The following is a 170,000-nucleotide window of genomic DNA, read 5'->3' on the forward strand; positions in this document are numbered from 1 at the left end:
TTAAACGTTTCACTAAATCTTCGACGTTGCCGCTCTGTCTGATTTAATCCAGAATGTTGTTTTCCACTCATAATTCTTTTAATTTGTGGTCAACTTATTTCAGGCAATGACAGTGGATAGTGGAAAAAACCTATTTGAAATTTGTAAAAGTATAGATAATGGTGTTTCTTTAAAAGAAAATAATTTCGAGACTATGAAAAACAGTATCGTAGGACAGAAGGCTTATTCATTTGCTCTAGAAATTATTTTAGTATATAAAAATCTCACGACTACACATAAGGAATTTGTATTGTCTAAGCAACTCCTTCGAAGTGGAACTGCGGTAGGAGCTCTTATCCAAGAAGCGGAACATGCTCAATCGAAGGCCGATTTTCTTAATAAAATGAATGTAGCCTTAAAAGAAGCAAATGAAACTTGTTACTGGATTTCACTCTTAAAGGATAGCAAATATATATCTGAAAGCACCTACAATACAGTCTATCCTAATAGCATTGAAATTCTAAAAATGTTAATATCCATCGTCAAAACAACAAAAAACAATTTAAACCGGAAGTGATCAAAAATAACGATCTACACCCACTATCATCTCTCAATTATCATCTATCCACTATAATCTAAACCCTATTCTTCCGTTTCGAAACCCTGATTCACTCCTTTATCCACCACAGAAACACCTTTCTTCATCCATGATGGCATAGGCTGATCCATCAAGTAATGTCCGAAAAATTGCTCCATCCTCTTATTAAAATCTAACCTATTCTCCCACTTCAACGGCCAATGAGGCTCACCATTATAATTAAGCATCCAAGCAGGCTTACCCAACCTTCTTAGCGCCATAAAATATTCAATCCCTTGATACCAAGGAACCGCACCATCATTGTCATTATGCAAAATTAGAACAGGAGTATTAATCTTATCCATATCGAAAATCGGAGAATTTCTCAAATAAACATCTGGATTCTCCCAGAGCGTTGCTCCTAATCGGCTCTGTGTCTTCTCATACTGGAACATTCTACTCATTCCAGATCCCCATCTAATTCCCCCATATGCGCTCACCATATTGACCACAGGCGCACCACTTTCAGCACATTTAAAAATATTAGTTTTATTCAACAGATAAGCAATCTGGTAACCTCCCCAACTATGACCCTGAACACCAATTCTTTCCTTATCAACAAATTGATTCTTGCTCAAAGCCTCTACCCCACTCACTACAGCATTATAGGCACTTTCTCCTGGCTCTCCTATTTCATAACGAATATCCGGATTGAATATCACATAACCCTTATTCGCATAATAAGCATAATTAATAGTAGATCTGTGTGGCTCTGGTGCACGATGTCTATGCAAGCCATCCGAACTCCTCTCATAAAAATTAACAATCACAGGATATTTCTTTGTTGGATCAAATCCTTCAGGCTTGACCAATAATCCCTTGACCATTTCACCTTTAAAATCTTTCCATTCAAAGATTTCCATACTTCCCCATCTATAATCCATTTGCTGAGGATTAGCATTGCTCATCGTTTTCGCATTTTTAAAACTTTCATCTGAAATCATTAAGTCGGGAAATAATTCAAAACTCTCCTTGCTGTATAAATATACATCCGCATCCTTTGCTTTGATCGGTCTGCTTCTGTAAGAAAAATCACCCATTACCATCTCAGAGTGAGTACTAGTTCCAAGATCTAAATAACCATATCCACTCTGCTTCGTTTGCTCATTGAATAAATAAAGCAAACTCTTCTCCTTGACGATGTCCGATTCATTATCTGTATCAATAATCCTACTTCTTAATTGCTGAGCTCTTCCATTAGTTAGTTTGACTGGATTCGTATCACCCTTAGGATCAAGTTTCCATATATCATATCGATCGTAAATCAATAAACTCTTATCATCCGCTGTCCATCCCGCTGTTCCATAAGAATTAGGCTTAGCAGGTACGTCATTTAATTCATTGACAATACTAGTTTCTATTCCCTCAGTTAAGTTGGTAAGCTTGCCACTACTGATCTCATAGGCGAAGTAGTCCAGTTCTTCTCTATCAAACCAATAAACAAATTGACCATCATCTGAAAAGTTAGGAAATGCAGTAACTGACTCAGCAATCAACTTCTTTTCACCCGACTCCCCATTGACAATAAAAATATCACTAGCAGACCTTCCAGTCCATGTGAGTGATTTCTGATGTGCAGTATTATCACTTACGATATAGTATTTCCCGTTGCCTTTTTTTGATTTCCTCAAGTTCTTCTTCGTCATCGTTTCAAGAGGCTGAAATTTCTTCTTTGCAATATCATAGCGAACTTGATAAATCTCCTTTTTTAATCGATTTTCTTGCAACTCTTGCATGGTATATAACATCGGATCTTCCGTGGTCCAAACTTCCACTTGAACTATTTCATCATCAAGAGCTAGTGAATCAGGTAGCACTGGGTGGGAACCAATACCAAAATAAAGGACACTTCCATCCTCCGAAAAATCAGGCTTTGTGTTTTCAGTGATAAATAGCGGATCCGAAGTAAGACGATCGCCACTTTCAACAATTTTTGAAAGCATTGCGTTTTCCCATAAGTAACAATCGAACGGCCGAATCCTCTGAGAGGTGGTATCTAGGTCTGCTATAAAACTAGCTTTCTCACCATTCTTATCAATTGCGAGATTTAAGTACTTGCCATCACCTTCGATAATCGTTTTCTGATTGCCGCTGGCTACATTATAATTAAAGACTCCATTTATTCTGGTCGAGTCCTTTCCACTACGAAGAAAGAAAACTTGCGCAGCTTTTTCAGCAAGCAAATAACTATCTACATTATCGATCGTATCTCGGTTCCCAGAATCCAAATCATGAATAAAAAAGAATTGCTCATTTTTAGCAGACTTCGCCGTGTCTTGTGAATCTTTCGGAATATCAGCCTGATAGGCAATACTACCTGACCACTTACTAGGCACCTTATACGTCCCTACATCAGGAATGGTTGTAGAGCTCATGTCATCTAATTTTAAAATAAGCAAACTGTCCTTAGGCATATTTTTTTTCTCCACCTTTCTTCGCTTCATAGCAGTGATGGTATCGCTGGCACACTGAATCGAATAAACCAAGTATTTCCCATCAGCAGAAAAGTCAGCTGATTTTACTCGATCGTATTTATATTTTTTATCACTACTAGTATTATAAAGGACCAATGTCTTATCTCCCTTTCCAGGTGTAATGTAATATTTAACCCATTCCCCATTGTCAGTGATGCTTTCGCCAGTAATACGATTCCACTCCGAATAGACTGACTGATCCATAATTTTCTTCTGGGCATGGAATGAATTAATCAGCAATAGCGTAAAAATAATCGAGTATAATATCTTCATAATAGATTGATAACAGTTAATAATTGATTCCTAAAAATAGAAAGATTACTTTTATATCTCATATTAACTTGATACATGATTAGATTAGCACTAATAGCGCACAATGGAAAGAAGCCAGAAATGGTGAATTTTGTAATGCATAATATTGAAGATTTAAAGGATTTTAGCTTATTCGCGACTGGAACTACGGGCAGCCATATAGAAAAAACAGGACTGAGTGTTATAAAATTACTTTCAGGACCAAAGGGCGGTGATGCACAGATTGCAGCAATGATTGCCACTGGAGAAATGGATATGGTCATCTTTTTCAGAGATCCTTTAGATAAACATCCGCATGAACCAGACGTTCAGATGTTAATGAGGCTTGCAGATGTACATAATATTCCTTTGGCGACGAACCCTGCAGCAGCAAAGTTGTTAATAAAAGGAGTAAACTGCGATAAGTGACAACAGAAGAGTTCAGAAAAATATCACCTTCGTTACCGAAAGATCCAGGCGTCTACAGATTCCTAGACGAAGACCGGACTATTTTATATGTAGGTAAAGCTAAAAATCTTAAGAATAGGTTGAATTCCTATTTTGGTGTAAAAAAGCATCAGGCATACAAGACCAAAACAATGGTTAAGCATGCTCATGATATTGAATACACGATAGTAGAGACTGAACACGATGCTTTATTGCTTGAAAATGCGCTGATTAAGAAAAACCAACCTAGGTACAATGTTTTACTTAAGGATGCGAAGTCGTACACTTACATTTGCATTAAAAAAGAAAGATTTCCACGGATATTTTTTACTAGAAATGTCAGAAAAGATGGATCTACCTACTTAGGACCTTACACTTCTAAGTATAGAACCAAGCAGATTTTCGACTTGATTAAGAACTTATTCCCGTTACGAACTTGCACCTTGAATTTATCTCAAGACAACATCGATGAAGGAAAATTTAAAGTCTGCTTAGAATACCATATCAAAAACTGCAAAGGTCCTTGTATCGGTGAAGAAACGGAGGAAGGATACAATGCGAAAGTGGAGCAAATCAAGAACATTCTAAAGGGAAATTTCAAACCCGTAAAAGATTATATTAAGTCTGAAATGCAATTTTTCGCTGATCGAATGGAATTTGAGAAAGCACAGGAGATGAAGGAGAAGCTTTCACTTTTCGAAGATTACCAAGCCAAGTCTACGGTAGTTTCTCAGACGATTAAAGACGTAGATGTATTTACCATTGGTTCGCATAAAGATTCTGCTTTTGTCAATTATATTAAAATTGTCAATGGGGCGATCATCCATACAGATACGATCGAATTAAAAAAGAATCTAGACGAGGATAATGAGGATTTGTTGAGATTTGCCATCGACCGTTTTCGAGAAAAATATAATAGTATTACGAAAGAGGTCATTTTATCTGAGGATATTGACTTGTTAGAAGAAGATGTTACGGTAACTGTTCCTCAGCGAGGTGAGAAAAAGCACTTGCTCGACCTTTCGGAAAAGAATGTGAAGTACTTCATCATGAATCTGAAGAAAGAAGAAACGACTAAGCAAAACAAACAAACTTCGGCAGAACGCATTCTGAAAACGCTGCAAGAAGATTTGCAAATGGATGAAGTTCCTTTCCACATCGAATGTTTCGACAACTCGAATATGCAAGGTTCTTTTCCAACAGCTAGTTGTGTCGTTTTTAAAAATGCTAAGCCTTCTAAGAAGGATTATCGGCATTTCAACGTCAAGACTGTTATCGGACCTGATGATTTTGCTTCCATGACAGAAATAGTAGGTCGTCGATATAAAAGAATGCTTGCAGAAGGTGAATCACTTCCCCAGTTAATCATAATCGATGGAGGAAAAGGTCAGCTAAGTGCTTCTGTTAAAAGTCTAAAGGAATTAGGAATTCTGGACAGAGTAACGGTTATCGGAATTGCTAAGCGACTAGAAGAAATTTTCTTTCCTGAAGATCCTGTGCCGATTTATATCAATAAAAAATCTGAATCACTTAAACTTATTCAGCAAGCGAGGAATGAAGCGCATAGGTTCGCCATCACTTTTCACCGAAATAAACGGTCTCAGAATTTTACAAAGTCAGAATTGCACACGATTCCTGGAGTTGGCGATAAAACAGCAACGAAATTGCTCACAGAGTTCAAGTCTATCGAAAAGATAAAGAATCTAACATTGGACGAACTCACCATGAGAACCAATCTAAAGATTGCACAAGCCATTTATAATCACTTCAAGAAGCAAGTGGACGAATCGGCGTAAGACATCAATTCATAAACTACTTCTTTATTATAATGAAGCACTTCTTGAATGAGCTATGAGCACGGCTTTTATATTTTTTAAGATCTATGATTTTTATTTTCCGAACATTCTTTTCTTCAAGTAGGTAAGAAAATAAAAACAATTATGTCAGAGCATAAATATAGCGAAGCTAAGCTTCAAGAATTCAAGCAGATCATTCAGCCTTTATTAAAAGAAACGGACGAACGATTAAGTGACCTTAAGGAAACTCGAAAAAGGAGAACAGAGCATTTTGCCGATATGAATGTTGACTTTAATGAAAGTAGTGCTCATTTCCAGCAGCAATCTAAGAATAAAGCTTCGATGAGGAGACTAAAAACCAAGTCTAAAGAATTAAATCAAGCGCTTCTTAGGATCGAAAACGGGACTTATGGTGTATGTGAGCGGACTGGTCGCTTAATTGACGAAAAACGCCTTAAAGCGTTGCCAACCGCTCGAGTAAGTATGAGAGCCAAGTAAGAGATAATAAAATTTTGTTTAAAGACTGACTTGAAAAATCAAGTCAGTCTTTTTTTGTCTTACGATTGGAACTGAAAACTGATCCGTTCTGAGATACCAAACAATCAATATGTATGCGGATAGTAAGTATTATCCATCGTTCCATCATCATACAAGTCTAGTATAGCATACCCCGGGGGTGTTTCCCTAACCCAAGATTTCCCGCCAGATCTTTCATTTCCTTCTTCCCACCAAAAACCACTCATCGCCCCATTGCTATAATAATCAACCCCATTATAATTGGACTTATCCAATAAGTGAACATGTCCACTGATGCAATTGATCTTTTTGTCTTTGTGCTTATAAAATAAATCTGTAATTTCTTCAAAGTCTTTATGATTCCCACCATCTATAATTGTTGAAACATTAAGTATAGGACAGTGTGTCATGATTAATACAGGTGAATCTGTAGGAAGACTTGCCAGCTCATCATCCAACCACGCCATTTGTTCGTCGCCTAATGCAATTCCCCTTTTATAAAGACTATCGAGCACTATAAAGGTCCATCCACTCTTTTTGAGTGAATAATAATTATTAGGAATATCTAAATTATCAACCACATAATCTTTTCCATACATAACATCCGATTCTTCTGTAGCCCACCACATGTCGTGATTTCCTAAACAGCTATACACCTCAAATTCGGAGAACTCCTTCCTCAATTTATGCCATATTTCCCATTGTGCATTTACGCGATCTCTTGTAATATTGGAATAATCCGCAGCATAAATGGTATCTCCTCCATTTAAGAAAAAATCAACTTTGTGCTTCTTAATTTCTTCTAGACATTTCAAAAACCTATTCGATGCATCGTGTTCTGGTCGAATATGCACATCTGTAATATGCGCAACACGCATTAACCGTTTCTTCTTTGTTGCAGACTCCTCTTTTGCTGCTGCTTTAACCGGATTAAGTAAGACTGCTCCGGTCCCTATTCCTAAGTACTTTAGGTAATTTCTTCTTTTCATTTAATGTATTTTAACCCAGATGGGCATTAGCGTTTCATAGTTAAAATCTAATATAAGAGACCGAATCAATTATAAAAGAATCTGACATAGTCTAATTAAGAAATTAATGCAGATGAGAGACATCCAAGCAATCACATATAGAAAGCTATTGTATTCACTAACCTAGCTTTACTCCGGTATGCACAAATAAAAAGAGGCTGTTCCAAAATTTGAAACAGCCTCTCGAATATCTATCTTTCTGTAATTTTATTTCTTTTCTACCGCACCAATTCCTTGGTTAGCCTTAACCATGTCTGTCATGATATTCATCGCTTCATCTAAGTAAATATCTTTCTTAAGATCAGTAAGCCACACATCGTTTCTAGCAATCCTAGAACTATCAGCTTGGATAAATTCCATATCCACATTTAAGTTTTCAACTTTCACACCTGCAATCTCGTCTTTCCACAAATCCTTAAACTTTTCAGCAGCTTTCTCTCTACCATCTATTTCTTCATTGAATTTATCATAGTTCAATGAATAAACCTTGTCATCTCTATTTTCCTTCAATCTTTCCGCATTCTCTAAAACCAAATTAAACTGCTCATTATCATTTACTCTAGATGCAGACATTTTAATTAACTGATCCATATTATCGACGGCAGATGATGGCTTCTTGAAATCTACAGGATCTATTTCCGTCCATTCCATTGCATAGTCATATTCTTTCTCTCCTGTTTCGATGTAATGAAAATTATCTGGAAGAATAATATCTGGAGTTACACCTTTGAGTTGTGTAGATCCACCATTGACTCTGAAAAACTTCTGCGTTGTTAGCTTCACTTCTCCTAAAGGCTTCAAATCACCATTACCTCTCACTGCTCTGTCTAAGTCATAAAAACGCTGAACAGTACCTTTTCCGAATGTCGATTTACTTCCTACGATTACCGCTCTATCATAATCTTGCATTGCAGCCGCTAATATCTCAGAAGCTGAAGCTGAATAACCATTGACCATAACGATTAAGTTTCCATCATACTTAGTTTCAGGATCTTCATCTTCTAGTACATAAGGCTCACGTCCTCTAGGCTTAACCTGAACAATCGGACCTTCATCAATAAATAACCCAGACATCTGAACCACATCTCTCAATGATCCACCGCCATTATTTCTTAGATCTAAGATAATTCCATCTACATTTTCAGCCTTCAGTTTCTCCACTTCTAGAGCAACATCCACTGCACAACTTCTACCATCTTTAGATTCGAAATCTGCATAGAACTTAGGAAGTCTGATATAACCATATTTGTTAGCCGTTCCTTCCTTACCAATGATTACAGATTTTGCTTTTCCTTCATCAGTAATAACAATATCTCTTTCTATTTCGATTTCTACTTCACGACCATCTTTCTTCTTAACAGTCAATAAAACAGTCGTTCCTTTTTTTCCTCTAATATGCTGAACAACATCATCCACTCTCATTCCAGTAATATCTAATACTTCCTCTTCTCCTTTCTGCTGAACTGCTGTTATTAAATCATCCACTTCTAGATCTCTCCCCTTCCATGCTGGACCACCTACAATAATATCTACAACTTTCGTGTAATCTCCATCCGTCTGCAATCTCGCTCCGATACCTTCTAACCTTCCTCCCATTCTGATGTTAAAATCTTCTTTCTCCTTCGGAGTATAGTAGTCAGAATGCGGATCGAATACATGCGTAATGGTATTAATATAAGATTCGAATCTATCAGATCTTCTGATTTTGCCTAATCTCTTAAACCAATCATCAAACATTTCTTTCGTATCATCATATGCTTTCTTTTTCAGCTCAGCATCCGTTTTCTTTTCGTCCGCCTTTTCATTCTTTTCTACATTATCTTCATACCGAACAAGAATCTCATACTTGATCATCTTTCTCCACTCTTCCTTTAATTCTTTTTCATCATTCGGAAAAGCTTTTTCTTCATCATCAAGGTTGATATTTTCATCTATATCAAAGTCAAAATCCATTTTTATGACTTCATTATATACATTCTCAGCTCTTGCTATTCCAGCTTTTATCTTCGCTTCAGACAAGTTGAAAAAATCAAAACTCTTATTTTTATACTCATCATCTATTAACTTTTCATAACGCTGTAATTCATCTACATCAGACTGGAGTAAAAACCTTTTGTTATTATCCAGCATTTCTAGATAAAATGAAAATGCATTTTCTGAAAACTCATCATTTAGGTCCACTGGCCTGTAATGCACCTGATCTAAGAAGTTAGTCACTGCATACATTATTAATTCTTCCTTTTCCTTTGGATCAGGATCAGGAAAGAACGAGCCAACGGCTAGCACTCCTGCTGCTATTAATGCTAATAATATGGTCTTCATATATTTATTTTTCTTTTTAATAGTGTTCTCAAGTTAATTAAATTCATTATTAAAAACACAACTTTAGTACTTTCTGTTTTAAATCAGTGCTTCTTTAACTATTTAATAACTGTTTAAATCAAAAAGTACTCCATAATATTATATATGACTTCATTTTTTGGTCTAGTCACTAATAAGTTTCGACAAAATGTCTTCTATTTTCCGATAAGGATTGTTTTTGGTCAATTTTTCTAAGTCGTCCTTGATAGCAGAAATGCCAAGATTACCCAATGAACCTTCGTGAGTATGTTCAAGTTTCGAAGGCTTTTGAAATTGACCTTTTTCGATAGATTTTCCCACTTGCAAGTAAGCATCTCGAAATGGAATTCCTTTTTTCACCAACTCATTCACCGCATCCACGGTTAACAAATAAGCATACTTTTCATCTTCTACAATGTGCTCAGTTATTTTCAATCGCGGTAGCGTGTACTCAATTAAATCTAAAAGCTCACTCACCTTATTGAATGCTGGAAATAAATATTCCTTCAATAACTGGAAATCTCGATGGTAACCAGTGGTTAGATTGGAAACAATCATGGTGATCTGACTCGGTAGATTCATTAAACTATTAGAATAAGCTCTGATCAATTCGAAAACATCTGGATTCTTCTTGTGGGGCATAATGCTAGAACCAGTCGTCAATGCCGAAGGTAACGATAGAAAACGGTAATTCTCATTAGAATAGAGAATCATATCCGTTGCCAGTTTATTAATATTTAGCGAAATATTTGCCAATGCTTGACTCATAATTAATTCTGACTTACCTCTTCCGTATTGTGCATTAATCGGATTAACATGCATGCTTTCGAACCCGAGTAATTCAGTGGTTCGTGTACGATTTAATGGAAACGAGCTTCCGTAACCAGCTGCTGAACCCAGTGGATTTTTATTGATGATCGGAAAAATAGCCATTAAGTATTCCGCATCCTCTTTGAAAGCTTCTGCAAATGCTGTGAACCACATCCCGAATGAAGAAGTCATGGCCACCTGTGTATGAGTATACCCCGGCATTAAAGTATCTTTATTTTTATCCGCAATTTCTAAGAAAAGACCAGAAAGACTGATTAATTTCTTAATCAATTCATCAAGTTTCACCCGATAGAAAAGTTTCAAATCAACTAATACTTGATCATTCCGAGAACGCCCGGTGTGAATTCTGCCACCTTCTTTTCCTAGCAAAAGTTCTACTTGAGAATGCACATCTTCCACACCTTCATTGATCGTAAAATCCCCAGCATTTACGGCATCAAGGATGGCAAGTAAGCCTTTTTTAATGGCTGGAAACTCTTCATCAGAAATAATACCCTCTTCATTTAACATTTGCACATGAGCAAGACTGCCTAATACATCTACTTTCGCAAGTTCTACATCTAATTCTCTATCTTTTCCTATGGTAAATTGCTCTATCTTTTCATCAATAGCCATTCCTTTACTCCATAATTTTGCCTTGCTCATCCTATCTAAATTTTATTACATCCTCTAATTAAAAATAATTATTTAACTGCTCGATAAATTTTATGTACCCTGCAACTCCACCTTTTATTTCTTCCAATTTTATAAATTCATCTGGAGTATGAGAACGCTCTGAAAACCCAGGGCCCATCTTAATCGTTGGAAACCTCATATGCGCTTGGTCCGATAATGTTGCAGAGCCAAATTGTCTAATTCCTAGATCCTTTCCTGCTTGAACTAATGGATGGTCTTTGTCTATTCCAGATGGGTTATTATTGAATGATCTCGCCTTCAATTTTGACTCACAAAATCCTTGAACAACATCGAAACCTTCTTCGAGGGTATATTCATCATTGACTCTGAAATCGATTACAAATGTACACCGATCTGGTACCACATTATGTTGGATTCCAGCATTCACCTGAGTAACACTGATCACATTCTCACCAAGTGTTTCTGAAACTTTATCAAACTTGAACTGCTCTATTTTCTGGATATCTATTAGTGCCTTATAAATTGCATTCTCGCCTTCCTTCCTAGCCGCGTGTCCCGCCTTTCCTGTCGCTTCCCCATCTATCACTAACAATCCCTTTTCTGCAATGGCCATTTCCATATTCGTAGGTTCTCCCACAATTCCAAAATCCACATCTCTTAGCTCTGTCTTCAAAATAGACTTCACACCTAAAGGTCCGAAATTTTCCTCCTCCGCTGTTGCTGCTATGATTATATTGATTTTCAGATCAGGTTCATAGAAGTATACAAAACTTCCCAATAAAGAAACCAAACTCGCTCCTGCATCATTAGATCCTAAACCAAATAATTTGCCATCTTCCACTTCAGCTCCGAAGGCATCTTTAGTCCATCCGTTCACTACTTTTACGGTATCGTGGTGGGAATTCAGTAATAAGGTTTTCTGCTTCGGATCCCAATTTTTACTCCGAGCAATGATGTTGTTGTTCACTCTAGTATATTTCACACCATATCGCTCTAAAAAAGCACCAATCAAATCTGCCGTCTTATTTTCTTCCCCTGAAAAAGAAGGCGTCTGAATAAGACTTTTCAGTAATGCGGTAACTGATACTTGGATCTCTTCTATTGATAACATAATTGGGTTCCTGTTTCTGCTTGATTCATGTTGCTATATTGACAAATAAAAACTTTTTGAACACCATTTTTACTTGCCTCAAGCGCGTTATGTATTTTTGGAATCATACCTTCATTAACCACTTTCTGGGCTTTCATATCTTGAAATTCATCTCCTTTTATAAGTGGAATAACTGAGTTTTTGTCTTCGAAATTTTGGAGAACACCTTTAAGCTCGAATGTATAGCACAGTTTTACTTGATATGATTTAGCTAAAGTTTTAGCAATTTCAGAGGCGATCGTATCCGCATTGGTATTGAGCATATTGCCTTTTCCATCATGAGTTAGTGCACAAAAAACGGGAACAAATCCACCTTTCAGAAGATTCGCGATGGCAACGCCATTGACATTTTTCACATCACCTACATTACCATAATCGATTTCTTTCACTGGCCTCCGCACACTTTCGATCGTATTTCCATCGGCACCTGAAAGCCCGAGAGCGTTGCAGTTTCTAGCTTGAAGTTGGGCAACAATGTTCTTATTTACTTTTCCAGCATAGATCATCGTTACAATTTCCAACATCGCATCATCCGTGATTCTTCTACCTTCGATCATTGTGACGGGAACATCCATTTTCTTAGCCATGGACGATGCTTCAGATCCGCCACCATGGATTAATATTTTTCCACCTGGAATTTTACAAAAGCTGTCTAACGCTTCGCTCAATTTGGCCGCGTCATTAATAACCTTGCCTCCTATTTTGATGATTGAAATGGACTTCATGAATGTTCGATTAAGCTATGCAGAACCGACTGGGCAGCAAATACTCGATTTCCTGCTTGTTCATAGATCAATGCATTCTCACTATCTAAAACTGAATCAGAAGCCACCACATTTCTCCTTATAGGAAGACAATGCATGAACTTTCCATTGTTCGTAAATGCCATTTTCTCTGCATCCACAATCCAAGATAAGTCTGGGTTAGGAATACCATAATATTGAGTGGAAGACCAACTTTTAGCATAGACAAAGTCTGCATTTTCGAATGCTTTTCTTTGATCGTATTCTATATTCAAATCTCCTACTAATTCTGGTGGCAATTCGTGTCCCTGTGGATGCGTAACCACAAAGTCATAATCCATTGCATTCATTGCTTGGGCAAATGAAATAGGCACTGCTAGTGGCAATGCTTTAGGATGTGGCGCCCAAGAAAGTACAACTTTAGGCTTTGCTGTTTTTTTATTTCCTTCGATGGTGATGGCATCAGCTAATCCCTGAAGTGGATGATGAAGGCAGGATTCGAGATTTATAATCGGAACCGTTGCATACTTGATGAATCCTTTTAACACTTGATCTTTTAGATCATCTTCTTTAGATTGCAATCCAGGAAAAGCTCTGATGGCAATCATGTCACCAAATTGACTTAACACCTTTGCCGCTTCTTTAATATGCTCTGCTGTATTACCATTCATAATACTTCCTAAGTCAAATTCCATCTGATAACCATCTCCAGCATTCATGCTGATCACATGCATTCCTAGTTTTAGACCTGCTTTATGCGTGCTTATTCTGGTTCGAAGACTTGGACTAAAGAAGATGATAACAAGGGTTTTGTCCTTTCCAATTCCAGAGAAATCAGAAGCTTCTTGTTTCATCATCAAGCCTTGTTCGACTAATGATTTAAAATTTGATGTCTTAGCAATACTATAATAATCTTTCATTACACATCTATTTGAACGCTCTCGAAAACTTTAGAGAGCTTACTTATAAAATAATCTACTTGCTCTTTTTTAATGTTTAATGGAGGCAGAATTCTCATAATGTTAGCATTACCAGAACTCCCTGTAAATATCTTTTCTTGATAAAGCATTTCCTTTCTTATTGCTGCCGAAGAAAAATTAAATTTCACTCCGATCATCAATCCATTTCCAAGCACTTCAACTTCATTTCCAAGTTTCGATTCCAACTCTGCCTTAAAATATTGACCTAAATCCTGAGCATGCTGAATCAAATTCTCTTGCTCTATAATTTCTAAGACTGCTATTCCAGCGGCACATGCTAGATGATTTCCTCCAAACGTCGTACCTAACATACCTTTTTTAGCGGTAAATGTTTGCTCATCAATTAAAACTCCAGCAATAGGAAATCCATTCCCCATACCTTTCGCCATGGTAATAATGTGAGGTCTGATATTAGCATTTTGGAAGCTGAAAAACTTCCCACTCCTTGCATATCCTGCTTGAACTTCATCCATTATTAAGACTGTACCGTTTGTTTGGCACAATTCAGATACCTTTTCTAAATACTCCGTATCACAGGTATAGCAACCTCCGATACCTTGAATTGCTTCAATAATCACAGCACAAACTTCGCCACCAGCTAATTCACTTTCCATTGCACCGACATCATTCATTTTCACATACGAAATATCGTATCCTTGATTAATTGGTGCTTGAATAGCATAATTATGTGTAGCCCTAACGGCTGCTGATGTACGCCCATGAAATCCATTTTCTAAGGCTACAATTTTAGTTCTTCCTGTGTGGAAGGATGCTAATTTCAATGCATTTTCATTCGCTTCTGCGCCTGTGCTACAATAGAACAAAGCATAATCTGAAACTCCAGAAACACTTTCTAATTTATCCGCTAGTTCCTGCTGTAAGCTATTCAGTACTGCATTCGAATAAAAACCGATTTTATCCAATTGGTCTTTCAATTTCGAAACATAAACTGGGTGAGTATGACCTACGCTGATGACAGCATGACCTCCATAGAAATCAAGGTATTCCGTGCCTTCCGCATCATAAACATAACTGCCCTTTCCAGAAATAGGCTCTATATCATACTGGCTATATACATCAAATAAATTCATATTAATATCCTATTGATTTAAGGTTAAGTCCTGTTTTTTCATCGAGTCCGAAAACTAAGTTCATGTTTTGAACGGCTTGGCCGCTTGCACCTTTAGTGAGGTTATCAATCACACTCACCAAGTGAATCTGACCGTCTATAACATTGACAGAAATTCTAACGAGGTTCGTGTTCACTACTTGCTTCATATCGATCGGCTGATTCGTCACTCTTACAAATGGGTGATCAGCATAATAGGCTTGGTAATTCGAAAGCGCTTCTTCAGCAGTCCATGTCGTATCGGTATATATACTTGCTAGAATCCCACGAGTAAAATTTCCACGCATGGGCACAAAATTAATCCGCTTTTCGAAGCTTGGCTGGAGTTGGTGAACACTTTGAAAAATCTCTTGAATATGCTGGTGCTTAAGTGCCTTGTACACCGAAGCATTGCTTGTTCGCCATGTAAAATGCGTCGTCGCTGAAAGTCCTTTTCCAGCTCCAGTAGATCCTGTAACACCGGTGACTTGGACATCATGGTTCAGCACTTTGTGAAAGGCTAGAGGCAGTAATGCTAATTGTATCGAGGTTGCAAAGCATCCCGGATTTGCAATTTTACTAGCTTTCTTTATTTTTTCTTTATTGAGTTCAGGAAGACCATATATAAACCCACCTTCTTCATTAAATCTATAATCTCTACTTAGGTCAATGATTTTTACTCCTTCTGGAATATGTTCACTTTCCACAAAATTCTTAGCCGTTTCGTGCGGTAAGCACAGAAACACAACATCCACGTTCCAGTCACATTTGTCTACGAATGCTAAGTCCCATATTCCTTCTAAATCATCATGCGCACTGTGTAACGGTTTCCCTGCGTATGTTCTCGAATACACCCAATTCAGCTTCGTTTCAGGGTGTCCGCTTAATATTCTAAGTAATTCACCTCCCGTAAAACCTGTGCCACCGACTACTCCAACATTAATCATAATTGATCTTCTTTATTCTTATGGTAGTAAATTTTAGAAGCATTTCCAAGAATTTTAATAAATCCTTTCGCGTCATCTGCTGTCCATGCGCCTTGCTCTTCACCGTATTTTCCGAAAGGAACATCCATTAAATCATTAGGAGAATCTATTCCTTCTAATTCAAATCGATGAGGAAACAGTTTAATAAATACTTCGCCATTGACCTTATCTTGGGTGTCTTCCAGGAAGGTTTCTATATTTCTCATGACAGGCTCTAAGTATTGGCCTTCGTGAACGAACATTCCGTACCATTCACTCAATTGCTTTTTCCAGTAAGACTGCCACTTAGATAGGGTGTGCTTTTCTAGTAGTTGGTGTGCTTTAATGATAATCATCGGTGCTGCTGCTTCGAAAGCGACTCTCCCCTTGATTCCTATTATGGTATCTCCGACGTGAATATCTCGTCCGATTGCATAATCTGCAGCTAAGTCATTCAGCTTTTTAATGACTTGGATCGGTGCCAATTTTTCACCATTCAACGAAACTAAAGTCCCTTCTTCGAATCCAATCGAAATAGACGTTTGATCGGTTTCTTTTAATTGCGAAGGATAAGCTTCAGAAGGAATCGCATGTCTAGAATTCAATGTTTCTTTTCCTCCGATGCTGGTTCCCCATAGTCCTTGGTTAATCGAATAAGTTCCTTTAGCTGCTGACCATTCCAGTCCCACTTTATTTAAATATTCGATTTCATATGCTCGAGCAAACCCATTATCTCTAATCGGTGTAATGATTTCACATTCTGGTGTTATGGAAGAGAATATTAAGTCAAATCTTACTTGATCATTTCCTGCACCTGTAGATCCATGCGCAATGGCATCGGCTTTCATTTCTTTCGCATACTTAGCAACTTCAACCGCTTGAAAAACTCTTTCAGCACTTACCGAAAGTGGGTAAGTATCATTCCTCAGTACATTTCCATAAATGAGGTACTTAATACATTTTTCATAAAATGCTTCTTCTATGTTAACAGCTTCGAAAGATGCAGCGCCTAATTGCATTGCACGAGATTCCATGGCTTCTAGTTCTTCATCAGAAAAACCACCAGTATTCACTGAGAAACAATGAACTTCGCAATCTTTTTCAAGTGTTAAATATGGGATACAGAAAGAGGTATCTAGTCCTCCAGAATATGCTAAAACGACTTTTTTCATGTATTTTTATTGATAATAAGTTCAGATAGATCGTGTTCCATTTCATTTTTAGATGCAGCGAGCATTCCTGTACAAAGGCACATTCTTCTATTATGACGGGTTAATATGTCAAAATTTGCGCATGACATGCATGAGTTCCAGAATTCATCATCCGTGGTTAGCTCAGAAAGTGGAACGGGTTTATATCCAAGGTCAGAATTAATCTTCATGACGATGGAGCTGGTTGTTATTCCAAAAATTTTAGCTGCGGGATATTTGTCTCGGGCATGGTTGAAAGCGGCCTTTTTAATTTGCTTAGAAAGTCCTAGTCCTCTAAATTTCGGAATGACAATTAGTCCTGAGTTACTTACATACTGTTCAGAACTAAAAATTTCAATGTAGCAAAAACCTGCTAATTCCTTCCCGTCTAAGGCGATGATCGCGTTACCATTCGTCATCTTCTTACCGATGTACTCAGGCTTTCGGGTAGCTATACCTGTTCCCCGCATCTGTGCAGAAATCTGGTATTCTTTAGCTAATTGTTCAGAATAGATTAAATCTTCTTCTGAAGCTTTCTTTATGATAATTCCCATTTGCTGTTATGGTGAATTGTTATTAAATAATATAATGTGGCTTATTTTGGATACATTCATCATGCCGAGAACATATCCTTTTGGTAAGAATAGTATTAGACCCGAAAGGGTCTCCTAAATCGCCTTGAAATAGCGTTAATGTTCGTGTATGTTTGACAATTCTTCATCGAAGCAACAAATATATTATAAACTTTTGAAGAAAATCAAGTTTTCATTAAAAAATAATCGATTTACGATTATAGATTTCGGAATTTCGATTTCTATAGACCTAAATTTAATGCTGATATAACAACAAATGAAACTTTATTCCAGCATACTGTGACGTGTCGCTTTTTAAGCTGGGGAAACGAGGGAGGCAGAAAAGTGATGCGTCTTTACCTTATCGACGTGTCGCTTTTTAAGTGTAGGACTTCGACCTGTCACTTTTAGGTGGAGCAATGTGTGAGGCAAGAAAGTGATAGGTCTTTTTAAAAGGGTGATTGGATTTATTGGGGTGATTGGGGTGATTGGGGTGATTGGGAATAAAATCAATCTTAATTACTTCTCCAAAAATATCCCGCAGATCTCGCTGATTTTCGCAGATTCTAAAACTGATAATATTATTTAGGCATGAAGTCTATCCTAACTACTATGTAAGCAATTGAGAAATACGTTCGATCTTCGATCTTACTATTCACCCCTCGGACTGAACTTGTCTGCCTTCGAAGAAACGTTAGAGTCCAAAGCCTGCCCAGCATTTTCCGCGGGGATTCTATTCTATTGTGTAACTAAAAAATTAAGTACTCAAGACTTCCGACTAAGGACTCTGGACTTTAGACTCAAGACTCACGACTCAATACTCTTTAAGCAGCTCCGCAATCCTTCCACCACTCATTTCCCCTCTCGGCTTACCGCCACATGAGTATTAACCCGAGATTAAGTTCGTAATTTCGAGGTCTATGAAAACATATATAAACAACAATGATAGTCTCACTACAAGCAAGACTATCATTCTTTTTTTGCTAACTCCTCGAATCTAACCCAATCAAGCTTAGTTCATCAAAGCTTTAATTTTCTTTCTAAGCGAAGCCTCTGATGCTCCACCTCTAACACTATCTTTTACTTTATTCCCTTGCATGAAGAACAAAGATGGAATACTTCTCACTTGAAATTTAGCAGCAATATCTTTCTGCTCGTCTACATTTATTTTCACGATCTCAACTTCTCCTTTGAATTCTTCCGCTAATTTCTCAACGGTAGGCAATAACGACTGACATGGACCACACCAATCTGCATAAAAATCTAACATCATCGGTTTTCCACTTTTTACCAGTTCGTTGAACTCTTTATTTGAATTTATATTTCTCATTCTTTTTTTTTTATTTAATACAAATATACGACGTAACAACACTGAATGAAATAGCAATAATTCCTGACTTCTTAGCCATACTTCCTATTTCATCACTTTTACGTTCTCCGTATTAATATCAGAAAGCTTTTTCAGCTCATTTTGTTCAAATAATTTCGGCAAATCCGCTAATGGCGTTCCTAATGCTGCCTTATAATTGACATAGTCTTGAAACACAACACCCGCTACATTTCTTGTATTATTGGCTTCCCGAAATCGAACTCCGCCGTCATTCACGATGTAATTATAGGCTAGATAATCTATCAAATTTGTTTCCTGATTAATCCAATAATAATAGGTATCATCATGGTCTGTACCACCACCCTCTTGATCGAACGTCACTTCCAGCACATCATACTTCTTATCTTTAATTTCCGTAGTTCCTTTGTACTCCTTATTTACCGCCTTATCCTGTAGCTTGTATGGCAGCGTTACGAAATATAGTACAGAATTCAAGCTCTCCGTATGGATTACGACGTCCTTTTCACTCAAGTCAACTACTTCTCCGTTGATCTGTCTAGAAAATTCTCCGTCTTTTAAAGTATCCAATAAAACCGTATCTGGCTTTACTTCTTTCCTCGTATAAATGTACTTCCCATTATCATTTCTGAAAGTGTAATGCTTATTTCGAAAATCGAATTCATAAGCAGCCTGATCGTATAAGTCTCCGCCATGTGCTTCTAGCGCTTTGCTGAAAACAACCTCAGCTGGAGAAAGCTCCTGCGTCTTTTCCTCGCAACCTGTTAATAAGATTAGACTAAGTATAAAAAATGTAAAATATCTCATGTTATAATTTAATAATTCCTTTTGGTGATTTAATAATCGCTTGAATTCTTGCTTCATTGAAAAAATTAACTCGCTGGTCAATGTTCAATTTTTCGAATACAACATCAATTTCTGAAGACTGAGGGTGATCAATTTCCAGCCCTAACAACTTGCATTGTGCTTCTAGCGAATCTGTAGGGTGTATATCGGATTTCGTCCAGTCCGTCATGAAAGGGATCACTTCAACTTCTGGTTCTTCGAGTGGCATTACCAAGTCCCATTTCAAGGTATCCCCATTTGGTGTTTTCCTTTCTCCACCTTTTACTACTCCCATTTTCGGATGGTAGCCAGAAAGTACTTTTGCATCTTTCTGAGCATCTTCCGTTTTTAGCGCCCATCGCGTGATTTTATTTCGCTTGATCAGATCAATGCCCATCCATCTAGGTGCCTCTACCTTTTTATTCGTTTCATCGACAGCTAATATTTCCAAGTAACAAGTATTTCCTAAATGAACAAGAGCATTTTTTGTCCCTTGGTGAAGATGTTTTCCACCTATCACTGGCTTCACTCCCAATCTTTCTTCTAATTCCGCTACAGCATCTTCTAAATTCAGAACACAATAAACGATGTGATCTACTTGTCTATTATTCTCCATCTTGCATTAATCTTTCATATGTGTTTTGGGCACTACAAATTGCACCATCCATATAACCCGGAAATTCCGCTGATGTTTCGCTTCCAGCCAAAAATAATTTTCCCCCAAGAAAAGATTGAGCATAAATATGATGACCGTTATTCTGGTGAGGTAGTACATTTTGTTCATAAGCCGTGAATGTATTCGCTTCTTTCCGCCATACTAATTCATGATACTCTTCGTAAGCATCCACTTTTTCTCCGTAATATTTTCTTAATTGCTTAAGAATTATGGTCAATCTTTCTTCCTTGGATACATTGAAATAATTTCCGGATAAGAAACCCTTTAACGCATATTTCGAATCTGCTGCATTACTGTGGTCATACATTTCTGGAATCGGTCCAACATTGCTGAAAATCGTTCCACTTAGTCCCTTCGCCCTCCAAAATGGCTCTTTAAAGGTCAATGCTATTTTAATAGATTCACCCATCCAAGTATGAGTTTGTTTGGCAATCTGCTCAGCCTCATTTGGTAATTTTGGCACTATGTCAATGTTAGATCCCAGTAAGTTCGGAGGTAAAGTAGACACAACTTTTCTTGCTTTAATCTCTAAGTTCTCGGATTTTACTACAATATAATCATCTCCAAGATTTATGCTTTTAACAAATTGACCTAAAAAAATATCTTCCTCATCTAAATGAGAAGCCAATCGATCTATCAAAACACAACTTCCTCCTGAAATTCTAAGACTTGGCTCAGGATTCGGTGGTAACTGAGCAAGATAATGTGGACTCATCGAACTTGCCTCATAAATTGCTGTTTCTCCTATTTCCTGCTCAAATGTATCGATCTGAAGTTCGTGCAATAGCTTAACTAGATGAGTATGCTTATTCCCTAGCCAAGTGGCTCCCATTTCTAGAGGTGTATTGTTTTCACTAACTTTCGTATAGATACGCCCTCCTAGCCTATTTCTACTTTCGATTAATTTTACCCTCAATCCAGAATTCCTCAGATAATATGCAAGTGTTAATCCAGTCAGACCAGCACCTATAATAGCAATATCACATTCTACTTTCTTCATTTCACAAAAATATACTTAATTCGCAGAAAGAATTGTTTAAACTAGGACATGCAGATCAATAAAAAGGAATAACGCTTCGCTGGAGATTAAGCAGTAATCTGAGCATCTCGCAATAAATTGCGAGGTCCTTTGCAAGTAAATTAGTTCAGAATTACTATTTTAATACTTGTTAAACACAATCCTGTTAAAGCGCAATAACCGATGAACATTTTGTCCCCAATTCACCTTTCAACTTCGTCAATAAAGCAAACAACCTAAAGATGAGCAATAAAAAAATATATGACTTCCTCCGTGATTTAACAGCTAACAATTCTAAAGAATGGATGGATGAAAACCGAAAACGATATCATGAAGCTAAGGATATATGGCTAGAACAGATTGCTCAGATTCTTAAGCGCTTAGAAAAATATGACGAAAGAATGGCGTCCATAAAACCTAAGGACACCATTATGCGAATTAACAACAATCGTCGGTTCCAGCCTAACCTTCCAGTATACAAAGATAATTTTGGATTCAGTCCAGTGGGAATGTCAGAACCTTCCTTTTACATTCACATTTCACCATCAGGATCTTTTATAGGAGGAGGCTTATATCGACCAGACAAAGAAACCTTGAAGAAAATCAGAGAAGCCATTGATTATGATGGCGAAAAACTGCTTGAAATCACGCAGCAATCTTCTTTCACATCGTATTATGGAGGTATCGGTGAAGATCAAGAAATGCTCAAAACAAGTCCACGTGGCTATAGCGAGGACAACAAGAACATAGAACTTCTACGAAGAAAGAGCTTTACAGCTATTCGGAACATTACTCCTAAGGAAGTAGCGAGCAAGGATTTTCTTGATCTTGTCGAAGAAGGCTATAAAGAACTCATTCCTTTCAACGCTTATCTGAAGCAAGCCGTAGAATTTACAACTTAATCAGTTTTTGGGAATAGGTTCCATGTATTGTTTCTATGTTCAGAAAGTATACACCCAAAGGAAAATTCACCATAGAAATGGACTTTGTTTCCCTAGAGTATACTTGCATAACTTGACCTGACACATCTATAATTCTGAATTGCTTCACATTCATCTCATTAGGGATTTCAATATTGATTTGATCTTGTACAGGATTGGGGAAAATTTCCATATCCTTACTGAAATCAGCTAGGTTATTGCTACCACTTGAAGCTACACCAAAAGTATAAAATGCCGTGGTTGATTCTTGATCAGCTTGCCCTGGTAAACTAGTTATGGTTTTAATGATTCTATAGATCGAAAATTTACGATCTTCTTGCATCCAATCATAGTAAACTAATTCATTATTGCTAATGGTTTCAAACACATTTCCCATTATTTCTATAGAAAACGTATCTGACTGATTTTCTACACGCTTCACCCGAACAACATTATTAAACGTGCCAATCGGTGTAGTTATCGTTCCGGTTGCATCCGCTTCCATTTTAATCGTTCCACCTCTATTACTTATAAATTCAACGGTATCATATTTATTCGTAATGATAGAATTAAAATCAGACTCAAATACATCTCCATATTCAATTGGAAACTGGAAATCTTCCCTAGGATTGCTTGTATTATCAATGATCGTTGTGTCCTTTCTACCCGAATTTGTATTGGTCAATATGGCATATGAACCTAGTGTTACAATCCGATCATTTTCAAAATTATCAAATTCATAAAACTCGAAATCGATCGTATCATTACCAGGTGTAGGGATTCTTATGGCGAGTTCTGCATTGGGGAAAAGCTTCATACCTAATTCATTCTCCGAAACTAATTCTCCTCTCCAATCTATGGTATCCTGCCCTTTTACTCCACTGAAATCCCAAGTTTGATTTTCTCCTGACGGACCTTCACTGACCGATTGATCATCTCCTATAAAAACGACTGTTACTTGATCGCCCGGATCAATAACAATCTCATCAATGGTAATTACTTGTGCGCTAATAATGGAAGCTAAAAGAATTGTTAAGCAAAAGGTAAGAATTGTTTTCATTGTTTTTCTTGCAAAACTATCTCGACAATGAATATAAATCAATTACCCGTTCAGGTAATTTTTTCAAATTTGATCCTAAAATATTACCCGAATTAATTAGCTGCCCTTATCTTATGTATTCATTTTAAGCATAAATGTTTCGAAAAACCATAACCCTTGTTTTATTCTTTTGTGCAATTGGAGTTTCAGCACAAAAAGTAAATTTGCATTTTAAAAGATTTAGCACAGAAGATGGTCTTTCACATTCTAAGGTCAATTGCTTTTTAGAAGACAGCAGAGGATATATGTGGATCGGAACGGACGATGGATTGAATAGATTCTCTGGATTTACATTCAAAGTTTTCAAAGATGAATTACCTCAGTCTAGAATCAAGGATATCATTAAAGACGATAATGGACATTTATGGATCGGGACAGCCAATGGATTGTGTTTATATGAACCAGAAAAAGAAAAATTTACTCATTTTACGAAAGTAGGAGATTGCGAAAATTGTTTGGCAGGGCAAGTCATTAGCACATTAGAATTAGATGGAAATGAAGTGTGGATCGGCACCAATGCTGGTCTTTCTAAAATCAATATTGAAACTCACGAAATAGAATCATGGTATTATGACGAAAACACAGACGTCGTAGAGGTTCTATTCGCAGTTAGAGATATTGAAATTGTGGATAGTCAACGGCTACTATTGGCCTCAGACGAAGGCTTAATTTTCTATAATAAAATGACCAAAACCTTCACCTATTTCAACGAAGAACATGGGCTGAAATCTCGTGGACTAGAGACTATCTACAAAGATAGAAATGGCGAATATTGGTTGGCATCAGATCGAGATGGCGTTTATAAAGTAACTGAAGGTCTTGAACATCCGAAATTTGAACTAAATCCATCCTATATAATGAATATGGAGGGTAATGTCACGGTATATGATTTTACGGAAGATGCTGATGGCAAATTATGGATTGGTTCTTATTTTGGACTAACCATTGTCGATACGAAAACAGGAACAATTAGTTACCATAATAATGATCCTTTAGATGAGTTTTCATTAAACCAAAACCAAGTTTCGCAAATTTATAAAGACAGGAATGATAGAATATGGATTGGGACACCATCTGGTATAAATGTATATGATCCTTATTATAATCAATTCGAATTGATGTCAAAAATTGATGAGAATCCACTCGGTGCTATTTTCTGTTTCTTAGAAGATCATGAGCATAACTTATGGATGGGAAGTCAAAATAATGGTATTTATATTATAAAAAAGAATGGTGAGACGGACCATTTGGTTCCTAGAAAACAAGTCTATGCATTAGAAGAGGATGACGATCAAAAAGTATGGGCGAGTGTACCACATAGAATGCATATTTTCGAAGAAGGTAGTTTAAGTTATTTTGACAAAGTACCAACCGCCTCCGTATACCAAATAAAAAAAGACGACCAAGGAAACCTTTGGATGGCAACGCATGGAGAAGGTGTCGTAAAAATAGATGAGGCTGGAGTTGTTAAACAATTCAAATATTTCAACAATGACCCTTTGCTTTCTAGTAAAAACTATGTGATCAATCTGGATTTCGATTCCAAGGGACGTATTTGGACTGGAAACTTTAACCTTGGAGGAGCAATTATAAAAAATCCTAGTTCCGATTCCGTTTTCTATAAGATTAATGGAGACAAACCATTCTATCTTAAAAATGTCAATGATTACCATTTCGAAAATGAATCTGTGATTCTGAGCACAATTGAAGGTATATTTTATTTTGAAAATGCAGAACAGCTACTTAGCGATACCAGTGCTACATTTACAAAGATAAATGACGCCTATTCATATGAAATCATTCCAGGTAAGCCAGATAATTTATGGGTAAGCAGTACTTCAGGACTTTATAAAATTGACCTAAAAAATAAAACTTCGAAATCTTACAAACATCAAATTCCAAAGAAATATCAAGATTTCAACCATAGCGCAGGGCTAAAAACCCAAGATGGTTATCTCTATTTTGGGAATTCAAATGGGCTGGTAAAATTTAAACCAGAAAATATTAAACCGAATCCTAACAAACCCATCGTACGACTAAAAAATTTAAAGATTCTTAATGAGTTACTTATCACATCTTCTGATAGTTTAGAGAATAGATCTTTACCCTTAGAGATTTCCTACCTGGAAGAGATTAAGCTCCTTCCCAAGGATAAAATATTTTCCATAGAAATGGAGGTGATTAATTTCACAGCTAATGGAGGAATTCAGAAAGAATACTTTCTAGAAGGTTTTGACGAAGGCTGGCAACAAGCAGAATCCAACATTATCACAAGATCTAACCTTTCACCAGGCAAGTATACGCTGCGAATTCGAGCCATTAATAATGATGGCCTGACTAGTGATGAAACGACTTTAGACATTCATGTGATCGCTCCATGGTGGAAAAGATGGTGGGCATATTTAATCTATTTAGCAATGGTCGTTCTGTTATTTATCGGTATGATGACCTTTCGCATAAATCAAGAAAGAAAATTAGAGCATGTTAGAACAACAGAGCGTGAAACATTCAGAAAAAGAAGTGCTCAAGATTTTCATGACGAAGCGGGAACAAAGATAACTCGGATATCGCTATTAACTGAAATGGCTAAAAGAGCTGCTGCTGAAAGTCCCATCATTACATCTCATTTAGAGCGAATAGAGCAAAATCTCGAAGAATTAAATTACGGAATGAGGGACTTTATCTGGAGCCTTGATATCGACAAAGACAATTTACTGGAAACCATCAATCGCTTCATAGATTTTGCTGGATCCATTTGTGAAGAAGCAGATATTTCTTTCACATCGTCAGCAATCGATCCAAGCTTGGAAGGATTAAAAGCGGACATGGAGGATCGCAGAAATATCATTCTGCTTTTAAAAGAGGTGTTAAATAATTCTATTAAACACAGTGGTGCGAGTGAAATTTCGTTTTCAGTTGAAAAATCTGATGTTCAAGTAGTAATTCAATTAAGCGACAATGGGAAAGGCTTCGAAACTTCGACTGCCAAAAAAGGTAATGGGCTCCGGAACATCGCAAATCGAGCGGAAAAATTAAGCGCTGTTTTAAACATTGAATCACAAGTTCATTCAGGAACAAAAATTACATTGACACTAAATGAGACGTTATTTAATTCAAGCTAAAAACCTCAAAATTTACTCAAATCTGGACCAAGTTCATCAGTACGAGATTAATAACCGTCTCGGTTTAAAACCCAAGATCCTAATCTAACTATGATCAACAAGTAAGAGTGACAACGGACCTTTACTATTGCTAGACTTCCGAATATTTATTTAATTAATCCTTTTCTCATAGCCTTTCTGATCGCTGCAGCCCTCGTATGAACATGGAGTTTTTTATATATACTTTTGATGTGTGCTTTTATGGTGTTCGCAGAAACAAACAACTCCTTAGCAATCTGACTATTGTTATTACCATCACTTAGCTTAATTAGAACTTCCATTTCCCGCTGAGAAAGAACAGGTATATTTTCAACTCTAAAAGTCTCCACAATAGAACGAGCGATGGATGGACTTATCGGCGCACCACCTTGCAGTACATCTCTAATTCCTTTAAATAAATTATTCGGCGGTGTTCCCTTTAACAAATATCCGATTGCGCCATTTCGCAGCGCCGAAAACACTGTATCCGAATCTTCATGAACAGTAAGCATTAGAATATTCAAGTCTGGCTGTAGTTCCTTAATTAACGGAATAGCTTCGATTCCATTCATTCCAGGTAAACTCACGTCTAAAAGTAGAACATCAGAATGCACATACTTCAATGCGAGAATAGCATCTTCAGCATTGACGCTTCCACCAGTTAGTCGAAACCCTAGTTCTTCCTTAATTAGAAACTGCAAGGATTCCATGATGACCTCATCATCTTCAATGATATATATTCTTATATCTTCTTCCATTTCATGTTCAAATTACGAAAATATAATCAAGGTTGTTATTACCTGAATGGGTAATTTTTCTTAATTTTGCAGTGTGAAAAAGGTAATTATATTATTGTTTACTTTAGCCGTTACACTATCATCTGTGCGCGAACTGGTTATCTATTCCACCTACTACCTCAATATAGAATACATTTCTAACCAACTGTGTATCAACATTAACGAACCAGAATTAATGTGTTTCGGAAAGTGTTACTTAGAAGATCAGTTGATCAACCAAACATCGAATAATCAAGAGCACTCTGCAAAATTCTTGCTTGATACTAAGGTTAATTTGATATGTGAAGCTCAGCCAAACTTATCTTCAGAACTTAAACCAGTTCAGCAAAGTAAGCATTGCATTTTCTTTTACGAAAATCACAAGCGCTCTAACTGGCTAAAACAGCAATTCCGTCCTCCTATCGCATAGTTTTTTCCGATTTTATTTAAAGAAAAACTAAAAACATGCAATCAATCAAAATCATTTTGGTCGTGTGTATTATTAGTTTGTCATTTACTAAAAGTTATGCGTGTGATAGTTGTGGTGGAAACATAGGATCTACTTTCAATGGCTTATTAAGCCTCAGAAATTCTAACTATATCACGATGAAGTGGGATTACACATCCTATATTTCAAGTAAATCATCAAGCCATAATATACAGGATTATTTTCATGCGATACAATTGTCAGGACGTTACCAAATAAAAAATAATTGGTCAGTCCAAGCCTTTGTACAGTATCTAAGCAAATCTAGAACAGAAGACTCGAACACCAGTATTTTCTCTGGGTTAGGAGACGCAATTGCCAGTCTGAATTACGCAATTCCTGGTGATGTTTTTTGTTCCATTAGAAAATCCGCTGAGTTTGCAGCTGGTCTTAAAATGCCTACCGGAAAGTATAAGTCATCTTTGCATGACGTAAATCTACCGCAGAATTTCAATTTAGGAACTGGAGGACTTGGCTACTTTGTTAGTGGAAACTTTTCACTAAGTGGAGCAAGAAATGGAATGGCTATTTATTCAGCATACATCCTCGAATCAAAGTCTCCAGATGGCTATAAATTCGGCAATACTTGGAGTAACAATCTTTCTATTTTCAGAAAGCAATCCATATCACCTTCCTATACAATATTAGGTTCCACTGGGCTGGTTTATGAAAAACAAGACATAGAAAGATTTGCCAATGGGAATAAAGTCGTTGCTAGCGGAAGTGAAGCGCTTCTAATCCCTATTTCACTAGGAATAACGCATCAGAAATGGATGGTACAAGCCAAATATTCTATGCCAATTTATCAAAATTTTACTAACCATGAACTGAATATGACCAATCGAGTGAGTGTTCAATTCAGTTATTTTTTAAATTAATAATGATCATGAAATTTAAACACATAATAATTCTAACATTAGCTTTCATTAGCTTCAGCGCATGCGAAAAGGATAATACTATTGAGGAAAAAGAAGAAAGCTTCGAGTATCATGCACATATCCATTCGCCTGACAATGAAACCAAAAAAATGGGACAAGAACTATCCATTGACATCACCTTTGAAAGTCATTCAGGCATGCCTGTTCATCACATCAACGTAACCATTTACGAAAAAAATGATGAATCGGTTATTATTTATAATCAGCCAGATGAAGCTCATGTCCATGAAGAGGATGGAAATTTGGACTTTACAGATACGATACTTCTTTCAGAAGAAAACGGTTTCTCAGCACACACTGATTACATTTTAAAAGCCAAAGTATGGGCTCACGAAGCTGGTCTCGAAGAAGTCGAAGAAACTGTAGCGTTTCACGTTCACCCAGAATAAGAACTTCATTATTTCGTTTAATTGATAAGAAAGCATGTTCTGAGAAGACATGCTTTCTTTTTTTTTACCTCAAATTCAAATCATTTTCAAGACTCAAGCGTTCTTAATCCATATGAAAACAACGATCACTATCCTGAGTCTCCTATTTATTTTTGGATCTGTAAAAGGGCAATCTACTGCTCCTGAAGAATATCAGACAGCACTCAATGAAAAGTTAGAAGATATCTTTTCAACTTCTATAATTCCAGGCATTTCAGCCTCTGTTTATTTTAAAGATATGGGTGAGTGGTCTGGAGTAGCTGGAATTTCGTACGATGAAGTTGCAATAGACACCAACATGTTATTCGGAATGGCAAGTAATACAAAGCTATTTACTGCTGTCATATGTCTTAAAATGGCCTCACACGGGTATTTCACTTTAGAAGATCCGATCAGTATGTGGATTCCTGATTTCCAGTATGTAGACCCTAACATCACCGTAAAACAATTGCTACAACATAACTCTGGTCTTAATGATTTCATCAACAATACCGATCTTTTTCCTGGGCAAATTCTCACTAACCCAACTAAAATTTGGACTCCAGAAGAAACATTAGCCTATATCTTAGAACCGATAACAACTCCTGAAGACGGCATCTATTATTCTAATGCAAACTATGTATTAGCTGCAATGGTATTAGAATCTGCAACAGGACTGAAATACAACGATCTTCTCCGCGATTCTATATTTGAACCACTGGGATTAAAAGATATTTTCATTGATGGTTTTGAAGAAATCAATCTAGAAATGGCGCACCCATTTCTTTTCGGAACTGATTATTCTGAAACATCTAGAACAGCCTTGGGTACGATCACTTGGGCAGCTGGCGCTATTGTCACAAAACCTTCTACCTTGACAAAATGGTACGATGAAGTTTTTAATCAATCTTTTCTAGATCAAGACATTCTAAACCAGATTATGGATTTTGTAGAATGGCCAGAAGATCCCGAAATGAAAATGATGGGTTTAGGACTTTATCAACTTAATATTAATGACCGATTATATTATGGCCATGGAGGAAGGACTATCGGATATTCTTCCTATACATTATTCGATGTGGAAAATGGGAATTCTATAAATGTAGCAACGAATGAATTTTTATCTGATGCTTTAACTATTGCTGTTGCCTTAGCAGAAAAATCAAATGAACTTTCTAATACAGAAACAAATGTCAAGGATCTGGAGGAAGAAATTAGCTTTTACCCTAATCCTGTAAGCCACTATTTAACCATTGGAAAGCATGACCATTTAGACATTTACAATGCTGAAGGGAAGAAGGTTTTAAGTTCAAACGGCCGATCTACGTTATCTACAAAAAGTTTATCTGCTGGAATTTACTACCTAAAAATTCAAAAAGACCAAAAAATTAACACACATAAATTAGTAGTAAATCATTAATCTAAAATTTAGAATCATGAAAAAAATATTCCCTTTGCTCTTACTTTCCGAGATTGTCCTCGCTATTTATAGCCAAGTTGTATTCGGTGGATTAAAGGAATTACTGAATTCAGATTTTGGATTTTATCTAGATGTAAATAGAGGCTATGAGTGGAATTATATTTTAAATAAAGAAGAAGAAATACTACCTTGGTTATGGAGTAAAACAAAAATCTAAGAAGCATAGTAAAAAAGACAAATAAACTGCTCTTTTAATATAAAGGCAATCATTATCGGTCGATTAGGATGCTTGAAAATTAATTACAATGAATAAAATAAACAGGAGGGAATTCAATAAAACTTTAGTGAAAGGCGTAGGTGGAATAAGCATCGCCAGCCAATTGCCATTTCATTCATTGCGAAATAGGTTCGATAAAAAAAGCTTGGGAGTTGCACTTGTTGGTCTTGGAAGTTACAGTAGAGGTCAGCTAGCACCTGGTTTGCTAGAAACAGAGCATTGTCACTTAGCTGGAATTGTAACGGGTACTCCTGCTAAGGCAGAATCTTGGTCTAAGAAATATAACATCGATAAAGAGAACATTTACAATTATGAAAACTTCGACCAGATCGCAAGTAACAAAAATATAGACATCGTCTATGTAGTGCTCCCTAATGCTATGCACGCAGATTTCTGTATCAGAGCGGCCAAGGCAGGTAAACATGTTATCTGCGAGAAGCCAATGGCGATAAGTGTTGCAGAATGTGATGCCATCATAGCCGCTTGTAATAAAGCTAATGTAAAATTAAGTGTAGGCTACCGATTACAGTCTGAGCCCTATACTCTTGAAGTTAAGCGAATCGTTCGTGAAAAAGTGTTCGGTGAACTTAGATATGTATCCGCAGATGCTGGTTATAATTCAAGAGGTAATCCTGATCAGTGGAGATTAAATTATGCTCTTTCGGGCGGTGGTGCGTTGATGAATATGGGCGTATATGCTATTCAAAGCGCTATTTACGGTTCCGGTCAAAATCCAACTTCTGTTTCTGCTCAAGAATTTAGCACGAGACCAGAATATTTTAAGGATACAGACGAAGCCATTGCTGCTCAATTTGAATTTCCTAGTGGAGCAGTGGGTAATATATTCACTTCGCATAATGCTAATGTCAATCGACTTTATAGTGCTTTCGACAAAGGTTGGGTAGAACTGAATCCAGCCAACAATTACGGTCCACTTAGCGGAAGGAGATCAGATGGTGAAATAATAAAATTTCCACACAAACGACAGCAATCCCTTCAGATGGATGATTTCGCAAAACACATTCTAACTGGTTCACTCAATAGAGCACCAGGGGAAATGGGCAAGCGAGATATGATCATTGTCGAAGCGATCTACGAATCGATTAAGAAAAACGGAGTAAAAATTGACTTAAATCTCGGACGACTTGGTATCGTAGAGTAAATTAATTTACTCTAGGATCATATTTCAGTTTCTGAACCATTTCCATATTCATCGGATCTGCGTAAGTTCCATAGGCGCTTACTAATAGTCCTTTCAAGTTATTTTTTTCTGATGAAATAGCGTATAAAACAGAACTGTCATCAGGATTAGTCATCCCTTCGAATCTGAACATCTGATCAACGTCAAAATCGCTAGGTTTCATCGTCGTGTCTAATTTCACACATTCTATACCTTCTTCCTTAATAGAAAAATCTTCTGTATAGCCTTTGTCTTGCATGGCTTTCACCGCTTCTGAAAGCGTATCATAATTATTTTGTTTCATGTTTTTATTTTTTCTTCTTAACTCATGAGAAGAAATATTTGTTCGATATTGTTTGACTTGCTCGCACTGAAGTACGAGGTCCTTTGACAGTATCAATATCAAGTTAAATTCGATTTTTAAATGATATGTTTTAGCATTTAATATAACATCATGATAGTAACCCAGTTTTGGAATTCAGAAATACAATAGGAGCTTGGAATTTATTCCGAGACAATCTGGCTCGCACTGAAGTACGAGGTCCTTTGACAGTATCCTTATCAAGTTGAATTCAAATATTAAATGATATGTCATAGCACGTAATATAACATCATGATAGTAACCCAGTTTTGGAATTCAGAAGTACAATAGGAGCTTGGAATTTATTCCGAGATAATCTGACTCGCTCTGAAGTACAAGGTCCTTTGACATTATCCTTATCAAGTTGAATTCAAATATTAAATGATATGTTTTAGCACGTAATATAACATCATAGTAACCCAGTTTTGGAACTCAGAATTACAATAGGAGCTTGGAATTTATTCCGAGACAATCTGGCTCGCACTGAAGTACAAGGTCCTTTGAAAGTGTAGCAAAGGAATTTTCATTCTAAGCACTCATTAAAACATTGACCTAAAACTAAAAGAAATTGCTATTCATGCAGAAAACTAAACTTTCTGATCCATATTAATTATCCCACCAGAAACAATAGTCTGCATTACATCTTTCGCCTTGCTATTGATCGGTTTGATCTTCTTCCGAGGAACTAAAAATAGGTCACCAGAAAGACTGAATGAAAGCGGAAAATACACCAGAAAGAAAATATCTTCGTCCCTTTGGTCAGTCATGTCACCAAGCAAAAGTGAGACTTCCTTATTCGTTACAAAGCCAATTTTATAAATATCATCACCATGCATCTGCACCATCACTGGCTCTGAAAACTTGTGATCCCTACCAATCAATGCCGTCGTCAAATCCTTAACCGCTTTATAGATCAATCCTAAGATCGGCAACTTGATGACGTTTTTTTCAAAGTTATCCCAGAAGGAATTTCCAACGATGGATTTCGCTAGCATTCCAATTAGTGTAATGGCTGCAATGATGATCAATAGTAAAACTACAGAAGACTTGATTTTAAGATAAGAATCGAGGGTCGAAATCAAATAGTAAATCACACCGATCGTCATTACTATCGGAAGCACAATCGCAACACCAGAAATAAAGTAACCAAGGATTTTCTTTAACATTGTAGATTCATGTTTTTATAGAATACAACAGATAACAAATTTGTATCAAAGATAAATCCATTTTACACCAAAAAATAGCGTTCGAGGCAAAGAAGGACCATAAATAAAATTACTGTCCCTGTATTTCCCTATATCGAAATCATCTTGATATGCATTTAGTATATTCTTTATTCCTGCATATAGTTCGATATTACTTTTTAATTTATTCAATGGTAGCTTGTATCCCAACTTTACATTGACCTCCGAAAACGATTCCGAATGAACATATTCATCGAGCGTCTGATTCGGTGCCCCACTGAAATGAGGAAGAATCATCGAACCAGTATAGACATAATTTATATTTGCGTTCCAATGCCTACCTGGCGTAATCGTCAAATTCGCAAACCCATATTGATTCGGTGTTCTTGTAAAGGCTTTTATAGCTTCCAGTCCTTCGATATAAGTCACTGGTTTTTCGTAAGTACTCGTCTGCAAGGTATATCCTCCTTCCACTTGAACTTGTCGATTATAATTAGCTCTTAACTCTAAAGTCACACCTTGTACCGTTGCGTTCTGAGCATTACGCTTTTCGAAAAGTTCACCGAATTGATCTGTTCCAATCGGTGTCAGGTTAAAAGCATCTTTAAGTTGGGTATGAAAGGCTTCTAGTGTAAAACCAGCCACATATTCTTCTGTCGGTTTATCATAATTAATCGAAGCAGAAAAACTCTGTGAATTTTCAGGCTTTAAATCGAGTGCTAGCATGACACGCGAAATTCCGCCACCAGCAAAGGCAATGTGAAGGTCTGTATCAAATGCCTGTGGAGCTCTAAATCCGGTGCCATAACTCAGTCTAAACTGAGTATTCTCCTTTAATTTATAGAGGATCGACGCTCGAGGACTAACCACTAAGTTTTCAACCAAATTATGCTGGTCAATCCTTACTCCAGAAAGTAAGTTCAGTGACGGAAGTATTTCCCAGTCACTTTGCAAGAAAAGGCCTAAATCTTGTGTTTTTTGGTCAATGAGATAGCGATATGCTTCGATTTCGTCATAGGTATCATCGACTACATATTCTCCTCCGAAAGTAAATACGTTTTTACCTTTTAGGAATTGATCAACGGAATGATTCAACTGAAATCCACCTTGATAAGTTGTTGATAAAGAAGTCCCATATGGCGGATTCGCAAGGTGATTCAGGATTTCTTCTTCCGTATCAGGAAAAATACCCGTGTAATGTTGTCGATCGGTGTATTGGCCAGCGAGGTAGGCAATAAATGAAGTTCTGTCCTGATTAAAATTGATCTGATAATCTAAGTTTCCCATATATACCTTATGCGTTCTTTCTTCTGACTGAGCGGTTTCATGTGGCGGGACATCTTTCATCTCACCTCCATATCGATACTCATACATCCTACTGAAACTGACTTCCAATTTTTGAGTTTCTGAAGGCAAGTAAAACAACGTACTGCCGAGAGAAAAATTCTTCAAGCTAGGAAGTTCTGAAAAATTGTCTTGATTGTGATCGTACAAGCCTCTTTTTCTATTATTCATAAAAACTGCTATTCCTATCTTTTTAGAGGGAGACATGATGGTTCCATTTAAACTTGTCAAAATATCATCCGTCGTTTGGTTAATTTTCTGAAAGGTCTGATTCACTTCGAAACCATTGTTCTTTGGGACTTTCGTAATCACATTCACAGTTCCTCCTACCGCACTCGAACCATATAATGAAGACCCACCACCTCTTATCACTTCTAACCTATCGATCATATTCGTAGGCAATTGCTCCATGCCATAGAGTCCCGTTAAAGGACTGAAAATAGGCCGTCCATTAATCAGAATCTGAGCATATCCACCTGCAAGACCATTCATTCTTAATTGAGTGTAATTGCAAGTCTGGCAATCAGTTTCTACTCTAAGTCCAGGTTGAAACCGCAACCCTTCTGAGAGATTACAGGCCTGCACATTATCAAGTGTTTTACCATCTACAACATTGACGATAACGGCAGACTTGGTTTGGCGTTTAAAAGTTTTCGTTCCAGTAACAACGACTTCATCGAAGACCATCAATTTAGACGCGAGGTTTATAGTCAAGGTGGCAGTAGGATTTGTTCCTGATACTGTAACTGTTGTGTCTACTTGTTCATAACCGATAAAGCTTATGCTTAACTGATAGGTGCCAAAAGGTACTTTTTCAAATTTAAAATTTCCGCCATGTTCGGTATTAGCACCTTTATCAAGTTCTTTAATATAAATAGTAGCAAAGTCAACGCCCACTTTTTGGTCTTTAACGACACCACTAATTGTTCCTAATTGGGCACTTAGACTCGTAATACCCATCAGTAAAAACCCAAAAAGTAATATTTTTCGAATAACCATAATTATATTATCTACACTGCAAATATATATTGTTAGATACTATCTAACAATTAAAATCAATATATTTGCAAAAATAATTTCAAACATGCCCACGCAAACGAAGGAGAACTATCTAAAAGCCATCTATTTTCTAGACCAAAATAATTCCGAAGTAACCTTAACAGCGCTTGGAAAATTAATGGAGGTTAGCACACCAACAGTCAACAACATGGTGAAAAAATTGGCGACCAAAGGCTGGGTGAATTATGAAAAATACAAACCTCTAACGTTAACGGATCTAGGCAAAAAGGATGCAGCATTAATTGTAAGAAAGCATCGACTAACGGAAATGTTCCTTGTCCAAATAATGGGCTTCGGCTGGGAAGAAGTCCACGAAATTGCTGAAGAAATGGAACACTTGAATTCAGAAGTATTGTTTGATCGTATGGACCTAATATTAGGTAATCCCACGCAAGACCCTCACGGTTCTCCGATACCAGATAAAGATGGAAATTTTACCCGAAAAAAATATTTAAAATTATCAGACTTACGTCAAGGTGACGTGGCATATCTTCGCGCAGTCGGTGATAGCTCAGCTGAACTACTACTCCTTCTGAATGCTAAGAATATTAAGCTAGGCACACAACTTCAAGTTGCTGAAATAGAAAGCTATGATAAATCTATGGTCGTTCGTATCGAAAATTCAAGCAATTCTACCTTTAGTTATGAGGTGTGTAAGAGGTTGTTAGTAGAAAAAATATAATAGATTTTATTTTAAAAAAACTGGATGGTGCAATAGACTAGCTTCGCTACTTTGAGCCCAAAATGCTAAGCGATTACACCATCCAGATTAAGTTCTAATGTGAATGTCCACCACCACCTTCTGATTTCTGCAAGTGACTTTGTAAGTAGTAAGCACCATTTGTAACCAATTTCATTCCTTCTTCGATTTCTTGTAAAGGGGTCACTTCTACATAACCAAGTTGATTCGCACCGACTTTCACTTCTACTCGCTTAAAATGAATCTCGTTATTTTCTTCCCCTTCATAGATAAATATGAAATTTCTGCCTTCTGCTAACACAATGGCGCCTTCAGGCAAGGTAGCGACTGTTTCATTTCCTATGTCTATTAATGCATTAATGTACATTCCAGGAATCAAATTCGCATCGTTCGACTCGATATCTGCATGGACGGCAACTGATTTTGTATCATTCGCAAATGATTTTCCAATGTTGTAAATCTCTCCTTTGATTTCCTGATTGGATTGATTCGTTAATATAAATCTAACCTTCTGACCTTCTTTTATTTTGGATAAATCCTTTTCATAGACTAGCATATCAACGTGCATTTTGCTATTATCCACAATAGAAAAAAGTGGACTCCCTGGCTGTGTAATACTCCCCATCTTGACATTCACATCTGTAATGTATCCTGATATCGGAGCCGATATATTAATTCTAGAACTGCTTCCACTTCCGATTAAATCGATGGATTCACTAAGAATATTGATTTGATTTTTAACCGACTTAATCTTTGACTTCGCCGTATTCAAGTCCGCACTCACCTTCTGAAACACCTTCTGCGCATTAATATTCTCAGTAGCTAGTGTTTGCTGACGTTCGAACTCTTGTTCTAGATAAACCAACTCGCCTTGATCGATTCCCAGTTCTTCTTCTAGTTTCGCTTTCTCTAACAACATTGCGTTATATTCTAAACTACTCATCGTTGCCAATGTCTGACCTCTTTTCACATAGTTTCCTTCGATGACACTTACAGATTTTATGGTTCCAGATATAGGCACATTGACATCGGCTTCATCTTCTGGATCTAGCTTCGTGTAACCATTTGCATTCACGACATCGTTAATGTTTTTCATACTGAACCAACCTGTATCAATCTCTGCATTTTTAAACTGGGCTGCATTTAAATGAACTTCCTTCATGTGATCACCCTCACCATGATCATCTTCACTGTTATTTTCTGATCCTGTAGTTATTTCCTCCTCTCCGTGCTCATGGTCATGTCCATCGTGATCGTGACTTCCACCACAAGATGCGAGGATCAACAATCCAAAAATTATATATATTATATTCTTCATTTTTATTGATTTAGTAAGTATTGAATTGAAATAACAGCTTGATTAAAATTCAGGATGGCATCCAAGTACGAATGCTCTATTTCATACTGCATATTTAAAGCCTGGACGTATTCTAAGTAACCGATCTCACCGCTTTCATAACCTTTCTTTGCATTATTTTCAATGCGTTCTGCATTCGGTAGAGCAATCGTTTTATAATATTCGATATTACTCAGTTCCATTTTATAACTATTAAACAAGGTTGCTAATTCTGATTTGATCTCCACCATCATTTGCCGTTGTCGCTCGTTCTGGACCACTACCTCTGTTTTCGATGCTGCAATTTTTGCATCATATCCTTTGCTAAAGAGCGGAACATCCACACCAATTTGAATTCCTTGGAACCTAGGAATGGCATTTGCTTCTACGCCATTATAGGTTTCCCCTCGAATAGACTGAATAAAATATCCCAATTTCAGATCAGGTGTTTTTTCAGCATTATAGACTTTCACTTCAGCTTGGGCAATTTCCACATCTCTAATGGTATTCTGAATAAGCGGATGTTGTTCTAGTAAAGAACTATCTGCAAAGAGTATCTGAGGAAGTGGTTCGTAAGCTAGATTTTCGATGAGCACGTTACCATGAACTAAAGATTCGATCAAGATCACTTCATTTTCTATGGCAGTCTGAAGTTTTAAAATATCTTGGTCCATAGATCTTAGTTTCGTTTCGGCAGTGGTCTGTTCTAGAATATTAGACTCGCCAACTTCGAACTTCCTGTTAGCATACTTCGAAAATTGGCCCCAAATATCTCGCTGCTCCTCTAATTTCTGCAGTTCCGCTTTTGTAAAAAGTACGCGGTCCCATCGACTTCGAATTTCATAACGCAAAGCTTGTTTCGCTAATTCTGATTCCAATTCCCGTTTTCCAATTTCTGCATCGACCAATGCTTTCTTAACCTTACCTAAATACGGGTTCCATCTTTGCGAGATTCCGATATTACTATCAAATGTACCAGTATTGAGTTGGCCAAACGAACCTGTAAAACTAGTTTTTGGAATAAGATAAGCACCGTTTTTACTTTGTCTAGCCTGGTCTATCCTCAGCTGATTAGCTTGTATATTTCCATTTTCCACTAGCGCATTATTGATTGCTTCTTCCACGTTAGTCACTGTAGAATGCTGCGCATTTATGGAAACAGTTGCGAAACAAAGTAATAAGACAATTGAAGCAATTTTTAATTTTCTAGCTTTAAACTTCTCTAGATAATAGTATAAAATCGGAAGAATAATTAAAGTTAGAATTGTAGCAGTAATAAGGCCTCCGATCACTACCGTTGCCAGAGGTTTCTGCACTTCAGCACCAGCACTTGTACTTAATGCCATTGGCAAAAAACCAAGGGATGCAACAGAGGCAGTCATAATCACTGGACGTAATCGAACCGCGGTTCCTACTTTAATTCTTTCTAAGACATCGCTCATTCCTTCCTCTTTTAATTCATTGAAATAAGAAATTAATACAATTCCATTTAAGACTGCAACACCAAACAAGGCAATGAAACCAATTCCTGCTGAAATACTAAAATCCATTCCTCGAATCCACAATGCAAATACGCCACCTATGGCTGATAGAGGAATCGCTGTGAAAATCAGAATCGACTGTGCAACACTTCCGAATGTGAAGTACAACAAAACAAAAATTAATGCAAGTGCAATCGGCACCGCAATGCCTAATCTAGCTTTCGCACGCTCTAAGTTTTCGAACTCGCCGGCATACTGGACATAATATCCAACTGGCAATTCGATCTCACTTTGAATTTTCGATTTAATTTCATTCACCACACTTTCTATATCTCTACCTCTTACATTGAAACCAACAATAATTCTACGCTTGCCGTCTTCTCTACTAATCTGCGCAGGCCCTTGTTTGATTTCAATATCTGCTACTTGCGATAATGGAATTTGGTTGCCAGAAGGAAGACTAACATACAGGTTTTCAACATTTGAAATATCCTTTCTGAATGGTTCTGCAAGCCTTACTACCAGATCAAACTTCTTCTCTCCTTCATAGATTACACCAGCAGGCGCACCAGCAAATCCCATGCTCACCATTAGGTTCAAGTCACTTACATTTAACCCATATAAAGCCAGCTTATCTTTATTGTATTTTATATTAATCTGGGGCAGACCAGAAACCGTCTCCGCCCTGGAATCCTGCACACCTTCTACACTTCCTAATAACTTTTCTACTTTTTCACCAAGTGCAACCAGTAAGTCTATATTCTCTCCATATATCTTCACACCCACATCACTTCTAACTCCAGTCATTAGTTCATTAAAACGCATCTGAATAGGTTGTGAAAATTCCGTTGTTACACCAGGAAGATCATCCAACACCTTCTCCATTTTCTCGAATAACTCCTCCTTTGTAGAAGCAGAGGTCCATTCCTTCTTGTCTTTCAAAATAATGATCACATCGGCAACTTCCATCGGCATTGGATCTGTAGGTACTTCTGCGCTTCCGATTTTTGAAACAACTTGCTCTATTTCAGGAAAGTTTTCCAGAAGCAATTGCTCCGCTCTCGTGGTAGAATAGATCTCTTGAGACAGAGAACTACCAGGAGGAATCATCACATGAGTTGCTATATCTCCTTCGAATAAAGTTGGGATAAACTCTCCACCAAGCTTATTAAATATGATTAAAGCCAAAATGAAAAATCCAACTGCAATCGCAAGCATGAATAAGCGAAATTGAATTGCGAAATCCAGAATTGGTGCATAAAAACGCTGAAAAGCTTCGATAATTTTATCCGATATGTTCTTCTTTTGATTAATCTTCTTGCTTAAGAATAATGCACTCATCATCGGAACATAAGTCAATGAAAGTATAAAAGCTCCCAATATGGCAAACGCTACGGTCTTAGCCATCGGTGCAAACATTTTCCCCTCTATTCCTACTAGCGCCAGAATAGGAAGATAAACGATTAGTATAATGATCTCCCCGAATGCAGCACTCTTTCTAATTTTACTAGCAGCATTATAGACTTCTTGATCCATTTCTTCTCTGGACAAGTCGTTATGATTAGGTCGAATGTGTAAGCGATGAATAATCGCCTCCACGATGATAACTGCACCATCCACTATTAATCCAAAGTCAATGGCACCCAGACTCATCAGATTTCCACTTACTCCGAAAAGCTTCATCATGGAAACGGCAAACAATAATGCCAGTGGAATAACGCTCGCTACAATTAACCCAGCTCGCCAGTTACCAATCAATAAGACTAAAATAAAAACCACAATTAAGGCGCCTTCTATTAGATTCTTCTTCACAGTAGCAATTGCTCTATCTACAAGCCTACTTCTATCTAAATAAGGGCTTATCACCACACCTTCTGGAAGCGTTTCCTTTATTTGTTCCATTCGCTCTTTCACCAGATTAACCACTTTCGCACTATTCTCTCCTTTCAGCATCATCACCATTCCATTCACCACTTCACCATGCCCATTTCTGGTGGTTGCTCCATATCGAACGGTGTTACCAAATTTCACTTCCGCTACATCACGTATTAAGATAGGAATATCGTTTTTCACTTTAATCACAATCTTAGAAACATCCTCTAGAGAACTTACCATCCCGATACTTCTTATAAAATAAGCATTGGGTTGTTTGTCAATGTATGCTCCACCCGTATTTTCATTGTTTCTCTGCAAAGCTGCGAAAATCTCAGGCATCGTAATTTCCATGCTTTTCAGCTTATCAGGATTAATCGACACTTCGTATTCTTTTCGAATTCCACCAAGTGTATTAACTTCTGCAACACCTGGTGTTCCTAAAATTTGAGGAACTATAATCCAATCTTGAATGGATCGTAATTCCATGATATCTAGTTCCTCTTCGAATCCTTCATCTGCGGAAATAGTATACTGAAATATTTCTCCGAGACCGGTACTAATCGGGGCTAACTCAGGACTTCCAAAACCTTCTGGGATTTCATTCTCCGCTTGCTTCAGTCTTTCTGTTATCTGCGTACGCGCCCAGTATATATCAGTACTTTCCTCGAAAACTACAGTCACTAAACTTAAGCCAAATCGGCTAATAGATCTTAGTTCCACTATATCAGGAATAGACTTGACGGCCAGCTCTATAGGATAAGTAATAAACAATTCTACTTCCTGGGTAGCCAGGCTCGGAGAAGTGGTAATAATCTGTACTTGGTTATTGGTGATATCTGGAAGTGCATCAATGGGTAAGTTCTTAAGCGAATAACTTCCTACTCCGATCAATCCTAAAACCAATATCCCAATAACAAACTTGTGCTTAATTGAATAAGCAATTATGTTATCAAACATCTATTTAATTGTATTAAAAATGTGTAATAATAAATTTATGGACGTGCTTGTCCATTAAAAACTATTACACAGTGGCTGGTGGGTGCCATGCTGACCGAAAATGGTCGTAAGAGTAGGTGAAATTATAAGGAAACGAATAAGAAAAAATATGTTCAGAAGCATTTACGCTAAGTCCTTTAGCCTCCGTTATATCGATTGTTATACCGCAACATTGACATACACAAAAGGGAGCACACGCATCTTCCTTATCTTCTGAATGATCATGTTCTGCAAATGCAGCAATTTCTTCACTATCACAACTCATAGCATCAGTACAAGGCAATACTGCCATGCTGAAAATTGTAAAAGCTAATATGATAGAATATAATTTCACAGTGCAAATATAGGTAAATTTTAAAGACGCCGCTCACTTCCATATCCGATTAACACTATATTAAACATTACCTTAAGAAACTGAAATCAAAATGAATTCTTAAGATTTCGCCCACTATTGTTAATATTTCATTAAGCCCAATTCTCTCATTAAACGCAAGTAGAAATCAAGAGTCTCACTGTTATTATTCATTAAATCTGAAAATTATGAAAAGTATAATTAGAGTCTCGTTATTTATAGCATTAGGAATATTTGCCGTGTCTACAAATGCTAATGCTCAAAATAGGAATGCTAAAAAAGCTCACGTTGTGACGACTAAAAAAGTAGTTAAGGTAAAAAGATCTAATGTTAAGTTTAAAACACCTAAGAAAAAGGTCGTTACGGTAAGAACACTTCCTAATAAAAAGGTTATCAAACACCAGAATCAAAATTATTATTTTGCTAACAACAGATACTATTCTTATTCTGGCGGTCGGTATATTCCATATACACCTAAAGTAGGATTCAGAACAAAATTACTACCTATCGGATATGTAACCGTTCACTTCAATAACCATCCGTACTATGTACATAATGGGATTTTCTTTGCGAAATATAATAATGAATATGAAGTCATAGATCCTGAGGTGGGGACCATTGTTTCTGAACTGCCTGAAGATGCTGAAAAAGTTATTATCGATGGAGGTACATTTTATGAATATGCCGACATCTTATATGAAAGAATTCAAGTAGATGGACGGAGAGCATATGAAGTAGTGGGGATATTAGAAATGTAAATTAATCATATCATTTAAATGGGCGCCTTTGGTCTAGAATCAATGGTGCCCATTCTATTTTAGAATCTTGCAAGTCATCACATTTAGGAAGCCATTTATACCGAGATATCATCTTGTATTTCATTATGATAAATTTAGATTCTATTCCGAACAAACTGTGCCCTTTATAACTATCATAAGTGTTTGTTTTACATCTAAAAATGATACCATTATGCCAGATCCTAGAATAAAAAATGATGAACAATATGAAGCGTTAGTAGATAAAGGGTACAGTAAAGAAAAAGCTGCTCGTATTGCCAATACACCGAATGCGGGCAGAAAAGGAGGAGAAGCCGCTACTTATGAGGATCGCACGAAAAAGGAAGTCTACGAGCAAGCGAAAAAAGTAGGAATAGAAGGCCGGTCTAAGATGAATAAAGCTGAATTAATTGAGGCACTTAGAAACAATTAATTTGAATTGATAAAATTTAGAATAGTCTCCGCTCTTTTATTCCAAGTATATTGTAGCACTAGTTCTTTATTATCATCAGTTGATTTCTTGTCAATATTAGAATTGCTAATTGCCTCAAGGTTTTTTGCTAGTGAAATAGGACTTCCTACGTCGAAAAAATGAATCTCAAATTTCAAATTTTCTAGTTCACGGATGGATGGAATATCAGATGCTAAGATTACTAAATCTGCGTAAGCATACTCGAAAAACTTTATGGGTGAAGTGTATAATGTGCCTTCTAGATGATTTAATGTTGGAACGATTCCAACGTCCATTTTCTGATAAAACTTATACAACGCAGGTTTTTCCATTGGTGGCAAAACCGTGATCACTTCCGAATTATAGTTTGGTAAATGCTCTTCTATCCCGACTAAATAAATATGTCCTTTAAAATTTTCAAGCAAGTTAGAAGCTTCCAAAATAACATCAACTCCTTTCCATTCACCATAACTGCCCGCATAAATAAAGTTTTTCTTATTGTTCTCTTGTGCAGATTGTATCTCTTCGAATTTATAGTTATCGATCCCATTAGGGGCAACGAGAATATTCTTTCCTGCAAACTCGAAAATTTTCATTAGATCATGTTTAATCCCATTCGAAACCACAATAAATTTGCTGACAATGGAATAAGCGCTCATTTCTTGCTTCAAGCTAACCTTATCAGAAACCTTATGATATACTTTATGCGCTTCAAAAATGATCGGAACATTTAGACGTAAAAAGGAAGGAAGCTTACTATAGGCATAAAGGAAGGCGAAGTCCCTAGTTAGGATCTTATCAGGCCTCTTGAAAAACAAATATAAAATGGTATGCAAGCAGAAAATAATTCGAGAAAGTTTTTCATTCTTATTCAGACCAAGATTAATCACCTTAACTTGATTTATTCCTTTTTCCGCATCGATACTAGGAATGGAATGCATTCCTCTATAATAATCAACTTTTACAAATTCAGAAAATCCTTTCACCATTGAACAAGCCTGATATATATTAGATTTCTTTATATTTGTTCCTTCTTGATAAATGTAAGCGATTCGCATATTGCAAATTTAAATAAATTGTGTTCCCCAGTTAGCTATCCCTATGAAAAGACTAAGTATTATATCGATCGATGGCGTAAACTGGGAAATCGTTAATCCGCTTCTTAAGAAAGGAAAGCTTCCGTTTCTTGCGAAAATGATGGAAACAGGGCAATTTTCAACATTGCAGACCCATAGTTATGTTTCGAGTGGATCTACTTGGCCATCTATTCATACAGGAACACATCCTGGTGAACACGGTATATTCTTTTCGCATCGTCAACTCAAGTCTGGAACTTACGAAGTGGTTAAAAAACAAGCCGAGGATATTCCATTTAAAGGTTTTTGGCAGGTCGTTTCAGAATCTGGAATTCCAACGATAACCATTGATCTACCGAAGGCGCCGTTAATTCAAAAATTCAATGGTCTTGCGCTAAATAGTTGGGGTGAAGAGGCTCCATGGTATTCGCCATCTTATCCAAAGGACTTAAAGAAGGAAATCCATGCGAAATTTGGGAAGAACCCACTTCAGGAATTCTATCATCGACCTATGAAAGATCTGAAGTTATGGATTAAGCTTAAGAACCAACACATTGAAGCGTTAAAGAACAGATTTAGAATAGCAGAATACTTAATGCAAAAGCAAGAGGATTGGCAACTTTTCGTAATGGCGGTCAATGAAATTCATCTTGCCGGTCACTTGTTTTGGCACACCATTGATGAAACGCATCCGAATTATGATCCCGCGTTAAAAAAAGAGCTTGGAAATATCGTAGAAGAATTGATGATCATTACGGATGCCGGTCTAGAAAATCTTGCTAGTAAGTTTCCCGATGCTCTTCAACTTGTCATTTCTAATAATGGTATGGAAAAGAGCCAAACACCGATCAAAATAATGGATCAGTTGCTGAAGCAGTTTGGTTACATGGCAGGTGAAATACCTGGCGATAAGAAGTTAAGTAAAAAAGAATTTAACTTCATTAGCAAATTAGAACAAACATTACCCATGGGATTCGTACAGTGGGTTAAGGCAAAAACTCCCAAGAAACTTTGGTATAAGGTAACTAGGAAACTTACCCATTCTGCTGCAGACTGGAAAAAGTCGAAGGCCTTTCCATTGTTCAATGATGTTTCGGGTGCGGTAAGAATAAATCTAGCAGGAAGAGAGCCTAATGGCATCGTTAAAGCATATGAATACGATCAACTTTGCGATAAAATAACTGCAGACTTTATGACATTGACTTCTAATCAATCTTCTAAACCGGCGGTTAAAAGAGTCATCAAAATAAGAGATGAATTCCCAGGAGAAAACATGGATGAACTAGCTGATTTGTTAGTTATATGGGACAATTCAGAAAGTATTCTCAGCTTAGAAAGTGAGAAATTTGGATCCATTCAAATTCCAAAAGATAAACGAAGTGGAGCACATACCGATAAAGGAATTATTATTTCTGATAATGAAATTGCACCTTCATTTATTAAAAATAGAGATCTGGTAATGGATCTAGAAATATACAGTAACGTTCTGCAATTCTTCGGAATGGATCAAGAGCGAAAAATCCCCAACAAATAAAAAATATGGAGTACATAGATTTAGGAAAAGGAATTAAAGTTTCGAAGCTACAGTTTGGCTGTTCTCGATTAGGCAAGGCTGTCTTAGAAGATACTACCAAAATAGGTCCTGAGATCCTTCAGCAAGCTTTGGACAGCAGCATTAACTTCTTCGATACGGCATCGAATTACACATATGGTCATTCGGAAGTTCTACTAGGTGATTTTATTAAAAAGAATAGAGATAAACTAGTCATCAGCACAAAGGGAGGAACATTATTATCCAAGAAAGCACAGCGTGCAACCATCCTGAAGCCTATATATGGTATTATTAGACCAGTTATACAGAAATACAAAGCATTAAAGAAACACAAAAAGAGATTTAACTTTGACTATCAATACTTAGCTGACACGCTAGACACAAGCCTCGAACGTCTGAATCTTGACTCAGTAGATTTATATTATATCCATAATCCAGTACCTGAAGTAATAACCAATCCTAAGACCGGACAGTTTCTAGAAGGATTAAAGAAATCTGGGAAGGCAAAATTGACAGGATTATCAGTTCAGCATATGAAAGAGATCCCATTAATTCAGAATTTCGATGGAATTGATGTCGTCCAATTTTCTCTAAACTATTACAATTTCAAACCAGAATACATTGAAATTTTAGAAAATCTAAAGAATAAAGGGGTTAAACTGATTGCCAGAACACCTTTTGAACGTGGATTACTCACGGAATACAATGAAGTAAAGACTGGCGGCAGGGCAGGTCAAAAAGATATCAATTTCAATGAGATCAAAGAAGCTTATAAAAAAGAATTAGGTATTTCTGAGATTCAATTAGCTATGTGGTTCATGCGAGATCTCGATATAGCCGACTCGATTCTTTTCAGTTCATTTAATAAAGAACACTTAGCAGATGACATTAAAGCTTTCGAAGAACCAATAAAGGAACGCTTTTCGTGGAAACAACTTAATCCTTCAAATACCAAGTAGGCGTAAAATATTTTTTTGCCAATTTGAAAACGGATCTTGAAGGTTTGCAGATTGGTCAATTTTATAGTTCCCTGTTGTCGTTCGGAATCTTGTTTTCTCATTGCCAGATATAAGATGCACGGTTTCATTTTCCGAAGCAGATACACCTTCGTCTTTTATATTGAATTTGTGGAGAATATTCTGAATAGTCTCTTCTGGCTGTGAAATGAAATCTTCGTACTTAATCTTAATATGATTAATTTTATTTCTACTAAGGTAGCGTTTTATCAGCGCTCCATTAATCTTAAGCCTGAGGTAACTATTGAGGACGCCATTACCACGTTTCACAAAAGATGCAATATTAGCCCTTAAGTCTCTTTCTAAGTAAATTGTATAAACTTCTAGGTCTTTCATTTCACGATACATCACTAATCGATTCAGACTTTTAGAGCTGTCTATCATGATAGAAACTGCCTGATTCTTTTCTTCTTTGTAAATCGCTAAATTTTCTAAAAAGGCCTTTTCCTCTTCGATTAATTTTCGAGAATTACCAAAAAATAATGATTTCATGTTCTTAACGAAAAGTAAAATACTAATGTCTTTATCTATCCCCCTATTAAAATATTTCATTTCTTGGGAGATCAGTGGGCCCCAGAAATCACAATCTTTAGCTGCTTCCCCACAAGTACACCTCCGTGCATGAAATGATCGATTGAATTTCTTAAGTTCACCAGCATAGAATAAATTACTCCGCCGCCCAAGGTGCATGCATAACACCGTGGAACCGGATCTACTGTGTCCTAAAAGATAAATGATGGATTGCTTCTTACTCATTAAGTAGTGCTAATCTATGAATTTTCTAAAAATATATGTGAAGTCAGGAGATAGTTAAAATTTATATTTAATTTCATATTTCATTTTTCGATATATATAAGTAATATTTATATGCCTAACTACCCCCAAAGGCTTAAACTCCTCATTTATCCAATTGCAATCTTAATAGGATTAGCAGTCCTTTTTCATAAATATTTAAGCCTTGCGCATTTATTCATATTTGAAGATATCGGAAATGATACGTTAATGCTTTTCTATCCTAATCTGATAGATGATATTAGAACTATCAGAGAAGAAGGAATTCCTTTTTGGTCATTTTCTAAAGGCATCGGACAAGGAAATTTCTCAGAAGATTTTCTGAGTCCGTTTACTTGGTTTTATGCGATGCTAGGACCTAAATACCTGGCTTATGGAATTGGCTTTGTCCAATTTTTCAAAATAATTGCCATTGCACTGTTAAGCTTTAACTTTTTCAAAATTCAAAATTTCGACAAACGAGCAGCAATTATTGGTTCGATTTTAATCACTTTTTCTGGGTATGTTATCGTAGGGTCAACTTGGTATGGCCATTCCACTAACATCATGTATATGTTACTCTTCATGGTTGGTCTAGAACTATGGATAAGTCGGCGCCAGTGGTGGTTACTTCCTATTGCCGTTCTATTTCTACTCGGCCCTCCTCTATTTTTCCTTGCAGAATTCACCTTAATCTACTTACTGATTAGAATCTCTTTTGCTAAAAATATAAATCTCGGAAAAATTTTAAATTTTGGGATACAATCATGGAAACCTATAGCTGTAAGCTTATTGATTTCTGCACCTTTTTTGGGCGCCATCATTTATAAATTTATCTACAGTCCGCGTGTTGGTGGAAGTGCATCTTATGCGGATGATCTTTCGGCTACGCCAATTTTCTCGTTTGCCAATGAAGATTTATATTCCTCTATATTGTATCGTTTTTTCTCTAATGATTTACTAGGATGCGGAGATACATATTCTGGGTGGAAAAATTACTTAGAATCTCCCCTATTATACTGCGGCTTGCTTTCCCTGTTATTGCTGCCACAAGTTTTCAGCTTTCTACATCGTCGACAGAAAATTGCACTTGCCTCAGTGTTAGCCATCTGGGCTATCATTCTGATTTTTCCTTATTTCAGGTATGCTTTTTACCTATTTATGGGAGATTATTTCAAAGGTGCCCTTTCTTTCTTCATCCCATTTACCATGGTCATGATCTCCGTGATGACACTGGATCGGATGTTCACAGGCAACAAATTGAATCTAGTTTTACTTTATTCAACAGCAGGAATACTTGGCTTCCTTCTGCTTGTACCAAGCTTGTTTTTTAAAAATTTAAACATTGACCTACCCATACAAATCACTGTTCTTTCATTTCTGATAATGCAGGTCCTTGGATTAACCTTCTTTCAAATTAGGAAACAGAAAAATCTCTGGATAATGGCCATCGTTTTCTTGAGCTTGATAGAAGGAGTAGTGCTTTCCTATCCTGCTTTGAATAATAGGAAGGCTATAAAAGCTGACCGATTTGCAAGTAGAGAATTATATAATGACTATTCCCTAGAAGCGCTGAAATATATCGAAAGTATAGAGGATGGTTTTTATAGAGTTGAAAAAACTTACGGTTCCGTTTTATCAGGTCTTAATGATAGTCAAGCCCAAGATTATTTCGATACTCGATCTTATAGGTCGCATAACCATAACAATTACATCAATTTTATCTACGCATTAGATATGATGGATCCTCAAGATGAACTTGCTACACGGTGGCTCCAAGGTCTCGGGACCGTAGCCGAACTCCATCCTTTTTTTCACATTAAATATATGCTGGCCAAATCTGGTGAAGAATCAAATGCGATCAAATTGAATTATGAAAATCTAGGTGAGCTAAATGGCATCAATATTTACAAATCGAAATTTCCTATTCCATTCGGATTTCCTGTTGAATCTTACATTACAGAGTCAGAATTCAAAAGTTTAAGTTCCTACTATAAGAGACTAAGTACACTCTATACCAGTGCCATCATTCCTGATGACGAAGCAGGAGAATATCCTAATTTAGCCAAGAAAGACGCCACTACTATATTCAGTAGCTTAGCACTAGAAAGCTATAGTCTGAATAATGTGGGCAAAGGATTAGATATAACTAGTTTTTCTCAAAGTAAAATTACAGGATCAATAGAACTTTCAGCTCCATCGATGATCATCTTCACCTTTCCTTTTGATGAAGGTTGGCGAGTAAATGTAGATGGAAAGAAGAGCTCATTATCGTATGTAGACAATGGATTAACAGGATTATACATCGAAGAAGGAAGTCATGAAATCGTTCTAAAGTATCGACCGCCTTTCTATGAGTATGGATTAGTCCTATTTCTACTAGGACTTGGCGCACTCATCTATTTTGGTCTGTTCAAAGAACCAAAGTCAAAAGCACCGTTTTTGATCCCCATGGAGTTGAAATCAAACATTGAAAAAGCAGATGAAAAATCACCTAGTAAAACAATAGGAAGTAAAAAGTCCCGAAAAATAAAGTGATAACAGATATTATATTTTTTGTTTAAATTACCAGAAATTTCTTTGTAGATAAGTATATACCAAATGAGCGTTAAACGATATCTTAAACTGACACTATGGATACTCTTCTGCGTTTCCTGTAATAGCAGTTCGAAACTTCCAGAAGTTAAAAGTATTAGCCATACATTCCTTTTTAATGAAAAGGTAACTGATAATTGTCATGCAGCAACGGTTGTAGAAACTCAACCAGATGAACTCATGGCAGCATGGTTTGGAGGTAGTTATGAAGGTGCGAAAGACGTCGGAATTTACTCTTCTACTTATAATGGTAGTCTGTGGACAGCGCCTATTAATTTAATAGAACCAACGATAAGCAACAATGACACTTTTCCATGTTGGAATCCCGTACTTTTTAAGAGCAGAAGCAATTGCTTGTATCTCTTTTATAAAATTGGCAAAAATCCAAGAGAGTGGTATGGAGCGATGATCACTTCGAAGGACAACGGAAAAACTTGGTCTGAACCACAAATCCTTCCAGAAGGTATCCTCGGTCCTATTAAGAACAAACCTATAGAAGTTAAACCAGGTGAAATACTATGTGGAAGCAGTACGGAAAGTGTAGCCAAGAATGAATGGCGAGTTCATGTGGAGATATACAATGAAGAAAGCAATACGTGGAAGAAAATTCCCATTCCAAACGAACAGGAATTCGAAATCATCCAACCTACATTCCTAGAGCATTCGGACAATTCTATTCAGATGCTTTGCAGAAGCAAACACGACAAAGTAATTTCATCCTGGTCAAGTGACTTTGGCTATACCTGGGAAAATACGGATAGCATTAATATAGTTAATTCTAATTCTGGGATAGATGCCTTAACGATGGGAAATAATACGTTTCTATTGGTTAACAATCCGCTACCTCGAGGTGCTGATTGGTTTATAGGTCGAAATGTACTGGATGTCGAATATTCTAAAGATGGACTGAAATGGGATAAAATTGTTGACCTAGAAAACAAGGAGAAAGGAGAATTTAGTTATCCTGCAATCATTCAATCCGCAGACAAAAAAATTCATATTCTATATACATTTGATCGTGAATATATAAAGCATGTTGTTCTTGAATTAGATACGCATTCCTTCTCTCTTTAAGTGTTACTTTTTAATGAAGTATCGAAAATCACTTGATGTCGGAATCCATAAACTAAAAAAATTGACTTTTTGGCGGATTAGAAAGACAGTCATTAAAATAAGCGCTGAAATACCATAAGCCATTAAGCTTGCCCACGCTGCTCCTTTAAGACCGTACTTGGGTATTAATAAAACATCCAAAATCACCGTCATAAGAACACCTGTCCACTGCGCCCATATATTAATATCTAGCTCATTATAAGCTCTGTTATAATTCAAGAAGACTCTTTTAATATTCACAAACACAACACCTAAGCATAAAATTCTTAATGGTGTCGTTGCTCCACTAAATTCCTCCCCGAAAAGAACATTGATCAAATATGGACTTATTAAGAATAACAAGGCTGCGAGTACAGAAATGAAGTAAAATATTAGCTTAAAATATCTTACAAATATGGTATTACCTTCTTCACGGTCTAGCGTTATTAGATAAGGTTTGAGAACTTCTTCTATCGGTGCGGCCACTAACAATAGGAAATTCGTGAGCTGGCTAGCGAGCGCGTAAATTCCTAAACTTTTCAATCCCACGTAAAGCTCAATAAACCATATATCTAGTCGTTTATTCAAAAAATGCCCTATTTGGTTAAGATAACCTAGTCCAGTATATGCTAAATATGGCTTCTTTACTTCCTTCGTGGAAAGGCTTATTCCTCCTTTATATTTACTTTTCAGATAAAAGAAAGCGGTCAAAAAGGTTAGCGCTTGCATGGATAAGACTAATGCAAAACCATTGACAAATGAAAGATTGATATTTTTCGTAGAGGTATAATAATACCCTATTCCGTAAAATACAACTTGGGCTAGATTCGTAAAAAACAAAAACTTATTGATCGTTCGAAAGTCTTTCTGAGCTTGCAATATGGTCTGAAAAAGAGCAGTTAAATGTTGGAAAATAAATGAGGCGATGAAAAACAAGACATAGAATATACTGAGATTTTCTTTCGGTATGAATATAAATGTGAGCCCATTCTTCATCAAATACAAGAGGAGAATCAAAACTGTTACTGCAAAAATACTCAAGAAATGAACCTTCAGAGAAAAACCGACGACTTTCGCGGAATCGAATTCAGACTTCGTCATATGATACAGTGTGCTCCGCTTAGCATCAAATCCTAAAACTACAATACTAAGTGACACACCAGCCAAAATGAATGTCAAAAGACCATTGCCCTCTGGCCCAAGAAGTCTAATGATAAAAATAGAGTGAAGAAAGGAAAAAATAAGAACAGGAATCCTAATTGCTAAAGACTCTAGTGCATCTCTATTTAGCATTTTCATATGCTGTTAGTATTAGAATTTACACTTCGCATTAATACTTGCTCATAAGCGTTTCCGATGCTTTGCCAAGTATATTTTTCTTTCACTCGCTCAATTGCTTTGGAACCTAATTCTTTAATTTGTTTATCATCATGGATTAACCGTAGTAATACCTCTTTTAATAACACAGGATCATCAGGCGAAATTAAGACTCCACTTTCAGCGACCATTTCAGCAGTTCCTCCTTTGTTAGAGGTAATCACAGCACATCCATGAGCCATTGCTTCAAGAATCGCTATCGATGCGTTTTCAAATTTAGAAACCAAACAATAAATTTTAGTCTGCTTCAACAAATTCTGGTAGGCATCTGAGGTATTATCTAGCCAGCCATGGAAGACAATTTTAGTCTTTGAATTAAGTGCCAATTTTTCTAATTCTTCTCTTTGGGGACCATCACCACAGATGTGGACTGTAAAATCAGATTCCAAATCCTGTACAGCCTTCACTAATGTTGCAAATCCTTTTCTGGCCAATAATCGTCCTGTAGAAAGGATTATATTTCGCTTTTTCTCCATGTGGATTGGCTGTAATTCTATACCATTTGGTATCATTTTCAGTTTCTCCGATTTCTCTAGAAAAGGAGTAATTAATTGTTCTAAATAGTGAGACGGAGAAACAATGAATATACAATTTTTAAGTACTCGTCTTATGAAAAATGGCGTAACAAAGTGCATTAACTTAAACCGATCTGGATTAAAACCTGGAAGATCGCTTCCGTGCGCTGTTATTATGAACGGAATCCTATACTTCCGAAATACCCAATCCGCAAGTATTCCCGTAGAAATAATGAAATGACAGTGGATAACCTCATAATTATGGGTTACCAGATGCTTCTTCAAGAATTGCTTCCCTTTTTGTAGAAACCTTAAGTGCTCGAGTGGATAACTCATATTCGGCTCCTTCCGACCAACCGATATCCTATGTATTTTTATTCCAGAATCTATTTCTTCTCCAGCAAGCCCTTCGAATCCCATCGTCACCACGGTTAATTCATGGCCACTACCTTGCAACTCTAAACAAATATTTCGGCACACAGGACTAGCACCACCGCCAAGTGGAGGATATTCGAAATTAAGTACTAATACTTTCAACTTCCTTGATGTTTTCTGTAATAATCACTTCCTTAATGGAGTATGGCATTTCATCTCTACTTTCATAGTATGATTTATTCAACATGTCAGCAAGTAGCCCTGAAATAAAAATTTGTAACCCTATAAGAAACGAAAAAAGTGTAATCATAGGCCAAATCGTTTCTGACATGTCCTGACCTTTAGCAAACTCATATACAGTTATTAGCCCGCTTAAGAAGCCAAAAAGAATGATAATCAAACCCATTCCTCCTAGTAAATGCAAAGGCCTAACCGCAAATTTCTTCCAATACCAGACAGAAATCATATCAATAAATGCTTTGAGTCCCCTTCTCCATGAATATTTGGAAACACCATGCAGTCTTGGTCTATGATTCACCACCATTTCTCCAATCGTGAAACCCTTTATTTTCAGCAATGCAGGAATAAATCTATGCATTTCTCCATATAAAGAAAGATCATCGAAACACTCTTTCTTGTATACCTTTAAAGCACAACCTGAATCTTGAATACCATCATTTATCAGCTTTTTTCTTAAGAAATTAGCAGTTCTGGAAACGATCTTCTTACCTACTGGATCTTTACGATTCTTTCTCCATCCTGAAACCATATCATAGTCATTTTCGAAGAGAATTGAGATCATTTTCGGGATATCACTTGGGTCATTTTGCCCATCACCGTCCATGGTAACGATTATAGGATATTTTGCTAGCTTAAGCCCAGCATCTAAGGCTTGTGTTTGTCCAAAATTCTTACGAAAAGCGATAATTTTCGCTGGACTTAGTTTTTTAAGCTCTTGTAAAGTGTTGTCTTTCGATTTATCATCTATGAAGATAATTTCGTAAGTATATCGTTGTGTGATGCAGACCTCGGTGATTTCATGAAATAAGGTCGCTACGTTACCTTCTTCATTATAGACAGGTATTACGATTGAAATTGATTTTTGCAAGTTATTGATTTTAAGAATTTAATTGATTTTCATTTCGAATTCAATTTCAGTTTGTATACTTTGAAAAGAATCTTTTCAAGTCAACAATAATGGTATTCAAAATTAAAAACAATCTTACTGCCAACCTTTTACAATTTGCAGTAATTCTTCCAAATATAAAGATTTTAATTAATATATCTTTAACTGAGAATCATAGATATATTTCAAAACCAGTAAAATTTTAACATTTATAGAAGTCATCAGAAAATATATTTAATTTATCAGACCAACTAAAATAATACTTGTCATTCTAAGGATAAAGTCCCACTACATTCTTTATGGTTAAATTCGACATCGCATTTAATGTAATGTGTTCTTTGTTAGAGGTCATATTGTTTTCTTTAAAAATAACATTATTCAAAGTACAATCTTGCGGTACCACGAAAGCTCCGCCAGTTGCTGCATCAAAACCTCTTATGAGTTCTATATTGATGAGTGTCACACTAACATCTTCAGCAAAATCAAAAATCCTATTCGCATGCTGCCCTGAAACGACCATTTTACCACCTAATATTCCACCATCGATTACTATATTTCTATTAACAGCTAACTCACTTTCTAACTTAATGGTATCCCCTTGTAATGCTTCATCAAATCTTATCGTATCTCCTGGACAACCATTCACAATCATATCTCGTAATGAATTTGTCCCCGCATCTAAACTATTTATAGCAAAGGAAGTTCCTCCACTTTCGAAAGCATAAAACCTACTAGCAAAAGTAGTACAAATGCTTCTACTAGAACTATTGCTTAATGCATCATAAAGTGAAACTACTGGAATTGTTACACCTGTATAGTTAGTACTAATATATCCCGCTGCAGGTCCTATGCCTACATATTCAACAGTAAGTGTAAAATTAGATAAACCAGAAACATCCACATAGATAAAATCACCTGACCTCTTAAAAATCACATCTGGCGAAGAAATATTAGCATTAGTCGGTACATTATAAAGTCCCGTTGATGTATGACTAGGATTACTTGCGAAAACTTGAGTAACCCCGCTAAGGGTTAAAGAATTTGTGTTCTCTCCAGAACTGTAGGAAAAGTAATCAGATGGATTATAAGAACAACTAGCTGTCGGTGGAGCAATTAAATTATTCATATTAACAGCAGCATCTTCACCAAGCATAAATCCTAGCAAAGTACAATTCGCAAATTGATCTTCTGTACTTGTAAAAGTATAAGTTACACCACCACTTCTACCTAGGGGTCCATCACCTGGACCGTTAGCAGTTGCAGTCATCGTATGTTCAGGAAAAATTTCTACTTGACTATACACTAGGGTGCATATCAGGGTTAATAGGATAGAAAAGAGGGATTTCATCACTTAAAGGTTTTTTAGTGTTTAATAATCATTCGGGTTAAATAATTATTCTCAGTGTCAATTAATTTTAAAAGATACAAACTTTTATCCAAATCCGAGATATCTAATTGAAGTTTTCTACCTCCTTGCCAATTGACCGACTTAAGCTTTTGTCCCTTAAGGTCATATATTTCTAACTTCTTAATCATGAGCTCTCCAGTGTAGTTTATGTGGAGTAATCCAGTAGTTGGATTAGGAGAAACATCAACTAAGTAACTTGGTAATCCAACTTCTTTACTAGAAAGGGTACCATAATCAACTGACCAAAAAATTGCACCTACATTCCCACCTATCAGTGCTGTATTCAAATTATGGATATATACTGTATTAAAAAACCATAATTCATTCACTTCCGGGAGTTGAAATGGTTCCCAAGTATCTCCTCCATCATCTGTTCTAAGGCTAGCACCATTATTCCCTACAGCTATTCCGAAATCAGAACCTAAAAAATCTAAATCCTTCAGGACTGGACCAATTTCATCAATTATTGCAAGCCAAGTTTCGCCACCATCATCTGTTCTTAAAATGGTCTGTACAGAATCCGAAACTATATTTCCTCCTAATATGAAACCTTTGTTTTCATCTATGAACATAATATCTTCAAAATACCTAGCCACTTGCGCATCCATAATATCTAAAGAAGTCCAAGTATTTCCGGCATCTTTAGTCTGAAGCACCGCTCCCTTTTCTCCCGCACTAAAGCCGTTTTGTCCATCTACAAAGTAGACCGATTTCAAGCAAGGGACCATAAAGTCACTTACACTCCATGTAAGACCATCATCAGAGGATTTGTAAATAATACCCGTAGAATCTTTACCAATTCTTCCACCAACAATAAATATGTCATTGTCCTGTGTAACAGCCACGCTATAGAAATTAACAATACTATCTGTCTGTGGCAATGATTTTTCCTCCCATTCTAAACCTCTATTATTACTTATTAAAAAAGAGTAGTTATCTCCAGCAGCATATATTTCATCTCCTTTGAAATAGGCGTCATTGATCATTGGCTTGCCCGGATTATCTAAGCGAACAACCCATTCTGTTGCTGCATCTCTTTTTTCAGCAGCAAACTGAATACTGTCATTCCTGGGATTTCCTCCAAGAATAAATATTTTCCCATCCTTATATATATGAATTTTATTGACATTCCTGCCATATGGGGCAACTTCTAATTCCCAATTATAATCCTGACTTAGCAGAAAAAAGGGCATCGTAAAAAAAAATAAAAATAGAAAAAACTTCATAGGCCATTTAGAATTAAGATTATTATAGAAAAATTGGATTGTAAATTTACAACTTTAAATGCTGATCTCTTTTTCATCCTTATGTTCCGTATAAAATACGTGATGTTAAGGAAAAAGCAGCTTTCTAGCAACCCCAACACAAAATCACTCTTAGTTATTCGCTCCAAAATCGAAGGATGCTTAGCATCTAAAATTCTCGTTTACCAAACTCACTATCGATAAATCTCGATTTATTCTTACCATTCTTGAAGGTATAAGATAGGTTCAGAACAATCATATCTACCTCGTAAATATAATTTGTAGTGGTATAAAAAGATCCAGCTCGACTTGTTGTGATGCGTTGCTCATTCGTACTCAACAAACCCATGTCGATATTCTGCCACTGCAATAATGCCGTAAGTCGATTGTTCAAGAAGGTTTTTCTCAATGAGAGATTAGGCGAATAAAATCTAGAATCTTCTCCTTGGGCTGTATTCCTTGCCGACAGGTAATTAAAAGTAAACTGAGCGGAAGCTGTTTTCCAGAAGTCATAACTAGCATTCGCATTAATAGAATAAATCGTAGAAACTTGATCTATCACTTCATTGTCATAAGCACCTTGTATACTATAATTATAGACATTGAACCCAATAAAATTACTCCATTGCTTTGTTGGTTTTATTTGTGCTCCAACTTCTAAACCAAACGACCGTGCATCACCGACATTCGAATAAATTCGATTCAAGATCGTATCGTTGTAGATCGTATTTACTCGATTCACCACATTTTTGACATCTCGGAAATATGCAGTTGCAAAGATGGAATTCCCACCATCAAAAGATCTTGAAACTCCTAACTCTACTAGATCTATAAACTCAGGCTGCAATGTAGGATCTCCTTGTTCTAACGTCTCTGAATGTTCGCGCTCTGGAAATGGGTTCATCTTGAAAGTAGTGGTTCGTTCTACCCTTTTGCTGTAACTCAACTTCAACTTCGTATTGTTTTCAAAGGTATATTGAATAGAGGCCGAAGGAAAAAACTTAAGATAATCATTTAAGTAAGTCGTATCTATGGTATTCGCTTTATCCCGTAAGTCGAATGTTCTAGCCACCGCTTCCGCGCGAATTCCAGCTGCATACTCTATATTGTCTTTCCCCCCTGTTAACTGCACATATCCCGAGTGGATGATGCGCTCTAAATCAACTTCACTTGAAAATGCTGGAATCAATTCAAAGTCATCATTGTAATCTGTTCTTCTTTGATACACAAAGTCCCCTTTATGCAACAAACTTCTATATTGATATCCTGTTTCTATCCTTCCAAAAGAAAAAGGTTGCAATCTATAATCTACTGAGAACCGCAGTCCATTCAGCGGATTATCATTGGTGTTGTATTCATCTTGGTATAAGATATCATGGTTCGGTTCTCCCAAATTCTGATTAACCGTCGGTCCTCCTAGCAAGGTATATTCATATAAAACAGAAGCAGATAAGTTCGATTGGTTATCGAAAGCATGATTGTAATCAAAACTCCCTAGAGCAAAGTCTCCTTTTCTTTTTCTGAGGTTATGATTATAATACTGAAAGGTAGAAATCCGCTCCCCATTGACAGCTGGCGTTACTTTATGATTATCGTAATAGGTGATATCTGCTAGTCGATCCTTGCTCCTTTTCCCTGCATAAAGCCCAAGCGAATATGAATTTTTAGGATCTGGAGTTAAGTCTAATGTAAACCTTCCACTATAATTAACCTCATCGAAACTTCTCTCTCCAGAAGAAGGAAATTGAGTCAGGGTATCATTAATTATGGTATATACATCACCTTCTCTTCTACCACCTTTGTCATTTCTTTGATAACTACCGCCCAATGAAATATTGTATTTTTCTTTTCTAAGATTATAGGTCCCATCGATTCCGTATCGCTGATGCACCTTCTCATTGCCATAAGTTTCTATAGACGGCAATCCACCTTTTACATTGACCTGAGCAAATGCTCCTTCTGCAATTCCTTTTTTAGTAATGATATTGATAATTCCTGCCTTCCCTTCTGGATCATATTTCGCTGAAGGAGCTGTTATTAATTCTATTCGCTCTATGGCATTAGCTGGGAACTGACTCATTAACGCTTCGGCGCTTCCTTGAATCGGCTTACCATTTAGGAGGACTACAAATCCTGAGCTTCCTCTTACATTGATTTCTCCTTGCCCATCGATCGTTACAGAAGGTAAGTTTTTCAGTACGTCTGTTGCACTTCCTCCTTGTGAATTTTGGAAGTTTTTAGTTTCATAGACCTGACGGTCAATTTTATTGACGACTGCAGCTCGATCCGCTTGAATAACGACTTCATCCAGCTTAGTCCCAAGTGATAAACCTATTTCTCCTAAATCCACTGATGAATTCTGCTTTGTAATTAAAATATCACTTATTCTAACAGAATTATATCCAATGAAAGAGACTTCTAGATAGTAATTTTCGTTTTTCAAATCACTAATTACAAATGTTCCACTAGCATCTGTAATCACACCAGTTACTAGTGAACTATCTGAAGTCATGTACAATGTCGCAGTCCCATATTCTAATGGAATTGCTTTTTCATCGATGATTACACCACTAATCTGAGCGCCGCAATAAATCGTCTGAAAAACAAGAATAAAAAGGAATAAAGTTTTAAGTAATGATCTTAAGCTCATTATTGGATCGTGTTTCTATTTATGAAAATTCTTAATGAAATTGACAAATATTGCTAATTTGATTTCTAATCAGCTGTAAAGATTAAGAATTTTAAATGAAAACACTATACGATAGAAGTATTAAAAAATCCTCCATGCTCAAATAATGATACCATATGTCTAAAATCGATAGCACACGTGCTAACTGACTAAGACGAAAGACAACATTGACCTAGAAAAAAAGACTAGATAGGCCTCAGAACGACTAACAGATGTTTCTTAAATGATAAGTTTTTCATCTGCTTTCCCGCAGCTATAACACCCAGATCTTTTCCATTCACGTAGTCATAGATTTGGTAGCTCTTAGAAGGGTCAAGTCCTTTAAAATTAATGTCTCCAGCCCAGCTATCCGCGTAGAATGCAAAGAACATATCTTGATCTTTCTGGATGACATGAGTTTCTGGCTTATCGTATCCGATATCATAAAGATCACCTAGGTATTTCTCCTTAGAAATCATATGCTCGTTGTACAAAGAAAACCACTTCTTCCACTCAACTTCCTTCTCAGGAGTAAGCAGGAAGTCACCAGAAGCATTCGGATTATTTGCTGGATAAGTAAACTTAGTACCTAATACAGCGCCGATTCCCATAGAACTTGCGAAGTCACTTGCATCATCACTTAATTCGACGTGATCACCATAATATGCCGTGTGCGGCACTAGTGCCTTGTATGTTTTTCCTTTATGTCTGATCTGCCAGCTAGAAAGTGGGTCAGACGAAACCGTTTGATTAGTAGATGCCATATTATAGTAAGACATACATGTACCACATGGGCAGTTTTCGATGACTGCGTTAGGCTTAATTGCTCTTGCTTCATCGTATATCATTCTAAAGAAATCAGGCAACTTCTCCACTGACTCTAGTGGTGAATCAAGATTTGCGGCAGGATTATGATCTTGCGGAACAGCATTCATATGCTGGCCATCCATCTTAAACCCATCGAATCCCCAAGTATCTAAAAACAACTTTATGGTTTCTTTCGTATGATCTATTGCGTCATCATTAACTGGTGAAAGGTAGTATGCATTCCACCATGAGATGATCTGAGGAATCCATTCCTCTGTATACAATATCGCTTCCGGATGTTCACGAAGGACTCTGCTTCCAGGATCTGCTGCAAGTGGTGTCCACCATATCTTAGCTTTTAATCCACGCTTGTGAATTTCGTCTACGATCTCCTTCATTTCTGCATCTCCTCCGGGAAATCGGTCAGGACTTAATTCCCATTCTCCCTCTGCTATCTGAAAACCATCATCCACAACAGCCCATTTGATACCAAGTTCTTTCACCTTATCTAGGGTTCCGATCAATTCATTCTTTGTAAACGTTCTTTCATAACCCCACGCACACCAGATCGGCTCAAATGCCTCTTCTTCAGCAGGCACCATTTCGATACCTTTCGCTTGCATGAATTCTGAGTATTTCGATAGCCCAGCATAGTAATCTCCCTGATGAGTCAGGTAGAATGAATTCAAGGTAGAGATCGTATCACCTGGATTCATCCATGAAGGATATCCGTATTCATGCATTATCTGAATGGTCGCATCCATCTTACTTCCTTCGAGACTAGTCGGCAGGTTAATTTCTTTCGGTACTAACTCCGTATGACCTATAGCAATTCCCATATCCGGTCTCCATAAATCTACGACTGGCACACCTCCACCGTAATCCGAATTATTCATCCCCATGAAATTCTTGTCATAGTAGAATTCATTCACTTCTCTGATCCAATCTTGTCTTGCTGAAGTAGAACTTCCTTGAAAAGCATAGTAAGATGGTTCTTTCTCTGTATTCTTAAATGCCACATTATTCGTCACCCATCGATCTATGATTTTAGAATCTTCGCCATAATTAACAAAAGTGGTGTGGCTTAATACTAATTCTGGAAAGGATTCATAAGTGGTGTATTTTGTTATTTTTTCAATTTTCTCTTTTTCGTTTTTTCCCTTTACCGTGTATTGAATTCCTTTTCCTACTTTATCATTAATTTTCACCTCAGTCGTGCTGTACACTTTGAATTGATCAACTTGCTGTCCTTTAAAAACTAAAAAATCAGAAGCCTGATAGCCATCCATAATCGGATCGCACTCTGTACTTTTATATTCTAGTCTGATATGCATATTTTCATCTAGTGCGAAACCAAGTTCACCAGATTCAAAAGCAAATTGAGCTCCGAGTTCAGGAGCCGAATCCATCACATTAATGTTAAAAAAATTGAAAGCAATTAGACAAAGTGAAACAAAACTCATAGGTGTTATAATTTTATTAATGATGCGTCATTGATAACGTTAATTTTTTCTTTTACTAAATTTTTAGCAGCCTCAGTTGCTACTGGGAAGACTTTTCTAAGATCAATTTCATCCGTAGCATTCATGTGCGCTTTCAACTTAAGCATGAAGGCATTCTTTATCTCAGTTGCCAAGTTGATCTTTGTAATTCCTTGTCTGACTGCAGCCTGTATCTGATCAGCAGGAATACCAGAACTTCCATGTAATACTAACGCAGCATTTGTTACAGCGTTAATTTCTCCGATAAGATCTATCTGCAAGTTAGGAGTTGTTTTATAAAATCCATGTGCTGAACCGACTGCAATGGCAAGTGCATTCACACCTGTCTGATCTACGAACGACTTTGCCTCATCTGGTTGAGTATAAACCATTTTTTGTTGCTGATCTAATTTTGCGATATATCCTAATTCAGCTTCGACATTAATATCTTTTGCTGCTGCATAATTCACGATGGACTTCGTGATTTCTACATTTTCAGTAATTGGTTTCTCACTAGCATCGATCATCACAGAATCAAATCCAATATCGATACATGCTTTTACAAGGTCAGTGTTCTGCCCGTGATCTAAATGAATCCAGCCTTCCACCTCATGTTTTGCTAATCCCGCTCGCGCCATTTTATATGCCATGTCCAAGCCTAAATAATGAATAGAACTTTCTGAGAGCTGAACGATAAGGGAAGAATCTGTTTCCTTAGCGGCAGTAAGCACTGCAGTTAACGTTTCATAATTATAAAAATTAGTGGCTAATAAAGCCTTTCCTTCTTTTTTATTTAAAAGTAACTTTTCTTGTAATTTCATAACTCTATTGAATAATCAAATTTTTCTAATGCAGTTTTCAAAATCCCTTCTTTAGTTTCGAAAGCTTTCGTTCCACCGGAATTAGTGGTATTAATCGCACCGACTATGTTTGCGAATTCTAAACATGCCAACGCATCATGATCGTTAATAAATCGATGAACATATCCAGCATCAAAACTATCTCCGGCACCAATACAATCAACTACATCATTATTTAAGAAAGAAGGTTTCGTTTCAAGCACACCATTGATGTATTTATGAGCTCCAAATTCACCGTCTTTTATAACTATTTTATCAAGGAAATTGTCTAATTGAGACAATCCTTCTTCTAAGGTATCTACTTTTGTTAATGCTAGGAATTCCTTTTTATTAGGTAAGAAGATGTCAACATATTCGAGTAAACTCTTCAAATCCAAGTCCCAATTTTCACTTGGATCCCACTGAGGATCTAATGAAGTCGTTAACCCTAAGTCTTTTATCATCTTAAAGATGGGAACTATGTCTTTTTTGATATTAGGTTGTAAGAAAACAGAGCTTATATGAACGTGATCAAATGCTGAGATGTTTTCTTTCGAAAGGTGACTCATAGAGAGTTCTTCCATTGCGCCTGGATAAGTAACCATCGCTCTATCCATTCCATAATTCATAACAACTGTAATCCCAGTTTTCAGACTAGGTGATCTTAAAATTTGATCAGTGACTACATTTTTCTCTGTCAATGTTCGCACGATAAAATCTCCAAAATCATCCTTCCCAACCATGCCCAAGTAAGAAACATCAGTCCCTAGTGCACTTAAGTTTGCCGCGAAAATAGCTGAACTACTGCCTAGCGTAACATCTAATTCATCTGCAATTTTCTCCTTACTCATTTCAGGAAAACCCTTGATATGATTCAAGATCATATCTATATTCAGCTCTCCAATAACTAAAACTTTCTTAGACATAAACAATTAGTTATAAATATTAACACCTTGAACAACACGAGATATTGCCCCATTTCTAGAGGGATTATCTGGCTTTAGACCTAAGTGAATTGACTTATACATGGCTAGTAATTGAGCAGGTAATATGCTCGCTACTGATAACAAATCCTTATCTATTGTATGAGACAATTCACAATCCAGTTCTATCTTCCAATCCATATTCTCAATTTCTCCGATATGCTCCCCTATCGCTAACTGGCCCATCGGACAACTATTATCTTTCATTGTCTGAAGCAAATCTAATTCATACCTACTTGCATAAGGATTATTAGACAAATGATACACAACTAAGGTGTTTTCATCAATAACGGCTTTCGGGCCGTGCCTTAATCCTAGAAACGAATCATGCTTACAAATAACCATTCCATCTGTTAGTTCTTGCATCTTCAGTTGCGCTTCTTTCGCAACACCATATAATGCTCCTGATCCTAAAAAGATAGCTCTGGTAAATGGTTGTGCCGAGATACTGTATATGTATTCCGCTTGCGATAAAGCATTGTTTCCATATGTTACAAGTTTATCTACTTCTGATTCTAATGCTTCTATTTCATCAATTCTCGAAATTAGAATTCCAGCAATCATCATTCCCGAATAACTACTAGTCATGGCAAGGCTCTTATCATTAGCCTCTGGCGGCAATGTAAAAACATATCCATTTTCTTTATGGTTCTTTGCAAGATCACCTTCTGGATTACAAGTAATGATTAAGTGCTTGCAATTCTTCGTGTGATTATCTGCTAGTTTCACTACGGCTGAACTTTCTGGGCTATTTCCTGATCTTGCAAAACTCACAAGAAATAGATTTTGATTTTTTAGAAAAAAATCTGTGGGATGCGAAACAATATGTGTGGTAGAAATCGGCTCAGCAATTTTATTAAACTTATTTCGAAAGCTTCTCTGAACTGCGATTCCGATATATGCACTCGTTCCAGCTCCTGTTAATACAATATTATCAGATTGCTCAATTCCTGAGTTAACAAACTCTTTAATTTCGTCCTTATTATCGTATATCTTTTTCCAGATTTTCTTCCATAATTTCGGCTGATGAAATATTTCAGCATTTGTATGGGCTGCATTTCCATCACTTTTAATAAGTTTTTCTGACCACATAATTATCCTTCCAACTTTAGTTTCCCAAATTTATTAAAATAAACAAGAATATAAAACTTTCATAAAGTTATTATTTCTTGTTTTATCTTATTTTACATTGTTATTTGCCTTTTATTTCTTATTTTTTGAGAATAAACTTAAATTTAAAGTAAATTAGGTCTTATATGAAATATAGAAAATCTACTGTTGCACGGAGAAATCAAATTTTAAACCAGTTGAATGCCAAGGGAGAAATCTTTGTTGACCAATTGAGTAAGGAATTTGAGGTGAGTGAAGTCACTATTAGAAACGACTTAGACCAATTAGAAAAAAAGAAACTTCTAATACGGGCAAGAGGCGGAGCAATGAAACACGTAGGTGGCGTTGGACTTGATTTTGGCATTTCAGAAAAAGATAAAATCAACTTTTCAGACAAGGTAAAAATTGGAGAATTTGCATCTTCCCTTATTCAGGATGGCGACATCATCATTATAGACTCAGGAACAACAACAGCAGAACTCGCTAAAAACCTGGATCGATTTAATGATTTAACAGTTATCACGAATGCTATTAACATCGCCATTATCATTAGTAAGTTTCCGAATATCAACCTAATCATGCCAGGAGGCCACATGAGAAAGAATTCCCAGTCCTTAGTCGGACCAATTGCCGGAAAGAGCTTATCCCGATTTCATGTCGATAAATTATTCCTTGGCGTAGATGGAGTTGACATCACGGACGGTCTCTTCACAGCCAATATGGAAGAAGCACACCTAAACGAGCAAATGATCAAGATATCAAATGAAATAATCGTACTAACCGATGCCTCTAAATTTAACCGCCAAGCCTTTGCTTACATCTGTGGAATTAACGAAGTAGACCGCATAGTAACCGACAAAAGAATCAATGAAGAAGATATCGCTCTCCTTACCGACAAAGGCATAAAGATGGACGTTGTATAATTAAATTTTTATCAATTTAGAAATTAGCAATTGATCATCTTTCCTGCTTTTCAGCAGATACATTCCTTTTTTCAACTGAGAAATATCAAGCTTCGTCACCTGGTTTTCATAAGCCTTTATTAGTCGACCTGAAAGATCAAAAATTTGCAAATTATCTATTTGCTGCTCAAAAATAATTTCAGACTGCGAAGGATTCGGTAAAAACTTCAAAGGCAAAGTATTCTTGAAAATATCTACTGTGGAAGAACCGCCTATTATTCCAGTTTTGGGTTCTGTATACACAGACCAACCCAACTCATTTCTCGTTTGAATTCGATAATAGTAAACACCATTTTCTAAAAAATCATCATAGAAAAAATCCTTTGATTGAGCCAGCTCTTTAATCACCTCATACCCTTGGCCATCCGAAGATCGCTCCAAAGAATACAAATCACATCGCTCACAAGCCTCCCAACGAATTTCAAGTCGAGAATCAGGAAAAGCGGAAGAATTACTTACTTCAAAATTACCTGGCAAATCTGGAGGTAACTTTCTAATAATATAAGATGGATCATCCTTTTCCCCACCAAGCGCAACTCCCCCTTCATTAATCAGAGCATAAACTGGAATTGCAGCATTCTCGCCAATGTTAGAAAAGTAAACATATGGAAAGCCAATTTCCAAAATACCATCATTCCCCACAATACTTAGCTCATCTGCTTCAAGCAACCAAGAATCACCATCAAAAAAGAACAAGGCACCATCTCTAATTAAAAAATCAGCACCATCAGCTGGGCTACCATCCATTGAACCCGTTGATAAGTCATTATCCGTATTCAGAAAAACCGAATAGTTCTCTACCGTCCCATAAAGCCCAACAAATAGTGAATCAACGCTAAAATTAGCTCTCAAAATATAAGCTTTCTGTTCTACGCTTAACGCTGATGCAACTGGAGCGATATCCGCCCAGTCTTCATCTTGACCATCTACTACAATTTCATTCAAACCCTCTTCATAAGACTGTGTCAACACTTCGACTACATCAGACTCATAAGTCCTTTCCGAAACATCTTCTAAAACATATTTATAAGAATAACTCACACCTTCCTGAACATCTACATCCTGAAAATAATCCAAGCTTGCTGGAATAACTCCAACATTGACATAAGGCATATCCTGTTCTGCTCTCAACACATTCCTATACTGGAAAGACGTATCTCTTCCCCAAAAAATCAGGTTGCTCAAATTACCACTCCCTTGAAATATCTCCGTAGGTCCCACAACTTCAACTTTCGCCTCATCTACATCAGAAAAATATAATTCCCCATTGTAGACATCACTTTCGTTTTCGGCTGAAACATTTAAGGTTAATCCTAAATTATGCATACCCGTATTTTCATCCCAGATATCATCATTCGCCAACCTAATATTATAAGCCAACTCATCTGCAAGACTTGGACTTCCATCAGGAAAACTCAAGTAGACCTCATAAGCTCCTAGCTCAACATCAACTGGCAATCCCGCTTCAACATTCACTGAAAACACCTCGCCAATCGGCCATTCTCTTATATCATCTTTTGAAAGATAACGATATGATTTTCCAGTAGCTTTATTTTCCAAAACAACCTCATAACTTCTATAATTATAAGGATTAGCATAACCATCGTTTTGTAGATTCAATTCTAAACTTACACTTCCTTTTGAATTAATTTCAGGACTCAACTTAGCACTAACTAATTTTATTCTATACCCCAACCTTCTTTCCACATCATCAAAACAGCCCTGGTCCTTCCAAGCACTCAACACACTTCCGTGGTAGTCTATATTCAAGTAAGACCAATGGAATCGTTCTAATTCAGAAGTTGCAAATTCACAATCAGAATATGGCGGCGCTAATCCACAAGTTTCTCCACCCATAGGCGTATACTTCGTTTCTTCTTCTAAGTAGGGCTTCTCAACAGATGGATTCCCATAAGTCCCGACGTCATTAGCAGAAGCTACAAAACAATCATTATGGTGCCCTACTCGGGACAAATCTGAACCATTAAAAGCATTCAGATCGCTTAATGGTTCCTGTGTATCAAAAATTCTCATTTTGAAATTAGGTGTCCTTAACTGAATCATCCTATTTTCAGGCAATGCATCTAACAATTCAAAAACTACGTTGCCTCTTGCTTCCCAATGCTCAGGCTTGATATCACTAGGCGAAAATCCAGCAAAATGATCCGTGTAATACCATTCACCCCACGCACCGACTAATCCAGTCTGCACCACCGATATCACATCTGAATGCGCATTAAATATTCCCTTCAACTGCCGTACATGCGTATAAACCATTTCAGGCTTTGCATCGCCGTAAGGAGCAGACGATCGCTTAGTATAAGCGAAACGCACGACAGCTTTCAAACCAGCTTTCCTAAGAACATTAAAGTCCTTAGCCATATTATCCAAGTACGATTGAGAAATAGGTTTACCTACAAAATCCTCTAGGTAAAAAACCCTAAGAATCAATGTTATTTGATCCTGCTCTCTATAAGATCGAAGGGTTTCTACATTCAAGTTTTGATAATTAGCCGAATGCACTTCTGTATGCTTATAAAAACCTCTTTCTGGATTGCTAATCACTTCATCCGAAGAAGCATACTCTTTTTCAACAACGTCTTGGGCAATTGCAAAATTAAAGGCAAAAATAAAGACAAGGAATAATCTGCTTTTCATAGGTCTGAATATAAAAAAGGGGGAGAAATAATTCACCCCCTCTACACTTAAAAATCTTATTTTTTTTCTTACAAAGGCAACTACTACTTGAATGTATATACAAATAATGTTCCTTCAGGGTTATCATTTTCGTTCCAGAATACTGGTGCAGCACCAACAGGCCCCCAAGTTTCAAGAGACATATCTGCAACAGCAATACCAATTGCTTCTGTAGAAATTGTCTTTCCTAATGCAGTAAGATCAATTACCATCTCATATGCAAGACCACCTTGTATACTGATCATTTCAGAAGCAACAACAAAATCTGCAATATTTTCATTAGACGGAGTTGCACTCCAGTTCCAATTTCCAGGGTTACTTCCGTCACATGGCTCACATGGATACAAAGCTCCATATTGTTCTTCACCAGCAGATAAATTACCTTCTACAAGAACATCTTCGCCACCCATTAAATATTGCCAATCGATCTGTGCACCAGTTGAACGATCGTTATCTACGTTCAAATATACTTGAGTTAGTGGAGTCAAATCTGCAGTTCCTTCTACATACAAGAACAACTTATTATTGTCCAAGTTTTCAACTTTTACATTCGTAATAGTTCCACCACCAGTAAATGCAACTTCAGTATCATCCCAATCACTAAGGTCACCATCGATTGTAATATTGATAATATCAAGAACTTCTTGCTTAGAATCAGTTCCTCCAGCACTTGTTGCTGTCAACTTAGCTACATAACTACCGTTCGCAGCATATGTATGCACTGGATTTGCTTCAGAAGAAGACTCACCATCTCCAAATTCCCATGCATAAGTATCAGCATCTGCAGATGCATTTGTAAATGTTGCAACCTTACCATCTATGGCTACAGAGAATCCTGCTGTTGGCTCCGGAATCACTACTGGATCTTCTTTACATGAAGAAACAACAAACATCAAAAGCAACATCGGAAGAATATAACTTAACTTTTTCATAATCTTATCTTTCAAATTAATTTTCTAAATAAATAGGTTTCGTAAGTATTTAACAATATAACGAAAGTAAAAGAAAATTGTGAAAATAAAAAATAAGTTGAAATTTATTTTTCAAAATTATCGACATACACTATAATGTGTCTCATGCTTATAAAATACAAATTAATAAATCACAAATAGTCACAAACATAAATTTAAATGCGTTTTAACACAAATAATAAATAAATAATAATGTAATGAAATTATTAAAACTTACATTTTATTGTTTTATTTGTAAAACGAAGTTATTTAGTAAAGAAAAACTATATTCTATATGTTGAAAGCAAATATAATAGCGAGAAACACTTTAATGCTCCTACTCTGTATGGTTACATGCATAGCACCAGCCTTAACTCAAACCGTAAGTGGTGTAATTATTTCTGAGGTTGACCAGCAACCGCTACCTGGTGCATCTATAAGCGTCAGAAACGCTACGACAGGTACAATTACTGACATAGATGGGAAGTTCTCTATTAATGCAAATGCAAATGACTCCTTAGAAGTTAGTTTCTTAGGTTTCGAAACTTTAATCGTTAAAGTCGATCTTTCTTCAGTAATGAATCTAACATTGACAGAAAAGAAAACGACACTTTCGGAAGTTGTGATCATGGGGTATTCTTCGAAAACACAGAAAGAACTTACTGCATCTGTTTCCACACTAAAGGCAGATAAACTAACACAAATATCCTCGCCTAATGTAGAAAACATGCTTCAAGGACAAGTTGCAGGTTTAACCGTTTCAAGTTCTTCTGGACAACCGGGAACTGCTGCCGACATAAGAATCAGAGGAATTACTTCTATTAATGCAGACAAACCACCATTATTTGTAGTGGACGGAATGATCGGAGGAAATTTTGTTCCGAACGACGTAGAAAGCCTAACGGTATTAAAAGATGCTGCAGCAATTGGGCTTTACGGCTCAGCTGGATCAGCAGGTGTAATCATCGTTACAACAAAACAAGGAACAACTGAAAAGCCTATCGTTTCTTTTACAGCAAGAGCTGGAGTTAAAGAAGCAGTAACAGGTAATTTTCAGATGATGAATGGAGCTCAACTATATGAAGCACAAGCTGCCATGTGGGGTGATAACCTAGTAAGTTTCCTTTCGAACAGACCAGAAGATCTCGAAGATCTTAATTATGATTGGTTAGATGCGGGCTTTGAAAGAGCACCTCTTCAGAACTACAACTTATCTGTAAGAGGAAAAACTCAAGGAGTGACCTATGGTTTTAGTGCTGATTACTATGACGAAAAAGGTACTTTTATTAATACCGATTACCAAAGACTTAATCTGAACGGAAATCTAAAATTCAACATCAATAAAAAACTTTCTTTTCACACAGATATTAATGCACAATTTACTGAGGATAATGTCAATTTCTACAGCTGGTTCGAAGACGTTTTCTGGAACATGCCATGGGACAACCCATATGATTCTAATGGCGAACTTTATGGCCCTAAATATGTAACCAACCCATCGAACGATTGGTATGGTCAGTTTAGAAGAAGTTATCTATATTCTGCAGACTACAATGAATTAGGATCGACAGGAACCTCTATCGTATGGAGTAACCGTGCAAAGTATGACATCACTTCATGGTTATCAGCTGAAGTTAGAACAAGACTAGATGCTTATAATTTTAGCTTTTCTGAATATTATGCACCGAATACAGATGAAGGGTTAGCTACGAACGGTTTTGTCGGTGTAAATAATGGAGGAGGCTATGGAATCTCCTCTACACACTTCTTAAGATTCAACAAAGCATATGGAAGTCATAATTTTTCAGCGTTTGTAGCTCATGAAGGAGGTTATAGCACTAGCAACACATTAAACTTTGCCGGCCAGAATCTATCATCTGCAACGATTAAGGTCCCAGCAGGAGCAAGTGAAATCATTACAAGTGATGCTGGGTTCGGTATCTCTTACTCTGGCATTTCATATATATCAGAAGCTTCTTACAGTTTTATGAACAAATATTTTGCAAATGCATATTACCGAAGAGATGGAAGTTCTTTATTTGCTGCTGAAAAGAGATTTGGAAATTTCTATGGTGGATCTTTAGGCTGGTTAGTTTCTGAAGAAGGATTCTTAGCCAGCAGCGATCTAATCGACATTTTTAAATTAAGAGTTAGTTACGGATTAACTGGAAACAGCAACATTCCTCCATATCTTGACCTAGCTACTTACAATATAACTCGTAATTACAATGGCCAACCAGCTGGAGAGCCTAACAATCCAGCGAATCCATTCTTAGGATGGGAAACCACAAAGATGGGTAATGTTGGTTTCGATTTAGAAATACTGAGAAGTAGCATTAATTTATCTGTTGACTTATACCAAAAGTCTGTAGAAGGAATGTTATTAAATAATCCATTACCATTTTCTTCAGGCTACCAAAGCAGAACGGAGAATATTGGTGATATGAGAAACAGAGGAATTGAAGCTGCACTTACTTATCAAAAAAGTTTTGGAGACTTTAAATATTCTGCAAATGTCAATTTTGCATTTAATCAGAATGAAATTACAAAAATTACAGATGTGCTTGACCAACAAACTGTTCAAGCCGGAGCCATTCAACAAATCAATATCGTAGGACAAGAAGCCTTCCAATGGTACATGCCTAAATGGATAGGAGTCAATCCTGATGATGGAACACCATTATGGGAAACTGTGGAATACGATGAAAATGGAAATGAAACTTCAAGAGGAACTACTGGAAATTACAATGAAGCAGACTTCCAAGCTGTTGGTTCTGCTTTACCAACATTAACTGGAGGAATCAGCAACAACTTTAGTTATAAAGGGATAGGCCTTTCTTTCTTATTTACTTTCCAAGGAGGAAATGACATTTACCATTACACAAGAGAGTTTGTAGATTCTGATGGAGCAAATACTGGAATCAACTTAATGCAACTACAGGACGGATGGAGCAGATGGGAGCAGGCGGGAGACGACGCAACTCATCCTCAGTTAAAACGAGGTGGAAATAATGGTGCACACCAGACATCTTCTCGATATATCGAAGATGGATCTTTTGTCAGATTAAGAAATGTGACTTTATCTTATAGCTTGCCAGGAAAACTATTGAAAAATATAGGAATGAGAAACGCAACGATCGGAATAAATGCAGATAATTTATGGACCTATACGCAATTCTCTGGAATGGATCCAGATGTAGGATTATCAGTTGGATCATACACCTTACCAGGTTTATCTTATTTAAAATATCCTATCAGCAAACAATATGCTATAAGTTTCACTGCTGAATTTTAATTGAAGTCCTTAAAAAAGAATGAAAATGAAAAATATCATAATAACATCGATCATATTAACGCTTAGCATCACCAGTTGCAACCTAGATATTGCACCGACTAATTTGTCTACTATAGACGCACTTCTAGAAGAAGAAGGTGGTATTGCTACAGCTACAAATGGAACCTACGCATTATTCAAAGATGTACTTGCCTTCCGAGGCCAAGAAGCGGGAAACTTGAATAACGACTACACAAGACACTTATATCAAATGTCAGAATTCGCTTCAGACAACGTGATGTATACTCAATTCTCAGGTGATCCACTTTATCTAGTTTTTACAAGAGAACATATTCCAGATCAGGAAAATTCTTCTTACTTCTGGTTCATTGCTTATCGAATGATCTTAGGAACAAACTTAATTATCGCAAATGCTGAAACTGGTGTCGACGCTGATACAGATCAAATAGTAGGTGAAAATTACTTCTTAAGAGCATTAGCTTCACATGATCTTTTGAGATTTTTCGCAAAACCTTATTCACATGGACGAGAAAATCCAGGAATTGTACTAAGAACAAGTATTACAGATGAGAACATCAAAGCAAGGTCAACTGTAGGAGAAGGTTATGACCAAGTTGTTGCGGATCTTCTTAAAGCTGAAGAATTAATGAGCGATGGCAATTCTAGAGGAGTAGAGTTTGGATCAAAACTAGCTGCTCAAGCACTTCTTGCTAGGGTTTATCTAGAAATGGAAGAACATGATCTAGCGATAGAATATGCAGACAAAGTGATTAACAATAATCAGGGTGTAAAACTTGCTAGCAATAGTGAATACTTAGACAACTTCGCAAATACACCTTCATCTTCTGAATCTATTTTTGTAATCAAATTTACCCTTCAAGATCACAGAGGTAAAAACGGTTCGATCGGATCTATGTATTATGACGATGGAAACGGAACTGGCTGGGGTGAAGTTTTCGCATCTGAATCTTACTTAGATGCGATCAGATCAAATCCTGAAGACATCAGAAACGAATTAGTGCTTTCTACAGGTGGTACTAAAAGTGGTTACCCTATTCATTACATCACTAAATTCTCAGGTCAAGATGGTATTGTCAACTTATCCTCACCACAATACTTGAGGTTATCAGAAACTTACCTTATCAGAGCTGAAGCTTATGCGAAAAAAGGTCAGACACAAGAAGCATTAAATGATGTGAATATCATCAGAGAAAGAGCAGGTCTATCTGGTGACAAACTTTATACGACGGATAATATCGGTAGTAAATCAGTATTAGAGATCGTACTAGATGAAAAAAGAATCGAAATGGCATTCGAAGGTCAGAGATATCATGACTTAGTAAGAAATAAAATTGACCTCAATAGAAACTACATCGGTATTCATAATGAAAATGGAGATACAAGAACCGTTATTCCTTGGGATGATGATCGTTCTATTTTCTTTATACCAAATATTGAATTAGTTACGAATCCTTCAGTAGTTCAAAATCAATAAAAACTAAAACCTCTTATGATTAGGAATGCCTTCTACCTTCTTTATATTTTATTGATCAATGGCTGTGAAATCAGTGATCCAATTACTGAAAACAAAGACGAGGTCACTATTACATATGAAGAGAGTTTTGAAGATTTTCATAATCCTGAAAGAGGTTTCTATAAGTATTCAGAAACTAGAACTAGTAATTATAATCCATTATCAGAAAATCAGTTAAAACAATACAAAGGGTTAACGAGTTCATCTGGATCTACATACAAGACATTTAACACCCTTGTTTTTAGATATTACGTCCTTGATAATTACAAAAGTTCTAGCATTTCAGAAACAACCCTGAACTTGATCGATGCAGATTTCGAAACTGCTAGAAAAGCAGGCGTTAAGGTAATTCCTAGATTTTGCTATACCACTTCTGCAAACTCTGGAGATTGCAACGAAGGATTCATCTGTCCACCTTACGGAGATGCGCCGAAAAGCATTGTACTTGAACACATTAATCAACTTGCTCCTGTAATCAATAAAAACGAAGATGTTATTTTATGCATTCAGATGGGTTTCATCGGAACATGGGGCGAGAATTATTATACTGACTTTTTCGGAGATGCTTCCTCTAATGGTACACAGCAAAAAGTGCTAGACGAAAACTGGAACGACAGAATAGAAGTGCTGAATGCAATGCTCAATAAATTTTCAAAAAACTTAATGATTCAAGTTCGGTATCCTCAATTAAAACAGCGTGCTATATATGGCATCAATGCTGATACCAAAGTTGCGCCATTACAAGAGAGTGAAGCATTTTCTGGATCGAATAAAGCAAGAATTGGATTTCACAACGATTGCCTATTCGCAAGTGCAGATGATTTCGGAACTTACGAAGATTACGGCAATAGTTCGACCGCAAGAAGAACAGATATCACCAATCTAAAACCGTATTTCAGTGAAGACAGCAAGTATGTGTTAGTAGGAGGTGAAACTTGTTCAGATGGTTACAGCCCACAGAATAATTGTGAACCTGAGGGCCATGCGGATTCAGATCTCAGAAAATTACATTACACCTATTTAAATGCGGATTATAACAATCAAGTCAACAATGACTGGGTAGATGGTGGCTGTATGGATTCGATCCTATTACACCTTGGATATAGAATCGTACTGAAAAATGCGAAATTCAACCCAAATCTGAGTGAAAATAGCCTTTTCAATTTCACGATCAATTTAAAAAATGTGGGCTATGCGTCTCCTAATAAAGCAAGACCTGTAAACCTGATCCTGAGGAATCAAGTTTCTGGAGATGCAACAGCATTCGAATTAGACACAGATATAAGAACATGGCACTCCGATATCACATTAGATGGAAGTATTGATGTTCAATCTAAATTAAGTTCTGGAGCCTATGATTGCTACCTACACTTCCCAGATTCAAGTGAAAAGATTGCGGACAACCCTGATTTTGCCATTCAATTAGCGAATAATAATATTTGGGAAAAAGAAACTGGATATAATAACTTAGCGTACACATTAGACATTCCATAAAAAGAAAAAGATGAAGAAAAAATCATGGCTGTTGTTTGCCTATGTTACAATGATAACATGGGGAGTTTGGGGAGCATTTACAAATCTACCAACCGAATATGGTTTTCCAGAAACTATGATTTATGTAGTGTGGGCACTTACGATGATCATTCCTGCCATTATTGTTCTAAAGATGAACAATTGGAAACTAGAAGTTGACAAGAAAGCCATTCTATATGGTAGCTTAATAGGTTTACTTGGAGCAGGAGGGCAGATGATATTGTTTCATGCCGTCAAAGTTGGGCCTCCTTATTTAATCTTCCCTATTATCTCATTATCACCCATTATAACCATCGGATTATCGTTTCTTCTATTGAAAGAGCGGACAGGATGGATAGGAACAGCAGGAATAGTGCTTGCATTAATAGCGCTCCCAATGTTTGAATTATCAGGTGACTTCTCCTTTAGTAATCCATTTAGTTCATGGTTTTTCTTAGCCGTGCTTGTACTAATGGCATGGGGACTTCAGGCGTTTTTCATGAAGAAAGCGAATGAAATAATGCAAGCGGAAAGCATCTTTTTCTACATGATGATCTGGGGTATATTATTAATTCCATTTGCGCTATACATGACTGATTTCGACACTGCGATTTTCAGCACGAAAGGGATTTCACTAGCAGCAGGGATTCAGGTTCTAAATGCTATAGGAGCATTATTTTTAGTGTACGCCTTTCGTTATGGAAAAGCTATCGTAGTTTCACCATTAACTAATGCAGGCGCTCCGTTAATTACGGCAATTATATCATTGATTGTACTTAGCGTTGTTCCTTCAGCGACTAAAATCATCGGTATTGTATTAGCAGTTCTAGCAGCTTTGTTAATTTCATTGCAACCAGAAGAGAAAAAGGAAGAGTAAACAATTACTACTCATAAACAATCAATTTCTGACTTACAACTGTTCCCTTACCTCTTAAAACTACAAAATATAAGCCTTGAGATAGGTTTGCAGTTGATACACTAAAATAAGGGAACTCGAAATCTCTGCTGTACACAACCTGGTTTGCTGTGTTCACTATTTCCAGGTGATCATAGACAAAACTTCCTTCTATGTGGACTGTTCCACCTTGCAAAATTGGATTAGGAAAAACAATTAAATCTTTAGCCGAAGCGCCTTGATCTACCGAACCTTCACTAGCTGTAAAAAGCTCATTCGATCTTCTGATTGCTTTTTGGCTCACTAGCACTCCCATATTTCTGCCTGGTATGTCATCAGCGGGTGGATGAATTCCACCCCATATTCTAGAAAGGCTGCATTGATCAGAAGCATCTCGATAAGACGCCCATTGCAAAATCACATCTACACTTGGACCTTCCTCAAATACCAAATATTCATTCTTCTTAGCATGAAACTCACCTAGCCCACCTGGAAAATATGGAGAACCAGTTATATAGGCAAGAACATCCGCAGCCGCTCTAGAGTAAGTAGAATGCCCAGAAACATATCCAGCAAAGGGTGGAGTCACAAACGAAGGTCGTTGGTACGGCCACCAATCTCCAGCAAGTATCCAGCCTACCCCCGCTTTTTCCGTTGCAGGATTATCTACATAATCAGGCCCCTTCCATGCTTTTAATTTTATCTGCCCAATGAGGGAAGGATCTGGAAAATCAGGATCTCCACTCTTAATTAATTCAACCAATCCTGGCTCTAGTGGTATGCCGTACTTATGATAATTTAAATCATTCGGATCGGTAGACTGCCCCAAACTCGCCATGTACCGAATAGCAGATATGGGCCTTATATAATCATAGTAGCCCTTTACACTCCAAGCGGCAATAGCAGCATCATGCATCGCGCCACCTAGCATAAGATATGCTTTCACATCATATTCCAGATCTTCTAATATTTCTCCTCCTGCATATTTCCTCGAAAATTCAGGTTGGTCCATCACGTAATTAATAATGGTAAACCAATGACCAGGAGGTGTTTCAGAGTGTGGTCCATCCGCCCAAAATTCAGCTAACACTCTTGTATAATCTCCTCTAGAAACCCATTGCTCTTCATAAGGCTCTCCCGTAACAGGGTTCGTCTGATAACCAGAACCGATGTCCCCTCCATCTTCTAAATAAAATGCAGGATAATCACTTACTTTTTCAGGATAATATTCAATATTGCCGATCTGATTAGGAGAAATATCCCACATGACCGTATCATCTGAATCTAAATGTGAAGACCATTTATTGACTAATGAAAATCCCCATTGATAGGCTTCTGTTTCTTCCTCTAGTAGCGGCGGCACACCAGGATCTAACGCAACTGCATATTGAAATCCATCTTTATTATACTTTACATAATCATCCTTCTCAAATGCAAATGACTTTACCACTCCCCATTCTGGACTTAGAAAAGTTGGAACAGCCTCTGGTAGTATATTACCACTCTGATCAATGAATCTATTGAAAAGCAAGGGTTGCCATCGGTTAGGATCTACTATTCCATTAATTCCAGAATGAGTTGGATCTAAAGGCTCGTTCGTAGGATTGTAGAACTGGTTATCGTATCCATTTTGCTCATTGGCACCATCCGACAAGCCATATTTTATAAAGAATAAGGCTATATAATTCCCAAGTGCTGCTGGATCATTAGTGGTATAATCGGTAGAAATATTGGAAGCGTCGAAACCATACGCTCCCATTAAATCGTCTGCCATTTTCTTTATTTCAAGAAATCCAGGAGCATCTTTATAACGGTGCATTATCAGATTATAAACTGCGTGACTTATCACTTCAGCTACTTGTGCTTTGTTGTCTAAATCTACTCCAACTTGACTATATAAATCACTTAAAAACCGGTCGCTTTCTATCCCTGGAAAGTATGGCTGAGATTCGCCATCAAATAATGCCCAACTCGTATACATCGCAGCAGAGGTATGATATAAATTTCTTGCGTGTATCGTAGGCCGAGCAAAGTCTTTTCTTATAGACTCTATCACCACTTCATTCCATGCTCGAGCTATAGTTTTATCCTGTGCTTTCAGATGACCACTTACACAAAGCAGTGAAAGAAAAACCAGCGAGAAAAATTTGAGCATTTTCATGATCCTATAATTTACAAAATCTATGCCTAGTCATTTGATTATCATTTTCTAATTCTAGAACGTATAATCCTGCCGAAAGGTCTTTCACTTGAATCTCAGATCGTCCAGATTCTAACTTACCAATATGAAGGTATCTGCCACTCCCATCAAGCACGCGGTAAGTATAAGTCGATTCTGGATGAAGTCCGTTAATGTAAAGGACATATTGAACAGGATTTGGCAACAGCGCTATAGACACTTCTTCGTCCTTTAGAAAAGATGAAATGTCCACATCCATACTCGCCACTGAACCTGTGCAACCACCCTCAGAGATTTCAACAACCTCGAGCACACCTTCATCCTGCTCATGCCATATCACCATAACATTAGCACCACCTTGACCTAAAACAATGCTGCCATTCGTACAGCGCCACTCGTAATCACTTCCTTCCTGTCCAGATACAGAATAAGCAAACTCCATTAAAGCACTTACTTTTCGAGATCCACTTATTTCTATTTCAGGTAAGTAAGTGCAGGAACCATCTTCATCCGTCGCCTGAGGATTATAACTACAAGATAATGGATCCATACAACCTCTAATTTCCAACTCATCACATATTCCATCACCGTCTTCATCTCTTACACACCCATCACAATCATAATAATCTGTAACGAAACGACAAGAACCATTATCGAAGATCGCATCTGACGTATAATTACAAGCATTTTTATCCATACAACCACCGAGTGGTTCATCGATATACAGTGTTTGATTTGTACTAATATTTTTTAGCACCGATATATTATCTGATGGCCATCGAACAATAACACTATCGATAACATCATACTCGCCTACCCCGAAATGCCGTGTATAACTATGCTGAGAACTAAAACTTTCACCACATCCTATCTTCCGATACTGCGTCTTTCCTTCACTATACAATTCCACTCGCGCCCCGATAGCATGAGCATTGCTAATCGTTCCGGCTAAATGAATCTTCAGAAAGTTATTTCCTGTAAAATCATTCCTCCATAAAGAATTATAACTATTAATAAAGCCAACCCTCGTCACACTGTTTTTCACAAAATCTACAGCGCCATCTCCATTATAATCACCCATGGCAACACCATTATTAAATGCATTATCTTGCTGAAGGCCCCAGTCAATATTTCTCTTTACAAAGTAATTTTCATCCGTATGCTCATATGTGAAATTGCTAAGCATCCCTCCGATGTGAACATCTAAATCCATATCATTATCGGCATCAAAAAAGATCGTCCCGAATGTTACATTTTTAATATCAAGATTATACAAAGCCGAAACTTCAGTAAAAGTATTATCTCGGTTATTTTCTAAGAATACATTCCCCGCAGTTGTATTGGTTACATAAATATCCTCCCAACCATCCGCATTGAAATCTGTAATCGTGGCAGTCATACTGTTTAACTTAAAATCCACTCCGCAAGAATCTGATACATCCCGAAACGTCCCATTCTTATTATTTACTAAAATAATATTCCCTTTTTCAAAATCTTGAGCGAGGTATAAATCTTCCCAGCCATCGCGATTGTAATCTATAGTAGACATAGCGAGCACACTTTCACCAAAACCATGGAGCCCAGACTTTGCAGTAATTTTCTCGAAAGTCCCATCCCCTTTATTGCTATATAGGTCAATGTTTCCAGTCTTCTCCTTCGTTCGATGTGAAACACATAGATCCAAATTTCCATCTTTATCATAATCTAACCATGTGGAACAATAAGAGGATTGTCTTTTAAAATCCAAACCAATCGCTTCTGTAACTTCTTCAAAAATAAAATCGCCTAAGTTTCGGTAAAGCTTGTTTTTATCTTCTGAAGAAAGATAGAGATCTAATAATCCGTCTTTGTTGTAGTCCACCCAAAGAACTTGCCTAACCTCACTTGTATCATCTACGAAAGCGGGCATCGGTTGCAAGTGATTTCCATCACTCATGAAAAACTTTAGCTTTTCACCTTGATGAGTAGCAAAACTTAGGTCATCGTAACCGTCATTATTAAAATCAACAAAACTAACTCCACCACCATATTCCACAGTTTCAAATGAAAACGTCAAGCCTTCTTCTTCAGCGATATTCGTAAATCGCTGCGCATCGACACAGCTTACCGAGATGGTTAAGACTAAGAGTATAAGGATATATGTCAATGCTTTATTCTTCATCTAATACTAGATTTATGCAATATAAGACTGTTTAATCAATAGATCTACATCTGTTTTGTTCAACATACCCAATTCTGGTCTGATACAATTTGCTGCGCCACATGCAACACCCCTTTTAGAAGAATCCTCCTCTCCTAAGCCAATATAGTGTGCACCTATTAGTCCAGCAAGCAGACAATCTCCAGAACCGATCGTACTTATTACTTTCTGATCTAGTGTTACATTAGCATGTATAGTGCCTTTCTTACTTCTCAAATACAATCCTTCTTTCCCATCTGTTACCGCAGCAAATTCGCACTGTTCGCCAAGTAAAGCAATTGCTTCTTGAAAATCTGCACTAAACATCTTACATACTTCACTTCTATTCAAGTGTACCATATATGGCTTAGCTTTTAAAGCATTAATCAATTGCGGGCCTGTAGTATCTATAAATACTGGAATTGCATGAATCTCACAAAACTCAACTATTTTTTGAGTAGACGTTAGACATGCTCCCGAAGGCCATGATCCACAAATTGCGACAGAAGAAATGGTATCCGAATTCTCCCCTATCTCCCGTATAAACTCTTCATAAACTTTCGATTCCACTTTAGGTCCTGCACCTAGCAATTCTGTATCATGCCATTCATTCTTAGAAATAAAACTGTAGCATGAGCGATTCCAGCCTTTCACAAATGGTCCTGAAATATTAATTTTTGGATAGTAATCCATGCACCTTTTTTGCAGTTGATCTCCATTCTCACTTCCCCATATTCCAGCGAGAGTTGTAGGAATCCCAAGTTCCTCCAGCGCCATAGCAACATGAATACCTTTCCCTCCTGGAAAATAAATTTCTGACTTCATTCGGGTCGGTTGCCCTGGATGAAAGCTATCAATTTCAGCTTGAATATCCATTGCAGGATTAGGACAGATGATAAATGTGCGCATACGATATAATGCCATTACAAATATGATTTATTTAAAACAGGATGTTTGCTTACAAATTTAAAATATTTTTTTATTTATTTAGTAATGATTCGAAATATTATGTACTTTCGTTTCATTTCTTTTAGTGCATAAACAGTAATAAATACTTATATAAATCAGCATTATGTTACGAAAACTGTATCTAACCTGTATTTTGGTCTTAGGTGTTATAATCTTCATCTTCACTCCTCAGAGATTATCTGCTCAAGATATTAATGACCTGAAATTGAAAGATTACAGGCCAGAATCTATATATAATGTCCCTAAAACTTCCATTAGTAAGGCAAAATTTCCAGTGATAGATATGCACTCTCACGCCTATGCTCAATCAAAAGAAGACATTGATCTGTGGATACAAAACATGGATGCTTTTGGAATAGAAAAAACTATACTACTTACCTATCAGACTGGAGAAGCATTCGACAGTATCTATGACTTGTATAACCAATACGATGGTCGATTCGAAATATGGTGTGGATTTGATTATACAGGATATAACGAAGAAGGATGGTCAGAAAAAGCTGTTGCAGAGCTCATCAGATGTCATAAAAAAGGGGCAAGAGGAATCGGCGAATTAGGAGACAAAGGATATGGACTACTTTATTCTAAACCTACTCCAGCGCATGGAATGCACTTAGATGATGAAAGAATGCGGCCATTACTTGAAAAATGCGGAGAACTGAATATGCCCGTTAATGTCCATATCGCAGAACCTTACTGGATGTACGAACCGATCGATGAAAAAAATGATGGGCTTATGAATGCCGGAAATTGGAGAATCGACACAAGCAAACCTGGCTATATCAATCACGAACAACTTATACAAACGCTGGAAAACGCAGTAAAAAATAATAGCAATACCACTTTTATAGCCTGTCACTACGCAAATTGTTCTTATGACTTAGACATTCTGGGTAATCTACTAGATTTGTACCCTAATCTCTATGCGGATATTTCCGCAAGATACGCAGAGGTCGCACCCGTTCCTAGAAGAACAAGAAAATTCATAGAACAATATAGTGGCAGGTTACTTTATGGTACTGACATGGGGTTTAATAAAAAAATGTACGAAATCACATTTAGAATCCTGGAAACCGCCGATGAACATTTTTACGAAATAGAACAGTTCAATTATCATTGGCCGCTATATGGACTTAATCTTTCTGACCGCACATTAAAAAAGATATACTATGAAAATGCAAAAAAAATATTGGATGGATCGAATTAACTTAAAATATGCCTCACTACTTATATTTTTGTTCACACTAGGAGGAAACCTAGCTGCGCAGAGCTTTGTAGATTTTGACATTGATAGCGAAATTACAGAAGTCCAACCAATGACCGGAATCGTTTTCTGGCCTGGCAATAGCTTCATTAATACTGATGCCGTTGCACTTGAATATTCTTACATGGATTTTTCTAAAGTAGTTACTGGCAAGGATGAATATGACTGGAGTGAAGTAGACGACCTACTCGATAAAATGGCGGCAAGGAATCACCAAGGTATTCTTAGGTTTCGTTTTTCTTATCCAGGCAGAACAACTACCGTTCCTCAGTACATAAAAGATTTACCTGATTATGAGGAAACAGAAGGATTATCGGAAGGAAAAACTACTTATTTCCCAGATTGGTCAAATGAAGAATTAAAATCTTTCACTTTGAATTTTTTCAAAGCTTATGCGGAGCGTTATGATAAAGATCCTCGCTTAGCCTACGTTCAGGTTGGTTTCGGTTTATGGGCGGAATATCATATATACAGTGGACCACTCGAGATAGGAAAGACCTTCCCTAGCAAAGAGTTTCAAAAAGAATTCTTCAACGTCTTAGACGAGTCCTTTGAAGATACTTATTGGAGTATTTCAATAGATGCAGCAAATGGAACATACAGTCCTTTCGAGGCAGAACCAGAACTGAAGGATATTACGTTTGGATTATTCGATGACTCTTTCATGCACCAAGGACATTCTGGATACAATACTCGGAGCTGGAATTTCTTCGATAGAGATCGATACCAAATCGCTCCAGCTGGCGGGGAATTCAATTATTACACGAACTATGATCAAGCTAACGTCCTTAATCCAGATGTGGGAGCTCACGGTCAGCCATTTGAAATCCACGCACAAAATTTCCACATCAGTTATATGATTGGTAACGATCAAGCTAAATACCAATCTATCGAAAGAATTAAAGAAGCGAGCATGGCTTGCGGTTATAAATTCAAAGTTCTTTCTTTTAAGTCAATGGCTGATAGCAGCACAGTAGAGATCACTAACTTGGGAATAGCGCCATTATACATAGACGCGTACCCGACTGTAGATAGTATTAGAAGTACTGAATCACTAAAATTGCTACAGCCTGGAGAAGTGAAAACATTTACAATTTCAAGTGGATCTGATAATCCTACGTTCAGCATTGAATCAGATGACATTCTCGAAACACAAGAAATTCAGTTTTTCGGTACATTGAATGATTATGAACCATACACTCAGCCATCTAGCATAGAAGAAGCACAAGTGACTTTTTCTAAAGTTTTTCCGACGGTAACAGACACAGGATTGATTAACATACAGTTCGAAAGCGGTAATTTATTTGATGTCAATGTTTTTAATGCAGAAGGAAAGGAAGTTCTACAAAAAACATTGCGAAATGATAGTAAGTTAAATCTTGCTGCATATGGATCTGGGATGTATTTTATAAGAATAAGAAATGAAGCTGGAAACATCGATACTTTTAAAATAATAGTAAGCGGAAATTAAAAATAGCACTAAGTGTTGTTAATAACTATTGCTGATAAATCTTTTAGTAATGACAGTGGAACCTCGAATTCACTGCCATTTTTTTTGCTTAATCTGATCAAAATAACAGCTCCTTTCTCGATTTATGATAATATAATCTTAATCCTGGTTAAATAAATTATAAAACAAGCTCATATTTTCTAATAAGCAGATTTGCATTATATCTTAATTAGAAAATCAGTAAACATGAAAACAATCCTCTACCTCTTCCTTGGCTTCATTCTGCTCTAAAGTTGCCGTTCTTACTCCTTCATTGACAATTACAACTTACCGCAAAACCAATCTAAACTACCTAAACTTAGACCTCTTACAGACCAAGAACTCTTCAATAATGACGAAGAAGACTATTCTAATTCTTACACCAGAGCATTAGGGACATCAAGTAATCTTTACGTAATAGAGCGGCAGTTTAATAAATACATTCTAGAAGGTTTATCAACCCAGCGAACGGCTAATTACGGTTATGCACTCATGCGAATTAATCATATGAAAGTTAGGAATGACTTATCCTTATTTTCTATTGCAGCAGGGATAAGCCTAGGATTGACAACCATTATTGGTCTTCCTGCAGGAAGATATACATTAGAATTAGACATTTCACTTGAGATCTTAGATGTCAATCAAAATATCGTCGAAATATACAATGGCAAAGGCAAGCAGCGCGCAATTATAGGTGCATATTACGGCTATGGAGAAAATAGTGCAAAAGAGAAGTGTCTCTATGAAAGTATGGAAATGTGCCTTACCCAGATCAATGAAAAAGTGATGCGCGATTTTGATAGAATCGAAGCAAAACTTATTAAAATAAAAAAACAATTTGATCTAGAAACATCTGCGCCAGAAGAGTAAATAAAAAACTTAAATCAGTGTTCTCGAGGATCGCTTACCTTTCATGCATCAGATCTGGATAAAAAAGAAGCGTATTTCATCTATCAGAAGACATTGTTTGCCGAAAAAAATCATAATTTCTTCTGTTCCCGAAATTATTTTAATCCTTGAATAGTTAGTTATGGTAACGGTATTACCGAAATGATCCAATTATGAACAAATACAGACTAAAATCCAAAATTAGAAATGTAGGAATAGCCTATTTGCTATTGTTTTTCGCTGGCGCACAATATGCTTATCTGAATAAGTGGGGCACTCAAATCTTTTTTTGGATCACGTTTGGAGGATTAGGTATCTGGTGGCTGATCGATATCTTTAGAATACCCGCAATGGTGCAAGATTTTAATGACCCTATCTTCGACGAAATAGAATATATAGAATCTATGGAACAGAATCGTTATCGGGAGAGAGAACAGGATAGGTACAGAGATAGAGACGATTTCAAAGAATTAAGAAGAATGCGAGCCGAAAGGTCAGGGAATCTTCTAGATGAAGAATGGCAAAAATGGTAAAGTAGGAAACACGCCTTATTTATCATTTCAAAGTTGCCTTACCATTTAGTTTCTTAGCTAAATCTTCAATGGAAGAATCCGTGTGCAATTTAATCAATCCTTCTCTTAAGGCAGTATATTCACTATGCATAGGACATGGATTGCTATTGTTACATTGCTCTAACCCCAGTCCACATTTCACATAGATATCACCACCATCTAGTACCTCAACGATACTTTTAATATTTATTTTTTTTCGGTTGTCTTCTTCCATCCAGAAACCTCCAGATGGGCCTTTAATCGACTGAACGATCTGATTCTTGGATAATTGCTGCATGATTTTACCTGTAAATGCTCTTGGAGAATCTATTGCTTCAGCAATTTCTTTCAACCCTACTCGATTGCCTAATTGTGATTGAAAACATATATACAATACTGCTTTAATTCCATACTCACATGCCTTCGAAAACATACACTCAAAATTTATTAAAAGGATAAAGTTACAATTAAAGAGAAAAAAGTCATTAATTGTTTAGACAATTTTAAACCTAGTGCTTCTGATAAAGATAGCTAATACACCGACTACTATCAATAGAGAGCCGATTGCAATCGCCGAATAATAACCGGGCATAAATCCAAGCTGAAACCAAAGCATCAATCCCTGACCAAACAAGAGCAATTCTGTAACCAGAATACCTCCTATGAAAAGTAATATACCCCAAGTACTTAATTTCATATTCATCATTTTACTGATGATTGCAAATAAAAACATGGACAGGCATCCCAACATTAAAAGATGGATAAATCCAATTACAAAATTCCTAATCGTGTATGACATTTGTGCTAAATAAGGAAGAACTACGGCGGACTGTATTAAAATTTTCAGGACCAATGCTGATAGCGCAATGTATATCAGCCTTTGATTAAAAAGAGAGAAAACTCTTGGCAATAACTTTCTAACAGTCCGAAACAGTTGCAATCCGAAATACAAAGCTAGTAACTGAATGATCACACCTGCACTATTCGTTAAGAAAATTGCAATGTGAGGTGTAGACCAAGTTACTGCAAGTGCATAGGTTAATACTGTAGAAATACACAAGAACCAAAAAAATATCTTCCCATTTTTATGTCCCTTAATGACCGGATCGATATGGATGACTTGAAATAGAAGAGCCAAAAGTGCAAAAACAAACCAACCGTTAAACTGAAAATGTAGATAAAATTGTATTGCTGCATAATAGAGCGCAGATCCTTTCATGCCTGCAGATACAATAGGCCCAAGTGCTAAAGATCCGATTGTCGAGATAACCAAAAATACAATACTGGCTTTGAGAAAAAGGATAGCCAAACCTTGCTTTCCTGAATTGCTGATATCTTTCCAAATTCTAAAGGCAAAAATATAAATGAAAAAGATATGTAAAATTGAAAATAGAATAGAAACCGAATGGTAACCGACGATAGGGAAGGTAAACATCATGACCAGAACAATCAATTGCAGTACCCAAAAAAGTCTTATATATCTCTTCATGTCTAGTTGAAAAACATAGATGATCACGATATAAAACATCCCGAACAACCAACCTAATAAGGCAACATGAGAATGACCATGCTGGACATTTCTATAATTGAACCAAGACGGCATCTCTAAGACATAAGCTGTTCTCATGGCCAGTCCCATCAGACTTGCAATGAAAAAGAAGAGCAAACAGCATAAAATAGGACGAGTTGCGTTTGTAATTTTATTCATCATTGATCAGAAAGATTAAAAAAAGGTGTTAATAGGATTATAACTACCAACACCTCATGCTAGTTATTTTGCGTTATCTATATCATTTTGATACATGAATTCCAGCAAGTCTCTTGCATCTCCTATAGAAACATTCTGATTAGGCATTCTAGTAAGACATTCTTCTAAAAGTCTTTGTGCTTCAGGATCTTTCTCCAGCATAACCTCCACATTTGTGACCATATTCATGATCCACTCAGGCTTTCTCCTAGTCGTTACTCCAGCCCAGCTAGGCCCAACAATTCTAGAACCTTTCAATTTGTGACAAGCCGCACATTTCATTTCATAAATCGCTTTCCCCTTTGTCACCATTTCCTGATTCAAAGGATCATTCAAAGTTACATTGGTGATTTCACCTACACCTTTTCCATTATCTACAGGAGCCGCTTCTTTCTTAGCAGGTGCTGACTTAGCTGAATCGTCTGAACTCTTTTCAGAACACGCAAAAACTGCTCCAGCCAAAAATAAGATTACTAATAGTTTTTTCATTTGTTAATTTTTAAGTTTTGAATATTCGATAAATTAAGCTTGATTGCCGTTTCCCTAATTGAATCTGAAGCATAAATAGATTGGAGTTCATTTCTGATAGAAGTTACCGAAATGTGATAAGGACAATGTTCACATGTTATATGGTTTTTCTGTCCTAACATGCATCCTTTCAGCAATCGATCGGACTGCTCGATATCTTTAATGATACTCATCAGATCATTGTTTTTCTGCTCCTCAGTCATATAAAATCCTCCATTCCTACCTTTCTTCGATTCAATCAAGTGCCGCTTAGTTAAATATTGTAAAGTTTTCGAGAGCATCGACTCACTGATTTCAGTCTCTTCAGCCAGTACTTTTACGCCTACTAAATGCTCCTCATCTGAGTTAATAGATAAGTACAACACTGCTCTTACTCCATATTTACTAGTCTTACTTAACATCGTTTTATAGAAAGTATGAACAAATATAAAATAATTAAAGATATAAATACCTTTTTATCTTTTATTATAAAAATATAACTACATTTGTTGTATTGATAAACAACAATTAAAAAAGCTCGAGATGAAAAAGCAACTATATTATTTTACTGCAGCACTTGCAATAATCTTTACGATTGCAATATTTGCAAATAGCTGTAACACCAGTAGAACTGCTAACACAGGTGCGTTAGATAACGATGCCGCTAGTGCTGTATATGTCGCTCCAGGCGAATATGATGAGTATTATGGATTTTTCTCCGGTGGATTCAGCGGGCAAGTATCCGTGTATGGACTTCCAAGCGGTAGACTGCTTAAGGTTATACCGGTTTTCTCGCAAGATGCCGAAAAAGGTTATGGCTACAATGAAGAAACAAAACCCATGTTGAATACAACCTTTGGTTTTATTCCTTGGGATGATGCTCATCACCCAGAATTATCTCAGACGAATGGTGAGACTGATGGAAGATGGCTTTTCATCAATGGTAACAATACACCTAGAATTGCTCGACTTGATCTGACTACCTTCGAAACAGCGGAAATAATCGAGATTCCTAATAGTGGTGGAAACCATAGTTCTCCATTTACTACAGAAAACACGGAATATGTGGTTGCCGGGACTAGGTTCTCTGTTCCATATCCTCAGAAGGATGTTGCCATCGATTCTTACAAAGAAAATTTTAAAGGAATGTTGTCTTTTATCAAGGTTAATGATGAAGGTCACATGGAAATCGCTTTTCAAGTATTACTTCCAGCATTCGATTACGATCTAGCGCATTCGGGAAAAGGCAAATCCCATGGTTGGACTTTTTTCACAACCTATAATACGGAAGAGAAGCACACTTTGCTAGAAGTTAACGCTTCGCAAAATGATAAGGATTTTATTGCAGCGATTAACTGGAAAAAAGCTGAAGAGTATATTGCTCAAGGTAAATACAAAGAAATTCCAGCGGAACACTACAGTAACAGATATGATGAAAAATCTCATATAGCAACATCTACATTACAGAAAACAGTTAAGGTATTAACGCCAGAAGATTGTCCAGGGTTAGTTTACTTCCTACCTACACCAAAGTCTCCTCACGGAGTTGATGTTGACCCTTCAGGTGAATATATTATAGGTAATGGTAAGTTATCTGCAGACTTAACCGTGCATTCCTTTACTAAAATGCTTGCAGCTATAGAAAATAAAGATTTCGAAACAACGATCGCAAGTGTTCCTGTTTTAAAATACGACAAAGTAGTCTCTGGTGTTGTTACGAAACCAGGTTTAGGACCTTTGCATACAGAATTTGATAATGACGGAAATGCATACACGACATTCTTTATTTCTTCAGAAATCGTAAAATGGAAGTTAGGAACATGGGAGGTTCTAGACAGAATTCCTGCTTACTATAGTGTAGGACACTTAATGATTCCAGGTGGTGATTCTAAAAAACCAGATGGTAAGTACATGGTCGCTTTGAATAAGATCACTAAGGATCGATACCTCCCTACAGGACCAGAAATGAATCACTCTGCACAACTTTATGATATTTCAGGTGATAAGATGAAACTACTACTTGATTTCCCGACTATCGGTGAGCCTCACTATGCACAAGGAATATTGGCAAGTAAAATCACTTCAAAAAGTAAAAAATTCTACCCGCTAGAGGAAAACGAACATCCTCATAGAGCATTAGGTGAGAAAGATACGAAAGTAGTAAGAGACGGAAGCGAAGTCCATATATACATGACATCGATAAGAAGTCACTTTGCTCCAGACAACATAGAAGGAATCAAAGTTGGTGATAAAGTATTTATCCACCTTACGAACTTAGAACAAGATTTCGACGTCCCACATGGATTCGCAATTCAGGGCGCTAGAACTGCTGAGCTATTAGTAATGCCTGGTCAAACGGAAACGATGTACTGGGAACCACAAAGAGAGGGAGTTGTTCCTTTCTACTGTACCGACTTCTGTTCCGCATTACACCAAGAAATGCAAGGATACATCAGAGTTTCTCCTGCCGGTTCATCTACTGAACTGAAATGGAGCATGGGTGAACCTGATGAAGAATTATAATAGTTAAAGGTTTACGTAACATTTCTAGCTGGCATGACCGATACACATCGAGATTGCCAGCTATTTTATCAGATTCATTAATCAAAACTGAAATGAAACTACCAAGAATTTTAATCTTTTTGGCGGGGATTCTATTGATCTCTTTATTCATATGGCCAATGTGGAAAATCACCTTACTGGCACCTCAATATCCAGATGGTGTTCAGATGCATATCTACATTAATAAAATAGGTGGGAAAACTCCCGGTACACTTCAGAATGTAAATATTCTCAACCACTACATCGGGATGAAGAAGATAACTCCTGAGTCTATTCCAGAATTGAAATACATGCCGCCGATCGTCATCTTTTACATCATTACCGCTTTCATAGTTGGTATTTTCAATAAAAAATGGATGTACTGGGCTTGGCTCATCTCTCTGATTCTAGTTCTTTCTATAGGTCTATATGATTTTTACTTATGGGAATATGATTATGGCCACTCGCTAGATCCGAAAGCTCCGATGAAATTTGAAGGCGCTTCTTTCCAGCCGCCACTGATAGGTCGAAAAGAGATCATCAATTTTACAGCGATTTCTCTACCTCACATCGGTGGATATTTTTTAGGACTGTCTATTATGCTAGGCATGGTAGCAACATATCTTAAATCAAAAAAGATAAAAGCATGAGATTAATCCCCATCGCAATTGGACTCTTATTATTCGCAGCATGCAACGTAGAACCTGTTGCCATCGAATATAATCACGATGAATGCGCATACTGTAAAATGAAAATTTCCGACGTTAGATTCGGAGCAGAAATGGTCACTAAAAAAGGGAAAATATTCAAATTTGACTCCGCTGAATGTTTAATCAGAAGTTATAATGAAAATTCGGATCAACAATATGCACACGTAATAGTTAGCGACTACAGTAGACCACATACTTTAATCGACGCACTTCCAGCATCTTTCCTTATTTCAGACCAAATCCCTAGCCCGATGGGCGGAAACCTAAGTGCATACGAAGACGCAGATAACGCTAATAAAATCCTAAAACAGAAAGGTGGAGAATTATTTACTTTCGATCAAATAGTCGCAAAATATAAACTTCAATATAAATGAAAATGGCCTTCCTATTCATCTTGAATTTACTGGGAATTGGAATATATGCCAATGTAGTAGAGGTGTGTAAAAATTGTCAGTACCAAACTATTCAAGAGGGTTATCAAGCCAGCATAGAATGCGATACCATTCTGATCAAAAATGATGAATTTGTAATCGATAATTGGTTAATAGAAAAAAGTCTAACCATTATCGGAGAAAACGGAGCTCATTTAATTGCCAAAGATGGAGGTGAAATCATCACCATCGCCACTAATCATGTTAATATTATCGGCTTAAAATTTTCTGGTGTAACTACGAATTATCTAAAAGAAAATGCCGCGATCAGAGTCAAACATTCTAAACACTTCTTGATCGAAAACAACCAGATTACAGATTGCTTCTTCGCCATCTACCTTGAAAAAGCCAAGTCTGGAACCATCAGCAATAACTTAATCGATGGAAATGCAAGTACAGAAGCAGAATCGGGAAATGGCATTCACGCATGGAGTTGTGACTTTCTAACCATCCAGTCTAATGAAGTCCTCCATCACCGCGATGGCATATATCTCGAATTTGTCAATAATAGCGACGTTATCAAGAATCACAGTCACCACAACACTCGTTATGGTCTCCATTACATGTTCAGCAATGACGACACCTATGTAAGTAATGTTATTGAAAAAAACGGAGTTGGTGTTGCAGTTATGTTTTCCAGAAGAATCACCATGAAGCATAACACATTTGCTAATAATTGGGGACATGCGGCATACGGATTACTCCTAAAGGAGATCTATGATGCGGAAATTACGGACAACAACTTTCTAGAAAACACCATCGGGATCTTTGTAGAAGGCTCGAATCGGATCAACTATCTCAACAACAATTTCAGAAGGAATGGCTGGGCGATCAAATTTTCAGGTGGTTGCGAAGCCAATGTCATCTCGAATAATAATTTCTTGTACAATTCTATAGATTTAGTGGTTGCAAGCAAACTGAATGATAATACATTCGAAAACAATTACTGGAGTGATTACACTGGATATGATCTAGACAAAAACGGAATCGGAGATGTCCCTTACTACCCTGTCAAGTTGTTTTCCTACATCCATCAGCAGGCTCCTGAAACAGTGGTTCTCATGCGAAGTTTGTTCGTCGAAATAATCAATTATGCTGAGAAAGTAAGCCCAGTTTTCACGCCGAAAGACATCATGGATCCAAAACCCAAAATGAACATCATCCTATGATAACATTTAAACAACTAAACAAAACTTATAAAAAAAATCATGTTCTTAAGAATATCGATTTAGAAATGGCAGGATCGGGAGTTGTTGCACTTTTAGGGCCTAATGGTTCCGGAAAGACAACTATGTTGAAGTGCTTCCTAGGAATGGTTCTACCAGAAAGTGGAGACATTATTTTTGATGGCCAGTCCATTCTAGGAAAATACGAATACCGTTCTAAAGTCAGTTATTTACCTCAGATTGCTCGATTCCCAGACAACCTTTCTGCGCGAGAACTCATTTCTTTGATGAAAGAAATAAAGCCAGGAACCACAAGAGAAGCAAGATTTATTGAGGTCTTTAATCGTGAAAAAGAACTCGACAAGAAAATGTCGAGCTTGTCCGGAGGAACCCGCCAAAAGGTAAATATTATACTGGCCTTAATGCATGATGATCCATTGATCATTCTCGATGAACCGAGCACAGGCCTTGATCCATTATCCTTGCAAGAACTGAAAAAATTTATTCGAGAGGAAAAGGAGAATGGAAAACTTGTGATCATCACTACTCACATATTAAGTCTTGCGGAGGATCTTGCCGATGAAGTACTTTTCCTGCTAGAAGGCAACATTTATTTTAATGGGCCACTGCAACAATTGCTGAATGACCAACATGGTTCGAGCCTTGAAATGGCCATTGCACAAATTTTAAGGACTAATAAAGAAATTGCTCATGCTTAAAATCTTAAAGTTTAGCTTTTACGAAATGATCAGAAGTCGCTGGGTTTTTATCTATACCCTCTTCTACTTAGTTGCGACGATGGCCTTTTTATTATTGAGTAATGACTTATCGAAAGTGCTGATTAGCATGACGAACATCACGTTAATTCTTACACCGCTGATTGGAATTTTATTCGGAACCATCTACTACTATAATTCGAAGGAATTCATTCAACTTCTCATGGCGCAGGCCCTTTCTCGTTGGTCTATTTTCACAGGGATGTATCTAGGGATGGCGTTAGCATTATGCTTGAGTGTATTAGTAGGGATCGGCATACCCTTTCTATTTTACGGCATCATGGGTTCGCCAGATTTAACTATATATCTATTGCTTATAACAATGGGTTGTGTGCTTTCCATCATATTCTCCTTAATCGCATTTATCATAGCCATAAGTTGCGATGATGAAGTAAAAGGGCTGAGTATTTCCATTTTCGTTTGGTTGTTTTTCGCTATTATCTACGATGGTGCTTTCATGTTACTCATACTTGGTTTTAAAGATTATCCGCTAGATAAATTCACGATTAGCATGTTAGTTTTGAATCCAATCGATCTGGCTCGGATTCTCATTTTAATGAAGTTGGACATGTCAGCAATGATGGGATATACGGGTGCAGTACTCACGAAATTCCTAGGTAGAGGAATGGGCATGGTATTGGTTTCTGCTTCGTTGATGATGTGGATGATTATTCCATTTTGGAGGTTATTTGCACTAGGGAAAAAGAAGGATTTTTAATGGTTAATGCATTAATCAAGTAAGAATACAAGTTCAAGAATAGTTCTAATACCTTCTATACTGTAAGAATCATTTAGGGAATTCTAATTCTTTAATCCGAACAGAACAAAGAAAGTAAACTTTTGCTTATATTTAAAAAAGACCTATACTATGCCATTGATTATTGGATTGCTAGCCCTGTTTTTTCCAAGAGTAATTATTCTAATGCTCTATTTTCTAACGAGTTTCTTTACCGGAGTATACGATTCGATTTTACTTCCAATCCTAGGATTTTTATTTATGCCGGTTACGTTAATCGCCTATACTTATGCTATCAACACGGTCGGCCCTGGAAGCACAACAGGAATTGTAATCATCGCCATTGCTGTGATCATTGATCTTGGGTTATGGAAACGCGGCTCTAGGAGAAAATGACAACTTCGATTTAGGAAATTGGTAGAGAAGGGTTTGTTCCAATTTTTTGGGCGTCCGGGCGCTCCATTACGGGTTTCGCTGTTCGCTCATCACTCCCCGCTGAAAAGCGGCTCGCGACAAGCCCTCCATGCAGCTGACGCGAAATACACTATGAATTGAATATTTAATTTCATGTTATCAAATTTTTTATTCATAAATTCTAAACGGTGTCGAATAATACCCTCCTAATTCATTTCCAAAAACGTCTCTGATAAGAAAAACCTCTTTTTCTTCTACATCATTTAATCCCAGCATATCTGCTAGAACATTTCCTCTTTCTTTCTTTACTTCTACTTCTTTCTTAGGCACTTCCTTCGTTGGTAATCCCAAAACATCCTTTAAAAAATTCCCATTTTCTTCATTTTCATCATCTGCGGTCATTTTGTCAACTTGCTTCGCTAAGAAATCTTTCAAAGGTCTTTTCCGTTTCTTCGGTTGTTTTGTAGAACTAGCGGCTTCCTCTTCTACAGGCTTAGGAGGCTTAACTCCGTACGATACTCGATAATCTAACGTAGGATCAAGTTCATGGTGCGGGATTAAAGTTATAGACTTATAATCATCAGCGTATTCAACTTCATAAGGTATCTTAGAAATGATTCCAATACTATCTCTTCCTAGAAATCTAAACCACTGATTGGCATTAGCGGATGGCATTACTGCATTAGAGAAAGTTATTTTGATCTCGTCTGTCACATCAGCAGTATCTGTCGGTGTCATCCAGTCGATATTAAATGGAAAATCTATATGGACTGGAACAATTGCTTCTGTTTCGTGGTATCCGTCAGAAGCGACAACTTTGAATGTGGGGCTTGGACCAGAGGTAAGCTCAGAAGTATTAAACTTCATCATTTGTTCCTTGGTAATCCCTTTCATCTGCCAATCATTTAGGTCTCCTGGAGTATAAAATAGTGAGTAAGTTAAATCATCACTGTCTAAGTCCGATGCTTGCCATCTTAATTCTATACTTTCGATAATGGTATCGTTAGCAGAAGGAGAGAGAAGCGCTATGGAAGGAGCGTTTTCAGAGACAATATATTCCCCTATAACTTCATCATTTTCTAGAATTCTTAAAGATTTTAAATTACTATTTTCAGGAAAATCAATACTAGTCAAAAATGAAATGGGCAAAGATTTATCAATCGGAAAGCAAGTGACTTTCTCAGGTGTTGGATTGAAACCTTTTTTTGAAATTACTTTTCCATCTTTATCAACTGCTTCTACAATTAAATAACCACCATCAGTATAATCAGTAAATCCCACTCCCTTTTCTTTTACAAAATCTATAGTTGCTTTTCCTTTACTTATATTGTATTTCCCAGACAAGGAAATGGTTTTATAAGTCATAAATTCTGGAATGTCTTTTTTATTTGATACCCACTTATAACTTGACTTTTCGTTATCTCTAAAGCTAATTTTATATTTTGTTTTACTAAGGTGTTCGTATACTTTTGTATATTGAAAAACATCCAACCAAAGCGTATTGTAAAAAACATTAGTGTGTGTTGCAAACATAAGAGAACAAAATTCTAGACTTTGTTCATTTCCTTCCGCACAACTTTTATTATAACCATTTCTTCCATTAATGTTAATTCGATATCCTTCTATATGTTCATGCCAAATCTCTTCCTCCCATGTATCAAATGGCATTGCTGCCACTTCAGCTCTATGGGCGAAATCAATGACATAAGGAACATGTTCCAAGGATAGTGTATGTCCTATTTCATGAGTAAGTAAAGCTCTGGGTAAAATTTCAGGTACATAATGCAATTGTACAAATCTTCCATTATATGGTAAATTTAAAGATGGTTCTCTTTCCCAGCTTTTGGCATAACCTCCTTGTTTACCATCTGCTGTGAAAACAACAATGACATCTGCAGACGATTCTAAACTTAACACTTTAAAATAATCTAACATTTGAGTTTTACTGATCCCATTTTCCGCATCTGGACCAACATCTATAGCCGCTTCTATCACTCGTCCCTCTATGTTTTTAATCGGGAATATTTGCTTACCTAATTTTATATTCTTCTCAACAAATTCCTTAACAATGGCTAGATCAATAGCGGGAACTCCGTCCCTCCAATTTTGGGTTTTAAATAAATAACATTCGACCTTCAGCTCTGGTGCCAAGTCATAATAATCAACTTCCTTCTTCAATTCATATTTCACTTTTTCATCTATAGAAGAACATTCTTGAAAATCTGGAATTATTTCTATCGTTAGGTGATCACCATCCGATTTGCTTGGTTTGTAACCATACACATTGGCTGAATTTAGTCCCATTCTTATATCTTCGTCCGTATATAGATCCTGTTGTTTAAAAACAAAAGGGTATCTGTTACATACCGTATTACCATTCTTCCCTTTAACATAAACGGTTGCTGGAAACTCATCTACGAAGCTTTTTTCTCCCACATCTATAGGCTTATCCCAGAACACCTGTACTCTAACCAAAGCATTTTTGCCCTCAATTAAAGGTGCATCTACGACAGTTTGATATACTCGGGTTTTGAAGTAATTGGGTTGTACAATTGTTGAAAATTTCCAATGTTCATCCAACGCAAGTTCTCCTCCACTAATACTTCGAATTCCCTCAACACCATTTTTTACTTTAACTTCATATATAATTCCTAATCTTAGCTTTTTGCCTGGTAAAATTTGTAGTTTATTATTTTGTATCTGATTTATTCCTATATCTTCTATGATAAATTGATCTAAGCTATTATAATACCCTAGTTGTATATTTCCTGGAGTAATAGACAACGGATCCACCGCCTCCGAAAACTCTATTTCTAAACATGGCACATCCACATTCACATTTACTTTCCCATCTCTAGGCGAATAGTCCGTGATAAAAAACGGATCTGCTACTTCCTCACAACCATTCTCCATATGATATTTAGCAACATCATTTACTCTAACATTGAACACCAGATCTATATGAATTTGTCTCTTTACACTTTTGCCATCTCCTCCTTGAACACTACCCTCTAATAAGGCTTTCATTCGTCCTTTCAGTTTATTACCTCTAATGGGTTCAACCTCAAACGATCCTGAAACTTCTTCAAATTGAATTCCGTATAAATTTTCACCTGTCTTAACCGCCGCTATCATATCTGACATCAAAGGAAAGGCTTCTAAGGACTTCCCAAAAATTGAACTGCTATCCTCCTGCACTTCTTGCATCCTAAACCTAGAGGACATATTGGCATACATTGATTTTTTCATTCCGTGATGCATGATCACCATGAAATTCTTCTTATGATCTGACCCTACAATATGCTTTTCTCCGGCAAGCCGTTTTAGTGTATTGCTCCCCACATTTAAAAAACTATTGTTATTATCATCGTAGAAAGTGAACATTTTAAAGCATCGTAAAACTTTATCTGTTGTTGTATCTCTTCTTACCTGATACATCAAACCTGCTCCTCCAGATAATTTAAAATTTAAGTCTCCAGTAATTGTTGCATGCCAGTCAGTTTCAACAGACACACTCATTTCCTTATAATCCGACCCACCATCTCCATCATCCACCGTTACCCTAACCTTATAAACTCCAGGCGCATCATAAGTATGCATTACATTTCTAAATTGCTTCCCAACCTTCGTATTCCCATCTCCAAAATCCCACGTATAGACCAGTTCATCGCTACCTGGATCGTAAGCAATGGCTTCAAATTTCACCCTTCGATTCGAGTTATTCTCTACTTTTCCATCCATAAACCTGACTTCAGGTGGAAGATTCACTACCTTGACTTGTTGAGCAATCGAAACTTCATTATTCTTAGAGTCCTTAACATGAAAATTGATCGTATAATTTCCATCATCTCGAAAAGTATGCCCCATAGAAAACTGATTTAAATACACCATTTTCTTCCCATCGCCCATATCCCAAGTACAGGAATAATATTCGCTGTGATCTTCACCAACTTTACTGATCGAGTAAAACTGAAACTTACCCTCTTCTATTTTCTCCGGGATATTTACAGTGTTTAAGGTTAATTGCGCAGTGCTAGTATGGACACTAAATAAAGCAAAAGAAAAGATTAACAATCTGACAAAGCTTCTCATAAAATTCTAAATTTTAAAAGGTGCAAGAACTTGGTTTTTATCTTTGTCAAGATAATCAACAAAAAGTTAACATTCAAAAATGAGAAACATTTGATATCAACCTGAATCAATGAATGCTAGGTGAATACATTAAACAAACTCACTAACCCAGCATTCTATATTTAAAGATCAACTCAAATTGACCCCGAACAAATACCCAACTAAAGCCGTAAGTCCCATCGCAACCGTTCCCCAAAATGTAATCCTGATGACTGCTTTCGACATACTACTCCCGCCAGTTTTTGCAGACAATGCTCCTAATACAATAAGAAACAATAATGCAGAACCATATAGCGTATAAACCATGTTTACTAAGGGCAGAAATAACGCTACTAAAAAGGGCAAAATTCCTCCAGCTGTGAAAGCCAATCCAGATGTAAGGGCTGCTTGGATCGGATTCGCCTGCGAACTTTCTGTAATTCCTAACTCATCTCTCACGTGAGCAGCCAGTACGTCATGAGCCGTGAACTCTTTTGCAACAGCCATCGCAGTCTCCTTGTTCAAGCCTCTTTGCTCGTAAATTTCTGCTAACCTTTGCAACTCCAACTCTGGCATCTCTTCCAGCTCTATTTTTTCACGGGCGATATCCGCTTTTTCAATGTCTGTTTGTGAACTTACAGAAACATACTCTCCTGCGGCCATTGATAATGCACCAGCCACTAGACCCGCTAGAGTAGCAAGCACAACCGGCTCTCTTGTTACGCTCGCCGCGGCAACACCTATTGCAATACTGGCCGTTGACAGAATGCCATCATTCGCACCTAATACTGCTGCTCGAAGCCAATTGCTTTTATGGATAAAATGATCCGCTAAGTAATTCTCTAAATCTTTATCTACTTCAGTCATCATTGTTTTTTTATAAGCTGGTTCATCACCAATATACTACTGAATTAGGTAGTATGCTCCGTTAATTAAAAATTCAATTTCCGGATCTAATGCCTCTTTAATTTCAATAAATCCATTTTGCTGCGCTCCGACCTCGATCGATTTTTTATCAAAGATCATCCCAGCATCATCCTGAGAACGAAGCATCATTCCATAATATACTTCATTCATTTTGACCAGCGCATCCTCAGGTAGTGCCTTCGCTCTGTATTCGTCTATCAGTATTTCTGCATTCGCATACATTCCTGGAACCAGCGACTGATTACTATCATCTTCTATATGACAATGAATCGTAATCATATGTTTTTCATTTATCGATCTGTTAATTAAGTGAATCGTAGCATGGTATTTCTTATCGGGATTACCCTGCAAGGTGAACGTCAAGGGTTGCTCTTTTTTTAATAGCAAGGCATCTTTTTCCAATACAGAAAGTTCTAAATGAATATGTGATGCATTCGCAATTTTTAACGCAGTCTCATTGGGCTCTAAAAACATTCCTTGAATTGCGTCTATATGAGTTATATAACCTGAAATCGGAGCAGCGACTTTTAAGGTAGAAACTAGACTATTAATGGTTAACTGATTCGTATTAATGCCATACAAGTTCAACTTTTTTCTTAGCGCTCCATGTTTAGCTTGAGTGGTATGCAATTCCGATTTCGCCTTTAGCAAGTCTTTTTTCGTAGACAGATTTTCTCTTTGTAGGTCAATTTGTCTATTATATTCTTCCTGTAGATATTCTAATTGGCTATCAGCTATAAGAAATTCCTCCTGCATGTTTATAATCTCTGGATTCGTTATCGTGAAAAGTTGCTGTCCTTTCCTGACCCATTCCCCTTCTATGATATTTATGGAACCTATCGTCCCACTCATCAGTGTACTTACAGCCGCAGTATTTTTCTCTGGAATATCAAGTGAGCCTGTAGCATTGATTATTTTAGTAAAATCTTGTTCTTCTACTTTTCCTAGTTTAAACTTAGAACTATCGAACTGCTTCTTTTCTAATGTGATGCCTGTTGTTTCAGCCATCGTCTCTTCCATATCCGTATCGGTCGGATTTTGATTGCATGCACTTACTAGAATAATAAATGCCAATGCGGTGTTTAATTTATATGTATAAGCCATGTCTATATTAATTTGAAAGGTATTGTAATGAAATAGTGGTCTGGTTGTACTCATGTATCAGTTCCAGCCGCTTAATTTTCGCTTGCCGAGCATTGTCTAAGATCATTAAGTATTGAAAATAATCTATGGCTCCTTTTTCGAGTGCGGTGCTAGCGGATTCTAAAAGTTCATTGGTAGAAAGAAAAACCGACTCATCGAAAGTTATTATTCGAGCAGAAAGGTTTTCCAGTTTTTCATTGAGATACATTTGGTTTCTCTTTAATCTCGATGTATATAAATCCAATTGATTTCTCGAAATTTCAGTCGAGATCTGATCTGCTGATTGTTGCGCTTTGTACTGCTTATTCGATAATGGAATAGAAATGCCTGCTTGGATTCCCGGATACAGTTTAAGATTGGTGAAGCTATTGATTCCATTGAACAAAGCAAGATTGAATTCTGGTTTCCGCTGATTATAATTAACCTCCCGTTCTCTATCCGCTTTTTCTATCATAGATCTCGCAATGCCTAATGAAGGATGACTATCTAATATTGCTTGCTGAGCAGCTGCCATCTGATATTCAACTATCCTCACCTTGAATGGCTCACTAGATTGGGTTAAGGAGTAAAGCTCATTGTAAAGTGCGTTAATACGCCATGACACTTCTTCCGTCAATAATTGAACTTCATCTAGCTTCTGTTTTGCACTGAGTTTCTCTAAAACATTACTGCCTCCTAGATCATATTTTCGCTCAGCTTTTGAAAGAAATTGAATATAAATGCTGTCCACTTGTTCATAAACCATTAATAGGTTTTCATTGTAGATGATCTGATCGTATATGCTAGCAACTTCTCCTTGTAACTTAAACTTCATCAAGGCTTGATAGTTTTCTTGTACAACTACATTGCTTTCATGCAGTTCTTTCTTAGATCGATGAACAGATGGCAACTTGAAAGCGTGTCCGACACCAAGAACATGAAGTGGTCCTCCCACCTCTGGTATATTATTTTGGTCAAATTGATAGTAGAAATCTGTCTTGTTGATTTCACGGCTTGCATCAATAAGGATCTTCTCTCGATCGACCGCTAATTGCTCAGATTTGTATTCTAAATTATTAGCTTCAGCTACATTAATGACTTCAGCTAAATTTAATACTTGTTGGCTATTTCCAGTAAATGGTAGCACAAATAGTATCGGAATGACAACCATTTTCATAGCAAGCTTCATTGCTTTTCGTCCCTTGCCAAATAAGCTGTATAGCACTGGCAATACGAAAAGCGTGAGTAAAGTAGCGGTGAACAGTCCACCGATTACAACGGTCGCTAATGGTCGTTGTACTTCTGCTCCTGCAGATGAAGAAATCGCCATTGGCAAAAAACCTAAGGCTGCTGCAATAGCGGTTAATAATACGGGCCTAACTCTGTCGAGCGCTCCAGAAATAATAAGCTGATTACTGTGTTCCATACCTTGAGATTTTAACTCTTTGAAATGTTCTATCATGACGATTCCATTTAATACTGCGATTCCGAATAATGCAATAAACCCAACGCCTGCTGAAATACTGAAAGGCATTCCTCGCAAATACAAAGCGAAAACTCCACCGATCGTTGCAAGCGGGATCGCACTAAATATGATTAATGATTCTCGGATAGAATGAAATGCGAAATACAGCAAAATGAAAATCATAATCAGTGCAATTGGAACGGCTACGATTAGTCTTTGGGTCGCCTTTTCTAGGTTCTCAAATTGACCACCATATTGGATATAATAGCCAGTAGGAATAGTTATTTTCTGATCAATGATGCTACTGACTTCATCGACTACTGATTGAAGATCTCGCCCTCTAACATTGACCCCGACCACAACTCTTCTCTTCGTATCATCTCTAGATATCTTAGCAGGACCGGTGGTGTAAGTAATGTTTGCAAATTCACTTAGTGGCAATTGCTGACCTGATGGTAGGTCAACCAATGCATTCTTTAAACTTGAGATATCATTCCGATATTCCTTATTGTATCTCAGCACAATATCAAATTGGCTCTCGCCCTGAAATATGGCACCCGCTGACTTCCCAGCAAATCCCATTGCAAGCAAATCATTCAGATCACTGATATTCAGTCCGTACCTTGCTATTTTCGCACGATCATACTGAACGGACATTTGGGGCAAGCCATCTATTTTCTCCACTGAAATATCTGCTGCACCATCTACATTTCGAATGGCTGCTTCGATCTCACTTGCCTTCTGATAGAGCACTTCTAGATCTTCTCCGAAAAGCTTAATGGCGAGGTCGGATCTGGCCCCTGAGATCAATTCGTTAAACCTCATTTCGATCGGTTGCGTAAATTCGATTTCGACACCAGGAATTTCTGCTAAAAGTGCAGCCTTGAAAACCTCTGCTAGTTCATCTTTTGATTTGGCGGAAGTCCATTTACTTTTCTTCTCTAGGGTAATAATGACGTCACTTTCCTCCATGGACATGGGATCGGTAGGCACTTCCGCACCACCGATACGACTAACCACTTGCTTAACCTCAGGGAATCGTTTAATGATCTGCTCTATTCTGGTGGTCATGTTCACGGTTTCTGCAAGCGACATTCCGGTCTTGAGAACGGGTTGAATTACAAAGTCTCCTTCATCCAATGTTGGGATAAATTCTCCACCCATTCGACTAAACACCAAAATAGTCAGTACAAAAAGTCCGATCGCAATTCCCAAAACCAAGTATTTAAGTTTTAAAACTTTTGATAAAATCGGTTGATACAGTCGTTTAATTGCATCGACAAACTTCGTAGAGATATTAGGCTTCTCACTGATATGCGGTTTCAAGAACAAAGAAGCCATCACAGGAACATAAGTAAAACACAAGATCATGGCGCCGAGTAATGCAAAGCAAAATGTCAATGCCATAGGTCTGAACATCTTGCCTTCTATACCAGACAACACCAAGATTGGAATGAAAACGATAATAATAATCACCTGACCAAAAACCGCTGAATGCATCATTTTATCGACTCCCTCTCCGACCAGTTTATCGATGTGCAATTTCCGATCGTTCGCGGTGAGACTATTCAGCTTGGTCGCATTCTGGGTGAGACTAAAGGCAATGTATTCAATAATAATTACCGCTCCATCTATGATAATTCCAAAATCAATTGCTCCTAAACTCATCAGATTCGCATCCACGCCAAACAAGTACATCATCGATAAAGCAAAGAGCAAAGTAAGCGGAATGACAGAAGCAACAACGAGACCTGATCGCAGATTTCCTAGTAAGAATACCACAACAAATAACACAATCAGAAATCCAAAGATCAGATTTTCTGCGATGGTGAAAGTCGTTCGACCGATCAAGTCACTCCTTTCTAGAAAAGGATTAATATAGACGCCTTCAGGTAGGGAAGCTTGAATCTCAGCTACCCTTTCTATAACGGCATCGATTACTTTTTTAGAATCTGCATCTTTGAGCATCATCACTTGCCCAAGGACTTTTTCCCCTTCTCCATTTCCGGTAATCGCTCCAAATCGCGTTGCCGCTCCGAATCCCACGGTCGCAATATCTTTTACATAGATGGGCATACCATCTACATTCTTCACGACAATATTCTGTATATCATCAATGTTTTTAGCAAGACCTTCCGCTCTTATAAAAAAGGCCTCATTGGATTTCTCGATGTACCCACCTCCCGCAACACTGTTATTATCTGTCAATGCTTTATAAATCTCTGACAGTGTAATATCCATGGACTGCAACTTTAACGGATCGACAGCTACTTCGTAGGTTTTCAAAAAACCTCCCCATGTATTCACTTCCACAACTCCGGAAATACCGGATAATTGTCGCTTAACAATCCAGTCTTGAATGGTTCTAAGCTCCGTAACGCTGTACTTGTCCTCATATCCATCCTTGACATCAAGAATATACTGGTATATCTCGCCTAACCCAGTACTAATCGGCCCCATAAATGGGCTACCGAACCCCTCAGGAATTTGATCTTCTACAGACTTAAGACGCTCAGCTATCAGTTGGCGTGGCAGATAAGTCCCCATGTTATCTTCGAAAACAATGGTCACCACCGATAAACCAAATTTAGAAATAGATCTAATTTCCACGACTCCCGGAAGGTTAGCCATTTCCAGTTCGACAGGATACGTCAGAAATCGCTCCACTTCTTCAGTAGGCAAATCTCTCGATGTCGTGATGACCTGAACTTGATTATTCGTGACATCAGGAACCGCTCCTATGGGAATATTCAATAAGGAGTAGATCCCAAACCCAACTAAGCCGGCGATTAGTAAAAGAATGAGGAATTTATTCTTTAGACTAAAATTAATAATACGATTAAACATATTTGCATAAAAATTTCTTATCAATTCAATAGAAACAACAATCCAGATAACACTGGAAAGTAGCCTCAATACTTACAAACTTGACTAAGAAATAGAAGGGGGCCCTCTGAGTGAGAAGGCGCTCTTAAAAGGTGGATCGGGAAATGGGTCTTCCTTTAAGTAATGCTCAGAAGGTAAGTAAGAATGCTTATTGGAAATTAGATACGTCTGATCGAATACGATTGCTAAAATAGCGACTTGAGCTATGGCGTCATTCATGTCAACATCTAGCCCGTTACCAGACTGGAAATGTTCTAAGTGACCATCTCCCATATCTATATTAAGCATCATCTTAATATGGCCCAGAAAAGTATCAGATGGCTTTTCCGAAGTCACTTGCTCAGCACTGAACATCGTATTACAATGTGAGTGCGGCATCACAGTATGCATGACCACAATGAGTCCTGCAATATAGAGCGATATGACTTTCAGCATTTTGATTTTACTAAGTTATGAAATTTATTCCGAGAAATACTGTATGAAGCACTATATAGAATGAGTCTTAAAAAAGATAGTTTAATCCGAAATCCTGTTTCCTTGCTATCGTATTAATTACATTTAATTGCAATGCGCATGTTGACCACTTATAATTAAATCATATTGCTCTTGACTTAAATACTGTGGCGTATATGAAGCCCCAATATCCTTAAGCTTACCATCGAACGCCCTCATATGATTCTTAGATCCACATATTAGCTTTTCATATACTTCTTTAATGTCTGTCTTTGAAGTTTTATCAATGGCCACTTGTATATCTCTAATGTCCAGATCTTCTATGGATGCACCAACTAGTAAAGCATTCTCTAAAGATAAATCTCCCTTTAGAATCAAGTCATCATAGAGCCCTTGTAATGCTTCATTACTAAAAATTCCATTTTGGTCAATGATTGGATCTTCTAAATTATATTGGTCAAGAAGGGTTATCAAGGCATCCATGTGTTTTTGTTCACTGCCACTAATATTCTTAAAAATCAACTGATCATATTTATCGTAGAGATATAAATAAACATCTCTAGCTAGTTTCTCTTCTTCTCTCATAAAGAGTAAATCAGATTCTTCCACTTCTGTCAGAATGTTTTCATTTTCTTGGTCAATGATATCTGACGATTTCTCACATGACGAAAATGCGAATAATGTAATCATAAAAAAAGCCGTACCTAATATTGATAATTTCATAATTGATTGTTTTAATAAGCATTATTAATAATAGCTCCTCTTTCGATTCACCTTTTAATAAAGTTACAGGCTATTTTACTACGGCATGGTAACCTGAGTTACGTAGAAACCGATGAAGAATCAGAATTAAAAGAATTTTTTCTACAGCACTTTTTTTGAATTTTACAATTGTAAGAAATTAAATGAAACAAGATTACGAGCTTGAAAGCTGTTTCATACATTTAGACTCATAAGCCAGCGGGAGGAAAAGTAGGAAGGCAGGACTGCGAAGCTAATTGTAGGTAAATGTATCCTTCCTTTACACATGTTTCATTCAGGTCCAGTGTTAGAAAAAAACTCATGGTATCACATTCAGTTACCCGTCCGATTACCAGCGGATCCTATGAATGTTTTTTTCAGATGTGATTTTTTGTGATCAACATCCTCGATCACCTGAGAAGAAATAACAAGAAGCAAAACTAGGACCAATCCATCTATTTCATACATTTAGACTCGTAAGCCAGCGGGAGGAAAGGAGCGATGCAGGACTACGAAGCTAAATATAGGTAAATGTATCCTTCCTTTACACATGGTTCATTCAGGTCCAATGTTAGATAAAAACTCATGGTATCACATTCAGTTACCCGTCCGATTACTAACGGAACTTGTTCACTTACCAGCGCATAATACTATTCATGAAAGCTATGGACTTCCGTACCATCATATCGGTATACACCACCCACAGTTCCAAACCAAATATTACCTTCCCGATCTTCTGATATCCCGAAATTCATTTCACCTTTATCGAAAATGATTTCTGGGTTCCAAGTAGCCGAAATGATCGGCAAAGGTGCTGGCTTGAATCGAGTAAGTTTAATATCACCTGAGCCTATACTACCATATATTGAACCTTTCGAATCCTCGAATAAATAACCTACAAAGTCCCTCGTGAAGTTGGTTAACTTTCGACCATCATAATGCATCAATCCATTATTTCCACCGAACCAGATATGCCCATTTCGATCTTCCATGATGGTTCTAACATTGTGAAAAGAACCTCCATCTTTATTAGTAAAATCTGAAAATTTTTCTCCATCATAAATGGTTACTCCTCCACCACTCCCGATCCAAACTTTCCCATCTTTATCTAATGTAATATCATGGATATCATTATCTGCAATCCCATCAGAAGCATCAAAATTCTGGAATGTTCCCTTAGTATTCTCATCTGAACTTGGGGTATAAATACTAACTCCCAGATCATGTCCGAACCAAATGTTTCCATCTGCATCTTCAGTGATGCATTCTACGTTATCATCGCTCATACCATCTGCAGAACTGAAATTCGTAAATTCCTTGCCATCATATTTATAAGCTCCACCTCCTATCATACCGAACCACAAGTTATCCTTGCTATCTTCTAGAATACAGAAAACACGGTACCGACGAAGTCCCGCCATGTTTGTGTAATTTGTAAAAACCTTGCCATCATATTTGATAATACCATTCCAGGTCGCCAGCCAAATATCACCATTTTTATCCTCCAGTACATTTCTAGTAATTACTGCAGGACCATATTCACTTCCGATCCCATTATTCTCAACGAAATAAGGATCTACCTCATTTGGAATAGATTGAGGTAGAAAAGTTTTAGTATTTATCGGTTTAGCATTGTCAATTTTTGAGTCCTCTGTTTTTGCTTGACCTTGGCAGGAAATAATACAAAATAAATAGATCGCAAAAAAAGAAAATAAAAGATTTTGATTCATTGTTCTAGGCTTTGCAATAAATATACTACTAATTCAACGGGAGCAAATTTGAGGTATGTAAATTAATGTAAACATTTGCAATAACGAAGGCTAAGGCTTCGATTTAAAACATTTAGACTCGTAAGCCTACGAGAGGAAAAGTGAGGAGTGCAGGACTGCGAAGCTAAATGTGGCCCAGAAGAATCCCTTCCGCTTAGCTTCAATCCATCTGGTCTGTCCACCTCCTCTGAGCTGCGGAGAACACTAATGAACTGCGCTGATGCAAATATCACAGGATACATATTAATTTCCCTGTCCACATTAATCCTAAGTCTTAACTCCAATTAACAGTTTTTACTTATTATCGCTTAGATACTTCTACCTTCACCGTATTTGATGGATTTTCTAATTCATCCAGCCTTTCCATTAATTGATATACTGTGACTTTTAATACAGCTAGTTCTTCTTTTTGCTCCTCGATCAGTTTCTGCTGCGCTTGAGTAGCACTAACATTTAACATACTGATCGCTTCATAATCTACAGTATGAAAGTCATCGACTTCACGGCCATATACAAAAACTTTATTGGCTGATAAAGGGAGATCCTTGACTTGAAATCCTAATGGACTAACTTTTGTGACCTCGTAAACTTCTGCAGCGTGATCCGTAATGAGTTTTACCCTTTCGCCCACCTTTAGATCAGTCTCTAAAGAAATCCAACCTTTGTTTACTACTGCTCTTTGGTAAATGTCAGGTATTACATCTGTCAGATTAGAGGAAACAGCTTGAGGATACACCTCTTTCACCTGCTGGGCGATAACTTTTTTGTAGCGCTTATGACCTTTAGTAAAAGTATCTATCATTGTGTAGTCCATAATTTCAATGCCCAGTATGGTTTTTAGATCTTCATCCATATCGCTTACTCCCTTAATATTTTTGATTCGGGCATCTGAAAATGCAACAAAGGCATTTGCTCCGACATTATCTGAAAAGTACCCCGAAAGTGTTCCAAATGATGGCGGAACTTGTCCTACAGGAGTGACCCCATCATACAATAATCCTGAAAAAGCAGAGTTTGCTCCTGTACCTTCAACCACTAGTTTGCCAGCAACTGGATTATTGGTTCCAATACCCAAATTACCATTTGATGAAATACGCATTATCTCGGTTTGATTCGAGAAATCATTCTCAGAGTTGAAGAATAGAAATGGAGTACCGGCCTTCCAATTAAGATAAGTCTTATCATCTCCCTGTCGACCACTGAAAAGCCTCAGGAAATGACTCTTATCTGAGTTGGCTAACTGTATTACTGCACCTACATTTGTTTCTTTTGTGCCAATATCAAGTGCAAATTTTGGATCATCCGTCCCAATTCCCATGTAGCCCTTTTTTAGTACCGTTACAGCGTTAGACTTCACTGTACTTGTGCCATTGCCAAGCACAAAAAGTCGGTCATTCGGTGAGGAAGCAGATGTACTTGCAGGACTGTAGTCTGTATTGTAAAAACCCATTACTGTTTCTCCGTAAGACTGCGCTATATTTCCCCTTCCACCTACGATCGAAGAATATTGACCATTACTGGTATTGCCGCTACCTCCTCCAATATTCGTATATTGTCCAACAGCCTGATTAGAATTTCCTCCGCTTACGACTGATCTATATCCTTCTGCTTTATTGCCAATTCCACCACCGAGAAATGACCAATCGCCACTTGCTAAATTATCAAATCCTCCACCTACTACTGAATAAGTAGCTCTTGCAATATTACCTATTCCTCCTAATACTGAGGCAGTTGCGCCCTCTGCTTTGTTATCTTTCCCTCCTCCAATAAAGGATCCATTTCCAGATGCTGTATTTCTTACACCTCCAACAATTGCTGAGGTATCCGCTATGATATTATTATTTTTTCCACCTCCCACAAATGAAGCTTCACCAGATACCTTATTGTTTTCACCTCCAACTATGATAGCAGCATCACCAGTAGCTTGATTAAAAACTCCACCGCCCACAAATGAAATTACACCAGATGCATCATTTTGTTGTCCTCCAACTACAATAGATCGACTTTTGGATGCTTCATTAAGAATACCTCCTCCAATAAAGGAGGCATCACCAGTTACATCATTACCCACTCCCCCAACCACGGAGGACGTAGATCCAGAGACACCATTACTTATACCACCACCGACAAAAGAAGACCTCCCACTTATAGTGTTTCTGGAACCACCAACAACAACAGATGTATCACCTGACACAAGATTGTTGCGTCCACCGCCTACAAATGAGAAATCATCTGATACAGTATTTTTTTCACCACCACCAATAAAGGACCACAAACCATTTGCCTGATTTTGCTCTCCTGCCCCAACAAATGAAGATTGTTCTTGGGCATGATTAAGCAATCCGCCTCCAACAAAAGACCGGCTGCCATTTGCTAGATTTTGATATCCTCCACCTACAAATGAGTATTGACCAAGTGAAGTATTTCCATATCCGCCTCCAACAAAAGAGTCATCACCACTTGAGTTGTTATCGGCACCTCCTCCGACAAATGATTTATTCCCAGAGGCTGTATTATGAACCCCACCAACAGCAGCAGCAAATGCTTCAGTAGCTGAATTTCTAGTTCCACCAACGACAACAGATGAATCTCCTGATGCTATATTCAATCTACCTCCTCCAATAAACGAGTGTGAATGGGAGGCAGTGTTACTTTCTCCTCCAACAACTATTGAAAAATCTCCTAGGGCTGCATTAGAAGAGCCACCACCAACGAAGGCTACAAGTACAGCATTATTGTCAATTCCGCCTCCTACGAATGAAGATCCTCCTGATGCTTCATTTTGAAATCCTCCTCCAACAAAAGATTTTGCCCCAGTTGCATTATTTATTTGACCTCCACCCACAAACGAATCTTCTCCCATTGCAATATTACTACTACCACCAACTACACTCGATTTTACTCCTTGCGCCCTATTACCAGCACCACCAACAACACTTGAACCAGAACCAGATGCAGCGTTGTTAATTCCACCCAAGATCGATGTGAGTTCCCCAGATGCTTTATTTTGAGATCCTCCTCCAACAACTGACCATTGACCAGAAGCTGTATCTTGCTGCCCTCCACCTACAAATGCAAAGGTACCAGATGCAGAATTATCTGCACCACTCCCCACAAAGGAATTATCACCAATCGAAGTATTTTTAGATCCACCGCCAGCAAATGAATTACTACCAATTGCTGAATTCTGCAATCCTCCACCTACAGTTGAAAGGATTCCTGATGCAGTGTTTTGAGAACCACCCCCTACGTATGAATCATCCGCCTTTGCAGTATTTAGAAAACCACCACCCACGAATGATTTTAGCCCCAAAGCTCTATTTCCTGCTCCTCCACCTACAAATGAACGGTTACCAGATGCTATACCACCTTCACCACCTCCAACAAAAGAAAAGTCACCTGAACTCTGATTGCTAAAGCCACCTGCTACTGTCGAATAATCCCCTATACTGTCCAAATTCCACTCTATACCGACTACTTCACCCACTCTCAGTGCCTTCAACTCAGGTATCCACATCATCCGAACTCCAGCTCCTTCTGCTGGAAGACCACCGACTCCTCCTTCGAACAAGAATCCTCCGCCCACATGCAGTTTACTCAAAGGAGCACTATTTCCTATCCCCACATTTCCATCTCCCTGTATCCTCATATGCTCTGAAAATCCGGAATAATCCTTATTCATTCCAACAAATCTAAACGGTGAACCAAGTTCCCAAGCAAGATATGGATTTGGATCACTTGATTTACCGCTAAAAACCCTGATGAACTGACTGGTATCCGAATTATGCAATTGTACAAATCCTGGATCATCTGGATCACTCCCTATCAATGCCAGATCACCTGTTGCATTTAAGACCATCGCCTCTGATCCGTCAACATCAAATCTGATCACATTTTCATTTGGTGATTCTTCCAGCTGAATCTTAGTATCTCCATCTGCATCAGTCAAAAAGCTTGTTATTCCTCCATGTGCCAATTCAATCCACGCTGCTCCATTATAGTACCAAAAACTTTGGGAGTCTGTGTCATAAACCAGCAGCCCTGTAGCGATTGGATTAATTCCTGTTCTTTGGCCAGCATCCATTCTCGGAATCAAGATTCCTTTAGAATCAGACTGTATATCTAGCATTGCACTAGCGTCCGGCGCTGAACCTGTGTTGTTAATTCCGATGGATTGAGCACAAATTTTAGCTGAGCAAAGGTAAATTGTGATAAATAGAATTGTCTTGTAGATCATTGTAAGGCTTTTTTTGGATTATATAATTTCTGTCTTAATATTCAAATCACTAGTTTGAGCGGCATGATTCGTTTCAATAAGCTCACGAAGGGTTGATCTTTTTGAGCATCTTTGGAATTACTGATTAATACTGCACAATTAATGCATGCCAATGTGGTGACAAATTGTTTCATTGTTAATAGTTTTCTGGTTCAAAAACGTTATTTTCTATACACGAGGTGCAATTGTCGGCACTGTGGATTTATCAAATGAGTTATGAACTGTAATGCTATTCACTGAACCATCTTCGCTGCGATTAAAGACCAATCGAGCATCCATACTTGTTGCATCGAATTCATCTTTGCCAATATACTTAAGCTCTACTGTTGCATAATCTGGCATCTTTAAGAAAAGCTGCTTATCTTCCATCTTCACACTCACAATCATTTTCTTAAAAAGCAATGGAACATTCATTTCATATTTTCCAACACAAGCGGAAAGCGCTTTAATCCTTTGCTCACTACTTTCCACCATCTTTAAATTGACCATAAACTCATAGAGTGGAATACCATTTTCCTCCCTGATGGGACTTAGGATAAAGTCTCCTTGATCTCCTTTTGGTATAAGAGCGATGACGCCATCCGTTTTGTTTAGCTTTTCACCTTTGAAGTAGGTTTGAGTAATCAATTCATGGAAACCTCTTCGACTTACTTTCCAATGAAGGTGAGGTGTTCTCCAGTTTTCTTTTATCGAAGGATCCGCAAAAGCGTAGGAAGCTGGTTTGATCGTTTTAAAACCGAAGCTACCTGATGCATCTGTTGTCATCTGACCCCAGCCTTCGAAATTTGGATCTAAAGGGCTAGGGTTCTCGGCATCACCTTCGTGAGAGTAGCGTCCGTGGTGGTTGGCTTGCCACAATTCTACTAAGGCATTGGCGATGGGTTCACAATTTTCATCTCTCACGATTCCTCTTATTAAGATTTTCTCGCCTTCAGCTTCACCTTGTTTTCCTTGAATAGTAGTTAGGTCAACGTCCCCATCACCATTTTTAACGTGAGGATAGAATGGCCCTAAGGTTTGATCGAGGGTCGTTTCGCATGATTCTTCCAACACATTAGGAGTATTTTCTTTTACCATTTGATTGGCCACTAGTTTACTGGTGATTAATCCAGCAGTCGCTCCGAGACCTAGCTTTAAGAATTTTCTACGCTTATCATTTTTCGAATTCATTGTATTTGGTTTTGATTATGCAGGCTGTATTTGGTTTTAATTGTTATACCCAAAAATACAAGAACACCCCCTCGGTCTTCTAGGATAATCTGACCAAAAACTAGGAGAATCTGCTCAAAGTGCTTATTTCTTGCACTTTCTGTAGGATTAAAAAGTCAAGTTGCTTAAATTCATTCAATGTTTATTTTGTAGATCCAAATCTATTCGCTTGTCATTGAACCCTAAATTTAGAGTCCTTATAGGTTTTGTGTTTCTAATTGGTTTTAGAACAATAGTCAATGGTCAGGTATCTTCCACACTTCCTCAGTATGACTTTGAAATGTTGGAACTTCCTAATGGTGTAGAAGGAAATCATGTGAATGCCATTGCACAAGATTCACTTGGTTTTATGTGGTTCGGAACGAAGCATGGATTGCTACGGTATGATGGTTATAAATACAAGACTTTTTCTAATGTTAAGAATGACCCAACCTCCATAGCATCTAATGACGTTCATAATATCCATGTTTCACAAGATGGACACTTTTTGTGGTTGACAATGGGTCAAGGGAAAGTAGGTCAATTTGATTTGCAGACTGAACGGTTTACTCATTTTCAGATGACAGATAAGACAGGTATACCACAGCGCCCAATTGTTATAGAAATGGTTCCTGACCATCAAGATAATCTGTGGATGGCGAGCAATTATGGGCTATATTATTTTGATACTAAGAAGAAAGAATTTACATCCTATTTTCATGATCCCAGCGATGATCATTCTTTGACTTATAATGTATGTCGCGCGCTTCTCATTGACTCTAAAGGTGTTCTTTGGGTAGGTACTGGTTCATACAATGATGTCGGAATAGATGGCGCCTCTCACAAGGGTATTGAAAATGGAGGACTGAATAGATTTAGGCCAGAGACCCAAGACTTCGTTAGGTATAAAAATGATCCTTCCGAAAAGAATTCGCTAATCAACGATGTGGTCACCGAAATCACAGAAGATAGGAAAGGTAACTTTTGGATAGGGACTAAGGGCTACGGCATTCAGCAATTCGATAGAGATAGAGCGATATTTGTTGACATGAATCAAGGCCGAAATCAGCAATCTAGCATAGAAGTGCCCTATACCAATGATTCTAATGAAAGAGTCATTAGCTATATTTTCGAAGATAAGGCGGGGAAATTATGGTTTAGTTTAACTTTTGACGGGATACTATCTTATGATCCCAATACTAAGCAGAATTTAAGCTACTTGCCAGACAGTGATGACCCTGACAGTTTTCTAGAGCCACTTACAACACGTATCTATCAGTCTCGGGATAATACAATATGGATGTGTACATCAAACAGCCTTGCTCGGTTGTATAAATTGAAATTGCAACAATATCGACAGGTTAAATTGGATCACGGACATGAAATTAAGGTTAATAATTTCACAGAAACTTCAGAAGGTAAGATTATTTTTGCAACTGAATTCGCACAGAATTTATTCTCCTTAGATCCAAGCACACAAGCAATAACAGCTCTAAATGAAGACAATAAATGGAAGCAGGAGGTCTTCAAAAAGGGGAAAAAAATTTATGCTCCTAGATTTCAGAAGGAAGACTTTAGGCCTTTATGGAAAGTCCGTGCCGATGATAAAAATCAAATCTGGTTTAATATATTTCAGCGAAACGAAACCTTTTGTCTAGATATCAATGAAAGGAAGGTTAAGATTTACTTGCCAGAAAATGATGATCCCGATCTCGTTTTCACAGATTGGGTCACAGAGGTATTCTCAGATCGAGATGATGATGTATGGACAACAACTAAAGCCGGTCTGATAAAAAAATACGATTCGAAGGAAAATCAATTTTCACATTGGTTTTTCGGACATAATGAAGATGATGTCAATAGAAGTTACTATTCCATCTTATCACAATCTACCAATGGCAAACTAATAATGGCATATACACCTGATGTTAATGGTCAATTGGCTCTACAGACATTCGATCCGGCAACTGAAAAATTCAATAAAATTCCTCTAATCTATGAACCTGGAGCATCAGCCTTAATTTACAGATTGTTAAGTAATATCATGGAGGACGCGGATGGTTATGTCTGGATATGTTTGGATTCTGGATTATTAAAAATCGATCCAAAAACGGGAAAGACACAAATATTCGAAGCAAATTATTTCGGTTTGAATAAAATCAATAGGATTGTACTAGATGACCTTAATAGGATCTGGATTTTTAGCGATCGCCTGGTATTATTTGACTTAAGTGATTTAAGCCAAGTCAACTTTGAAATGCCAAAAGCTAAAATCGGTAGAAGAAAATTTACCAAGTACTTTGAAACGGGATCTTTTAAAGATAGCAAGGGCAATATCTACTTTGGAACTCCAGATGGCTTTGCAAGTTTTAATCCAGCGGTATTAGCAGATACGATAAGTCAAAGCTATGCTACAGAAATCAGCGACTTTGAACTGTTGTTTCAAAAAGAACTTGGAATAGAGGAAGTCAATGCGCCTAGGTTTACAATTGACGAAGAAATTAGCTTGAACCATCATCAAAATAATTTCACCTTCCGATTTTCAACGCTAAATTATAGCAAAAAAGGCACGATTAGATATGAATATATGCTTGATGGATACGATGATCATTGGAGACCTGCTGGCAACTCTCCTGAAGCAACATATATCAAAGTGCCCTCGGGCCACTATTCATTTAAAGTGAGAAGCTCCGAAGATGGTATTTCTTGGGGACCAATTAAAACAGCTTCTCTAACGATCATTCCTCCATTTTGGGCCAGCTGGTGGGCCTATCTTCTTTACTTAGTGCTACTTATTGGCTTAAGCTACTGGTTCTATACATTTCAACTTGAGAAGAAACTAAGGCACTCAGAAGCGAATAGACTAAAAGAATTAGACGCTGTTAAAACAAAGCTTTACACTAACATCACACATGAGTTTCGTACACCATTAACTGTTATCACAGGGATGGCATCTCAGATGAAGGAAGACCCTAAACAATGGTTTACACAGGGAATTTCAATGATCGAGAATAACGCAGCACGCCTACTTGCTCTTGTTAATCAAATGCTGGATCTAAGTAAGCTAGAAAGTGGAAAAACTTCACTGACCTTAAAGCAAGGTGATATTGTAAACTTCCTAAGATATATCGTGGAGAGCTTTCATTCCTATGCCCGAAGCAAAGAAATTGCCATCCATTTCTATAGCGAAGAAGAAGTGATCATAATGGATTTTGATGGTGAAAAGATTCAGCAAGTTATGAGCAATCTAATCACTAACGCTATAAAATTCACGCCTAAGCAAGGAAATATATACATAACTTCTAGTGTAATAAAGATTGACAATCCAAATGATCTTAAAGTAAAAAATCAAAATCTCCAGATCCAAGTACGAGATACTGGCGAAGGGATTACAGACGACGATATACCATTTGTCTTCGATCGTTTCTTTCAGGCGGATTACTCGACCAGCCGATCGGATGACGGCACTGGAATAGGATTAGCTTTGGTCAAAGAGTTGATGTATTTGATGGATGGAGATATCTCTGTAAAGAGTCGGATTGGCCAAGAGACGGTATTCACCTTAAATTTACCGATAAATCAACATGCAGGTATTCCGAGCCAAGCTAAATTAATCTTATCACAAGATGCAGCACAAAAAATGGTGCCTGACATCAAACAGGTGTCTAGCAATTTGCCAGTTAGTGAGGAAGTCGTAGTGGGAAGACCAACCCTACTTCTAATAGAAGACAATCTGGATGTAGTTGCCTATGTTGCTATATGCTTGGATGGGATTTACAATCTAAAAATTGGAAATAATGGACAAGAGGGAATCGATATTGCCATCGAAAGTGTTCCTGATATTATCATCACTGACGTAATGATGCCAATAAAAGATGGATTTCAGGTTTGTAAAGAATTAAAAAACAATGTACTCACCAGCCACATTCCTATCATCATGCTGACAGCCAAAGTGGATATGGAGAGCAAGATAGAAGGACTAGAAACAGGAGCGGATGCCTATCTTATGAAACCCTTTCAAAAAAAGGAACTGTTGGTTCGACTTAAGAATTTGCTGAAAATTAGAAAAAAGCTACAACTTCACTACCAGTCCTATATAAAGAATGACAATACAAGGGTTTTAAAACTTGGAGTAAATGAAATCAAAGGAATTGAAAACGAGTTTATTGAAAATGTCAGAGACCTTATTCTAAATAATCTGGAGAACAATGACTTTGGAGTGGAGGAACTTTGCAGAGGAATGGGAATGAGCAGGTCTCAATTGCATCGAAAACTTTCTGCTGTAGTGGGGCAATCCCCTAATAAGTTTATCAATTCGATCCGCCTGAATACAGCAGGTAGGCTACTAGAAAGTTCCGATGTAAATGTTTCAGATGTCGCCTATCAAGTGGGGTTTAGTGACCCAAGTTATTTCACTAGATCATTCAAGAAAGAATTCGGAATGACACCAATGGAATGGAAGCAAAAATTTAACTAAGATTCATTCAAAAGGCTAGTGACCTTTATGTTTAAGCTCTAGAATGTCTACTTTCCAATACAAAACCGCATAAAGATCGAGCCCAACAAGTCGTCCGTATGGATTTCTATATTTGATTTACAAACTCCCTGAAGTTCTCATTCGTAATTATATCAACCTTGGTTTCATATGTTTTCTCAAAGGATTTAGGTATTCTAACTTTTCGATTTGGGTTCCACTTTATTTCAAAACCAAGAACATTTTGACCATGAGTTTCTACATAATCTATCTCTTGCTGCTGCACAGTTCTCCAGAAATATCCTTTATTTAATGACTGGCTATAAACATTACTTTTCAATCGTTCTGCAATTAAAAAATTCTCCCACAAATTGCCTTTATCTTTTCGAAGAGCCATTTGACTTAAATCACCGATAACCATGTTTCTTACTCCAGTATCGTAGAAGTAAATTTTCTGGTTTGTTTTTATTTCATTCCTTAAGTTCCTGCTAAAACTTGGAAGTTTAAAAACTACATATGCTTGACAGAGCAAATCAATATAGTTAGAAACCGTTTTCTTATCTATTCCTAACAAGTTAGAGAGCACATTATAACTGACTTCATTTCCAATTTGAAATGCTAGAGCCCGTAATAATTTTTCTAAAACCTCAGGTTTACGAATACCTCCATAATTTAATATATCCTTGTAAAGGTAGCTATCTGTTAATTGCTTTAAGATCTCTTTTTCATCTCCTAAATTATTGATTACATCAGGGTACATTCCATATACAACACGCAATTCTAATTGCTGCTGAGCCTTGAGATAACCTACATTATTTTCGAACTCCGTCCATGAAATAGGGTATAGTTGATACTCCCATTTTCTACCTGTCAGAGGTTCTTGAGTTTGGTTATTAAGCTCGAAAGCTGAAGAACCACTTACTAGTAATTGTACAGTTTTAAATTGATCAGCAATGAGTTTCAAGGTAAGTCCAATGTTTTCAATCCGCTGCGCTTCATCAATAAATACTACCTTATAGTTTCCAATAATGCTTTTCAGCTGTTCTGTATTAGGATCCGTAAGAAGTTTTCTAACGGTAGGATCATCTCCATTTAGAAATAAATGTTCTTTATCTTTTAATAACTTATTGAAAAGAGTGGTTTTTCCTACTTGTCTAGGACCAATTAAAATAATGGCTTTTCCTTTTCCAAAACGATTATTAATTTGTTCTTCTAGTGTTCTTTTTATCATATTTAGGGATCGCAATCCCCAAATATAATGATTTTCAGGGATCGTAATCCCCAAATGTTAATATTTTCTAGAAATAATCCTTAGATATTTTTGAATTTTGAGACTAAAAAAGCAGAAATTCGGCTGCCTTTTCGCTTGGTTTACTAGCGGTTCCTTCCCTAAAATGCCGCTGGCATTTTTCCTGCGGAACGTTCGTTCATTTCCCAATACAAAACCTCGTAAAGATCGAGTCCAACAAGTCGTCCGTATGGATCTCTCCTGTTATCAATCCCAACTGATGCAACGCCTGACGAATATCCATTGCCACAAAGTCACCCGTGATCCCACTACGCAATCCATTCAATACCGCATCCAAACTCTCGAACGCCTTATTCAATGCATCAAAGTGTCGACTATTCGTAACAATCGTCTGATCCATCGATGCTGGATTATCCACAACGGCTAAGTAAAGCATCTCTTTTAGTGCCTCTATATTCATTTTATTCAAGGCAGAAACTGGAAGCAAATTATCCTTAGAAATCATACCCTCTTTGTAATAATCCTCCGGCTGGGTATATGGATTCAGATCCATTTTATTCGCGACAAAGATCCGCGTTGCATTAGCTGTTAATACCTTACTCGCATTTAAAAACCGTTCAACATCCGCCCATAAGGCTTCTGGCTTCGTCGAAATCACATCAAACATATACACCACTACAGTCGATGAACCTATTTTCTCTAAAGTACGCTCCACTCCAAACTTCTCAATAGAATCTTGGGCTTCACGAATGCCTGCCGTATCGATCAAGCGGAATTGAATCCCATTAATATTTAGTCGCTCTTCGATGGTGTCCCGAGTCGTTCCAGCAATGTCACTAACTATTGCCCGATTCTCGTTCAACAACGAGTTCAGTAAAGTTGACTTGCCTGCATTCGGTCTTCCTGCAATGACCGTTGCTACTCCATTTTTGATCACGTTCCCTAAGTGAAAAGAATCCAATAATTCCTTGATCACGCCTTTGATCTTTTCCACTAAAGCTTCTAATTTCCCACGATCCGCAAATTCCACATCTTCCTCACCGAAATCCAATTCCAGTTCTATCAGCGCCGCAAAATCAATCAACTCCTGTCGTAGTTCTTTGATCTGATCTGAGAAACCTCCTCTCATCTGACGTATGGCCAGATCATGACTCGCTTCATTTTCTGATGCAATTAAATCCGCCACTGCTTCAGCCTGACTTAGATCCAATTGACCATTCAAAAAAGCACGCATCGTGAACTCTCCCCTATTCGCCATCCTCGCTCCGCCGCGTAAGCAAATCTGTATGACTTGCTCTAATATATAGGGAGATCCATGACAACTTAATTCGATAACATCCTCCCGAGTATAGGACTTAGGAGCTCTAAAAATAGTAGCTACACATTCATCGATTACCTTCCCCTGTTCATCTTCTATCTTCCCATAATGCACCGTGTTCGCTTCAACTTTCGTTAGATTCCTTCCCTTGAAAAAAACATCCGTTATAGCAATCGCTTTCGGCCCAGACAATCTAATTACACCGATCGCTCCTTGGCCTGGTGGTGTAGAAAGTGCTACTATCGTGTCATTTACGAGCATATTATATTTTGATACAAATTAAAACAATTTCCACACCAACAATGAAAATTCACAGAATGTTTGATAATTCAAGTAGATAATAAATAATATTATTTAATCTCTAATTATACCATTGAGCCTTTCCTAATTTGAACTAAAAGGATTGTCATTATAATGTTTTTCCATTAAATCGAGCAAATCAATATTTTTTGCTATACAAATCGCAAAATATCTCATAAAAACATCACTCTTTGCTAAGAAGTAAGTCAGTAAATCACTAGCATTCTCATAATCATCATTATAATATTCTACTTCTTCAGCTTCTTCAAACCCAAGTAAGCAAGCGAAAAAATGAGGCGACCTTTCAGCTGCCCTGATGATCGTTTTCTTTGTCTTTGAACTTTTACCATACATAAAGTAACTGCACAAAATATCGCCTACATCAAAAACAAGACTCCCTTCATCTTGAAATTTCGCTCGAAGCTTAATAAACTTCTTCCAATTCCTATCCATTAGATAATTAAAAGCTAAAAAATATCGAATACCTAAATTATCTGTAGGATTCATGCTTAGCAATTCCCAATGAATTTCCTCTGCTTCCTCTTCATATTCATACCATTTCAACTCATTAGCATAATGAAATTTTGCTAACATAAACGGTCGAGTATTTGGGTCATACCACCACGGTCCATGATCTTTATAAATACCTGAGCTCAATTGCTCTTCTCCTAATTCAATAGCTGCCTCAAGCAAAGCCAACCGTTCTTCACCATCGATTGTCCAGCCTGCCTTTGCTACGTAAACATCCAGATAATCACTATGGTTTTTCATAAATTCTTCGAGGGCTTCCAGCGACTCTTCTTTTTCCAATATATAGATATCCATAAGCTCATGAAGGGGAGTATGAAAAGCTGTAATATCGTCTATTTTTTTACCTACCTTGCTATTCATGTACTCAATTAGCTCCGCTTCAGATTTAAAATTCTTATTCTGAAGTCCTATATCAAATTGATGTGTAATTGTATTACGATAATGAAGACTAGGGGTAAAGATATTGGTCCAATCATAGATACACCTTATCTTAAAACCTTTCAGTTTGTCCAGATTTGTTAAATCAATAAATTCTTCATCCTCATCTTCAATGCATGAAAATGTAATATAAATAATACCATCATGCTCTTCTATCTTTAGCAATTCTGTTCCTAAATCAGTTGCTGCATTTACAACCACAATTTCTTTTTGAATCTTTCGTAAAAGTCCAGGTTTTGCATTCACTTTTACCTCAAAAATCCATGGATCAATATCATCAAAACCCATTAACTCAGAAAAATATGAATTGTTATGAGCTAAATTGAACATGAAATCAAATTCACGTTTACTAAGTTCCATCTTAATGGACCGTACTTTTTTGTCAAGCTTATTTTCATCAATTTTATAAAAATCTCTAATCATGTCTTTAGTAATAATTATAAAAGATGCTTCATCAAGATATTTCAATTCAGAAACATAACAGAAAATGTAAGCCGCAGCAAGTAAGTCCACGTCGTCATCAGAAAGCTTACTCGGATCATCACCTTCTATAAGGTCAGTTGCATGCATTACGGGATCGAACAATATGAAAACATCTTTCTCATTTAGAAAGTCTGCAACACGTTGATCGAAATTATCCCGAGGAAAAATTGATAATATTACATTATGATCCATAAGAAATGCTTTAATATTTTTTAGCTATAGATAGTTTCGATACTAGCTCACTTTTCTTGCGTAAATCGCTTCCTTCACAAATTAAAAAATATTTTAGATTCCTGAAAATGACTTGGTGTACTAATATTGAAATAAAAAAAGCCAATGGATCAACATTGGCTTTTAATAAGTTGTTAACGATACTACCTCCACACATCTAGGATGCCACCCATCACCGCGAAACACAAGGCCCAAAAGCCGATATTGAGCAAAACATTTTTTAATTTTGTCTTATGAAACAAGGCTAATGCAATGATTACTGGCATCACCAATCCGAAAAACATCATAAATCCGTGAAATGCTCCATGCTTAAATGTTGCAAAGCTATTAATCACCACTTCACCGCCTTCTAAAACGTCTCGGTGCCCCATTGACATAAAAAAGAAAAGAAAAAAAGCGATAACAAAAGAACACAAAAGTGCTCCTCCATAGATCAAAGCTTCATTCCTACCCTTCATATCTTCAGCTGTCATTCCGAATGACTCTAGCCATGTTTTTCCAAATAAGGGACCGTAATAAAGCGCACCAATAATGTTAGGCACAATGGCAGCAACGAGTATTGCTAGGATATTAAATTCTGGCATTTTAAATTTGTATTTAATAAGGATGAATTTTAGAATCTTAACTCACCCTCGGGTTAATAAATGATGACACAAGAATAGAAAGTGGTTAAGTATTTCGCAACAAAAAGGTAACAGTGGCCAGCCTTTGGGATGTATGGGAATTAATAAATGATGAAAAGTCACATCGTGGGATGAATGGACCGCAACTTTATTCTAGATCTGCTTTAGATATACTTCTAGAAATGGGAAGAGGAAGAGGGATATCTGTCAATTTTAACATTAAAGACCTTGCATTTCCTTCTACCGATTCGATATGATCTTTGTTGATGAGGTATGATTTATGGCACCTCAATATTCGACCTCCAGACTCAAATAAGTCCTGAACACTTTTCAAGGTTACTCTCATTAACCTATGCTCAACTCCTAGATCGGTGTAGAAATAAATTTCAGAATAGTTCCCGCTAGCCTTAGCATAAATAAATTGCGAAATCTTCAATTCTAAATCTTCCTCACTCTGATTCTCGCTTTTTACCAATATGCTCTTTTCTATCTCTTCCACATGAGACAATTCTATAGATTGAGCCAATGTAATATTTCGTTGCGCAGCGACTTTTTCAATGAAGTAAGTCATGAATATAATCGGTAAGATTCCTACCGCGAATGCAAAATAGATGAACCGCCCTAAGCTATACTGTGGTGAAATACTTAGGCCTATGGTTGAATTGTAAATGTAGATTCCAGATCCAATTAAGAAAATAATAGAAGCAAAAAGCAACAGTTGCTTCCAGATCGTCCACTGTTCTTCATCAAAATACCTCCGAAAAATTCTAGGGAATATGAAATAATGCACACCCAGCACTAGAAATCCAATGACGCCAAACCCAAAGATGTAGGTTACATCATCTACTTGCTCCAATCCAAAAGGTCGAAACACCAATAAAAATAGAAAACAAATTAAACCAACCAACATAGACAATGCCAATTGAACCACAGGATTTACCAGAAATGGATATGGTTTCTTAAGCCACTTAAGCATTGATCATTTTTAATTTATCCTTGACAATCTGACGGATAATCTCCTCCGGAAATTCCTTCTTAATGTCTAACTGAATTGTACCTTTTAGACATTTATAGCCTTCGAGTTGATCTTGATACTTTTCTACTAACGTCCCTTCGAATGGGTAGAAACTAACATGATTCTTATAGGAATACATTCCAGCGATAACTTTCCCCAGGGTATAAGAAGGCATACCATAACTAATTGCAGATTTTGCACGAGGAGCTTCTTCTAAAATTAGATCCTTGATTTTATTTAAAATCTCAAGATGAATTCCGGTCTGATCAGCAAAATAATCTTCGACGCTGTTGTACTTTTTCATTGCCATGATAAGCAGTTTATGAACCCAAGATAAGTAATTTACGAAATTCAACACCCGAGATTCACCCATAGAGGTGATTTAATTCTTTTAAAACCTATGTAATTTTAAATCCTAAAGAAATTTAAAATGAAAAAAATCATCACCCTCTGCTTGCTTTTTACAGCTTTTCTTTCTTTTGGAAATGGAATAGAAGTTTCTAACGTAAGTTTTAATGCAAATACAAATCAAATCAGCTTTACTTTGACCTGGCAAAATGGATGGAATTTTGAAAATTTAAACCCTGACTTATTTGATGCGGCTTATGTATTCATAAAATATGCCCCGAACGGAGGCGATACGTGGAATCATGCCGAAATTCTAGATAGTGTTCCTGTTTTGGATTATATCCAATACATTACGGAAGACGATTTAGGTTTTATGGTATATGGTGGACTAACTCCTGGTACTGTTGGAACTTTTGGTCCGCAAGAATTTACGCTTGAGCTCGCTCCAATGACTGGTGGCTACCAAGATTTCAAAGTTTTCACTACTGAAATGGTTTTCATTGAACAAGGTGATTTCTATGCTGGAGATGGGACCTCTTCAGGAAGATTCCACAAAGGGAATAACACTTCGACACCTTGGCTGATAACGAGTGAAGATGCAATTATGAGGGGAAGCGGTGCCAATGAATTTAACCAGGAAGGCTCTACATCTACTTTAGATCTAAGTGCCGATTTCCCGAAAGGATGGTCCAATCTTTGGTGTATGAAGTATAAGATTACTGCACAGCAGTATGTTGATTTCCTCAATTGCCTGACTAGAACACAGCAAAATGCAAGAACGCAAGCTAATCTTTCTGGTACAGTTGCTTCAAATAAATATGTTATGACTAATACAGCCACGGTCCTTAACCGAAATCCGATCGCTTGTGATGTAAATATTGGAACTGGACCTATTGAGTTTTATCTAGACTTAGATGATACAAATCCTCCTAATAGCCCGAATGATGGAGCAAATATTGTACTCAATCATATTTCGGTAACAGATATTATCGCATACCTAGACTGGTCTGGATTAAGGCCCATGACTGAATTAGAATATGAAAAAATTTCACGAGGTGCTTCCGTCCTTCCAGTTGCAGATGAATATGCTTGGGGAACAGATACGCGAGTAGGAGCAGGATCTATCACTAATAGTGGTACCAACCAGGAATCAACTTCGAATGTGGGGATTTCCGGTTCTTTATTTAAGCTAGATCCTCTAAGAGCGGGCTATGCAGCCACATCATCATCGAATCGTACCGATGCCTGTGCAACTTTCTGGGGTATTATGGACATTCACAATTTAGGGGAATTCATGTATGGAGTAGAAAGTGTTAATTTTTCACAAAGCAGCTATGGGGATGGCAAACTAGATGGATTCGGGAATGCAGCAGTTACAGGTTGGACAATTGGCGCTCAATTGTTAACCACAATTGATCCTTCTAGTCCAGATCTGACACCTATTTCTCAAGGTAAAACTGTCATTACTCCAGCGACGCGTTCTGCTTATATGGGAGCAAGAGGAGTCAGAAAAATTTATCTTGATTAATATGCTTAGACTAATCATTATATTACTTGTATTTTTAGCACTTGAAAATGATGCTACCGCTCAATTTCTGGGAGGGAATAAGGATGGGTATCATACAGTTGAATTCTCGAATCCGATTTCCATATTTGCAGGAGGCGAGAAAGATGGTTATCATACAGCTAATTTCGAAAACTCGATTTCCATTTTCAGTGGTGGAACAAGTGATGGCTATGCTTCAGATGAAAAATTATTCTACTTCATCTGGGCTGGTACGATCGGAACTGGATGGAATGTGGGAGAAAACTGGTCGACCGGCTTTATCCCTGATATCAACAGTAGAGTTATAATTCCCAACAATGTCCCTAATTTTCCCGCTATCAATTCAGGAGTCATTAGCGTTGGTGAAGATCCTAATGCCGCCAATTACCTATGCAAACAGATACTAATTCACAATGGCGCACAAATGACCCTTAGAGTAAATGCGTTCATGGAAAATTACGGAGAAATTCAAATATACGGTAGCATCTTCGTTCTGAATTCAGCAATGGATGCTATCCAAAACTTAAACGGTGGGTTAATTCAAGTTAGAACCGGTGGAGCATTAGGCCTCGTCCCAAACTAAAAATTGACTTGATTAGTCTTATCTAATATTTAAGGATTTCCTCCCAAACCGCTTTCACCATTGGAATTCCCAATCTTTCATTTTCACTTACAATGTCATTCGTACGCTCGCCAGGATAAATAATATTGACGCCTTCCTCTTCTGGGATAGATTTCTTATAATCGTCGATAATCACTTTAATGCTATCGGCAATACTTCTTGTTCGACTTAATTTTGAGGGATTAATGCAAATAAACACTTGAGAAACACCTGACTCTGCTTTTTGCTTACTTAGTTCAACGGTAGATAGTCCATCAGCAAGTATCGTAGACATTAAATCTAATAATAAAGATAGGCCTGCTCCTTTCCAATAACCAACTGGAATCGGGCGACCAGATTCTAAAATCTGCTCTGGATTTATAGAAAGTGCTCCACTAGTATCATATCCACCAGGCAACGGTAAATCTTCATTTTTCAGCTTTTTATCTTCAAGTTTACCGTATGAATATTGAGACATCGCCATGTCTATCACAATAGGATTATCGCCTGGAATTGCCATGACCAATGGGTTATTGCCAAGTCTTCTATCTATAGCGCCCCACGCTGGAAGGTTTGCAATCGTATTCGTCCACCCAATAAAAATGTATCCTTTTTTTGCTGCGATTCGTCCATAGGTTCCTCCCCTCATCCAATGATTCGTATTCGCTAATGCTACACATCCGATCCCATAATGTTCGCTAAGCCGCATTGCGGATTCCACTGAAAACAACGCATTAGTAATTCCCGGTCCTCTGTTTCCATCCCATTGCTGAACGGCGTTGTACTTTGACTTAATACTAGGACTAGCATCCGGAATCACCAAGCCTTTATCGACATAATCTAAAAACCTAGGAAATCTATTAATCCCATGAGAATAAACACCTTCGAGGCTGTTTTGGACAAATATTTCAGCTATTGTACGCGCTTTTTGCTCCTCGAAATCTCTACTTTCTAGCTTATTTATCAAGGTTTCAATGATCGTAGTCGCAGGTAATCTTAACATATATGGATTATTATTTTAATCGTTTATTATGGTCAATTTTGATGAATTGATGCAATGTTAACTTTTTTTCCAACTGCATTTCATCTCAGCAATAGGCATATTTCTTTTGCATCTACGCATATAATTAACAAGTATTTTTATTAAATTTAAGAAAATTAAAACCTCTTTTGCATGCGACACTTCTTCTTACTCTCTATTATTACTTTCCTATTACTCAGTTGTGCTGAAAAAACTGAAAATAAAGATATTCCCGCGAAATCTTCAAAACCAAAGGTCACCTTAGTAAAAAAATGGGAAACGGATACTGTTTTCACAACTTCTGAGTCTGCGATTTATGACGAGAAACGTGATGTTATTTATGTATCTAACATTGAACTAGGTCCTTGGGATGCAGATGGCAAAGGTTCTATCGGACAGTTGTCTTTAGATGGGAAAGTCATTAATGCACGATGGGTAGAAGGTCTGAATGCACCTAAAGGGTTAGGAATTGTAAATGACTATTTATACGTAACGGACTTAAAAACATTGGTCGAGATCGATATTCCTACAGGCAAAATCAACAAGAAATATGAAGTCGAAGGCGCTGGTGGAGTTAATGATGTGACCACTTCGCCAGACGGTATCGTTTATTTCTCAGATTCACAAGCTGGAAAAATATTCAAATTGGAAAATGGTGAAGTTTCACAAATCAAAGATAATCTAGCTTCATCGAATGGGATTTTTTACGAAAAAGATCGATTACTCATTGGAACTTGGGGAGACGAAAAACTTATCGCAATGAGTCTTTCTGACAATTCACTTTCTACCGTTTCGGATAGTATTCCTCAGCCAGACGGCATAGAGGCTGATGGCACAGGAGGTTATCTTGTTACAAGTTGGAAAGGTCTGATTCACTATGTTCACACGGATGGTACGAGTGAAGTCATTCTCGATTCTGTTGATGATAAAATCGGAGCAGCAGACATAGATTACATCAAGGAGAAGAATTTGTTGTTGGTTCCTACTTTCTTTCACAACACGGTGGTTGCTTATGAGTTGGTTAAAAATTAGGAAATTCTAGCAATTAAACGTTAGCTATTTTCAGTACACTTCCTTCGCTAAGATCTATCCGCTTATCTACACATGCTGGAATTTCTTCTTCGTAATGGGTCACATAGATCAGGGTCTTGTCAAAAGCAACTACTATTTGATTCAACAATTCTCTGAAATGCACCATCTGATTATAATCCAATCCTTGACATGGTTCATCCAAGATTAACAATGGCGGATTTTTCACCAATGCTCGAGCTAGAAAAACAAGTCGTTGCTCACCATTTGACAAATGATTAAAAGGTCGCTCAGCAATATCTTGAATTCCGATCAGTCGGATATAATTAAAAACCGTCTGTAATTCTGAATCCTTTAATTCTTGATATAATCCAGCAGTATCGAATAAGCCAGAAGCAACCAATTTCCAGACGGGTATATCTTTTTCACAGTACAATTGCAATTCGGCAGAAACGAAACCCATTTTTTTCTTAATGTCCCAGATACTCTCGCCCGTTCCTCTTTTTTGATCAAATAAAACGATATCATTTCTGTACGCCTGTGGATTATCAGCTGTAATCAAGCTGATGACTGTACTTTTCCCAGAACCGTTCGGTCCCATCAGTGCCCAACGTTCGCCTTTTCTCACCGTCCATGAGAAATCCTTTAATGCATATTCACCATTATAAGTGACTTTCGCGCTGTTAAATGATACAATCGTTTCAAAATCCCATTGACTATTAAATGCTAACTTTTCTACAAGCGCTGGATCTATTTTCACTTCTTCATTTTCAAGGGAACCTTCTTCACTTATTGCACCTGACTTAAGATATATCACGTCATCAATAAAAGCAGGAAGATCATTTTTCCCGCAGACAAGGACAATGGAAACATCCACTTGATTTGACAAAATTTCATTAAGCAGCATGCGACTCTCCTTATCTAATCCAACATATGGATTATCCAGCAACAAGAAATCCGGCTGCTTCAATATAGATCTCGCCAACAAAGACCGCCTCGTTTCACCTGTTGATAAACTTGTAATTTTCCGATCTAGTAGGTGATCAATTTTGAAGGAAGTAGCAATATTAAGCAAGTGCGCTTCATCATAGAGCGGATCATCTAATTCTACCGAACGATCATCTATGGTTCCCATCGGCTTCACCTGATTCTGCAAGACCTCATACAACGTCGGCCCTAATTCTGAATCGTGGGCATGATATCGTTGTTGGTAATATTGATAAACAGCACCCACAAATCGATGGAATTTATAATCACTAGGCACAAACTCTATGGAACCAACTTTATTAATTTTCCCATTTTTAGGAAACAATTTTCCAGCTATGGCTTTAAGTAAGGACGTTTTGCCAGAACCAGCAGGCCCCATGATGGCATAAGATTTCCCTTTTTCTAGGTCAATGTTTATACCATGAAGTACTGCATGATCATTTATAGAAATGCTAACGTCTTTAAAATTGATACCTTGATATTCCATCTACTAATATAAGAATCCGAAAAGCCACAAAGGTATTTTATTTCCTGAACCTATCAATAAATCATCTGCAACAACATAAGAATTAGGAACACCTTCAAGCTGTGAAAAGTCCTTATTCATTCCTCCGATTTCGAATGTAAATTTATCTTCCACTAAGAAATCTCCCTTCTTGCTAAGGTTTACTTGATGATCCACATTAATTTGATTCAGAAAAAAGGTCTCTCTTAATGTACCAATATTCACATTGCGCTGCGACAAAAAAGATAAGTTACAATTCTGAAGATAGATTTTCCCAGGCTTACTCAGGGCCGAATATGACTTCCCAGCATCCCAAAGCAGATTCAATATCGATGCCTTTTCTAAGTAATGAAGATAGGATGTCAATGTTGCTCTATTCAATTCCAGGCTTCCAGCCAACTTAGAAATATTAGGCTGGTAAGGTACTTGAGTACTTAGTATATAGATCAATTTCCTAACCTTTGCAACCTTAGAAATATCGGTATTCATCAAATAAGGAATATCACTTTCCAGAATCAGATTCAACACATTCCCTAACTTCTTATGGTAGTTCTGCTTGCCTTCCAAGTAAAAAGGATAATATCCATACTTAACATAATCCGAAAGCAACATGGTCGGCTTAATTTCCTTCACGATGTCATGTGCAATATCGACATGATAATCCATGATATCCCATAGACTACATCTTTGATAATTAGAATTATTTTCAATGTTGATGTACTCTCTAAATGATAAACCAGGAATATTAACCGTTATACTTCTTCTACTCAGATCAGCATTTCCTTGTTGTACTTCTAGAATAGAAGATCCAGAAGCGACCACTGAATAAGGTTTTAACTTGTCATATATATTTTTTAGTTCGATGCTCCAATTCTCGTATTTATGAATTTCATCGATAAATAAGTGTGTGCCTCCACTATTAAAATGGTACTTAGCAATGTCAATTAATTTGTATTGAGAGACGACTAAGTCATCCATAGAGATGTAAAGTGCCCTTGGGTCAGTGCCAAATTTCTCCTTTATGTGTTGCAAAATCAAAGTTGTCTTCCCAACACCACGAGGTCCCAAAATAAAGGTAAGCCGATCATTCCAGTCAATATCATCAATAATTAACCGTCTAAATCTGGGATTTAGAAATGCGAGTGAGTTTTGATGCTCGGTTAATACATTTTCCATATTTGCTTGTTGCATTACACAAATATATAGATTTTTGCTTAGTGCAGCAAGCACAAATAGCATAATCGCTTATTACAACAAGCAATTATAGTATATTTTGCTTATTGCAATAAGCATTTTTAATATTTTTTGCTTATTAGACTAAGCATTATATAATTTTAAGTTTATTAAGCTAAACAAGTTAGGTCAATTAAAGTCTGAATAAAAAAACCTCCTACTCATTAATTATCCTTAATTTTACATCACAAATCCAATCCATTGAGCAAGATCGCCTTTAAGGTTAAGAAGCAAGCAGAGAAATCTATTCTACAAGGTCATCCTTGGGTTTATGAAAATTCTATCGTCAAGCAAAACAAGGAAGGCAAGGCTGGAGACATCGCAGTCATTTTCGATCAAAGACGAAATCAGTTATTGGCGATCGGACTTTATGATCCACAGTCTGTCATTCGAATTAGAATCCTGCATAAAGGAAGTCCTGCAAACATCAATAAGGAATTCTTCAAAACAAAATTTAAAAGCGCACTTGACAAAAGAGGACCATTACTTTCGACGGAAACAACTGCTTTTCGATTAATCTACGGTGAAAACGATGGCTTAGCAGGATTGATCATAGATATCTATAATGGGATTGCAGTTGTGAAATTATATTCTGAAGTTTGGTTTCCATTTTTAGAAATGTTCCAAAGCATTCTAAGAGAACTACTCGATGTCTCAACAGTAATCTTACGATTGAATCGAATTCTCCAGCAGGCTAAAACTCCATTGAAAAATGGAGATGTTATCGGAGCAGCTTTAGAATCTGAAGAAGTTATTTTTACAGAACATGGATTGAAGTTTAAGGCCAATTTAATAAAAGGACACAAAACGGGATATTTCCTTGACCACAGACATAATCGGCTAAAAGTAAGGCATCTTTCTAAGGGCAAGCGTGTATTAGACATTTTTGCTTATGCCGGTGGGTTCAGTGTCAATGCACTTGCAGGTGGAGCGACTGAAGTAGTAAGCATAGATATCAGTGAGCAGGCATTAGCAATTGCTAAAGAAAATGCAAAGTTGAATTTTGAAAACCCACCTCATGTCACCATGGCGGTTGATGCATTTATAGGTATAAAGGAATTGCGTGCTGATGATCGTAGATTTGATCTGGTTATTGTAGATCCACCATCATTTGCTAAAAGTGAAGCTCAGATTCCAGGTGCAATAAAAAGCTATGATCGATTGGTTAGAGAGGTTTTGCCATTGGTTGCTAAAGGAGGAATTCTATTGATGGCAAGTTGTTCCAGCCGAATCGACAAAGAGACTTTTTACGATTTAGTCACCACAAATGTGGCGGATAACAATCGAAAATATAAAATTCTAGAAAAAACCGCTCACGACATCGACCACCCTGAAGGCATCAAAGAACTTTCGTACTTGAAATCGATATACCTTCAGTTGGATTAGAAAAAATTAACCGTATCACCTTAAATGACCCTCTGAATGTTTTTTTGACTTATACGTATCTTGATGACAGCACTTTTTCTGTGATGTCAGCAATTTTGATAGAGTAAAATATATAACTTCCATGATCATTGATAGGCTGACTAGAGGTCAGACCATCAGATCATTCTACAAAAAAATCTCCACTATCCACTAACACCTATCACCTATCACCTATCACCTTTCACCTTTCACCTAATCTAACTTTTCTGATAAACCCTTACATAATCCACCTCCATTTGGGCAGGAAGCGACTCTGGATCTATGCCTTCACGGCCACCCCAATTACCTCCATAAGCGATATTAAGAATCATATGAAATGGCTGATCGAAAGGCCATGCTTCTGACCCCGATTGCTCATTATCATATCGAAAAATTTCCAGGTCATCCACATAAAATCTTAATTGATTTTCTTCCCACTCTAAAATATAGTTGTGAAAAGTATCTTGAGCATCAGTTAACCTAACGCCTCCATTCTTATGCGTATTCTTTAAGTGATTATACTTCAGTGTATGTATGGTTCCTATTAGAGAATCTGGATCAAAACCAACGTTCTCTAGAATATCAATTTCACCACTATGTGGCCATCCCTTATACCTCTTTTCACTTGGAAGCATCCAGATCGCAGACCAAACACCTTTACCTTTCGGCAATTTCGCCCTCGTTTCAAACCGTCCATATTGCCAGTCACCCTTTCCTTTCGAAACTAATCTAGCTGAAGAATAATCTCTAGTCTCATATTTTTCTTGATGAACCTCGATAGTCAATTTCCCGTTATCAACTCTAGCATTCTCCGATCTCTTTTCAGTGTAATATTGAAGTTCATTGTTTCCCCATCCACACCCAGCAGGCTTATCACATGAATCACCTACATCATAAGACCATTTCGTCGAATCAGGTAAACCCTCATAGTCGAATTCATCAGACCAAACCAACTCCCATGAAGCTTCAGTATTTTCAACTATATCCTTAATTGATTCTTGTTTTTCAACACACTTCGTAAAAAGCATAAGTGTGGCTATCAATAAAAAGCTCATTCTTACAATCATTGTTATTATTTTTATTGATAAACTCTTACATAATCTACTAACATCCTTTGCGGGAAGACAGTAGTCTCATTCGGTGACCCTGGCCAATCCCCTCCAACAGCAACATTGAAAATAAAGAAAAATTCTTCATTGAATGGCCATGCATATTCTCCTAGATCTGCTGGTCTTATAATATGAAAAGATTTACCATCTACTAACCACTCAAGATAATCCTCTCTCCAAATCATAGAAAAAACATGAAATTCCTCGCTAAACTTTTTACCACCAGAAAGAAATGTCGATTTAGTCAATGAGCCTTTATCACCAGGACTATTTCCGAAATGTGCTGTCCCATGTGCTATCTTAGGTTGACTACCGATTAATTCCATAATGTCTATTTCACCACATTTGGGCCAATCTACTTCTTGAAAATTCCCTCCAAGCATCCACAGTGCAGGCCATATACCTTTCCCTTCCGGCAACTTAGCACGGATATCAATACGACCGTATTTCATTTCGTACTTGTCTTCAGTTTTCATTCTTGCCGAAGTGTAATTGCTTCCCTCAAAGTTTTCCTCTTTTGCTTCTATGAATAAATAACCAGCACTTACAAAGCTATTTTTAGCGTTATCAGTATAATTTTGCAACTCATTATTCCCCCAACCATTGTTTCCTGTTTCATGTGTCCAATAATCCGAATTGATATCATTCCCTAAGAAATCATCCTCCCACACACGCTCAAGTCCTTGATAGCTACTAGGCGCATCATATCCAGATCCATCTATTACAATCTCTGAATCATCATTTACAATAGTTAAGATTGCTTCTGTATTCAACAGCTCTCCATAAAGTGGTTCCGAAAGTTGAATCCTAAATTTTTCATCTTGCTCTGAAACGATGTCATCTATAATATCTACATCAATCTGAACGACCGTGTCACCTGGAGAAAACATCACTTCTCCTTTTGCAGATACAAAGTCTAAACCTGCTTCAGCACTTTTATTTTCCATTTCAAGTAATTCGTACTTTACAGAAACAGGACTTGTATAAGCCCACGTTAGTCCAATCGAAATTGTTGCTGCTTCATTTTCAGCAAAAGAAGTATCGACAACCTTTATTCTAGGAAATTGAACAATATCGGTGATGGTTTCTTCTTTATCACAAGCAGAAGCTATCAATATTAATAGGAATATATATAAGGTATTCTTCATTGTTTTTTTATTTATTCGGCACTAAAAAAGGTAAGAGTAAACCAACCAGTAGACCCCGTTCCGTCACATGGTTTATTAGGCGCTAATAAGACCATTTTTGTCTCACTTATCTCAAATACATCATAAGTAGGCCCTGAATCTTCAACTCCCATAAAAATTCCGTCTATAGAGATTCTATCCAATCCTTGCTCTCCTGAACCTGCAGAAAAAGACCAATTAATTTCAGCTGGTATTGGAAAATCATCTACATCAATGTAGCCTTGGCAAGCTGAAAAAGACGCTCCTCCATTGTTGTATTCTAGCGTTCCATCCTCATTAAAACACCACCTGTCATCTGCTTGATTATCCGTGATGTCAGGTGAAGAGTACCATTCGCTTGAAAAAGGCGTAGGCCCTATAACCACACTTCCTGGCTCCCCTGACAAACGCCAGCACTTAGTCGAGCAATCTTCATTTAACATTGCAAATTGGCATCCAGCAATATCTTGTTCAACAATAACCTCTTTCGAACTCACAGCAGTACCACTTCCGTCTGATGAAGAAACGTGCAACTTAATACCATAAGTCCCTTTCTTCGTAAACTGGACAGTATCCGACACCAACTTACTAGTCTGTGGAATACCATTCTGAAACTCCCATAACCTTGTAAAACTTCCACTTGACAAATCTGTAACAACAAAACTATTTGGATCGCCATCTACTTCTTCGATTGTAAAATCAGGCTTACTCGGCAGATCGCCTTCTAAACCATAATCTATATTTTTAGCACATGAAATCGTCATCGTTAAAATGACAATACTCCAGATTATTTTTTTCATATCTTTCATATTAATATCCAGGATTTTGTGAATAAACGCCATTCGACTTTGTTATCTCGAATTCAGGTATAGGAAATATTTCATGAACTCCTTTCACAAATCCATCCAATTCCGCTTCTGCTCGATCTGTTCTAACTAAATCATGAAATCGATGCCCTTCCATTCCTAACTCCACTCTACGTTCGTGATATATATTTTCTAAAGTTGCTTCTACTTCTTCCAAGCCAACTCTAGATCTAACTTGATTTAACGCAGTCTTTGCCGTTTCCAAATCACCAGTGTGAAAAGCAGATTCCGCAAGCATTAATAATACATCAGCATATCTTATCACCCTATCATTCATACCACCATTCGGAGCCGCATCACCGAAAGGTGCTTCTTCTGACTTATTGTTGAATGCTTTTCTATTGTAGTAGTTGTGTGGAAATCCACCAGTTGCATCTTTAGTAAATATGCCTCTATCTCCCATTTGATCTCCTTCTCTAAAAACAGTGAATGGCAACCTAGGATCATCTCCAAATTCATCTACTAAATCTTGAGTAGGAATATTAAAACCGAAGCCTTCAAATTGCCCCCTAGCTCTTTGGAAAATATTAGAAAACGTCCCTTCATTCGCATTATTGCGTCCCCAGTTGCCACCCGATGCATTCATGTACTGAATTTCGAAGATGGAGCCTGAACTATTTTCTCCAGCTTCTGTAAATATGTATCCATAATCTGATTCTAGAGCATATTCTCCGGAATTCACAATTGCTTCAGCTGCTGATTTTGCTTCCGCATATTTCTTTTGATAAAGGTATGACTTCGTTAATAAGGCTCCAGCCGCTCCTTTCGTGATTCGCCCTAAATCAGAAGCACTATATGCACTCTTTACAGGTAAAGCATTTATAGCATCTTGCAAATCTTTTTCAATAAACGGCCATAATTCTGCTGGCGAACTCTGTGGAGTTGCATATTCTGACGGTGCTAAGACTCGATCTACTAAAGGAACATTTCCGAAAATCACCACCAGATTGTAATGAAACCATGCTCTAATAAACTTAGCTTCGCCCAATATCCTATTTTTGAGTTGCTCGTCCATTTCGATACCAGGAACCTTTTCCAAAACTTTATTAGCTCTATAGATCCCTTCATAATTCGCTTCCCATTCAGCCTGTAAATACTCTGTATTCGTTGGGCCTTCGAAATCTTCTAATTGCTTCAAAGTAAATTGATCATTATCTCCTTCTCCTCCTTTCTCAGAGTCATCCGACATAATATCGCCCCAGAACCATCTGAAATGCCCCGCAGGTGTTAATTCAAATTGTAGTGTTGCATATGCAGCATTGATCGCCGCAATGGCATCATCCTCGTTCTTGTAAAAACCTTCTTCTACTTCACCCACTAGTGGTTCTTTTTCTAGAAACCCTTTAGAGCAAGACAAAAAAGAAAAAAGTATCAGTACCGCTGAAATATATTTTACTTGTTTCATATTATAATGTTAATTGTAAGCCCGCTAAAACCGTTCTTGACGAAGGATAAAAACCTCTATCAATTCCTATTTCCAGTGAACCTCGATTACCAATTTCAGGATCAAATCCTGAATAATTTGTAAAGGTTAGCAAGTTCTGTCCTGAAACATAAAATCTCAGTTTAGATACATTAACCTTATTCAACAATGACGCTGGCAATGAATATCCTAATTGAATATTCTTTAATCTTAGATACGAGCCATCTTCGATAAATCGATCTGAAACTCTATTATTATTATTCGGATCCGAAATACTAACCTTCGGTTCAAAATTAGAAGTTCCTGGACCCGTCCATCTCTCTAAAATAGATGCCGGCCTGTTTCCTCCTATCTTATCATATCTTACAGAAGCGTTGAAAATTTCATTTCCGTAAACCCCTTGGAAGAAACCAGAAAAGTCAAACCCTTTATAGTTAACACTTCCATTAAATCCATAAATCATGTCTGGTGAAGGATTTCCGATGTAGGTTTTATCTTCATCATTGATGACATTATCATTATTTAGATCTTTAAATCGGACATCTCCAGGACTTGTATTTGCATTTTGGAAAGCAGCTGATGCCACTTCCTCTGCAGTTTGAAATATCCCATCTGTTTCATAGCCAAAGAAGGAAGCAATAGGATGCCCAATGTCTGTTTTCGAAACAGCCCCTTGAACAAAGGTATTTCCCGAGAAAGTAGGATCTCCGCCTCCGAGAAAAACAACTTCGTTTTTCAGAAAGGAAACATTTCCTCCGATTTCATAGCCAACCTCATTTATTGCTCCTCGATGCTGAGCTAAAAACTCAATTCCAGAATTTCTAATTTCACCGATGTTCCGAGTCGGCGCTGATGCACCTACGATACCTGGAATCGGTGCATTGTATAACATATCTTTCGTGTCCTTGATATATACATCAGAACTTAGGTATAATTTCCCATCCCATAATTCGACATCTACTCCAAGGTTACTTTGAATAGTTGTCTCCCACTGAAGATCAGGATTAGCAACAGTTAATGCGATGGCTCCATTTGTGATGTTTTGACCTGGGCCGAAAGTGTAATTCTGCCCATTTAACACCACGGAAGTAAAGCCATAATTTCCGATTCTATCGTTTCCATTTTTTCCCCAACTTGCTCTAAGTTTTAAAAGACTGATCGCGCTTACATTGAAAAATTCTTCTCGGTTGATCACCCATCCAGCTGAAACCGATGGAAAATATCCAAACCTTTTGTTCGCTCCGAACTTAGAGGAACCATCAGCTCTGAAAGAGGCTGTTAATAAATAACGATCTTTGAAATCATAGTTAACTTTAGAAATGTAACTGAAGAATGTGTATTCATCAGCGGATTCATATGCAGACTGAGATCCTATCGGATCTACGGTATTAGAGATATACGCATCGTCTGGATCGTTAGAAGGTAGATTGGTATTCGCCCCACCACTATATTCACCTCTATTATAATTAGCGGAAGTTCCAAATACAATTCCGATCTTGTGCTCTCCAAATGTATCATTATAGAATCCTAAATTTTCCCACTGCCAATTCTTCCAAGTATTATGACCGATAGAAACAGAGTTGACATTATTTTTTTCGGCTGTCGGTGCATCATTCGGACCTATTCCAAGATCAAAAAGAGGATTAAATCCATTGGCAACCGCGAAAGTAGCATCGACACTATAAGTAGATCTAAATTTCAGCTTATCGGAAAATTTAATTTCACCGTAAGTAGACCCAACTACTCGATTAGCTAGATATCTATTATAGGTATTTTCTATAGCATTCACTGGATTTCTTATATCGGTATCTACAAAATCAGAATAGGCATAAGTTCCATCAGGCTTCGTGACTGGTGTCAATGGATCCATATTTAAAGCCTGGATGATCGGAGAAGTGAATTCATTATTTTCAGGCAGGGTATTCCTAGAAAAATTAGTGAATCCAATATTCGCTCCGATTTTCATCCATGGCTTAACGTCGTATGACATGACTGCTCTTGCAGTGTATCTTTTAAATCTTGCTTTATCTAATCCTACCACACCATCTTGTAAGAAGTATCCACCAGAAAGACCAACATTGAACCCTTCTCCACCGCCATTCATACTTAAGTTATGACTTAGAATCGGAGCATTCTGGAAAATGGCTTCTTGCCAGTCTGTACCTTCATTAAATATGGAAGGGTCTTGTAAATTCACAAAAGGTGCTGAGCCCGAATTGATGTAGGACTCATTAGAAATAACTGCGTATTCTCTGGCATTTAATAAATCTAGTTTATTTGAAATGGCTTGATTTCCGTAGTAAGTATCATATGAAATGGTTCCACCTTGTTTCTTAGAGCCAGTTTTAGTGGTCACAAGAACAACACCATTAGCGGCTCTTGCTCCATAAATAGCTGCTGATGCAGCATCTTTCAAAACACTAATATTTTCGATGTCATTCGGGTTCAAGAAATCCATTCCTTCCACGATGACCCCATCCACAACGTAAAGTGGATCACTATTCGTTATGGTTCCTGTTCCTCTTACTCTTACGGTAAGGGCACTTCCAGGTGAACCTGAGTTTTGTGTAATCTGTACGCCAGCAGTTCTCCCTTGAATGGCTTGTTCTATTCTCAGAACTGGTGTAGATGCAATTTCTTCAGCTGAAACGGTAGAAACCGCACCACTGATATTACTTCTTTTTTGGGTTCCATAGCCTACTACGACTACTTCATCCATAAGATTAGCATTTTCAGATAAAGTAACTTGAATTTCACTCAATCCATTCAAACTAATCTCTTGTTCTTGCATTCCTATGTAGGAAACGATAATCGATGTATTCTTATCCGAAACTTCGAGGCTGAAGCTTCCATCTATATCGGTAATTGTCCCTGTCGATGTTCCTTTTTCCAGGACATTGGCACCAATTAAGGTGATCCCTTCTGTGTCGAAAACGGTTCCTTTGATAGTATGTTGACTATACACAGAATCGAAAGTAAAGACAATAAGAATTATGAGAGTGATCTTAAGCAAGATCATCTTGTTTTTATTAAATACCATACTTAAAATAAGACTTCGTTGATAAAAATTCCCGGAATTGAAGCACTCAATTCCGGGACTATTCGCTATCTATTAACAATCATCTTTTTAATTCCGAAACTTGTAGGAGTATCGACTCTTACAAAGTATACGCCAGGGCTCATGCCTTGGACATTGATGATTCTTTCCATCTCATGATTTGAGATTGCATTTCTTGAAAGTAGTTGACCATTTACGTTAAGAATAGAAATGGTTTTGTCTTCGCTATTATTCCAGTTAATTCTAACGAAATCGTTAGAGACGTTCGGGTTAATAGAGAATAATGTTTCATTAAAACTTAAATCGTTCACACCGGAAGTTAACTCACAAGAGTTAAAAATGTAGCTCACTAAAACAGTATCTTTTTCTTCCATTAAAAGAACTCTATTAATGAATTCTCCAGTCGGATCTGTTATGTTACAATCACCTTCCGTTTCGAAAGATTCATATGCTCCAGAGTTTACAAATTTATATTCCACAATTGCAGAAGGTAATTCAACAGTTACCGTGTATATTCCATCACCATCTTCATCCGTCATCGGTGTTGCATCTGGAGACCAACCATTAATTAACTGACCAGATAAAAATACACCATTTTCTCCTACAGTCTCTGCATTCATATCAACAATAAAAGTTGCCATATATTTTTCTGCAGCATCAGAACAAGTTCCGTCTGTAGAACATTCTCCGAAACAAGTGCTGATCACTGTATCAACAAAAACAGAATCTAAAGATCTATCATTAAATTCACCAACAGCACAATCTTGACCCGCTATCTGCTCTTTACAATTCCAATCAGGTAAACAAATACCGTTAATGAAAGTATAAGCAGTTGTGAAACCTAATTCTCTTTCGATCGTAATAGAGTATATTCCGTCACCATCAGGATCTGTCATTGCAGGTAGATCACCATGTCCAAAATAAGCACCTCCAGCAACATAAACGCCTTCACTACTCACTTCTTCATTAGTCATATTTACATTCCAAGTAATATTTACTGATGCTCCACAATCGTAGCAGCTCTCATAACATACAGGTCCAACAGAAGTAGATCCAGAGACCGTAATAAAACGGTTAGTAAATGTTCCATCATCATTAATGGTTGTTTTAGTACAAACATCACTTCCATCGAATTGCTCACTACTTGTCCAATTATCAAGGGTGAATTTATATTCATAAGGGCCATTAGCAAGCGCTAAAGTAGTTATCCATATTCCATCTCCATCTTCATCTGTCATCGGATTAGATTCTCCAGACCAACCATTAAAATCACCACTTACATATACCGTCGTAAAAGTGTCAGTATAGTTATTCATATTCACCTCAAATGTAACGTCATTCGTGCCAGCTGATATAGGTGATATCTGAATGATATTATCAATGTAAGATGTATCATTCTTTCCTTCGGGAGCAACTCCGAAATCTGTAAAAAGTACTAACTGACCGTAAATATGCCCTGCTGCAGCTTCGAACGGATCTTCAATTCCAGGATTAGCAACATCAACACAAACCGTCTGCCAAGTGTTTATTTCTGTATTCTCAACCGTATTTAACCAAATTGGTCCTTCTGTCGAGCTAGCCTCAAGCTTGAAACCTATGTTTCCGATATGATCAAAATAGACATCAGCACAAATCTGCCCTCCATTCACTACATCAATAGGAATAGAAGGTGGAGGACTTGCATAAGCACCAGCCCATGTCATTGCTCCATCAGGCTTTACCAATTGGATAACATTCGGAGAATCATTAACATCAGTTGGATCTGGGTTAGCTACAATATGCGCCGTATCTCCGTCAATAGAACTTCCAAAATATTTATAATATGTTGTAGTTTCTGGAGTTTCCCAGTCAAAAATCACTCTCGTCATAACTGTCGCTGGAGAGTCACAACTTCCAAAAAAGTGAATAGGCAAAACGATATCACCTGGAACCACTTCAATAAAGCGGTTCGTAAATTCTCCATCAGTTACAGTACATGAACTTCCATCTGCAAGCGATTCGAAGTCACCCGAGTTAACAAACTTATACCTAACTGGACCAGCAGGCAAAGAAACAGTAACTTCCCAAACACCATCACCATCTTCATCTGTCATCGGTGTTGCATCTGCACTCCAATTATTGATAGAATCTCCAGCTAGAAACATACCACTTTCTCCAACAGTTAACTCATTCGCATCTACACGAAATGTAACGTTGCTGCTTCCATCTGAACCTTCATAGGTAATATTATCCAAGTAAGTAATTACATCCTCTGTTCCTGCAGCTAATAAGAAATCTGGAAAAAATACAATTGCATTATAGATATTCCCAGCTGCTGGTGCCATATTATCCTCTATAGAATTCGCATCATAATCAAAACATAGAGTCTCCCATTCGTTAACTTTAGTATTTGCAACTGTTGTGTTCCAATTATCAGTGTCAGTAGTTGACCCTTCTAATTTAACTGACAAAGTACCAATGTGATCAAAATATGCATCTATGCAAATTTTACCACCAGCTGTAGCATTTATAGGAGCTAGCAATTCCGTCGTTGAAACGGCCCCTGCCCATGTGTCGGAATTAGCAGCCCTTGTAAAAGCAAGAACGTTTTCTGAAGCATTTCCAGTCATATCTGGATTAGCAACTGTAGGAACAGGCTCGCCATCTAGAGAACTGGCAAAGTATTTAAAACCAAGTGAAGTCCCTTCGGTTTCATAATCATAAACTATTTGTGCATTTAGTTGCACGGCGCATATTATAGCGCAAAAAAGTAGAATTTTTCTCATACGTATCAATTTAATTTTCACATTCAGTAATTTATCCATTAATTATTAAGTCATTCAAGTACTTGACAAAATAATATGTCACAATATTAAGGAGAATATTTTATATTCACGGTTAATTTATCTACATCAACACTACATCATATAGTTTTCATGACATTTCGACAGATTTTCACAAATACGACGCAAATACTTAATATTCAATTTATTACACGAAATAACTCCTTCATTGTTTTATTAATATTTATACTACACACTTCATTATTACTTTCTCAACAAGAAATTAATGGAAATTACTTGATTCAGAATTATGATCGGATTCAACATCAATTTGGAACTCAAAATTGGGATATAGCAGAACTAGAAAATGGAAGTATTCTTATTGCAAACAACAGTGGTGTTTTAATTTTCAATGGCATTTCATGGAAAATTATTCCCTTACCTAATAAAAGTATCGTTCGATCCATCGCTACAACTCCTTACGATATGATCTTCGTAGGTGGTCAAGATGAAATTGGATTTCTAAAACCTGGCATCGATGGTAATCTAATTTTTCATTCTATTGCTGATAAAATACCTCCTAATTATAAACCATTAGAAGATATATGGGAAATCATATATCATGACGATGTTATTTATTTCAGATCTGTTAATAGAGTTTATGAATACAATCTAATCACGAAAAATGTCTCCGTCATTGATCCCGAACATCCACTCATCTCTATTTTATTCACAAATGACAAATTATATTACCATGATTTATTTAGAGGAATTGTGGAAGTACAAGACACGAACAAGCTTTTTCCGAACTCTGAATTCTTCATGTATAAACAACTGCTAGAAATTATACAGATCGAAAACGAGTATTTCTTCATTACTGAAACAAATGGAATATTTAAATTAGCCAATAATAAATTACGCCCTATTAACAAGGATCTCAATACCTCTCTTGTTCAATCAAGATTATTTAGTGCCTCTAAATTAAATAATAAAGAAATCGCACTAGGGACGCAATTTGATGGCATCCTCATTATCGATACAAACGGGAATGTTATCAATAGGATAAACAAAACGAACGGCCTTATTAATAACAATGTCCAAACCTTACTTCTCGATCATGGAAATAGATTATGGGCAGGGACCTCTAACGGTATTTCAGCCATTGAGATAAATAGCTCTATACGCAAATTGGAACCAGACGATAACAAAAGTAGTAGCTTCTATGATGTGCAACTGCATAAGGATAAGATCTACTTCGCGTCGAATTCAGGTGTTTTCAGTACTCCCCTCTTTACGACTGCTTCTACTCCCAAATATGAGTTCATAGAGAATAGTCAAGGGCAAGTTTGGGGATTAGATGTAATAGGTGATGAGCTCTTTATGGGGCATAACAATGGTGCGTATACCATAGAAAATAATATTGCTAGCAAAATGTCAGAGATACCTGGCGCTTGGAAATTTGTACCTACTTCGAATCCAAATTTCTTATATACTGGAACCTACACTGGCATTGACATCTATAAAAAAGATGCTGGGAAATGGTCATTTTATAAGAAATTAAGTGGATTTAGTGAATCTTCCAGAATCATGTTCACGGTACAGAAGAATGAATTATGGGTTTCTCACCCCTATCGTGGGGTTTATAAAATTACCCATGATGATAACTTCGAGGTTCAAGAAGTAAAAATTTACGATGAAAATGATGGATTACCTTCTAATTTGCTAAACTACATCTTCCATCTTGATGGTATTCCTTATGTAACAGGAAGTACTGGTGTATATCGGTATGATCGAATCTACGATCAATGGATCATCGATGAAGCCATTAATAACCTGCTGGGACCACAGAAAAACGTTCGACGATTAATTGAGATTAATGAAAATGCATTCTGGTTCATCTCCGAAGATGAAGTAGGAATAGTTTCTGGATTAAAAAGTGGGAATCTCAGTAAAAAACTATATCCAGAGCTTGTTGGGCAAACCGTAGGAGGCTTTGAAAATATATCTCTTGTCAATAGTTCATTGGCTTTTGTGTGCACAGACCGAAGTGTTCTGAAAGTTGACATGTCAAAAAACATTGAAGAAGAAATTCCAAAAATTGCCATCAATGAAGTTCGACTAACTGTACCTAAAGATAGTATGCTATTCGGTGGATATAGCACTGAAGAGCGCAAGCTAGTATTCAAACAAAAAGATGAAATAGAACTCAATTACAAACACAATGCCTTGCAATTCACCTTTAGCAATCCATATCATAATGAAAGAACAATGTATGCGGTAAAACTTGAGAAGAGTGAAGAAGGTGATTGGTCACATTGGTCAGAAGCGACCTCTAAAGAGTTTAACAATTTAAAATATGGGAACTATGTTTTCAGTGTTAAAACTAAAGACCAACTAAATGTAGAGAGCGATCCTGCAGTCTACACCTTCGAGATTCTGCCGCCGTGGTACCTTTCATTGTGGGCTAAAACAATATATAGCCTTTTAATCTTAATTGGATTAGCAAGTATCATCATCATTCCACAAAAAAAATACACCAAAGATAAAGAAGTGCTAATAGAAGCTAAGATTCAGTCTGATGAGGCGTTAGAAAAAGTGCGAACTGAAAAATTAAAGGCAGATATAGAATTTAAAAATGCCGAATTAGCTTCTTCTACTTTGCATTTAGTTCAAAAGAATGAAACCATTAATAAGATTCGGTCTGAACTAGAAGCGTTCAATAAAGATCTAAAGGATCGGAATTTGAAAAAAGAATTAAAAAAAGTTCTGTCTCTTGTGAATAGTGATGAACGTATGGAAGATGACTGGGAAAATTTTTCTGCTCATTTCGACCAAGTCCACACGAATTTCTTATCTCGACTCAGTAAGGAGTTTCCAGATATCACGCCTAAAGACCGTAAACTTTGCGCTTATTTAAGAATGAATCTCTCTACTAAGGAAATTGCACCTTTACTCCATATATCAGTTCGTGGTGTAGAGATCAGTCGATATCGATTAAGGAAGAAGCTTAATCTTGACAAAGAGCAAAATCTGAATGACTTCATGATTAATTTTTAGGAATATAAGTCCTCACTAATAGTTCAAAGTGAGCATTAATCTTGCTCCCATATCCACTTCGCAGTCCCACAAAAAAAAGTGGCAAATCAATTAAGATCTACCACTCTTATATTTTAATAAGGTTTACTTCTTATAAGCCATTAAACCACTCTTGGTACTTCTCCCCCATTATTGGTACTAATTTCTCTTCACCATTTAATGCAGCAATTAATCCAATGATCCAAAGCACAAATAATAAAATTCCTCCTACGATATATACGATCCAACCTAGCACTGGAATAATCGCGATGAAACTTACTACGATTAAAGATAGACCAAGCCCTAAAGCTTGTCTAATGTGAAATGAAGCATATGGTTGTTTGTCATTGTTGTTAATAACTAATGCTATTATTGTACCTATTAAGGTCATATATGATATGATTGCGATTGTTTTAGCATCCATTCCTGAGGATTGTGGTGCTGGTCCTGGCGCATTTTCTTGATTCTCCATTTTGTTTTTTAAGTTTTATGATTTATTAAAGATTTGTTTCTATTATATATTAGAAACTAAAAAAGCTTATTTCACTAAAACTATATCTTTTTTTCGAAAGAAACAACTTAGTTTATTAAAATTCAGTCAATAAGAAAATTGAAATTGTACATTTGTGCGCTAACTTCTATCTAAAAAAAGAATTTTAAGAGCATGATTAATCATACACAGGCACACATAGAGGAATTATGGATTCACTATATAGGAAATGCTTCGCAAGAAGAAGGAATCCAATATTGTAATCAAAGTATAGCTGTTCAGACGCAAGAAATAGATGAGTTGTTAAGACAGTATTTCTTTGAAAACTTTAAAGAGCCTGAATTTTTCGCCTTTGATTTCTATGATGGCAACATTGACCTAAATCCTGTGTACAATCATGCGAAGCAAATCTTTATGGAGCCAGAAACTCTGGGTGATCAATCAGTGAGTATTGTGAAATACCTCTATGAAAACTCGAAGCATCCTAATATAAAAGCTGGTGATGTTATGATAGCTTATGTGAAAGAGATTCTAATCGATGACGAACTTGTAGATGGTATCTGTATTTTCAAGTCAGAGAACAAACAGGCATTTCTTAACATTCAGAAAGTCGGACAGAAATATGAAGTCAATCAAAATGAAGGAATTAATCCAGGAAAGATTGATAAAGCTTGTATTATTTTCAATTCGGAAGAAAAAGATGGGTATAAAATATGTGCGCTAGACCACTCTAATAAATCAAAAGAAGCTCAGTTCTGGAAAGAGAAATTCCTAAACATCAAGCAAAGATCAGATGATTACCATCATACTAAAAATTACATTCAGGCAACGAAGGCTTTCGTTACTGAACGAATGCGACCACTTTATGAAATAGATAAAACACAGGAAGCTGAAATCATGAATCATTCTTTAGATTTTCTAAAAAATGAAGAGCAATTAGATCAAGCATCTTTCGATGAAAGAGTTTTCAAAAGCCCTGATGTTATTAACGAGTTCCAATTATTCAAGCTTGATTACCAGCAAGAGAACGGTGTAGAACTTGCAGATCAGTTTGCTGTGAATCCTGCTGCTGTTAAGAATCAATCAAAAGTTTTCAAAAGCATTCTTAAGCTAGACAAGAACTTCCATGTCTATGTTCATGGAAATAGAGACTTGATAGAAAAGGGAACTGATGCTGATGGTCGTAAATATTATAAACTATTCTACGAGGAAGAAAATTAGCGAATCAAAGTGACGTCGCCTGTTATGACTTCATTTTCAACTTCAGGATCTAAAAACTCTAATGTTGCATACCAGATGTAGACACCAGGGTCTAATAATTCACCATTGATGGTGCCATCCCAACCAGCATTTAAATCTTGCGGAGATAGGTTAGACCCAGAGTATACTTGATTCCCCCAACGGTCATAAATATTGAACTGTAATATGCTGCTTACAGAAAAAGCATTTCCTGCGAGGTTGAAAATATCGTTAACTCCGTCATCATTAGGAGAGAAAATATTGGGAGCAAAAAGTGGTCTAATATTTAAAAAATCAAGTGTCACATCATCTGAAACAACACAACCATCACTATCCATCACTGTCAGCGTATAAGTTGTTTCTGAAAATACAGTGACCGTTGGATCTAAACAACTATTCCCACCATCTGGACAAACAATCATATCTGCGGGTGACCAAGAAATCGTCACATCAACAGTAGAATTATGACTCCCATTTAGTTGGTAAGAATCACCTAAAAATTCAACGGTATCGTCTGGACCAGCGTCTACGTTAAGCTCTGTTGCACTTACAATACTCACAGTCCTTGTCACCTCGCATCCTTTACGATCAATTAATCCCACTTCATAATCGCCTATTTCTAGGTCCGAAAAAGTAGTTATGGATTCATAATTTCCACCCATAAAATTATAACTGTATTCTGGAAATCCACCACTTCCTATTATAGTAAATGATCCTTTCTGATCTTCGATACATCCTACATTTTGTTGGTTTACAATTTCTATCGTTACTTCTTCTACATCATCACAACAAGGTTCAACGGTGATCTGCTCTACTTCAGTAATCTTACATCCCAAATCAGAGGTTACTGATAAAACAACAAACTTTTCACCAAAAGTCAGATAAGTAATATCGAAAGGGCCAGCGCCTTCTCCTGTCTGAGGAACAGCATCTTCTCCAAAATTCCATTCATATTTTATAATGTTCCCAGCAACGTTTTCAGAATTATCTACCACCTCGAATAACTTATCACACTTTAATCCAGATACGGGATTAACGACATTATCTACAATGATGGAAAAATCTGGGTCCGGTCCTTGAAATTCAGCATCTCCACCAAAATCCAAGCTTATCCCAACCCCTGTTTCTGTAAAATTATTTATCAATAATCCATAAGCTTTTCCGGCTTCTTGAACAAGAGGGCTTAAGAAATTATCATCTCCTGCAGCACATCCAGGATCTTCTTGTACATCATTAGAACCAACTCGAAGACCCGTAGGTCCAATGCACGAACTGGCCATACATCTTACAACGGTTTTCCCACTAAAATCATCAATTCCATTAGGCAATTCATAGAGTACAAAATCTATATCATCATTAGCATTTAGTGGTGTAATTGCAAATGTTAAACTTCCATTATTCTCTGCTACCCATGTTGTCCAACTAGATTGGTTTTCACTATTCCCTATACCTACATCGAGACAAGAACCTGCTCCTTCATCAGCATCCATTCCACCTCCCGATAGGGTTTGTACAACGAAACCTGTTTTGTCGCACAAGACGGCTGCTGTTTCTGCATCTTGTCCCGGTTCGATCGGTGGGTTGTAATTATTCACACAGATCTGAAATGACCCTACATTGCCTCCGGCGGCTCCCACTCTAATTAAGTATGTAGCACCAACAACTAATTCTGACTTAAATAAGTTAGCAACATCATCACCAACGTCAACTGCAACACATCTTAGAACAGTCAAAGGAGAATCGCTACATGACCCATCCAAAAGAACGACTCTAGGCCTGGTTAAACTTCCTCCGTTATCTCCATTGACAACGATGTTAACTGCCTGCCCTACTGCGGTAAATTTAAACCATAAATCATTCTGAACACCCTCGAAGCATCCTGTCGTTTCAAATTCTGAGCCACCAGCATTAACCGTTGAGAACTCTGTACTAGCTGAACAATATGCAAGTGGATTTACTATTTCGAAGGCAGAAGCGCAATTCACATTCGAAGATTGGCCCCAAGAAGTAAGGACGAAAATATTAAATAGTACAAAAAGTAAAGCTCTATACATATGTTCTTATTGACCCAATGCAGCAGAAATATCCTTCACATTCATTTTAGCTGAAAAGTTCTTCTTAATGGTGAATTCTGTAAACTGTTTATTTGTTTCGAATCCATATCCATAGGACGTGTCTCCTTTTTCGGGCTGGGTTATTCTCACAAATTTATCCGTATAAATATATTCATTCTTTTCATCCCAAATCAATTCTGAAGTCTCTAATTTTTCATTTTCCGTATTATACAGAACTACACTATCTCTAACTGTCACCAAATTCTCTCGCTCTACTCGCTCTAAATACTTAGCATCTAGCCAGCTTAATGGCACTTGATTTTCATCCATAAACTCTACATGAACACCATCTGTGAAGACGTCTTTAGGATCCTTAGGACCAACATGTCTTTCCAATTTCGGTCCATTTACTTTTAATCTAATTTTAGCAGAATCACTATAGATGACATGCACATCTGTTGCATGCTCGATGTCTGTATCGATGGTTTCAAACAAGGCATTTACTTCTTCTAAATCATTAGAACAAGCAAAAAACAACACCATACTTAGCACAAAAATTACTCTCATCTATCTTAATAACGTTAAATCACCGCTTACTGTTACTGGGTCGCCATCTGGTCTTGAAATATATCTAATTTCTGCAAACCAAGTATATACTCCTTGTTCTGCAAGAACGCCGTTTACACTTCCATCCCATCCGCCAGTTTCATCATTAGGTAACAAATTCGACCCCGAATATACCATGTTTCCCCATCGATCAAAAATTACAAGTTTTTCAATACTTTCGACAATCGTTGGATCTGACAGAATACTGAAATAATCGTTAACTCCATCGTCATTAGGAGAAAAAATATTAGGCATGTAAATGTCCGTATTTTCTACTACAATAACCCTTACTTCATCTATTGCCGAACAACCTAATTCATCGAATACCGTCATCGTATAAGTCGTCGTTATTTCTGGATTGATCTGAGGACTTAGGCAATTAAGAGTTCCATCTGGACACATAATGCCATTCGGTGGAGACCAGGAGACTGTAACATTGCCTATTCCATTATGACTGCCGCTTAAGGTATCAAAAGGCTCACTGCCATTGATGGTTACATCGTCACCTGCATTAGCAATAAATCCAGGTATAGAGTTTATGGTCAATGTAAGATTCTGCACACAATTAAAGCGGTCTTGAATTCCTATGACATAATCACCCGGAGCTAGATTCTCGAATATGCTATCATCAGAAAAACTTCCATTGTCAATGTTATACTGATAATCTGGAAACCCACCCAAACCTGATACGGAAACGTAAGATCCCAATGCACCATTACAATAATCATCTCTTATACTATCTATCTGAACTGCTAAATCACTAGAAGTACATACGTCTGGAACAAAAATCGTAATCATATCAGACTTTACACAACCATTTTCATCTGTAATCGTGACGTTAAAGTCTGTTGTTTCTGTAACAGTAATGGTTGGATTCAAGCAGTTCGTACTTCCATCTGCACAGATCACAAATTCACTCGGTTCCCAAATAATCTCATTAATTCCTACAGCATCAGTTGTAACCAATGGTGTAGCAGGGTTCCCTGGAAATGACAATGAAATATCATCTCCTGCGTCAATGTTGAAATCCGGAACTTCTGTAATATCCACTACCGTTCCGAACTCACAATTAAAAGCATCTCTGACAACGATGAAGTAACTCCCAGAAGGTAAATCTTCAAATACTGGATTCGAGGTATACCCTTCATCGTTGATATTATATTCATAATCAGGGACACCATCAGTACCAGAAACTGCAATATATCCTGTACTTAATCCGGAACAGGTCACAGATCTAATACTGTCTATACTTATTCCTAAGCTAGAACTCGAGCACAGATCGACCGAAATGTTTATTTCATCAGAGGCACTACAACCATTAGCATCAGTTACTGTAACTGTATAGGTTATCTCGAAAAGATCGATGGGAAGCCTTATACTAGGATTCAAGCAATTAGTACTTCCATCTGAACAGCTAAGTCCGAGATCTTCTGGTGACCACGTTACCGTGACATCACCCATTGCATCTGTAATTGCACTTAAGTCTACGACCTCTAATGGATCAGTTAAAACGATATCTTCTCCCGCATCAACCGTAAAATCTGCTCCTTCTATAATGGTAAATGTTGTATCCTTCATGCAAGCTCCACCTATACTTCTAATTCCTATCGTATGGTCTCCAAGTGTCAAATTCTCAAAAATTGCAGTTGGTTGAAAGGGGCCTCCGTCTATATTATATTCAAAAGGTTCACACGCTGCACTAGGACTAACAGCTAAGTAACCATCAGCTGCTCCGCCACATCCAATATGCCCTATGCTATCCAGTTCCAATGTTAAAGAATCAAGATATCCACAAGCTATTAAATCTACATCCTTGGTAACATAAACTTGGCAGCCTAATTCAGTTGTAATTTTTAGAGTTATTGATTTGCTTCCATATTCATCATACGATATATTAAATGGACCAGGACCAGTCCCTTCTTCAGGTGTTGCTCCTTGTCCAAAATCCCATTCGTAGTCTGTAATATTAGATACGTTGTCAAAACTTTCATCTTCTATAATAAGTCCCGATCCACATTCATCTATTGCTACTTGAAAATCCGCCTGAGGTCCTTCAAACTCACCAGTTCCTCCAAACTCTATATTGAATCCAGAGTCACTATCACTAAAATTATTAATAATAAGGACATAACTTTTGCCAACTTCCATATTTATAAACTGAGCAAAACCATCCTCACCTATTTCACAATTAGAATCTTCCTCAAGATCAACAGAGGTGAGATCAAGCCCAGTAGTTGCTCCGCAAGAAGTTACTTGCCCGGTACTACTATCTTCACCACCATCAGATGCAACACATCTCAGTAAGGTTTTCTCACAATTCTCTAACCCATTTGTTAATTCATATAATGCGAAATCATAATCATCAAACTTTAAAGTAGGTGAGATTTCAAACGTTAGACTTCCAGCTACAGCGCATCGGAATTTGAACCAACTAGAATTATTTTCACCCACAAGTAAGCACGCATCATCGGCTTCCGAACCATCAAGTCCCTCTCCTTCTACGTACTGCACTACAAATGGCTCTTTATTGCACAAAATTGCGGCTGTTCCACAATCTTTACCAGGAACAACTGGAGAATTATAACCTTGAGTACAAATCTTAAATACTCCATCACCTGCATTTCTCCTTGAATCTACAACAATATAGTATCGTTCTCCAATACTTAATCCATCAAAAAAAATCTGATTCAAGTGAGCTCCTCTACCATCCTCTATACATGCACCTGTTTCAGTAATATTGCCACAATCATCTCCTTTAAGAAGTACAATTTTTACATCTTCCAAGTTGTCTTCTTGAAAAGTCCCATCCACAGAAATATTGATAGAAACAGATCTAGCTACAAAAGTGAACCAAAGATCATTGTAGACATCTCCCCAGCAGGCGGGTACTGTTAATCCAGATGAACCGACATCTTCACTACTAAATTCTGTATCTCCAGAACAATAGTTACTTGGATCAACGATCTCGAAAGCGCTCGCACAATCCACATTCGTAGACTGTCCCTGTAATAAATACATTGACATAAAGAAAACGACAATAACTAACGAGCCTTTTTTCATTGGTTCCTGTTCTTTTATCTTAAGACACTAATTGTACATCAATTCCGCGCTTATTATTGCATATTATTCAAAATTAATACCAAATCAAAGTAATTTTTAAAGTTATCACAGCTTAACCAAGACTTAATTGATTAATATTTTAATTTCGTAATATGTTATATTTAGTACCTACACCTATTGGAAATTTAGGAGATGCTACACCTCGGAGTATTGAAATTCTCCAAGATGTTCAGCTGATCCTTGCTGAAGATACTAGGAATACCGGCAAGCTGCTGAAATTATTAGCTATCGAAAATAGGATGAAGGCATTTCATGCGCATAACGAGCATAATCAGATAGATTATGTCATCCAACTCTTATCATCTGGACAGGACGTAGCCATGGTGACGGATGCAGGTACACCAGGGATTTCGGATCCGGGATATTTATTAGTCAATGCATGTCATGAAAATAACATTCAGGTAAGTTGTCTTCCAGGGCCTACTGCATTTGTTCCCGCTTTAGCCGCATCAGGACTACCATCAGATAAATTTTATTTCGAGGGATTCTTGCCTCAGAAAAAAGGCCGTCAGACTAGATGGAAGTTTCTTTCTGAGCTGGAATACACCTTCATTCTATACGAATCGCCATATCGTGTTATTAAGTGCCTCAAAGAAATCGTAGAATTCTGTGGTGAAGAGCGAAAAATCTGCTTTGCAAGAGAAATATCTAAACTGCATGAGGAAATAAAGCAAGGTACAGCTAAGGCAATATTAGAAGATTTCGAAAACAGACCAAGTATAAAAGGTGAATTCGTTATCATTGTATCAGGAAAATAAAGGCAATTCATCGAAAAAATATCCAAGCTCATCAGAAACATGGAATTTTTTCTTTTCATTGTCGGATTAATATAGATAAAAACAATCGATGAACATACTCTCTATTCAAGATGTGGTAAAACGCTACCACAATCATACTGCTGTAGACCATGTCAGTTTCGACATTCCGAAAGGCAAGATTTTCGGACTACTAGGACCTAACGGTGCTGGTAAAACTTCCTTAATTAGAATTATCACAACCATAACAAGACCAGATTCAGGTCAGGTACTTTTAGATGGTGCACCATTAAGTAAGAGGACACCCGAAGAAATCGGATACATGCCAGAAGAACGAGGTCTATATAAGAAAATGAAGGTGGGAGAACATCTGAAATACTTAGGTCGGCTTAAAGGGCTTTCAGAAAAAGAAGTGAAGACGAAGATGGATTATTGGATGGAGCGATTCGAAATCACAAATTGGTATAAGAAAAAAATAGAGGAGCTTTCTAAAGGAATGCAGCAAAAAATCCAATTTATCGCTACTGTTCTCCATGATCCTAAGCTATTAATTCTAGATGAGCCGTTTTCTGGATTAGACCCTGTAAATACGAATCTCATTAAAGATGAAATAGATCGTCTGAACAAGCAAGGAACTAGCATTATTTTCTCTACTCATAGAATGGAACAAGTAGAAGAAATATGTGAACGAATCGTATTGATTAATCAAGGTAAGAAAATCCTAGAAGGTCAAGTTTCAGATATAAAAAACCAGTTTAAAGAAAATTTATACAAGATTAAGTTTGATGGAGAAATTTCTCAGGAAGTAGCCCAGAGATATCAAATGGTAGCAGATAGAGATGGTCATCTTTTCAGTCTCAATGAAGGACAAACCAGCAATGATCTGTTAAGAGAATTGCTCGCAGCAAACATCACCATCCACGCTTTCGAAGAAAAACTTCCGAGCGTTAATGAAATCTTCATCAATCTTGTCAACGAATCTAAACTACAAACCAATGGATAAAATTCTACTAATTTTTAAACGTGAATACTTAACGCGCGTATTTAAGAAGTCTTTCTTATTAACGACGTTACTGACACCGCTTGCAATTTTTGTCTTGGTTTTAGTACTTGGAACCATCATGACTTATGATTCGGACGATGCGCAAACGGTGCTCGTTTCAGATCCAGGAAATATATTGAATGGTGATATGAACGGTAGCAATACGATATCGTATCAATTTTCCGATAAAGATTTAGAGCAAATCAAGGGTGAATATTCTAAAAATGGCGAATTTGCGGGTATTCTCTATGTCCCTGAAATTTCTGACTTATCAAATAGGAATCATACCATATTCTACTACTCTGATGAAAAACTGAGTATTGATGTAAATCGAACGATCTCTCGTAGTGTGCGATCGAAAATCAAAGATTATAAGATAGTACAGCTGGGCATCGATCCATCTCAACTTGACAAATTAAATACAGACATTACACTGGATCCTGAACCCATTTCAGCAGATGTGGAGGATAGTACTTCAGACTCTACCTTTGTAAGAGCCATCTTAGGTGGAGCGATGGGTTACATTATGTTCTTTATCATTATTATATACGGCATGATGGTTATGAGAAGTGTTATGGAAGAAAAAATAAATCGTATTGTAGAAATTATGATTTCTTCGGTGAAGCCCTTTCAGATGATGTTAGGTAAAATTCTAGGAGTTGGAGCAGTGGGGCTTACACAGATTATTATATGGACTGTTCTTATCATGGTGCTTTCGACCGTTGCGTATAGCATACTTGGCATAGATCCTCAAGAAATGTCAGAATTAGCCGCTAATGGAGCTAATTTACCAGCAGAAATGGAGAATAGTACCGCTGCTGAGATATCAAATATTTTTGTGGAGTTAGGTAAAGTGAATTGGCTTATGATCATTCCTTTGTTTATTATCTATTTCATAGGAGGATACATCATCTATACCTCTTTGTTTGCGGCTGTTGGATCTGCAATAGGTGATGATTTAAATGAAGGAAATTCTCTGACGATGCCTTTAATGATGCCAATAATATTAGCGGTTTATATCATGTTCAAAGCGGTAGAATCACCTAATAGTAGTTTGGCCGTGTGGTCATCTATGATTCCGTTTTTATCTCCGATCGTGATGCCTGCAAGACTAGCAGCAGATATTCCATTCTGGCAAATTGCTTTGTCAGTTGCACTTCTTGCACTTTTCTGCTTCTTCTCTGTATGGATTGCAGCAAGAATATACAGAGTGGGAATTCTACTTTATGGAAAGAAAGCGAGTATAAAAGAAATCGGAAAGTGGATATTTACAAAGTAAATATATTGCTTTTCTAACTCCTCGATAGGGTAAAATAGTATAACGTAAAAGAGCGCTGGAAGTGAATTTCCAGCGCTCTTTTTATATCTCTAATCGATGCTTGAATGATCTGAGTTCATTTAACCATAAATGACCTTCAAAAAATTTGCACGATGTTCAGCTCAAGATTATTGTTGAGGAATTCTCAATACTTGACCAGGGTAAATCTTATCAGGATGATCTAACATTGGCTTATTAGCTTCGAAGATCGAATTGTATTTCATCGGATCACCATACTGAGCCTTAGAAATTTTAGATAATGTATCTCCTGATTGTACTGTATAGAATTTAGCTTCTGGCTCTGGATTTGTAACTGTGATTCTATCTTCCACACATCCTACTCCTTCACAATTTCCTAGTGCCAAAATAATTTTTTCTCTATCTGCATTTGTTGCTGTTTCACCAGAAATAACAATTTGTTCAGCCATTTCTAGATTTAAACCATTTACTGGTATACCTAGACGTGTGATTTCAGATTTCATTGCATCTAACTTAGATACTTCAGCAGATTTTACTGCTTCTTCTACTTTTGGCTCAGATTTACCTGTTAATTTTTTTCCAGCCTTCTTTAAAAACGAAAATAATCCCATTGAATTTTAAATTTTGATTTGATAAAGTAAGTCAATTTCTTTTCCTACTTCCTTGTTAATTAATATAATACATTTTATGCAACGTTAATTATCGTTATGAAAGTTCATTCAGATGGGAGAGAAATTTTACATTTTGTCATTTCGACACAAACTAATAGGATTATTGGGCTTTAAACCCACATAAAAGGCAATCATTTCTAGTTACTGAGCAATCCTATTCTAAACTTTGATTAATACCACTTCAGTTCATTCGTTTCTATCTGATACAGGACGAGGTCTTTAATTTTCAATGCTTCCTCATATTTTACATATGGAATAAGAACAGAACCAGCGGCTGTAAACATTCTAATATTGGCAAGGTTCCTTCTCCACTGGAAAGGAGATTGATGAATCTGAACATTCTGAATTTTATACAATTGGACTAGATTATTCTTATTCTCAAAAATTCCGTGGTGGGTATAAATTAGATCATCATTGATTCTAAAAGCCCACTTTCTATAAGCGAACCAAGTTGTAATACTGAAATAAGGAATCGCTAAAAGGATGAAGTAGGATTCTGGTCTATTCGTAATATAAAACACCATCCCAAAGATGATAACCCATGGTAGGATGCCGATATATGCCAGATTTCTATATAGATATAAAACACTTATCTTATGCGTTTCTAATTCAGAATAATTATTCTTATCTCTAAATAGATATTTAACGATCTCATTAATCTTTGATAGATTTATTCCTGGTACTTTTATGGATTTCTTAGACGATACCGCTATTGAGGAAGCTTGTTTTAATTGCAAATGATGAATCTTGAAAATTCGCTTCAGTGGATTATTAACCCATTTAATTTGTTGGATCTTATAGTCAAGTGCCGCATACTCCTTTCTGTTCAATAATCCAGATTGAATTTTAAATCCCTTATCCGTCCTAAACATTTTGAATTCATAATAGGTAAGGATTGTTCTTATGGCCGTACCTAGAATAATTAGGATTAATAAGATAAAAACTAAAGATAAGATGATCACAACGCCACTTTCAATTAAGGCCGTTGCAGATTCTTTATTGATCCAATCAAGATCAAATCCAGCATCTGACAATTCTCCCATGCCCCAGAGTGCAAAGAAAAATAAAAGAACTAACGTACGAAGATGATTCTGTGTTAATCCAACAATAAACAAATCTTTGAGATCCAAACTAAATATTGTTTTCAACTCTTCCTTAATAGGAAGGTCTTCTGCTTGTTCAGAAGGTTCAACTACTTCTATTTCAGTTTTTCTTTCTAAAATTAAGGTTCGTAGTTCTTCAGCTAGATTTTTCTGAATAGCATTAAAAGAGAACTCATTCTTAGCCGAACCGGCTGTATCTACTTCGATTCTAACAACATCAAAAATCTGATGCAATAACCCTTGCTCAAAGTTAAGTGTCTGAATCCTTTCAAAAGGGATATTCAATTTTGACTTCTTAAATACGCCCTTTTCTATAAATAGCTCGTCACCTTGTACTTTAAATGAAAATCTGAGATAAGAAGCAATGGCAAAGATTAATGCTGAAACGGCAACAACTATCACTGAAATCAGAATTAAGTTAGAAACATTTCCTGATCGCTGACCTATAAATACAGCAATTATTGCAGGCCAGAATTGCCTAATAATATTAATAAAATATTTATAGATTAATAAGATAATGGCGACCGGTGATTGCCTTGTAGGCTCTGCAAACAGATTACTCATCCGTCTTTATTTTCTCTAATATAAATTCTTTAAGATCTGATGCCTGATCTAATAGTAATCCTGGAATACTGACATCACTAGCACTACCTCCTGCAGTAAATATTTTCAGTTTGGCCAATCCAAAGTAGCGATCTAAAACACCTTGGCTCACCTCACAATGCTGCACTCTATTAAAGGGGACTGTTGTTATACTTCTCCACAACCATCCAGATTTATAAGTGATGTCTGCTTCTCTGAACCCATATGCTTTATAGGAAAATGATTTATATGCGAATAAAAACTGAAGAACAAATAATGCTAGTAAGCCCACCAGCATCCATTGGAAATTATTCTGAAACCATTGCTTATCAATAACGGTCCATAGGTATACTAATAATACGATGCTAATAATGAAAACCAACAAAGAATTTAGTAATAAAATATTCAAATACTTGCGCTCTAGTGGCACATAGTTTAATTCACCCAATGAGGGAATTTCTTCTAATTGAATTTGAACATTTGAAAACCCATCCATATTATGAGGATTTTAATTCTTCCCAATATTCTGCAGCTCTTCTTGTATGAGGAATACAAATAGATCCTCCGACTAAATTAGCAATTGAAAAAACTTCGTATAATTCTTCTGTGGTTACTCCTATTTCATAACACGTTCCAAGATGATACTTAATACAATCATCACATCTTAGCACCATGGAAGCAACGAGTCCCATCAGTTCCTTAGTTTTCACAGGAAGTGCACCCTCAGCATAAGCTTGGTGATCTAAAGAAAAAAATCTTTTAAGCGTTTTGTTCTCTTTTTCAAGAATGACATCGTTCATCTTTTCCCGATAATCATTGAATTCTTTAACTAATGACATATTAAATTGTATTTCTATTTCTTACACGCCAGATCGAAATAATCATTCTAAATGGCAAAATAAAAGTTGTTATCAATGCTCCGACTCCGAAAAATATCATTTCAGATCGGATATATTTAGAAAGTGGAATTTGCTTGCTTGTCGTTAAATGAGATACCATACTGTAAGTACCTTCTTCATCTAATTGATTCTGAAATTCTGATAGACCATCCATTAGATATATAAATAATGGTATGGCCAGAAATACGAAAATGATCTTAAGTGGAGCAAATCTTGCAAATGGTGTGTATCTCAGTAAAAATATATAACGAATCAGTGTAAAGAAAGTAGCTATAGCTACTACGTTATATGTTAAATACTGAAAATTAGGCACATTTTTAAAGATTGGAACCAATACGATTGCAACTAGAACACCTGTTATAATCAATGATACTAATTCAATCTGCCACGCTATTTTCTTTAATCCCATAGGATGCGAAATTAAGTATTAACCTTTATAAAGTTAAGTATTAAGATGTTTATTTAGTCAAGGAGGTATAACCCGCTTACTAGATAATTGGGAAAATGTCATTTATAATGAAATGAAGTTAGAGCGCTTCGTTCATTTAAAACATTCATATTTTATTTCATCACTAATAAATGATACAACAACTTGACTTTCAATATTTTAATGCAATTTACAGGTAGCAATTGCAAAGATAGCAATGGTCTTTTCTGTATGCTAAGAGATTAGTTAATAAAGGATATCATTTACTAAATCCAAATGGTATAAACATATACTACTTTTAAAAGAGCTTAGCACAAATTCCTGTTATCTCAATTTTTATAAAATCTGAGCTAAGATTATGATTACCTAGCTTTCGTAGACTAATAGCTAAATATAACAATAGTCTCTAGAGGAAAGCAATTTTATTACATTAACCAATAACTTATGAATCAATGAAAAAATATCTATTCTTCTTAACACTGTTTTCATCCATTTTCACGCTACCTTATCAGTCAAGTGCTCAGGAAACATTCGCAAATTTTGAAGTATTAAATCGAGTCTTATTGGTTAATTATGCGGAATCCATTGACCAAAATGTAAAGATGGAAATACTGAAGCTTTACAAGGGCATGAGGAAAAAAGTTGATGGATTAGAATGGGTACACGTGGCCGACTTAAAAGAATCTTCACAAGGTTTTGATCAAGCGATAACATTCACCTTCGCATCAGTAGCTGGTTATGAACTGTTTGAAAAACATCCGGATCACAAGCGCATTCAGGAACTTTCTTCTGGGAACATTAAAGACGTTGAATCCTATGAATATTGGGAGAAAATAGAGTAGCAAGCTAAAATAAAACACTAGCACATTTGTTCAGGAGCGTTTAGTATCCCATACTTGCTGAACGCTCCATTTCTAATACCAAAATCTTTCACATTTCAAGATGGGCTATCTTAGCCCTACCCTTTATCCAAGTAATGCTTTATCCCTTCTAATACTCCCACAGAGAAAGGGTTCTCAGCAAAATATATTCCTTTAGACTTTTTCAAAAACTCAAGTTCTGGACTGTAATTAGAAACAACTATTCCCCTAGCTTTCCCCTTAAGCATATCTATATCGTTTCCACCATTTCCAGCAGTAATAAAGTTATTATAAGGCATTTTCCATTTATGTGCAAGATATTTAATAGCATTTCCTTTACTAGCTCTGATGGGCAAAAAATCTAATAACTTATTATCGGTCAACAATACATTCGCTTTTAATTTGTTATCATCTAAGAGTTTATGAATCATTGCATAATCATCGCTAGTAAAATCATCTTCCACATAATAACTAAGCTTGAATTTCGACTGTGCATCTTCTTCCTGAAGCTCAAGTTTCGGTAAATGCTTCATTACATCAAAGATTTTCTCTCTTTTCCATTGGTAAGAAATATTCTTATTATAACCAAGATCTTCGAGAAAATCATTTGTGTAATATAACTTAGAGCCCGCAGAACATATAACAATATCTGGATCTGGTAGATTATGCTTACCCATAGCCTCTAAAGTCAAGCGCTTGTTCCTTCCCGTTGCAATTCCAAATGCAAACCTATCTTTATTTTCTTCAATCCATTCTGTGAATTCATCTAACTCTCTTTGCGGCTCTTCATCTATCAACGTACCATCAAGATCACTTATAATGTAAATCTTCGAATCGTATAATCTCCGACCAATATTTATCTGATGTGTTTTATTAATCTTTTTTATTTCCTCTAAATAGGTATCGGTGTGAGCTTCCCATGAATAATACTTGTTCACTCCCTTTATTCCATTAGCAGAATAAGTTTCCCAAGTTTTGTTATTGGTTATTATTTCCTTGATCGCTTTAGCTATTTCTTCTGGCGAATTGACATTGACCAATTTCCCATTTTCACACTTAGTTAATATTTCTTTAGGTCCACCATAAGGAGACGCTATAACAGGAAGCCCACATGCAGCAGCTTCTACTGTTGTTAATCCGAAGTTCTCCCCTGGATTAGCATTGACAAAAACCCCTTTTTTTCTTGCTGCAATTCTATAAATCTCAGGAATCTCGAGCATCGGATCATTCTTTTTAGGAATTGCTAATTTTCCATAGAGATCATACTTATCCATTAACAAGAGTAGTGATGTAAGAATATTTTGTTCATCTTCTGGCATTAAGCTAATGTCTTTCCTCACACCTGCAAAAATCGCAAGGTTAGCCATAGATTTCAGTTCTTCATCATTCCCATAAGCTTCTATAATTGTAGAGAAATTCTTCCGCGCATCTGGTCTTCCGATAGATAAAATTAATGGTTTATTCGAATCAAACAAAAAGCGATCAATCTCTCTGTTGATCTTATATAATACCTGCTCTTGTTCTATAGATATATCAAAAGAAGGCATCTCTTGACGATAAAAAGGATAGAAAAGATCTTGATTTGTTCCTGGTGGTATAACTTTAAAATTGGCTTGTTCGAATCCTTCATACCCTTTATATTGCTGGTCAATTTCATGTTGAGTACTCGTTATCACTAATTCAGCATTCCTTATTGCAGCTTCTTCTGCATTGATTCGGTTTTCCATATTATAGACTTCCTCTATTCTTTTCTCAGACATGCCTTCCTCCAACAGATGTTCCTTCTTTTTTCGCCCCAAAGAATGACCAGTACTAATTAGCTTAATTTCAAAAAACTTACTTATTTCTACTGCGATGTATCCTCCGTCGGCATAATGTCCGTGCACAATGTCAGGAATATCATCTTGTTCATTATTGAATCGAATCGTATTATCTACGAATTCTTCCATGTAATTCCAAAGCGTTTCCTTCTTCCGGTAAGTCTTTCCACCACAAGGAATTCGAACTATTCTAGCCTTATCATTTATTACTTCTATATCCTTAGAGTAATCAGGTGATACACGTTTATCTGTTATCTTGCGAGTGAACAGATCCACTTTTCTAACACTTTCCTTTCTTGATAATGCTTCTACAAGTTCTAGTAGATATTTCACTTGTCCACCGGTGTCATTATCCCGTCCAATTTCTGGATTCTCATATCTAATTAAGCCATGCGGACTATAAAGTTGTATATAAAACTGTTTCATTATTCTTAATTGATTTAAAATATAATAACTAAATTTTCTTAGTTAAGTGATTATTCCTCTAGTTTTGTCATTTACTTTTATTGTAAACTCAGAAATATGTATACAGGTTCGGGATTTAGAGATTGGGAAATAGGAGATGTAGATGTTTTTATACATGAGGGTAAGTATCATCTATTCCATTTAATAATTCCTAACCATGATTATATTGCGCATGCAGTTTCTGATGATGGCATACAATGGAAAAGGGTGAACAATGCATTATTTGTAGGGCATCCAGGAGAATGGGATGATGACATGTTATGGACCATGCATGTATCAAAAAATGAAGATAAATTTAGGATGTATTACACAGGTTTACATCAAAAAGATAGGGGAGTAATTCAAAAAATAGGAATTGCAGAATCTGAGGATTTAATCACTTGGAATAAAATCAAACCTAACAACTTCCCCATAAAATCAGAAGGCCCATATTACGAAGGTATTGATAATAATCCTAGGGAATGGCTAAGTTTCAGAGATCCATTCCACTACGAACATAACGGAGAAGAATATTTATTAATCTGTGCGAGATCAAGTTTCGGACCAACATCGAGGAGAGGATGTGTTGCTTTGTTAAAGCTTGAAAACGAAAAGTATGAAATGATGCCTCCTATTCTTTACCCGATGGTTTATGATGATGTGGAGTGCCCCTGTGTATTTGATCTGAATGGTCGATCATATATTATAGGCTCTATAAGGGAAGATATTAAAGTTAGATATTGGTATGCAGATAAGTTTTTAGATGAATACAATAATTTCAGATCTGATGTTCTTCTTCCTCAAGGTAACTATGCTGCAAGAATTGTAAGGGATGGTGAACATCTATTAATTTATAATTTTTTCTTTAAAGGAGGATCTGTAGATGAATTAAGAGTGCTTCCACCGCCGAAACAGTTAGATGTCAATAAAGATGGTCAGTTGTTACTTCGCAGTTTCTATCGCTGGGATCAAATGATTATAAGCCAACTCCATCAAAATGAATTTCCGTATCTAGAAACGATGCTTTCTAATCCTACATCTAAAATTGACATTCATCAAGATGGATGTATTATAGGAGCCCGAAGCGGGTATGAAATCTTTACGTTTAAGAAACCATCCAATTCGTTTATTTGGGAAGGGAAGTTATCTGTTATTGGTATGGGAAAATTTGGGTTGGTAAGTGATATTGATAAAGATGGAAATGGGTACTACTATTCTTTTGATATCACTCATGGATTAGTTCAAATTCGAGCTTGGGGATTTAATGAAGAAAATGTGCAGCAGAACTTTATATTTAATAATATCCAGTCTAATATATTCAAATTAGAAAATCCAGATGAAATCAATTTTCGGCTAATTCGATATGGAAATTATATTGAACTAAGTATTGAGAATATTGTAAAACTAACCTTGATCGATTATACCTATAGTGGAGAGCATATTGGCTTATATTCAGCATCTTCTGAAATAGAGCTTAAAGAATCTATATTTAAAAATCTACCTGATGCTGTAAGTGAATATGCATCACAGGAAAACGAATCGTAAATTGTATTAAGATATCGGATGGCAATCAATCAACTAATTAGATGAAGGATTCACATCACCTCTAGATCTCAGGTCATCCTCTACTAGGTTTTTTAACGCTATTACCATCTGTTTCAAATCACTAATTTCTTTATTTTGAGATTGAATAATATCTTGTTGTTCTTGAATTCCTTTGACAAGTAATGGGATCAAAGCATCATTTCTGACTCCCCATGGATCGGTATTTGCATTTTCACCTCCTTGATAAGCGGCATTTGGAAAAACTTCATATAGTTCTTGTGCAATAAAACCAGTTTGTAATTTACTATTGTTTGTATCAGATTTCCAATAATAATCTCTAACGGTAATTTTCATTAATTCATCAATACCATAATTTGTATTCATTATTTCTTTCTTAAGTCTTCTGTCTGATGTTGTTGAAAAAAATACAGAGTTAGATGATGTTTGCTGTATTCTTCCTAATATAGCGTTATCAGGACTTTCAAATCTAAGTAGTTCAGAAATATTATTTGAATTAGCACCAGGAACACCTGCCCGAATTAAAAGACCATTGTATCTATTATTATCTGCTGTAGCTAAGTTTTCTATAGTAGAGACAAAATTCCCTGTTCCAGGAAGATTGGTAGATACTTTAGATGTTCCATTAACATGAATCGTCTGGTCAGGAGTTAGTGTATTAATACCTAGATTACCATCTTGGGTAAGCAACATTCTATTAAGGTCATTATGTTTCCACTGAAGATGACCATCAGAATTCCGTCTTCTTATGGTCCAATGAGCAGTTGCATTATTCGTATTTCCTGCAAGTTGAATAATTGCATCTTGAATATAAGATTCTATCATGATGTTAGCGATACCGGTGTTATCTACTACATGTAAATCTGCTAACGCGAATGAGGAACCTTCCACTTTCCCGATTCTCACTGGTCTCCCAAAATAGTTATGAGTACTTCCAAATCCATAACTAAAATAATTACCATCACTCCATAATGCCTCATCCCCATTAATACTTAGTGCAACTCCACTTGAGATTCCTTTGTTGATATCTAAACCTCCAAAATTCTCTTGAATGCCATAGATCCTTAATAATTTATTATCAAACTCTCCATAAATAAGGGGATCGGGGTGCGATGAATTCTCTATGTATAATTTATTATTTCCTAATTCCGAATCTCCAGCTTGGTAACCAATAAAAACATTACCTGAACTGCTAGAATTAGTTGATCCTAAACCTGCTCTTACGCCTATTGCAGTATTATTATTTCCATCAACATTGTTATGAAGAGAAAAATGACCAACTGAAGTATTATTTCTGCTATTACCGTCGTCATTTGAACCAGCACCTTCACCTAGAAATACTGAAGAACCTGTATTAAGGACTTCGATCGTTTTCCCATCTAGTGAAAGGAATGCGCTTATATTAGAAAAATCTGAAGTCGTTCTCCCAAATACAAGTTTGTTATTTTGGTTCCAATATATATAAGGATTAAAATTGGTATCACTGCCACTAAAAAGCCGTAAAAAATGACTTTCTGAGGGTGTGGCTAATTGCATTTCACTGGCTATATTTTTTGAATCACTTCGGACATCCAATTTATATAGTGGATTATTGGTATTGATGCCAACATTTTGGGCTGAAGCGATACAAAGACATATTAGGTTACAACATAAAACAAAAAGAATTCGAGACATGATTTCAATTGTAATGAGATAATCTCATAATTTTACTTAAATATCATCACAAAGTCAATAGTGAATTATCATAGAATTAATCAGAATGAGTCACATGCATAATATTAGAAGTACAGTGGCAAGAGCTTAATACTAATATATTATAGTTTCTCCTTAACTAAGGATCTAATGAGACCTCAATTAGATCATTTTAAAAAGGGCAAAAAAAAAGCTTGAATGGTTAAACCAATCAAGCTTTATAATAAAAAAAAAGGCAACGACCTACTCTCCCACGGGTTAACGTAGTACCATCAGCGCTGAAAGTCTTAACTACTCTGTTCGGAATGGTAAGAGGTGCACACTTTCGCTATAGCCACCTAAGTTCTTTTATACACGCTAGGTGTATTATTTCTTAAGTTCTTTGGAAAAAAATAACAGTTGGAAAGAACAGCGACGCTGTAGATAAAAAATTAAAAAAAAAGGAAGCATTCGGGTAATTAGTACTACTCGGCTTCATACATCACTGCACTTCTACCTATAGCCTATCAACGTGGTAATCTTCCACGACCCTTTTATGACCGAAGTCAAATAGAATACTCATCTTGGAGATGGCTTCGCGCTTAGATGCTTTCAGCGCTTATCCATTCCACACGTAGCTACCCTGCAATGCAGCTGGCGCCACAACAGGTACACTAGAGGTGTGTCCAACTCGGTCCTCTCGTACTAGAGTCAGCCCTCCTCAATATTCTTACGCCCACAACAGATAGAGACCGAACTGTCTTGCGACGTTCTGAACCCAGCTCGCGTGCCACTTTAATGGGCGAACAGCCCAACCCTTGGGACCTTCTCCAGCCCCAGGATGTGACGAGCCGACATCGAGGTGCCAAACCTCCCCGTCGATATGAGCTCTTGGGGGAGATCAGCCTGTTATCCCCGGCGTACCTTTTATCCTTTGAGCGATGGCCCTTCCATACGGAACCACCGGATCACTTTAGCCAACTTTCGTTCCTGATCGAGGTGTCCCTCTCTCAGTCAAGCACCCTTATACTAATATGCTCTTCGCATGATTACCGACCATGCTGAGGGTACCTTTGCAAGCCTCCGTTA

Annotated in this window: 126 protein-coding genes and 2 rRNA genes (1 of these 128 running past the window's edge); 47 read left to right on the top strand and 81 right to left on the bottom strand. The window is 37.0% G+C overall.

Going from position 1 to position 170,000, the window contains the following annotated elements; translation table 11 throughout:
- Positions 1-193 precede the first annotated feature (193 nt).
- Positions 194-556 (top strand): four helix bundle protein, encoded by a 363-nt coding sequence (locus L2586_RS02550; protein WP_235291201.1) that lies wholly within the window; start codon positions 194-196, stop codon positions 554-556.
- Positions 557-621: 65 nt separating this feature from the next.
- Here L2586_RS02550 and L2586_RS02555 read toward each other — a convergent pair whose 3' ends face one another.
- Complete coding sequence (locus L2586_RS02555; protein WP_235291202.1) at positions 622-3,363, bottom strand: S9 family peptidase; 2,742 nt, start codon at positions 3,361-3,363, stop codon at positions 622-624.
- Positions 3,364-3,441: 78 nt separating this feature from the next.
- Here L2586_RS02555 and L2586_RS02560 point away from each other — a divergent pair, with 78 nt between their 5' ends.
- From L2586_RS02560 to L2586_RS02570, 3 genes are all read left to right on the top strand, one after another.
- Positions 3,442-3,810, top strand: coding sequence for a methylglyoxal synthase (locus tag L2586_RS02560; RefSeq protein ID WP_348535557.1), 369 nt, complete (start codon positions 3,442-3,444; stop codon positions 3,808-3,810).
- On the top strand, positions 3,807-5,624 hold the full coding sequence (uvrC, locus tag L2586_RS02565; RefSeq protein ID WP_235291204.1) for an excinuclease ABC subunit UvrC: 1,818 nt from the start codon (positions 3,807-3,809) through the stop codon (positions 5,622-5,624). The genes L2586_RS02560 and uvrC overlap by 4 nt, the downstream gene beginning before the upstream one ends.
- Positions 5,625-5,768: 144 nt before the next feature.
- Positions 5,769-6,122 carry a TraR/DksA family transcriptional regulator gene (locus L2586_RS02570; RefSeq protein WP_235291205.1) on the top strand — a complete coding sequence of 118 codons (354 nt, stop codon included), beginning with the start codon at positions 5,769-5,771 and terminating at the stop codon, positions 6,120-6,122.
- Positions 6,123-6,226: 104 nt separating this feature from the next.
- On the opposite strand, the gene L2586_RS02575 is transcribed toward L2586_RS02570, so the two are convergent.
- The 14 genes from L2586_RS02575 to L2586_RS02640 form a co-directional block, all read right to left on the bottom strand.
- Positions 6,227-7,129 carry a metallophosphoesterase family protein gene (locus L2586_RS02575; protein WP_235291206.1) on the bottom strand — a complete coding sequence of 301 codons (903 nt, stop codon included), beginning with the start codon at positions 7,127-7,129 and terminating at the stop codon, positions 6,227-6,229.
- Between the two features lie 246 nt (positions 7,130-7,375).
- Positions 7,376-9,490: a carboxy terminal-processing peptidase gene (locus L2586_RS02580; RefSeq protein WP_235291207.1), complete on the bottom strand. Its 2,115-nt coding sequence runs from the start codon at positions 9,488-9,490 to the stop codon at positions 7,376-7,378.
- 162 nt (positions 9,491-9,652) lie between these two features.
- Positions 9,653-10,984, bottom strand: coding sequence for an argininosuccinate lyase (argH, locus tag L2586_RS02585; RefSeq protein ID WP_235291208.1), 1,332 nt, complete (start codon positions 10,982-10,984; stop codon positions 9,653-9,655).
- 28 nt (positions 10,985-11,012) lie between these two features.
- A complete protein-coding gene (locus L2586_RS02590) occupies positions 11,013-12,086 on the bottom strand; it encodes a M20/M25/M40 family metallo-hydrolase (RefSeq protein WP_235291209.1) in 1,074 nt (357 codons plus the stop codon).
- Positions 12,074-12,850 carry an acetylglutamate kinase gene (gene argB, locus L2586_RS02595; RefSeq protein WP_235291210.1) on the bottom strand — a complete coding sequence of 259 codons (777 nt, stop codon included), beginning with the start codon at positions 12,848-12,850 and terminating at the stop codon, positions 12,074-12,076. The genes L2586_RS02590 and argB overlap by 13 nt, the downstream gene beginning before the upstream one ends.
- Positions 12,847-13,788: a Rossmann-fold NAD(P)-binding domain-containing protein gene (locus tag L2586_RS02600; protein WP_235291211.1), complete on the bottom strand. Its 942-nt coding sequence runs from the start codon at positions 13,786-13,788 to the stop codon at positions 12,847-12,849. The genes argB and L2586_RS02600 overlap by 4 nt, the downstream gene beginning before the upstream one ends.
- Positions 13,788-14,939, bottom strand: coding sequence for an aspartate aminotransferase family protein (locus L2586_RS02605; RefSeq protein WP_235291212.1), 1,152 nt, complete (start codon positions 14,937-14,939; stop codon positions 13,788-13,790). The genes L2586_RS02600 and L2586_RS02605 overlap by 1 nt, the downstream gene beginning before the upstream one ends.
- 1 nt (position 14,940) lies before the next feature.
- A complete protein-coding gene (gene argC, locus L2586_RS02610) occupies positions 14,941-15,903 on the bottom strand; it encodes an N-acetyl-gamma-glutamyl-phosphate reductase (RefSeq protein ID WP_235291213.1) in 963 nt (320 codons plus the stop codon).
- Entirely contained in the window at positions 15,900-17,093 is a 1,194-nt protein-coding gene (locus L2586_RS02615) for an argininosuccinate synthase (protein WP_235291214.1), read from the bottom strand. The genes argC and L2586_RS02615 overlap by 4 nt, the downstream gene beginning before the upstream one ends.
- The gene (locus tag L2586_RS02620) at positions 17,090-17,665 is read right to left on the bottom strand and encodes a GNAT family N-acetyltransferase (protein WP_235291215.1); all 576 of its coding nucleotides are present in this window, start codon (positions 17,663-17,665) and stop codon (positions 17,090-17,092) included. The genes L2586_RS02615 and L2586_RS02620 overlap by 4 nt, the downstream gene beginning before the upstream one ends.
- Before the next feature lie 1,030 nt (positions 17,666-18,695).
- Positions 18,696-19,013: a thioredoxin gene (gene trxA, locus L2586_RS02625; protein WP_235291216.1), complete on the bottom strand. Its 318-nt coding sequence runs from the start codon at positions 19,011-19,013 to the stop codon at positions 18,696-18,698.
- 84 nt (positions 19,014-19,097) lie between these two features.
- The gene (locus L2586_RS02630) at positions 19,098-19,838 is read right to left on the bottom strand and encodes a DUF6503 family protein (RefSeq protein WP_235291217.1); all 741 of its coding nucleotides are present in this window, start codon (positions 19,836-19,838) and stop codon (positions 19,098-19,100) included.
- Position 19,839: 1 nt separating this feature from the next.
- Complete coding sequence (locus L2586_RS02635; RefSeq protein WP_235291218.1) at positions 19,840-20,472, bottom strand: VOC family protein; 633 nt, start codon at positions 20,470-20,472, stop codon at positions 19,840-19,842.
- The gene (locus L2586_RS02640; RefSeq protein ID WP_235291219.1) at positions 20,462-21,532 is read right to left on the bottom strand and encodes a flavin monoamine oxidase family protein; all 1,071 of its coding nucleotides are present in this window, start codon (positions 21,530-21,532) and stop codon (positions 20,462-20,464) included. The genes L2586_RS02635 and L2586_RS02640 overlap by 11 nt, the downstream gene beginning before the upstream one ends.
- A 260-nt stretch (positions 21,533-21,792) precedes the next feature.
- On the opposite strand from L2586_RS02640, the gene L2586_RS02645 reads away from it, so the two are divergent.
- Positions 21,793-22,452 (top strand): DUF2461 domain-containing protein, encoded by a 660-nt coding sequence (locus tag L2586_RS02645; protein WP_235291220.1) that lies wholly within the window; start codon positions 21,793-21,795, stop codon positions 22,450-22,452.
- Here L2586_RS02645 and L2586_RS02650 read toward each other — a convergent pair.
- Entirely contained in the window at positions 22,442-23,530 is a 1,089-nt protein-coding gene (locus tag L2586_RS02650) for a T9SS type A sorting domain-containing protein (protein ID WP_235291221.1), read from the bottom strand. The genes L2586_RS02645 and L2586_RS02650 overlap by 11 nt on opposite strands.
- A gap of 203 nt (positions 23,531-23,733) precedes the next feature.
- Here L2586_RS02650 and L2586_RS02655 point away from each other — a divergent pair, with 203 nt between their 5' ends.
- Entirely contained in the window at positions 23,734-26,691 is a 2,958-nt protein-coding gene (locus tag L2586_RS02655; RefSeq protein WP_235291222.1) for a sensor histidine kinase, read from the top strand.
- A gap of 146 nt (positions 26,692-26,837) precedes the next feature.
- Here L2586_RS02655 and L2586_RS02660 read toward each other — a convergent pair whose 3' ends face one another.
- Entirely contained in the window at positions 26,838-27,467 is a 630-nt protein-coding gene (locus L2586_RS02660; protein ID WP_235291223.1) for a response regulator, read from the bottom strand.
- Between the two features lie 73 nt (positions 27,468-27,540).
- Here L2586_RS02660 and L2586_RS02665 point away from each other — a divergent pair, with 73 nt between their 5' ends.
- The 6 genes from L2586_RS02665 (at position 27,541) to L2586_RS02690 (ending at position 32,176) form a co-directional block, all read left to right on the top strand.
- Entirely contained in the window at positions 27,541-27,915 is a 375-nt protein-coding gene (locus L2586_RS02665; protein ID WP_235291224.1) for a hypothetical protein, read from the top strand.
- Positions 27,916-27,950: 35 nt separating this feature from the next.
- Complete coding sequence (locus L2586_RS02670; RefSeq protein ID WP_235291225.1) at positions 27,951-28,850, top strand: hypothetical protein; 900 nt, start codon at positions 27,951-27,953, stop codon at positions 28,848-28,850.
- A gap of 8 nt (positions 28,851-28,858) precedes the next feature.
- Positions 28,859-29,299, top strand: coding sequence for a VCBS domain-containing protein (locus L2586_RS02675; protein ID WP_235291226.1), 441 nt, complete (start codon positions 28,859-28,861; stop codon positions 29,297-29,299).
- A gap of 112 nt (positions 29,300-29,411) precedes the next feature.
- Positions 29,412-30,737: a serine hydrolase gene (locus L2586_RS02680; RefSeq protein WP_235291227.1), complete on the top strand. Its 1,326-nt coding sequence runs from the start codon at positions 29,412-29,414 to the stop codon at positions 30,735-30,737.
- Between the two features lie 16 nt (positions 30,738-30,753).
- Entirely contained in the window at positions 30,754-30,954 is a 201-nt protein-coding gene (locus tag L2586_RS02685) for a hypothetical protein (protein ID WP_235291228.1), read from the top strand.
- Positions 30,955-31,042: 88 nt separating this feature from the next.
- Complete coding sequence (locus L2586_RS02690) at positions 31,043-32,176, top strand: Gfo/Idh/MocA family protein (RefSeq protein ID WP_235291229.1); 1,134 nt, start codon at positions 31,043-31,045, stop codon at positions 32,174-32,176.
- A gap of 1 nt (position 32,177) precedes the next feature.
- On the opposite strand, the gene L2586_RS02695 is transcribed toward L2586_RS02690, so the two are convergent.
- The 3 genes from L2586_RS02695 to L2586_RS02705 form a co-directional block, all read right to left on the bottom strand.
- On the bottom strand, positions 32,178-32,498 hold the full coding sequence (locus L2586_RS02695) for a phosphoribosylpyrophosphate synthetase (RefSeq protein WP_235291230.1): 321 nt from the start codon (positions 32,496-32,498) through the stop codon (positions 32,178-32,180).
- Positions 32,499-33,142: 644 nt separating this feature from the next.
- Positions 33,143-33,721, bottom strand: coding sequence for a DUF502 domain-containing protein (locus L2586_RS02700; protein WP_235291231.1), 579 nt, complete (start codon positions 33,719-33,721; stop codon positions 33,143-33,145).
- A gap of 45 nt (positions 33,722-33,766) precedes the next feature.
- Complete coding sequence (locus tag L2586_RS02705; RefSeq protein WP_235291232.1) at positions 33,767-36,082, bottom strand: TonB-dependent receptor; 2,316 nt, start codon at positions 36,080-36,082, stop codon at positions 33,767-33,769.
- An 85-nt stretch (positions 36,083-36,167) separates the two neighbouring features.
- On the opposite strand from L2586_RS02705, the gene L2586_RS02710 reads away from it, so the two are divergent.
- The gene (locus L2586_RS02710) at positions 36,168-36,824 is read left to right on the top strand and encodes a metal-dependent transcriptional regulator (RefSeq protein WP_235291233.1); all 657 of its coding nucleotides are present in this window, start codon (positions 36,168-36,170) and stop codon (positions 36,822-36,824) included.
- A gap of 94 nt (positions 36,825-36,918) precedes the next feature.
- Here the strand turns inward: L2586_RS02710 and L2586_RS02715 are convergent, their stop codons facing one another.
- The 3 genes from L2586_RS02715 to L2586_RS02725 all read right to left on the bottom strand — a co-directional run bounded on the left by L2586_RS02715 (position 36,919) and on the right by L2586_RS02725 (position 42,864).
- A complete protein-coding gene (locus L2586_RS02715; RefSeq protein WP_235291234.1) occupies positions 36,919-38,160 on the bottom strand; it encodes an efflux RND transporter periplasmic adaptor subunit in 1,242 nt (413 codons plus the stop codon).
- Positions 38,161-38,162: 2 nt separating this feature from the next.
- Positions 38,163-42,491 carry a CusA/CzcA family heavy metal efflux RND transporter gene (locus L2586_RS02720; RefSeq protein WP_235291235.1) on the bottom strand — a complete coding sequence of 1,443 codons (4,329 nt, stop codon included), beginning with the start codon at positions 42,489-42,491 and terminating at the stop codon, positions 38,163-38,165.
- A gap of 64 nt (positions 42,492-42,555) precedes the next feature.
- Entirely contained in the window at positions 42,556-42,864 is a 309-nt protein-coding gene (locus L2586_RS02725; RefSeq protein WP_317218947.1) for a DUF6660 family protein, read from the bottom strand.
- A gap of 206 nt (positions 42,865-43,070) precedes the next feature.
- Here L2586_RS02725 and L2586_RS02730 point away from each other — a divergent pair, with 206 nt between their 5' ends.
- Both L2586_RS02730 and L2586_RS02735 read left to right on the top strand, forming a co-directional pair.
- Positions 43,071-43,640 carry a DUF6515 family protein gene (locus L2586_RS02730; RefSeq protein WP_235291237.1) on the top strand — a complete coding sequence of 190 codons (570 nt, stop codon included), beginning with the start codon at positions 43,071-43,073 and terminating at the stop codon, positions 43,638-43,640.
- Positions 43,641-43,851: 211 nt separating this feature from the next.
- Positions 43,852-44,091 (top strand): Rho termination factor N-terminal domain-containing protein, encoded by a 240-nt coding sequence (locus L2586_RS02735; RefSeq protein ID WP_235291238.1) that lies wholly within the window; start codon positions 43,852-43,854, stop codon positions 44,089-44,091.
- Here the strand turns inward: L2586_RS02735 and L2586_RS02740 are convergent.
- A complete protein-coding gene (locus L2586_RS02740) occupies positions 44,088-45,167 on the bottom strand; it encodes a glycosyltransferase (protein WP_235291239.1) in 1,080 nt (359 codons plus the stop codon). The genes L2586_RS02735 and L2586_RS02740 overlap by 4 nt on opposite strands.
- Positions 45,168-45,210: 43 nt before the next feature.
- Here L2586_RS02740 and L2586_RS02745 point away from each other — a divergent pair, with 43 nt between their 5' ends.
- A complete protein-coding gene (locus L2586_RS02745; RefSeq protein ID WP_235291240.1) occupies positions 45,211-46,719 on the top strand; it encodes an alkaline phosphatase family protein in 1,509 nt (502 codons plus the stop codon).
- 5 nt (positions 46,720-46,724) lie between these two features.
- Positions 46,725-47,696: an aldo/keto reductase gene (locus L2586_RS02750; RefSeq protein WP_235291241.1), complete on the top strand. Its 972-nt coding sequence runs from the start codon at positions 46,725-46,727 to the stop codon at positions 47,694-47,696.
- Here L2586_RS02750 and L2586_RS02755 read toward each other — a convergent pair.
- Entirely contained in the window at positions 47,682-48,509 is an 828-nt protein-coding gene (locus L2586_RS02755) for a sulfotransferase (protein ID WP_235291242.1), read from the bottom strand. The genes L2586_RS02750 and L2586_RS02755 overlap by 15 nt on opposite strands.
- 111 nt (positions 48,510-48,620) lie before the next feature.
- Between L2586_RS02755 and L2586_RS02760 the strand changes: the two genes are divergently transcribed.
- Positions 48,621-51,062, top strand: a complete 2,442-nt coding sequence (locus L2586_RS02760; protein ID WP_235291243.1) for a YfhO family protein — start codon at positions 48,621-48,623, stop codon at positions 51,060-51,062.
- A gap of 63 nt (positions 51,063-51,125) precedes the next feature.
- Entirely contained in the window at positions 51,126-52,193 is a 1,068-nt protein-coding gene (locus L2586_RS02765; protein WP_235291244.1) for a sialidase family protein, read from the top strand.
- A 3-nt stretch (positions 52,194-52,196) separates the two neighbouring features.
- Here the strand turns inward: L2586_RS02765 and L2586_RS02770 are convergent, their stop codons facing one another.
- From L2586_RS02770 to L2586_RS02815, 10 genes are all read right to left on the bottom strand, one after another.
- A complete protein-coding gene (locus L2586_RS02770; RefSeq protein ID WP_235291245.1) occupies positions 52,197-53,510 on the bottom strand; it encodes an oligosaccharide flippase family protein in 1,314 nt (437 codons plus the stop codon).
- Positions 53,507-54,640 (bottom strand): glycosyltransferase family 4 protein, encoded by a 1,134-nt coding sequence (locus L2586_RS02775; protein ID WP_235291246.1) that lies wholly within the window; start codon positions 54,638-54,640, stop codon positions 53,507-53,509. Before L2586_RS02775 ends, L2586_RS02770 begins: the two co-directional genes overlap by 4 nt.
- Positions 54,621-55,586 (bottom strand): glycosyltransferase family 2 protein, encoded by a 966-nt coding sequence (locus tag L2586_RS02780; protein ID WP_235291247.1) that lies wholly within the window; start codon positions 55,584-55,586, stop codon positions 54,621-54,623. Before L2586_RS02780 ends, L2586_RS02775 begins: the two co-directional genes overlap by 20 nt.
- A gap of 289 nt (positions 55,587-55,875) precedes the next feature.
- Positions 55,876-56,952, bottom strand: coding sequence for a hypothetical protein (locus tag L2586_RS02785; protein WP_235291248.1), 1,077 nt, complete (start codon positions 56,950-56,952; stop codon positions 55,876-55,878).
- A gap of 14 nt (positions 56,953-56,966) precedes the next feature.
- A complete protein-coding gene (locus L2586_RS02790; protein ID WP_235291249.1) occupies positions 56,967-58,205 on the bottom strand; it encodes a T9SS type A sorting domain-containing protein in 1,239 nt (412 codons plus the stop codon).
- Between the two features lie 220 nt (positions 58,206-58,425).
- Positions 58,426-60,906, bottom strand: a complete 2,481-nt coding sequence (locus L2586_RS02795) for a TonB-dependent receptor domain-containing protein (protein WP_235291250.1) — start codon at positions 60,904-60,906, stop codon at positions 58,426-58,428.
- A gap of 224 nt (positions 60,907-61,130) precedes the next feature.
- Entirely contained in the window at positions 61,131-63,194 is a 2,064-nt protein-coding gene (locus tag L2586_RS02800) for a glycoside hydrolase family 36 protein (RefSeq protein WP_235291251.1), read from the bottom strand.
- A gap of 5 nt (positions 63,195-63,199) precedes the next feature.
- Positions 63,200-64,033 (bottom strand): class II fructose-bisphosphate aldolase, encoded by an 834-nt coding sequence (locus L2586_RS02805; protein WP_235291252.1) that lies wholly within the window; start codon positions 64,031-64,033, stop codon positions 63,200-63,202.
- Positions 64,030-64,977, bottom strand: a complete 948-nt coding sequence (locus tag L2586_RS02810; RefSeq protein ID WP_235291253.1) for a carbohydrate kinase family protein — start codon at positions 64,975-64,977, stop codon at positions 64,030-64,032. Before L2586_RS02810 ends, L2586_RS02805 begins: the two co-directional genes overlap by 4 nt.
- A 6-nt stretch (positions 64,978-64,983) precedes the next feature.
- A complete protein-coding gene (locus L2586_RS02815; RefSeq protein WP_235291254.1) occupies positions 64,984-66,126 on the bottom strand; it encodes an SIS domain-containing protein in 1,143 nt (380 codons plus the stop codon).
- 164 nt (positions 66,127-66,290) lie between these two features.
- Between L2586_RS02815 and agaR the strand changes: the two genes are divergently transcribed.
- Complete coding sequence (agaR, locus tag L2586_RS02820; RefSeq protein WP_235291255.1) at positions 66,291-67,067, top strand: transcriptional repressor AgaR; 777 nt, start codon at positions 66,291-66,293, stop codon at positions 67,065-67,067.
- On the opposite strand, the gene L2586_RS02825 is transcribed toward agaR, so the two are convergent.
- Entirely contained in the window at positions 67,068-69,764 is a 2,697-nt protein-coding gene (locus L2586_RS02825; RefSeq protein WP_235291256.1) for a DUF4832 domain-containing protein, read from the bottom strand.
- Positions 69,765-69,847: 83 nt separating this feature from the next.
- Positions 69,848-70,735, bottom strand: coding sequence for a PKD domain-containing protein (locus L2586_RS02830; protein ID WP_235291257.1), 888 nt, complete (start codon positions 70,733-70,735; stop codon positions 69,848-69,850).
- A gap of 364 nt (positions 70,736-71,099) precedes the next feature.
- Between L2586_RS02830 and L2586_RS02835 the strand changes: the two genes are divergently transcribed.
- The 4 genes from L2586_RS02835 to L2586_RS02850 are packed head-to-tail and all read left to right on the top strand — an operon-like array spanning position 71,100 to position 77,971.
- Positions 71,100-74,048: a SusC/RagA family TonB-linked outer membrane protein gene (locus L2586_RS02835; protein ID WP_235291258.1), complete on the top strand. Its 2,949-nt coding sequence runs from the start codon at positions 71,100-71,102 to the stop codon at positions 74,046-74,048.
- A gap of 25 nt (positions 74,049-74,073) precedes the next feature.
- Positions 74,074-75,543: a RagB/SusD family nutrient uptake outer membrane protein gene (locus L2586_RS02840; RefSeq protein WP_235291259.1), complete on the top strand. Its 1,470-nt coding sequence runs from the start codon at positions 74,074-74,076 to the stop codon at positions 75,541-75,543.
- A gap of 15 nt (positions 75,544-75,558) precedes the next feature.
- Positions 75,559-77,076, top strand: coding sequence for a DUF4832 domain-containing protein (locus L2586_RS02845; RefSeq protein WP_235291260.1), 1,518 nt, complete (start codon positions 75,559-75,561; stop codon positions 77,074-77,076).
- A gap of 10 nt (positions 77,077-77,086) precedes the next feature.
- Positions 77,087-77,971, top strand: coding sequence for a DMT family transporter (locus tag L2586_RS02850; RefSeq protein ID WP_235291261.1), 885 nt, complete (start codon positions 77,087-77,089; stop codon positions 77,969-77,971).
- A 7-nt stretch (positions 77,972-77,978) separates the two neighbouring features.
- Here the strand turns inward: L2586_RS02850 and L2586_RS02855 are convergent, their stop codons facing one another.
- Genes L2586_RS02855 through L2586_RS02865 form a run of 3 tightly spaced genes read right to left on the bottom strand, consistent with a single transcriptional unit; the run spans position 77,979 to position 83,271 of the window.
- Positions 77,979-80,150, bottom strand: a complete 2,172-nt coding sequence (locus tag L2586_RS02855) for a T9SS type A sorting domain-containing protein (protein ID WP_235291262.1) — start codon at positions 80,148-80,150, stop codon at positions 77,979-77,981.
- 4 nt (positions 80,151-80,154) lie between these two features.
- Positions 80,155-82,329: an FG-GAP-like repeat-containing protein gene (locus L2586_RS02860; protein WP_235291263.1), complete on the bottom strand. Its 2,175-nt coding sequence runs from the start codon at positions 82,327-82,329 to the stop codon at positions 80,155-80,157.
- Between the two features lie 12 nt (positions 82,330-82,341).
- Positions 82,342-83,271 carry a 1-phosphofructokinase family hexose kinase gene (locus L2586_RS02865; RefSeq protein WP_235291264.1) on the bottom strand — a complete coding sequence of 310 codons (930 nt, stop codon included), beginning with the start codon at positions 83,269-83,271 and terminating at the stop codon, positions 82,342-82,344.
- 148 nt (positions 83,272-83,419) lie between these two features.
- On the opposite strand from L2586_RS02865, the gene L2586_RS02870 reads away from it, so the two are divergent.
- The 4 genes from L2586_RS02870 (at position 83,420) to L2586_RS02885 (ending at position 87,490) form a co-directional block, all read left to right on the top strand.
- Positions 83,420-84,523 (top strand): amidohydrolase family protein, encoded by a 1,104-nt coding sequence (locus L2586_RS02870; protein ID WP_235291265.1) that lies wholly within the window; start codon positions 83,420-83,422, stop codon positions 84,521-84,523.
- Complete coding sequence (locus L2586_RS02875; protein WP_235291266.1) at positions 84,486-86,051, top strand: T9SS type A sorting domain-containing protein; 1,566 nt, start codon at positions 84,486-84,488, stop codon at positions 86,049-86,051. The genes L2586_RS02870 and L2586_RS02875 overlap by 38 nt, the downstream gene beginning before the upstream one ends.
- A 525-nt stretch (positions 86,052-86,576) precedes the next feature.
- The gene (locus tag L2586_RS02880; RefSeq protein ID WP_235291267.1) at positions 86,577-86,939 is read left to right on the top strand and encodes a hypothetical protein; all 363 of its coding nucleotides are present in this window, start codon (positions 86,577-86,579) and stop codon (positions 86,937-86,939) included.
- Positions 86,940-87,130: 191 nt separating this feature from the next.
- Positions 87,131-87,490, top strand: a complete 360-nt coding sequence (locus tag L2586_RS02885; protein ID WP_235291268.1) for a TM2 domain-containing protein — start codon at positions 87,131-87,133, stop codon at positions 87,488-87,490.
- A gap of 22 nt (positions 87,491-87,512) precedes the next feature.
- On the opposite strand, the gene L2586_RS02890 is transcribed toward L2586_RS02885, so the two are convergent.
- Genes L2586_RS02890 through L2586_RS02905 form a run of 4 tightly spaced genes read right to left on the bottom strand, consistent with a single transcriptional unit; the run spans position 87,513 to position 90,184 of the window.
- A complete protein-coding gene (locus L2586_RS02890) occupies positions 87,513-87,941 on the bottom strand; it encodes an RrF2 family transcriptional regulator (RefSeq protein WP_235291269.1) in 429 nt (142 codons plus the stop codon).
- Positions 87,942-88,001: 60 nt separating this feature from the next.
- Positions 88,002-89,219, bottom strand: coding sequence for a hypothetical protein (locus tag L2586_RS02895; RefSeq protein WP_235291270.1), 1,218 nt, complete (start codon positions 89,217-89,219; stop codon positions 88,002-88,004).
- 60 nt (positions 89,220-89,279) lie between these two features.
- Positions 89,280-89,744 carry a c-type cytochrome gene (locus tag L2586_RS02900; RefSeq protein ID WP_235291271.1) on the bottom strand — a complete coding sequence of 155 codons (465 nt, stop codon included), beginning with the start codon at positions 89,742-89,744 and terminating at the stop codon, positions 89,280-89,282.
- Entirely contained in the window at positions 89,741-90,184 is a 444-nt protein-coding gene (locus tag L2586_RS02905; RefSeq protein WP_235291272.1) for an Rrf2 family transcriptional regulator, read from the bottom strand. Before L2586_RS02905 ends, L2586_RS02900 begins: the two co-directional genes overlap by 4 nt.
- Before the next feature lie 121 nt (positions 90,185-90,305).
- Between L2586_RS02905 and nosZ the strand changes: the two genes are divergently transcribed.
- The 7 genes from nosZ (at position 90,306) to L2586_RS02940 (ending at position 96,518) form a co-directional block, all read left to right on the top strand.
- Entirely contained in the window at positions 90,306-92,285 is a 1,980-nt protein-coding gene (nosZ, locus tag L2586_RS02910) for a Sec-dependent nitrous-oxide reductase (RefSeq protein WP_235291273.1), read from the top strand.
- A gap of 92 nt (positions 92,286-92,377) precedes the next feature.
- Positions 92,378-92,953: a hypothetical protein gene (locus tag L2586_RS02915; RefSeq protein ID WP_235291274.1), complete on the top strand. Its 576-nt coding sequence runs from the start codon at positions 92,378-92,380 to the stop codon at positions 92,951-92,953.
- Positions 92,950-93,387, top strand: a complete 438-nt coding sequence (locus L2586_RS02920; protein WP_235291275.1) for a nitrous oxide reductase accessory protein NosL — start codon at positions 92,950-92,952, stop codon at positions 93,385-93,387. Before L2586_RS02915 ends, L2586_RS02920 begins: the two co-directional genes overlap by 4 nt.
- Positions 93,384-94,613 (top strand): nitrous oxide reductase family maturation protein NosD, encoded by a 1,230-nt coding sequence (gene nosD / locus L2586_RS02925; protein ID WP_235291276.1) that lies wholly within the window; start codon positions 93,384-93,386, stop codon positions 94,611-94,613. Before L2586_RS02920 ends, nosD begins: the two co-directional genes overlap by 4 nt.
- On the top strand, positions 94,610-95,329 hold the full coding sequence (locus tag L2586_RS02930) for an ABC transporter ATP-binding protein (protein WP_235291277.1): 720 nt from the start codon (positions 94,610-94,612) through the stop codon (positions 95,327-95,329). The genes nosD and L2586_RS02930 overlap by 4 nt, the downstream gene beginning before the upstream one ends.
- Positions 95,322-96,104, top strand: coding sequence for an ABC transporter permease (locus tag L2586_RS02935; protein ID WP_235291278.1), 783 nt, complete (start codon positions 95,322-95,324; stop codon positions 96,102-96,104). The genes L2586_RS02930 and L2586_RS02935 overlap by 8 nt, the downstream gene beginning before the upstream one ends.
- 150 nt (positions 96,105-96,254) lie before the next feature.
- Complete coding sequence (locus tag L2586_RS02940) at positions 96,255-96,518, top strand: hypothetical protein (RefSeq protein WP_235291279.1); 264 nt, start codon at positions 96,255-96,257, stop codon at positions 96,516-96,518.
- Positions 96,519-96,704: 186 nt separating this feature from the next.
- Here L2586_RS02940 and L2586_RS02945 read toward each other — a convergent pair whose 3' ends face one another.
- The 9 genes from L2586_RS02945 to L2586_RS02985 all read right to left on the bottom strand — a co-directional run bounded on the left by L2586_RS02945 (position 96,705) and on the right by L2586_RS02985 (position 115,455).
- Positions 96,705-100,628: a PKD domain-containing protein gene (locus tag L2586_RS02945; RefSeq protein WP_235291280.1), complete on the bottom strand. Its 3,924-nt coding sequence runs from the start codon at positions 100,626-100,628 to the stop codon at positions 96,705-96,707.
- 168 nt (positions 100,629-100,796) lie between these two features.
- Positions 100,797-101,513, bottom strand: coding sequence for a VIT1/CCC1 transporter family protein (locus tag L2586_RS02950; RefSeq protein ID WP_235291281.1), 717 nt, complete (start codon positions 101,511-101,513; stop codon positions 100,797-100,799).
- A 36-nt stretch (positions 101,514-101,549) separates the two neighbouring features.
- Positions 101,550-102,677: an efflux RND transporter periplasmic adaptor subunit gene (locus L2586_RS02955; RefSeq protein ID WP_235291282.1), complete on the bottom strand. Its 1,128-nt coding sequence runs from the start codon at positions 102,675-102,677 to the stop codon at positions 101,550-101,552.
- 7 nt (positions 102,678-102,684) lie between these two features.
- Positions 102,685-107,007 (bottom strand): CusA/CzcA family heavy metal efflux RND transporter, encoded by a 4,323-nt coding sequence (locus L2586_RS02960; RefSeq protein WP_235291283.1) that lies wholly within the window; start codon positions 107,005-107,007, stop codon positions 102,685-102,687.
- An 84-nt stretch (positions 107,008-107,091) separates the two neighbouring features.
- The gene (locus L2586_RS02965; RefSeq protein WP_235291284.1) at positions 107,092-107,481 is read right to left on the bottom strand and encodes a hypothetical protein; all 390 of its coding nucleotides are present in this window, start codon (positions 107,479-107,481) and stop codon (positions 107,092-107,094) included.
- A 123-nt stretch (positions 107,482-107,604) separates the two neighbouring features.
- Positions 107,605-108,222, bottom strand: coding sequence for a DUF2202 domain-containing protein (locus L2586_RS02970; RefSeq protein WP_235291285.1), 618 nt, complete (start codon positions 108,220-108,222; stop codon positions 107,605-107,607).
- A gap of 668 nt (positions 108,223-108,890) precedes the next feature.
- Complete coding sequence (locus L2586_RS02975; RefSeq protein ID WP_235291286.1) at positions 108,891-109,970, bottom strand: ligand-binding sensor domain-containing protein; 1,080 nt, start codon at positions 109,968-109,970, stop codon at positions 108,891-108,893.
- A 340-nt stretch (positions 109,971-110,310) separates the two neighbouring features.
- Positions 110,311-114,246, bottom strand: coding sequence for a tail fiber domain-containing protein (locus L2586_RS02980; RefSeq protein WP_235291287.1), 3,936 nt, complete (start codon positions 114,244-114,246; stop codon positions 110,311-110,313).
- A gap of 207 nt (positions 114,247-114,453) precedes the next feature.
- The gene (locus L2586_RS02985; RefSeq protein WP_235291288.1) at positions 114,454-115,455 is read right to left on the bottom strand and encodes a dioxygenase family protein; all 1,002 of its coding nucleotides are present in this window, start codon (positions 115,453-115,455) and stop codon (positions 114,454-114,456) included.
- A 214-nt stretch (positions 115,456-115,669) separates the two neighbouring features.
- Here L2586_RS02985 and L2586_RS02990 point away from each other — a divergent pair, with 214 nt between their 5' ends.
- Complete coding sequence (locus L2586_RS02990; protein WP_235291289.1) at positions 115,670-119,950, top strand: hybrid sensor histidine kinase/response regulator transcription factor; 4,281 nt, start codon at positions 115,670-115,672, stop codon at positions 119,948-119,950.
- A gap of 106 nt (positions 119,951-120,056) precedes the next feature.
- On the opposite strand, the gene L2586_RS02995 is transcribed toward L2586_RS02990, so the two are convergent.
- The 6 genes from L2586_RS02995 to L2586_RS03020 form a co-directional block, all read right to left on the bottom strand.
- Positions 120,057-121,178 carry an ATP-binding protein gene (locus tag L2586_RS02995; RefSeq protein WP_235291290.1) on the bottom strand — a complete coding sequence of 374 codons (1,122 nt, stop codon included), beginning with the start codon at positions 121,176-121,178 and terminating at the stop codon, positions 120,057-120,059.
- A gap of 196 nt (positions 121,179-121,374) precedes the next feature.
- Positions 121,375-122,775: a tRNA uridine-5-carboxymethylaminomethyl(34) synthesis GTPase MnmE gene (gene mnmE / locus L2586_RS03000; protein ID WP_235291291.1), complete on the bottom strand. Its 1,401-nt coding sequence runs from the start codon at positions 122,773-122,775 to the stop codon at positions 121,375-121,377.
- Positions 122,776-122,898: 123 nt separating this feature from the next.
- Entirely contained in the window at positions 122,899-124,458 is a 1,560-nt protein-coding gene (locus tag L2586_RS03005) for a hypothetical protein (protein ID WP_235291292.1), read from the bottom strand.
- A 182-nt stretch (positions 124,459-124,640) separates the two neighbouring features.
- Complete coding sequence (locus L2586_RS03010; RefSeq protein WP_235291293.1) at positions 124,641-125,081, bottom strand: DUF1761 domain-containing protein; 441 nt, start codon at positions 125,079-125,081, stop codon at positions 124,641-124,643.
- A 187-nt stretch (positions 125,082-125,268) separates the two neighbouring features.
- Complete coding sequence (locus L2586_RS03015) at positions 125,269-126,096, bottom strand: LytTR family DNA-binding domain-containing protein (RefSeq protein ID WP_235291294.1); 828 nt, start codon at positions 126,094-126,096, stop codon at positions 125,269-125,271.
- The gene (locus L2586_RS03020) at positions 126,089-126,445 is read right to left on the bottom strand and encodes an iron chaperone (RefSeq protein WP_235291295.1); all 357 of its coding nucleotides are present in this window, start codon (positions 126,443-126,445) and stop codon (positions 126,089-126,091) included. Before L2586_RS03020 ends, L2586_RS03015 begins: the two co-directional genes overlap by 8 nt.
- Before the next feature lie 120 nt (positions 126,446-126,565).
- Between L2586_RS03020 and L2586_RS03025 the strand changes: the two genes are divergently transcribed.
- Both L2586_RS03025 and L2586_RS03030 read left to right on the top strand, forming a co-directional pair.
- Positions 126,566-128,011 carry an SUMF1/EgtB/PvdO family nonheme iron enzyme gene (locus L2586_RS03025; protein WP_235291296.1) on the top strand — a complete coding sequence of 482 codons (1,446 nt, stop codon included), beginning with the start codon at positions 126,566-126,568 and terminating at the stop codon, positions 128,009-128,011.
- Between the two features lies 1 nt (position 128,012).
- A complete protein-coding gene (locus L2586_RS03030) occupies positions 128,013-128,612 on the top strand; it encodes a hypothetical protein (RefSeq protein WP_235291297.1) in 600 nt (199 codons plus the stop codon).
- A gap of 22 nt (positions 128,613-128,634) precedes the next feature.
- Here L2586_RS03030 and yiaK read toward each other — a convergent pair whose 3' ends face one another.
- On the bottom strand, positions 128,635-129,633 hold the full coding sequence (yiaK, locus tag L2586_RS03035; RefSeq protein WP_235291298.1) for a 3-dehydro-L-gulonate 2-dehydrogenase: 999 nt from the start codon (positions 129,631-129,633) through the stop codon (positions 128,635-128,637).
- 171 nt (positions 129,634-129,804) lie between these two features.
- Between yiaK and L2586_RS03040 the strand changes: the two genes are divergently transcribed.
- The gene (locus tag L2586_RS03040) at positions 129,805-130,683 is read left to right on the top strand and encodes an SMP-30/gluconolactonase/LRE family protein (protein WP_235291299.1); all 879 of its coding nucleotides are present in this window, start codon (positions 129,805-129,807) and stop codon (positions 130,681-130,683) included.
- A 13-nt stretch (positions 130,684-130,696) separates the two neighbouring features.
- On the opposite strand, the gene L2586_RS03045 is transcribed toward L2586_RS03040, so the two are convergent.
- Both L2586_RS03045 and L2586_RS03050 read right to left on the bottom strand, forming a co-directional pair.
- The gene (locus L2586_RS03045) at positions 130,697-132,154 is read right to left on the bottom strand and encodes an ATP-binding cassette domain-containing protein (protein WP_235291300.1); all 1,458 of its coding nucleotides are present in this window, start codon (positions 132,152-132,154) and stop codon (positions 130,697-130,699) included.
- Between the two features lie 3 nt (positions 132,155-132,157).
- A complete protein-coding gene (locus tag L2586_RS03050; RefSeq protein ID WP_235291301.1) occupies positions 132,158-133,363 on the bottom strand; it encodes an ATP-binding protein in 1,206 nt (401 codons plus the stop codon).
- 243 nt (positions 133,364-133,606) lie between these two features.
- Here L2586_RS03050 and L2586_RS03055 point away from each other — a divergent pair, with 243 nt between their 5' ends.
- Positions 133,607-134,791 carry a class I SAM-dependent rRNA methyltransferase gene (locus tag L2586_RS03055; RefSeq protein WP_235291302.1) on the top strand — a complete coding sequence of 395 codons (1,185 nt, stop codon included), beginning with the start codon at positions 133,607-133,609 and terminating at the stop codon, positions 134,789-134,791.
- Positions 134,792-135,027: 236 nt separating this feature from the next.
- On the opposite strand, the gene L2586_RS03060 is transcribed toward L2586_RS03055, so the two are convergent.
- The 6 genes from L2586_RS03060 to L2586_RS03085 all read right to left on the bottom strand — a co-directional run bounded on the left by L2586_RS03060 (position 135,028) and on the right by L2586_RS03085 (position 145,196).
- Positions 135,028-135,876: a glycoside hydrolase family 16 protein gene (locus tag L2586_RS03060; protein WP_235291303.1), complete on the bottom strand. Its 849-nt coding sequence runs from the start codon at positions 135,874-135,876 to the stop codon at positions 135,028-135,030.
- 11 nt (positions 135,877-135,887) lie between these two features.
- Positions 135,888-137,066 (bottom strand): family 16 glycosylhydrolase, encoded by a 1,179-nt coding sequence (locus tag L2586_RS03065; RefSeq protein ID WP_235291304.1) that lies wholly within the window; start codon positions 137,064-137,066, stop codon positions 135,888-135,890.
- Between the two features lie 11 nt (positions 137,067-137,077).
- A complete protein-coding gene (locus L2586_RS03070; protein WP_235291305.1) occupies positions 137,078-137,884 on the bottom strand; it encodes a PKD domain-containing protein in 807 nt (268 codons plus the stop codon).
- 10 nt (positions 137,885-137,894) lie between these two features.
- Positions 137,895-139,355, bottom strand: coding sequence for a RagB/SusD family nutrient uptake outer membrane protein (locus L2586_RS03075; RefSeq protein WP_235291306.1), 1,461 nt, complete (start codon positions 139,353-139,355; stop codon positions 137,895-137,897).
- A 1-nt stretch (position 139,356) separates the two neighbouring features.
- Positions 139,357-142,386 carry a SusC/RagA family TonB-linked outer membrane protein gene (locus L2586_RS03080; protein WP_235291307.1) on the bottom strand — a complete coding sequence of 1,010 codons (3,030 nt, stop codon included), beginning with the start codon at positions 142,384-142,386 and terminating at the stop codon, positions 139,357-139,359.
- Positions 142,387-142,478: 92 nt separating this feature from the next.
- The gene (locus L2586_RS03085; protein ID WP_235291308.1) at positions 142,479-145,196 is read right to left on the bottom strand and encodes a T9SS type A sorting domain-containing protein; all 2,718 of its coding nucleotides are present in this window, start codon (positions 145,194-145,196) and stop codon (positions 142,479-142,481) included.
- Between the two features lie 150 nt (positions 145,197-145,346).
- Between L2586_RS03085 and L2586_RS03090 the strand changes: the two genes are divergently transcribed.
- Complete coding sequence (locus L2586_RS03090; protein ID WP_235291309.1) at positions 145,347-148,250, top strand: two-component regulator propeller domain-containing protein; 2,904 nt, start codon at positions 145,347-145,349, stop codon at positions 148,248-148,250.
- A gap of 130 nt (positions 148,251-148,380) precedes the next feature.
- Here L2586_RS03090 and L2586_RS03095 read toward each other — a convergent pair whose 3' ends face one another.
- Entirely contained in the window at positions 148,381-148,740 is a 360-nt protein-coding gene (locus L2586_RS03095; RefSeq protein WP_235291310.1) for a DUF4870 domain-containing protein, read from the bottom strand.
- A gap of 192 nt (positions 148,741-148,932) precedes the next feature.
- Here L2586_RS03095 and L2586_RS03100 point away from each other — a divergent pair, with 192 nt between their 5' ends.
- Positions 148,933-149,979, top strand: coding sequence for a nucleoid-associated protein (locus tag L2586_RS03100; RefSeq protein WP_235291311.1), 1,047 nt, complete (start codon positions 148,933-148,935; stop codon positions 149,977-149,979).
- On the opposite strand, the gene L2586_RS03105 is transcribed toward L2586_RS03100, so the two are convergent.
- From L2586_RS03105 to L2586_RS03115, 3 genes are read right to left on the bottom strand one after another with little or no spacing between them, the layout of a single operon-like run.
- Positions 149,976-152,051 carry a T9SS type B sorting domain-containing protein gene (locus tag L2586_RS03105; protein WP_235291312.1) on the bottom strand — a complete coding sequence of 692 codons (2,076 nt, stop codon included), beginning with the start codon at positions 152,049-152,051 and terminating at the stop codon, positions 149,976-149,978. The genes L2586_RS03100 and L2586_RS03105 overlap by 4 nt on opposite strands.
- 6 nt (positions 152,052-152,057) lie before the next feature.
- Positions 152,058-152,618, bottom strand: a complete 561-nt coding sequence (gene lptC, locus L2586_RS03110; RefSeq protein ID WP_235291313.1) for an LPS export ABC transporter periplasmic protein LptC — start codon at positions 152,616-152,618, stop codon at positions 152,058-152,060.
- Positions 152,619-155,717 carry a T9SS type B sorting domain-containing protein gene (locus L2586_RS03115; RefSeq protein ID WP_235291314.1) on the bottom strand — a complete coding sequence of 1,033 codons (3,099 nt, stop codon included), beginning with the start codon at positions 155,715-155,717 and terminating at the stop codon, positions 152,619-152,621.
- 152 nt (positions 155,718-155,869) lie between these two features.
- Here L2586_RS03115 and rsmI point away from each other — a divergent pair, with 152 nt between their 5' ends.
- The 3 genes from rsmI to L2586_RS03130 all read left to right on the top strand — a co-directional run bounded on the left by rsmI (position 155,870) and on the right by L2586_RS03130 (position 158,853).
- Positions 155,870-156,535 (top strand): 16S rRNA (cytidine(1402)-2'-O)-methyltransferase, encoded by a 666-nt coding sequence (gene rsmI / locus L2586_RS03120; protein WP_235291315.1) that lies wholly within the window; start codon positions 155,870-155,872, stop codon positions 156,533-156,535.
- An 88-nt stretch (positions 156,536-156,623) separates the two neighbouring features.
- Complete coding sequence (locus L2586_RS03125) at positions 156,624-157,535, top strand: ABC transporter ATP-binding protein (protein ID WP_235291316.1); 912 nt, start codon at positions 156,624-156,626, stop codon at positions 157,533-157,535.
- A complete protein-coding gene (locus L2586_RS03130) occupies positions 157,528-158,853 on the top strand; it encodes an ABC transporter permease (RefSeq protein WP_235291317.1) in 1,326 nt (441 codons plus the stop codon). The genes L2586_RS03125 and L2586_RS03130 overlap by 8 nt, the downstream gene beginning before the upstream one ends.
- 167 nt (positions 158,854-159,020) lie before the next feature.
- Here the strand turns inward: L2586_RS03130 and lysM are convergent, their stop codons facing one another.
- The 5 genes from lysM to L2586_RS03155 form a co-directional block, all read right to left on the bottom strand.
- A complete protein-coding gene (gene lysM / locus L2586_RS03135; RefSeq protein ID WP_235291318.1) occupies positions 159,021-159,482 on the bottom strand; it encodes a peptidoglycan-binding protein LysM in 462 nt (153 codons plus the stop codon).
- Positions 159,483-159,712: 230 nt separating this feature from the next.
- Positions 159,713-161,209 (bottom strand): PH domain-containing protein, encoded by a 1,497-nt coding sequence (locus L2586_RS03140; protein ID WP_235291319.1) that lies wholly within the window; start codon positions 161,207-161,209, stop codon positions 159,713-159,715.
- Positions 161,202-161,723, bottom strand: coding sequence for a PH domain-containing protein (locus L2586_RS03145; RefSeq protein ID WP_235291320.1), 522 nt, complete (start codon positions 161,721-161,723; stop codon positions 161,202-161,204). Before L2586_RS03145 ends, L2586_RS03140 begins: the two co-directional genes overlap by 8 nt.
- Before the next feature lies 1 nt (position 161,724).
- A complete protein-coding gene (locus tag L2586_RS03150; RefSeq protein WP_235291321.1) occupies positions 161,725-162,066 on the bottom strand; it encodes a carboxymuconolactone decarboxylase family protein in 342 nt (113 codons plus the stop codon).
- Position 162,067: 1 nt separating this feature from the next.
- Positions 162,068-162,535 carry a hypothetical protein gene (locus tag L2586_RS03155; RefSeq protein WP_235291322.1) on the bottom strand — a complete coding sequence of 156 codons (468 nt, stop codon included), beginning with the start codon at positions 162,533-162,535 and terminating at the stop codon, positions 162,068-162,070.
- 470 nt (positions 162,536-163,005) lie between these two features.
- Between L2586_RS03155 and L2586_RS03160 the strand changes: the two genes are divergently transcribed.
- A complete protein-coding gene (locus L2586_RS03160) occupies positions 163,006-163,395 on the top strand; it encodes a Dabb family protein (protein WP_235291323.1) in 390 nt (129 codons plus the stop codon).
- A 116-nt stretch (positions 163,396-163,511) separates the two neighbouring features.
- Here the strand turns inward: L2586_RS03160 and L2586_RS03165 are convergent, their stop codons facing one another.
- Positions 163,512-165,659, bottom strand: coding sequence for an HAD-IIB family hydrolase (locus tag L2586_RS03165; RefSeq protein ID WP_235291324.1), 2,148 nt, complete (start codon positions 165,657-165,659; stop codon positions 163,512-163,514).
- Between the two features lie 96 nt (positions 165,660-165,755).
- Here L2586_RS03165 and L2586_RS03170 point away from each other — a divergent pair, with 96 nt between their 5' ends.
- Positions 165,756-167,222, top strand: coding sequence for a glycoside hydrolase family protein (locus tag L2586_RS03170; protein ID WP_235291325.1), 1,467 nt, complete (start codon positions 165,756-165,758; stop codon positions 167,220-167,222).
- A 33-nt stretch (positions 167,223-167,255) separates the two neighbouring features.
- Here the strand turns inward: L2586_RS03170 and L2586_RS03175 are convergent, their stop codons facing one another.
- The 3 genes from L2586_RS03175 to L2586_RS03185 form a co-directional block, all read right to left on the bottom strand.
- Positions 167,256-168,776, bottom strand: coding sequence for a tail fiber domain-containing protein (locus L2586_RS03175; protein ID WP_235291326.1), 1,521 nt, complete (start codon positions 168,774-168,776; stop codon positions 167,256-167,258).
- Positions 168,777-169,162: 386 nt separating this feature from the next.
- Positions 169,163-169,274, bottom strand: a 5S ribosomal RNA gene (rrf, locus tag L2586_RS03180).
- A gap of 96 nt (positions 169,275-169,370) precedes the next feature.
- Positions 169,371-170,000 (bottom strand): 23S ribosomal RNA (locus L2586_RS03185); it runs 2,225 nt beyond the window's last position.

Source organism: Portibacter lacus (genome assembly GCF_021533215.1).
Lineage (GTDB): Bacteria > Bacteroidota > Bacteroidia > Chitinophagales > Saprospiraceae > Portibacter > Portibacter lacus.

What these genes read in the sequence shown, in the direction of transcription:
- L2586_RS03005 (WP_235291292.1), bottom strand. Translation starts at nt 124,458, where the DNA reads ATGGATCATAATGTAATATTATCAATTTTTCCTCGGGATAATTTCGAT.
- L2586_RS02830 (WP_235291257.1), bottom strand. Translation starts at nt 70,735, where the DNA reads ATGAAAAAGTTAAGTTATATTCTTCCGATGTTGCTTTTGATGTTTGTT.
- L2586_RS03125 (WP_235291316.1), top strand. Translation starts at nt 156,624, where the DNA reads ATGAACATACTCTCTATTCAAGATGTGGTAAAACGCTACCACAATCAT.
- L2586_RS02680 (WP_235291227.1), top strand. Translation starts at nt 29,412, where the DNA reads ATGAAAACAACGATCACTATCCTGAGTCTCCTATTTATTTTTGGATCT.
- L2586_RS02695 (WP_235291230.1), bottom strand. Translation starts at nt 32,498, where the DNA reads ATGAAACAAAATAATTATGATACGCTTTCAGAAGCGGTGAAAGCCATG.
- L2586_RS02730 (WP_235291237.1), top strand. Translation starts at nt 43,071, where the DNA reads ATGAAAAGTATAATTAGAGTCTCGTTATTTATAGCATTAGGAATATTT.
- L2586_RS02885 (WP_235291268.1), top strand. Translation starts at nt 87,131, where the DNA reads ATGAACAAATACAGACTAAAATCCAAAATTAGAAATGTAGGAATAGCC.
- L2586_RS02740 (WP_235291239.1), bottom strand. Translation starts at nt 45,167, where the DNA reads ATGCGAATCGCTTACATTTATCAAGAAGGAACAAATATAAAGAAATCT.
- L2586_RS03150 (WP_235291321.1), bottom strand. Translation starts at nt 162,066, where the DNA reads ATGTCATTAGTTAAAGAATTCAATGATTATCGGGAAAAGATGAACGAT.
- L2586_RS02635 (WP_235291218.1), bottom strand. Translation starts at nt 20,472, where the DNA reads ATGGAGAATAATAGACAAGTAGATCACATCGTTTATTGTGTTCTGAAT.
- L2586_RS02715 (WP_235291234.1), bottom strand. Translation starts at nt 38,160, where the DNA reads ATGAAGAATATAATATATATAATTTTTGGATTGTTGATCCTCGCATCT.
- L2586_RS02840 (WP_235291259.1), top strand. Translation starts at nt 74,074, where the DNA reads ATGAAAAATATCATAATAACATCGATCATATTAACGCTTAGCATCACC.
- L2586_RS02660 (WP_235291223.1), bottom strand. Translation starts at nt 27,467, where the DNA reads ATGGAAGAAGATATAAGAATATATATCATTGAAGATGATGAGGTCATC.
- L2586_RS03140 (WP_235291319.1), bottom strand. Translation starts at nt 161,209, where the DNA reads ATGAGTAATCTGTTTGCAGAGCCTACAAGGCAATCACCGGTCGCCATT.
- L2586_RS03020 (WP_235291295.1), bottom strand. Translation starts at nt 126,445, where the DNA reads ATGGCAATGAAAAAGTACAACAGCGTCGAAGATTATTTTGCTGATCAG.
- L2586_RS02720 (WP_235291235.1), bottom strand. Translation starts at nt 42,491, where the DNA reads ATGTTTGATAACATAATTGCTTATTCAATTAAGCACAAGTTTGTTATT.
- L2586_RS02855 (WP_235291262.1), bottom strand. Translation starts at nt 80,150, where the DNA reads ATGAAAATGCTCAAATTTTTCTCGCTGGTTTTTCTTTCACTGCTTTGT.
- L2586_RS02950 (WP_235291281.1), bottom strand. Translation starts at nt 101,513, where the DNA reads ATGACTGAAGTAGATAAAGATTTAGAGAATTACTTAGCGGATCATTTT.
- L2586_RS02825 (WP_235291256.1), bottom strand. Translation starts at nt 69,764, where the DNA reads ATGAAAAGCAGATTATTCCTTGTCTTTATTTTTGCCTTTAATTTTGCA.
- L2586_RS02735 (WP_235291238.1), top strand. Translation starts at nt 43,852, where the DNA reads ATGCCAGATCCTAGAATAAAAAATGATGAACAATATGAAGCGTTAGTA.
- L2586_RS02570 (WP_235291205.1), top strand. Translation starts at nt 5,769, where the DNA reads ATGTCAGAGCATAAATATAGCGAAGCTAAGCTTCAAGAATTCAAGCAG.
- L2586_RS02880 (WP_235291267.1), top strand. Translation starts at nt 86,577, where the DNA reads ATGAAAGTTAGGAATGACTTATCCTTATTTTCTATTGCAGCAGGGATA.
- L2586_RS02705 (WP_235291232.1), bottom strand. Translation starts at nt 36,082, where the DNA reads ATGGTTATTCGAAAAATATTACTTTTTGGGTTTTTACTGATGGGTATT.
- argB (WP_235291210.1), bottom strand. Translation starts at nt 12,850, where the DNA reads ATGAAGTCCATTTCAATCATCAAAATAGGAGGCAAGGTTATTAATGAC.
- L2586_RS02870 (WP_235291265.1), top strand. Translation starts at nt 83,420, where the DNA reads ATGTTACGAAAACTGTATCTAACCTGTATTTTGGTCTTAGGTGTTATA.
- L2586_RS02620 (WP_235291215.1), bottom strand. Translation starts at nt 17,665, where the DNA reads ATGGGAATTATCATAAAGAAAGCTTCAGAAGAAGATTTAATCTATTCT.
- L2586_RS03060 (WP_235291303.1), bottom strand. Translation starts at nt 135,876, where the DNA reads ATGATTGTAAGAATGAGCTTTTTATTGATAGCCACACTTATGCTTTTT.
- L2586_RS03105 (WP_235291312.1), bottom strand. Translation starts at nt 152,051, where the DNA reads ATGTATAGAGCTTTACTTTTTGTACTATTTAATATTTTCGTCCTTACT.
- L2586_RS03030 (WP_235291297.1), top strand. Translation starts at nt 128,013, where the DNA reads ATGCTTAGACTAATCATTATATTACTTGTATTTTTAGCACTTGAAAAT.
- L2586_RS02550 (WP_235291201.1), top strand. Translation starts at nt 194, where the DNA reads ATGAAAAACAGTATCGTAGGACAGAAGGCTTATTCATTTGCTCTAGAA.
- L2586_RS03085 (WP_235291308.1), bottom strand. Translation starts at nt 145,196, where the DNA reads ATGAGAAAAATTCTACTTTTTTGCGCTATAATATGCGCCGTGCAACTA.
- L2586_RS02845 (WP_235291260.1), top strand. Translation starts at nt 75,559, where the DNA reads ATGATTAGGAATGCCTTCTACCTTCTTTATATTTTATTGATCAATGGC.
- L2586_RS02960 (WP_235291283.1), bottom strand. Translation starts at nt 107,007, where the DNA reads ATGTTTAATCGTATTATTAATTTTAGTCTAAAGAATAAATTCCTCATT.
- L2586_RS02985 (WP_235291288.1), bottom strand. Translation starts at nt 115,455, where the DNA reads ATGAATTCGAAAAATGATAAGCGTAGAAAATTCTTAAAGCTAGGTCTC.
- L2586_RS02900 (WP_235291271.1), bottom strand. Translation starts at nt 89,744, where the DNA reads ATGAAAAAACTATTAGTAATCTTATTTTTGGCTGGAGCAGTTTTTGCG.
- L2586_RS02765 (WP_235291244.1), top strand. Translation starts at nt 51,126, where the DNA reads ATGAGCGTTAAACGATATCTTAAACTGACACTATGGATACTCTTCTGC.
- L2586_RS02860 (WP_235291263.1), bottom strand. Translation starts at nt 82,329, where the DNA reads ATGAAGAATAAAGCATTGACATATATCCTTATACTCTTAGTCTTAACC.
- L2586_RS02815 (WP_235291254.1), bottom strand. Translation starts at nt 66,126, where the DNA reads ATGTGGTCAGAAAAACTTATTAAAAGTGATGGAAATGCAGCCCATACA.
- lptC (WP_235291313.1), bottom strand. Translation starts at nt 152,618, where the DNA reads ATGAGAGTAATTTTTGTGCTAAGTATGGTGTTGTTTTTTGCTTGTTCT.
- L2586_RS02930 (WP_235291277.1), top strand. Translation starts at nt 94,610, where the DNA reads ATGATAACATTTAAACAACTAAACAAAACTTATAAAAAAAATCATGTT.
- L2586_RS02745 (WP_235291240.1), top strand. Translation starts at nt 45,211, where the DNA reads ATGAAAAGACTAAGTATTATATCGATCGATGGCGTAAACTGGGAAATC.
- L2586_RS02760 (WP_235291243.1), top strand. Translation starts at nt 48,621, where the DNA reads ATGCCTAACTACCCCCAAAGGCTTAAACTCCTCATTTATCCAATTGCA.
- L2586_RS02605 (WP_235291212.1), bottom strand. Translation starts at nt 14,939, where the DNA reads ATGAATTTATTTGATGTATATAGCCAGTATGATATAGAGCCTATTTCT.
- yiaK (WP_235291298.1), bottom strand. Translation starts at nt 129,633, where the DNA reads ATGTTAAGATTACCTGCGACTACGATCATTGAAACCTTGATAAATAAG.
- L2586_RS02630 (WP_235291217.1), bottom strand. Translation starts at nt 19,838, where the DNA reads ATGAGATATTTTACATTTTTTATACTTAGTCTAATCTTATTAACAGGT.
- trxA (WP_235291216.1), bottom strand. Translation starts at nt 19,013, where the DNA reads ATGAGAAATATAAATTCAAATAAAGAGTTCAACGAACTGGTAAAAAGT.
- L2586_RS02940 (WP_235291279.1), top strand. Translation starts at nt 96,255, where the DNA reads ATGCCATTGATTATTGGATTGCTAGCCCTGTTTTTTCCAAGAGTAATT.
- L2586_RS02865 (WP_235291264.1), bottom strand. Translation starts at nt 83,271, where the DNA reads ATGGCATTATATCGTATGCGCACATTTATCATCTGTCCTAATCCTGCA.
- L2586_RS02690 (WP_235291229.1), top strand. Translation starts at nt 31,043, where the DNA reads ATGAATAAAATAAACAGGAGGGAATTCAATAAAACTTTAGTGAAAGGC.
- rsmI (WP_235291315.1), top strand. Translation starts at nt 155,870, where the DNA reads ATGTTATATTTAGTACCTACACCTATTGGAAATTTAGGAGATGCTACA.
- L2586_RS03170 (WP_235291325.1), top strand. Translation starts at nt 165,756, where the DNA reads ATGTATACAGGTTCGGGATTTAGAGATTGGGAAATAGGAGATGTAGAT.
- L2586_RS03100 (WP_235291311.1), top strand. Translation starts at nt 148,933, where the DNA reads ATGATTAATCATACACAGGCACACATAGAGGAATTATGGATTCACTAT.
- mnmE (WP_235291291.1), bottom strand. Translation starts at nt 122,775, where the DNA reads ATGCTCGTAAATGACACGATAGTAGCACTTTCTACACCACCAGGCCAA.
- argC (WP_235291213.1), bottom strand. Translation starts at nt 15,903, where the DNA reads ATGATTAATGTTGGAGTAGTCGGTGGCACAGGTTTTACGGGAGGTGAA.
- L2586_RS03045 (WP_235291300.1), bottom strand. Translation starts at nt 132,154, where the DNA reads ATGGAATATCAAGGTATCAATTTTAAAGACGTTAGCATTTCTATAAAT.
- L2586_RS02600 (WP_235291211.1), bottom strand. Translation starts at nt 13,788, where the DNA reads ATGAAAGATTATTATAGTATTGCTAAGACATCAAATTTTAAATCATTA.
- L2586_RS03010 (WP_235291293.1), bottom strand. Translation starts at nt 125,081, where the DNA reads ATGCCAGAATTTAATATCCTAGCAATACTCGTTGCTGCCATTGTGCCT.
- L2586_RS02580 (WP_235291207.1), bottom strand. Translation starts at nt 9,490, where the DNA reads ATGAAGACCATATTATTAGCATTAATAGCAGCAGGAGTGCTAGCCGTT.
- L2586_RS02890 (WP_235291269.1), bottom strand. Translation starts at nt 87,941, where the DNA reads ATGTTTTCGAAGGCATGTGAGTATGGAATTAAAGCAGTATTGTATATA.
- L2586_RS03145 (WP_235291320.1), bottom strand. Translation starts at nt 161,723, where the DNA reads ATGGATGGGTTTTCAAATGTTCAAATTCAATTAGAAGAAATTCCCTCA.
- lysM (WP_235291318.1), bottom strand. Translation starts at nt 159,482, where the DNA reads ATGGGATTATTTTCGTTTTTAAAGAAGGCTGGAAAAAAATTAACAGGT.
- L2586_RS02700 (WP_235291231.1), bottom strand. Translation starts at nt 33,721, where the DNA reads ATGTTAAAGAAAATCCTTGGTTACTTTATTTCTGGTGTTGCGATTGTG.
- L2586_RS02905 (WP_235291272.1), bottom strand. Translation starts at nt 90,184, where the DNA reads ATGTTAAGTAAGACTAGTAAATATGGAGTAAGAGCAGTGTTGTACTTA.
- L2586_RS02615 (WP_235291214.1), bottom strand. Translation starts at nt 17,093, where the DNA reads ATGAAAAAAGTCGTTTTAGCATATTCTGGAGGACTAGATACCTCTTTC.
- L2586_RS03115 (WP_235291314.1), bottom strand. Translation starts at nt 155,717, where the DNA reads ATGAAAAAAGGCTCGTTAGTTATTGTCGTTTTCTTTATGTCAATGTAT.
- argH (WP_235291208.1), bottom strand. Translation starts at nt 10,984, where the DNA reads ATGAGCAAGGCAAAATTATGGAGTAAAGGAATGGCTATTGATGAAAAG.
- L2586_RS03155 (WP_235291322.1), bottom strand. Translation starts at nt 162,535, where the DNA reads ATGGGATTAAAGAAAATAGCGTGGCAGATTGAATTAGTATCATTGATT.
- L2586_RS02965 (WP_235291284.1), bottom strand. Translation starts at nt 107,481, where the DNA reads ATGCTGAAAGTCATATCGCTCTATATTGCAGGACTCATTGTGGTCATG.
- L2586_RS02710 (WP_235291233.1), top strand. Translation starts at nt 36,168, where the DNA reads ATGCCCACGCAAACGAAGGAGAACTATCTAAAAGCCATCTATTTTCTA.
- L2586_RS02805 (WP_235291252.1), bottom strand. Translation starts at nt 64,033, where the DNA reads ATGAAATTACAAGAAAAGTTACTTTTAAATAAAAAAGAAGGAAAGGCT.
- L2586_RS02640 (WP_235291219.1), bottom strand. Translation starts at nt 21,532, where the DNA reads ATGAAGAAAGTAGAATGTGATATTGCTATTATAGGTGCTGGTCTGACT.
- L2586_RS02935 (WP_235291278.1), top strand. Translation starts at nt 95,322, where the DNA reads ATGCTTAAAATCTTAAAGTTTAGCTTTTACGAAATGATCAGAAGTCGC.
- L2586_RS02670 (WP_235291225.1), top strand. Translation starts at nt 27,951, where the DNA reads ATGCAATCAATCAAAATCATTTTGGTCGTGTGTATTATTAGTTTGTCA.
- nosD (WP_235291276.1), top strand. Translation starts at nt 93,384, where the DNA reads ATGAAAATGGCCTTCCTATTCATCTTGAATTTACTGGGAATTGGAATA.
- L2586_RS03130 (WP_235291317.1), top strand. Translation starts at nt 157,528, where the DNA reads ATGGATAAAATTCTACTAATTTTTAAACGTGAATACTTAACGCGCGTA.
- L2586_RS03095 (WP_235291310.1), bottom strand. Translation starts at nt 148,740, where the DNA reads ATGGAGAATCAAGAAAATGCGCCAGGACCAGCACCACAATCCTCAGGA.
- L2586_RS02575 (WP_235291206.1), bottom strand. Translation starts at nt 7,129, where the DNA reads ATGAAAAGAAGAAATTACCTAAAGTACTTAGGAATAGGGACCGGAGCA.
- L2586_RS02945 (WP_235291280.1), bottom strand. Translation starts at nt 100,628, where the DNA reads ATGAGAAGCTTTGTCAGATTGTTAATCTTTTCTTTTGCTTTATTTAGT.
- L2586_RS03065 (WP_235291304.1), bottom strand. Translation starts at nt 137,066, where the DNA reads ATGAAGAATACCTTATATATATTCCTATTAATATTGATAGCTTCTGCT.
- L2586_RS02835 (WP_235291258.1), top strand. Translation starts at nt 71,100, where the DNA reads ATGGTTACATGCATAGCACCAGCCTTAACTCAAACCGTAAGTGGTGTA.
- L2586_RS02850 (WP_235291261.1), top strand. Translation starts at nt 77,087, where the DNA reads ATGAAGAAAAAATCATGGCTGTTGTTTGCCTATGTTACAATGATAACA.
- L2586_RS02810 (WP_235291253.1), bottom strand. Translation starts at nt 64,977, where the DNA reads ATGTCTAAGAAAGTTTTAGTTATTGGAGAGCTGAATATAGATATGATC.
- L2586_RS02875 (WP_235291266.1), top strand. Translation starts at nt 84,486, where the DNA reads ATGAAAATGCAAAAAAAATATTGGATGGATCGAATTAACTTAAAATAT.
- L2586_RS02955 (WP_235291282.1), bottom strand. Translation starts at nt 102,677, where the DNA reads ATGGCTTATACATATAAATTAAACACCGCATTGGCATTTATTATTCTA.
- agaR (WP_235291255.1), top strand. Translation starts at nt 66,291, where the DNA reads ATGAAATATAGAAAATCTACTGTTGCACGGAGAAATCAAATTTTAAAC.
- L2586_RS02970 (WP_235291285.1), bottom strand. Translation starts at nt 108,222, where the DNA reads ATGAAATTATCAATATTAGGTACGGCTTTTTTTATGATTACATTATTC.
- L2586_RS02920 (WP_235291275.1), top strand. Translation starts at nt 92,950, where the DNA reads ATGAGATTAATCCCCATCGCAATTGGACTCTTATTATTCGCAGCATGC.
- L2586_RS03025 (WP_235291296.1), top strand. Translation starts at nt 126,566, where the DNA reads ATGAAAAAAATCATCACCCTCTGCTTGCTTTTTACAGCTTTTCTTTCT.
- L2586_RS02895 (WP_235291270.1), bottom strand. Translation starts at nt 89,219, where the DNA reads ATGATGAATAAAATTACAAACGCAACTCGTCCTATTTTATGCTGTTTG.
- L2586_RS02980 (WP_235291287.1), bottom strand. Translation starts at nt 114,246, where the DNA reads ATGATCTACAAGACAATTCTATTTATCACAATTTACCTTTGCTCAGCT.
- L2586_RS02750 (WP_235291241.1), top strand. Translation starts at nt 46,725, where the DNA reads ATGGAGTACATAGATTTAGGAAAAGGAATTAAAGTTTCGAAGCTACAG.
- L2586_RS02795 (WP_235291250.1), bottom strand. Translation starts at nt 60,906, where the DNA reads ATGAGCTTAAGATCATTACTTAAAACTTTATTCCTTTTTATTCTTGTT.
- L2586_RS02975 (WP_235291286.1), bottom strand. Translation starts at nt 109,970, where the DNA reads ATGAATCAAAATCTTTTATTTTCTTTTTTTGCGATCTATTTATTTTGT.
- L2586_RS02590 (WP_235291209.1), bottom strand. Translation starts at nt 12,086, where the DNA reads ATGTTATCAATAGAAGAGATCCAAGTATCAGTTACCGCATTACTGAAA.
- L2586_RS03070 (WP_235291305.1), bottom strand. Translation starts at nt 137,884, where the DNA reads ATGAAAAAAATAATCTGGAGTATTGTCATTTTAACGATGACGATTTCA.
- L2586_RS02915 (WP_235291274.1), top strand. Translation starts at nt 92,378, where the DNA reads ATGAAACTACCAAGAATTTTAATCTTTTTGGCGGGGATTCTATTGATC.
- L2586_RS02685 (WP_235291228.1), top strand. Translation starts at nt 30,754, where the DNA reads ATGAAAAAAATATTCCCTTTGCTCTTACTTTCCGAGATTGTCCTCGCT.
- L2586_RS03090 (WP_235291309.1), top strand. Translation starts at nt 145,347, where the DNA reads ATGACATTTCGACAGATTTTCACAAATACGACGCAAATACTTAATATT.
- L2586_RS02785 (WP_235291248.1), bottom strand. Translation starts at nt 56,952, where the DNA reads ATGAAATCCCTCTTTTCTATCCTATTAACCCTGATATGCACCCTAGTG.
- L2586_RS03165 (WP_235291324.1), bottom strand. Translation starts at nt 165,659, where the DNA reads ATGAAACAGTTTTATATACAACTTTATAGTCCGCATGGCTTAATTAGA.
- L2586_RS03075 (WP_235291306.1), bottom strand. Translation starts at nt 139,355, where the DNA reads ATGAAACAAGTAAAATATATTTCAGCGGTACTGATACTTTTTTCTTTT.
- L2586_RS02645 (WP_235291220.1), top strand. Translation starts at nt 21,793, where the DNA reads ATGAGCAATAAAAAAATATATGACTTCCTCCGTGATTTAACAGCTAAC.
- L2586_RS03040 (WP_235291299.1), top strand. Translation starts at nt 129,805, where the DNA reads ATGCGACACTTCTTCTTACTCTCTATTATTACTTTCCTATTACTCAGT.
- L2586_RS03160 (WP_235291323.1), top strand. Translation starts at nt 163,006, where the DNA reads ATGAAAAAATATCTATTCTTCTTAACACTGTTTTCATCCATTTTCACG.
- L2586_RS03050 (WP_235291301.1), bottom strand. Translation starts at nt 133,363, where the DNA reads ATGCAACAAGCAAATATGGAAAATGTATTAACCGAGCATCAAAACTCA.
- L2586_RS02755 (WP_235291242.1), bottom strand. Translation starts at nt 48,509, where the DNA reads ATGAGTAAGAAGCAATCCATCATTTATCTTTTAGGACACAGTAGATCC.
- L2586_RS03175 (WP_235291326.1), bottom strand. Translation starts at nt 168,776, where the DNA reads ATGCAATTAGCCACACCCTCAGAAAGTCATTTTTTACGGCTTTTTAGT.
- L2586_RS02770 (WP_235291245.1), bottom strand. Translation starts at nt 53,510, where the DNA reads ATGAAAATGCTAAATAGAGATGCACTAGAGTCTTTAGCAATTAGGATT.
- L2586_RS02650 (WP_235291221.1), bottom strand. Translation starts at nt 23,530, where the DNA reads ATGAAAACAATTCTTACCTTTTGCTTAACAATTCTTTTAGCTTCCATT.
- L2586_RS03015 (WP_235291294.1), bottom strand. Translation starts at nt 126,096, where the DNA reads ATGCTTAAGTGGCTTAAGAAACCATATCCATTTCTGGTAAATCCTGTG.
- L2586_RS02800 (WP_235291251.1), bottom strand. Translation starts at nt 63,194, where the DNA reads ATGAGTTTTGTTTCACTTTGTCTAATTGCTTTCAATTTTTTTAACATT.
- nosZ (WP_235291273.1), top strand. Translation starts at nt 90,306, where the DNA reads ATGAAAAAGCAACTATATTATTTTACTGCAGCACTTGCAATAATCTTT.
- L2586_RS02675 (WP_235291226.1), top strand. Translation starts at nt 28,859, where the DNA reads ATGAAATTTAAACACATAATAATTCTAACATTAGCTTTCATTAGCTTC.
- L2586_RS02790 (WP_235291249.1), bottom strand. Translation starts at nt 58,205, where the DNA reads ATGCCCTTTTTTCTGCTAAGTCAGGATTATAATTGGGAATTAGAAGTT.
- L2586_RS02555 (WP_235291202.1), bottom strand. Translation starts at nt 3,363, where the DNA reads ATGAAGATATTATACTCGATTATTTTTACGCTATTGCTGATTAATTCA.
- L2586_RS02995 (WP_235291290.1), bottom strand. Translation starts at nt 121,178, where the DNA reads ATGATAAAAAGAACACTAGAAGAACAAATTAATAATCGTTTTGGAAAA.